At 46.6% G+C, this 230,686-nt stretch carries 175 protein-coding genes and 4 pseudogenes (1 of these 179 running past the window's edge); 102 read left to right on the top strand and 77 right to left on the bottom strand.

The window, feature by feature from the left end; genetic code table 11:
* Window positions 1–350: 350 nt before the first annotated feature.
* The 7 genes from OX890_RS16035 to OX890_RS16005 all read right to left on the bottom strand — a co-directional run bounded on the left by OX890_RS16035 (window position 351) and on the right by OX890_RS16005 (window position 23,616).
* Window positions 351–3,122, bottom strand: a complete 2,772-nt coding sequence (locus OX890_RS16035) for a leucine-rich repeat domain-containing protein (RefSeq protein WP_268649566.1) — start codon at window positions 3,120–3,122, stop codon at window positions 351–353.
* A 1-nt stretch (window position 3,123) separates the two neighbouring features.
* The gene (locus OX890_RS16030; protein ID WP_268649565.1) at window positions 3,124–4,518 is read right to left on the bottom strand and encodes a KAP family P-loop NTPase fold protein; all 1,395 of its coding nucleotides are present in this window, start codon (window positions 4,516–4,518) and stop codon (window positions 3,124–3,126) included.
* A gap of 379 nt (window positions 4,519–4,897) precedes the next feature.
* On the bottom strand, window positions 4,898–6,544 hold the full coding sequence (gene pfaD / locus OX890_RS16025; protein ID WP_268649564.1) for an eicosapentaenoate synthase subunit PfaD: 1,647 nt from the start codon (window positions 6,542–6,544) through the stop codon (window positions 4,898–4,900).
* Window positions 6,545–6,663: 119 nt separating this feature from the next.
* Window positions 6,664–12,678, bottom strand: a complete 6,015-nt coding sequence (locus tag OX890_RS16020; protein WP_268649563.1) for a hotdog fold thioesterase — start codon at window positions 12,676–12,678, stop codon at window positions 6,664–6,666.
* Window positions 12,675–15,002: a PfaB family protein gene (locus OX890_RS16015; protein ID WP_268649562.1), complete on the bottom strand. Its 2,328-nt coding sequence runs from the start codon at window positions 15,000–15,002 to the stop codon at window positions 12,675–12,677. The genes OX890_RS16020 and OX890_RS16015 overlap by 4 nt, the downstream gene beginning before the upstream one ends.
* Window positions 14,999–22,750, bottom strand: coding sequence for a type I polyketide synthase (locus tag OX890_RS16010; protein ID WP_268649561.1), 7,752 nt, complete (start codon window positions 22,748–22,750; stop codon window positions 14,999–15,001). Before OX890_RS16010 ends, OX890_RS16015 begins: the two co-directional genes overlap by 4 nt.
* Window positions 22,747–23,616 (bottom strand): transcriptional regulator, encoded by an 870-nt coding sequence (locus OX890_RS16005; protein WP_268649560.1) that lies wholly within the window; start codon window positions 23,614–23,616, stop codon window positions 22,747–22,749. The genes OX890_RS16010 and OX890_RS16005 overlap by 4 nt, the downstream gene beginning before the upstream one ends.
* A gap of 725 nt (window positions 23,617–24,341) precedes the next feature.
* Here OX890_RS16005 and OX890_RS16000 point away from each other — a divergent pair.
* The 3 genes from OX890_RS16000 to OX890_RS15990 all read left to right on the top strand — a co-directional run bounded on the left by OX890_RS16000 (window position 24,342) and on the right by OX890_RS15990 (window position 27,068).
* Complete coding sequence (locus OX890_RS16000; protein WP_268649559.1) at window positions 24,342–25,235, top strand: 4'-phosphopantetheinyl transferase family protein; 894 nt, start codon at window positions 24,342–24,344, stop codon at window positions 25,233–25,235.
* Window positions 25,236–25,693: 458 nt separating this feature from the next.
* Entirely contained in the window at window positions 25,694–26,239 is a 546-nt protein-coding gene (locus tag OX890_RS15995) for a hypothetical protein (protein WP_268649558.1), read from the top strand.
* A gap of 88 nt (window positions 26,240–26,327) precedes the next feature.
* Window positions 26,328–27,068 (top strand): sporulation protein, encoded by a 741-nt coding sequence (locus tag OX890_RS15990; protein ID WP_268649557.1) that lies wholly within the window; start codon window positions 26,328–26,330, stop codon window positions 27,066–27,068.
* Between the two features lie 49 nt (window positions 27,069–27,117).
* Here OX890_RS15990 and OX890_RS15985 read toward each other — a convergent pair whose 3' ends face one another.
* Complete coding sequence (locus OX890_RS15985; protein WP_268649556.1) at window positions 27,118–29,106, bottom strand: alkyl/aryl-sulfatase; 1,989 nt, start codon at window positions 29,104–29,106, stop codon at window positions 27,118–27,120.
* A gap of 123 nt (window positions 29,107–29,229) precedes the next feature.
* Here OX890_RS15985 and OX890_RS15980 point away from each other — a divergent pair, with 123 nt between their 5' ends.
* Complete coding sequence (locus tag OX890_RS15980) at window positions 29,230–30,171, top strand: LysR family transcriptional regulator (RefSeq protein ID WP_268649555.1); 942 nt, start codon at window positions 29,230–29,232, stop codon at window positions 30,169–30,171.
* Between the two features lie 93 nt (window positions 30,172–30,264).
* Here OX890_RS15980 and queF read toward each other — a convergent pair whose 3' ends face one another.
* Complete coding sequence (queF, locus tag OX890_RS15975) at window positions 30,265–31,122, bottom strand: NADPH-dependent 7-cyano-7-deazaguanine reductase QueF (RefSeq protein WP_268649554.1); 858 nt, start codon at window positions 31,120–31,122, stop codon at window positions 30,265–30,267.
* 59 nt (window positions 31,123–31,181) lie between these two features.
* On the opposite strand from queF, the gene syd reads away from it, so the two are divergent.
* Complete coding sequence (gene syd, locus OX890_RS15970; RefSeq protein ID WP_268649553.1) at window positions 31,182–31,832, top strand: SecY-interacting protein; 651 nt, start codon at window positions 31,182–31,184, stop codon at window positions 31,830–31,832.
* 147 nt (window positions 31,833–31,979) lie between these two features.
* On the opposite strand, the gene OX890_RS15965 is transcribed toward syd, so the two are convergent.
* On the bottom strand, window positions 31,980–32,753 hold the full coding sequence (locus OX890_RS15965; RefSeq protein ID WP_268649552.1) for a Zn-ribbon-containing protein: 774 nt from the start codon (window positions 32,751–32,753) through the stop codon (window positions 31,980–31,982).
* The gene (locus OX890_RS15960) at window positions 32,753–33,136 is read right to left on the bottom strand and encodes a hypothetical protein (RefSeq protein ID WP_268649551.1); all 384 of its coding nucleotides are present in this window, start codon (window positions 33,134–33,136) and stop codon (window positions 32,753–32,755) included. The genes OX890_RS15965 and OX890_RS15960 overlap by 1 nt, the downstream gene beginning before the upstream one ends.
* 164 nt (window positions 33,137–33,300) lie before the next feature.
* On the opposite strand from OX890_RS15960, the gene OX890_RS15955 reads away from it, so the two are divergent.
* On the top strand, window positions 33,301–33,708 hold the full coding sequence (locus OX890_RS15955) for a DUF3192 domain-containing protein (RefSeq protein ID WP_268649550.1): 408 nt from the start codon (window positions 33,301–33,303) through the stop codon (window positions 33,706–33,708).
* A gap of 10 nt (window positions 33,709–33,718) precedes the next feature.
* Here OX890_RS15955 and OX890_RS15950 read toward each other — a convergent pair whose 3' ends face one another.
* Window positions 33,719–33,952, bottom strand: a complete 234-nt coding sequence (locus OX890_RS15950; protein WP_012588139.1) for a DUF2789 domain-containing protein — start codon at window positions 33,950–33,952, stop codon at window positions 33,719–33,721.
* Between the two features lie 149 nt (window positions 33,953–34,101).
* On the opposite strand from OX890_RS15950, the gene OX890_RS15945 reads away from it, so the two are divergent.
* Complete coding sequence (locus OX890_RS15945; protein ID WP_259482144.1) at window positions 34,102–34,749, top strand: GNAT family N-acetyltransferase; 648 nt, start codon at window positions 34,102–34,104, stop codon at window positions 34,747–34,749.
* Window positions 34,733–35,038, top strand: coding sequence for a DUF962 domain-containing protein (locus tag OX890_RS15940; RefSeq protein WP_063883247.1), 306 nt, complete (start codon window positions 34,733–34,735; stop codon window positions 35,036–35,038). The genes OX890_RS15945 and OX890_RS15940 overlap by 17 nt, the downstream gene beginning before the upstream one ends.
* Window positions 35,039–36,759: 1,721 nt before the next feature.
* On the opposite strand, the gene OX890_RS15935 is transcribed toward OX890_RS15940, so the two are convergent.
* Both OX890_RS15935 and OX890_RS15930 read right to left on the bottom strand, forming a co-directional pair.
* Window positions 36,760–37,146 carry a DUF3301 domain-containing protein gene (locus OX890_RS15935; protein ID WP_268649549.1) on the bottom strand — a complete coding sequence of 129 codons (387 nt, stop codon included), beginning with the start codon at window positions 37,144–37,146 and terminating at the stop codon, window positions 36,760–36,762.
* Complete coding sequence (locus tag OX890_RS15930) at window positions 37,143–38,156, bottom strand: DUF3549 family protein (RefSeq protein WP_268649548.1); 1,014 nt, start codon at window positions 38,154–38,156, stop codon at window positions 37,143–37,145. Before OX890_RS15930 ends, OX890_RS15935 begins: the two co-directional genes overlap by 4 nt.
* Before the next feature lie 162 nt (window positions 38,157–38,318).
* Here OX890_RS15930 and OX890_RS15925 point away from each other — a divergent pair, with 162 nt between their 5' ends.
* The gene (locus OX890_RS15925) at window positions 38,319–38,639 is read left to right on the top strand and encodes a YqcC family protein (RefSeq protein ID WP_107402275.1); all 321 of its coding nucleotides are present in this window, start codon (window positions 38,319–38,321) and stop codon (window positions 38,637–38,639) included.
* On the top strand, window positions 38,626–39,489 hold the full coding sequence (truC, locus tag OX890_RS15920; RefSeq protein WP_268649547.1) for a tRNA pseudouridine(65) synthase TruC: 864 nt from the start codon (window positions 38,626–38,628) through the stop codon (window positions 39,487–39,489). The genes OX890_RS15925 and truC overlap by 14 nt, the downstream gene beginning before the upstream one ends.
* 211 nt (window positions 39,490–39,700) lie before the next feature.
* Here truC and OX890_RS15915 read toward each other — a convergent pair whose 3' ends face one another.
* Window positions 39,701–39,895 carry a hypothetical protein gene (locus tag OX890_RS15915; RefSeq protein WP_006080971.1) on the bottom strand — a complete coding sequence of 65 codons (195 nt, stop codon included), beginning with the start codon at window positions 39,893–39,895 and terminating at the stop codon, window positions 39,701–39,703.
* 121 nt (window positions 39,896–40,016) lie between these two features.
* On the opposite strand from OX890_RS15915, the gene OX890_RS15910 reads away from it, so the two are divergent.
* The 4 genes from OX890_RS15910 to OX890_RS15895 all read left to right on the top strand — a co-directional run bounded on the left by OX890_RS15910 (window position 40,017) and on the right by OX890_RS15895 (window position 45,069).
* Window positions 40,017–40,481 (top strand): flavodoxin, encoded by a 465-nt coding sequence (locus tag OX890_RS15910; RefSeq protein ID WP_006085241.1) that lies wholly within the window; start codon window positions 40,017–40,019, stop codon window positions 40,479–40,481.
* Window positions 40,433–41,914 (top strand): PTS transporter subunit EIIC, encoded by a 1,482-nt coding sequence (locus OX890_RS15905; RefSeq protein ID WP_126492391.1) that lies wholly within the window; start codon window positions 40,433–40,435, stop codon window positions 41,912–41,914. Before OX890_RS15910 ends, OX890_RS15905 begins: the two co-directional genes overlap by 49 nt.
* Window positions 41,915–42,079: 165 nt before the next feature.
* Window positions 42,080–42,946: a formyltetrahydrofolate deformylase gene (purU, locus tag OX890_RS15900; protein WP_012088721.1), complete on the top strand. Its 867-nt coding sequence runs from the start codon at window positions 42,080–42,082 to the stop codon at window positions 42,944–42,946.
* A 191-nt stretch (window positions 42,947–43,137) separates the two neighbouring features.
* Window positions 43,138–45,069, top strand: a complete 1,932-nt coding sequence (locus OX890_RS15895; protein WP_268649546.1) for an HD domain-containing phosphohydrolase — start codon at window positions 43,138–43,140, stop codon at window positions 45,067–45,069.
* A 129-nt stretch (window positions 45,070–45,198) separates the two neighbouring features.
* Here the strand turns inward: OX890_RS15895 and dapD are convergent, their stop codons facing one another.
* From dapD to map, 3 genes are read right to left on the bottom strand one after another with little or no spacing between them, the layout of a single operon-like run.
* Window positions 45,199–46,023, bottom strand: a complete 825-nt coding sequence (dapD, locus tag OX890_RS15890) for a 2,3,4,5-tetrahydropyridine-2,6-dicarboxylate N-succinyltransferase (RefSeq protein WP_006080976.1) — start codon at window positions 46,021–46,023, stop codon at window positions 45,199–45,201.
* A gap of 21 nt (window positions 46,024–46,044) precedes the next feature.
* Window positions 46,045–48,630, bottom strand: a complete 2,586-nt coding sequence (gene glnD / locus OX890_RS15885; protein WP_268649545.1) for a bifunctional uridylyltransferase/uridylyl-removing protein GlnD — start codon at window positions 48,628–48,630, stop codon at window positions 46,045–46,047.
* A 33-nt stretch (window positions 48,631–48,663) separates the two neighbouring features.
* Window positions 48,664–49,494, bottom strand: a complete 831-nt coding sequence (map, locus tag OX890_RS15880; RefSeq protein ID WP_227257044.1) for a type I methionyl aminopeptidase — start codon at window positions 49,492–49,494, stop codon at window positions 48,664–48,666.
* A gap of 283 nt (window positions 49,495–49,777) precedes the next feature.
* Between map and rpsB the strand changes: the two genes are divergently transcribed.
* The 17 genes from rpsB (at window position 49,778) to tilS (ending at window position 69,808) form a co-directional block, all read left to right on the top strand.
* Complete coding sequence (gene rpsB / locus OX890_RS15875; RefSeq protein WP_006080979.1) at window positions 49,778–50,506, top strand: 30S ribosomal protein S2; 729 nt, start codon at window positions 49,778–49,780, stop codon at window positions 50,504–50,506.
* 120 nt (window positions 50,507–50,626) lie between these two features.
* Entirely contained in the window at window positions 50,627–51,478 is an 852-nt protein-coding gene (gene tsf, locus OX890_RS15870; protein WP_006085247.1) for a translation elongation factor Ts, read from the top strand.
* 68 nt (window positions 51,479–51,546) lie between these two features.
* Window positions 51,547–52,284: a UMP kinase gene (gene pyrH, locus OX890_RS15865; protein WP_006080981.1), complete on the top strand. Its 738-nt coding sequence runs from the start codon at window positions 51,547–51,549 to the stop codon at window positions 52,282–52,284.
* Window positions 52,285–52,305: 21 nt separating this feature from the next.
* Window positions 52,306–52,863, top strand: a complete 558-nt coding sequence (gene frr / locus OX890_RS15860; protein ID WP_012088724.1) for a ribosome recycling factor — start codon at window positions 52,306–52,308, stop codon at window positions 52,861–52,863.
* An 82-nt stretch (window positions 52,864–52,945) separates the two neighbouring features.
* Window positions 52,946–53,773, top strand: coding sequence for a polyprenyl diphosphate synthase (uppS, locus tag OX890_RS15855; RefSeq protein ID WP_006085248.1), 828 nt, complete (start codon window positions 52,946–52,948; stop codon window positions 53,771–53,773).
* A gap of 21 nt (window positions 53,774–53,794) precedes the next feature.
* On the top strand, window positions 53,795–54,652 hold the full coding sequence (locus OX890_RS15850; protein WP_126492387.1) for a phosphatidate cytidylyltransferase: 858 nt from the start codon (window positions 53,795–53,797) through the stop codon (window positions 54,650–54,652).
* 4 nt (window positions 54,653–54,656) lie between these two features.
* A complete protein-coding gene (ispC, locus tag OX890_RS15845) occupies window positions 54,657–55,847 on the top strand; it encodes a 1-deoxy-D-xylulose-5-phosphate reductoisomerase (protein ID WP_041411071.1) in 1,191 nt (396 codons plus the stop codon).
* A 39-nt stretch (window positions 55,848–55,886) separates the two neighbouring features.
* Window positions 55,887–57,257, top strand: coding sequence for a sigma E protease regulator RseP (gene rseP / locus OX890_RS15840; protein WP_126492386.1), 1,371 nt, complete (start codon window positions 55,887–55,889; stop codon window positions 57,255–57,257).
* A gap of 31 nt (window positions 57,258–57,288) precedes the next feature.
* The gene (gene bamA / locus OX890_RS15835; protein WP_012088728.1) at window positions 57,289–59,769 is read left to right on the top strand and encodes an outer membrane protein assembly factor BamA; all 2,481 of its coding nucleotides are present in this window, start codon (window positions 57,289–57,291) and stop codon (window positions 59,767–59,769) included.
* A gap of 64 nt (window positions 59,770–59,833) precedes the next feature.
* Entirely contained in the window at window positions 59,834–60,331 is a 498-nt protein-coding gene (locus OX890_RS15830; protein WP_011846353.1) for an OmpH family outer membrane protein, read from the top strand.
* 3 nt (window positions 60,332–60,334) lie between these two features.
* A complete protein-coding gene (gene lpxD, locus OX890_RS15825; RefSeq protein WP_126492385.1) occupies window positions 60,335–61,360 on the top strand; it encodes a UDP-3-O-(3-hydroxymyristoyl)glucosamine N-acyltransferase in 1,026 nt (341 codons plus the stop codon).
* Window positions 61,361–61,391: 31 nt separating this feature from the next.
* Entirely contained in the window at window positions 61,392–61,856 is a 465-nt protein-coding gene (gene fabZ, locus OX890_RS15820) for a 3-hydroxyacyl-ACP dehydratase FabZ (protein ID WP_106650029.1), read from the top strand.
* Window positions 61,853–62,623, top strand: coding sequence for an acyl-ACP--UDP-N-acetylglucosamine O-acyltransferase (gene lpxA, locus OX890_RS15815; RefSeq protein ID WP_126492384.1), 771 nt, complete (start codon window positions 61,853–61,855; stop codon window positions 62,621–62,623). The genes fabZ and lpxA overlap by 4 nt, the downstream gene beginning before the upstream one ends.
* Before the next feature lie 220 nt (window positions 62,624–62,843).
* Window positions 62,844–64,022: a lipid-A-disaccharide synthase gene (gene lpxB / locus OX890_RS15810; protein ID WP_126492383.1), complete on the top strand. Its 1,179-nt coding sequence runs from the start codon at window positions 62,844–62,846 to the stop codon at window positions 64,020–64,022.
* A complete protein-coding gene (gene rnhB / locus OX890_RS15805) occupies window positions 64,022–64,654 on the top strand; it encodes a ribonuclease HII (protein WP_126492382.1) in 633 nt (210 codons plus the stop codon). The genes lpxB and rnhB overlap by 1 nt, the downstream gene beginning before the upstream one ends.
* A gap of 163 nt (window positions 64,655–64,817) precedes the next feature.
* A complete protein-coding gene (dnaE, locus tag OX890_RS15800; RefSeq protein ID WP_268649544.1) occupies window positions 64,818–68,291 on the top strand; it encodes a DNA polymerase III subunit alpha in 3,474 nt (1,157 codons plus the stop codon).
* A gap of 41 nt (window positions 68,292–68,332) precedes the next feature.
* Entirely contained in the window at window positions 68,333–69,808 is a 1,476-nt protein-coding gene (tilS, locus tag OX890_RS15795) for a tRNA lysidine(34) synthetase TilS (protein WP_268649543.1), read from the top strand.
* A 281-nt stretch (window positions 69,809–70,089) separates the two neighbouring features.
* Here the strand turns inward: tilS and dgcS are convergent, their stop codons facing one another.
* A complete protein-coding gene (dgcS, locus tag OX890_RS15790; protein ID WP_006080996.1) occupies window positions 70,090–70,980 on the bottom strand; it encodes a diguanylate cyclase DgcS in 891 nt (296 codons plus the stop codon).
* Between the two features lie 170 nt (window positions 70,981–71,150).
* On the opposite strand from dgcS, the gene OX890_RS15785 reads away from it, so the two are divergent.
* Window positions 71,151–73,097, top strand: coding sequence for a monovalent cation:proton antiporter family protein (locus OX890_RS15785; RefSeq protein WP_268649542.1), 1,947 nt, complete (start codon window positions 71,151–71,153; stop codon window positions 73,095–73,097).
* A gap of 110 nt (window positions 73,098–73,207) precedes the next feature.
* Here the strand turns inward: OX890_RS15785 and cspE are convergent, their stop codons facing one another.
* Window positions 73,208–73,417 carry a transcription antiterminator/RNA stability regulator CspE gene (gene cspE, locus OX890_RS15780; RefSeq protein WP_006080998.1) on the bottom strand — a complete coding sequence of 70 codons (210 nt, stop codon included), beginning with the start codon at window positions 73,415–73,417 and terminating at the stop codon, window positions 73,208–73,210.
* A gap of 566 nt (window positions 73,418–73,983) precedes the next feature.
* On the opposite strand from cspE, the gene OX890_RS15775 reads away from it, so the two are divergent.
* The 8 genes from OX890_RS15775 to OX890_RS15740 all read left to right on the top strand — a co-directional run bounded on the left by OX890_RS15775 (window position 73,984) and on the right by OX890_RS15740 (window position 85,225).
* Window positions 73,984–75,828, top strand: a complete 1,845-nt coding sequence (locus tag OX890_RS15775; protein ID WP_268649541.1) for a DUF885 domain-containing protein — start codon at window positions 73,984–73,986, stop codon at window positions 75,826–75,828.
* Between the two features lie 274 nt (window positions 75,829–76,102).
* The gene (locus tag OX890_RS15770; RefSeq protein WP_268650622.1) at window positions 76,103–79,348 is read left to right on the top strand and encodes a DEAD/DEAH box helicase; all 3,246 of its coding nucleotides are present in this window, start codon (window positions 76,103–76,105) and stop codon (window positions 79,346–79,348) included.
* Window positions 79,349–79,397: 49 nt separating this feature from the next.
* Window positions 79,398–80,168 (top strand): phosphatase, encoded by a 771-nt coding sequence (locus OX890_RS15765; protein ID WP_259483228.1) that lies wholly within the window; start codon window positions 79,398–79,400, stop codon window positions 80,166–80,168.
* A gap of 15 nt (window positions 80,169–80,183) precedes the next feature.
* Entirely contained in the window at window positions 80,184–81,413 is a 1,230-nt protein-coding gene (locus tag OX890_RS15760) for an SDR family oxidoreductase (RefSeq protein WP_268650621.1), read from the top strand.
* Window positions 81,414–81,780: 367 nt separating this feature from the next.
* Window positions 81,781–82,587 (top strand): 3'(2'),5'-bisphosphate nucleotidase CysQ, encoded by an 807-nt coding sequence (gene cysQ, locus OX890_RS15755; RefSeq protein ID WP_259515282.1) that lies wholly within the window; start codon window positions 81,781–81,783, stop codon window positions 82,585–82,587.
* A gap of 60 nt (window positions 82,588–82,647) precedes the next feature.
* Window positions 82,648–83,565 carry a fructokinase gene (mak, locus tag OX890_RS15750; RefSeq protein WP_006085264.1) on the top strand — a complete coding sequence of 306 codons (918 nt, stop codon included), beginning with the start codon at window positions 82,648–82,650 and terminating at the stop codon, window positions 83,563–83,565.
* A 217-nt stretch (window positions 83,566–83,782) separates the two neighbouring features.
* A complete protein-coding gene (locus OX890_RS15745) occupies window positions 83,783–84,484 on the top strand; it encodes a YdcF family protein (RefSeq protein WP_268650620.1) in 702 nt (233 codons plus the stop codon).
* 57 nt (window positions 84,485–84,541) lie between these two features.
* Window positions 84,542–85,225 (top strand): DUF2982 domain-containing protein, encoded by a 684-nt coding sequence (locus OX890_RS15740; RefSeq protein ID WP_259577307.1) that lies wholly within the window; start codon window positions 84,542–84,544, stop codon window positions 85,223–85,225.
* Between the two features lie 149 nt (window positions 85,226–85,374).
* Here the strand turns inward: OX890_RS15740 and OX890_RS15735 are convergent, their stop codons facing one another.
* From OX890_RS15735 to galU, 6 genes are all read right to left on the bottom strand, one after another.
* Complete coding sequence (locus OX890_RS15735; RefSeq protein ID WP_268649540.1) at window positions 85,375–87,669, bottom strand: OmcA/MtrC family decaheme c-type cytochrome; 2,295 nt, start codon at window positions 87,667–87,669, stop codon at window positions 85,375–85,377.
* 506 nt (window positions 87,670–88,175) lie between these two features.
* On the bottom strand, window positions 88,176–89,150 hold the full coding sequence (locus OX890_RS15730) for a LysR family transcriptional regulator (protein WP_126492370.1): 975 nt from the start codon (window positions 89,148–89,150) through the stop codon (window positions 88,176–88,178).
* 316 nt (window positions 89,151–89,466) lie between these two features.
* Window positions 89,467–89,916, bottom strand: coding sequence for a bactofilin family protein (locus tag OX890_RS15725; RefSeq protein ID WP_268649539.1), 450 nt, complete (start codon window positions 89,914–89,916; stop codon window positions 89,467–89,469).
* A gap of 111 nt (window positions 89,917–90,027) precedes the next feature.
* Window positions 90,028–90,510: a ferredoxin-type protein NapF gene (gene napF, locus OX890_RS15720; protein ID WP_263179497.1), complete on the bottom strand. Its 483-nt coding sequence runs from the start codon at window positions 90,508–90,510 to the stop codon at window positions 90,028–90,030.
* 91 nt (window positions 90,511–90,601) lie between these two features.
* The gene (gene galE / locus OX890_RS15715) at window positions 90,602–91,615 is read right to left on the bottom strand and encodes a UDP-glucose 4-epimerase GalE (RefSeq protein WP_028760579.1); all 1,014 of its coding nucleotides are present in this window, start codon (window positions 91,613–91,615) and stop codon (window positions 90,602–90,604) included.
* Window positions 91,615–92,523, bottom strand: a complete 909-nt coding sequence (gene galU, locus OX890_RS15710) for a UTP--glucose-1-phosphate uridylyltransferase GalU (protein WP_168823151.1) — start codon at window positions 92,521–92,523, stop codon at window positions 91,615–91,617. The genes galE and galU overlap by 1 nt, the downstream gene beginning before the upstream one ends.
* 321 nt (window positions 92,524–92,844) lie before the next feature.
* Between galU and phhA the strand changes: the two genes are divergently transcribed.
* The 7 genes from phhA to ompW all read left to right on the top strand — a co-directional run bounded on the left by phhA (window position 92,845) and on the right by ompW (window position 100,330).
* On the top strand, window positions 92,845–93,645 hold the full coding sequence (gene phhA / locus OX890_RS15705; RefSeq protein ID WP_268649538.1) for a phenylalanine 4-monooxygenase: 801 nt from the start codon (window positions 92,845–92,847) through the stop codon (window positions 93,643–93,645).
* 130 nt (window positions 93,646–93,775) lie between these two features.
* Window positions 93,776–94,114, top strand: coding sequence for a 4a-hydroxytetrahydrobiopterin dehydratase (locus OX890_RS15700; RefSeq protein ID WP_006081014.1), 339 nt, complete (start codon window positions 93,776–93,778; stop codon window positions 94,112–94,114).
* Between the two features lie 267 nt (window positions 94,115–94,381).
* Window positions 94,382–95,920 (top strand): transcriptional regulator TyrR, encoded by a 1,539-nt coding sequence (gene tyrR / locus OX890_RS15695; RefSeq protein ID WP_006085271.1) that lies wholly within the window; start codon window positions 94,382–94,384, stop codon window positions 95,918–95,920.
* A gap of 386 nt (window positions 95,921–96,306) precedes the next feature.
* On the top strand, window positions 96,307–97,293 hold the full coding sequence (locus OX890_RS15690) for a fumarylacetoacetate hydrolase family protein (RefSeq protein WP_006085272.1): 987 nt from the start codon (window positions 96,307–96,309) through the stop codon (window positions 97,291–97,293).
* An 87-nt stretch (window positions 97,294–97,380) separates the two neighbouring features.
* Window positions 97,381–98,031, top strand: coding sequence for a maleylacetoacetate isomerase (gene maiA, locus OX890_RS15685; RefSeq protein WP_268649537.1), 651 nt, complete (start codon window positions 97,381–97,383; stop codon window positions 98,029–98,031).
* A gap of 450 nt (window positions 98,032–98,481) precedes the next feature.
* Window positions 98,482–99,171 (top strand): nucleotidyltransferase family protein, encoded by a 690-nt coding sequence (locus OX890_RS15680; RefSeq protein ID WP_268649536.1) that lies wholly within the window; start codon window positions 98,482–98,484, stop codon window positions 99,169–99,171.
* 514 nt (window positions 99,172–99,685) lie between these two features.
* Window positions 99,686–100,330 (top strand): outer membrane protein OmpW, encoded by a 645-nt coding sequence (gene ompW, locus OX890_RS15675; RefSeq protein ID WP_268649535.1) that lies wholly within the window; start codon window positions 99,686–99,688, stop codon window positions 100,328–100,330.
* 92 nt (window positions 100,331–100,422) lie between these two features.
* On the opposite strand, the gene OX890_RS15670 is transcribed toward ompW, so the two are convergent.
* On the bottom strand, window positions 100,423–101,166 hold the full coding sequence (locus tag OX890_RS15670) for an SDR family NAD(P)-dependent oxidoreductase (protein ID WP_011846378.1): 744 nt from the start codon (window positions 101,164–101,166) through the stop codon (window positions 100,423–100,425).
* Between the two features lie 117 nt (window positions 101,167–101,283).
* Here OX890_RS15670 and OX890_RS15665 point away from each other — a divergent pair, with 117 nt between their 5' ends.
* The 11 genes and pseudogenes from OX890_RS15665 to OX890_RS15615 all read left to right on the top strand — a co-directional run bounded on the left by OX890_RS15665 (window position 101,284) and on the right by OX890_RS15615 (window position 113,485).
* Window positions 101,284–101,703, top strand: a complete 420-nt coding sequence (locus OX890_RS15665; protein WP_006081022.1) for a YbaY family lipoprotein — start codon at window positions 101,284–101,286, stop codon at window positions 101,701–101,703.
* 70 nt (window positions 101,704–101,773) lie between these two features.
* Window positions 101,774–102,715, top strand: coding sequence for a homoserine O-acetyltransferase MetA (gene metA / locus OX890_RS15660; RefSeq protein WP_006081023.1), 942 nt, complete (start codon window positions 101,774–101,776; stop codon window positions 102,713–102,715).
* Between the two features lie 290 nt (window positions 102,716–103,005).
* On the top strand, window positions 103,006–104,196 hold the full coding sequence (locus OX890_RS15655) for a thiolase family protein (RefSeq protein ID WP_268649534.1): 1,191 nt from the start codon (window positions 103,006–103,008) through the stop codon (window positions 104,194–104,196).
* A 115-nt stretch (window positions 104,197–104,311) separates the two neighbouring features.
* On the top strand, window positions 104,312–105,811 hold the full coding sequence (locus tag OX890_RS15650) for a CoA-acylating methylmalonate-semialdehyde dehydrogenase (RefSeq protein WP_012088747.1): 1,500 nt from the start codon (window positions 104,312–104,314) through the stop codon (window positions 105,809–105,811).
* A 101-nt stretch (window positions 105,812–105,912) separates the two neighbouring features.
* Window positions 105,913–107,070 carry an acyl-CoA dehydrogenase family protein gene (locus tag OX890_RS15645; protein ID WP_268649533.1) on the top strand — a complete coding sequence of 386 codons (1,158 nt, stop codon included), beginning with the start codon at window positions 105,913–105,915 and terminating at the stop codon, window positions 107,068–107,070.
* A 59-nt stretch (window positions 107,071–107,129) separates the two neighbouring features.
* The gene (locus tag OX890_RS15640) at window positions 107,130–107,903 is read left to right on the top strand and encodes an enoyl-CoA hydratase (protein WP_006081029.1); all 774 of its coding nucleotides are present in this window, start codon (window positions 107,130–107,132) and stop codon (window positions 107,901–107,903) included.
* Window positions 107,903–109,054, top strand: a complete 1,152-nt coding sequence (locus OX890_RS15635) for an enoyl-CoA hydratase/isomerase family protein (protein WP_006085280.1) — start codon at window positions 107,903–107,905, stop codon at window positions 109,052–109,054. The genes OX890_RS15640 and OX890_RS15635 overlap by 1 nt, the downstream gene beginning before the upstream one ends.
* 176 nt (window positions 109,055–109,230) lie before the next feature.
* Window positions 109,231–110,133 carry a 3-hydroxyisobutyrate dehydrogenase gene (gene mmsB / locus OX890_RS15630; RefSeq protein WP_268649530.1) on the top strand — a complete coding sequence of 301 codons (903 nt, stop codon included), beginning with the start codon at window positions 109,231–109,233 and terminating at the stop codon, window positions 110,131–110,133.
* Window positions 110,134–110,157: 24 nt separating this feature from the next.
* The gene (locus OX890_RS15625) at window positions 110,158–110,916 is read left to right on the top strand and encodes an SDR family oxidoreductase (protein ID WP_006081032.1); all 759 of its coding nucleotides are present in this window, start codon (window positions 110,158–110,160) and stop codon (window positions 110,914–110,916) included.
* Window positions 110,917–111,131: 215 nt separating this feature from the next.
* The gene (locus tag OX890_RS15620) at window positions 111,132–111,374 is read left to right on the top strand and encodes a hypothetical protein (protein ID WP_006081033.1); all 243 of its coding nucleotides are present in this window, start codon (window positions 111,132–111,134) and stop codon (window positions 111,372–111,374) included.
* 63 nt (window positions 111,375–111,437) lie between these two features.
* A pseudogene (locus OX890_RS15615) lies at window positions 111,438–113,485 on the top strand (prolyl oligopeptidase family serine peptidase).
* 14 nt (window positions 113,486–113,499) lie between these two features.
* Here OX890_RS15615 and OX890_RS15610 read toward each other — a convergent pair.
* Window positions 113,500–113,991: a MerR family DNA-binding protein gene (locus OX890_RS15610; RefSeq protein WP_268649528.1), complete on the bottom strand. Its 492-nt coding sequence runs from the start codon at window positions 113,989–113,991 to the stop codon at window positions 113,500–113,502.
* Window positions 113,992–114,140: 149 nt separating this feature from the next.
* Between OX890_RS15610 and OX890_RS15605 the strand changes: the two genes are divergently transcribed.
* Window positions 114,141–116,375, top strand: a complete 2,235-nt coding sequence (locus tag OX890_RS15605) for a heavy metal translocating P-type ATPase (RefSeq protein WP_268649527.1) — start codon at window positions 114,141–114,143, stop codon at window positions 116,373–116,375.
* A gap of 397 nt (window positions 116,376–116,772) precedes the next feature.
* Window positions 116,773–118,365 carry an ABC-F family ATPase gene (locus OX890_RS15600; protein WP_259558342.1) on the top strand — a complete coding sequence of 531 codons (1,593 nt, stop codon included), beginning with the start codon at window positions 116,773–116,775 and terminating at the stop codon, window positions 118,363–118,365.
* 158 nt (window positions 118,366–118,523) lie between these two features.
* Here OX890_RS15600 and OX890_RS15595 read toward each other — a convergent pair whose 3' ends face one another.
* The 10 genes and pseudogenes from OX890_RS15595 to OX890_RS15550 all read right to left on the bottom strand — a co-directional run bounded on the left by OX890_RS15595 (window position 118,524) and on the right by OX890_RS15550 (window position 132,165).
* On the bottom strand, window positions 118,524–119,048 hold the full coding sequence (locus tag OX890_RS15595; RefSeq protein WP_071939052.1) for a lipocalin family protein: 525 nt from the start codon (window positions 119,046–119,048) through the stop codon (window positions 118,524–118,526).
* Window positions 119,049–119,223: 175 nt separating this feature from the next.
* Window positions 119,224–119,892 (bottom strand): annotated as a pseudogene (locus OX890_RS15590) (DMT family transporter); the annotation flags it as partial.
* Window positions 119,893–120,114: 222 nt separating this feature from the next.
* Entirely contained in the window at window positions 120,115–120,363 is a 249-nt protein-coding gene (locus OX890_RS15585) for a DMT family transporter (RefSeq protein WP_259569028.1), read from the bottom strand.
* 105 nt (window positions 120,364–120,468) lie between these two features.
* Entirely contained in the window at window positions 120,469–123,063 is a 2,595-nt protein-coding gene (locus tag OX890_RS15580) for an FAD-binding protein (protein WP_268649521.1), read from the bottom strand.
* 147 nt (window positions 123,064–123,210) lie between these two features.
* Window positions 123,211–124,239, bottom strand: a complete 1,029-nt coding sequence (locus OX890_RS15575) for a sensor domain-containing diguanylate cyclase (RefSeq protein WP_006081041.1) — start codon at window positions 124,237–124,239, stop codon at window positions 123,211–123,213.
* 300 nt (window positions 124,240–124,539) lie between these two features.
* Window positions 124,540–125,586: a transposase gene (locus OX890_RS15570; RefSeq protein ID WP_268649520.1), complete on the bottom strand. Its 1,047-nt coding sequence runs from the start codon at window positions 125,584–125,586 to the stop codon at window positions 124,540–124,542.
* A 139-nt stretch (window positions 125,587–125,725) separates the two neighbouring features.
* On the bottom strand, window positions 125,726–126,097 hold the full coding sequence (locus OX890_RS15565; RefSeq protein ID WP_107402229.1) for a DP-EP family protein: 372 nt from the start codon (window positions 126,095–126,097) through the stop codon (window positions 125,726–125,728).
* Window positions 126,098–126,186: 89 nt separating this feature from the next.
* Window positions 126,187–129,453, bottom strand: coding sequence for an nSTAND1 domain-containing NTPase (locus tag OX890_RS15560; protein WP_126492354.1), 3,267 nt, complete (start codon window positions 129,451–129,453; stop codon window positions 126,187–126,189).
* 514 nt (window positions 129,454–129,967) lie between these two features.
* Window positions 129,968–131,296: a DUF4785 domain-containing protein gene (locus OX890_RS15555; RefSeq protein WP_126492353.1), complete on the bottom strand. Its 1,329-nt coding sequence runs from the start codon at window positions 131,294–131,296 to the stop codon at window positions 129,968–129,970.
* Between the two features lie 11 nt (window positions 131,297–131,307).
* Complete coding sequence (locus tag OX890_RS15550; RefSeq protein ID WP_006085294.1) at window positions 131,308–132,165, bottom strand: hypothetical protein; 858 nt, start codon at window positions 132,163–132,165, stop codon at window positions 131,308–131,310.
* 850 nt (window positions 132,166–133,015) lie between these two features.
* On the opposite strand from OX890_RS15550, the gene OX890_RS15545 reads away from it, so the two are divergent.
* The 7 genes from OX890_RS15545 to OX890_RS15515 all read left to right on the top strand — a co-directional run bounded on the left by OX890_RS15545 (window position 133,016) and on the right by OX890_RS15515 (window position 139,870).
* A complete protein-coding gene (locus OX890_RS15545) occupies window positions 133,016–133,363 on the top strand; it encodes a hypothetical protein (protein WP_126493510.1) in 348 nt (115 codons plus the stop codon).
* 124 nt (window positions 133,364–133,487) lie between these two features.
* The gene (locus OX890_RS15540) at window positions 133,488–134,189 is read left to right on the top strand and encodes a TetR/AcrR family transcriptional regulator (protein WP_006081048.1); all 702 of its coding nucleotides are present in this window, start codon (window positions 133,488–133,490) and stop codon (window positions 134,187–134,189) included.
* Window positions 134,186–135,304 carry an HlyD family secretion protein gene (locus tag OX890_RS15535; protein WP_126492351.1) on the top strand — a complete coding sequence of 373 codons (1,119 nt, stop codon included), beginning with the start codon at window positions 134,186–134,188 and terminating at the stop codon, window positions 135,302–135,304. Before OX890_RS15540 ends, OX890_RS15535 begins: the two co-directional genes overlap by 4 nt.
* A complete protein-coding gene (locus OX890_RS15530; RefSeq protein WP_126492350.1) occupies window positions 135,301–136,257 on the top strand; it encodes an ABC transporter ATP-binding protein in 957 nt (318 codons plus the stop codon). Before OX890_RS15535 ends, OX890_RS15530 begins: the two co-directional genes overlap by 4 nt.
* A complete protein-coding gene (locus tag OX890_RS15525; protein WP_126492349.1) occupies window positions 136,247–137,368 on the top strand; it encodes an ABC transporter permease in 1,122 nt (373 codons plus the stop codon). Before OX890_RS15530 ends, OX890_RS15525 begins: the two co-directional genes overlap by 11 nt.
* Before the next feature lie 169 nt (window positions 137,369–137,537).
* Window positions 137,538–138,824 (top strand): acetyl-CoA hydrolase/transferase family protein, encoded by a 1,287-nt coding sequence (locus OX890_RS15520; RefSeq protein ID WP_268649519.1) that lies wholly within the window; start codon window positions 137,538–137,540, stop codon window positions 138,822–138,824.
* Window positions 138,825–139,039: 215 nt separating this feature from the next.
* Window positions 139,040–139,870 carry an enhanced serine sensitivity protein SseB C-terminal domain-containing protein gene (locus OX890_RS15515; protein ID WP_268649518.1) on the top strand — a complete coding sequence of 277 codons (831 nt, stop codon included), beginning with the start codon at window positions 139,040–139,042 and terminating at the stop codon, window positions 139,868–139,870.
* Between the two features lie 209 nt (window positions 139,871–140,079).
* Here the strand turns inward: OX890_RS15515 and OX890_RS15510 are convergent, their stop codons facing one another.
* Window positions 140,080–141,312 carry a serine hydrolase domain-containing protein gene (locus tag OX890_RS15510; RefSeq protein WP_126492346.1) on the bottom strand — a complete coding sequence of 411 codons (1,233 nt, stop codon included), beginning with the start codon at window positions 141,310–141,312 and terminating at the stop codon, window positions 140,080–140,082.
* Window positions 141,313–142,316: 1,004 nt separating this feature from the next.
* Here OX890_RS15510 and OX890_RS15505 point away from each other — a divergent pair.
* Window positions 142,317–143,476, top strand: a protein-coding gene (locus tag OX890_RS15505; RefSeq protein ID WP_268649517.1) for an IS3 family transposase whose coding sequence is annotated in 2 segments (ribosomal slippage) — window positions 142,317–142,566 and window positions 142,566–143,476 — 1,161 coding nt in all. Because the reading frame shifts where the segments join, the coding sequence is not laid out codon by codon here.
* Window positions 143,477–143,664: 188 nt separating this feature from the next.
* On the top strand, window positions 143,665–144,147 hold the full coding sequence (locus tag OX890_RS15500; protein WP_126492344.1) for a hypothetical protein: 483 nt from the start codon (window positions 143,665–143,667) through the stop codon (window positions 144,145–144,147).
* Window positions 144,148–144,502: 355 nt separating this feature from the next.
* On the opposite strand, the gene OX890_RS15495 is transcribed toward OX890_RS15500, so the two are convergent.
* Entirely contained in the window at window positions 144,503–145,051 is a 549-nt protein-coding gene (locus OX890_RS15495) for a DUF1415 domain-containing protein (protein WP_071939037.1), read from the bottom strand.
* Between the two features lie 27 nt (window positions 145,052–145,078).
* Window positions 145,079–145,672: a LysE family translocator gene (locus OX890_RS15490; RefSeq protein WP_012088771.1), complete on the bottom strand. Its 594-nt coding sequence runs from the start codon at window positions 145,670–145,672 to the stop codon at window positions 145,079–145,081.
* 398 nt (window positions 145,673–146,070) lie between these two features.
* On the opposite strand from OX890_RS15490, the gene OX890_RS15485 reads away from it, so the two are divergent.
* Complete coding sequence (locus tag OX890_RS15485; RefSeq protein WP_063883195.1) at window positions 146,071–146,790, top strand: DUF4136 domain-containing protein; 720 nt, start codon at window positions 146,071–146,073, stop codon at window positions 146,788–146,790.
* A 249-nt stretch (window positions 146,791–147,039) separates the two neighbouring features.
* Here OX890_RS15485 and OX890_RS15480 read toward each other — a convergent pair whose 3' ends face one another.
* Window positions 147,040–147,861, bottom strand: a complete 822-nt coding sequence (locus tag OX890_RS15480) for a DUF2797 domain-containing protein (protein WP_063883194.1) — start codon at window positions 147,859–147,861, stop codon at window positions 147,040–147,042.
* Window positions 147,862–148,256: 395 nt separating this feature from the next.
* On the opposite strand from OX890_RS15480, the gene OX890_RS15475 reads away from it, so the two are divergent.
* Complete coding sequence (locus OX890_RS15475) at window positions 148,257–149,411, top strand: alpha/beta hydrolase (RefSeq protein ID WP_268649514.1); 1,155 nt, start codon at window positions 148,257–148,259, stop codon at window positions 149,409–149,411.
* A gap of 100 nt (window positions 149,412–149,511) precedes the next feature.
* Window positions 149,512–150,399 carry a DMT family transporter gene (locus OX890_RS15470; RefSeq protein WP_259215542.1) on the top strand — a complete coding sequence of 296 codons (888 nt, stop codon included), beginning with the start codon at window positions 149,512–149,514 and terminating at the stop codon, window positions 150,397–150,399.
* Between the two features lie 143 nt (window positions 150,400–150,542).
* Here OX890_RS15470 and OX890_RS15465 read toward each other — a convergent pair whose 3' ends face one another.
* Window positions 150,543–151,043, bottom strand: a complete 501-nt coding sequence (locus OX890_RS15465) for a glycine cleavage system protein R (RefSeq protein WP_006085314.1) — start codon at window positions 151,041–151,043, stop codon at window positions 150,543–150,545.
* 200 nt (window positions 151,044–151,243) lie between these two features.
* Between OX890_RS15465 and OX890_RS15460 the strand changes: the two genes are divergently transcribed.
* The 5 genes from OX890_RS15460 (at window position 151,244) to OX890_RS15440 (ending at window position 158,494) form a co-directional block, all read left to right on the top strand.
* Window positions 151,244–153,502 carry an ABC transporter permease subunit gene (locus OX890_RS15460; protein ID WP_011846412.1) on the top strand — a complete coding sequence of 753 codons (2,259 nt, stop codon included), beginning with the start codon at window positions 151,244–151,246 and terminating at the stop codon, window positions 153,500–153,502.
* Window positions 153,503–153,561: 59 nt separating this feature from the next.
* Window positions 153,562–155,220 carry a phosphate ABC transporter permease PstA gene (pstA, locus tag OX890_RS15455; protein WP_006081066.1) on the top strand — a complete coding sequence of 553 codons (1,659 nt, stop codon included), beginning with the start codon at window positions 153,562–153,564 and terminating at the stop codon, window positions 155,218–155,220.
* A 33-nt stretch (window positions 155,221–155,253) separates the two neighbouring features.
* Entirely contained in the window at window positions 155,254–156,072 is an 819-nt protein-coding gene (pstB, locus tag OX890_RS15450) for a phosphate ABC transporter ATP-binding protein PstB (RefSeq protein WP_006081067.1), read from the top strand.
* A gap of 81 nt (window positions 156,073–156,153) precedes the next feature.
* Entirely contained in the window at window positions 156,154–156,864 is a 711-nt protein-coding gene (gene phoU, locus OX890_RS15445; protein ID WP_011846414.1) for a phosphate signaling complex protein PhoU, read from the top strand.
* A 547-nt stretch (window positions 156,865–157,411) separates the two neighbouring features.
* Window positions 157,412–158,494, top strand: coding sequence for a DUF3137 domain-containing protein (locus OX890_RS15440; RefSeq protein ID WP_268649512.1), 1,083 nt, complete (start codon window positions 157,412–157,414; stop codon window positions 158,492–158,494).
* A gap of 328 nt (window positions 158,495–158,822) precedes the next feature.
* Here the strand turns inward: OX890_RS15440 and OX890_RS15435 are convergent, their stop codons facing one another.
* The gene (locus OX890_RS15435; RefSeq protein ID WP_259483177.1) at window positions 158,823–159,299 is read right to left on the bottom strand and encodes a GNAT family N-acetyltransferase; all 477 of its coding nucleotides are present in this window, start codon (window positions 159,297–159,299) and stop codon (window positions 158,823–158,825) included.
* A gap of 408 nt (window positions 159,300–159,707) precedes the next feature.
* On the opposite strand from OX890_RS15435, the pseudogene OX890_RS15430 reads away from it, so the two are divergent.
* Window positions 159,708–160,160: pseudogene (locus OX890_RS15430) on the top strand (IS110 family transposase); the annotation flags it as partial.
* Window positions 160,161–160,387: 227 nt separating this feature from the next.
* Here the strand turns inward: OX890_RS15430 and OX890_RS15425 are convergent.
* Window positions 160,388–161,365 (bottom strand): transposase, encoded by a 978-nt coding sequence (locus OX890_RS15425; protein ID WP_268649511.1) that lies wholly within the window; start codon window positions 161,363–161,365, stop codon window positions 160,388–160,390.
* Window positions 161,366–161,447: 82 nt separating this feature from the next.
* Here OX890_RS15425 and OX890_RS15420 point away from each other — a divergent pair.
* Window positions 161,448–161,726 (top strand): annotated as a pseudogene (locus OX890_RS15420) (DUF3137 domain-containing protein); the annotation flags it as partial.
* Between the two features lie 824 nt (window positions 161,727–162,550).
* On the opposite strand, the gene ptuB reads toward OX890_RS15420, so the two are convergent.
* From ptuB to OX890_RS15400, 4 genes are all read right to left on the bottom strand, one after another.
* Entirely contained in the window at window positions 162,551–163,219 is a 669-nt protein-coding gene (gene ptuB / locus OX890_RS15415) for a retron Ec78 anti-phage system effector HNH endonuclease PtuB (protein WP_094500480.1), read from the bottom strand.
* Window positions 163,220–163,222: 3 nt separating this feature from the next.
* Window positions 163,223–164,911 carry a retron Ec78 anti-phage system effector ATPase PtuA gene (gene ptuA / locus OX890_RS15410; RefSeq protein WP_268649508.1) on the bottom strand — a complete coding sequence of 563 codons (1,689 nt, stop codon included), beginning with the start codon at window positions 164,909–164,911 and terminating at the stop codon, window positions 163,223–163,225.
* Window positions 164,904–165,827 carry a retron St85 family RNA-directed DNA polymerase gene (locus OX890_RS15405; RefSeq protein ID WP_268649507.1) on the bottom strand — a complete coding sequence of 308 codons (924 nt, stop codon included), beginning with the start codon at window positions 165,825–165,827 and terminating at the stop codon, window positions 164,904–164,906. The genes ptuA and OX890_RS15405 overlap by 8 nt, the downstream gene beginning before the upstream one ends.
* Before the next feature lie 848 nt (window positions 165,828–166,675).
* Window positions 166,676–167,068: a VOC family protein gene (locus OX890_RS15400; protein WP_268650619.1), complete on the bottom strand. Its 393-nt coding sequence runs from the start codon at window positions 167,066–167,068 to the stop codon at window positions 166,676–166,678.
* 188 nt (window positions 167,069–167,256) lie between these two features.
* Here OX890_RS15400 and OX890_RS15395 point away from each other — a divergent pair, with 188 nt between their 5' ends.
* The 3 genes from OX890_RS15395 to OX890_RS15385 all read left to right on the top strand — a co-directional run bounded on the left by OX890_RS15395 (window position 167,257) and on the right by OX890_RS15385 (window position 170,740).
* The gene (locus tag OX890_RS15395; protein ID WP_006081073.1) at window positions 167,257–167,838 is read left to right on the top strand and encodes a DUF502 domain-containing protein; all 582 of its coding nucleotides are present in this window, start codon (window positions 167,257–167,259) and stop codon (window positions 167,836–167,838) included.
* A gap of 397 nt (window positions 167,839–168,235) precedes the next feature.
* Complete coding sequence (locus OX890_RS15390) at window positions 168,236–170,212, top strand: BCCT family transporter (RefSeq protein ID WP_006085322.1); 1,977 nt, start codon at window positions 168,236–168,238, stop codon at window positions 170,210–170,212.
* 165 nt (window positions 170,213–170,377) lie between these two features.
* Window positions 170,378–170,740 carry a YajD family HNH nuclease gene (locus OX890_RS15385; RefSeq protein WP_006081075.1) on the top strand — a complete coding sequence of 121 codons (363 nt, stop codon included), beginning with the start codon at window positions 170,378–170,380 and terminating at the stop codon, window positions 170,738–170,740.
* Between the two features lie 53 nt (window positions 170,741–170,793).
* On the opposite strand, the gene OX890_RS15380 is transcribed toward OX890_RS15385, so the two are convergent.
* Window positions 170,794–171,027, bottom strand: a complete 234-nt coding sequence (locus OX890_RS15380; protein ID WP_268649504.1) for a DUF1289 domain-containing protein — start codon at window positions 171,025–171,027, stop codon at window positions 170,794–170,796.
* Between the two features lie 163 nt (window positions 171,028–171,190).
* Between OX890_RS15380 and OX890_RS15375 the strand changes: the two genes are divergently transcribed.
* The 6 genes from OX890_RS15375 (at window position 171,191) to OX890_RS15350 (ending at window position 178,466) form a co-directional block, all read left to right on the top strand.
* Window positions 171,191–172,606 (top strand): methyltransferase, encoded by a 1,416-nt coding sequence (locus tag OX890_RS15375; RefSeq protein WP_268649503.1) that lies wholly within the window; start codon window positions 171,191–171,193, stop codon window positions 172,604–172,606.
* A 253-nt stretch (window positions 172,607–172,859) separates the two neighbouring features.
* On the top strand, window positions 172,860–173,909 hold the full coding sequence (locus tag OX890_RS15370; RefSeq protein ID WP_028760522.1) for a 3-oxoacyl-ACP synthase III: 1,050 nt from the start codon (window positions 172,860–172,862) through the stop codon (window positions 173,907–173,909).
* A 170-nt stretch (window positions 173,910–174,079) separates the two neighbouring features.
* Complete coding sequence (locus OX890_RS15365; protein ID WP_268649502.1) at window positions 174,080–174,988, top strand: alpha/beta fold hydrolase; 909 nt, start codon at window positions 174,080–174,082, stop codon at window positions 174,986–174,988.
* Complete coding sequence (oleC, locus tag OX890_RS15360) at window positions 174,988–176,862, top strand: olefin beta-lactone synthetase (RefSeq protein WP_268649501.1); 1,875 nt, start codon at window positions 174,988–174,990, stop codon at window positions 176,860–176,862. Before OX890_RS15365 ends, oleC begins: the two co-directional genes overlap by 1 nt.
* Window positions 176,863–177,011: 149 nt before the next feature.
* Entirely contained in the window at window positions 177,012–178,133 is a 1,122-nt protein-coding gene (gene oleD, locus OX890_RS15355) for a 2-alkyl-3-oxoalkanoate reductase (RefSeq protein WP_268649500.1), read from the top strand.
* A 93-nt stretch (window positions 178,134–178,226) separates the two neighbouring features.
* Complete coding sequence (locus tag OX890_RS15350) at window positions 178,227–178,466, top strand: DUF3624 domain-containing protein (RefSeq protein WP_259577345.1); 240 nt, start codon at window positions 178,227–178,229, stop codon at window positions 178,464–178,466.
* Between the two features lie 38 nt (window positions 178,467–178,504).
* Here the strand turns inward: OX890_RS15350 and OX890_RS15345 are convergent, their stop codons facing one another.
* Window positions 178,505–180,124 (bottom strand): peptide MFS transporter, encoded by a 1,620-nt coding sequence (locus tag OX890_RS15345; protein WP_268649499.1) that lies wholly within the window; start codon window positions 180,122–180,124, stop codon window positions 178,505–178,507.
* A 545-nt stretch (window positions 180,125–180,669) separates the two neighbouring features.
* On the opposite strand from OX890_RS15345, the gene OX890_RS15340 reads away from it, so the two are divergent.
* From OX890_RS15340 to OX890_RS15325, 4 genes are all read left to right on the top strand, one after another.
* Window positions 180,670–181,254 carry a hypothetical protein gene (locus tag OX890_RS15340; RefSeq protein WP_126492324.1) on the top strand — a complete coding sequence of 195 codons (585 nt, stop codon included), beginning with the start codon at window positions 180,670–180,672 and terminating at the stop codon, window positions 181,252–181,254.
* Window positions 181,255–181,549: 295 nt separating this feature from the next.
* On the top strand, window positions 181,550–182,536 hold the full coding sequence (locus OX890_RS15335; protein WP_126492323.1) for a TerC family protein: 987 nt from the start codon (window positions 181,550–181,552) through the stop codon (window positions 182,534–182,536).
* A 226-nt stretch (window positions 182,537–182,762) separates the two neighbouring features.
* On the top strand, window positions 182,763–184,301 hold the full coding sequence (locus tag OX890_RS15330) for a hypothetical protein (protein ID WP_126492321.1): 1,539 nt from the start codon (window positions 182,763–182,765) through the stop codon (window positions 184,299–184,301).
* A gap of 191 nt (window positions 184,302–184,492) precedes the next feature.
* Window positions 184,493–186,214, top strand: coding sequence for a phospho-sugar mutase (locus tag OX890_RS15325; RefSeq protein ID WP_126492319.1), 1,722 nt, complete (start codon window positions 184,493–184,495; stop codon window positions 186,212–186,214).
* A 294-nt stretch (window positions 186,215–186,508) separates the two neighbouring features.
* On the opposite strand, the gene OX890_RS15320 is transcribed toward OX890_RS15325, so the two are convergent.
* Window positions 186,509–187,123: a hypothetical protein gene (locus OX890_RS15320; RefSeq protein WP_268649498.1), complete on the bottom strand. Its 615-nt coding sequence runs from the start codon at window positions 187,121–187,123 to the stop codon at window positions 186,509–186,511.
* Between the two features lie 245 nt (window positions 187,124–187,368).
* Between OX890_RS15320 and OX890_RS15315 the strand changes: the two genes are divergently transcribed.
* Window positions 187,369–187,770, top strand: a complete 402-nt coding sequence (locus OX890_RS15315; protein ID WP_268649497.1) for a hypothetical protein — start codon at window positions 187,369–187,371, stop codon at window positions 187,768–187,770.
* 87 nt (window positions 187,771–187,857) lie between these two features.
* A complete protein-coding gene (locus OX890_RS15310; RefSeq protein WP_268649496.1) occupies window positions 187,858–188,397 on the top strand; it encodes a hypothetical protein in 540 nt (179 codons plus the stop codon).
* Window positions 188,398–189,255: 858 nt separating this feature from the next.
* Here the strand turns inward: OX890_RS15310 and OX890_RS15305 are convergent.
* Window positions 189,256–189,924, bottom strand: coding sequence for a recombinase family protein (locus OX890_RS15305; protein WP_268649495.1), 669 nt, complete (start codon window positions 189,922–189,924; stop codon window positions 189,256–189,258).
* Between the two features lie 328 nt (window positions 189,925–190,252).
* The gene (locus OX890_RS15300) at window positions 190,253–191,170 is read right to left on the bottom strand and encodes a tyrosine-type recombinase/integrase (protein WP_126492312.1); all 918 of its coding nucleotides are present in this window, start codon (window positions 191,168–191,170) and stop codon (window positions 190,253–190,255) included.
* A gap of 196 nt (window positions 191,171–191,366) precedes the next feature.
* On the opposite strand from OX890_RS15300, the gene OX890_RS15295 reads away from it, so the two are divergent.
* The 3 genes from OX890_RS15295 to OX890_RS15285 all read left to right on the top strand — a co-directional run bounded on the left by OX890_RS15295 (window position 191,367) and on the right by OX890_RS15285 (window position 193,124).
* The gene (locus OX890_RS15295; RefSeq protein ID WP_126492310.1) at window positions 191,367–191,750 is read left to right on the top strand and encodes a VOC family protein; all 384 of its coding nucleotides are present in this window, start codon (window positions 191,367–191,369) and stop codon (window positions 191,748–191,750) included.
* Window positions 191,751–191,851: 101 nt separating this feature from the next.
* Window positions 191,852–192,301, top strand: coding sequence for a GyrI-like domain-containing protein (locus tag OX890_RS15290; protein ID WP_268650618.1), 450 nt, complete (start codon window positions 191,852–191,854; stop codon window positions 192,299–192,301).
* A 109-nt stretch (window positions 192,302–192,410) separates the two neighbouring features.
* On the top strand, window positions 192,411–193,124 hold the full coding sequence (locus OX890_RS15285) for a helix-turn-helix transcriptional regulator (RefSeq protein WP_268649494.1): 714 nt from the start codon (window positions 192,411–192,413) through the stop codon (window positions 193,122–193,124).
* 115 nt (window positions 193,125–193,239) lie between these two features.
* On the opposite strand, the gene OX890_RS15280 is transcribed toward OX890_RS15285, so the two are convergent.
* From OX890_RS15280 to OX890_RS15200, 17 genes are all read right to left on the bottom strand, one after another.
* Complete coding sequence (locus OX890_RS15280) at window positions 193,240–194,532, bottom strand: aerolysin family beta-barrel pore-forming toxin (protein WP_126492307.1); 1,293 nt, start codon at window positions 194,530–194,532, stop codon at window positions 193,240–193,242.
* 774 nt (window positions 194,533–195,306) lie between these two features.
* Window positions 195,307–195,609: an AzlD domain-containing protein gene (locus tag OX890_RS15275; RefSeq protein ID WP_268649493.1), complete on the bottom strand. Its 303-nt coding sequence runs from the start codon at window positions 195,607–195,609 to the stop codon at window positions 195,307–195,309.
* Complete coding sequence (locus OX890_RS15270; protein WP_126492305.1) at window positions 195,606–196,427, bottom strand: AzlC family ABC transporter permease; 822 nt, start codon at window positions 196,425–196,427, stop codon at window positions 195,606–195,608. Before OX890_RS15270 ends, OX890_RS15275 begins: the two co-directional genes overlap by 4 nt.
* A 214-nt stretch (window positions 196,428–196,641) precedes the next feature.
* Entirely contained in the window at window positions 196,642–197,466 is an 825-nt protein-coding gene (locus OX890_RS15265; RefSeq protein ID WP_126492303.1) for an AraC family transcriptional regulator, read from the bottom strand.
* Between the two features lie 268 nt (window positions 197,467–197,734).
* Window positions 197,735–198,391 (bottom strand): Vat family streptogramin A O-acetyltransferase, encoded by a 657-nt coding sequence (locus OX890_RS15260; RefSeq protein ID WP_126492301.1) that lies wholly within the window; start codon window positions 198,389–198,391, stop codon window positions 197,735–197,737.
* A 153-nt stretch (window positions 198,392–198,544) separates the two neighbouring features.
* Window positions 198,545–198,853, bottom strand: coding sequence for a hypothetical protein (locus tag OX890_RS15255; protein WP_268649490.1), 309 nt, complete (start codon window positions 198,851–198,853; stop codon window positions 198,545–198,547).
* A gap of 580 nt (window positions 198,854–199,433) precedes the next feature.
* Window positions 199,434–201,137, bottom strand: a complete 1,704-nt coding sequence (locus OX890_RS15250) for a HEPN domain-containing protein (RefSeq protein WP_268649489.1) — start codon at window positions 201,135–201,137, stop codon at window positions 199,434–199,436.
* Window positions 201,138–201,790: 653 nt separating this feature from the next.
* On the bottom strand, window positions 201,791–203,440 hold the full coding sequence (gene panP / locus OX890_RS15245) for a pyridoxal-dependent aspartate 1-decarboxylase PanP (protein WP_126492296.1): 1,650 nt from the start codon (window positions 203,438–203,440) through the stop codon (window positions 201,791–201,793).
* Between the two features lie 254 nt (window positions 203,441–203,694).
* The gene (locus tag OX890_RS15240) at window positions 203,695–204,894 is read right to left on the bottom strand and encodes a glycerate kinase (RefSeq protein ID WP_126492294.1); all 1,200 of its coding nucleotides are present in this window, start codon (window positions 204,892–204,894) and stop codon (window positions 203,695–203,697) included.
* A 64-nt stretch (window positions 204,895–204,958) separates the two neighbouring features.
* Complete coding sequence (locus OX890_RS15235) at window positions 204,959–206,317, bottom strand: GntP family permease (RefSeq protein ID WP_126492293.1); 1,359 nt, start codon at window positions 206,315–206,317, stop codon at window positions 204,959–204,961.
* A 345-nt stretch (window positions 206,318–206,662) separates the two neighbouring features.
* Window positions 206,663–207,670, bottom strand: a complete 1,008-nt coding sequence (locus OX890_RS15230) for a catalase family peroxidase (protein WP_126492291.1) — start codon at window positions 207,668–207,670, stop codon at window positions 206,663–206,665.
* A gap of 151 nt (window positions 207,671–207,821) precedes the next feature.
* Window positions 207,822–209,063, bottom strand: coding sequence for a sugar diacid recognition domain-containing protein (locus OX890_RS15225; RefSeq protein WP_268649488.1), 1,242 nt, complete (start codon window positions 209,061–209,063; stop codon window positions 207,822–207,824).
* An 8-nt stretch (window positions 209,064–209,071) separates the two neighbouring features.
* Window positions 209,072–209,770, bottom strand: coding sequence for a uracil-DNA glycosylase family protein (locus OX890_RS15220; RefSeq protein ID WP_268650617.1), 699 nt, complete (start codon window positions 209,768–209,770; stop codon window positions 209,072–209,074).
* A gap of 195 nt (window positions 209,771–209,965) precedes the next feature.
* Window positions 209,966–210,571 carry a hypothetical protein gene (locus OX890_RS15215; RefSeq protein ID WP_268649487.1) on the bottom strand — a complete coding sequence of 202 codons (606 nt, stop codon included), beginning with the start codon at window positions 210,569–210,571 and terminating at the stop codon, window positions 209,966–209,968.
* Window positions 210,572–210,787: 216 nt separating this feature from the next.
* A complete protein-coding gene (locus OX890_RS15210) occupies window positions 210,788–212,875 on the bottom strand; it encodes an MtrB/PioB family decaheme-associated outer membrane protein (RefSeq protein WP_268649486.1) in 2,088 nt (695 codons plus the stop codon).
* 12 nt (window positions 212,876–212,887) lie between these two features.
* A complete protein-coding gene (gene mtrA, locus OX890_RS15205; RefSeq protein WP_006081107.1) occupies window positions 212,888–213,889 on the bottom strand; it encodes a decaheme c-type cytochrome MtrA in 1,002 nt (333 codons plus the stop codon).
* 68 nt (window positions 213,890–213,957) lie between these two features.
* Window positions 213,958–215,922 (bottom strand): OmcA/MtrC family decaheme c-type cytochrome, encoded by a 1,965-nt coding sequence (locus OX890_RS15200; protein ID WP_268649485.1) that lies wholly within the window; start codon window positions 215,920–215,922, stop codon window positions 213,958–213,960.
* 138 nt (window positions 215,923–216,060) lie between these two features.
* Here OX890_RS15200 and OX890_RS15195 point away from each other — a divergent pair, with 138 nt between their 5' ends.
* On the top strand, window positions 216,061–216,222 hold the full coding sequence (locus tag OX890_RS15195; protein ID WP_268649484.1) for a hypothetical protein: 162 nt from the start codon (window positions 216,061–216,063) through the stop codon (window positions 216,220–216,222).
* A 41-nt stretch (window positions 216,223–216,263) separates the two neighbouring features.
* Here the strand turns inward: OX890_RS15195 and OX890_RS15190 are convergent, their stop codons facing one another.
* The 4 genes from OX890_RS15190 to OX890_RS15175 form a co-directional block, all read right to left on the bottom strand.
* Window positions 216,264–218,456 carry an OmcA/MtrC family decaheme c-type cytochrome gene (locus OX890_RS15190; protein ID WP_006081110.1) on the bottom strand — a complete coding sequence of 731 codons (2,193 nt, stop codon included), beginning with the start codon at window positions 218,454–218,456 and terminating at the stop codon, window positions 216,264–216,266.
* A gap of 248 nt (window positions 218,457–218,704) precedes the next feature.
* On the bottom strand, window positions 218,705–220,624 hold the full coding sequence (locus tag OX890_RS15185; RefSeq protein ID WP_268649482.1) for an OmcA/MtrC family decaheme c-type cytochrome: 1,920 nt from the start codon (window positions 220,622–220,624) through the stop codon (window positions 218,705–218,707).
* Window positions 220,625–220,659: 35 nt separating this feature from the next.
* A complete protein-coding gene (locus OX890_RS15180) occupies window positions 220,660–222,810 on the bottom strand; it encodes an MtrB/PioB family decaheme-associated outer membrane protein (RefSeq protein ID WP_268649481.1) in 2,151 nt (716 codons plus the stop codon).
* 13 nt (window positions 222,811–222,823) lie between these two features.
* Window positions 222,824–223,789, bottom strand: a complete 966-nt coding sequence (locus tag OX890_RS15175) for a DmsE family decaheme c-type cytochrome (protein WP_126492276.1) — start codon at window positions 223,787–223,789, stop codon at window positions 222,824–222,826.
* Between the two features lie 435 nt (window positions 223,790–224,224).
* Between OX890_RS15175 and OX890_RS15170 the strand changes: the two genes are divergently transcribed.
* The 3 genes from OX890_RS15170 to glnS all read left to right on the top strand — a co-directional run bounded on the left by OX890_RS15170 (window position 224,225) and on the right by glnS (window position 228,637).
* The gene (locus OX890_RS15170) at window positions 224,225–224,464 is read left to right on the top strand and encodes a FeoA family protein (protein WP_006081114.1); all 240 of its coding nucleotides are present in this window, start codon (window positions 224,225–224,227) and stop codon (window positions 224,462–224,464) included.
* Complete coding sequence (gene feoB / locus OX890_RS15165; RefSeq protein ID WP_268649480.1) at window positions 224,457–226,751, top strand: Fe(2+) transporter permease subunit FeoB; 2,295 nt, start codon at window positions 224,457–224,459, stop codon at window positions 226,749–226,751. The genes OX890_RS15170 and feoB overlap by 8 nt, the downstream gene beginning before the upstream one ends.
* Window positions 226,752–226,966: 215 nt before the next feature.
* Window positions 226,967–228,637 carry a glutamine--tRNA ligase gene (glnS, locus tag OX890_RS15160; protein WP_006081116.1) on the top strand — a complete coding sequence of 557 codons (1,671 nt, stop codon included), beginning with the start codon at window positions 226,967–226,969 and terminating at the stop codon, window positions 228,635–228,637.
* A gap of 243 nt (window positions 228,638–228,880) precedes the next feature.
* On the opposite strand, the gene OX890_RS15155 is transcribed toward glnS, so the two are convergent.
* Window positions 228,881–229,477 (bottom strand): Yip1 family protein, encoded by a 597-nt coding sequence (locus OX890_RS15155; protein ID WP_006081117.1) that lies wholly within the window; start codon window positions 229,475–229,477, stop codon window positions 228,881–228,883.
* 283 nt (window positions 229,478–229,760) lie between these two features.
* Between OX890_RS15155 and miaE the strand changes: the two genes are divergently transcribed.
* A complete protein-coding gene (gene miaE / locus OX890_RS15150; protein WP_268649479.1) occupies window positions 229,761–230,531 on the top strand; it encodes a tRNA isopentenyl-2-thiomethyl-A-37 hydroxylase MiaE in 771 nt (256 codons plus the stop codon).
* A 136-nt stretch (window positions 230,532–230,667) separates the two neighbouring features.
* Here the strand turns inward: miaE and OX890_RS15145 are convergent, their stop codons facing one another.
* A protein-coding gene (locus OX890_RS15145) for a UDP-2,3-diacylglucosamine diphosphatase (RefSeq protein ID WP_268649478.1) crosses the window boundary here: on the bottom strand, window positions 230,668–230,686 show its final stretch. It continues 695 nt past the right edge of the window; the window shows 19 of its 714 coding nt (coding positions 696–714); the start codon falls outside the window, past its right edge — the gene reads right to left on this strand; its stop codon occupies window positions 230,668–230,670.

The following is a 230,686-nucleotide window of genomic DNA, read 5'->3' as shown; positions in this document are numbered from 1 at the left end:
AGCTTCGGTAAGAGTTTCAGCCTAATATTGGGATTTGAGACGTTGGAGCAAAGCCTTGTTTGAAGGTCGGGGAGCTGAGATTGATGACAAATGAAACAGAATAAAAAGCCGACACTGTTAATCAATTAATCCAATAACTAATCAGTGTAGGCTTGAGTATCCTTTGGTTTTTTAACGCCAAGCAATCGCTATGATTAAAAACACGCGGCACTCAATGATTGCAGCCATTAAAACCTCCTTGTTCTATGTGCCGCCATGCGAGTGTGCTGGATGCGAGCGAGTGCAGCAGTGCAAATCGGATGGAGTCATTACTTGCCAATATGTTGAAATTAATCAGCAAGCTATCTCCGTCAATCAAGATGTACTTTGATGTACTTTGGTAAGCTTTTTAGGCTTGCCGAATCAAGCTGGTCACATCCGCTAGCATATACCTCTCCTAAGCTTGGCAGTTTGGCCAGAGGCGTGAGATTGGACACTTGGGTGTGGGATATATCAAGGTCTTTTAGCCCTATTAATTTTTTTAATGGCGTTAGGTCTGTGATAGAAGTGTTGGCTACCTCTAAATTCCATAATTTAGGCATGTTGGCCAAAGGGGTCAAGTCAGATATCTGAGTATTATTTAGCCTGAGCAGTCTAAGCTGAGTTAATTTCGCTAGCGACGCCAAGTCTGTGACATCAGTATTGCTGCAAATCAGATAACGTATATTAGTCAAATTGGCCATTGGTGATAAATTGGTCACTTTAGTGCCGTGGAGCACAAGAGTATTTAGTTGTCGCAGTCCCGCCAATGGCGTCAGTTCGGAGACTTGAGTGTATCCCATATAAAGAGCATAAAGCTTTGATAGCCCTAATAGGGACGTTAAATCTGCCACGGTAGTGCCCGAAAAAGAAAGCCATTCAAGTTCGGTTAGCTGGGCTAAGGGTGATAAGTCTGAGACTTGTGTGTCATTAAATTTGAGAGTGTTCAGTTGGTTTAAATTTTCTAATTGATGCAAGTTGTTCACTTGTGTACGGCTTAAATCCAAGTTTTTCAAGTAGGTCCAAAGTTTAAGCGGCCGTAGATCGGCCGATTGTAAGCCGCTTAAATTGAGACTCGCTGCATTCTCATGTCCACAACGTGCGAAAGCGACCGCTATCGCCTTGCGGCTCAAACTCTCTTCGTTATCATAATCGCGGCAAAGCTCGGGCCACAGGCTATAGATGGATGCTGAACCATCAAACTGTCCTTCGGTGAAATTATGTATCCACAGCTCAGTGACTTGCTGCTGGCGGTAGTTGGGGGAGAGCTTAACCGCAGGGTTGAGGATGATTTTACTCAGCAGATGCAGCGCATGATCCACCTTATCTCCGAATATGTCATCTCTGTCGGGGAATTTTTCAGTAAGCTGCTCAACTGTACCAAACAGCTTGTCGATAAATTGGCTGTGTTGCTGACGGCTATTGCCGTTTTGGGAATAGTCTTCAAACACCAACTGCCAGCATTCGAACCAGCTTTGGCTATTACAACTTAAGGTCAGGGAGTCGACCAACGTTGAATTACAGCTCAACTGTGACCATTGCCCACTAATAAAGTGGGCGGCAAAATATTCCTGAAAAGACAAGTGACTGAAGGCAAATACTGCCTCGTGCCCTTGCTTGGCATCCTGACCCCTGTCGATCAAAAAGCCAGTACGGCGCTTGATATAATCGATCAAGCTTTTGGCGGTTTGTTGGCATTTGTCTTTATCTTCATAGACTTCTTCTAGCTCTTTAGCGAAGAATCTTGTCAGTTCACTTTCTGTAAGGCTGGTGACGCGGCCAACCTCATTATCAAAATAGAGCTTTTCAATTTGAACACTGTTGTTGCCAGTTTTACCTAATAATTCACTCAGCTTGCCTAACTGCATCGCATAGGCCAGTTTCGCCAGCCAGTTGCGTATGTCGGTATAGTCGAAATCTTCGCTGTCGATAAAGTTATTTTTTATGCCTCTGGCCCTGTCCATGCTAACCAAATAGGTCTCGATGATTTTCTGGTAGAGTTCTGCCCGACCATTAGGCAGGCGACCACGGCGTTGTTGAATAAAGCTGATCATATTCAGCAGTACAGGGGTGCGCGATAAGTTATTGAGCGCATCGTTACCGTCAAAAGCGGCCTGTAGATCGTCGATAAACTGCGCTTGTGCATCGCTAGTGTTTACATAAATGTGGCACCATTTCTGGCTGAACTGGAGTCGCTGCTCATTATTGAGTGGCTGGATATAATAGAGCCCAAAGTCATGCAGTTGGGATGCATCAGTCTTACGCTTAAGTCTGTTTGGATTAGCTAGCTTAGGGTTAAGCCCATCTTTAGCCTGAATATCAAGTTCATCTACCTCATTCAATTCGTGTAAATCTAGTGGCTGATTTTTATCAATATTGGCAAAGGGCCAAAGCAAGGATGCATCGAAACCAACAACCCGCGCGGTCATAATGCATCGGCATGATGGATATTGGCTAAACAGAGTTGCTAGAGTTTGCCCCAGATTCAGCATTTCCTGCTTGCCGATTTCATCCAACCCGTCGACCAACAGTAAGACCTGACCATTGACCATGACCTCAGTGAGCTTATCTAGATCCAACAGTTCACCAAGGGAGCCTAAATAACTCTTAAGATTGGCGATAAACTGCTCTGCGTTGACGGACGTCGTGAGAAAGGCACGAAAATCCCTCACCCTTAAAAGGATTGGCAGTAAGGGCCCCATAGCCTGTTGCACATAGTTACTTCTATGATGGGCTAGACTTATTGCCAGCCAATGCAGAAAAGTCGTTTTGCCAATACCTGGATCACCTAATATAAATTGGCGCGGTTTTGCTGCTAACAGCTTGGCTAGACTGATGTTGTCTTTGGCCTGCAGCGTTTGCTGCGCAGTATCGAAGTTTTTGGCGCTGGTGGCACTGGTGCCAAAGCTTGGTAGCACGAAGAGATCATCGATAAAGGCACTGTCTTGATCTGTATCGGCATCATCATCCAATAGAGCTAGGCCTTGATTATTCAGGCAACCATAATAGTCTGCTAATTGGCGGCAATAGCGGTCAAATCCTTCACGGTAAAGGTCAATAAATTTGCTTTTATCCGAGGGCTCAAATTCGGGGAAATACTTCATATTATTCGGTCTCTGCGCCTGCGGGAGTGGGGGTATTATAGGATTGGATAAGTTTATGCAGGTAATCTCCCCAAACAGGTAAGTTACCATTTGCTTCTATTTCTGTTAGTAAACTAGCGAAGCGAAATTCGGTGATTTTATTGGGATGAATAAATGCGCCCCGTGCCTCGGTATTCGAACTTGTAAGATGTTTAAAGGCGGGTATTTTAGACTGAACTCGTGATGAACAAAATTCAGCAACATCATTAATTGACTCAGGGTTAACGCTGAGCATCTCGTATATTTCTCTGTAACTCACATAAGCGCTGGCGAGAAACAGCAGGGATTGAGCATGGTATTGAGTTTGCGCTTCGCCGTTGGTTTTGCTGATAAATGCTGCCAAACGATTACAGATCATTTTCAGGCGCCGAGGATTCGCTGGCAGATAATTTTGCCGCTCGAGTTCAAGCTGTATTTCTGCAATGATGCCTGCATAAGATCGGTGCACTTCTGTGAACATTCTATTCAGATTTTTTTCAACAAAGTCAGCAATTTGCTTTTTGTCTGCAATAGGTAATCTGTGAGCATCTTGGCATAGTTTTTCTAGATATTCTGTTGCATCGTGATTCGATACATCTTGTATATTGCCCGTATTTCGTAGTTGAGCGTGTTCGAGCTTAAAGCTGGCTTCCAACTGCGCAGGATCGATAGCAATAATGAAAATACAGTTTTCTAAGTTGAGGTGAACCTTGATGCCCTCAAGCAGTTTTTTGGCTGTTGCCGCATCGCAGCGATCAAGATCATCGATAAAAATAATACATTTTCTATCTGTGTTAGGTATATCAGCCAAGTCTGTCAGTAAGTGATCTATGGCGGTGCTGAGTGCATTGTTTATCTGATCGGTTGAGAGTTGGCTCAGCAGATTATCTTTCTCGTATTTATCGCCGATAGATTGGATCTTATCTAGGCCAGAAACCATTCCTGCACTGAGAGTCTTGATCACGCCATCAAACACGCTAAGACCCGCGACCATACTGACGCTTGCAATTTTTCCTGCTTCGTCAAATAGTTTCCTTTTTTGGCTAAAGGACTGACGCATAGTATGCATAAGGGCGATAATGGGCTGGGGCTCATGTTGATAGCGCCATGCTTCGAACCATACGCCATGGTAATGCGGGGTAGCATCGTTAGAGGTAGGAACCGCTTCACCCTTTATCGAAGGTGGATTCTCACCGAATAACTGTTTATACAACTGTGCTAAAACGCTGGTTTTACCGCTGCCCCAATAACCTGTAATAGCGATGGTTTTAGGTGCCTGACTCTGACGTATCTCTTCAGCGATACCTTCAACAAAAGTAGTGTAAAGGCCGAAGTCGTCGGTTAAGACGGGCAAGTCGTTTAAGCTTTGATGAGCCATGCGGTATCCATATCCTAGCAGTACATACAATTCGATTAACGAGTCGGTATCTTACGGTGTTTTCCCTTTAGATTCTATTGGCTTGTTAGTCAGGCTTGACCGTATGCGGATGGTCACAGTGAATGCCATAAGTTGCAGGTGAGCGCTATCGCGGCAGTAGCCATCGGAAAAATGGACTTTTCCGTTGAGCCCCAAAGGATGGGTTTACGGCGTGCCACTGGAGCGACAGTGCTTAGCGGCATTGGCACAAACAGAGCCAATAACTCAAGGGATTAGATTGGCAATAAGGTAGGCGGTTTCGATTTAACGAGGTAGTGAAGAAGACTGCATCAAGCAGGGAGTTGAGTCCCTACTTGATGTATCTGTTGTCCCGTAGTGCTTAAAAACGATTCAGCGGTTTCCAGCGTAGTAATGTGACCGGAATGCTCGCGCCTTGGGATAACAGCAAGTTAATGCGGGATTGATACGCCGCGCCCACCATTAAATGTTTGGCTAAATCGACCGCATTACGGGCTTTATAGTCATCTAAATAACTGCCTTTCGCCCAAGCGTTAAATGCACCCAGCGCTGGGCCTGCCCAGATTTGGTAATCCATTTCGCGGCCGACTTCACCTGTGTTTGACCAGCGGCTCGAAAGACCCAAATACCAGCGGAAAATCAACGCCATCTTACGTTTGGGATTATCCAGTGCGCGCTCGATTTGCTTAGGATCGCGCTCGTTAAAGTGGGCGACAGTACCCGCCCAAATGTCATCGAGTGATGAGCGGAACACTTGCTCTTCGAGCTTTTTACGCTCGTCCGCAGGGATGGCATCAATCGAATCGTAACGGGTGTAGATTTCATACAGTTTATTGGCGCGCATTGGGAACAGGGTACCGCGCTTAACCACTTGTAATTTCACGCCCATTTCGAACATATCGGCGGCAGGTGCCATAGTCACATCGGCCATTTCTGTGGTGGCGAGTAACTTACGGGTGTGTTCGCTCGCACCCGCTTCGACGCAGGCTTGGTTGATTGAACCTGTGACGATAAAGGCCGCACCCATGTTGAAGGTGGCTAATGCTGCATCGGGTGTGCCGACACCGCCGCCTGCGCCCACACGGATGGGCGTTTTATATTGATACTTAGCTTGGATTTCATCTTTGAGCGCCAAAATCGTCGGCAAAAGCGTGACCAATGGACGATTGTCGGTATGGCCGCCTGAGTCGGCTTCGGCTGTGATGTCATCCGCCATTGGCACAAGTTGCGCCATCGCCATTTGATCTTGGCTGATAAGACCATCACTCACTAATTGCTGGAGGATTTTGGCAGGCGCCGGCTCCATAAACTTAGTTGCGACTTCGGTGCGGCTGATTTTAGCAATCACTTTGTTGCCAATGACTATCTCGCCATGTTCGTCGCGGCTCAAACCCGCTGCGCGGTAATAGACGATTTGCGGCGTTAAACCTAAAAATGCCGAGGCTTCGACTGTGCGCACTTTATGTTTTAAAAACAGCTCAACGCTGCCGCGCTCTAATGCGGGCTCGCTTGGGCTGTGAATCAAGTTAAAGGCGTAGGGGCCATTAGGCAGCGCTGCTTGAATGCGGGTAATGGCTGCTTCAACGCGCGATGGAATTAACCCCGCCGCGCCAAATGAGCACAAAATGCCCGCTTGGCCTAGGGCGATAACCAGTTCTTCCGAGGCAATACCGTTGGCCATAGCGCCGGCGTAGTAAGCGTATTTGACACCGTGGACGCGGCGAAAATTACTATCGCCTAAACTTTGGGTGCCAAGGGCAGGGGCAAAGGCGCTGACAGGATGTGAGCCCAATGGCGCTTGGCTGTCATTGGTGGTCACTTCGGCCGTTTGCGCTATGCCTAAGCCTTTTTCGCTGTGATTCACTAAGTAGCAGGCTTGGCTTAAGTCTTTGAGTTTTTTGCCTAATGAGTCGATATCAAAGCTCAGCTCTGCATCGTTGACTTGCCACGGCCAAGGGCTGAGTTTTTCGTTATTACTATTGAATTGATCTAGAGTATGGCTAGTCATCTTGGGTCTCGTTTTTAATGCTGCTGCGTTGCTATTACTTGAGTAAAAAGTTCGGGTGTAAAAAGCCAACGCAGCGGCAGGATTATTTTTAAGTGATTCAATAAATAGAATTTACCGCATTAAGCTTCTTCAATACAGATGGCGATATCTTTGACTTCATAAATCCGCAGACCATCTTTACTCAAGTTGGCATCGCCCATAATGATGCGTTTGCCATTGTCGTCTGTCACGCTGGTAATGTGCACATCCAGCGACATCTGCTTGTTTAATGGGTTAATTTGGCCGCGATACTTCCATTTGATATCCGACAAAATCTGGCCGAATTTTGGACTCTTAAAGCCCGCACCAAGGTCTTGGTCAATCGCATAGGTTTGCATCAGCTCGATAATCGCTTCAACCCCTAATGAGCCTGGCATTACCGGATCTTGATGGAAGTGGAATTGGAAGAACCAATCACTCGGGTCAATGGTGCGCTCGGCGTATAAATAGCCAAGGCCCGCTTTACCGCCGGCTTTCACTATGTCGGCCTTGTCGATAAAGTTAAGCTGACCGCCCGCTAAACGGTAATGCGGCTGACCTTCTGGCGCGTTAAAGCTGCGATGCTGTTTATCTAACAGATTGATTTGGCTATCGGCGGCTATGCCATTTTGCACATGCCAAGGCTGAGTGATCTTGCCGTTGTCTATGCCGAGTTGGTTTTTCAGCGCATCGCCCTTGAAGTAACCAAATACCGCTTTACCTTGGTAGAAAGGCTCGCCATCGCAGCTTAACTCGAAGCTGAAATTCTGGATGATGTTGCTGCCGGCAATCACAGTCGATAACAAACGTGAGTCGTTCACTATGGTTTTACCGCGTAAATCCACGTGGCGCAGCAACTTACCGCTACCGTCCAAGTTACGGAAAAACAGCTCTTGGCCGGGGAAGCCCAAGGTGGTGCCCATATAGCCTGAGATAAAGCCGTTTGGCTGCAGTGATATTTCCATCAGCACAGAATAGGGCATTACGGCGTGATGGCTATTTTTGTCGTAATACCAAGCGTTTGCGGGCACTTCGTATTCGGCGATACACGAAGAGGGCTTTTTCAGCTCGCCGCGTTTGCCGTCAATCGCAATGACGCGAGTCGTGAGCTGTAAATCACCGCAAGGCGTGCGCGGTGGAATAAGGCCGCGATAGATGCTGAAATCGGGGCCGAAGCAGTTTTCGATGTCGCCGGTGGCAAATTCGAACATGTGGTACGGCGTGAACGGCAGGGTATCGGGCACACGGTTGGCGTACTTTGAATCCGCTGGCGCAATCGGCGCAGGTACATGCTTTAGCGGCACTACGCCTTTGTTGGTTGGCGCAGTTAAATCTGGCAGCTGGGCCATTAACGGCGCGGCGAACGATGCGGGTGTTGTCGAAACTAGCGGCACAGCCGAAGCAGCATTTTTAGTCGTATTGTCAGCTGTGCAGGCATCGTTATCCGCAAGGTAGCGGGTGCATTCGGCTTCTTCTTTGATCATCACCCCAAGGTTTTGGAAATCCACCACTACTTTGCCGTTAAGCAGAATATCGATATTCGCCTTAGCATACGGGCGCGGATTCATGCCGATTTCGGTGATTTCCATGCGATAGGTGAGCAGGCCAGATTGCGGCAACACTTGACCGCGACAACGCACTTTTTGTGATGCGTTTTCGAGCGGTTGGAAACGACCATCTTTAACACCGAGGTGCATACCAATATGCAACATAAAGAATTGCAGTAATTGACCACAGCCTTCGGCCATTAACGATCCCGCCATCACTTGGTCGCCCTTGAAATGACACGGGAAATACCAATGATCAGCTTCGAGCTGCTTATGGCCTTGAACTGAACCTAAGCCCCACGCGCCGCCATGCACCTCAAGATGGCTGACTTGTTCAATCATCAGGAATTTTTCGGATGCAAAACATAAAGAGGGCTGCAAACCATATTGGGCTTGATGCGCCGCGTGTGCGCCGCCAAAACAGCCACCGATATCGGCGCCGAGCAGTTTATGGATTTGGCTGTAATCAAATTGGTTTTGCGCGCAGTCAAGTAACGGATTAAAGCGCGGCTTATTCGGATTGTTCAAGGAAAGGTTGCGCGCTTTGATTTCGGCTTCGGTGTGAATAACGCCTTTACCGTCGGCCAGTTCTTTATCGGTGAAGAAGCCGGCACAGCCGCCATCCATTTTCAGGATTAGCTTGTCGCCCACGAAACATTCGTAGGAGAAGAAGAACAACAAGGTATCGCCATTGCGGGCAAAGTGATTGATGGAAATATCGTAGCGCAGGGTGTCGCCACCGCGCGGTAAGTCGCCAAGGAAGGTCAGGGTGCAATCGAGCAGGCGATAAACGCGCTCGCCCTTGTTTTCAAAGTCGATACCTAAGTAGCTGATCAGCATTAAGTCGCATTGACCCGATTCAACCGCTACGGCCCAAGGAATTTGGCCATCGACCAAATACGGCGCGTCCACAGGAATATCGTATTCTGTGGTCATAGTGCAAGGCTGATATTGGTTCATCTGAGCGTTTAATTTCGTCACCCGAGATACCAGCAAATAGTCTGTGGTTGGCAGGCGTACACGGCGCGAATAGCTGTCGATAATGGCGTAATCTTGGCCAAAGACGTTAGCGATATCGCCTTCGGCGTACTCGACTAAATCCGCATAATCCCAAATACAAGGCTTGCTTATCGGTGTTGGCGGCGTGTACAGAGGCACTTTTGCATGGTTTGGATAAAGCGCAGCTGGGTTTGCCTCTGAGTTAACAACTGGAGCTAGCTCAGGTGTATGAGCAGATGCATACACTGGCGCCTGAACAGTGGTTTGCTGTTGCACTGACGTCGCTTGGCCATTGACGGCTAACTCGCTGGCAAGCTGGGCTTTCATCAAGGCATCGGCCAGTTTCAGGCCTTGCTCACGGCTTTGTAAAAAGGCTAAATGTGCTTCACGGGCGAGTTGCTGATTACGTATAAATGCAGCGTCTTTTAGCTCTGTTTGAGCTGCGTTGTCATTGGGCGTGCTTAGGGCATTAATTGGCATGCTGCTTAATGTCTCTTTTTGTAGAGCCGTGGTTGGGCTGCTTGTTGCAAAGCAACTCGTGTCTTTGCTCGCTATTTGGGCCAAATGTTTGCGTTGGCTGCGCTTTGGCAATGCAGTGATGGCTTGGGCTTTTTGTTGTATAGCATCAAGGCCAGCGAGCGGCGTATCAAGGATATGCTGATAGATATCGCGGCCACCGAGTGTCACTTGTTTTATTAAGTGTTTTTGCTCTGAAAGCGTTAAGTCTTGCTCAAGCCTTTGCTGCAAACTGTGTGCTTGCGTGGCACTTTGACTGAGCAATAATTGCGAGCATTTACCTTGGCTAAACGTGGCAACGAGCGCGTGCTGCACTTGATTAGCTTGTGGCTGTACTTGGTTTTTTAATTGCCCATGATTTTTAAGCTGAAGCAGCGCGCTCAAAATACTCGCCATGCCCGCAGCGGCAAAGTTGTGGCCTAGGGTATCTGCGGCTTGGCTGCGCTCACTTACACTCGGCAGCAGGGTATTGAGTACCAGTTCCGAATCGGCAAGTTGCTCAACTGCAATACTGGTTTCAATCAAGCTAATTTGGCTGCTATTCACCTTGGCTTGGGTTAACAAGTCATCGCAAATGCGCGCCGTGTTGCTGTGACCTTGCGGGTCACACATAGCGCCAAACACTTGGCCGCTGATATGACCATAACAGTCGCCATAGCTGTTGCTATTGGCATTGTCAGCGCTTGGCTGGGCTGCACTTGATTGTGTTGTCGTGAGCACTAATGCGCCTGCACCTTCACCGACTTTCCAACCAGTGTCAGTGGCATTAAATGCCACTGGCGATACGGCGTTTTTGAGGATCACTTGCTCAAGGCTGCCACTTAAATCGACGGCAGCGATCACTACGGCATCTAAGGACTCTTGGGACAACAGATTTTCGGCTACATCGATACAGCGGGCGACCGATTGCTCCGCCGCCGAAATGGTAAAGGCAGGGCCGTTAAAGTCCCAAAGGGAGGCGATGCGTGACGCCATGATATTGCCAATAAAACTGGTGTATTGGTTCAGTTTGGCGGCATCGAGCACACTGTCCATGGCGATTTTTTCAAGGGCGAGATACTCAGCTTGCGTGAGGGTGATCCCTTGTTTTTTAAGGCTGTCTGCCAGTTGAGTGTGCAGGTTCACCCTGCCACGGAACTGGTGCAATTCAAGCTCTGTTTCCATCGCCACTAATACAGCAACCTTGCCACCGGGCTTTAAGTTCGCATCACGAATCGCTTCATCGGCCACTTTGATCAGCAGCAGTTGCTGGGAGATCAGGCGATCATCCTCATTAGGCGGCACTTTAAAGCGCAGGAAGTCAAAATCGAACTGGTCGATATACGCGCCCTGTGGTGCGGCTGCGAGGCCAGTTCCGCTTAAACCAAAGTTGGCTAGAATATCAGGGTGTTTATCTAAGCCTTTCCAGCGTTTAGCGGGCAGCGGGATAAAGGCATCTTGCTTTGCGCTTATCGTGTTATCCAGTGCATTAATAGAGGATAAAGGTCCAAAGTGCGATGCTATACCAATGATATTTAATGGCGTGTGCTGGTAACTTACAGTGGTTGCTGGCTTTTCACTCTTGCTGCCAGCATTGGAGACTTTGGCAACATAGGATTCCAGCAACAAATGCGCGTTACAGCCGCCAAAACCAAACACGGAAACACCTGCGTGACGGCGGTCATTGCCGGCTTTATCTGGCCAAGCATGCAATTCTGTTGGCAGATTTTTAGCGCTAAACAAGCCCTTAGGCGAGGATATCGGCGCTGATAAGTTAATACTTGGCGGCAGTCTACCCGAGCGCATGGCAAAAATCATCTTCATGATCCCCGGCATTCCTGCGGCTGTGAGTAAATGGCCTAAGTTGGATTTTGCTGAACCGATCAGCGGCACTGCAGAGCCCGCGAGTTTGTCCTCGAAGAAGCGCTCCATCGAGGCGAGTTCGACTTTATCACCGAGCGGCGTGCCTGTGGCATGGCATTCAATCACTTCGATATTGGCAGGCTGAGTGTTTGCCGCGCTATAGGCGCGCTCGAAGGCTTGCACTTGGCCCTTGCTGTTAGGGCTTAATACAAACTGGCCTTTACCGTCGTTCGACAAACCAATGCCGCTGACGACCGCATAGATGTTGTCGCCATCGCGTTCGGCATCTTCTAAGCGTTTTAAGACTAACACCCCAGCGCCTTCTCCGGCGAATAAGCCTTTGCTGTTGCTATCAAAGGGCGCCGAAATACCGTGATCTGGATAGGCGTGAAAAATCGAGAATCCCATGTTGATAAAGAAGGGATCAGCGCCCGATACTGCGCCCGCAAGCATCATATCGGCCTTGCCTGTGGTCAGGTAATCGCAGGCGAGTTTAAGTGCGTAAACCGAGCTAGCGCAGGCGGCGTCCAGACTTAACTGAGTACCACCTAAACCGAGTGCATCGCTGACCAGCTTTGAGGCTGTGTGTGCAACGGCGCCATTGGCGACGTTTAATACTTGCTCGACGTTTAACGCTTCTCCAGCGTGAGCTTGGTTAAAATCAGCCAGTTGAAAAGCGCTTTGGTTAAGTTTGTTTTGCAGCGCCTTTTCAACGGTTTGATGATACAGAGGCAAAAACAGTTCGTTGGAGCGGGCGGTCGGGAACGACAAGGTTCCCATCACGATACCTGTGCGCGCCAGTACGGCATCGCTTGGGGCAATCCCTGCGTCTTTGAGGGCTTTACGACTGCAATCGAGTGCCCATAAAAAGCTTTCATCTAAACCGTCAAAGGCAGACTCAGGCAGTTGATAACCTTTGGCATCAAACTGGAAGTGTTGGATGTAGCCGCCTTTATCACAGTAAAAACGGTCAGACTGACCCTGCACACCTTGGTAATCGGCGGGATTGGCATTGAGCTTTTCGTGGCTAATTTGGGTGCGCGAGTCTTTTTTATCCAGCAGATTTTGCCAAAAGGTTTGGGGATTATCTGCGTCAGGATACTGAGTCGCGAGACCGACAATCGCAATTTTTGACGCACTTTTTGATGCGCGGTTTGACGCAATGGTAGGCACGGTAGTTTTATCAATAGTAGGGGAATGCTGAGAACTCACTGGGGTTCTCCTTCTGGTGATACTGCTGATGATAAAGGGGCTGCGTTAGCACTTAATGGCTGAATGAGCGGCGCGAGCGACAGCGGCACTCTGTGGCTTATCAGTTGAGCTAAACACTTGAGTAAGCTGGTGATCGCGTCAGCACCCTTGGCATTGCAAGCAATGGCGGCTGTCGCCGCGTTCGCAGTGCTTTGGCTTGCATGGGCGTGGCTAATTTTATCTATGAGTGTGCTGGTTTGCCTATCGGCGCCCACTTCGACAAATAGCCTTGCGCCTTGCTCAGTGGCATTTTGAATGAGCGCACTAAAGTCGAGTGGCGAACAAAAGGTATCGGCAATCGCGCGGCCAATGCTGTGGCTATCCACGGTTACTGGCGCAGTTTGCGCTGCGCTGATAAAGCGAATAGGCGAGCCATGTGCTGCCGCTTTCAGCGCCTTAGGTTTCAGTGCCTCAGGTTTTAGCGCTTGAGTATAGAAATCTTGTACTTGCCCATGGACTAGCAGGGCAGGCGCGGTATGCATTGCCGTGACGCGATTGGCAGCAATCCCGCGCTTACCTAACTTGGCAAGTAGGGCTTTACAGCTTGTTTCGCAGCCTGCAATGACGCAAGTATCACCTTGAGTGATGGCTAAATAAGCACGAGGAAACTCTGGCAATAATGCCTTGATTTCATGGCTATCAGCGCGCACCACAAAGCTGTTCCACACTATGGCTTCATTATCCGCAAGCTGCCACGCTCGGCGGACTGCGGTTAGCTCACCAGAAATCGCATGGTTGAAAATATCGCTATTTTCAGTGGCGTTAATCATAGCGTGCGGTGTTTGCCACACATCAAGGCTGGCCCACATGGCGGCTTCGCCCATTGAGTAACCGAGCGCCATTTTAGGCTTAATATTAAAGACTTGGGTCAACAGTTTAGTGAATAGATAACTGGCCCCCACTCCACTAATCGCTTGCTGGCTTAAGCTCATGCCAGCTGCGGTTTTTACATCTGCCGCATAAATCTGCGGTGATTGTAGCATGGCGCTTAAATCGCCTTCACGTTCTAGCTGGTGATACAGCGCGGGGAAATACTCATGCAGGTTATTGAACATATTGGCGTAAACCGTGCCAACGCCGGGATACACGAAAGTCAGTCCCGCATCCCCTAGCGGCTTAGCGGTAAAGCAGCTACCCGCTGGTGTCTTAAAGGGTTGGCCGTGATGACGCACCGCATCATTTTCAAGCGCCGTAAGTATGGCCTTAGCTTCAAGTTTGAGATCATCACTTGATGCCGCCATTAAGACTAACGCCAGAGGCGCGTTGGCATCATAGCGTTCAAACCAGAATGCGAGTTGATGTGATGCAAATGACGTGTCTAGTGCGCCAATGTCTAGTGAACTAAGCAACTGAAACAGTTTTGCTTTTAGCTCATTAATACTGTCACCACTTATCGGCACAAACAGCCTGTTTTCATCGACAAGGGCTTTGGGCGCGGCAAGTTGTGTGCCTTGGGTCAGCACTAGGCTTTGGTTTAGATTTCGAGACTCATCCGCTTGATGTGACGTCTTTGCTACAAGATTTAGACACAACACCCGCGCTTGATGTTGGTCGCTAAACCAATAGCCAGCTTGATGATTGGTGTTGTTTGTCTGTTTTATATCAGTAGTGCCTTTAAGCGGCGCTTGTGTTCGCGCAGCGAGGGCGGTTACACCTTGGCGCAGCGCAACAAATGCCTCGTTGAGTGTGTTGGCGACAGTCTGATGTTGAACGGTTTGAGCTGGGCTGCGCTTTGCCGCCGCTAATGCCGCATTAGCAACAGTCGCCGCATTTTCAACTGCCGTATTTGCAACACCTGTAACCTCATTGCCAGCGGCAAAGCCAGCAATAAACGCGTGTGCATGTAGGCGCAGTTTGGCAGCGCGTAAACCATCGAGCAAATACAGAGACTGGGGCTGATTAGCATCATTGAATTTCAGTTCAACGAGCTGGCCTTGCTCAATGGCTGTTGTTGCTTGGCCTAACAAGGCAGTGAGCGACCTTTGCTCATACACTGACGGTTCATGCTCTTTTGGTTCATGAGCTGTCGGCCTATGTACTGTCGATTGGTTGGCATCGGCAGCGCAAATTTGAACTCTTTCACGTTCAGTAAACGTCCCTAATACTTGGGCTGAGTGAGAGTCAAGGTTGACGGCATCGCCAAGCAACACTGCAATACGCAGTGGCTTGGCAAGCTTTTCAGTAATAACCGTGTCTGCAATAGCCTTGTCGGCATTAGCTGTGTCAGCTATCGACGTTTCAGCTTGGCCGCTATGCGTCGTTGCTAAAGGGGGGGCTAAGTTCACTCGACTTTCGCCTCCACGCTTTCAATGGCTTTATTCGCAGCGGTTTGATTAGCAGCAACTTTATTGGCTAAAAACGCACCGTTAAGATTTTTGCTAATCGTGACTTTGGCGTTGTTCATCTCGCAGCTTAAGCGACCATCTTGATGATACAGCGCAATATTGGCTTCAAGGGCACGGCCAGAGTGTTTTACCACCTCGAGCACTAGATAGCCTTTATCGCCAAAGGCAAACGGCGCATGGGAGACAAACTCACCAATGCTTGATGGCAAACTCGCCGCGCCATATTTGAGTCTTGCCCATACCAGCATCGCCTGCAGCAACAAATCTTCTGCAAAAGCTTGTGAGCCTTTAGGGGCCAGATTGGGCACAAAACTCCCGCAGTCCGCTAACGCAACATGGGGAAGACTCACCTTGGCGACTAAGCTCGCATCGTCAAACTTCACCACAGACTCAATACCTTGCAGTCTTGGGCCGTGGAAAAGCGTGCCATCGCTGTAAAGGCTGCTTGCGGTTGTGATGGCAGAAAGTCCTGCCAAGCTATGCGCGTCAAAGGCAGTTGCTTTGCTATTAGTGGCTAAGTAATCGTTAGCCGCGTCATCAACAGCATCATCAACGACTAGGATGGCCTGATATTGCGGACGACCTTCAAAGCTGATTAAGGCACTGAATTGTCCACTCAAGCACTTGTCTTTGTCTTTCGCGGCTTTATCCGTTAACGCAATCGGTGCAAGCTCAAGTTCTAGCGTGATGGGCGCGCCGTTTTCTAACGCACCGTTTTCTAACGTCATAGCGTCGAAAATAATGCCCTTCAACAGCTTGTAGCTTTGCACTTTGACAGGCTGCTTGAGCACATCAAAGGCGGCTTCACGCATCCACTGAATCGCGCACACAGTCGGTAATACGGGATTACCGTTAATGCAGTGATCTTCAATAAAGATCATTGCCTTAGGGTCCAGTGTGCGCTGCTGTTTTACAGCGTTAAGCAAAGCATGCGGACCCGACGCGTCAGTGGTCAGATCCGCTTCAGGCTTTTTTAGATTGCTACCTTCAGTCTCTTGCAATTTATTAGAAGTGTCGTCATGAGGTGCGCTGCCTTGCATGTCAGTACCGACCAGCAATTGTGCGCCTGTGTTGCTCAGTAATTGGCTCGCAAATAACTCAGCACCCGCCTTTAACGGGATCACATAAACACCGCGATCCATAAACATCTTTTTCAGCGCAGGATTCACCATGCCGCCGTCCCACGGGCCCCAATCGAAGCTCATCACTTTGGCATTTGGCAGTTGCTGCGCCAGTTGCAGTGCGGCTTTGTTGAGTATGTCGTTGGACATAGCGTAATCGCTTTGGCCGGTATTGCCGTAAAAACCCGCCGCCGAAGAGAACAGGGCGATCAGTTTTACTTTATCTAAATCCAGTGCGGCAAGAAGATTGCTAATGCCTGTGACCTTAGTGCCATACACCCGTGCTAACTCATCTAAGGTTTTGTCTTGGATGTGTTTATCGGCGAGTACGCCCGCACCATGGATGATGCCGGTAATAGGTGATAACTCGGTAATCGGCACTATCGTGCTGGCAATCGCGTCTGGATTGTTAACATCGAGGCTTAAGTACTCAGCGCTGGCACCTACAGCGGAAAAGGCTTCTAGTGCGGCTGCAATTTCTAGGCTGCTTTGAACTGGCCATACTAAGGCATCCACTTGTTTTGGCGTGGGTTTCTCGCCCAAGCTTTGAATGTGGGCAATAGCTGCGGCTTTAAGTTCACTGTTATTCTTACCCTGTGCCCAAGCGGGAATGGCTTGTTGGCTGCTTCTGCCAGCAAGGATAAAGTGCGCCTTGCTGCGTTTTGCCAGACTCAAGGCACATTCAAAGGTCACGCCTTTTGCGCCGCCAGTGACTAGGATTTTATCTGCACTAGTCAAGTTAGCTGCGCTGTGGCGGGTATCTGCCTTGCCTGCAACTAAGGTCACGCGTGCCAGCGTTTCAGTTGCGCCGGCTTCACTCACACCGACTTCTAATAGCTTATCGGTTGCAAATAACTCAGCTATGACCGCATTAGCAAGTTGCTTGGCATCAAGTGCTGGCGCGATATCTAAGGCGCGGCAATGCACGCTCGGCCACTCGTGGCTCAAGGTTTTCGTCAGACCTGCCAATGCGGCTTGGTTTAACTCGCTGCGGGCAATTTGGCTGTGGTTAAGATAACCAAAACCACCGTCGATACGACTGACGCTGATAAAGCTGCTGTCAGTATTGGCGGTTGCTGCTGTTGTTAAAAGCGGTTGTAAGTGCTTGGCGAACAAGAACGCTTGCTCGACCGACGCTTTGGCGGCACTGGACAACACTAAACCTTTCGCATCGGCTGAGGTTTTATGTTGTGGTTGCAGATGAATAAAGCCTGCAACTGTACCTAAGCTTTTGATCTCATTAATCACTGCGCTGATGCTGGTATCGTCAATCGCCGCCAATGTGAAGCTGGCAATGTGGCTATTGAGCGGTGATGCACTGGCTACAAGGCTTTCTGGCGAGCGCACAACCGCAACCGTTAGACCTTGAGCATGCAATTTCTCGGCAAGTACGCCAGCATTGTGACCATCATCGCTAATGATAATGCAGGCATCTTTAGCAAAAACGCGTGTTTGAGCTTGTTGCGCTGATTGCTTTGACGATTGCTGTGGCGATAGTTGCGTTAGCTCAGCCGCCGCTGGCAACTTTTTTAGCACCACCTCACTATGTGGGGGCAAATCGATAGCTTGCTCAGCCGCGACAGCACCGTTTACCACATTTGCCGCAGTATTCTGGCCTAGCTTACCTTGCATATAGCTAACGATTTCACCTAAGGTGCGACACTCGGCCAAATCTTCAGGATTCAGCTCAGGTAAGCCTGGTAGCTCTTCTTGTACTGTGCCTAAGATTTCAACGCGCTTGATCGAATCAATACCTAAATCGGCTTCCATATCCATGCTGAGTTCCAGCATTTCAGTGGGGTAGCCCGTCTTGTCGGCCACCACTGACATCATGGTTTGTTGGACTTTTTCAGCGCTTAAACCGTTATTCGCTGGAACTTGTGCTGGCGTTGCTTTAACGTTTGCCGCTGGTGTAACTGCTACCGCGCTAACTACTGGCAATTTGCTGTTCATGTAGTCAACGATTTCACCTAAGGTGCGACACTCGGCCAGATCTTCAGGATTCAGCTCAGGTAAGCCCGGCAGTTCGTCTTGTACTGTGCCTAAGATTTCAACGCGCTTGATAGAGTCGATACCTAGATCGGCTTCCATGTCCATGCTGAGCTCCAGCATTTCAGTGGGGTAGCCTGTCTTGTCGGCCACCACTGCCATCATAGTTTGTTGCACTAACGCAGCGCTTAAACCGTTGGCGGCAGGAGCTGTTGGCGCTGTTGTAGAAACTACAACTTGGCCAGCCGCAGGCAGTTTGCTGTTCATGTAGTCAACGATTTCACCTAAGGTGCGACACTCGGCCAGATCTTCTGGGCTGAGCTCAGGTAAGCCCGGCAGTTCGTCTTGTACTGTGCCTAAGATTTCAACGCGCTTAATAGAATCAATACCTAAATCGGCTTCCATATCCATGCTGAGTTCCAGCATTTCAGTGGGATAGCCTGTCTTGTCAGCCACCACAGCCATCATGGTGCTCTCGATTTCAGAAGCATGCACTAACGCAGCGCTTAAACCGTTGGCGGCAGGAGCTGTTGGCGCTGTTGTAGAAACTACAACTTGGCCAGCCGCAGGCAGTTTGCTGTTCATGTAGTCAACGATTTCACCTAAGGTACGGCACTCGGCCAGATCTTCTGGGCTGAGTTCAGGTAAGCCCGGCAGTTCGTCTTGTACTGTGCCTAAAATTTCAACGCGCTTAATCGAATCGATACCTAGATCGGCTTCCATATCCATGCCAAGTTCCAGCATTTCAGTGGGGTAGCCTGTTTTGTCGGCAACCACAGCCATCATAGTTTGTTGAACAAGTGCAGCACTTAAGCTGCTTGTTGCTGGTGCCACAGATGTCATCTCTGGCATAACTAAAACAGGAGCTGCTGGCGCAACTTGTACTGTCGCAGTAGGCGCATGAGCAACGGGAGCGGTTTGCACAACAGGTGCAACGGGTGTGTTAATTGCTGGTCTCGTCGCAACTGTCGATGCAGCAACAGGTGCTGGAGCCGGCGCAGCTGCTCGTGGCTGAGCAACCGCTGGGGTAAAGTTAATCGGCGCATTGTTTAACATCGCCAAGGCCGCTTGGCTGCTACTGCTTTGTAGCTGCATAAATTCGGCGTGGCTTTGCAGGGTTTGCGCTTGATGCTGGTGGAACATTTCCATTGAGCGTTGCAGGCTTTCTGGGATTGCAATGCCTTGGCTCGCCATTTTGGCTTGTTCAGTCATCAATGTCGTGAAGGTATCGCCATATTGCTGCGGGATGGCTAAAAACTGTTGATGTAACTGCGCCGCTTGAGATTGTGCGCTGAAAAATGCCGTTAACGCATCGCTGCTGACGTTTGGTGTGCCTGGGTTTAACTGCGCCGTCGCTTGCTGCTGATTGCTTAAGCCTTTCGTAACGCTTGGGGATGTTTGTTTCATTTCAACAGCTGCCACTTGATTCGTTTCCACTTCTATTATTTTCTCAACAACTTTTTCGACGATGACTTCTTTCTCAACGATTTTTTCGACTTCTTTTTCGACAACCGTTTCAACGATGCGATCCACATATTGCACTTGGCTAGTCACGCTGCCTGTGGCGAGGGATTTGGCCATCTTAGCTTTGGTCGCAGCACTAATATGGTTAGTGGCGGTGAGTTTGATGTTCATTGCTGATGGCGCTTCACGTTCGGCAATCTCTTGTGACGTGACGGCTTGATAGGGATCAACGTCAGTTAATGCCACACCGGCTACCGCGAGTTGCACTGCGGCTAAGCGTAATTGACTGTCACTGTCGCCCTTAGGATTCGGGTTCATGCTAACAAGGCAAAGCTCATTTAAGTGTTCACCTAAGGTATTTTCAACTAACTTTTGCAATATGTTCTTAGGGCCAAACTCAACAAATACCCGGGCGCCAGCGTCATACATGGCCTGCAGTTGTTCGCTAAAGCGAACCGATTGCAGCATGTGTTGTTTGAATTCTGCTTTAATCGCTTTGCCATCGGTTGGGTGTAATTGACCCGTGCCGTTGGCATAAAGTGCGACAGAAGGTGCGCTGAATTTAGCTTTATCAATGGCTTTGGCAAATGGCTTTTGTGCGTGTCCAACCAATGGGGTATGGAACGCGCCAGAGACGGGCAGGGCAATCGCTTTAAAGCCCAGTTCGCTAATGGCTTTAGCGGCCAGCTGAGTTTGCTCTGTGCCACCTGCAATGACTAATTGTGTCGGCGCGTTGTAGTTGGCAATTTTAACGCCATCAAACTGGGCTAAACAGCTATTGAGCGCATCGATATCATTCTTTTGTTTAAGAATGATGGCGAACATAGTTCCTAAGTCAGTTTGAGTTCCAGTGTCTGCTGCTTTACTCGCGGTATCGCTCGGCACTTGCGCCATGGCGTGCCCACGGGCGAAGGCCAGTTCGACGTAATCTTCATTGGAAATCACGCCTGCCGCGCAAAGGGCTGACAATTCACCAAAGCTATGACCTGCCACCATATCGGGGGCAAAACCTGCCTGAGTTAATAGCGAATATTGCGCCATTGAAACCGCGCCTATGGCGCTTTGGGCAAACAGGGTATTGGTCAGCGCCGCTTCTTGGGCTTTAACTGCATCGGCATCGAATGCCGGAATAGGATAAAGGATGTTGGATAACGGTGTTTGGCCGTGGTGAGCAAATACCTTATCGCTGGCCATCACTTGTTGGCGCATTTCAGGGAAATGGCAGGCGAGTTCGCGGCCCATGTTGAGGTACTGTGAACCTTGACCGGCAAACAGGGCGGCTACTTTCTTTGATTCATTCTTAGCCACTAAGGCATGAGAGCGGTAGCTGATACCAGAAGGTAATTGCCACACTTCAATTGCATTGGTTTCTAAATGCGCAATCGATTGATTTAACTGAGCTTGCAGTTGAGCGATATCCTTAGCCACAAAACCTAAACGGGCATCTGTGCTTGCCAGCACGCGCAGCGGATATTGCTGAGCGATAGCGTTCAGACTCGCAGCGCTGCTCTTATTCGCGTTTGCGCTCGTGTTCACGCTTTGGCTCAGCGCAGCTTTTAACTCGCTAAGCAGCGCGGCTTTATTGGCGGCGGCAAACAATAGTGTCTGCGGCACACTGCGCTGACGATATTGCTCGTCACGGCTATGCTCTGGTTTGTATTCTTCTAATACAAGATGGAAGTTGGTGCCGCCAAAACCAAAGGAGCTAACACCTGCACGGCGCGGCGTTGCATCGGCGCGCTGGAACCATGGGCGCGTTTCGGTATTTAAATAGAATGGCGAGCTTTCGATATTCAGTTTTGGATTGGGCTTACTGACGTTAATGGTCGCAGGCAATACCTTGTGATGCAGTGCCAGTGCGGCTTTGATAACACCTGCAGTGCCCGCAGTTGATTTAGTGTGGCCCACTTGGGATTTCACTGAACCTAACGCGATATGCTGATTGGTGTCGTTGCCTTGGGCAAATACCGATTTTAAACCATTGAATTCGGCCACATCACCCGCGGCAGTACCTGTGCCGTGGGCTTCAACTAAGCCAATGCTGTGCGGTGCAAAACCTGCATCGTCGTAAGCGCGCTCCAATGCTTTAGCTTGGCCCTCAGGGCGCGGCGCATAAATACTCTTAAATTTACCGTCCGATGAGGCGCCAACGCCTTTGATGACGGCATAAATCCGGTCGCCATCGCGCTCGGCATCTTCAAGGCGCTTAAGTGCTACCATGCCAATACCTTCGCCGATCATCATGCCTTTTGAATCGATATCAAAGGGTTGAATGGTTTCATTGGTGGTGAAGGCTGGCGTTTTTGAGAAGCTCATGTACATGGATGGCGAGTTGTCGGTACAGACGCCGCCGGTGATCATCATGTCGCTGCGACCTTCGGTCAGTTCAGTCAACGCCATACGCATAGCGGCCAGTGAGCCCGCGCAGGCAGCATCGACCACACAGTTCATGCCGCCAAAATCAAAACGGTTGGCGATACGGCCTGCAATCACGTTACCTAAGGACCCAGGGAAAGAGTTTTCTTCCCAGTGGATATATTGGTCTTGGAACTTTTTGATCAGCATTTCGCTGTCTTCATCGCTCAGGCCACTGCTTTTGAATACTTTTTTCAATACTGGATATTGCAGGCGCGAGTTCAAGCTCTGACTGATTTTTTGACCACCGCCCACGCCTAGCGTGATACCGATACGATCACGATCGTAATCGGTGGGCAGATTAGCGTCGGCAAGCACTTCTTTGGCGACAATCAGCGACAGCAGTTGCGAGGTATCTGTTAGCTCAAGAATATTGGGTGGCAGACCGAATTCCATTGGATTGAAGTCGACTTCAGGCAAAAAACCACCGCGTTTACAGTAGCTTTTATCGGCTTTGCTTTTGTCGGCATCGTAGTAATCTTCGGCGCGCCAATGGGTGTCTGGGATATCAGTAATGGCATCGATTTTTTCGCTGATCAAATCCCAAAATTTATTTAAATAACGCGAGTTGGCGAAGATGCTGGCCATGCCGACAATGGCAACGGGCATATCTTTTAAACGTTTGTTGAGTCGTTTATCTTTTTTTGACTCAGCTTTTGAGTCAGTCGCAGAATTAGGTACAGAAGGGGTATGGCTCATAAAGAGTCTCCACGGGTCGACCTGGATACGGTGACCTTGTTTTGGGATTTAGCCGCGTTTGTCTTTGGCGTGCCATGGGCACCGGGAAAACGGGCTAAGAAGGTGTGATAGTTGCGAACGAGCAACTTTCGTAAATGAAACGGCCCATGTTTAAGGACATAGGCGATATATCTATTGGTCGCTTGGGTATTGCTGTCTTGATAAATATCGAGGTAAATCCAATCACTTGCCGTATCTATGCCTAATAGTACTGAGCTTGGGGCTTGCTCAGTGAGCTGCGGCGGTATGGTAAGTGACACCACTTGCACCACAGTATTGCCGTCTGTACTTGGTAATGCGAGGGCTTTGGCCAAGGTTTCTGGATTGACCGTATAGGTTTGGATATCGCTGCCTTGAGTCACAGGCAATTGATTAAAATAGCGTTCGGGGACTTGTGGTGCTTCAAACTCATCGAGCCGCGATATGCCGTAGCGCTTTAAACAACGGGCAAGGCCGGAGCGCGACACATTGGGATTAATAAAGGTTTGGGTAACCTGAAGTAATCTATCTAAAGTGAGTTTGAGTTGATAGCGTAATCCCACCACCACGTATTCTTCCATCGGCGTGAGCGTGGTATTGAGGTGGTGGGGCGTGTTCGAACTGTTACTAATGGACTCACGCTTCCGCCACTTACGCACTGTTGCCTCGGTAATATTTAAAATTTTTGCCAGCTGGCTGACGCTCAGATCCGATTGCTGGATAAAGAGTCGCATTTCAGGCGTAGTGGTGGCGTTGCGATGCCGAGGTGTGCTGTCTTTTTTCGCCGCTTGAATCGTGCTCTTAGGGGCGTAAGACGGCGCTTTAGATTGAGAGTCGCGAGCTGCCATTAATAATAATTATCATCCGACATAATCTATTGGGACTGATAAGCGATAGTAGCTGAGTCACGACTGACATTGAGGACTCATGTCGTGACACCCTTAGTAAAACCTGTGCTTATCATCTGTGTCACTTAATGGGGATGCAGATTACCTGAGGTTTCGGAGCGATACAATCATCTGGGACTGGAATTTATTGGCTTTTGTTGAGTAAAGGTATTTTCTGTGCGTTATGTTGGGTTTTCGCTGGCCGCTTGGGCTTTTTAATACTTTGATAGTGGAAGAATTAAATTTTTAGGATCGATAAAGGCCGCTTTTTTGAGATAGCGGGGTAAAATAGCCCAATATTGGCTTAAGCCTCCTCTGTGATAAGTGAAACTGTGCGGCTGAAACGGCTAACTTGAGCGACTGTTTGTGTGGCTTTTAGCGTTGAAAACGAGCTAAAGATGGGCTAGGAATTGCACTAAATATTGCGTTGTAGATTTCGCCACTTATTTTGCTACTGATTTTTTGCTGGCATTGGCTCTAAGGCGTGATATAGCACTGATCCGACTTTATAAGATGGCTAATGAGTCAGATAGTAGTGAACCCAGATAAATAAACCCGAACAATAATAAATCTAAATAAATGAACTCACATAAATGAATCCTGAACAGAATGCCGCTAAGTGCTCTCCAGAAAGTCAGCCAATAATAACTCATCAGCTGCAGGGCTTTGTACAGCTTGGCTCTCGAATGACTGACTCTCTAGCATCTAGCAAAAATGGCGTGAATGTGGATCTATTTTTTATTCCGCTGCATGATATTTCAGTGGCCAAAACATCACTCGCCGAGTCTTGGTTAAGTGAGGATGAACTGGCAAAGGTTGCGCGTTATCGCGACCCCAAGGCGCAAATGAAGGGATTACAGGTCAGGGCGGCGCTGCGGGCCGTGTTATCTCACTATGCGGATTTATCGCCACAGGATTGGTGTTTCGAATATGGCGCTAAGGGTAAACCGAGCTTAACGACGGCATTACGGCAGCAAACGGGGCTTGAGTTTAACCTAAGCCATAGCGGCGATTGGTTATTGATTGGTGTGGCTCAGTTTCATGGCGTTGAGTCTGGTTTATTTGGGGTCGATATTGAAAGATCGCGGCCGAAGACGGATATCTATCCAATCCTAAATCATTATTTTTCTCCCCAAGAAACGTCAGCCTTGCTCGCTCTCGCCGATGAAGCGGGTCAGCGGCAGCGCTTTTTCGATTTATGGGCGTTAAAGGAGTCCTATATCAAGTCGACAGGACTCGGCTTAGCGCAGTCGCTCAAATCCTTCGCCTTTGAGCTAAAGCCGTTCGAACAACTGGCAGTCGAATCGCTTGAGCTATCGTGTCAAGATACCGCATTAAGGCAATCCTGCGGCGTAGCAGAGAGGCTTAATGTTTATCCACATATTTCATTACAAGTCCCGCTACAAATTCCAATACACACACTGGATTTAGCAGACCCTATGCATTGGCAGGCACATTTTGGTCGTTTGACCGAGGAGTATCGCTTTGCCATTAGCTTAGCGCATTCCGGTAATGCTGCGCTTCCCATAACGCTAACCGCGCAGCTGAGCAGCATAGAGGTCTTACTTGCCGATTATTAACGGCGAAAGAGGGGGCGTTCTTCGCGCCAGTAAACTCACTTAAACCGCTAAGATCTGCGATTGCGTTTAGCCATAATTCTTTCTGCGCGTTATCTTGTTATCAGCCAGTTTAATACCAATCGTATTAAATATCTGTTCATTCAGCGGGAGTTCAACGCGCTTTAGACAAGGCGAAGGCTTGAAGGCATAGTGGTGCTCTGTCGAAAGCCTTAAACGCAGTATAAAGCGCGTTGAAACCCGCCCTTCGGGAGTCTTACAGGCATCCCACTCCGGTGTTGCATTGACTTAAAAGGGAATAACCATTTTTGCGTCAATACGCCTTGGATTGGGATGCCTGTAAGGCTCTGAACTGATTAGATATTTAATACGATTAGTATAATTCATCTTCGGTTAAACATTGCTGGATATAGTCACGCCCATAATGTTTTGAATTTGAATGAAATAAATGAGGTTTAGCAATGAAACGGATTAAGTGCGTATTGCCGGCCACTATGCTGGTGTTGTTATCTGGTTGTGGTTATTTTGGTGGCGATGACAAGCAGCAATTAGAGCAGGCTTGGTTGGCCCAAGATCCACAGTTGCAGCAAGTGGTTGAGCAAATTCGTGCCAATGGCTTAGATGTTGTCGCCCAAAGCGCGGCAGCGGGCACAGTTTCTGCCTGCGTGGCAGAAAAACTGAGCCAAGATCCGCTTGGTAAGTTAGTTAATGTTGAAGGCTCGCTGGTGGAGTCGGCCAAGGTGGCAGAATTGCTGGGTGACTTACAGAAAGTAATGGAACAAGACATCAGTTTTGATCAGGTCGCGAGCTTGCTGCAAAAAGGCGCCGATGCGGCGGCCTATGCTAAAAGCCTCATCGAGCAACAAGGTTTAGATCAAGCCTTACAAAGCCTTAAGCAAATGGCGACTGCGAGCGAGCAATTTGCCCAACAAGACTTAGGTGCGCATTTCCAGCAATTATTGCTTGAGTGCAAAACTGCAGCGCCAACGCCAGGTTCTGCGAACTAATTCTGCTTTGTTCATCTGACAACATTATCCTCAATCACTTGGAACTAGGTTGATGATAGTTAATAGGTTCACTGGATAAGGAACCCCTATGTTTAAAAAAATGCTTGCCTCTGTCGGAATTGGCGGCGCGAGTGTCGATACTTTACTGGAAGATAATCGCTTGTTGCCGGGCCAAATGTTTAACGCGACAATCGTCGTTAAAGGCGGCAATGTGGCGCAGAGAATTTCGGGACTCGACTTGGCGTTAATGACTAAAGTTAAAGTGAGTACAGATAATGGCGATTATTTTAAAAATCATAAGCTTACAAGTTGGCGTTTAAGCGATTCTTTTGAGATCCAAGCTGGTGGAGTGCGCAACATTCCTTTCAGTAGTAAGTTGCATCCTGAAACGCCATTTACTCAGTTACCTGTGCGGAATAATCAGTGTCAAGTTTGGCTGCAAACAGGTGTAGATATTGATTCAGCGATTGACCCTAGCGACACCGATGTTTTGGTTGTCATGCCTACACCAGTCCTTGAACATGTTCTTAATGCTATGTTTAGTATGGGTTATGTACTTTATAAGGCCGATGTTGAGCAGGGATTCTTGAATACCCGTGCCTTTCGCTCAACCTCTGGATGTTATCAAGAATTTGAGTTTAAGCCGCGTAATCTAGGGTTAAATACGATACGTGAGATTGAAATCTCTGTGGTGTGCGAAGCCGAGCAAACCCATTTACTGCTTGAATTAGACAGGGCATTTCGTGGTGATGGCTATTTGTACTTTACGTTAGCCAATAACGCTAGCGCCAGCCAAGTGTTAGAAGTGTTCAAGGCGAATATACGCTAGTTAATCTTTTTCCATAAAAACGCCCTGAATTATCAGGGCGTTGATGTCACTACTTCGCGTTCGGAAGTGGGACGATTTCAAAGTTTTCATCAAATTTTACTAAGGTCGACGCTATCTTACCGAAGGCCGCTTTATCGCCTTCTAGTTTGGCCGTGCCGTTGGCAAGTAAGTCTTTGAGGGTCACTTTGCCGAGTAAAATCCCGGTAATGTCACGCTTATCAATATAAAGATTGGTATCGGCCTCTATTGGTTTATCAACCTTAATATTGCTTAAGTTACCGTTGCTTAACTCGACGTAGAGTGTTTCTTTAGTGTTGGGGTTAATCACATTAAGCCTTAACAGTCCAAGTTCAGCGGCCTTGATACTATCGACTTTGACGGCGAGAAAGTCGAACAGGGTCGAGATATCCATTTCACCTAAAATATCAGCCGAGGCCGATTTAGGGGCGCCGGGTTGGATGCCTGTGCGTAACTCTTGGGCGCCAGTAAGATAAATGTTGCGCCAGCCTGCACCCTCCGCTTGATAACCCAGTTGCTCATAGGTATCGGCAAGTAATTGTCTTGCTTTTTCGTTATCGGGTTCTGCCATGACCACTTTATTCAGTGCCGTTGCCACGAAACGGTATTCGCCTTGGGCATAGTCGGCTTTGGCGTGTTTAACCACGGCTTTAGCGCCGCCCATATACTCGACAAATTTCTTCGCTTCCTCCTTTGTCGGGAGCGGGTTTAAGTTGGCTGGATTCATATCGAAATAGCCTAAATACATGTTGTAGACGGCTTTGGCATTATGGCTGTAGGTGCCATGGTAACCATTGGTATACCAAGTATCACGCACCGCTTTAGGGATAGTGGTTTGAATCGCATCGCCAATATCTTGAATACCTACGCCATTATTAGCTAAACGCAGGGTTTGATTATGCACTAGACCATAGTTATCCCTTTGCATTCTGAGGTAAGCATTGACATCCGCATTGCCAAAGACAGGTGCTGAATGGGCCTCAAAAAGAACCTGCGCATCATCGCCAAAGCGTGTCAGCAATGCATTGATGTCTTTAGACCATTTGATGGCGTCACGGACTTTTGCACCGCGCAAGGTGTAAATGTTGTGCATGCCATGGTAGGTGAGTTCACCCGTCCACAGGGCTTTCATTGAGGGAATATAGGTGGCCATTTCCGAGGCGGCTTCTGTGCCTGAGGCATCCATAAACACCATTTCTACGCCATCAATAGTGCGTGTTTCCCACTTATCTTTGCTGTTGAGGGTGATATCAGGTTTTACGTAGGTCACTTCGCCTTTGGACAATCCTTTTGCGAGTGCTGCATCGACAATACCTTGATCGTTTCGCTCTAACGTTGCGCCGTATTGATAGGCAGCGCGGCGGCTCATGGCATTACCGGCGAGAACGTTTTCGTCGACAATTTCTTTGGTAATGTTATTTGAACCATAGACTTTGACCTTAGGGTACATATCTTTGATTGCACGGGAACCGCCAAAATGGTCCGCATGACTGTGGGAATAAATCATCGCCACCACAGGTAAGTCATTACCCTCAGGCAAGTTTTTTAGGGCAAATTTCAATGATAACTTTGCCGCTTCTTTGGTGAGCAGCACGTCATAAAGGATCCACCCCGTTTTACCGCGGATAAGGGTTAAGTTCGACAAGTCAGTGCCGCGAACTTGATAAATGCCATCTGTGACCTTGTATAAGCCGTTAGACACCATATTCAACTGGGCTTGGCGATAGAGTGAGGGGTTGACTGTGTCTGGGGTTTTTTCGCCGATAAAGCTGAATTCGGTGCGTAAAATGGCGGCTGTTGGTTCATCGAGTTCGGCGATGAGATTCTTAGAGAACTCTTCAAAGGCTTTTTTATCTGTGTAATTTAGAGTGGCTGCTGTGGCCTTGTTGACCTCAGTAGTTTGCTGGGTCACAGGCTTTCCCTGATAGTGCAGATTGATATGTTCATGCTCGTGTTCTGCCGCCGTAGCGCTGAGGGAGAACGTTGCGATAATACTCAATGTCATCAAAGATTTTTGCATAATTTTACCTACAGATAGGAGGGATAGTGTCGTTGATGGTTTGAGTATAGACAGCTTGTGTATTTAGATAACTCGCGTTAGCTTGGGTTGTAATATTCATATTGTGAATGAGTGGTTTCCTTTATGCCGACACAAAAGCCGTTAGATTTAAACTTATTGCGGGTGTTCATGGTGGTTTACCGTACTCGTTCATTCACCCAAGCGGCTGATGAACTGGATTTAACTCAGTCTTCAGTCAGTAATGCGATCAGCCGATTCAGGGTATGGGTCGGGGAGTCATTGTTTAATCGGGTTGGGCGAGGAATTGAGCCGACAGCGGTAGCGCGGGAAATGTACCGTAAGTTTGAGCAGCCGATGGCAGATATTGAAACCGTATTGCTAGGGTTTGAGCATTTTGACCCAAAGTGTAGCCAGCGGCGCTTTTATGTGTATGCCAATGAGTCGGTTATCGAAGCGCTACAAACCGGTGTGCAGGCGTTATTGCAGAATGCGGACATTGAAGTAATTTTCCGTGAATCACCACCTCAGGAGGCTGATTTATATCGCGATATCTTGCTTGAGCGGGTTGCGGTGGCGATAGACATTAAACCCGCGCAGCAAAGTTTGCTCTCGAGCAAGTTACTCTTCACTGAAACCTTAGTGTGTATCGTCAGTCGGCAGCATCCTCGGATTCAAGGCGCCATCACCCATGAGCAGTATTTTGAGGAGAAACATGTTTTTTTGAATATGCGGCGTTTTAATCTTACTGCGGGGGATTTGTTTACCGAAGGCGTGTTGCCAAGGCGCAGGATGTATAGTGAGCAGTCATCTTTATTGAGTATGTTTGCTACCGTAGGCAAAAGTGAGGCGATAGGTATAGCGCCTTTGCGGTACGCCAGTCAGTACGCCGAGATGTTCGGCATCCAAATTTTACCTATGCCACTGAAAACAAGACCCATTGATTTGTATATGGTGTGGAGCAGTAAATACACCCAAAACCCGAGTCATCAATGGCTGCGAAACTTATTGCTCGATGCCAGTGCGAGCACTGTCAATGAAAAAGCTCTGAATCTTGCTAGCAGCTAGGCTAGTGATTCAGAGCTTAGTGTCGGTATGTAACCTTGGTTTTGTCTCAGTGCTAAACGTTAGTTCGAAATTTGCTAGTCGAATGGGCGTTAATTACTGCCTTGCGAGTCTGTGGTTTTCACCAGGTTGCTCGAAGTCACTGCGATACGGGTTGATATCTAAACCACCGCGGCGCGTATAGCGGGCGTAAACGGTCAATTTAGTGCAATGACAGAAACGCTTCAAATCGACAAAAATCCGCTCGACACATTGCTCGTGGAACTCGTTATGTTGGCGGAAAGAAATCAAATAGCGCAGCAGTTTCTCGCGATCGATTTTAGGCCCTTGATAACGGATCATTACGCTGCCCCAGTCGGGTTGCGAAGTGATCAAACAGTTGGATTTCAGCAGGTTTGAATTAAGCGTTTCCGCGACCGTTTGCTTATCGTCCGTGCTGTTTTCCAAGTAATCAGGATTAAAACTATAGTCGCTGACTTCAATATCGAGATCGTCAATACACGTGCCTGGTAACTCGATAATACGCTGAATGCCAAAGCTTTTTGGTTCGATGATTTTAACGCTAATATCACCTTGAGCACATTGACTTAAGTCTGCTACTAAGGTCTTTTGCAGAGAATCTATGCTATCGAACTTGGTTTGATTAAAGCTATTGAGATACAGTTTGAACGATTTCGACTCAATCAGGTTCAGGCTTTCATAGCTTAAATGAAATTCAGCTATGGCCACCATAGGCTTACCTTTAGCATTTAACCAAGACAGCTCATAACCCGTCCAGATATCGGCACCATGAAACGGTAACGTCCCAGTGAGTGCAATAGCATTACGGTTTAGTGAGCGTGGAACCCCTTGCAGCAGCGACGCATCATACTCGGCTTGATAGTCTGTGGCTTTACCTAAAGTCAGGCCAACAAGCGCTTGCGCATCACTATAGGGATCGTGATTCTGTGTCATCAATACTGTTTCCATGTCAAAATAGGCGCACATTATACCTGAAATTGGATTGTGCTTAAGTGTCTTGTCTGCCTGCACTCGATAAATTTTTGCAAAACTATCATCAAGCTTACCTAACGAGTTTAGGTGAACTACCGCGTTATTACCCACAGGGTGAGCCTTCTGTGTGTATTCAAGGCGAATTTCATGCTGATCTTGATCAAGCCGTTTCTTGGCAGCCGGTTAAACGGGAAGTCGAAGGCAGTTTTGCCAATGTTGAGCATGCGCTTGAGTTGACTTTATGGCCAGAAATCAATCATTTTTACGGTCAGTATTTTTCTGCACCGTTATTGTTCGACTCAGAATGGGGCACGGGTGAGTTACTGCAAGTGTGGAATGAGGATGATTTTACCTGCCTGCAGCAAAACCTGATTGGTCATCTGATGATGAAGAAAAAGCTCAAGCAGCCACCGACGTGGTTTATCGGTTTGTTAGATGAGGGCGATAAAATGCTCACCATCAACAACAGTGATGGCAGCGTGTGGATTGAAATCCCTGGTGAAGTGCAATCAGAGCAATTGGCCTCGAGTTTGACTGCGTTTATCGAAGCAATATCGCCACGGATAGCACCGCCCGTTAAACATGAAGAACTGCCGATGCCCGCATTAGAACATCCGGGGATTTTTGCCAGCTTTAAACGTATGTGGCAAAACCTCTTCGGTAAACGCTAGTTGGCGGGAGCTTGACGCTATCTTGCGGCGAGCTCTCAGCCTTCTACCACGTTTAGCCAGAGTGTGAACGCTACTGAGTATGAGCGTGAACGCTCAACCTAAGCATGGCTTATCTTAGGTTGAGGTCTTTGGCGGGATAAAATGATGTTACTGATGATCCCAAGACAGATTCGATACTATGCGGCAAGGCTCGCAGCGAAAGTGGAACATATCCAATAAAGGTTCATCGAGTTTCCAATCATGACTGCCACAACGTGGACAAGGCCGCGCTTTTTCTGAGGCTAAATCTTGACCACCTACGCGGTATAAGTAGTAATAGGTCGGGATTTTAGTGAGATATTCGATACGGCCGCGTAAATCCCAACCTCTGCGAAATAAATCACTGTCTGGACTCGATAATTCCTCAAGTGCGGCAAATTCTGCTTTGGTGGCCGCCGCCATTTGTAACTCGTCACAGGCTTGCCATTCGCTCTGCCAACGGATAATGCGTTTGTGATCGCCATTAAAGGTTGCTGGGAGTCGATATAAAGGAATGGGCAATAGATTATCGCCGCTGCGCAGGGGCGAGCACATGTGTACAAAGCTGGTATACAGCAGTTGCCAGTTGGGTGTGTCGGTATTGCTGACCTCAGAATTAATGTCCTGACCGATAAACTTTTCCCGCGGCGCGAGTAGCTTAGCGTCGGTTAACTCTGCTAAGGCTTTTTTGACCCAAGGGCTGTGATATTTATGCGCTAAACTGCTTTTCTCTGGCATCAGTAAACGCACTCTAAACTCACCGTCATTAAAGGCGACCGCAAATTCTCGCCCTAAGATTTGGCCATTAGCTCGATAGGCTTCGAGGAGCTGATTAATGGCTTTTTCGGCGGCAGAGATAGTGGTGTCGGCGAAGCATTCGAAGCGCAGTTCAGTGACAAACATTAAGCGGTTTTTCCTTGGTTTTCTAATAAGTTGATGCGTTGTTTAAGTTCAAGCAGTTCGTTTTTTAATTGCATTATTTCTGCTTTTTGCTGCTCAGAATGACGTTCAAAATGCGTCTGTTGTATCTGCAGACGCTCGGCAAGCAGTGCAAGCGTCAAGGTATCGTTAGTTGCGGGAACGTCAGTTGTAGGGCTGATAGTTTGCAACTCAGCTAAACGCTCGCGATCCGCCTTAGGCATAGATTTAAATTGCTGTAAGCCCTGGATCAATATAGGTAAAGGTAGGCTACTACCTAAACGGGTTTTAATTAAGGCAAGGCTCGGTACTTTACCGCAGGCTTCGAGCGAACGCGCAGCCGCTAATACTTGGTCAAGTGGACTCATAATTAGCAAAATTCCTTAATTTGTTGAATGATTTAAACTAATCTCAAAAGGTCGTGTAAGTTTTTTCATTTAAAAACAGTGTGTTGTCATTTGGCATCTATTTTGCTTCTTCTCCTGCCTAAATCGCTTTTTTAAGCAAAAATAATAATCACACAGGATGTCACATGATTAACCATAAATTGAATAACAAACTTATCGCCATCACTTTTTTAGGGCTCGCAAGCTTAGGTCTTAGCGGCTGTGTGGTCAATGTCGGTGATGGCGAATCGGGTTGGGATAGCAGCGAATCTTGGGAAAAAGTGCAGGATAAAAACCGTACTAACTTAACCAAACTGAGTTTAGGGATGCCCAAAGACCAAGTGATGATCTTAATGGGCACCGCTGATTTTAGTGAAGCCTACATTCAACAAAGTACTCAACAAGGTGAATCGAATAAAGAAGTCTTAGTGTTGTTTTATCGTACCCAGCGCAATAATGGCGATGGAAAAACCACCAAGGACGAATGCACACCTATCGTGCTGAGCAACAATGCCTTAGTGGGTTGGGGTGAAACGGCTTACAGTAAAATTTAACCCGTGAGTTTTATAGCTTACGTAGCTGAGTATCGAGTTGCTCAATGGGCTCAGTCCAGAGGGCATCAGCTTCTAGGCCTTCGATGATAAAGCTCTTTTGAGCTGGGGTCCAAAAGGGCGCTTGGCTTAGATGGATGTGATGGTCGATATCATGGGTTGCAATAAATTGCGCTATGGCTTCATCGCTACTGTCTAAACCGAGTTGCTCGAATAAGTGGCTTAGGTCTACTGGAGTTGTATCCATCATTGTTTCCTTTTCAGTATAGTGCCTTCGTTTAGAGTAAGCGCCTGATTGAAAAATGCAATCTATGATTAAAATTTGCACTTTTCCGTTTCCTTGGTAAATTAATTGTTACTCATAAAAAGTGTGAGCTAAGTCAAGGAATACTAATAATGGACAATGAAACCTTGGAAGACTGCCGTGCAGTCTATTTGACAGCGGAAGACTTACGCATTGCCGCCTCTATCCTCTATAACGCTTACCATGATGACCCTTTTTTTGTCGATTCACTTTTTACCTCAGATAAAGCCGCTTACGAGCAAAAACTGCGCGCCGCGATCCGCGAAGAACTCAATACGTTATGGCAACAAAAACAAGCACTCATAGGTTTGTTCGACCATGAAAGATTGGTTGGTTTAGCCTGTGTGGTAACGCAAGAAGTGCCTTTGGGAGAAGGGCGTTACTGGCATTGGCGCTTAAAGATGTTGTTAGGTACGGGCTGGCAATCGACCCAAGCGTTGATGAAAAAAGAGTCCAGTATTGTCGAACTCTTACCCAGTAAGCACTGCGGTATTTTGCAGTTTATCGCCCTTGCACCGAACGAGCAGCATAAAGGACTCGGACATAAGTTAGTGCAAGCGGTAGTGAGTTGGTGTGATGAACAGCCGGATTTGGATGGTATTGGCGTGTTTGCCGCCCAGGAGAGCCATCTGCAGTTATTTACCCAGCATGATTTTGTCTCTTTAGGCGAGCTCAATATCGGCAGTGTCCATGGCCAGTTGTTATTCTATTCGGTTCAACAAGATGACTCACTCTTATAAACGGTTCGCCGATTTCTATCCTTTCTATTTATCCCAACACCAGCACCCGACTTGCCGGCAATTACACTTTGTTGGCAGTTGCTTAGTCCTGCTGCTGATTGGCATTGCCTTGGTTTCACAAGCCTGGTGGCTATGTTGGTTTATTCCGGTCGTTGGCTACGGTTTTGCGTGGGTGGGACACTTAGTATTCGAGAAGAATCGACCCGCGACATTTCAGTATCCCTTTTACAGTTTGATGGCTGATTGGGTGATGTTTGCTCAGATGATCAGCGGCTTTTTTAAGCGTTAAAAAAGCCGTCCGAGTGAGATGCCCATGCCCGTGTGAGAGATCGCTTACAAACGCTGTAGGACATAATGTTTTCTTTTTGATTGTTTTTTGTCCTGTTGCGTTTAATTTTAAACAGAATCATTTACTTATGTTTATTTAGTTTATGTTTGACCGTAATTTATTTTGTAGTCCGTTCTTTGAGCCGAACAAAAAAGTCATGGTTAACGTAGAATTCACTCATGGCCAAAGCAAATGGATAGCAAGGAAAGCGAAACAGGCCAAAGGGACGCAAGAAGCAACGAATTAAGATTTCAAGGTTGAAATCGCTGACGGTAGGAAAACTGTCATTCGCCTAGGATAGGCTAAGGAAAAGCAGGATTGCTTTTCAAGGATGATTAGAGACAGTGAGTCGTATCGTCAGGATGATGAATTTCAGGAAGAATACAGGACACGCTTAAGGATTAAGCATGAACTCGAGACAGGATGTGTCGAGACAAGGATAAAGTATAAGGGTGAACAGCTTGTACTACTCTATGGAAGACAAATTTTTGCAGGATGCAATAGGAAAAAGTCATAGGAAGTGACAGGCTCTGTAAAATGGATTTACAGGTCAAAGGACTGAGTGTTATCTCACGCAAGTTTGATACACAGGGACGAAAAGGGATTACAGGGACGACGCAGGACGCAAGCAGACGCATGGATGGTGCAGGGAGCACAAATCGAGCAGGACGGCTTACAAAGGATAAATGGGGCGCACTTTAGTTGCGCCCTTTTCTTTGGTTCATTTTCAGCATTAATCTTGCTTTGCCAAGCTATAACGCTATTCACATTGACTTTATCTTAACTCTGCTTAAAGACTTATCATCGTAAAGCATGTTTACCAGTCTTACTTCTCTTACTTCTCTTATTGCTTAATAATTTTTTTCTGGTTATGCGCCGAATGCTTGTCGAACTTTGAGCAATAGCGGTTTATGCATAAGTCCTCAGGGGAGACATCTAGCGTTTTGCTTACTTTTGATTCGAATTGCCATCCTCCGTGTAAGAGATCTCTTACAAGTATGTAAGTAATTTGTAGGTCAAAAGGGTGGTTATGTCTTGGGGTTGGTTATTATTTATATTTATATCAGTTAGTTAGTCTATTTTTTTATCAGTTAAACTCACTATTTTCGTTAACATTTTAAATAATCCGCAATGAGTACTTTCGTTGGTTGGCGTAGAATTCATCTTGTAGAAGGAATTACGGGCAACAGGATGTTGGCGATCAGGATGATCGAACAGTGACTAAGGAATGTGACTTAAGGAATGATAGGGATATAGGCCTTTCAGGATGAAAGAGAGCCAATACCAAGGAAGGGTGACTATCAAGGATTGATAGACCCATTGCATAGGATGGCAATGGCACATGGAGTGCAATTGAATGGATGCAATACCCGTTTCATGGATGATGATGGAACCGCTCAGGAAAGAGCAAGCTTGGGACTGGATGACCAAGAGATAGGGAAGTACATGAGTACAGGGACCTCAAGGATTGAGCAGGGATGAAGCAGGACGCAGATTGACGCATGGATGGTGCAGGGAGCACAAAAATAGCAGGATAGCTTAACAGAGAATAGGAGGGCGTGGCTTTAGGGCCGCGCCCTTTCTTTTTTATTTTTACAGCGAGTTATTTTGCAGCACCAGAGGATGACTGATTATTCTCTATTCTGGCGAACAGCTTATTTGGGCATCATAGTCGATAAAACTTAATGACACTTGCCTGAGCTACAGCCGCTTTGCGTACCACAACCGCCATATTTCCCCTGCGCTGTCGGCGCTTCTTGCCATTCGGGCTCTGGGAAGATAGGCCATTCTATTTTTTGAATTTTCTTACCTTGCATCCAAATATGGCCACTGTACTGGTTAATGCCGTCAGTGCTGAATTCAAATAAATATTTCGCTTTCCAACAAATCCCCGTGGTGCCGCCAATACTTGGGCGGGCGGTTTCCATTGCTATGGCTAACAGTTGCACTTTTTGTCGCCAACATTCTTTTTCGGCAAAAATGCGGCTCAACTCTGCCATTTGGCGTAACTGCCAAAAAAATGCGGCAATCACGACGAGGCCAATAATTAACAGTAAATCTGACATCATTTGCTTGCTGCCTTAAACAAACCACCTATGGCTTGTGATAGTTGAACGCTTCGATTGGGGTTTCTTAATTCGCCTAGTAGTTGATTGCGCAAACTAGGGATAGCCACAATATCAGCAAAGACCTGATTAAAAAAGGCTTGAGGCTGCAGTGCTAGGGCTTCTAAGTAAAGACTGCGACTTGAATCTTGTTTTAATATCGACCAGTTACGCCCGGCAATGCTGATGAGGGCATTGGTATCTAAAGAGGATTGGCCGTGTAGATGTTCGAACGCTTGTTGGCTGTGTTTGGCGCTAGAAGCCAAAGCCCGAAGGAAATAGGCTTGGTGTTCTGGGACTGCATCTTGAAGTTTTGCGAGAATTTTATCGGCGAGCGTGTCGCTAATCAGTAAGTGCTCAAGACACTGACATAGGGCGATTTGCACTTCGATGGCGGCAGTATCAAAACTCGATACTAAGTGCTGCTCATGATCAAATTCATTTGCGCGCGCACATACATCGGCTATGCCTTGCATCCCAATATGTTGCCATTGTGCTGGGGCTACTTGGCCTGACAGGTACTGCACGGCAAATTCGTATTGCGATGACGCGCGTTGGCCGAGTTGTTTACGAACGAGTGCGTTGAATACGGCGAGTTTTTCCTGGCTTGGCTTGAAGTTAAACGGATTATTCGCGAGTCGTTCTTGCTGCTCATCACTGAGTGGTTGAGTGGGATCTTGCCCTAATGCCGCTAATATCATTTCGATAAATTGTGAGCGCGGTGCAGGCGACAGTAATCCTTGCTCATCTAAGGCCAGTTTTAGAAACCAAATAAAGTGTTGCTGACTTGCATCCCAAAAGACGATAGCAAACTGCGCATGTCCTTGAATGGGGTAAGGATAAGGGGTTGCGAGAGATTCTATTTGGTGAAACGCGAGCATATCAATATGTTGCACCCTACGGCCAAGATCATACACTTGGAACTGGGTTTTGGCTGTGGTTAAAAACTGGCTTAAAGTTGTAATTTCAGTCATTTGGCTGCCATATCAATCAAAGAGGCTCAATAAATTGGCGCCATTATAGGGGGAAGTGCGTCTGGATGGTATGATTGCGGCACTTTAATCGACCTATTCGGCCTGTGGATTGTGGCAAGTTCCTCAATCACAATGGCTAACATGAGAATGGATCTGAAAGCTATGTTATACAGTCAAACCCAAGCTAAATTGGCTCAGATTGCCCAAGCGCTGCAAGCGGCCGAGTTGTGGTCTGAGCAGGCGCCTTCTGCCGCAGCAATGGCAAGCACAGCGCCTTTTGCCTGTGATCTTATGCCCCTTGAGCAGTGGTTGCAGTTTATTTTACTGCCTAGAATGCAGACTTTAATCGAAACGGGTGCGCCATTGCCGACGCAAATAGCGATAGCCCCTATGGCTGAACATGTTTGGCAGGATATGCCCCCGCGCCAAGCTCTGATTGGCGTATTGAATGAATTGGATATGTTGTTAAATGAATCAAGATGATATCTGGCTTGAAACGCCTGAAAATGCACGGAATGCATCCCAAGAGGATGACTCAGAAGAGCAGGCGCCTGAGATTGAAATTCTTTATGAAGATGATCACTTAGTGGCAATTCATAAACCTGCAGGCTTATTGGTCCACCGCAGTTATTTAGCGCGTCGGGAGCGATTTTTTGCCATGCAGCTGACCCGCGACTTAGTGGGCTGTCATGTCTTTCCGGTACATCGTCTCGACAGGCCGACATCTGGCGTGCTCTTGTTTGCCAAGAGCAGCGAAGTGGCTAATGCACTGTGTGAGCAATTTGCCTCCCATACGATTGAAAAACAATATTTGGCTTTAGTGCGCGGTAATATGCATGAGAGCGGTATTTTAGACTATGCGCTTAAGGTTGAGTTAGATGAATTAGGCGATAAGAATGCCGATCCTAACAAAGCCGCGCAAGAGGCTGTGACGGCTTATGAGCCATTACTCAATACTGAGATTCCGTATCCGTCAGGCCGATATCCCACTAGCCGATTTGCACTGGTACGTTTGAGCCCTAAAACGGGGCGTAAGCATCAGCTCAGAAGACATATGGCGCATCTACGTCATCCTATTGTCGGTGATACCACCCATGGTGACGGTAAGCAAAATGCGTTTTTCCGCGAGCATTTTGGCATTAATCGCCTGTGGCTTATCGCGAAAAAGCTCAGCTTCACCCATCCTGTCACTCAAGTTCGGCTCAGCATAGAAACCGAGCTCGAGCCTGAGTGGGAAACCGTGTTTGCCGAGCTAGGTTGGGACGAGGCGACCTTGAGTCAACAGGCTGAGCTGTTAATCGCCACGGATGAAATACCAGCTGGAAATGCGTAACTCATGAGCTTAACTCTGCCAAACTCAACTGAGACAATCTCGACATAATTGGCAGTCAGCCAAGTGAGTGGCATCAAAAGTCATTCGCTTGGCTTGGTTATTGACACGAAAGCAGTCGAATCAAAACTATCGAACCCATAACAGTCGAATCAACACTGTTCAATTAAAACGGTTCAATTAAAACTGTCCATTCAAAATGAGTCTGGGGTAATTAGTCGAGGCGTTGCGGTGTTTGTGCGGTTTGTGGACGTAATTCTTGCATCATGACGGCTAAGGTTGAGAATCCAGAGGTAGGCGCGAGTGGCGATGTGAGATTTTGCTGGGCGGAGTGGAAATAATTTTTACGTCGAATATGGGTTGTTTTGTGGTGTTGCTTGAGGTGTTTTTGGCGGGTGGACTGTCGCATCAGATATTTCCTCATGCTCAATGACTTGATTTATAAAAATTTTGCGCCTTAGCTTGCCCATCCGCTGAACAATAAAGTAAGGTCAGCCTAATAAGGTTTGCAACGCAATGTGGAGTGTATCATGAAAAAGGTGAATCTGGTGTTTGGCACTGTCTATGGAAGTGCACAATTTGCCGCCGAAACCCTAGAGAAAGAAATGCAAGTTTTAGGTTATGATGTAACATTGTGGCAACCAAATGACGTCGCCAGCTTTATTCCTCCGCAGGATGAATTGTTAGTCGTGGTGACTTCTACGACGGGCCAAGGGGACTTACCCGAAGATATTCAGCCTTGGTATCATAATCTTAAAAATCTTGCGCCCTATTTGCCTGAGCTTAGATACAGTGTGATCGCACTGGGTGATTCAAGTTATGAAACTTTCTGCGGCGCCGGTAGGGCTGTAGATGTGCTCTTGAGTGAGCTTGGCGCTAAACCACTTGTAGAATTATTAGAAATCGATGCCTGTGAAACCATGGAACCTGAGGTTGAAGCGATAAAATGGCTAGAACGCTGGAATCAAGTCGTCAAAACCGAGCTCGTCGCTTAGGCAGTTTCGTTACTCAGCAGTGGTTTAAATTTGCCCAGCGCTTAAGCCAAGCGCTGCTTATTCCTATTGCCATTTTACCCGCCGCAGGGGTCATGCTCGGCCTCACCGTTAGTCCTATTCCTTTTATGCCCGAAGAGCTGACAGTGTTGATGTTGGCGGTGGGCAAGCTCATTTTCGCCATCATGCCGATGTTATTTGCCGTGGCGGTCGCTATTGGCTTTTGCCGCGATCAAGGCATTGCCGCCTTTACGGCGGTGTTTGGTTATGGGGTGATGACGGCGACATTAGCCGCACTGGCCGATTTGTATCGACTCCCAACCCAGCCTTTATTGGGGATGGATACCTTAGATACGGGGATTGCGGGTGGCATGATGCTCGGCGGTATTACATGTCTTGCGGTGCGCTGGAGTCAATATATACGTTTGCCTGCGATTTTCTCCTTCTTTGAGGGACGCCGCAGTGCATCTTTGCTGATCATTCCCTTAGCGATGGGCTTAGGTTATGTACTCGCCCATGTGTGGCCACCTTTAGCGCTATTGATTGAGCGGGTATCTGACTGGGCGGTTTATCAAAAACCGGCCATTGCTTTTGGCGTGTATGGCGCATTAGAGCGATTACTTATTCCCCTTGGGTTGCACCATATTTGGAATGCGCCTTTTTACTTAGAAGTGGGCCAATATCAGTTATTAGGACATGAAGTCGTCCGTGGTGAGGTGGCACGTTATTTAGCGGGCGATCCGCAGGCGGGAAACCTTGCCGGTGGTTATCTGATTAAAATGTGGGGATTACCTGCGGCGGCACTGGCAATGTGGCGCTGCGCCGATCCTTCTGAGCGCAATCGCGTGGCGGGCATTATGCTCTCGGCGGGGGCGGCCAGTTGGTTAACTGGGGTGACTGAACCTATCGAATTTGCCTTTATGTTTGTGGCCCCGATCCTATTTATTATTCATGCCTTACTCACTGGGCTCGCTTATTTTGTCTGTATCATGCTCGATATTCACCACAGCATAGTGTTCTCCCAAGGGCTGGTGGACTTTACGTTGTTATTTCCATTGTCCCGTAATGCCAGCTGGTTTATTTTCCTCGGGCCTTTGACCGCCATCATATATTACCTGTTGTTTAGGTTGAGTATTTTAGCCTTTAATTTGAAAACGCCCGGCAGGCTTGAGCATAATGATAATAAAGGACCTAAAGAAAGTTTACGGGCGATTATTGCGGCGCTTGGTGGGCGTGACAATATCGTTGAACTCAATGCCTGTTTAACTCGGTTACGCTTGAGCGTACATAAGCCTGAGTTAGTCAATAAGGTGCGTTTGAGTCAGTTAGGTGCTAAGGGTGTGATCGTTATGGGCAAAGGTGTGCAGGTGGTTTATGGCACTAAGGCCGAAACCCTGCGTAAAGTATTGCAGCGTTACTTAGATACTCGCCGCTAGGATTGTATTTTTACAAAATTAACTGCTTAATTTTTACATTTTATTGATTCAAGCCTCTGAAATGTCATTTTTATTTTCGCATTATAGGATTTTCATGCTGTTCAGCACGATTTGCTATGGCAAACTCGATGTAGGGACAATATAGGAGATCCAACTTTGCAACAAATGACTGAAACTCGCGGTAATACTTCGCCATCCATAGAACGTAAAATCTTACTGACGGATTGCGCCGATGCCCAAGGCCTCATCGCCAAAATCACCAGTGTTTGTTTTACCCATAAACTGAACATCATTAAAAACAGTGAGTTTGTGGATAATGCCCAAGGGCGTTTCTTTATGCGAACTGAGTTAGAGGGCATTTTTAACAGCGAACAGTTATTGCAGGATCTACGCGACGTGCTGCCTGCTAAGAATCACATGACCTTGGTCAGCGCTGGCAAGAAACGCATTGTGGTGTTAGTGACGAAAGAAGCGCACTGTTTAGGCGATCTATTGATGAAAGCCTATTACGGTGGTTTAAGTGTCGAGATTGCCGCTGTGGTAGGCAACCATGATGCGCTTCGCGAACTGGCCGAAAAGTTTAACATTCCCTTTCATCTGGTGAGTCACGAAGGCTTAGACCGAATTCAACACGAGCAAGCACTGTTGGCTGCGGTATCTCAATACGAACCCGATTATTTAGTCTTGGCTAAGTACATGCGGGTATTAACGCCTGATTTTGTGGCGCAATATCCTAATCGCATCATCAACATTCACCATTCTTTCTTACCTGCTTTTATTGGCGCAGCACCCTATCGTCAGGCTTGGGAGCGCGGGGTGAAAATTATCGGTGCGACGGCGCATTTTGTGAATAATTGCCTCGATGAGGGGCCGATTATCAAGCAAGACGTTATTCCCGTCGATCACAGTTATAGCGCCTTAGAAATGGCGCGTGCAGGGCGCGACGTTGAAAAGAGTGTGCTGAGCAAAGCGCTGCAGTTAGTGCTTAACGAGCAAGTGGTCGTGTACGGCAATAAAACGATCGTCTTCTAAAGCGTAGGCAGTCGCGCTAAGGTAATGACAAGCGTAGCGATAACATGACATTCAGCTAAGCCTATTTTAACCCGCGTATGTCATGGGATCAGCTATCATTATGTTTATTGGAGATTTTATAGTGCTCACATTCGGGCGAATATCACGCTAAAGCGTGTCGCCCATGCTCTAATCAAAGACTGGAGTGCTGGATGTCAACTAGTCAAAGCCTTATCGTTGGAATGAAAGACTTGCCCGATAGTTTGAATTTATCTTGGGCACAGCTTGATGAGCAATTTCGCGTGCTACGGATGAGCCAAGCCTTTTACCGGCGTTGTAAACGTTCGGCGGCGCAAATCATTAATCAACCCATCAGCCAATTGTTTAGTGCCTTTAATGCCGAGTTGTGCGCCGATATTGTAAGGCGTCGTGGGCAAGAGCTCGGTTTTCAACTCCAAGATCATCGGGGTATACGTGTGCATCTTGCGCTGCATTCTTTGCCTGAGACGGGATGGTATTTGATTCTATCTGACATTAATTTTGAAGATCCGCAGATGAAAGAGTTGCATTCGGATTATCGTCGAGCGATTCAAGCGAGCGATGCTTGGCTGCAACACATTGAAGATGTGATTAAATCCTCCCAAGAAGAAGTGTTCAAAGTCGCAGTTGCTAAGGCGATGTCGCTCACTGGTAGTCGTTATGGCTTTATTCTGCTGCATAACGAAAAATCAAAAACACTCACGCTCGCGGCACGTTCAGACTATCCTCCCGCCGAGGTGAATCAAGCCGATTTCATCGAAGATAATACCCAAGTGTCTGAACTTGAAAGCCGCATATGGCTCGAATGCGTACGAGATTATAAGCCGATCATACAAAATCAAACCGACTCCCAAAGACGCTTATGGGATTTGCCCTTCGATAAACTGTTACTTGCGGGGCGTTACTTGGCGGTGCCGATTTTGTTTCGCAGCCGCTTGGTCGGCATAGTGTGCGTGGTTGACCGTAACGAGCCCTATAGTCGTAATGATGCGAGATCATTACTGACTTTTGCCAGCATTTTATGGCACAGCATTGAACTGCCACGCACATTGCGCGCTGTTTCTCGCCAGTCCAAAATCATTAAATCCCAAAAAGAGCAGTTATCTCAGTCGTTAACCCAGCTTATTAGTGCTATTTCTGAGGCATTAGAACTAAAAGATGCCTATACCGCAGGGCATCAAAAGTCGGTGGCGCAATTAAGTTATTTGATTGGTGAGAAATTAGGCTTAGATCCCCAGCGCCTAGAAGGGCTTAAAATTGGTGCCTTAGTCCATGATATCGGCAAGTTGGCCATTCCATCGCAGATCTTGACCAAACCTTCGAAGCTTTCAAAAGAAGAATACGCATTAATACAGACCCATCCACTCCATGGCGCTGAAATTATTGAGGATGTGGAGTTTCCATGGCCCATCAAAGAGATGATTTTACAGCATCATGAGCGGCTCGATGGCTCAGGCTATCCTGAGGGGTTAAAGGATAAAGCCATTCTCTATGAGGCAAAAATTATTGCGGTAGCCGATGTTGCCGATTCAATATTATCCCACAGGCCCTATCGTCCATCCTTAGGGCTGGAGAAAATGACCGAAGTGCTGCGTGCGGGCAAAGGGACTCTGTTTGATCCTGAGATAGTCGAGACCTGTTTAGCGATTTTGATTAATCGTGAGCTGAGTATTAGCGATCATATTGGTGCCGCGCCCCTTGAACCTCTCGTCACGATTTCCCTCGACCATGAGTTAGCCGACGTTAAGCGTTTGCTTACTGCTGCTCGCGCTAAGGTGGCTGTGGTATTAGATGAGCAACATAAGATAATTGGCGTGATCACTCATCAATTGCTGGAGCATTGGTTTAGTCCATTACTTGGCACAGCGGCTGAGCGTGAGCAGGATAGGGCATCTTTACATAAAAAAGCCCATCAGATCATGCAGCATTCGGTGCCTATTATTAGTGAGGTGGCCACATCGGAAGATGCCTTATTGCAGTTGAATCTTTTGGACTCAGAATATCTTGTGGTAGTGAACAAAGCGCAGCAGCCATTGGGGATTATCGGCTGGCGGGCTATTGCCATGACGAGAAATGCATTTCGTGAAGTTGAGCGCTTGATTTAAGTGCCTTATTAAACACTTTATTTTTAATCCTGATAATAACAGCGCAACTATAGGCTAAATTTTACCGACAATAAAAAAGATGCCCTCGGGCATCTTTTTTATGGAACTCATGTTATCGAACGAATACTGTTAATCAACAATACGCAGTAATTCGTTGATACCCACTTTACCGCGGGTTTTTGCATCCACTTTCTTAACGATAATGGCGGCATATAGGCTGTACTTGCCACAGGCAGAGGGCAGATTGCCAGAAACGACAACGGAACCTGCTGGTACACGACCGTAATGCACTTCGCCAGTTTCGCGATCATAAATTCGAGTGCTTTGACCGATATACACGCCCATAGAAATCACTGAGCCTTCTTCAACCACAACGCCTTCAACAATCTCAGAACGCGCACCGATAAAGCAGTTATCTTCGATGATGGTTGGGCCCGCTTGTAATGGCTCAAGTACGCCACCAATACCTACACCGCCAGATAAATGCACATTTTTACCGATTTGTGCACATGAGCCAACGGTCGCCCAAGTGTCAACCATAGTGCCTTCATCAACATAAGCACCTAAGTTCACATAAGATGGCATCAACACGGTATTTTTACCGATGAATGAGCCTTTACGCACAGTAGCCGAAGGCACCACGCGAATGGCTTCCGCTTTGAAGCGAGCTTCATCATATTCGGCAAATTTTAACGGCACTTTGTCGAAGTATTTGGTTTCGGCGCCATCGATAACCACGTTATCGAAAATACGGAAGGACAGTAATACCGCCTTTTTCAGCCACTGGTGTACATGCCATTGTCCGTCGATTTTCTCGGCGACACGGACTTCACCTTTGTCGAGCATATTGATGACATTTTGCACATCGTCACGCACGCTGGCGTCAACTGTGCTTGGCGTGATGTCGGCGCGAGCTTCAAAAGCCGCCTCAATACGTTGGCGTAAAGCCTCCATTTACTTCTCCCACTGGTCTCGTTAATTAACTGATTCGATATTCTTTGCACTCAAGGCACTGATTAAAGCGTCCCTGAGGGTATTTTCCTGGGTTTCATTAAGCTGCAGGCCATCGTTGGTTTGCAGCATAAAAAAGTCTTCGGCTCGTTCACCAATGGTGGTGATCTTGGCCGCGAGTAACGTCGTGTTGCAACGGTAAAAGATATCCCCGACTTTTGCCAGTAATCCTGGCGAATCTAAGGCGATAAGCTCCATCATACTTGTACCATGACGACTGCTTTCGAGGAAACTCACTTGTGTCGGAACATTAAAAGGTTTCATCTTGCGCGACAGTTTTCTAAAGCGTGGCAGTTTTGGACTGTCGCTCGACAGGGCTTTTTCAAGCGCCTTACGGATACTTTGAATACGTGACAGCTGGCTAACGGGCGCGCCATCTTGCTCTAAGATCACAAAGGTATCGAGGGCATAATTATCTTTTGACGTCATGATGTTGGCATCATGGACGTTGATATTTTTATTGTCGAGTACCGCCATCACAGTTGCGAACAATTTAGGTCTGTCTTGGCAATAGACAAATAACTCAGTGCCACCACGAGTCGTGTGTTTGGACACTAAGACTAAGGGCTCATCCTGTTGTTTATGCTTTAAAATCGCTTCGGCGTGCCACGCGACTTGATTGGGCTGGTGGCGTAAAAAGTAATCTGCCTTAAAACGTTGCCACAGGGTATCGAGATCTTTCTCTTTCAGTCCACGGCGCAGCAGTTCTTTTTTCGCCTTAGCTTGGTATTCACGTACTCTGGCACGAATGTCGACGGGTTTTTCTTTACCACGGGCGAGCACCCTTTGGGTCGAAAAGTACAAGTCGCGCAGCAGTGAGCCTTTCCAGTTGTTCCAGGTTTTTTCGTTGGTGGCGCAGATATCGGCGACGGTTAAGCAGTACAGATAGCTTAAATGCACGGCATCGCGGACTTTATTGGCAAAATCGGCCACCACATCGGGATCGGAAATATCTCGGCGCTGAGCAGTAACAGACATCACCAGATGATTCTCAACTAGCCAAGCGACTAGACGACCATCGTGATCGTTTAACCCGTGTAGCTTACAAAAGGCGAGGGCGTCGGCGCCGCCAAGTTTACTGTGATCGCCACCGCGGCCTTTGGCGATATCGTGGAAGATAGCGCCTAATACCAGTAAGCCCTTTTTCGGCAGTTGGTTGATGAGAATCGAGCCTAGGGGAAATTCTTCTTTTTGTTCGGCTTGAGAAAAACGCTCGATATTGAGCAGCAATCTGTGGGTATGTTCATCGACAGTGTAGGCGTGGAACAGGTCAAACTGCATCTGACCTTCAATATTTCGCCATGCGGGTAAATAGGCCGATAACACGCCGTGTTTGTGCATTAAAGACAAGGCAACAATGCCGCGAGGATGGCGCAAAATTTCCATAAAGGCTTGGCGGCAAAGCGGGTTTTCTTGCAAGGCTTGCGGCTGGGCGCGTCTTGCACGGCGCAGCGAACGCAGTGTTGGCGCGTAAATGCCTTTGATGTTGGAGTTTTTAGCGACCAACAAAAACAGCCGCACAATTTCTTCGCCGCTATCGAACAGATCATCACTTAGCGCTTCGATAAAAGTGCCACGGCGCTGGTAGTGTTTGTCTATCGATTGAATTTCTAAGGCTTTTGTGTGCCCCAGTGTTGCACGCTTAAAGAGCTGCAACAGCATTTCGTTCAGCTCCATCACTCGGCGCACCGTGCGATAGTAGTGCTTCATCATCTGCTCAACGGCAAGCTGGGTGGCGTCTTCATAACCCATAAGCTCGGCAACTTGGCGTTGTACATCGAAGAGTAAGCGATTTTCATCGCGACCGACCACCATGTGCAGGGCAAAGCGTAGCTTCCATAAAAAGTGCTGACATTCGAGCAGCTCTTCTAATTCACCAGGCTCTAAAAAGTCGTATTGGACTAATTCTTCGAGGCGAGCGGCGCCAAAGTGACGCATGGCCACCCAAGCAATGGTTTGAATATCCCTAAGGCCACCGGGACAACTCTTGATATTGGGTTCTAAATCGAAGGCACTGGCTCTGGCATGGCGGGCATTTTGTTCGTCACGCTTAGCGATAAAGAAGTCGCTTGAGGTCCAAAAGTCACTCTGACGAATGGCATCGTAAAGTTGGTCGAATAAAAACTCGGGCCCTTCGAGCAGTCGTGCCTCTAACAGGTTAGTGGCTATGGTGATGTCTTCACGGCCGAGAGTAATAGTGTCGTTTAACGTACGGACACTGTGGCCGATTTCGAGATTAGCATCCCACAGAAAGGCAATAAACTGACTGAGTGCCGCTTCTGCGGCGGGTGACAATATATCATTAAACAGGAACAGTAAGTCGACATCTGAGTGGGGATGCAGCTCCCCACGGCCATAGCCGCCTACGGCAATCAGGGAAATATCAAATTCCCTTAGACCGTGCTGTTCCCAAGCTTGCTTTACAAGGGCATCGACAAATTGACAGCGCTGCGTGACTAGCTCTTCAATCGGGGTTTTAGCCTTGAAACTGGCTAAAAGAGTCTGATTCTGTTCGATTAATGATTGTTTAGCGAGCAGAGCTATATTCATCGAGTCCCTTGTTTTTATTTTTGTTGGTTTGGCCTATCGCTCGTGATTGATGATGCGTGGGAAATCTTCATCCTCACGCAGGGTCAGTACTTCAACCCCTTTTTCAGTCACAAGTAGGGTATGTTCCCACTGGGCAGAATTTTTACCATCGGAGGTGGTAACCGTCCACTTATCATCGCGATCGAGTATGGTCGTGTGGCGACCGGCATTGATCATAGGTTCAATAGTGAAACACATGCCTGGGCGTAATACTGTATTATCGCCGTTGCGGTAATGCATGACCTGAGGTTCCTCATGGAAACCCGAGCCAATACCGTGGCCACAATAATCTTGCACGATGGAATATTTCTCAAGGCCTGTTTTGCTTGCTTTGATGAATTTTTCGATAGTATTGCCAATTTCACCCAGTTTTAGGCCCGGACGCACCTTACGAATGGCCAAATACAGGCTTTCTTGAGCGATGCGGCACAGACGTTTGTCTTTCGCGCTCACTTCACCGATTAAAAACATCTGCGAGGTATCGCCGTGATAACCGTCTTTAATCACTGTGATGTCGATATTGAGGATATCGCCTTCTTTCAATGGTGGGTTGTCGTTTGGAATACCGTGACAAATTACATGGTTTACAGAAGTGCAAATGGACTTAGGAAAACCATGATAGTTAAGCGGCGCCGAAATCGCACCTTGCTCTTCGGTATATTTGGCGCAGAGGTCATTGAGTTCATTGGTGGTCACGCCCGGCTTAACATGCGGAGCGATCATTTCTAATACCTGTGCGGCAAGTTTGCCCGCAGCACGCATTTTTTCAATTTCTTCAGCTGTCTTGATGACTATACTCATTGCGTTTTCTCTTGTGTCTTTAATGTCTGTTGGCCACGCAACCTAATGCAAAAATTTGTGCTTTAGGGCTATTTATGGTATAAAGCGCGCCGTTATGTTTAAGTCTTGATGAATTGTCCAAGCCAGCTTTTGCTCTGCTTAGATACTTGCAAGACTAAAGATGGCGGCCATTATACATGGCTATTTGTCTAAATACTAAATCACACACGTGTCGACACATTCTTCGGGGTGCCCTCAGTTATCAATTGCGGGGTCGAAGACATGGGATGCGTGGAGGTCTAACCCCCTAAATTTTAAGGTAATAGAAATGACTACAGTTTCAATGCGCGATATGCTTCAGGCCGGTGTCCACTTCGGTCACCAAACCCGTTACTGGAACCCAAAAATGAAGCCATTCATTTTCGGTGCTCGCAACGGTGTTCACATCATCAACCTTGAGCATACAGTGCCAATGTTCAATGAAGCGCTGGCTTTCATCAGCAACGTAGCTTCAAAGAAAGGTAAAGTATTATTCGTTGGTACTAAACGTGCTGCTGGCGAAGCGATCAAAGAATCTGCTCTGTCTTGTGATCAGTTTTATGTTGATCACCGCTGGTTAGGCGGTATGTTGACTAACTGGAAAACTGTTCGTCAGTCAATCAAACGTCTGAAAGAACTAGAAAGCCAATCAGTTGACGGTACTTTCGACAAGCTGACCAAGAAAGAAGCGCTGATGCGTACTCGTGAGCTTGAAAAGCTGGAAAAATCTTTAGGTGGTATTAAAAACATGGGCGGCCTGCCAGACGTATTATTCGTCATCGGTGCTGACCATGAGCATATCGCTATTAAAGAAGCTAACAACCTGGGTATCCCTGTTGTTGCAGTTGTTGATACTAACTCTGCGCCAGATGGTGTTAACTACATCGTTCCTGGTAACGACGACGCTATGCGTGCTATCCGCCTGTACACTTCTTCTGTTGCTGCTGCTGCAAAAGCTGGCCGTGGTCAAGATTTGGCTGTTCAAGCTGAGCAAGACGGTTTCGTAGAAGCCGAATAATAATAAGGCGCGATGATTATCATCACCCTTATTAACCAAGATTTTTGATTGGTTAACAGGGGCCATTCGGCCCCTGTTTTATATCTGCAAATTAGTCGATTTTTTATAGAGGATTTAACAATGGCAATTACTGCTGCCCAAGTTAAAGAACTGCGCGACCGTACTGGCGCAGGCATGATGGATTGTAAAAACGCTCTGACAGAAACTAACGGCGACATGGAGTTAGCAATTGACAACATGCGTAAGTCTGGTGCTGCTAAAGCTGCTAAAAAAGCGGGTAACATCGCTGCTGACGGTACAATTCTGATCAAGAATGGCGAAGGTTTCGCTGCGCTGTTAGAAGTTAACTGTCAAACTGACTTCGTTGCTAAAGATTCAAACTTCTTAGCATTCGCGAACGCAGTATTAGATGCCGCTGCTGCATCTAAAGTGACGCTTGAAGATTTAAAAGCACAGTTCGAAGACGCACGTGTTGCGTTAGTAACTAAAATCGGTGAAAACATCAACATTCGTCGTGTTGAGTACATCGATGGTGCAAACCTATCTTCATACCGTCACGGTGAGCGCATTGGTGTTGTTGTAGCCGGTGAAGCTGACGAAGAAACCTTAAAGCACATCGCAATGCACGTTGCTGCTTCTAAGCCTGAATACGTGAACCCAGAAGATGTTCCTGCAGAAATCGTTGCAAGAGAACAAGCTCTGCAAATCGAAATGTCAATGAACGAAGGCAAATCGGCAGAGATCGCTGAGAAGATGGTTCTTGGTCGTATGAAGAAGTTCACCGGTGAGATTTCTCTGACTGGTCAAGCTTACATCATGGAACCAAAGAAAACTGTTGGCGAAATTCTGAAAGAGAAAGGCGCTAAAGTCACTAACTTCATTCGTTTAGAAGTGGGTGAAGGTATTGAGAAGAAAGAAGAAGATTTCGCAGCTGAAGTTGCTGCTCAAATCGCTGCTTCTAAAAAGGCTTAATCGCCAACGCTAAATACCCCCAAGACCGCGGCAATAGCTGCGGTCTTGTTATGACCAGGATAAAAATTATGAGCACCAATCCAAAACCCGCATTTAGACGCATTCTTCTTAAATTAAGTGGCGAAGCACTGATGGGCGACGAAGGCTTCGGCATCGATCCCAAAGTATTAGATCGCATGGCTCAGGAAGTGAAAGAGCTGGTTGAGCTGGGTATTCAGGTGGGTGTGGTTATTGGTGGTGGTAATCTGTTTCGCGGTGAAGGCCTAGCAAAAGCAGGCATGAACCGTGTGGTGGGCGATCACATGGGTATGCTGGCAACGGTTATGAACGGCTTGGCAATGCGCGACGCCTTGCACCGTGCCTATGTTAATGCCCGTCTGATGTCAGCTATCCCGTTAAAGGGTGTGTGTGACGATTACAATTGGGCTGAAGCGATCAGCTTGCTAAAATCTGGCCGAGTGGTTATTTTTGCTGCCGGTACAGGTAATCCTTTCTGCACGACCGATTCTGCGGCCTGTTTACGCGGCATTGAAATCGAAGCTGAAGTTGTATTGAAAGGCACTAAAGTCGACGGTGTATACTCCGAAGACCCAATGAAGAACCCAGACGCCGTTAAGTATGATGAAGTGACTTATGCGGAAATTCTGGAAAAAGAATTAAAAGTAATGGACTTAGCAGCCTTTACTATGGCGCGTGATCACGACATGCCTATTTTAGTCTTCAACATGAACAAGCCTGGCGCTCTTCGCCGCGTTATCATGGGTGAAGAAGAAGGCACGCTGATCAGAGCGAAAAAAGTTATTTAATGACCAAGAAGGACATTTAACGTGATTGAGAACATTAAGAAAGATGCGCAAGAACGCATGGGTAAATGTGTAGACGCAACTAAAAACCAAATGGCAAAAGTACGTACAGGTCGTGCCCACCCAAGCCTGCTTGATTCAATTCAAGTGTCTTACTACGGTACTATGACACCACTGAACCAAGTGGCTAACGTGGGTGTTGAAGACTCTCGCACTCTGTCTGTGACTGTATTCGATCGTAGTGCTATCCAAGCCGTTGAAAAGGCCATTATGAGCTCTGATCTAGGTCTGAACCCTATGTCTGCAGGCGCGACATTACGTATTCCATTACCCGCGCTGACTGAAGAACGTCGTAAAGACTTCATCAAAGTGGTGCGTAACGAAGCTGAAAACGGTCGTATCGCTATCCGTAACGTACGTCGTGATGCTATTTCTGAAGTGAAAAAGCTTGAGAAAGCCAAAGCTTGTACTGAAGATGATGTTCGTCGCAGCGAAGAAGAAGTACAAAAGTTCACCGATGCTCATATTAAAAAGGTCGATGAGATTTTAGCGGCCAAAGAAATTGAGTTGATGGAAGTCTAATCTCAAGTTCGATAAGCTAGAGTTGATGCGCCGTGTAGGGGTATACTACACGGCGTTTGTCTATTTTAAAGGGCTGTATTAGATGTCATCCACAGTGGAACTTGATCCGCACCCTAGGACGAGTGAGAGTGATTTACACACTCAAACGACCTTGCCGGGACAATTACCCGAACTCGTGAAACAGTCGTTACCTAAGCATGTTGCCATTATCATGGATGGCAATGGGCGCTGGGCACAAACCCAAGGTAAACCACGAGTGTTGGGACATAAGGCCGGTGTTAAGGCCGTTAGAAGAGCCGTAAGCACGGCAAGCCAATTGGGCATTGAATCGCTAACGTTGTTTGCATTTTCTAGCGAGAATTGGCGTAGACCCGATAAAGAAGTCAGCTTGCTGATGGAATTGTTTTTTACCGTATTACAGCGCGAAATTAAATTGCTGCATAAAAATCAGGTTAAGCTGAAAATTATTGGTGATATCAGCCGTTTTTCGGCGCGATTACAGAAGCAAATTGCAGCTGCGCAAGAGAAAACATCAGGCAATACTGGCTTGGTTCTGAATGTTGCCGCTAACTATGGTGGCCGTTGGGACATACTTCAAGCAGCCCAAAAATTAGCGGAAAAGGTCGAAACTGGCGAAATGACCAGCAGTCAGTTCACCGAAGAAGCCTTAAGTGCACATTTGTGCATGCAAAATCAGAGTGAAGTTGATTTAATGATCCGCACGGGCGGGGACTGTCGCATCAGCAATTTTGTGCTGTGGCAGGCGGCCTATGCAGAATTGGTGTTTACCGACACCCTTTGGCCTGATTTCGATGAACAGGCTTTTCATGAAGCGATTGCCATTTTTGCAAGTCGCCAGCGCCGCTTTGGTTTGACTGGAAGTCAGATTGATGAGATGCGTGCATTGTAAAACCTCATGAGGGATTTTTTTTTGCTAAAACAACGAATAATAACAGCAATTTGGTTAGTTCCATTAGTTTTGGGGGCGATATTTTTACTCCCTGCCAACTACTTCGCTTGGGCCTTGGTCGGCGTCTTTCTCATTGCTGCAAAGGAATGGGGAAGAATTATCGATAATCAGTGTGACGTCACCCAGTGGAGCTTCACTTGTACGGTCGGTATCTTGTTGGTAGCACTTAATCTGATTGTGCCAATCGATGCGGTTTGGTTAAGCCATCAGTTACACCCTATCTATTTAGCCATTCTCTACATTGGCGCACTTTGGTGGTTTGCCTCACTGTTATTAGTGGTGACTTATCCTAAAAGCGCTAAGTTTTGGCAAAAGAATCCTATGTTTAAGTCCATGTTTGGACAGCTAACCTTAATACCTTGCTTTGTCGCCCTTATCGCGCTCAAATCCATTAGCTCGCAAGCTTCGCCTTATTACGGCCCTGTGTTGGTGTTATTGGTGATGTTGATTGTGTGGGCTGCGGATTCAGGCGCTTACTTCGTGGGCAAGGCGATAGGTAAAACCAAACTGATGCCAGCGGTTAGCCCAGCGAAAACGCTTGAAGGCTTACTCGGTGGTTTAGTGACCACTATGATAGTGGTTGGTGCGGTGATGTATTATTCGCCTGAGCAAGAACTGGGCTTAGTTGTGGCCGTGACCTTATTTGTTGCCTTAGTGTCAGCACTGGGTGATTTATCTGAAAGTATGTTTAAGCGCGCGGCCTGTATCAAAGATTCTGGCACCATTTTGCCAGGTCACGGCGGCGTGCTCGACCGCATCGACAGCCTGACAGCAGCCTTGCCGGTGTTTACCCTGATCTACATTGCATTCTGGATGTAACGCTATGCAAAATATGGTGATTTTGGGTGCTACCGGCTCTATAGGTGCCAGTACCTTAAGTGTGATCTCGGCTAATCCATTCGCTTATAGCGTGTATGGATTAGTGGCCAACGCGAGTGTTGATAAGATGCTTGCACTTTGTTTGGCGCATAAACCGAAAGTGGCGCATATGGTGGATGAAGCGGCAGCAAAACAGTTGCGTGCCGTTTTACCTGCGACGCTCAATATCCAAGTCACCACAGGCATGAACGATTTACTCGGTTTAGTGACCGCTGCCGAAGTGGATACTGTGATGGCGGCGATTGTTGGGGCTGCTGGGCTAGTACCGACGCTTGAAGCCGTAAAGGCGGGTAAGCGGGTATTACTGGCCAACAAAGAAGCCTTAGTCATGTCAGGTGAGCTGTTTATTGAGGCGACTAAGCGCTCTGGCGCTGTGCTCTTGCCTGTGGACAGTGAGCATAATGCCATCTTCCAATGTCTCCCCCAAGAAGTGCAAGCCAACCTTGGCCGTTGTGACTTAGCGGCATCGGGTATTTCCCATATTCTGTTAACCGGTTCTGGCGGACCTTTCCTGCGGTCGGATCTTGCGACACTGGCCGCCATGACGCCAGCCCAAGCCTGTAAACATCCTAATTGGTCCATGGGACCTAAAATCTCCGTCGACTCCGCCACTATGATGAATAAGGGCTTAGAGTTTATTGAGGCACGTTGGTTGTTTAACACTCAGGCTGAGCAACTTAAGGTTGTTATCCATCCGCAAAGCGTGATCCACTCTATGGTGCAGTACCGTGATGGTTCCGTTATTGCCCAAATGGGTAACCCAGATATGCGTACGCCTATTGCCCATTGCATGGCTTATCCGCAAAGAATTCATTCTGGCGTTGAACCTTTAGATTTTTTCAAAGTCGGACAGTTAAGCTTTTATGAACCTGATTTTGAACGTTTCCCCTGTTTAGCTCTGGCAATGGACGCGTGTGCCCAAGGCCAAGAGGCGACAACTGTGTTAAATGCAGCCAATGAGATTGCTGTTGAAGCGTTTTTACAGGGACAAATTGGCTTTACTCAAATTGCAAAAGTGAACGAAGCTTGTTTAGTGACTGTGCCTAAGCGCCCTATGGGCAGCATAGAAGATATTTTAGCCTTAGATGCGCAAACCCGCGTCTATGCGCGTGAGACCTTAGCAAGCATCGCTTAGCAATGGCTGAGTGATTAAATCAATGACGTAAGGAGTGGGATGTTAGATTTTTTATGGAACTTAGGTTCTTTCATCGTTGCACTGGGCCTGTTAATCACCGCCCACGAATACGGCCATTTCTATGTCGCACGCCGTTGTGGTGTCAAAGTCGAACGTTTCTCCATTGGTTTCGGTAAGGCGATTTGGCGTCGTGTCGGTAAAGACGGCACTGAATACGTGTTAGCCATGATCCCACTCGGTGGCTATGTCAAAATGCTCGATGAGCGCGTCGAAGACGTCCCTGAAGCATTAAAAGATCAAGCATTCAATCGTAAAACCGTATGGCAGCGCATTGCGATTGTGGCTGCTGGCCCGATTGCGAATTTTATTTTTGCCATCGTTGCCCTGTATTTTATGTATCTGATTGGTGTGCCATCACTGAAGCCTGTGATCACCTCGACGACCCCCGGGACTGCCGCCGCGCAAATTCAGGTCACAGAGCCCATGCAAATTATGGCCATTTCCGGCCAGGCTGTGCGTAACTGGGAAGAAGTGAATTTAGCCTTAGTGGGCCACATAGGCGATGAAAGCCTGAGTGTATCGCTGACGCCATTGAGCGGTTTGCAGGGCCTAGATTCCAGCGCGCGCTCTTATACCTTAGATACCCGCAATTGGCATTTTGATCCTGAAAAAGAATCGCCGATTACCACCTTAGGTTTAGGGATATATCGCCCCGAAATCGACCCGACAATAGCTGCAATTAGCCCTGACAGCGCTGCTGCCAAGAGCGAGCTGAAAGTCGGCGATACCTTAGTGGCGATAAATGGTAAAAATTATACCGATTGGCAGGCTTTTGTTGACATTATTCAACATTCTGCCAATGTGCCTGTGAGCTTAACTGTGCGTCGTAATGGCGAACAGTTTAACGTGGCAGTGACACCGTTAAGCAGCAAAAGCGCCGATGGCCAAGAGATAGGTATGCTGGGGGTGAGCCCAACCCAAGCGCCATGGCCAGACAATATGCGTTTACAACTTGAATATGGACCAATCGATTCTTTCGGCATCGCAGCGGATAAAACATGGCAACTTGTTGCTGTGAGCTTTAAGATGATTGGCAAATTATTTACCGGCGATGTGTCGGTGAAAAACCTGAGTGGACCCATCTCGATCGCACAGGGTGCGGGCAGTAGTGCAAACTATGGCTTGGTCTATTTTCTCGGGTTCCTCGCGCTCATCAGCGTTAATTTAGGCATCATTAACTTGTTGCCTTTACCTGTGCTCGATGGGGGACACCTGCTGTATTACTTTATTGAAGTAATAACTGGTAAACCTGTACCTGAAAAGGTGCAGGAAATAGGATTCAGATTTGGGGCAGCAATACTGCTGATGTTGATGAGCATTGCGCTTTTCAATGATTTTGCCCGACTCTGAGCAAGGACAGACTAATAATTAGAAGTGCTCTATGAGATTGAATAAACTTTTTGCCTCGATGTTATTCGTCGGTGCGTCGTTTTCAGGGACTGTGTTGGCTGATACTTTCCAACCGTTTGAAGTGACCGACATCCAAGTTGAAGGTTTGCAGCGAGTTGCACTCGGTGCTGCCCTGTTAAGCTTACCAGTAAAAGTAGGTGACACTGTTGACCAGTTAAGAATTCAACAAGCCATTAAAAGCTTGTATGCATCGACTAACTTTGAAAATGTCTCCGTGAGCCGAGATGGCGGCGTATTAGTGGTGAAAGTCACTGAACGTCCTACCATCAGTGCCGTGACATTCGATGGCAACAAAGACATTAAAGACGAACAGTTACAGGAAAGTCTGGACGGTTCTGGCGTTAAAGTCGGTGAGTCGCTCGATCGCACTATGTTGACCGGTATTGAAAAGGGTCTGCAGGATTTCTACTACGGCGTGGGTAAATACGGCGCTAAAGTGGAAGCTCAAGTGATCAACTTACCCCGTAACCGGGTTGAGCTGAAATTTAAGTTCACCGAAGGTTTAGCGGCCGAAATACGCCAAATTAACGTGGTCGGTAATCATGAGTTCACCGATGCTGAGTTGATTGGCATGCTGGAACTTAAAGATTATGTGGCTTGGTGGGATCTGTTCGGCGAGCGCCGTTATCAGAAGCAAAAGCTGCAGGCCGATCTCGAGACCATCAAAACCTATTATCACAATAAAGGTTATATCCGCTTTGAAGTCACCTCGACTCAAGTGGCGATGACACCTGACCGTAAAGGTTTATATATCACCATCAACGTAGATGAAGGTGAGAAATATAAAGTTAAAGAAGTAAACCTGACGGGTGATTTGATGGGCCGTGAAGAGTTGATGAAATCAATTCTGCCGATCAAAGCGGGTGATATGTACAACGGCGGTGATGTGACTTTCACCGAAGAAATGTACAGCAAGTATTTAGGCCGCTTCGGTTATGCCTATCCAGAAGTCAAAACGTATCCTGAAATTGATGATAAGACTAAAGAAGTGACCTTAAACATCAATGTTAAACCGGGTAAACGTGTTTACGTGCGTGCGATTAACTTTACTGGTAACACAGTGACCAAAGATGAAGTGATGCGCCGTGAACTGCGTCAGATGGAAGGGGCTTGGTTAAACTCAGCGCAAGTTGAGCAATCTAAAGCGCGTCTTAACCGTTTGGGCTTCTTCGAAACCGTTGACACTGAAACGATTCAAGTGCCAGGTACCGATGATTTAGTCGATGTTGCGGTGAAAGTGAAAGAGCAGCCGTCGGGCTCATTCAACGCCGGTGTCGGTTATGGTACTGAATCAGGCCTGAGCTTACAGTTTGGTGTGCAGCAAAATAACTTCTTAGGCACAGGTAACCAAGCGGGTATCAGCTTGAGCACCAACAAGTATTCTAAGAACGTTAACTTATCTTATACCGATCCGTATTGGACGAAAGATGGCGTGAGTTTAGGGGGGAGCGTTTATTGGAGCGAGTTTGACGCCAATGAAGCTAACTTAGAGCGTTATAAAAACAGTTCTTACGGTGTGGCGTTGAACTCGGGTTTCCCGATCAACGAATACAATCGTATCAATGGTGGCATAGGCTATCGTCATAACACGATTTCTGAAATTTCTGCCTATGAACAAGCACTGCGTTTCTATAACATCTACCGTGATGACGATCCAAATGCGGACTTAAGTTTCGATAACTTTGAACTGAGTCTGGGCTGGTATCGTAGCACCTTGAACCGTGGCACTTTCCCAACAGACGGCTCGTCTCAGCGTTTGAACGGTAAAATGACTTCGCCAGGGTCTGATTTACAGTACTTTAAGACAGACTTTGACACTAACTTCTATTTCCCTATTAACCGTAGTCAGAGCTTTGTGCTCTTGGCCCGTGGTCGATTAGGTTATGGTAACGGTTATGGTCAATTTAATGATAACGACCAAATTCTGCCTTTCTGGGAAAACTATTACTCAGGTGGTAGCAGTTCACTGCGAGGCTTTAAGTCTAACTCTGTGGGGCCTCGTTCATTCTATCTCTACCGAGGTAGTGAACCATGTGCACCGGATCCATCGGGCGATGGTTGTAGTTTGCCGGGCGATCCTAACAGTATCCAAGTGAGTTCTGGCCGTTCGATCGGTGGTAACGCCCTTGCGACAGCGAGCATGGAGTTGATTGTACCGACGCCATTCTTGGATGAGGCTTACACTAACTCAGTGCGTACGAGTTTCTTCGTTGATGCGGGTAACGTTTGGGATACTGAGTTTGATTACAATGCATATCAAACACTTCCAGCGGACGAGTTTGCTAAGTTACAGGACTACAGTGATCCAGCACGCCTGCGCGCTTCTTGGGGCTTAAGTGTGCAGTGGTTATCACCTATGGGTCCTATGGTGTTTAGCTTAGCGTGGCCGATTAAAGAATACGAAGGCGACCAAACAGAGATCTTCTCTTTCAATATTGGCAAAACTTTTTAAAAGGCATACACTCGGCAAGTTTTGCTGACTATAACAAGGTAACAAGGAGTTTATTTTGAACAAGATGGTAAATCGCGCGCTGATGACGTTAGTTTTGTTAGGCGCGCCGTTAATGGCACATGCTGAGAAAATTGCCGTAGTGGATATGGGGGCTGTGTTCGAACAGCTGCCACAACGTGAACAGATCTCTCAATCTCTGAAGAAAGAGTTTGGCGATCGCATGGCTGATGTCCAAAAAATGCAAGAAGAAATGCGCTCTCTAATGGAGAAGCAGCAACGTGACGGTGCGTTAATGAACGATGCACAAAAAACGGAACTGGTTCGTAAAATGGAATCGCTAAAATCTGAATATCAGTTAAAAGGCAAAGCATTGGATGAAGACTTACGTCGTCGCCAAGGTGAAGAGCAAAATAAACTGTTAGTTAAAGTGCAGAAAGCCATCAACACTATCGCTGAAAAAGACCAATATGATTTGGTATTACAACGTGGTGCAGTCATTTATGTTAAGCCTAACGCTGACATCAGTGGCAAAGTGGTTGAAGCCTTAAGCAAAGGCAAGTAATAGATGAAAAGTGTGACTTTAAAAGAGCTAGGCCTGTTATTAGACGGTGATATTCAAGGCGACGAAACGCTAATTATTAATAGTGTGGCGACCTTAGAACATGCCAAAGCAGGTCAAATCTCTTTTTTAGCCAACAGTAAATATCGCTCTCAGCTTGAGGAGACTCAAGCGAGTGCGGTGTTATTGTCAGCTAAAGATGCGCAGGATTATCAAGGTACTGCGTTAATTGTAAAAGATCCTTATGTCGGTTTTGCCCGTGTTGCCCAGTATTTGGACACTACGCCTAAAGCGGCGGTGGGTATCCATCCTTCGGCTCAAATTGACGCTTCTGCCCATATAGGTGAAGGTGTTGCGATTGGGGCGAATGCGGTTATTGGTGCGAACGTCATTTTAGGTGAAAATGTCCAGATAGGTGCCGGTGTCGTGCTCGGACAAGATGTGGTTATTGGCTCAAAAACGCGTTTGTGGGCTAATGTCACTGTCTATCACGATGTGCATTTAGGACAAGATTGTATTATCCATTCGGGCGCTGTATTAGGCTCCGATGGTTTTGGTTATGCCAATGAACGCGGTCAGTGGATTAAAATCCCACAAACGGGCGGCGTTCGTATCGGCGATCGGGTTGAGATAGGTGCGAATTCAACGGTAGATCGGGGGGCATTAGGCCATACCGAGATCCACGATGGGGTGATTATCGATAACCAAGTACAAATTGCCCATAACGATATTATCGGTGAGAATACCGCTATCGCTGGCAGTACGACCATCGCAGGCAGTGTCACTATTGGTAAATATTGTATTATTGGTGGTAGTTGTGCCATCGCAGGTCATTTGAGCATTGCCGATGGTGTGCATGTGTCTGGTGCTACGAATATTACCACTAATATGCGTGAGCCCGGTTTATACTCTTCTGCCACAGTGGCAATGGACAATAAACTTTGGCGTAAAAACACAGTTCGTTTCCGTCAGTTAGATGAACTGTTCCAGCGTGTTAAAACGTTGGAAAAAAATTTAAAAACACCAGATTAATTGCTCCAAGGCAATTTGAGGAACTCGGTTCGTGTCTAATCAAATGAACACTATGGATATTAAAGAAATACTTAAATATCTACCCCATAGATATCCATTCCTATTGATCGATCGTGTGCTTGATTACACTCCTGGTGTTAGTCTGCAGGCGATCAAAAACGTTTCAATAAATGAGCCATTTTTTCAGGGACATTTCCCGGTTCAGCCTGTGATGCCAGGCGTGCTTATTTTAGAAGCCATGGCGCAGGCAACTGGCCTGTTAGCCTTTAAAACCATGAGTAGTGATGTGCCACCTCCAGGGGTGTTGTATTACTTTGCTGGTATCGACAATGCGCGTTTTAGACGTGTGGTTGAGCCAGGAGATCAAATCCATTTTGATGTCAAAATGATTAAAGAGCGCCGCGGGATTGGCGTCTTCTACGGTGAGGCCAAAGTGGATGGTGAAGTGGTTTGTTCCGCTGAAATCATGTGTGCCCGCAGAGAGATTAGTCAGTGATAGATACATTAGCGTTTGTGCATCCCGATGCAAAAATTGGCAATAACGTCACCATTGGCCCTTGGACCTATATCGGTGCAGGCGTTGAAATTGGTGATGATTGTTGGTTGAGTTCCCATGTGGTTGTTAAAGGCCCAACGATTATCGGCAAAGGTAATCGTATCTTTCAATTCGCCTCAGTAGGCGAAGAATGCCAAGACAAAAAGTACGCTGGCGAACCCACACGACTGATCATTGGTGACAATAACGTCATCCGTGAAAACGTGACTATCCACCGCGGTACAGTCCAAGATAACAGTGAGACGCGTATTGGGTCGAACAACCTGTTTATGAACTATGTACATATCGCCCATGACTGTGTGGTCGGCGACAATGTGATCATGGCCAATAACGCTTCTATCGCGGGTCACGTACATGTGGGTGATTGGGCGATTTTAGGCGGCATGACAGGTGTTCACCAATTTGTGCATATCGGTGCCCATGCGTTTACTGCAGGTTGTTCTTTAGTGCTGCAGGATGTACCTCCCTTTGTGATGGCGGCGGGTCAACCGACGATTCCACGCGGTTTAAACAGCGAAGGCATGAAACGTCGTGGTTTTTCTAAAGAAAGCCAATTGGCAGTGCGCCGTGCTTATAAAACCTTATATCGCAGCAGCTTGACAGTTGAAGAAGCGATTGAAGCGTTGGCTGAAGATGCGCAGAGCGATGAGCAAGTGAAATTGTTCCTTGAATTTGTAAAGTCATCGAATCGCGGCATTATTCGCTAACTTGATGACCACACGACAACAAAAGGGCATTTTTATGCCCTTTTGTATTATTGGCTTAAGCCTATTGGGTGGTTAGACGTTGTCGTTAGCAATGTCCTTGTGTATTCAACCATCAATGAGCTTAATCATTAATTTACAGCAGTATGGCTTGGCATGATGCGTTTTAGCTGTTGTTCGCCCCGTCATCCAATGTCATTCATTCATGAGACATGATTGGTTTATGAGCAATAAAACTCCATTAGTGTTTGCCATGGTTGCCGGAGAACTCTCGGGCGATATTTTAGGCGCAGGTTTAATGGCGGCGCTGCAAAAGACTCATCCCGATGCGCATTTTGTCGGTATCGGTGGTCCCCGCATGGAAGCCCTTGGCTTTAAATCCCTGTTTGCGATGGAAGAACTCGCCGTGATGGGAATTGTTGAAGTGCTATCCCGTTTGCCTCGCTTATTAACAGTACGTGCCTCCCTGATTAAAGAGATTACCGCGCTTAAGCCCGATTGTTTTATTGGCATTGATGCACCGGACTTTAATATTGGTCTTGAGCTTAAACTCAAAGCGCGCGGCATTAAGACGGTCCATTATGTGAGTCCGTCTGTGTGGGCGTGGCGCCCAAAACGGATATTCAAAATCGCCAAGGCTACTCATATGGTGCTATCGCTGTTGCCCTTTGAGAAAGCGTTTTACGATCAGCATCAGGTGCCTTGTACCTTTGTGGGTCATACTTTGGCTGACGATATTCCTTTCCAAAGTGATAAGGCCGCAGCCCGTGCCTTGCTTGGATTAGATGCCGATGCTGAATATTTAGCGATTCTGCCCGGTTCCCGCGGTGGAGAGCTAAAGCAACTGGCTGAGCCTTTTGTGAAGGCGGCTTTACTGATTAAACAGAACTTCCCTGATATACGTTTTGTGACGCCGCTGGTGAATCAAAAACGCCGTGACCAATTTGAGCAAGCACTGAAGGATTTTGCGCCTGATCTTGAAATCCACATGATTGAAGGCCTGTCCCGTGAAGTGATGGCAGCGGCCGATGGTATTTTATTGGCATCTGGCACTGCGACGTTAGAAGCCATGTTAGTCAAGCGTCCTATGGTGGTGGCTTATCGCGTGAGCCCGATAACCTATCGCATTGCTAAGCGCATGATGCAGGTCGAGCGTTTCTCGTTACCGAATTTGCTTGCTGGAAAAGATCTCGTCCCAGAACTTATCCAAGAAGATTGCACCCCAGAGAAAATTGCGGCTGTCGTGACCCTTGAGCTCAATCGCGATTTTGCGCCGCTCAAAGCCGAGTTTGAAGCATTACACCAAGTATTACGTCGTGATGCGAGCTTAAAAGCTGCTGAAGCGGTAATGGCGCTGGTTGAGCCTAAACACACTCAGGCTAAATCGCCGGAGGCTAATTAGTGGCAACCTATAAAAGTTTAAATGAAGCCGATTTGCTGGCCTTTTCGACGGGGTTGATTGCCGGAGTGGATGAAGTCGGCCGTGGCCCCTTAGTCGGCGACGTCGTCACTGCCGCAGTGATTTTGGATCCGAGCAAGCCCATCAGTGGCCTGAATGATTCGAAAAAACTCACTGAGAAGCGCCGCGAAGCACTGTTCGATGAGATTTGTGATAAAGCTTTGTGTTATCACGTTGGCCGCGCCAGTCCTGCTGAAATTGATGAGTTGAATATTCTGCACGCCACTATGCTGGCGATGCAGCGTGCGGTTGCTGGGCTTAATATTGCCCCTGAGCTTGTGCTTGTGGATGGCAATCGTAGCCCCATCTTTGTTGCCCATAATGGCGCTGGGCTTACCAGTCACAGCATCGTTAAAGGTGATGGTTTAATTGCTAGCATCAGCGCCGCTTCGATCATCGCGAAAGTGACGCGGGATCGTGAGATGGACGTGCTCGATGCTGCTTATCCGCAATACGGTTTTGCTCAGCATAAGGGCTATCCAACTAAGGCACACTTTGCGGCTATCGCTGAACATGGTGTGTTTGACCAGTATCGTAAAAGTTTCAAACCCGTCAAAGCATTACTGGGACTGTGAGCGCTGATTTTAGCATTTAACCCAAACAAGCCGAAATAGGTATCTTGAGGTTGTTTGGGTATATAGTTGCCGTTATCCTGCAAAGTCACTGGCTCTGGCTGCGTGACTTTGTTAGGCTGCTTTCTAGTTATTGTTAACCTGCTATTCAAAGATAATCCTAATTATGTCCGATCCTCGTTTTGTGCATCTTCGTGTCCACAGTGACTTCTCTATGACCGATGGCGTGGCCAAGGTTAAGCCGATTTTGGCGCAGGTGGAAGCGCAGGGAATGGCGGCTGTCGCCCTGACTGATCAAAACAACTTTTGTGGTTTGGTGAAGTTTTACAGTGGTTGCCATGGTGCGGGGATTAAGCCGATTATCGGCGCCGATTTTTGGATGCAAGTGCCTGGATTTGAAGGCGAATTATGCGCCTTGACCATTATTGCGATGAACAATGTCGGTTATCAGAATCTGACTCAAATTATCAGTCAGGCCTATTTGCGTGGCCAAGTGGCTGGCCGTGTAGTGATAGACCAAGAGTGGTTACTCACCTATAACGAAGGCATTTTGTTGTTATCAGGTGCCAAAGAAGGCGATCTGGGTAAGGCGCTGCTCAAGGGCAATGGCACACAAGTCGAATCTTTATGTGAGTTTTATCAAACCCATTTCGCCGATCGCTATTTTCTTGAACTTATCCGCACTGGACGCCCAGACGAAGAGCGCTATCTGCACATGGCTGTGGCCTTAGCGCAGGAGAAGGGCATCCCTGTGGTGGCTACTAATCAGGTGGTGTTTCTTAAACCCGAAGATTTTGATGCCCACGAAATTCGGGTGGCAATTCACGATGGCTTTACCCTTGCCGATCCTCGCCGACCTAAAAAATACAGTGAACAGCAGTATTTGCGTAGCGAAGAGGAAATGTGTGAACTATTCGCCGACATTCCTGCGGCGTTGGCGAACAGTGTCGAAATCGCTAAACGCTGTAATGTAACGATCCGTTTATACGAATATTTCCTGCCCAACTTCCCGACGGGCGATATGTCCATCGAAGACTTTCTGGTCGATTGTTCGAAGAAGGGTCTTGAAGAGCGGCTCGAGTTTTTGTTCCCCGATCCTGAAGTGCGCGCCGAGAAACGCGGCGAATACGATGAGCGCCTCGATATCGAACTTAAAGTGATCAACCAGATGGGGTTCCCTGGTTACTTCTTGATCGTAATGGAGTTCATCCAATGGGGTAAAGATAACGGTATTCCAGTTGGGCCTGGTCGTGGCTCGGGCGCGGGTTCACTCGTGGCCTATGCGCTTAAGATTACCGATTTAGACCCATTGGAATTTGATTTACTGTTCGAGCGATTCCTCAATCCAGAGCGGGTTTCCATGCCCGACTTTGACGTCGACTTTTGTATGGATAGGCGTGATGAGGTTATTGATCACGTGGCCGAATTGTACGGCCGTGAAGCTGTATCGCAAATCATCACCTTCGGTACTATGGCGGCGAAAGCGGTAATCCGTGACGTTGGCCGTGTGCTGGGTCATCCCTATGGTTTTGTTGACCGAATTTCTAAACTCATTCCACCAGAACCAGGCATGACGCTGGCGAAAGCGTTTGAGGTTGAGCCTGCACTGCAAGAATCTTATGATGGCGATGAAGACGTCAAAGATCTGATCGACATGTGCCGTAAGCTCGAGGGCGTAACCCGTAACGCCGGTAAGCACGCCGGTGGTGTGGTTATCGCACCGACAAAAATTACCGATTTTGCGCCGCTCTATTGCGATGCAGAAGGCAAAAATCCAGTAACACAATTCGATAAAAACGACGTTGAAACCGCAGGGCTGGTTAAGTTCGACTTCTTGGGGTTAAGAACCCTGACGATTATCGACTGGGCGCTCGAGATGGTGAACAAGGTCGAAGTGAAAAATGGGCGTAAACCAATACGGATTGAGGCGATTTCACTCACAGATCCCGCCTGTTTCCGTCTGCTGCAAAAGTATGAAACCACAGCGGTATTCCAGCTCGAATCCCGTGGTATGAAGGATTTGATTAAGCGTCTGCAGCCCGACTGTTTCGAAGACATGATTGCACTGGTGGCACTATTCCGTCCGGGGCCGTTGCAATCGGGCATGGTAGATAACTTTATCGAACGTAAGCATGGGCGCGAGGAAGTCTCGTACCCAGATTCTCAGTATCAACATGAATCGCTTCGTGAGCTGTTATCGCCGACCTACGGCATTATTCTGTATCAAGAGCAGGTGATGCAGATTGCGCAGGTGCTGTCGGGCTACACCCTTGGCGGCGCCGACATGCTGCGCCGTGCTATGGGTAAGAAAAAGCCCGAAGAGATGGCCAAGCAGCGCAGTATCTTTAAAGAAGGCGCAATCAATAACGGCGTCGATGGCGACTTGTCGATGAAGATCTTCGACTTAGTGGAAAAGTTCGCCGGCTACGGTTTTAACAAATCTCACTCAGCCGCCTATGCGTTGGTGTCTTATCAGACCTTATGGCTAAAAACCCATTATCCTGCGCAGTTTATGGCGGCGGTAATGTCGGCCGATATGGACAACACAGATAAAATTGTGACCTTGGTCGATGAATGTGAGCGTATGGGGCTACCGCTCATTCCTCCGGATGTGAACAAAGGCTTGTTCAAATTTACCGTTGATGATGATCTGCGCATTGTTTATGGCATTGGTGCCATTAAAGGTGTGGGTGAAGGCCCAGTTGAATCGATTTTAGAGGCGCGTAAGGATGGCCCCTTCGTGGATCTATTCGATTTTTGCGCCCGCATCGATTTGAAAAAACTCAATAAACGCGTGATTGAAAAGCTTATCTGCGCGGGCGCACTCGATACTCTTGGACCGCATCGTGCGTCTATGATGGCAACCTTGCCCGAAGCGATTCGCGCCGCCGATCAACACGCCAAAGCCGAGGCGATTGGTCAACACGATATGTTTGGTTTGCTCAACAGTGAACCCGAAGACAGCAAGCAGCAGTTTGTTGAATGTACCCCTTGGCCGGATAAAATTTGGCTCGAAGGCGAGCGTGAAACCTTAGGCTTGTATTTGACCGGTCATCCGATCAATCAATATTTAAAAGAGCTTAAGCATTACACGTCCGGTCGTTTGAAAGATGTGCATCCGACCGAGCGCGGTAAAACCGCTAAGGCTGCGGGGTTAGTGGTGGCAACTCGAGTGATGCTGACTAAGCGCGGCTCAAAAATGGGCCTATTGACGCTTGACGATAAGAGCGCGCGTCTTGAAATCATGTTGTTTACCGAAGCCTTTGAAAAGTTTAATCATCTGCTGGAGAAAGACCGCATCCTCATTTGTGAAGGTGAGGTGAGTTATGATGATTTCGCCGGCGGCAACCGCATGACGGCACGAAATATCATAGATATCAGTGAGGCGCGAAGTCACTTTGCTAAGGCGCTAGAAATCGATATGGATGGCAGTGAGTTAACGCCATCTGCCCTCGATACCTTCGAGCAAGCCCTAAGCCCGTGGCGTAACGGCGCTGTGCCTGTGGTGATCAACTACACTCAAGCCCAAGCCAAAGGTCAATTTAGACTCGCCGATGCTTGGCGAGTGAATCCGACCGATGACTTGATGCTCTCGCTTGAATCGCTGCTCGGGCCAAATAAGGTGAGAATTTTATTCTAATGTTGGCGAATGTCTTAGGTGCAAACAGATGAAATTAATCTATGTCGGCTAAGCTTGACGAGCCATTAGCAGCTGGCGATCTCAGCATGCATATCAGTGCTTTTTTGGCTGCGCAACCCTTAGCGCCTGACTGCAAGTTAGTGCTGGCTTACAGTGGCGGGGTTGATTCCGAAGTCTTAGCCTTTGGTTTAAGTCAGTTTGCGCGGCAACATCCTAAGTTTAACTATCAGTTGGTGTATGTGCACCATGGCCTAAGCGATAACGCTGATGCTTGGGCGCAGCATTGTCTTGAGCGCGGTCAACATTATGGTTTACCCGTGACGGTTGAGCGAGTGACAGTTAATCGCGGACCCAGATTAAGCCTTGAAGCCGAAGCACGAAAAGTCCGTTATCAAGCGATTGAACGGCATTTAACTGCAAATGATGTGTTGTTGACGGCCCACCATGAAGACGATCAGCTTGAGACTATCTTACTGGCGCTCAAACGTGGTCAGGGACCGAAAGGGCTGGCGGCCATGGGGCAAGAACAAGCATTAGCACAAGGCAGACAACTGCGGCCGTTGTTGGATATCAGCCGTGAGCAGATTGAAGCCTACGCAAAACAGCAAGGCTTAGTGCATATCGAAGATGAAAGTAATCAAGACGATAAGTTCGATCGTAATTTTTTACGTTTAGAAATCATTCCCCGTTTAAAAGCGCGCTGGCCGAGTATTGCGACAACTGCGAGTCGCAGCGCGGCATTGTGCGCCGAGCAACAGGCAACGTTGGATTTACAGGTGAGTGAACGTTTACCTTTATGGTTAACCCAAGCGCCTTACCATACTCAAAGTGTATTTAAGCTCGAGGGTTTTGCCGAGCAGTCAGCCGACTGGCAAGCGTTACTCTTGCGGGGATTTATCGAATCACAAGGTTTTGCCTTGCCCTCAAAGGTGCAGCTTAATCAGATCATCACTCAGCTTTTAACCGCGAAAGATGATGCCAAAGTGCATATTCGAGTGGGTGAGTGTGAAATCCGCCGCTTTGCTAATCAAGTGTATTTATTTAAGTATCACGCCCGCATGCGTCATGCTAAGCCTGCTAGCTGGACATTTCCTTCGCAGCTCCTAAATCCTTTAGTGCAGGGCGACGTTACTCAAGTGGACGTGACTCAATCAGACGTTACTCAATTGGATGTGACTCAATTGGACGTGACGTCTGCGGGTATTACTTGTGGTGAGACGATACTTCTCAGTGCCTCTAAACAAGGGCCTAGAGCTCGCTTTCCTCGGCCAGATGAAGTGGTGAGTGTGCGTTATCAACTTGCGGGGCAATGTCGCTGTCATCCCCATTCCCGTGGCAAGGGCCGAGAATTAAAGAAACTGTGGCAAGAGTTTGGCGTTCCGCCTTGGGTACGTGAAAAGGTCGGTTTCGTGTTTTATAACGAGCAACTGGTTATGGCGATTGGGCTGTGGGTTGAAAAAAGCTTTATTCTTGAGTCGAATGGACTAGGTTTGCAGGTATCTCAAGCTTCTGTTTAAGTGCTTGTTTAAGCTTTTTTTCAAGAGCTTGTTCAAGTGCCTGTTGGCGAAGCAAGGGTTTCAGGTTGGGAGTTGTCGCAGGTGTATTTGTGAGTGGTTGCAGCATTATTCTTTTGAAGTAGGAAAGCAGCAAAGTAAGAAAGAGTAGGTCGCAGCACGTCAGTTTGATTCGAATCTTCCTTGAGATCTACATTGAGATATTAACTTTCCTTTCGTTTTGAACCTTCACCGATTACGCGCTGCGAGTGAGTTATCGCATTTCATTTGGCATCCCTGCGCGTCTAAACTAATTGATTTTGGCTGAGTTTATAGCAGTTACGTCCCGCTGCTTTGGCTTGATATAGCGCCTTATCGGCAAGTTCATAAAGTTGTTCGGCTTCAATGGTATCGTGTGATTCTGCCGCACCTAAACTACAGCTCACTCCAAACTGGGTGAAACTACTGTGCTGATTGATGGCCGAGACAATCCGTTCGCACAATAAGCCTGCCGCATGAATATTGCCTTGGACAATAATAACGAATTCGTCACCGCCGATACGGAATGCTTGATCCGTATTACGTATGGTCGCACGAATGATGTCGCCAAATTCCTTCAGAATATAATCACCACATTTATGGCCGAATTTATCATTTAGCTGTTTAAAGTTATCTAAATCGAGCACTATGAGTGCGACAGAACCTTGTTTTCTATGGGCTCTAGCGGTCGCATTGCTAAGACTTTGACTGTAGTAATGGCGATTACCTAAACCTGTGAGCGAGTCAAACATAGCTTGCATCGACATTTCTTGGTATTGCATTGCATTTAATAACGGTTGCAATAACAGCGGCTCAATCTCTTTCAGGTTTGAGGTTTGCGATGGCGTCAGTGGCGTCAATAACTGGTATTGAATCGTCAGCGGCATACCAGCACATATCAGCTGTCGTTTGACGCTGATACCATAACGTTTGCCCCAGCTTAATTTATGTTCGCCATAACTTAAGCGCACACCTTGGATCGGCAAGTGTTGTCCCAGCACTTTGCCATAGCAGGCAAAGACTGTCCTTGGATCTAAACTGGCGTGCAGTTGTTGGATCACTTGTACCAAGTCCAATGGATTATCATTGGGACTATAATGTTCTGTTTGATAGCGATATTCGTCGGGATATAGCTCGGTCGCTAGGCCAAAGTCCATAATCATCACTCCAGCAAATGTTAGTGCGATACATCTCTTACCTAGTCTAAGCAAATACCGTGCCGTTATATTTGTTAATAAAATTTGTCTTTGTTAGTCATTCAGTTAAGCTTAAAACTCAGCGTTAGCTTTTTTGACACGTCAGCATTTTGACAGGAGTCATAGCCCCAATGGAACATAGCTTCTTAATCCAAGTACTACTTATGTTAGTGATTGCCATTGTGGCTATTGCTGTGCTGCGCCGTTTGGACTTACCCGCAATTCTGGCTTATTTACTCACTGGTGTAGTGAGTGGACCGAGCGGTTTTCATTGGTTTACCCAGCATCAAATGCAATCTGTCGCTGAACTTGGGGTTGTGCTACTGATGTTTACCTTAGGCTTAGAGTTCTCTGTGCCGCGGCTGTGGGCCATGCGCCGTACCGTATTTGGCTTAGGCAGTGCACAGATGGTAATAACGACCCTGTTGACTATGGGCGTGGCCCTGTTGTGTGGTCTTAATTGGGTCGAAGCCTTAGTTATCGGAGCTGCCATTGCTTTATCATCCACTGCCATCGTCCTTAAATTACTCAATGAGCAAGGATGGTTGCGTCGTCGTCATGGTGAGCTATCCGTCAGTGTCTTATTATTCCAAGATTTAGCGGTGGTGCCGCTGTTGATCCTATTGCCATTACTGGCCAATGGCGGCGAACCTTTGATCGTTGCGGATATCGCCTTTGCTTTGCTGAAAGGTATTTTGGCTTTTTTCCTCTTAATGGCTTTCGGTAAATGGGCACTGCCGCGGATTTTTGACGAAGTTGCCCGCTCCCGCTCTAACGAACTGTTCGTGTTATCAACGCTGGTGGTGGCCTTAGTCACTGGAGCGTTCACCCAATGGCTTGGATTATCCATGGCGCTGGGGGCATTTATGGCGGGTATGCTGCTGGGAGAAAGCCAGTACCGCCGCCAACTTGAGGCCGATATCCGGCCTTTTCGTGATCTATTGATGGGGCTGTTTTTCATCTCCATAGGCATGATGCTGGACTTTACCTTAGTGATGCGTTTCTGGTGGCAGATATTGCTGATTTTAGTGGCGGTTGTGCTTGGTAAGGCGCTGATCATTCATGGCATTTTAAGACTAGTAGGCGAGCCTTTTCGAATTTCGATGAGCACTGCCATGAGCCTAGCCCAAGTGGGCGAATTCAGTTTTGTGGTGTTGGCTTTAGCGGTTAATTATCAACTTTTAGATAATGAAATCAGTACCATGTTGGTCATGGTCGCCGTGCTTTCCATGTCGCTCGCACCTTGGTTAGTTCGCCATAGCGTGGACATTGCTAAGTGGGTGCTGGGGATCCGGCAGGCAAAACACGTGGATGAAGTCGTACCACTTTTAATGGATGAGCAAGAGCTGGTGATGATTTTCGGTTATGGCCGAGTAGGGCAGACCATAGCGCGTTTTTTGAAAACTGAAGCTGTACCTTATCTGGTGATGGATCTCGATCCAACTCGTGTTTCTGAGGCACGCCGTGCTGGCGAACCGATTTATTTTGGAGACGTGTGTAAACGGGCGATGTTAAAACAAATAGGCGTTAAGCAGGCCAAGATGATCGTCATCACTTTTTGTGAATCGCGCAGTTTAGAAGAAGTCCTACCCTTATGTAAGTTATTGGCGCCAGAAGCTAAAATTTTAGTCAGAACTAAAGACGACAGTGATCTAGACTTGCTGAAAAAAGCGGGTGCCAATCAAGTGATCCCAGAATCTTTAGAAGGTAGCTTGATGCTAGTGTCACAGGTGTTACATCAATGCGGTGTGCCATTGGCGCGGATTTTAAAACGTTTAGAGTCAGAGCGGCGCAATCATTATCAATTTTTACATGGTTTTTTTTCCGGTACTGAAACCGACTTCACCTTAGAGTCATTGCATGCGGTGGCGTTACCGCGTGGCGCAGATGCGATTGGTAAAACCGTTGCCGATATTATGTGGGAAACCTTAAGAGTTGAGTTAAGGGCGATTCGTCGCAATGGCGCCGAAGTGGAACATCCTGAGCAGGACTGGGTTTTTCGTGCAGGGGATATCTTACTGATAGTGGGTAAACCACGACGACTTGAGAAAGCTGAGGCTAAGCTCCTACATGGCTAAAGGCCTGAGGTTCACTCTTTTGAGATGGATGAAAATGCAGATATAAAAATGCCGACATAGTGTCGGCATTTTTGTCTGGAACTTGTTAACTTAAATTAGACAAAGTCTAATTACAGAATAACTACGTTCGCAGCTTGAGGACCTTTTTGGCCTTGTTCGATGTCAAAAGAAACCTTTTGACCTTCAGCAAGAGTTTTAAAGCCTTCTGAAACGATTGCGCGGAAATGAACGAATGCGTCAGCGCCACCATTGTCAGGAGAAATAAAACCAAAACCTTTATCTTCGTTAAACCATTTAACTACACCAGTAGTTTTAGACATGAATGTCTCCAAAATTTTCAAACAAATAATTCGCAATTATGCGGGATGTTAGCCAGAAATAGAATTATTTACATTGATGATAAGTTATGAGTGGAAAGCTTCATGACAGCAAAAAATATTACAGGCGTAGCGAAGGTTTTCAAATACATAATATTGCTTATAAATAGGTCTGAATCACAGGCCGGAGTGCAGATTAACACACTCTAGGGGTTTGTATAGCTTTATTTTCAAATACCTTTCATCTATAGAGAGGGTTATGGAAAGATATTGGGAAGGACGAGGCTTTATAACTGTTTATATTCAATTGGATACGGAGCTAGTTTGAAAGTTATCGAGCATAAAAAATATTTTGTCTGTTTGTCGCGACTTAGTGACAGTTTACCTATTAGGTGTCTGTGGATGTTGAAAGGCGACCTGAATGCCAGAGACAGGATTCAGTCACGCTTAGTTACGTTATTAAATTGTTGCCTATTTGTGTTGGTGATATTCTCGTCTGCAAAATATCAGCGTGTTTGAGCTTTAGATTCAGTGCGATAACTGTAGACCCAATATAATAAGAATGGAGAATGACGTTGAAAACAGTACTAAAACGGATTGGACTCGGCAGCTTAGTCTTAGTGCTGTTATTAGTGGCGCTGGCCGCCCATGAATGGTTTGCGAAAAAACCGTTTTTCTTTCGCGCGTTCTTAGATCGAAGTGTGGTCAAGATGGCTTTCGAAAGCCCTGAAACCTTGACCTCATTGGGCTTCTTAGAATCGGTAGGGATTACAGGCCATAACGCCGAGTTGGATGATGATAGTCCAGAGGCGATGGATAAGACTTTCGCGCAAGTGCGAGATCTGCGTGAAACCCTATTGAGCTATTCCGATGCGGATTTAGATGAAAATCAACGTATCTCCAAGGATATTGCCTTATATCTTGCCGATTTCGCATTGGTCTCTGAGCCGTATCGTTACCATAACTATCCGCTGAATCAGTTGTTTGGCGTGCAAAACGGGTATCCCAGCTTTATGCAGGCACAGCACCAAGTTCACTCGGTGGGCGATGCTGAAAACTATTTGTCGCGTTTACAAAAGGTGAAACTTAAGTTTGCGCAAACTCTCGAAGGCTTAAAAATCCGTGAAGCTAAAGGGATTATTCCGCCTAAGTTCGTGATTGAGCGGGTTCTCACCGAGATGAATGATTTTATCGCGACGCCGATTCAAGACAATATCCTATACAGTTCATTCAAAACCAAATTAGCTGACACGGATATCAGTGCCGATGAACAAGCACGGTTATTGGCCGCCGCCGAAGCGGACATTAAAGGTTACGTGCATCCAGCGTATCAATTATTTATCGACTACTTTACCCAGTTACAAGCCAAAGCTGGGACGGATGATGGTTATTGGGCGCTGCCAAATGGCGACCTTGCCTATGAGCAATTGCTGAAGTTCTTTACGACCACTAATTACACCGCTGACGAAATCCATGCTAAAGGGCTGGCTGAGGTGGATCGCATTCAGAGCGAGATCATGACTATCTTAGCCGCTGAAGGTTACGATGTGAGCCAAGGTTTCTCGGTCGCGATTGAAGCATTAGCTGCCGATCCTAAGTTTTACTACGAAGATAGCGATGCGGGCAGAGCGCAAATTCTGGTTGATTATCAGCATATTCTTGATGAAGTGAATGCGGGACTCGGTGATGCCTTCCGTATTCGACCCGAAGCGGGCATGGAAGTAGTACGAATCCCTGAATTTAAAGAGAAAACAGCACCGGGTGCCTATTATCAGCAGCCCGCGATTGACGGTAGTCGTCCAGGGCGTTTCTATGCCAATTTATATGACATCAAGGCCACGCCTAAATACGGTATGCGCACTTTAGCCTATCACGAGGGGATCCCTGGACATCATTTCCAAATTGCAGTGGCGATGGAGTTAGAGGGTATGCCACTTATTCGTAAGATGGCGCCTTTTACGGCGTACATTGAAGGTTGGGCTTTATATAGCGAACGTTTGGCGTGGGAGCTCGGTTTTCAAAAGGATCCCTTTGATAATATCGGTCGTTTGCAGGCAGAGTTGTTCCGCGCTGTGCGTCTAGTGGTGGATACCGGTATTCACCATAGCCGTTGGACTCGCGAGCAAGCGATCGACTATATGAAGAAAAATACTGGCATGTCCGATCGTGATGTCACGGCAGAGATTGAGCGTTATATCGTTATGCCAGGTCAAGCGACGGCCTATAAAGTCGGCATGATGAAAATTCTCGAACTGCGTGAAAAAGCCAAGTCGGCCCTAGGGAATAAGTTTGATCTCAGAGACTTCCATGATGTGGTGCTGAAAAATGGCGCTGTGCCCTTGGATATCTTAGAAACACTGGTCGATCGCTACATTGCTGATAAAAAGAGTACTGAGGCTAAAGCAAAAGGCTAAAGGCTAAAGCAAAAGGCTAAAGTAAAAGTCTAGCCCTTGGTTGCACCAGTTAATGCTTAGTGGTTAATTTAAGGCTAACACCTAATTTATCAATGGCTTATGCGAGTTTAAATCCATACCCTGTCTGCGAATAAGTCTGTTCTTTTATCTTGCAGGCAGGGTGAGTTTATCGATAGAGGCTATCATTCTGGCTTTCGGCCAAGGCTTTCAATACAATTCCACACAACTCATTGATAAATGTCGCTCGGCAATGGCTTGCTATTGTTAGGTATCGATATTTTTAGTTTCAAGGTTTTTACATGAATCGCTTGTCCCCCAAGATCCTATCCAATTGACTCGCACCAAAATAGAGTCATTATTCACGCCGCCAACCTTAATGCGCGCCCGTGATTATGTGATGAAAGGACGGGTCTTGAGCGCCAAAGCGAATGCTGATTTTCGTCATATTGAAGGCCGCGTCATGGGGACGGAATCCCAGCCCTATCGGCAAGATATTCGCCTCGTGAGTGTTAACCATAAGTTGATCATGAATGGCTTCTGTTCATGCCCCGCCACTGGGCATTGCAAGCATATTGCCGCCGTGCTTTACAGCTTACTGAGTGATAGAACCGTTGAAGATCAACGTATTGCCCAGTGGTTACATCTGCTAGACGAAAGTGATGATCTCACGGTTTCAAATGTTGATTTACTCTATGACGATCGCGTGCTGTACGTGTTATCCAAAGATGATAACGGCGTCTACCTTGAACTAAGAAAAGGTAAGCTGGCGAAGAAGGGCGGTTATAACAAAGGCTCTAAAATCGCGTTATCCGATGTGCAATACTACATGCCCGCTTGGATTAGCGCCGAAGACGTGCTCATCATCAATCTCATTATGTCGACTCGTCGTCACGGAGCCTCGCGTCTATATCTTAAAGCTCAGTTAGGCGCTATGGCGCTGGAAAAAATGCTTGTTACTGAACGGTGTTTTTGGGAAGAGAGTCGTTTACCGCTCACCCGAGGTGAACCGTTAAAGCCAGAATTCATTTGGCTGGATAAGGATGCCGAGCACAAGCAAATGCAGTTAACCTTGCCCAATAAGGACAATTGGGAGCTGATCCCCTGTGAGCCGCCGACTTATATCGATTTAGATTATTTTAAAGTGGGCGCACTGGACACAGAGATCAGCGTTGAAAAACTCTTGTTACTCAGTCAGATGCCGCCAGTGCCTAGCTCACAAATTGAACTAGTGAGCCACAAACTGATTAAGCATTTTTCTGCGAAAACCGTACCTACGCCCGCTTTGATTGATTTTGTCGAGCTGCAAGTGCCGCTGCAAGTCAGGTTGACCTTAACCTCGCAGGAGTTACCTGAGTTTGCTATGGCGCAGCCACTGGTGCTGTTGGAATTTGTCTATCAAGATGTGGTACTTGGCGGTCAATATCCCGATGAGCCCTTATCCTTAGTTACCCATCAAGGCAAAACCTATCAAGTCGCGCGTCAACTCGATGCGGAAATGGATGCGATTAATCGTTTGATGGCATTGGAGCTCGTGGAGCTGGCGCCTTCTTTTATCCCTAACAGTGGCAGCTATGTCAGTATTTGGGGGTTAGGGTCACTGCCAGAAACCATTGATGCTTGGTTGCACTTTATTCAACAGGAAATCCCAGCGCTAGAGGCCTTGGGCTACCAAGTGCATTTTGCTGACCATTTCAGTTTGAATGTGATTGATACTCCATTGGCGATTGAACTGGATGATACACAAGAGGGTTGGTTCTCCCTGTCACTGAATGCCGATATCGATGGCCAAATGGTGCCTATGCTGCCCTTAATTGCCACTTGGCTTAAGCAGTATGGTGAACCGGCAGATGATGCAGAATTACTGCTACCCAGCCCGAATGGCGATTGGTTAAAAGTCAAAGCCAGCGTGATTAAGCCGCTGATCAGCATAATTTTAGAGCTGTTCGACAGCCATAAAGGCAATAGCGTGTCTTTGCCTAAATACCGTGCCCACCTATTAAATGATTTTGCCGACAGCGATATTCGTCTGCTTAATGGTGAACGGGTACGCAGTTTAGCAACTAAGCTTGAAAATTTTAACGGTGTGTTAGAGGTCGCTGTCCCCGACAACTTACATGCTGAGTTACGCCAGTATCAACAGCAAGGCTTAAATTGGCTCTGTTTTTTAAAGGAATATCAGCTTGGCGGTATTTTGGCCGATGATATGGGTCTAGGTAAAACCATTCAAACCTTGGCCTTTTTACTTAAGCAGCAAGCGTTAAAACCCGTAGGGGCTAACCATGCTCCAAGCCTCATTATTTGCCCAACGAGTTTAGTGGGTAATTGGGCAAAGGAAGCCGCGAAATTTGCACCTTCGTTAAAGCTTGTCGTGATTCATGGCGCCTTGCGTAAGCCTTTGCTCGAACGCTTAGGTGAGTTTGATATTGTGGTGACGACCTATCCGCTGATTGTGCGCGACAGTGACTATTACCAACAGCAGGTGTTTGAACATATCGTGCTCGATGAAGCGCAGCAGATTAAAAATGCGCAGGCGAAAGTGACTCAAGTGATTAAAGAGCTTAAAGCGCCGTTTAGATTGTGCCTGTCGGGTACGCCGCTTGAAAATCACTTAGGTGAACTTAAGTCCTTGATGGATTTTTGTTTGCCCGGATTACTCGGCACGAATGCCTTCTTTAACAAATCCTTTAGGCACAAAATTGAACGTTATGGCGATATGGAACAAGCGCAAATCTTGAGTCAGCGGATTGCGCCTTTTGTGCTGCGCCGAACCAAAGATGAAGTGGTCGGTGAATTACCGCCTAAAACCGAAATCTCCCAGAGCTTAGAGTTAGAAAAAGATCAGCGAAATCTCTACGAGAGTATTCGACTGGTGATGGAGAAAAAACTGCGGGATTTATTTGCCACTCAAGGCGTTGGCAGCAGCCATATCGAGTTTCTCGATGCCTTACTTAAGCTACGCCAAGCCTGCTGCGATCCGCGCTTAGTAAAGTTAGAGCAAGCGCAAAAAGTGAAGAGCAATGCTAAGTTAGACTGGCTAAAACAGAACCTGCCCGAGATGGTGCAAGAGGGACGTAAGATATTGATCTTCAGCCAGTTCACTAGCATGCTCAGCCTGATTGAAGCTGAGCTGGTGGACTTGGGGCTCGATTACAGTAAGCTCACAGGGCAAACTCGCCTGCGCCAAGCCCAGATAGATAAGTTCCAAGAGGGTGATACGCCTGTGTTCTTAATTAGCTTAAAAGCGGGCGGTACTGGGCTCAATCTCACCGCGGCCGATACCGTTATCCATTATGATCCTTGGTGGAATCCAGCGGCGGAAAAACAGGCTACGGACAGAGCCCATCGTATCGGCCAAGATAAGCCCGTGTTTGTGTATAAGCTGATTGCCGAAGGCACTGTAGAAGAAAAAATCCAAGAAATGCAGCAGCATAAGCAAAGCCTGGCGGACAGTATTCTCGAAGGTAAAGGTAAGGGCACATGGCAAGGAAGCGCCGATGAACTGTTATCGCTTTTTAGCTAATCATGGCCAGTTTTTCTAAATTGATTGAATCATTTGACTGAGGTGAACCATGCAGTACCAAGTCGACACTCATACCCATACTGTGGCTTCGAGCCATGCTTATAGCACGATTCATGACTATATTGCCGTCGCAAAACAAAAGGGTATCCGCCTATTTGCTAATACAGATCATGGGCCTGCGATGGCCGATGCACCGCATTTTTGGCACTTTGTGAATTTAAGAGTGCTGCCACGTATGGTCGATGGCGTCGGGATTTTGCGCGGTATCGAAGCCAACATTAAAAATATCGACGGCGAGATTGATTTCTTTGGCGATTATCTAAAGCAGCTCGATATTGTGCTCGCGGGATTTCATGAGCCGGTTTATCCGCCATCTGATAAGGCAACCCACACAGAGGCCATGATTAATGCGATTAAGAGTGGCAAGGTTGATATCATTACTCATCCGGGGAATCCAGCCTATCCAATTGATATTGAAGCCGTTGCCCGCGCCGCTGCCGAATACGGTGTCGCGCTCGAAATTAATAATTCCTCCTTTGAAGTGTCCCGTAAGGGTAGCGAAGCCAATTGCACTGCGATTGCCAAAGCGGCCAAGGAGTTTGGCACTATTTTAGTTATGGGCTCTGATTCCCATGTGGCCTTTAGTTTGGGCGGTTTTGCGCGGGCGCAAGCGATCATCGATGAAGTGGCTTATCCGCCATCACGATTACTCAATCGCAGTCCTTCTGCACTCTTGGCCTTTTTAGCCGCCCGTGGTCATGAAACCGTCGCCGATTTGATCCCCTTATTTAGCGATGATGCTCAATTAATAGATGCATAGTGAATAATATTCGTGATGAAAATCGTGGTCACTGAGGCTATGCCAACTCAAAGCGGGGATGCGAGCACCACAGAAGCTAACATCCCTCAAGTGGTGTTGATTACTGGCGCGAAGAGTCAGCTCGCAGAGGCTTTGCTGAGAGTCGCTGCCGATATTGGCGAGCTAGCCCTAAATACCATCACAAACACAAGTACAAAAACAAACACAAAAACAAACACAAACACAAACACAAACATAAGTGTAAACGCAGTCGTACCGCTGAAGCTTTATGCGTTAAGTCGCAGTCAGTTAGACATTACCGATGCCGCCAATATTTCTGCCGTATTTGCTCAATATCGACCAAGCTGGGTGATCAATTGCGCGGCCTATAATGCGGTTGACGCTGCTGAGCATGATGCAATCGAAGCGAATCGAGTGAATGCACTTGGCCCTGAGTTACTGGCGCGGCAATGTTTGTTGTCGGGCGCGCGCTTACTGCATGTGTCGAGCGATTATGTGTTTGGTGGTCATGCAGTTTGCGAGATTGCTAATGCAGCTGAACGTGTAGTGGGTGATGCTAGAGAAAGTGGCGTTGAACAACATCAAAACCCAGACTCAGCTTCAAATTCAAACCCAAACCCAAACTCAAACCCAAACCCAAACCAAGTTCATTTACCAAGGGCATTTGTTGAACTTGATGCTCCCGAGCCGTTGTCTGCTTACGGTACGAGTAAGTTGCTTGGTGAGCAGAGGGTAGTGGCGGTCTTGGGTGATTGCGCAACGATTGTGCGCACCTCATGGCTTTACGGTCAAGATGGGCATAATTTTGTCAAAACCATGCTGAACTTGATGCGTACTCAGCCAAGTTTGCAGGTAATAGCCGATCAAATCGGCTGCCCGACGTGGAGTGATGCACTCGCTAAGGTAATATGGCAATTAGTCGTGCAGCAGTACTCTGGCGTATTTCATTACAGCGCCCAAGGCCAATGTAGTTGGTATGAGTTTGCCTGTGAAATTCAGCGACAAGCTATAGCGCTTCATCTGTTAAGTCAACCTGTGGTTATCCAACCGATTACCAGTGCGGATTATGCTAATCAAGCACTAAATCGCGGCATAAGTTTGGCAAAAAGGCCGAGTTATAGTGTGTTGAACAGTGGTAAATTACGCTCCACTTTGGTGACCCATAACGCACTGTTGATGCCTGAACTGATCGAGTGGCAAGATTGGCGTCAGCAACTGAATCGCATGTTGCGGCGGTTATCTTGACGATAATGAGCGTGACTCACATTTTGCTTTAGGCTGCTTTAATCAGGCTTTAAGCGTTTACGTCATCTGAGTGATTAACGCTGTCGAAAACAATAAGCCCGCCAATAATCAGATTTGAGCGACAGATGTAGACTATCAGTATGAAAACAAGGGCTGTGAATACGAATGCAGTTGGACTCAAGGCTCTTCTCAGCGCCGATGGCTTGCCTTAGTATCGTAATCACTTTGTTTATTTGTGGTTTTGTATGCAGCGGTTCAAGCCGTGAGTCTTAGTCTATTTTGCTTAATGTATGATGAATTTGTTCTAAATTCCCCTTGGATGACAATGGCATAATGCCAAGATATTTAATGCATTAAGGACGTTTCAGTGACAGACAAGACGACAATAGCACAGACATTGACCAAACAAGATTTATTGCAAGTGGTCGCGATTGCCAAAACGGCGGGCGATGCCATTATGACGGTTTATGGTCAAGATGACTTTTCGGTGAGCCACAAGGGCGACGATAGTCCCGTGACGGCCGCCGATTTAGCCGCGCATCACGTGATAGTAGCGGCATTGGCGCAGCAGTTTGTCGGTATTCCTATTATGTCTGAGGAAGCGGCGGATATTGCGTGGGATGAGCGTCGTCAATGGCAAACCTATTGGTTAATTGATCCTTTAGATGGCACTAAGGAATTTATTAAGCGCAATGGCGAGTTTACCGTCAATATTGCGCTCATCCATCAAGGGGTTGCAATCGCAGGTGTGGTATATGCGCCTGTGCTCGATACCTATTATTATGGCGCTAAGCATTTAGGTGCATGGCGTCAACAAGCGGGTCAAGAAAGTCCTTTATTGGGCGCTAAAGTGCCACGTGCGATGCCGATGATTGTTGGCAGTCGCTCGCACTTGAGCCCTGGTTTAGCGCAATATTTACAACAGTTTGGCGAGCATGACATCTTAAGCGTGGGTAGCTCGCTTAAGTTTTGTATGTTGGCAGAAGGCAGTGCCGATCTGTACCCCAGACTGGGCCCTACCAGCGAGTGGGACACTGCGGCGGCGCAAGCTGTGCTCGAAAGTGCAGGCGGCACAGTTGTCTGTTATGAGTCAGGTGAACCATTAACTTATAATCAAAAACCTGACATTTTAAACCCTTACTTTATTGCCACAGCCCCAGGCTGGGTGAAATAACGACCGCATAGCATCGATACTTGTTGATGAAAGGGCGGGCTAAACACTGGAGTAGTATTCATGATGCGCATGGGCGTCGATTTAGGCGGAACAAAAATAGAATTAGTCGCACTGAGTGATGAAGGCAATGAGCTATTTCGCAAACGTGTGACGACGCCGCGTGACTATCAGGGCACGCTAGCTGCGGTTGTCAACCTGGTCAAGGAAGCGGAAGCTACACTCGGCGAGCAAGGCACAGTCGGTGTGGGAATTCCTGGTGTGGTATCGCCCTATTCAGGTTTAGTGAAAAACGCCAACTCAACGTGGATCAATGGTCATCCCCTCGATGTGGATTTAGGGGAATTGTTGCAGCGTGAAGTGCGGGTTGCCAATGATGCAAACTGCTTTGCGGTATCAGAGTCGGTCGATGGTGCCGCCGCTGGCGCATCTGTGGTGTTTGGTGTGATTATCGGCACTGGCTGTGGCGCTGGCGTGGCAATTAACGGCAAAGTGCACGGTGGGGGTAATGGTATTGGCGGTGAATGGGGTCATAATCCTCTGCCTTGGATGACCAAGGAAGAGTTTAATACCACCCGTTGCTTCTGTGGCAATCCCGATTGTATCGAAACCTTTATCTCTGGCACTGGCTTTGTGCGTGATTATAATGCGGCATTGACGGCGGCGGGCACAGTTCGAGCTGCTGCAAAATCAGGTGCCGATATTATGTTGTTAGTCGATGAGGGGGATGCGATTGCGGTCGCTGCGTTTGATCGTTATATGGATAGGCTCGCTCGTTCACTCGCCCATGTGATCAATATGCTCGATCCCGATGCCATAGTGCTGGGCGGCGGTATGTCTAATGTTGCGGCGATTTACCCAAGATTACCGGCATTGCTGGCCCATTATGTGGTGGGGCGTGAATGCCATACGCCTGTGGTGCAGAATCTTTATGGTTGTTCATCGGGTGTGCGCGGCGCCGCTTGGTTATGGGAAAAGTAATCTTTGCTTGGATATTTGAACTCATCTAGTGAGCTTATTCGGTTTTGAAATCAATGCTTAATGGCCGATACGTTTTATAAACATTAGCCCAGCAAAACGCTGGGCTAATGTTATCTGCTATGCGTTTCGCCGTATTTTGATGCTATGATTGCGCTCTTTTGGGGGGCTTGGCATGGACATCATGTTTTGGGTTAAGAAAGTTGTTTCACAGGGGATAATGCCGATTCCCTTTATCCTATTGTTATTATTCATTTCTTTTCTGGTATGGCGCCGTCGGAGTATGGCGAAATACTTAGTATCGTGCGCCTTCTTTCTCTTACTCTTTTTAAGCAGTCAACTGGGTGTGAATACCTTAGTGCGGCCATTAGAGTCGGCTTACCCCATTAATTCCACACCCATCACCGGCGTTTGTTTTGTGATGGTATTAGGTTCGGCGCACTCGAATATTCAAGGCGCTACTGCGGTGCAATCCTTGTCTGCAGTAGCGCTTGCAAGGCTTAGTGAAGGTGTCAGACAACTTAACTTAGGCCAAGAATGCAAGTTGATTGTCAGCGGTTGGGGCGGCGAACTCACGCAGGTTTCCCATGCTGAAATGATGGCGAATGCCGCAGTTGAACTGGGCGTCGATAAACGTCGGATCATTCAATTCCCTTTAGCGCGAGATACGATAGAAGAAGCGCAATATTTACAGTGGGAATTAGGCGAAGAACCTTTTCGCTTAGTCACATCGGCCACTCATATGCCACGGGCTATGGCTATCTTCACCGCTAAAGGTTTACATCCTAAAGCCGCACCAACGGATTTTATTGGGAGAGATGATTTTTGGTGGCGTTTGACGGCGGATAATCTAGTGGCCTCTCAGCGGGCGATTCACGAATATATTGGCCGTTTGTGGTTATGGATAAAGGCCGTAAGTTAAAGGTGTGGTTTGCTAAGTTCGGTCTAAAGAGAGTGAGTGTTAACAGGAAGATGAACAATGACAATTGAGTCAGAAAGTGTGTCTGTGCGTCCTTTATCAAAACGGAATGGGTTAACCTTAACTTGGCTGGGCGGTTTAAGTCTGCTGCTGGGGTTGGGACTTTTTCTGACGTGGCCAGCCTTGTTTGCCGTGGGTTTGATGTTTTTTAGTTTGGGCGCTATTTCACTTATTCTCGGTTTAGCTAAGGTGTATGAGCCGGAAACGACCCTAGCATTAGATGACAAGGGGCTGACCTATTTTCATCGCCGCGGCAAAGTGTCTATCGGTTGGGATAATATTCAAAGGGTCGATATCCCGCGGGTGACCAATGGATTAGATACCATAGAGTTATCTTATTTAGGTATTAAATTAAAACACTTAAATCCTATTTTGGACAATATCTCCCTGCGCTTAGCCACCGGCTTATTAACAGAGCAGCGGCCTTTATTGGTGACTGCAGCCTCGCAAGATGAAGACTTAGCGACTTTAGAAACTTATCTCGGCGCAGAGTTTGGTCCTTTGGTGATAGAAGGGGATCGTTATCGCGGTGTATTGGCGATGTTTGGGCATCGCTGCGTGATGTTAGATACGCGTTTAGGTTATCACTTGTATATTCCCCACGACAGTTTGGACAGAGAAGCTAAGGACTTTATCAAGCTGCTTAGACAACGGATTGCACAAGCCAGTCGCTTAGCGGATTAAGCTTTACCGCAGTTATTAATACGATTGATATTTCATTTTTACGTGAAGATAATTGGCAATAAAAAAGGGGACCCTAAGGGTCCCCAATGAGTTGCAGAGATTAAGTTTGGGTTGTGCAGGGGCAACCCAAAGGTACTAGTACTGCTGTGCTACTCTGCGTGTACCTTATCTACGCCGTAGGTTTTTCCTTCAGCATGACAGGTCGCGCAAGATTCTACTGGTAGGTTAGGATCTGTCATTGCATCCGCTTCTACTACCGCACCGTTACTTCTAAAGTGAGCGACAGCTGCCGCATCAGAGTGAGCGTGACAGGTACGGCATGATTCAGCTACTGGGCTAATGTAGTAAGCACCGACTTTGATTGAGCGTTTGCCTGAAGTTAAACCGCCGTCAGTTGCAAACAGTTTGGCATTGTCTTTATGACAAGCCGCACAATCTGTTTCAACAGCTGGATAACCGAACAAACCACCTTTCGCATCGCGGAAGATACCTTCTACTACACCGAAGTTACCGCTGTGGAAACGGTGAGCAACTGTGAATAGGTCTTTGTTATTGAAGGTCACTTCAGGATTAACAACTAACTTACCATCATCGCCTTTATAGCCAGTTGCACCGTGGCCAGAAGCGCCAGTGGTGTCGTTATGGCAGTGCATACATTGGTCGAAGGTGTAAGCGCCGTGTCTTGAACCTTTTGCATAATCTAAGGTGCCATGACAAGCATTACACTTAGTTTCTGCGACTGTGATGCGAGTAGGATCAGTCATACGGGCTTTAGTGACTGCGCTACCATCAGGGCTATAGAATTTCACTGCAGCTTCGTTACCGATAGGGCTAGTTGGACCAAACTCTAAGTTTGTAGTATTACAGCTAACCACTTTACCCGCTTTAGCACAGAAGTTGGCTTCTGAACCTACGTAGAGAGTGCCCACAGCTTGCGCATCTGGGATATCTTTAACGATAGTTAACACGCCACCAGCAAGTGTTCCACTGTCTAGCTTAATACTGATTGCAGCAGGTTTAACATCTCTCCAAGAGTACACAGTACCGTCAGTGGCCACATTACCAATCAATAGACCATTAGCGACAAACATCGCTGTTGGGTTAGTGGTCGCGTTGTAGGCTTTTAACGATGTACCATCAGCAATTGGCGCACCATTTAAGGTGATATTGGCTGTTAAGGTTAAGGTTTTCATGCCTAGAGTAGCTGATGGAGCTGTTGTAGCACTGGTGAAGTCAACCTTGAACAGAGATGCATACTCTGCACGTTTACCAACACTGTGAACCACCGCCGGTGACAAGTTACCTGTGCCGTGGCAAGAGCTACATTGAGTATCATCTGCTTGAGCTAGGGCAAATTCAGAGTGGTTTTCACCGGTCGCAAAGTTGACTGTCATATGGCAGCCTACACAAGCTTGGGCGTAAATAGTGTTATAGCTAGGTTGGTCTGTAGTATGACAAGAAGTACATTCTTTCAGATCAGATGGGAAGCCAATTTCACTCCATTCTTTAGCGGTATTATTGCTAGTATCGAAGTTTGCTGCGTTTTCTGCGCCAGAGTGGATCCTGTGGATCATAGGTGCAAAGTCAAATATCAAACCTGCGGCTAGATCTGCATCACTTGGGATTTGATCTGGGTTATGACAGGTCACACAATTTTTAACGCCTTGGTAGTTATGGTGGGCTGAAATATTGGCGATATGGCCATCTGCTTCACCGTGACATTTTTCACAGGCTGCGCTACTGACGGTATCTTTACCTGATGATGCAAGTTCATCAGTGGCAGGGATAAAGTCAACGGGTACAGATAAAATCTTGTCAGATAAGGCTACGCCTGCACTGTCAGTGACGTTGTAAGCACGTAGAAATATTCTGTGTACTGCATTTGGATTATCATTGGGATTAATGATTGGCGCTGCGCCATCATGTGCCCAAGTTGCAGTGTAAGTGCCTGGTGTTGCTGTATCTTCGGTTAAAGTACAAGCATTTTTAGTACCGTTAAGACCATCTAAGGTACAAGTTAGCGAAGTACCTGCGGCGTTCGCCATGGCATTGTTTTGCCATTGAATAGGGGCGCCAGTACCTGAGGTATTTTCATTTGCCGTTAAAGAATAAAGCGCAACTTTATCGAGTCCTGTAAAAGGAACATCTTTGTTAGCATTTTTTCCGGTAACAGTAAATTTAACGCTGAAGCCTTCACTGCTGGTCACTTTAATGTCAGCTGGACTTAAAGTGAAAGCCAGATCAGTAATAGATTGAGCTGTCGTTGCGAAGGAGCCCGCAGGGGTTCCGGGTGTACCTGGTGTTCCGGGAGTGCCTGGTGTTCCGGGTGTACCTGGTGTGCCAGGTGCCCCATCTTGACCATCGCTTCCGTCCCCGCAGGCGGTAAGGCTTAAGGTACTGACGAGAGCCAGTGCCAGTAGAGATTTATTGTAGTTTTTCATCATCGCGTCCCTTTTTCTTTCTATAAGACTGCGTGTGCAGTGCCTCTAATATAGGAGGATTCACCTACTTATAAAGTGGTATTTGCAAGTTTGTATCTGATATGTGAACGATGATTTAACAAACGTGAATGGTAATTCTAAAATTTGCATTTTGATATTTTAAATAATGAAATTCAGTTGGAACGCCATGATGAGCATCACAATTTTTATTTTTCAACTTGGGCTTTAGTGAAGAATTCATTTTCGGTTAAGCAAAATGCTTGAGGTTAAGATGGCCTAAATCTCAGTGATGGAATGGACGTTGAGATCTTCAAAGCAAAGGGGAAAAGAGGCGGTAATGTAATCTGAGGATTAGTATTGTTAAGAGATAACATACCAATGAAATTTTGATGTTTTAAACTTCGGCATCTCACTATTTAAACCCCGTTTAACATCGAATCATCGCAATGGTATAAACAAGGTTTAGTGAATGTTATGTCCACGAGCTTGGCTGAGCTGATTGTCTCGCGTTAGCGGGCGCGATCGAGCGCGGCAAGTAAGGAACGTACGACAAGCGCACTTTGACTCTGGCTGTAGCGCCGATGAATTGCCGGTTTTTCAATAAGATAATATTGTGGCGCCATCATGGTATCGTGGAGTCGATTGAGCTCTATATCGCTTAGGCGTTCTAAGTGTAATCCGGGCATGTGTTTTACTGTGTGCATATCAATGCTGGAACAGAAAGCCACGCTCTTCATGGTGAGTAAATGGGCGTACCATTCCTCTCGGTCGATAACTTTCTCCACCGCAGGCAGTAAGATACCTTGGCGTTGGCAAAACAATTCTAAGGGGTCAATTTTACTGTTAAAACCTTTAACTTCTATAAATAGAAATGGATGGCGACAGATTTGCTCTAAGCTAATGTCAGTTTCAATTTGCCACAGAGGATGTTGTTTGGCCGCCACTATGTAAACGCCATTGACTGAGCCCAGTTTGGTGTAGCTTAATTCTTTATTTTCAGCACTTTCTAAGGTGATGCCAAAATCCAGTGCACCTGCGTGAATTAACTCTGCGCTATTTTCCTGCCATTTATGTAAACGTATTTGTCCTAATGCTTGGGCGACGTCAGGCGTGCTTAATTGCGGAGCTAAAAAGCTCAATAGTCCATTACAGGCGGCGATATGTAGCGGTAAATCGGCACTGATGGCTGCATTTTGTATCTGAGTCGCAGATTGTTCGAGGTGATAAACTGATTCAGTAAACTGGCAAATCGCCACATACAGGCTTTCTGCTAAAGGAGTGGGTTTTAGTCCCTGTTGTCGGCGATAGAAGAGTTCATCGTTAAAGGTCAGGCGTAATGCGTTGAGACAACGGCTGATTTTAGGTGCTGAAACATCCAACGCTTTGGCGGCACTGTTCGCGTGCCCAGTGTCGAAAATACTTTTAAATACCAGCAAGGTAAAAACATCGAGTTCACAGATTTGTTTGAGTAATACGTTGCTCATTTTGTATGTTGCCCTATATGAGTCTTAACTATTTTTTGCGGGGTTATTAGGGGCATTCTGTGGCCCTGACTCTGCTCCTTGCTATTCCCCTAACATCGCTATTAGTCGTGAGATTAACAGCAGTCGTGCGGATTAACTGTGATCACTCTCGGCAAAATAACAATTATTTAACCATTGTAAAGAGTGCTATTTCGCAGGCAGTTATTTGGCTGGTAAGGGTTTTGAGTCGGGGTATTAAAAAAATCGAGCAAATAATGCGTTAAAAATACAAGCTCGCCTAAGTGGGTGAGCTTGCGAGCATCATTTATTCGCTGTTTTAGCGAGATTCTATAGCATCGTTTTGTACGTGCGATAAGTTACCATTGGCTGTTACAGGGGAGTGGCCTATAGCATGGGAATAAATGGTTGGCGCATCTTCTTTAATCCGCATCCCGATAAATTGGCCACCCTCAAGGATTTGCATTGAGGTACTTGCCACTTCGCCGTCGACAACACCATTACGTTGGATCACTAAACGCTCACAAATGAGTCTGCCTTTGAAGTGTCCATCGACGATAAATTCATGGCACTTTACTTCACCTTGAATTATACCGCCTTGTTCTATGGTGATATTGGCCTCAGAAAGCAGCTGACCTTGGATATCACCGCCAACAAGCACGTCGCCTGTTAATTCGATATTTCCCGTGAGTTTAGTGCCTCGAGCAATAAAGCTAAAAGAGGTACTTTTTTTAGGCGGGAAAAACAGTTTTTTTACAAACATCATCATAAATTAACTTAATTCGAGAAGGGATTAACTGAGTTCAACAGAGGCGCGATACTAGCTTAAAATCCATGAGAAGCACAGCTCTGCATGTGTTAATGCAATTACAGTGTTCTATCAAGTTGGTCGTTTTATCTCAATGGCTTTGCTAGGGCAAGGAGCTACGCAGGCACCGCATCCAGTACAAAGATCAAGGTCTATTTTGGGGCTCGGAGCATGACCAATACTGAGCACAAAACTGATGGCTCTTGGTTCGCAGGCATCCTTACAACTTTGGCACCAGATCCCTTGAAAGGTTAAGCAGCTTTCTTGGATATGGGCTTGGTATTGCCAAGGTGCTTGAGTCAAATCGAAAATATTTTCAGGGCAAGCCTTAGCACACAGGGTACAAAATGTGCACTCATTGTCCTTAAAGGTGACTTCAGGAAATCCGCCATCACCTTTGATGATAATGTGAGTTTCACAAACCTCAAGACAGGCGGAACAACGAGTACACACATCGGTGAACTCGATATCATCACGCACCCAAGGCGGCCTTATCGCATTATCTTTACGCCGGCGAAAGAGGCTGCGACGGCTGTGATTAATACTTTGAGTCATGTTGCTCCTCGGGTGGTTAATGCTGTAAAGCGATGGTATTTAGAGGGTAAAGAAAAATGGCTTGGGAGATTTCCACAAGCCATTCAAGTTATTAGCCGTTATAACCATTGGGATTGGTTGATTGCCAATGCCAGCTACTGTTGGCCATATCTTCTAGGGTATGAGTCGCTTGCCAGCCAAGATCTTCCCTTGCGTGGGTTGGATCGGCGTAGCAGGCAGCAATATCCCCTGGACGACGTGGCGCAATTTGGTAGGCAATGGTGTTACCACAAGCTTTTTCAAAGGCTTTAACCATGTCTAATACACTATATCCTTGGCCTGTGCCTAAGTTATAGGTCACTAGACCAGGCTTAGTGGCCAATTTTGCGAGCGCTTTTAAATGGCCATTGGCTAAATCCACGACATGGATATAGTCACGCACGCCAGTACCGTCGTGGGTCGGATAATCATTACCAAACACGCTTAAGGCGGTGCGTTTACCCACGGCAACCTGCGCAATAAAGGGCATTAAGTTGTTAGGGATATCGTTAGGATCTTCGCCGATTAAGCCACTGGCATGGGCGCCAACCGGATTAAAATAGCGCAGACGGGCGATATTCCAGCTCGGATCGGCATTGTGTACATCTGCCAGTATATGTTCAACCATCAACTTAGACTGACCATAAGGGTTTGTTGCCCCTGTGGGAAAGTCTTCGGTGATCGGTAAACTTGCGGGATCGCCATACACAGTTGCCGATGAGCTGAATACGAGATTTTTTACCTTAAACTCTGCCATGACTTGGCAAAGGATAAGCGTACCTGTAACGTTATTCTCATAATACTTCAGGGGTTTTGCGACGGATTCTCCCACCGCTTTTAATCCTGCAAAGTGGATAACTGAATCAATAGCATGATCGTTAAACACTTTCTGCAATAACGCTTTATTGAGAATATCGCCTTGATAGAAAGTAACCGATTTACCAGTGATTCGCTCGACTCGGTTTAAGGCTTCTATGCTTGAATTAGACAAGTTGTCCAATACAATCACATCATTACCAGCATTGAGCAGTTCTACTACTGTGTGGGTGCCAATATAGCCAGCACCACCGGTCACTAAAATCGTCATTACTTAATTCCTTTTACTACGGTTTTTAAATAGTGCGCAAAATCTTCACCGATTTCGCTGTGGCGCAGGGCATATTCAACGTTAGCACGCATATAACCTTGCTTGTTACCACAGTCATGGCTCTTACCTTCCATGTAGTAAGCATTTACGGTTTCTTGCTTCATTAACATCGCAATCGCATCCGTTAATTGAATTTCATCGCCTGCGCCCGCAGGGGTTTTAGCCAGTAGTGGCCAAATGCTGGCAGGTAACACATAACGGCCTACAACGGCTAAATTAGAAGGAGCTTCATCTACAGAGGGTTTTTCAACTAGTTCGACTAATGGTTCTGATTCTCCAGGTTGTAAATCATGGCCATTCACATCGGCAATACCGTATTGGTTGACGACGTTATGTGGCACGCCTTCCACCATGATTTGACCGACTTGGGTTTCATCAAACAGGGCAACCATAGCGGCTAAGTTATCGCTACGAAGATCACAGCTGGCTTCATCTATGATCACATCCGGTAGCAATACGGCAAATGGTGCATCGCCGACGACAGATTTAGCACACAAAATCGCATGACCTAAGCCTTTAGCTTGAGATTGGCGCACGCTGATCACTGTTACATCTTTAGGACAAATGGATTGTACTGCTTCAAGTAACTGACGTTTAACGCGGCGTTCTAATTGGGCTTCTAATTCAAAACTGGTATCGAAATGGTTTTCGATAGAGTTTTTACTTGCGTGGGTCACGAGTACAATTTCTTTGATCCCAGCCGCGATAGCTTCACTGACTACATATTGAATCAATGGCTTATCAACAACTGGTAACATTTCCTTTGGAATTGCTTTGGTCGCTGGAAGCATACGAGTGCCTAGGCCTGCGACAGGAATAACGGCTTTACGAATTTGATGTTGTTTCATTGCGAACCTTTTAGGTCAAGGAGATGCGGTTAATGGCCAATATTGTAAATGACCTGCACAGAAAAGCTATTTAGAAACGCTGAAAACTTAGGATATTTAAGTATTTTTACAGCGAAGTCGACGTAAGTTTTAGCAAAGGTAGCACAGAGCATCTCATCCAGCATGGGTGATGTGCAATTGCATGGCGTTTTTAATACCCTTGTAATATTTGCTTTACGTTTACGTCACAGTAGTGGTGCAAGAATAAAGTGTGAGGGAGTTAACAAATTTAAAGGCTTAGATCACTATGGTTCCATGAGCGCTAGCCACTAAGTGAAGACTATGACGAAAGGAACAGAGTACATCGCTCACAGAGCTGATGACACAGGGTTTATCAACTACCCGCAAGAAGAACATGAGATTTGGAGCCAGCTTTATGCCCGTCAAGCGATAAACCTGCCTGGCCGTGCCTGTAAGGAGTATTTGCAAGGGCTAGATGCCTTGGCTTTGCCAAAGAATCGTATTCCGCAACTTACTGAAATTGATACTGTATTGCAAGCTACCACCGGCTGGAAAACGGCAGCCGTACCTGCGCTTATTTCCTTCGGCCGTTTCTTTGAATTACTGGCAAATAAAGAGTTTCCAGTGGCCACTTTTATTCGCCGCAAGGAGGAGTTTGATTACTTGCAAGAGCCAGATATCTTCCACGAGATTTTTGGCCACTGCCCTTTGCTCACCAATCCTTCATTTGCCAATTTCTCTCATATGTATGGCCAATTAGGTTTACATGCCAGCAAAGAGGAAAGGGTATTTTTAGCGCGTTTGTACTGGTTTACGGTTGAGTTTGGTTTACTACAGCCTAAAGACGGCGCCTTATGCATCTATGGCGGCGGCATTTTAAGCTCTCCCGGGGAAACCTTGTATGCGATGGAAAGTGATGTGCCAGAGCGTCAACCCTTTGATTTATTAAATGTGCTGCGAACCCCATATCGGATCGACATTATGCAGCCGATTTATTATGTGATTGAGCACATTGATATGCTGGATGAAATTGCCAAGATGGACATCATGGCTTATGTCACTAAGGCGCGTCAGTTAGGTTTATTTGCCCCTAAGTTTCCGCCAAAAGCCAAGGCGAGTTAGCCTCGATTAGATTGATGAGTTGACTCGTTATTTGGCTGGCATCTAATTTAGCCATCTGATTTAAGTTATTAATAGAAAATGAGTACAGAGCAACTGAATATCCCTATCAATGTTGCCAAGAGGAGTATGTATGACAGCGTTATCGAATATGAAATGTGAAGCGTGCCAAGCCGACGCACCTAAAGTGACCGATGAAGAATTGGCTGAACTTATTCGTATGATCCCCGACTGGGGCGTGCAAGTGCGTGATGGCGTAATGCAGCTTGAGCGCGTTTACAAGTTTAAAAACTTTAAACTGGCGATGGCATTCACGAATAAGCTGGCGGATTTAGCGGAAGAAGAATTCCATCATCCAGGCATTTTCACTGAATGGGGCAAAGTGACCGTCACTTGGTGGTCACACTCTATCAAGGGTCTACACAAGAATGACTTCATCATGGCCGCCAAGACAGACCAGTTATTAGTCTAATTAATTCGCCAATTTAATCAGCATCTTAATCTATTTTTTGATGCTGATTTTTTCTTCCTGTTACAATTCAACTGTAAACTAGGCTTGCCACTTACTGTTTAACCTTCTAACGTATACGGGCTCTGCTATTTACCCTCATCGCTGACGTTTTCGTTAAGGTAACAACTTGCCTAGCAAGCGTCATTTTTGTTGTAAAGCTTAAGGCGAAAAATAGCTCTGCACGGTTTATCCCCAAAATTCGAATCAAAAAAGGGAATATCAGTCATTATGCGCTTGGAAGTCAGCTGTCAGGATCGTGTTGGTTTAGCCAAAGATATCTTAGTCGTGTTAGAGCGTTATGGTATTAATTTAATTGCCATTGATGCCAGTAACCAAGGATTCCTGTACTTACAATTTGCCGAAATCAGTTTTGAAACCTTAAGTGCCTTGATGCCGCAGATCCGCAAAGTGGAAAGTGTCCATGATGTGCGTACGGTTTCGTTTATGCCCTCAGAGCAAGAACATTACGCCCTTAAAACCTTGCTCAAAACCTTACCCGATTCCGTTTTCTCCATCGATGCTAAAGCGCGTATCCGTATCGTTAACGAGTCCGCCTTGCTCAATATCGGTATGGGTGAGCACGAAGTGCTCGAAGAGTCGCTCAATCATTGGGTGCAAGGTTTTAACTTCAGCCGCTGGTTGAGCGAAAGCCAAGTCTTACCGCAAGCGGCGAGGGTACAAATTGGTCCAAACGAATATTTAGCCGAAATGCTGCCGATTTACCTGCCCGATGAGGATGAGAAAACTATCTTAGTTGGCGCTGTGGTGTCGCTAAAATCCCCCGCGCGGGTTGGAAAACAATTTAACGCGCTGCAGAATCAAACTACTGGCTTTGAAAATGTATTAGCCAGCAGTGACAAAATGAAGGAAGTGCTTAAGCAAGCGCGGCGGATGGCCCAGCTCGATGCGCCTTTATTGATCACAGGTGAAACGGGTACTGGTAAAGAATTAATGGCCAGAGCCAGCCACGATGCCAGCATGCGCCGCGAGAAACCCTTTATCGCCATCAACTGCGCCGCTCTGCCTGACAGCGCCGCCGAAGAAGAACTATTCGGTTATGTCAGTCAGGGCAAAGTCGTTAAACGGGGTTTCTTTGAAGAAGCTAAAGGCGGCACAGTATTTCTCGATGAAGTGGCTGAGATGTCCAAGGCCGCACAAGTTAAGCTGCTTCGTCTATTGCAAGATGGCACCTTTAGACGTATCGGCGGCGATGAAGAAGTCCGTGCCGATGTGCGGATCATTTGCTCAACCCAGAAAAATTTAGCCGAACTGTGCCAAACCGGTGAGTTTAGGGAAGATTTGTACTATCGCATCCATGTGCTCAGTTATCACATACCGTCACTGCGCGAGCGTAAAGTCGATATCATTCCACTGACAGAAATGTTCCTCGAACATTACAGCCAACAGTTATCTAGCCCAGTGCGACGGATTTCGGCCCAGTGCCGCGATCATTTGCTCACCTACGCTTGGCCAGGTAACGTACGCCAATTAAAGAACGCAGTATTTAGAGCTGTGTCTATGTGGGATGGTTCGGCCGAGTTGACGGTAGAACAATTAAAACTGCCGTCCTACGCCGAAGGTTTTGGTTACTTTGACAATGAGTTTGAAGGCAATCTCGACGATGCGATGAAGCAGTTTGAAGCGAGTCTGTTGCGTCGATTATATCCAGCCTATCCGAGTACTCGTCAGTTAGCGAAAAAGCTCGGGGTGTCGCACACCGCTATTGCCAATAAGCTGCGTGAGTACAAGATAGCCAAGCGTCGTTAAGCCGAGTCTTGCTGGCTTGACTCGACAGATGTAACAGTATCGTTCCACTTAGTTGCCGACTTTTCAGGCATATTGCTTACCGAGATATTGATAAGCGGCAACTAGGTTATAAACGTAATGATTAGTTTACGAAATGTGAAATAATTGACCCAAATGTGATTTGGGTCACGCTATAGGAATCTGCGCCAGCTTCGGGTATTTCTACGCGCAACAAATACGTTAAAGCAAGCAAAAGGGCATACCTCTGTTGGCGCGGACTGCGTAACGTGTGCGCCCTTAATGAGTCAAAGAGTCCGATTAAAATCGCCGAATATAAGCTGAATGACGCCGCGCGTTTTCCAGCACAATAAAATTGTACGCCTAGCCTTAGAAGCACTGGAGCCAATATGAAACTTGCAAGTTATAACAATGGTCGCCGCGATGGTCAGTTGATGTTAGTTAGCCGCGATCTCACTAAAACGGTTGCCGTTCCTGCTATTGCCCACACTATGCAGCAATTACTCGACGGTTGGGATTTACTGAAACCGCAATTGCAAGAATTGTACGACGCGTTAAATGAAGGCATGTTAGATAACGCCCAAGCGTTTGACGAAGCTAAGTGCTTGTCGCCACTACCGCGTGCCTACCAATGGGCCGATGGCAGCGCTTATGTGAATCACGTTGAGTTAGTCCGTAAGGCTCGCGGCGCAGAAATGCCTGAAACCTTCTGGACAGATCCGCTGTTCTATCAAGGTGGTTCAGACAGTTTTATTGCCCCTAAAGCCGATATTCCACTGGCGAGTGAAGACTGGGGTATCGATTTCGAATCTGAAATCGCGATCATTACCGATGATGTGCCTATGGGCGTGAGCAGCGACAATGCGGCTAAGCATATTAAATTGTTGATGTTAGTGAACGATGTGTCACTGCGTAACTTAATCCCTGGTGAGTTGGCGAAAGGCTTTGGTTTCTTCCAATCTAAGCCATCGAGCAGTTTTTCACCTGTGGCAGTGACGCCGGATGAACTGGGCGCACGTTGGGAAGATTCTAAAGTGCATTTACCGCTGATCACCCATTTAAACGGTGAGTTATTTGGCCGTCCGAATGCCGGCGTCGATATGACATTTAATTTCAGCCAGTTAGTTTCACATGTTGCAAAAACCCGTCCATTGGGCGCTGGCGCGATTATTGGCTCTGGTACTATTTCTAACTATGACCGTAGCGCAGGCTCTAGCTGTTTAGCGGAAAAACGTATGCTAGAAGTGATTGCTGAAGGCAAAGCCACTACGCCATTTATGCGTTTTGGCGATACTGTGCGCATCGAAATGCTCGATGACAACGATGTAACGATTTTCGGTTCTATCGATCAAAAAGTGGTTGAATACAAAGCCTAAGGCTTTCCCTTAAAGGGCGATATCGACTCAAACTAACGGGGCTTAATTGCCCCGTTTTTATACAGACTTTTATAAGGACATGAAAATATGAAGCTTTATGGTTATTGGCGCTCAAGCGCGGCGTACCGTGTTCGCATCGCCCTCAATCTTAAGGGTATTTCAGCCGAGCAGTTGTCTGTGCATCTTGTACGTGATGGCGGCGAGCAACATAAAGCGGCCTACAGTGCGCTCAATCCGCTGGAGTTAGTGCCAACCTTAGTGATGGACGATGAGTTAGATGCAGATGCATTGTCGCAATCCTTAGCCATTATCGAATATCTTGATGAGATACACCCACTGTCGCCATTATTGCCTGCATCGGCTCTTGAGCGTGCCCATGTGCGCGCCATGGCACTCACGGTAGCCTGTGAAATTCATCCATTAAATAACTTGCGGGTATTGCAGTATTTAACTCAAACCTTAGGGGTCGATGAAGCGGCTAAAAATACTTGGTATCACCACTGGGTTGCAAGTGGTTTTGCTGCCCTAGAAATCTTGTTGAAAAGGCACAGTGGTCGTTACTGCTTTGGGGATACAGTGACATTAGCCGACTTGTGTTTAGTGCCGCAGGTGTATAACGCTCAGCGTTTTAATGTGGATTTAACGCCTTATCCCAATATCATGCGCGTGTGGACTGAGTGTAATCAGCTAGAAGCTTTTGCCGATGCGGCCCCAGAGCGCCAAGCGGATGCTGTGTGATGCTTTGTAACGAATAGTGCGGATATAGTCTTTACGAATTGAAAGAATGGATGATGAGGCTTGTGTTGCGAGTCTAATCTCTGCGATGGAGTTTAAATGCTTTTTAGTAAAAAATGTCCGTATTGCAAAGGTAAACTCGGCGCTAAGGAAGTGCCTATTAAGGAAGGACGCTGCTGTCATTGTGATAAGCCGATACGGTACAAACTCAATATAATAAATTGGATGCTACTGTTCGTGCCCATCTATATTCTTAGCGTTAATCTGCTAGACAAAGATGTATATGGTTTTTGGATTTATTTGGCGGTAATGGCACCTATTTATAGTCTCGTATCTCTATTCTGTCATGAGGTCGTAAAGTGCTCAGAAACCGATGGCGAAGTGGAGTAAGCCGAATGTCATTCCAGTGGTGTTATTTGATATTGAAGCGAACGATACTGTTATGAGTAATGTATGAGTCATGTTCTGAATGGTGCTATGAATAATGTTATGGATGATGCTATGTGTGAAGCAGAGCTAAAGCATCGATTACTCAAATGGATAACCCAAGATTGCGAGCGGGTGAGGGCGCTTGAACTTGCGCTCCAATGCGCCAAAGTACACTCAATGCCGCAGTGGTGCCTTGCGGCGGGATTTGTCCGTAATTTAGTCTGGGATCGCTTGCACGGATTTGAGTTGAGTCCACTGAACGATATCGATCTGATCTATTTTTGCCCGTTAGATATTAGTCCTGAGCGGGATCTGGCAATTGAAACCTATCTTAATCAGCTTGCCCCTGAGTTACCTTGGTCGGTGAAGAATCAGGCGCGCATGCATGTTCGAAATCAAGACATGGCTTACACATCTTGTGTTGATGCTATGTCCTATTGGCCAGAACTTGAAACCGCAGTCGGGGTGAGCTATCAAGTTGTTGATGTAGAATCTGATAATCAGACTAAGACTGGGACTCAGACTTGTGTTGGGATGAAAAATTATCCCGCGTCTTATGATATTGAGCTGGTGGCTCCCTTTGGGCTGAACTCCTTGTTTGCACTCAAACTGAGCGCCAATCCAAAGCGATCATTATCCGTGTTTGATCACAGAGTCGCGACTAAGGGTTGGCTTACTCGGTATCCTTTGCTTGAATGTTGCCGCACAAGCTGATCTGCTCATTCACTCACTCATTCCTAATTCGACCCCAGCAGTTCTCTCAATTCGTCCCATGCAATTTATCTACTCAATTTAGCGACTCGATTTAGTTACTCACCAATTTAGACCGCTAACAGTATGGGTATCATCCTTAAGCCGTTTTGGTTCGGCCGTTTTCTGCTTCCATTCTTCCTCATTTAGTCCGAACAATTTGAACTTAATGACCAAATCCCCCTCAGCTAAGTGCTTTTTATTGTTATTAAAATGTTGGTTTCGCTAATGGTGTCTACCTCTTGCTGTAGTCATTAGTGATGACTAATACAGAACTAAGCTCACAGAAAATAAAGGTGTACTGTCGATAAATGTTTGAATTTCGTGATTTAGATCCCATGGGTAGTACCTAGAAATGAGTATTGGCTATTCACTTTGATTTGGATCAATAAAGTGGTCGCGCTTCTCTGGCAGTGTAGGCGTCAATTGTTAAGGATGTAATTTAAAACAAAAACCTATGTTGTACATATGGAGTATGATGATGAACAAAAATACTGTTTCTACACTGATCGCTGCCACCCTTTTAGCTGCTGGTTTTTCTGCTTCTGTATCGGCTCACCAAGCAGGTGACATTATCGTTCGTGCGGGTGCTGTTGTTGTTGCGCCAAACGAATCAAGCGACCCAGTTGCAACTTTTGGTGAGTTTAAAGTGAGTAACAATACTCAACTTGGTTTGAACTTCGGTTATATGTTGACTGATAACTTTGGGGTAGAGCTATTAGCAGCAACGCCTTTTAGCCATGACGTTTCTTTGGGTGGGACTAAAATTGCTGAAACTAAGCAACTGCCGCCAACGCTAGTGGCACAGTACTATTTCGGTAATTCTCAATCAGTGGTTCGCCCTTACATTGGCGTCGGTGTTAATTACACTAACTTTTATGATAATGAGTTCACCAATGATTTAGGTGGTGCGTTAACTGACTTAAGCATGACCACGTCTTGGGGCTTAGCGGCACAAGCGGGTATTGACTATCAGGTTAGCAAAAACTGGTTAGTGAACGCATCTGTGTGGTACGCGCAAATTAGCAGCGATGTGAAGTTTAAATTATCGGGTGACACTGTGGTTATTGGTACCGATATTGACCCATGGGTTTATATGGTCAGCGTAGGTTACACTTTCTAATCTACGGATCAGATAAGCGTAAAAAAGGAGCCTTAGGCTCCTTTTTCGTTTCTGCACTTTATCCTGACATGTTCCACTAAGGTTAAGCCGACTTAGCGCTTTGGCTTTTTAGCCTTCCAGTGGCGAGTGTTATAGATAAATTCGGGTAATAATACGGTGAGCCAAGCGACGAGGCGCCAGCGTTTAGTCACATAGACGCGGCGTTTACCTTGCTTCATTGCTTTGATGATTTGTGCTGCAACGTGCGGTAATGGGGCAAGCCACATCGCACTTTGCTGCATGGCGGCTTTATCGAGTAAACCGAGTTGGATATCGGTAATCGTAATGGGTAACTTGAGGCGCTGGGCGTGCATACATAAGCCCTCAAGGTAATTCTGCCCAAAGGCTTTTGAGGCGTGATAGGCCACACTTGGGCCACCGCGCAAACCTGCGATAGAGTTTATTGCCGCCAGTTGTCCATAACCTTGCTCGCGAAATAGTCTAAATGCCGTATTGCAGATAGCGGCAAAACCTCGCACATTGACATCGATAATGTCTTGCTCTGGCAGCCAAGGCAGCTCAGGATCATAACTATTGAGGCCTGTATTGACTAAGACTAAGTGCGCACCGCCAAGACTCTGCCAGACGGATTCAAGTTGAGTGATAATGGCTTGAGGCTGTTCAATTTGAAGTGAAAATACTTGTACTTTAGTTGGCAAGGATAAGGCAAAATCGCGGAGTGATTCTGGATCTTGGGCGAATAAGACTAATTCAACCTGTTGATCTGCCAATTGCTTTGCAATTTCACGACTTAATTGTGAGCTAGCTCCCACAATTATTGCAGTTGCTTGGGTCATAGGTTTTTCGGCAACGAAATGGTGGCTTATGATAGGAAGATATGTTCGCCAAGACAAGATTTATAGCTTGGGCGTATGGACATCTAGAAGTCTTTATGTATGATTAGGAGAAACAAAATGAACAAATGGTTGCGTTTAAGCGCGTTGAGATTAACTGCTTTAGCATTAATGGCACTAATGGGTGTGTTATCGGGTTGTGCGACACCCAATGCTATCGTGGAGATAAAAGGCGAGACCTTGTATCGGGAACGGATTGCTCTGCCCGCAGAGGCTAAGGTCGTAGTGCAACTGCTCGATGTATCAAAAATGGATGTGCCAGCCATAGTGATGGCGGAGCGCGTACAACAAGGTGCAGCAACACCAACGCCATTCAGTTTTGCGATTGGCAGCGATCAGTTCCAACCCGGGCACACTTATGCCATAGGTGCACGGATAATGCTCGGTGATAAGTTATTGTTTATTAATACTCAAGCCTATCATATTGACCTCAACTCCACTGAGCCAATGACGATACTGCTAGAGAAAGTCGGTGGCTAGTTAGCCCGCTCAGAAGTGAGCTGACATACGCGCCGAATCCGTTGGTATTTACGAACAGAAGAGGCGCGGTATGCCGGTTAGAATTCCAGATCATCTGCCCGCAGCAGAAGTGTTAGAGTCAGAAAATATTTTCGTTATGTCCGAGACGCGGGCGGCTAATCAAGATATCAGGCCGATGAAGGTGCTGATTTTGAACTTGATGCCGAACAAAATCGAGACAGAAACCCAGTTACTGCGCTTACTGGGCAACACGCCTTTACAAGTCGATGTGGATTTATTGCGCATTCACGACAAAGAATCCAAGCATACTTCCATCGATCACATGAATACTTTCTACCGTGACTTTGAAGCCGTGCGCCATAAAAATTACGACGGCCTTATCATCACAGGTGCGCCGCTTGGGCAAATCGATTTCGAAGATGTAGTTTATTGGGATCATATCCGTGAAATCATCGACTGGTCCCAAGAGCATGTCACCTCAGTGTTGTTTTTATGCTGGGCAGCCCATGCGGGTTTATATCATCTCTATGGTTTAAATCGAAAAATATTGCAACAGAAGCGTTCAGGCGTATTCGTGCATCGCCGTACCTCTCAGCATTTCCCGTTACTGCGCGGTTTTGATGATGAATTTTTTGCACCCCATTCCCGTTTTGCCGAAATGGATGTCGAAGAAATTAGACAACATCCACAGCTGCAGCTATTGGCCGAGTCCGATGAGGCAGGGGCTTATTTGGTGTTAAGTCGGAATAATCGTAACTTGTTTGTGATGGGTCATCCTGAATATCAAAAGTCGACCTTAAACGAGGAATATCAGCGAGACTTAAGCCAAGGTTTAGACCCGAATGTGCCGCAGAATTATTATCGCAATGATGATCCTAAAGCCGACGCCATTGCCCGCTGGCACAGCCACGGTAGCCTGCTGGTAAGTAATTGGCTTAATTATTACGTCTATCAGTTAACCCCTTACGACTTAAGCGATATGACGGCGATGACACCGTGGGAGTCGCGTTAAGGTTTTGTTTAGCCTTTTATGGTGATGTGGTCACATGGATGTGACTTTAGCTGATACCCAAAAGCACTTAATATATCTCTCCCTTAGAGCCAACCTTCCACGTTTAACGGCGCTTAATCCCTGCCTTGCTGTAAATCCTTACTGACATTTTCCCCTGATAAAATCTGCACATTAGACCAAGGAATACTTGCTTTACGTTCGCGTAAACGTCAGAGTGGTTTTATTGTCGATTTTATTAAACGTCCCGAGGCTGGTACTAGGCTTCGTGGTCAATTTAGGTTGGAGCCTTCATGAGTACTGAACAGTTAAATCAAGATATCGTTATCGTTGCTGCTAAACGCACCCCAATGGGCGGGTTTCAAGGCAACTTATCATCCGTAGCATCACCCATTTTAGCCGCGACGGCCATTAAAGGCTTGTTAGCGGAAACGCAATTGGCGGGTGAGCATGTCGATGAAGTCTTGATGGGCTGCGTATTACCCGCAGGTTTAGGTCAAGCGCCTGCGCGTCAGGCAACTTTGGGTGCGGGATTACCCTTATCCGTTGGTGCGACCACAGTGAACAAGGTCTGTGGCTCAGGCATGAAGACGGTAATGTTAGCCCACGATTTGATTAAAGCGGGCAGTGCAAAAGTGGTGATCGCAGGCGGCATGGAAAGCATGAGCCAAGCGCCGTATTTACTCGATAAAGCCCGCGGCGGCATGCGCATGGGCCATGGCAAAGTGTTAGATCACATGTTTTTAGATGGTCTTGAAGATGCCTACACGGGCGGTGCTATGGGAACGTTCGCCCAGAAAACTGCCGATGAATTTGGTATCACCCGCGAGCAGATGGATGCTTTTGCCTTAAGCTCGCTTGAAAAAGCCAATGCCGCGATTAACTCGGGTGCCTTTAAAACCGAAATCACCCCCGTCACAGTCAGTGATCGTCGTGGTGATGTGACTATCGATACCGACGAGCAACCCGGTAATGCCCGCCCTGAAAAAATTCCTACGCTGCGCCCAGCCTTTACCAAAGATGGCACTATCACAGCGGCAAACTCTAGCTCTATTTCCGATGGTGCAGCGGCATTGATGCTGACCTCACGCGGCGAAGCTGACCGTTTAGGCTTAACTGTATTAGCGACTATTAAAGGCCACACGACTCATGCCCAAGAGCCTTCATTGTTCACAACTGCACCGGTTGGCGCTATGGCGAAATTGCTGGCCAATGTCGGTTGGTCAACGGACGAGGTGGATTTATTCGAAATCAACGAAGCCTTCGCGATGGTGACTATGCTTGCTGTGTCTGAGCTAGGTTTAGATATCGCTAAGGTAAACGTTAATGGCGGCGCCTGTGCCTTAGGCCATCCAATTGGCTGCTCGGGTTCACGTTTGCTGGTGACCTTAATTCATGCTTTAAAAGCCCGCGGCCTGAAGCGCGGTGTTGCCTCGCTATGTATCGGCGGTGGTGAAGCGACGGCGATGGCCATCGAGGTTTAATCGCAACAGTTTAGTTAAATCAACAAGACGGGGCTGGCAAGGGCAATCACTTCCCTTGAGGATAATCATAATATCGCACCGCCAGCCCATCACTCTACAAGGAAAGGATTGCAACATGACCACACAAGTAAAGCATTACATTGACGGTGAGTTTACCCAAGGTACGGGTACATCGCAGATTATTGTCACCAATCCCGCGAATAACTCGCCGATTGCAGTGATTAATGCTGCCACTAGCGAAGAAGTTCACGCTGCGATTGCTAGCGCCAAAGCCGCCTTCAAAACGTGGAAAGAAGTGCCAGTGTCTGAACGTGCGCGCGTCATGTTGCGTTATCAACATCTGCTAAAAGAACATCACGACGAACTTGCGACCATTCTTGCCCATGAAACGGGTAAAACCTTTGAAGATGCCAAGGGCGATGTATGGCGCGGTATCGAAGTCGCTGAACACGCTTGTAACGTGGCATCATTATTGATGGGCGAAACCGTTGAGAATGTCGCGCGTTCAATCGACACCTACAGCTACACCCAACCACTGGGTGTGTGTGCCGGTATTACGCCATTTAACTTCCCTGCGATGATCCCGTTATGGATGTTCCCACTGGCGATTGCCTGCGGTAACACCTTCATTTTAAAACCTTCAGAACAAGATCCAATGACGCCGCAGCGCCTTGTTGAACTGTTTGTTGAAGCGGGCGCACCTAAGGGCGTATTGCAATTAGTGCATGGCGACAAAACTGCCGTGGATATTCTGCTGGCAGACCCTGCAATTAAAGCCATTTCCTTCGTCGGTTCTGTGGCTGTGGGCCAGTATATTTATAAAACTGGTACCGATAATTTAAAACGCGTACAAGCCTTTGCGGGCGCGAAAAATCACTGCGTTATCATGCCTGATGCGAACAAACAGCAAGTGATCAATAACTTAGTTGGCGCCTCTGTAGGCGCGGCGGGTCAGCGCTGTATGGCGATTTCGGTTGCCGTGTTTGTTGGCGCAGCTAAAGAGTGGATCCCAGAGTTAAAAGAAGCCTTAGCCAAGGTTCGTCCAGGTTTATGGGACGATAAAGAAGCCGGTTACGGCCCTGTCATAAGCCCTGCAGCCAAGGCACGCGTGCTCAAGCTTATCAAGCAGGGGATTGATGAAGGCGCTGAGTGTTTGCTCGATGGCAGCGACTTTACCGTGGAAGGTTATGAGTCAGGCAACTGGATTGGCCCAACCATGTTCAATAAAGTCTCCACAGAGATGAGCATCTATAAGGAAGAAATCTTCGGCCCTGTACTGTGTTGCATGGAATCTGACTCATTAGAAGCGGCAATCGAATTAGTCAATGCTAGCCCTTACGGCAACGGCACTTCTATCTTCACCGCCAGCGGCGCGGCGGCCCGTAAATATCAACATGAAATCGAAGTCGGCCAAGTGGGGATTAACGTGCCTATTCCTGTGCCATTACCTTTCTTCTCATTTACCGGTTGGAAGGGCAGTTTCTATGGCGATCAACATGCTTACGGTAAGCAAGCGGTACGTTTCTATACCGAGACTAAAACCATCACTTCACGCTGGTTCGAGTCCGATATCGCCGTGGCGTCTACGCCAAACATGAGCATTAACTTGCGCTAAGCTCGTACGTCAAGCTCAGTGATTAATCGATAAACTACGGCGTCTTTACGGCGCCCAATTTATAAAATAAAAAAGTGACCACAGAGTCATAGGAGAGCCAAATGGATTTTAATTTCAACGATGACCAACGCCAGTTTGCCGATCTCGCCCGCCAGTTTGCCGCGGAAGAGTTAACCCCGTTTGCCGCCAAGTGGGATGAAGAACATCATTTCCCCAAAGGCGTGATCCAAAAAGCCGGTGAGCTTGGTTTTTGCTCTCTGTATTCGCCAGAATCAGAAGGCGGCATGGGCTTATCGCGCCTCGATGCATCGATTATTTTTGAAGAGCTCGCCAAGGGCTGCACAGCGACCACTGCCATGCTGACCATTCACAATATGGCCACTTGGATGGTGACAACTTGGGGCACTGAAACCCTGCGTCAGACTTGGTCTGAGCCGTTAACCACAGGGCAAATGTTAGCGTCCTATTGTTTAACTGAGCCGGGCGCGGGTTCAGACGCTGCATCTTTGCAAACCAAAGCGGTGCGTGACGGCGATGAGTATGTGATTTCAGGTTCGAAGATGTTTATCTCAGGTGCGGGCGCCACTGAGCTATTAGTGGTGATGTGCCGCACCGGTCAAGCGGGGCCTAAGGGGATTTCTGCCATTGCCATTCCGGCAGATGCCGCTGGCGTTATCTACGGTAAGGCCGAAGATAAAATGGGCTGGAATGCCCAGCCGACCCGTCAAATCACCTTTGAAAACGTGCGTGTGCCAGTGGCCAACTTGCTCGGTGAAGAAGGCCAAGGTTTTGCCTTCGCGATGAAAGGCTTAGACGGTGGTCGTATCAATATCGCGACCTGTTCAGTAGGCACTGCGCAAGCGGCGCTAGAGCGTGCAACTCAGTATATGAATGAGCGTCAGCAATTTGGTAAACCGTTAGCGGCTTTCCAAGCACTACAATTTAAGCTCGCCGATATGGCGACTGAGTTAGTCGCAGCCCGCCAAATGGTGCGCCTTGCGGCCTTTAAACTCGACAGCAACGATCCTGAAGCCACCGCCTATTGCGCCATGGCGAAACGTTTTGCCACCGATGTGGGCTTTCAAGTCTGTGATGCGGCGCTGCAAATTCATGGCGGATATGGTTATATAAGGGAGTACCCGCTGGAACGTCATTTCCGTGATGTGCGTGTGCACCAGATTTTAGAAGGCACCAACGAAATTATGCGCTTAATTATCGCCCGTCGTTTACTCGATGAAAATGCAGGACAAATCCTGTAAGTCTACTCGCAAGAAGTGTGACTTATCGGTTGGCGATAACATAAAAGGAGTCTATACAGATGGAATATTTAGTAGAACGTATCGAAGGCCATACGGCCATTCTGACGATGAATAATCCACCGGCAAATACTTGGACTGCCGAGAGTTTGCAGGCGCTCAAAGCCAAAGTGCTTGAGCTGAACGCGAATAAAGAAATTTACGCCTTAGTGTTAACGGGCCAAGGGCAAAAGTTTTTCTCTGCCGGTGCCGATTTGAAGCTGTTTAGTGATGGCGACAAAGGCAATGCGGCGACGATGGCAAAGCACTTCGGTGAAGCCTTTGAAACCCTAAGTCAATTTCGCGGTGTATCGATTGCCGCGATTAACGGTTATGCCATGGGCGGCGGCTTAGAAGTCGCACTGGCCTGTGATATTCGAATCGCCGAAATCCAAGCTGTGATGGCATTGCCTGAAGCGACCGTAGGTTTATTACCTTGCGCAGGTGGCACTCAGAATCTGACCGCATTAGTTGGTGAAGGCTGGGCTAAGCGGATGATTTTATGCGGTGAGCGCGTCGATGCGACTCAGGCATTAAATCTGCGTTTAGTTGAAGAAGTGGTCGAAACGGGCGAAGCGCTCAATGCGGCAATCGCGTTGGCCGTCAAAGTCGCTAACCAAAGCCCAAGCAGCGTCACAGCGTGCAAGACACTCATTCAAGCGGGCCGCACTATGGCGCGTAGCCAAGCGCTGCCGATTGAGCGTGAATTATTTGTCGGGTTATTTGATACCGAAGATCAGGCCGAAGGCGTGAATGCGTTTTTGGGCAAACGTAAAGCTGATTGGAAGAACCGCTAATGACTAATGTAGTAGATAACGTAAATCAGGCCACGACCACGCAAAACGTGGTTTTTCAAACCTTAGCCACCGCGTCCGGTAAGTTGATTGGGGTGGTGACACTCAATGTGGAAAAAGCCCTCAACGCCTTAGATTTAGACATGGTGCGCGCTATGACGGCGCAGCTCAATCTATGGAAGAAAGACTCGCTTATCGCTTGTATCGTTTTAGATGGCAGCGGTGAGAAGGCCTTTTGTGCGGGTGGTGATGTGCGCGCCTTATACCATGCATCCATTGCCGCTAAAGGACAAGTGACTGAGGAGGCAAAGGTGTTCTTCGAAGAGGAATATCGTCTCGATTATCTACTGCATACCTTTGGCAAACCTGTGTTGGTGTGGGGCGACGGCATTGTTATGGGCGGCGGGCTCGGTTTGATGGCGGGCGCAAGCCACAGAGTCGTCACTGAAACCTCGCGCATTGCTATGCCTGAAGTGACGATTGGCCTGTACCCCGATGTGGGCGGCAGCTATTTCCTTAATCGTATGCAGGGCAAAATGGGACTGTTTTTAGGGCTCACGGCTTATCAACTCAATGCCGCCGATGCCTGCTATGTGGGCCTTGCCGATCATTACCTAAACCGTGACGACAAAGAACTGATGTTCGATGCCATGGCCACCTTAGATTGGAGCGATACACCGGCGCTTAATCATCAACGCTTAGATAGCATGATCAACGAGTTATCTAATCAAGTGGATATCCCGAAGGGCGAAAGTGTATTGGCGGACAGCCAAGATAATATCGACCGACTGATGGCGGGGAGTTTAGAGGATATTGTCACCCGTATGTCGACGTTAGCCTCGGAGGATGCTTGGTTAATGAAGGCGCGCGACACCTTCCTTGCAGGCAGTCCTATCAGCTGGCATCTGGTTAATATCCAATCACAACTAGGTACTAAGTTAAGCCTAGCAGAGTGTTTTAAATGGGAATTAACCGCCAGCGTTAACGTGTGTGCCCATGGTGATTTCTGTGAAGGGGTTCGCGCACTCTTGATTGATAAAGACAGACAACCCCAGTGGCGCTTTAAGGATGTTAACTCAGTGCCTACCGCTGTACTTGAGCAAATATTGACTTCCCCTTGGGGCGAGGCGCATCCCTTTAGCCAACTGAGCTAAACGTTGAGTTGATTATGCATAGAGTTGGCTAAGCGTTGACTTGATTAGCACAGATTTGAATAGTGCTGAGTGTATAGGCTCAGCCAAGCTCGCTTTACTCTGTGATAACGACAGCATAATCAACGGACTAGCATTATCACTACACTAAAAAAAGAACAGCACACAGGAGTGACAGCATGAGTACAGTAGCATTTATCGGTTTAGGCAATATGGGCGGCCCAATGGCGGCCAATTTATTAAAAGCGGGCATGACGGTTCGTGTATTTGATTTAGTCCCTGAAGCCATGCAAAGCCTTGCCGAGCAAGGGGCCTTTGTTTCTAGCACGGCTTGCGGCGCGGCAGCGGGTGCCAATGTGGTGATCACTATGCTGCCTGCGGGCAAGCATGTGAAAAGTTTATATTTAGGCAATGGCACAGACAAAGGACTGCTCGAGGTGGTTGCGGGTGATACTTTACTGATCGATTGCTCGACTATCGATGCGCAAAGCGCGCAATTGGTGGCGGCCGAAGCGGCTAAAAGCGGCATAGAGTTTATGGATGCACCGGTTTCTGGCGGCACAGCAGGCGCGGCGGCGGGCACTTTAACCTTTATTTGTGGTGGTTCCGATAGCGCTTTTGAGCGGGGTCAGCCAGTGCTGAAAGCTATGGGTGTGAACATATTCCACGCTGGTGGCCCTGGTGCGGGGCAAGTCGCTAAAATCTGCAATAACATGCTGTTATCTGTGTTGATGGTCGGCACTTCTGAGGCGTTGCAAATGGGCATTGACCATGGTCTCGATCCCAAAGTCTTGTCCGACATTATGAAGGTCAGCAGTGGTGGCAACTGGACGTTAGAGAAGTACAATCCCTGCCCCGGTGTAATGGAGACAGTACCTTCTTCTAAGGGCTATCAGGGCGGCTTTATGGTAGATTTGATGGTTAAAGATCTCGGTCTGTCCCAAAAAGCCGCATTATTGAGCAACTCCAGCACGCCAATGGGCGCTTTAGCCCGCAGCTTGTATGTGAATCATGCAAGACAAGGCAACGGCCGCCGAGATTTTTCCAGTATTTTTGAACAATTTGCACAACTTAAAAAATAGACATAGTTAACAAGGGATAACCAGATGGATTTAAAAGATAAGGTTGTCGTCATTACTGGCGGCGCGGGTGGCTTAGGTCTAGCAATGGCGCAAAATTTTGCGCAGGCGGGTGCTAAGATAGCGCTTATCGACGTGGACCAAGAAAAACTCGAGCGAGCCTGCGCTGAGCTTGGATCGGACACTGAAGTCCAAGGTTATGCCTTAGACATTACCGACGAAGAAGACGTCGTGGCAGGTTTTGCCTATATTCTCGAAGATTTTGGCCAAGTGAACGTGTTAGTGAACAACGCCGGCATTCTGCGTGATGGCCTGTTAGTCAAAGCCAAAGATGGCAAAGTCACCGACCGTATGTCTTATGAGCAATTCCAATCTGTGATCAATGTGAACTTGACGGGCAGCTTCCTCTGCGGTCGTGAAGCGGCAGCGGCCATGATTGAATCCGGTCAAGCGGGCGTGATTGTCAACATCTCTAGCCTAGCGAAAGCGGGTAACATGGGTCAGTCGAACTATGCCGCTTCAAAAGCAGGCGTCGCGGCCATGTCTGTTGGCTGGGCGAAGGAATTAGCGCGTTACAATATCCGTAGTGCCGCGGTTGCACCGGGCGTTATTGCTACTGAGATGACAGCGGCAATGAAACCTGAGGCGCTGGAGCGTTTAGAGAAGCTAGTGCCAGTAGGGCGCTTGGGTCATGCCGACGAGATAGCTTCTACCGTACGCTTTATTATTGAGAACGACTATGTAAATGGTCGCGTGTTCGAAATCGATGGTGGTATCCGTCTGTAATGACGATATCTTATTGATATTCATAAAAACCGAGCTCAGGCTCGGTTTTTTATTGCGTAAAGAAACATAATGGCATTTTGAACTCAGTCTTTGGATTTATTTAGATTTCACTGTTGGAGTTGACATTTAGTTGTTAACCTTCAACAATCCCCCTCCAGTTTTTTTACATAACTTTACATACATGTTTGTCGCATGTAATGGAGCTTAACATCCGGATGTCTTGGCAGGATAAAGCCCTCTGGCTTGAGAAAATCACTAAACGCATGATGTTAATCGTGGGTGTCCTAGGGTTGATTGTGATCTATTGCGGGTTCTTTTTTCTGCTCTTCAGTGGTCGCTCTGTGGCCGTGATCCCGTGGTTTTTCCTTATCTCACCCTGGGTGTGTATTTATTTTGGCTTAACGCAAGTACAGCAAGTGCAAGTGGTAAATTGGTTCTTAAAAAAATTTAAAAAATAACCAATTTCTGCAAGTTCCTATTTTGTTTCGGTTTGTGCAGTTGGCAAACATTGGGGAGAAACAATGAAGTTACATGGATATTTATGGGTGCTAGGGAGTTTGTTTTGTTTGGGGGCTTGCGAGCGCTCGAACAAAGAAACACCGCATCTTAGTGATAATGGTGGGCGTATTGTTGCGCCCTATGGCAGTTGGCTGTCTCCCTTATCGGCGAATGATGTATTTGAACAGGCCGATAATGTCGCCGAGTTACAAAGCGTAGATGGGGCGATTTATTTCTCTGAATCCGATGGTGATAAGCAAGGCCAAGTAGGGATTAAGCGTCTCGATAAAAAGGGCAATATCGCCGACGTCGTGCCGCCAAGCTTTAATGTTAAATCCGCCGTTCATGAATACGGCGGCGCCGCCTTTTTAGGGATAGGCCAGAGTTTATTTGCCACTAAGGCACAGGATCAACTGTTTTATCGTTTCGCCCCTAATCAACCCCCCTGCCGTTAACGCCTAATGGCACCCGTCATGCTGACTGTATCGCTTATCCTAAAGGGTCGCGGATTATCTGTGTGCGCGAGGATCATCGCCAGCCCGGTGAGCCTAAGGCGAGTCTAGTAACAATCAATCTTAACTTTGCCGGCGAAGGCGATACTTTTGTCTCGGGGCATGACTTTATTTCTTCGCCTGCCATCTCGCCCGATAACAGCCAACTGGCGTGGATCACGTGGGAACATCCCTATATGCCATGGGATAACAGTATTCTCTGGCTTGGCGATCTCGACCGCAAAGGGCAACTGCACAATATTCGTAAGGTAAACACGCCTACGGATTCTTCCGTGACACAGCCATTATTCAGCCCTGATGGACAATTATATGTCGTGTCGGATATCAGTAACTGGTGGAATATCTATCGAGTCACGGCACAAAATACCTTAGCCCCAGTGCTGAACAAAAAAGCCGAGTTTGCCGTGGCCGATTGGTATTTAGGCAATCACAACTACGCCTTCGAATCCGAAAAAACCATCATTGCCAGTTATATGCTTGGCAGTCAGGCCGCGCTAATTCGGTTGCATTTGGATTCGGGTTTGACCGAGTCCTTAGCCGTCGATTTCGGCGAAATCACCCAAGTGATCAGGGGCGAAGATGCCGTCTATTTTGTTGGCGCTAAAGCGACGCCAGAGAAGGGTATTTATAAAGTCATCGGCCGTGGCACTGAGTTGGTGTATACGCCTAACTTGCCAAAGCTTGATCCCAATTATATTTCTCGGGCAAAAAATATTACCTTTAAAACCGGTGTTAACCAGCAAGCCTACGGTTATTTTTATGGGCCGGTTAACCCCAACTATACTGCGCCCCATGATACCCGCCCGCCGCTCATAGTGATGTTGCACGGCGGCCCAACGGCGCGGGCGAGTCTGGCTTATCGCAGTGACATTCAATTTTGGACCAGCCGTGGCTTTGCGGTGCTCGATGTTAATTTTCGCGGTAGCAGTGGTTTTGGCCGTGCCTATCGTCAGAGTATTTACGGAAAATGGGGCCAGGCAGATGTGGAAGATGCGGTCAATGCGGCCCGTTATTTAGTCGATAAAGGCTGGGTTGATGGACAAAAGTTGGCGATTCGAGGCGTAAGCGCAGGCGGGTTGACCGTGATGTCGTCGTTGGCTTTTTATGATGTGTTTCAAGCGGGGGTAAGTTACGCGGGGATCAGTGATTTTGAACAGCTGGCCAAGAGTACCCATAAGTTTGAGACGGGGTATTTAGATCAGCTCATTGGTCCCTATGCGAACAATCAAGCCCGCTATAGGGAGCTGTCGCCGCTGTATCATCTTGAAGGCTTGAATGAGCCCTTGTTAATTTTTCAAGGCTTGCGGGATCAAATTGTGCCGCCACAGCAGTCGCGACTAATTTATGAGGCATTAAAAGTAAGAGGTGTGCCAACGGCTTATATTGCCTATCAAGATGAGCCACACGGCGGTTGGAAGCCTGAGCACAGGGCCGCAGGATTAGAGACCGAACTCGCATTTTATGGGCAAGTGTTTAACTTCACCCCTGCGGCTAAGCTGGCAACATTGGTGCTGGATAATGCTGCGGCGTTAAAGCCGAGCTTAGTCCGCAATCAATAACGCAGTATTTACCGTTATGACTCTTGGCCGTTGCTAGTGCGACTGGCTGTACGACAACACTCAGAGCCTGCATCGTGCAGGCTTTGGTCTTTTTGGGATTTGTCTATGTCAGTTTCGTTGTCCTCATGGCTTAGGCTATCGATAATGGCGCAGTGGGGCTGATCGCCGCCTTGGCATTGGGTCACCATGTGTTGTAATTGCGCCCTAAGCTGTTGCAACTTATTGATTTGCTCTTCGACATAGGCAAGGTGAGTACGGGTAAGTTGTTTGACGTCTTCGGCATTACGGCTTTCATTGCCCTTAAGGCCAAGCAAGGATTTGCAATCTTCTAGGCTAAAACCTAAGTCGCGACATTGATGCACAAACTTAAGCGCTTCAATATCTTGATGGCGATAAACCCGATAACCCGCCTCATTGCGCTCGCCGCACACTAAGCCAATATCATGGTAATAACGGATACTCTTAACGCTCAAGCCCGTTTGTTTCGCCACTTCGCCTATCTTCATCTTGACCTCTTCTTTGAGCAACTGAATGGTTTTTCGCCCAGCAATTAATTGTCGATGTGATCACATTGAGCAAATTCATCCTTGACTCTCCCGCAATGGGAGACTTTATCTTAGACCTATAGTGTAAAACATCAAGTGAGGGATCTCCCATGTCTATGACCAGACTCTATGTCGCCAATATGAATTGCGCTGGCTGCGTCGCGAAAATTGAAAAGGCGTTTGCCGCCCAAGCGGGCGTCGAAGCGCGTGTTAATCTCGCCGATAAACAAGTGACGGTAGAAGGTAAGATGAGCGCCGATACTGCCTTAACTGTGATGGAAAATGCAGGTTATCCGGCGCAGGTGGTGGTGGATGCGAAAGTCGCCGCCGAAGAAAAACGCCTAGAAGATGCCACTGAGTATCGGCTGCGGATGCGCCAAGCCATAGCGGCGCTTGTTGTGGGCGTGCCTATGATGATGTGGGGATTATTGGGCGGCGAGATGATGATCAACAGTCCAGCGATGCAGCTTGGCTGGGGCATTATGGGACTGGTCACCTTGGCCTTGCTTGTCACCACGGGCGGACATTTCTACCAAGGCATGTGGCGGGCGCTCAAAGCCAAAACCACTAACATGGATACGCTGATTGTGCTGGGCACTAGTACGGCATGGGCTTATTCCATGCTGGTGGTCATTATGCCCAGCGCATTCCCTATGGATACCCGCCATGTGTACTTTGAGGCGAGTGTGATGATTCTAGGTTTGATTAACTTAGGTCACGGACTGGAACTTAAAGCGCGGGGCAAAACCAGTGAAGCGGTGCAGCGATTACTTGGATTGCAATCCACCACTGCGATTCGGATCACAGATAAGGGCGATGAAAAGGTTGAGATAAGTCAGCTGAAATTGGGCGATAAGCTGCGTTTGCGCCCTGGTGACCGAGTTGCCCTCGATGGTGAGGTCGAAACGGGGCAATCCCTATTAGATGAAGCCATGCTCACAGGTGAACCCATTCCCGTGCTTAAAAATCGCGGCGACAGTGTGAGTGCGGGCACAGTTAATGGCAACGGCAGTTTGGTTTACCGAGTGACGGCGGGACAAGAAGATACCAAGCTCGCCAAAATCATCGCACTGGTGCAGCAAGCGCAAACCTCGAAATTACCCATAGGTCGATTGGCTGACAGAATCTCAGCGGTATTTGTCCCGACTGTGGTGGCGATAGCGCTGTTGGCGGCGGCAATTTGGTATTTTGTGGGGCCAGCACCCGCCTTAAGCCATGCGTTAGTGGTGCTGACGAGCGTGCTCATCATAGCGTGCCCCTGTGCGCTGGGGCTGGCGACACCTATGTCTATTATGGTGGCCGTTGGCCGCGCCGCCCAAATGGGCGTGTTAGTCAAAAATGGTGAGGCCTTGCAAACCGCCAGTAAAGTCGATTGTGTGGTACTGGATAAAACCGGCACAGTTACCTTAGGCAAGCCACAAGTTACTGATTTTACTTTAGTGCAAACGCTGAGTGATGCCGATAAAGAAGCTTTGCTGGGCGAGATTGCGAGCCTTGAGCAGCACTCTGAGCATCCGTTAGCGGGGGCGATTGTCAGTTATGCCAAGGAATCACAGTCGCAATTACCCGACACGCAGGCATTTACGAACCATCAAGGTAAGGGGATTGAGGGCAAGGTCGATGGCGTATCGCTGGCGATTGGTAATCTCGCCTTGATGACGGCATTGGATATTGTTAATTCCGATGGTAGTGCCTTAGATCCAAAAGCGACATTAAGCTTTGCAAACCAAGGTAAAACTCCGATTTATGTCGCCAAAGCGGGCAAGTTAGTGGCCACTATCGCGCTGGCCGATCCGATTAAACCCGATGCTAAAGACGCCATCGCGGCCATGCTGCAAAGGGGTATTCGCGTCGTGCTGTTAACGGGGGATAACCCACAAACGGCGCAGGCGGTAGCCGACCAAGTGGGCATCACTGAAGTGATTGCCGGCGTACTCCCCGAGCAAAAACAACAGCATGTGCTGGATTTGCAAAAGCAAGGGCATGTGGTGGCTATGGTAGGGGATGGCATTAATGATGCGCCAGCTCTGATGAGCGCCGATGTGGGGATTGCGATGGGTTCCGGCACTGAGGTGGCGATTGAAAGTGCGGATATCACCTTGCTGTCGCAGCAGTTGATAGTGATTGCTAACTTATTGGCATTGTCGCGGGCGACGATTAGCAATATTAAGCAGAATCTATTCGGCGCCTTTGTGTATAACAGTCTAGGCATTCCGGTTGCGGCGGGCGTGCTTTATCCGCTCACGGGCATGTTATTAAGCCCTGTGATTGCAGGTGCCGCCATGGCCTTGTCTTCACTCACTGTCGTCACGAACGCCAACCGCTTAAGACGGCAGAAGTTATAAGCTGTCTATACCTAAGCAAACTCAAAATGTTGAAACGGGTATCTTGAGTTAGTTTAGGGCTATGCCTACATTAGCACTTACCACATAAGCCCTTAGCAGATAGTCCTTTGGCGTCGGCAAGGTTTGCGACGCTAAGGGTCATCAGATTGTCATTCTGCTCGAATACATTGAAAGCTAAGCCAATAGGGTAAAATTAATTACGCTTCTCACGCAGGCATTGTGCGGCGATTTCGGCATTCCCTCTGGCTTTTGATCAGCCGTGGTAGTTGATAATTTAGCCCAAACTGCTATAGTGCCACGTTTATTTTTACCCCTTCGGCATAGCGTTATTTGGTTTATGCTTATTTAAAGCGGCGCCAGCTGGCTCGGCCAACATTACTCGATTTGGAAGTTCATTTTGATCACAACAGCAAATATCACCATGCAGTTCGGCGCTAAGCCACTGTTTGAAAACATCTCAGTTAAATTTGGCGGTGGTAACCGTTACGGTCTTATCGGCGCAAATGGCTGTGGTAAATCGACCTTCATGAAGATCCTGTGTGGTGATCTAGAGCCTAGCGGCGGTAACGTCTCGTTAGATGTGAATGAGCGTCTGGGTAAACTAAGCCAGAATCAGTTCGGTTATGAAGAATTCAACCTGATCGACACAGTGATCATGGGTCACCGCGAACTGTGGAAGGTAAAGCAAGAACGTGACCGTATTTATTCTTTACCTGAAATGAGTGAAGAAGACGGCATTACCGTTGCCAACCTAGAGATGGATTTTGCTGAGATGGACGGTTATACCGCCGAATCTCGCGCCGGTGAATTGCTGTTAGGTGTGGGTATCGGTATCGACAGCCATTTTGGTTTGATGTCTGAAATTGCACCGGGTTTAAAACTGCGTGTACTGTTAGCGCAAGCCCTGTTCTCTGATCCAGACGTGCTGCTGCTCGACGAACCCACCAACAACTTGGACATCGACACTATCCGTTGGTTACAAGACATGTTGAACCAACGTAGCAGTACTATGGTTATTATTTCGCATGATAGATATTTCTTAAACTCTGTCTGTACTCACATGGCTGACTTAGACTACGGCGAATTGCGCGTTTACCCAGGTAACTACGATGAATATATGCAAGCGGCTACTCAAGCTCGCGAGCGTTTATTGTCTGATAATGCGAAGAAAAAAGCCCAGATCTCTGAGCTGCAAACCTTCGTAGCACGCTTCTCGGCTAACGCTTCTAAGGCGAAACAAGCCACATCACGTGCCCGTCAAATCGACAAGATTAAGTTAGATGAAGTAAAAGCCTCTAGCCGTGTGAACCCTTTCATTCGTTTCGAGCAAGAGAAGAAACTGTTCCGTAATGCCTTAGTGATTGAAAATCTGACTAAAGGTTACGACACGCCGCTATTTGAAGACTTAAACCTAATTGTTGAAGTGGGCGAGCGCATTGCGGTACTGGGTGAAAACGGCGTCGGTAAAACGACCCTGTTACGTACCCTGATCCACGACATCCCGCAGGATGCCGGTACTATCCAATGGTCTGAAAACGCCAACATTGGTTACTATGCACAGGATCATGAGTCTGATTTCGCGAACGAAATGACCTTGTTCGAGTGGATGAGTCAATGGCGCAAACCAGAAGATGACGACCAATCAGTACGTGGCATCTTAGGCCGTATGTTGTTTGGTTCTGACGACATTAAAAAGTCAGTCAAAGTGCTGTCTGGTGGTGAGAAAGGTCGTATGTTATTCGGCAAGCTCATCATGCAAAAAGCCAACATTTTAGTGCTCGACGAACCGACCAACCACATGGATATGGAATCGATCGAATCATTGAACAACGCGCTGGAAATGTACGAAGGCACCTTGATTTTCGTGAGTCATGACCGTGCATTTGTATCATCGCTGGCTAACCGTATCCTCGAAGTGACTCACACAGGTGTGAATGACTTCAGAGGCACTTACGATGAGTTCCTTGCTAGCAAAGGCATCGAAGTCTAAGGTTATTCGCTATTTAGCTGCATGTGTAAATGCATGCATCTAAATGCAGCATCAATAAAAACGCCGCAATGCATAGCGGCGTTTTTGTATCTGTTATCTGTCTATTATCTAGCGATTAGCTTTTTATGCACTTGATTCTAGTGCATTAGCGACGCTCGTTATTGCGCAGACTCTTGCTGCACATAAATCAAACTGTCGGTATCAAAACCGCGGGCTTTAGACATTTCAACAAACTTTTGCAGCACCTCGGGTGGCACAGTCGGGGTTTTAGCCAGTAGCCACAAATAACCCGTGTCGGGCCCCGATATAAAAGCGTATTGATAGTTTTCATGATCTAATTCGAAGACCACATACGATCCATAAAATGGCCCAAAGAAGGAGACTTTCAAATAGCCTTCTGAGTCCCCATTGACAAAATAGGCCTTACCTTCGGCTTCTTTCCATTCGTTTTTAGCCGCTGAAAATCCACGGTTAATGACCATCACACCGCCATCGTCTTTCAGGCTGTATTCTGCGCTAACTTGGCTTAACCCTCTTTCGAATGAATGATCTAAGCGCGCAATCTCGTACCATTTCCCTAAGTATTTATTCAGCTCAAAATCATTAACGGGTTGAACCAATTTAGGCATACCTAAACAACCGCTGAGCAAAAATATACTGATGACTAACAGTAGCTTTCTCAATTTGACCTCCTGATCTTAAGTCTTAGTTGCACATCTTAAGTTAAATGTTCAATCAATCCTCTGTCGAGCTTACACTATTTTCTTCATATTATTTCAGCAACTAGGCTTCTGTTGGTAAAAGTCCTGTTGGTTAAAGTTCTGTTGTTTAAAGTCGTGTCGGCGACTGTCCTGTGGGTTACTCGATCGCAACCCGCACTTTGCGCTGACTGATAAAGCCTTGGCTAATGCCGGCCAGAATAATCAAGCCGACACCGCTTAATTGCATTGGGCTTAAGGTTTCACCAAATATCCACCATGCCAGCGTCACTACGATAACGGGTTCCACATAGGCGAGGGTGCCAAAAGTGACAGCAGGCAATTGGCGCAGGGCTTTTACCGCCAGTAATATTGCTAAGAATCCGGGGAAGAATCCAATCGCGACTAACCAAGCGATTTGCGGCAAACTTGGCGTCAGCGACGCATTTATCACTAAGGGCAGTAGGCACAAAGCGCCGACACAAAGCTGTACTAAAGTGCTCTGGTAGGGCGAACTCAGACTCGGTTTTCGGTTGATTAACATAAACCCGCTGTAGGTTAATAGGGCGAGTAGGGCATAAAAATAGCCTAATAATTCAGTGTGATTGCTCGCTTGCTGCGGCCCTGTTGGGATCATTAACATAAAGCCCATCAGCGCGACCACTACGCTTGCCATGCTTAAGCTGGTGAGTTTTTCGGCAAAGAAATAATGGGCGAAAATAGCCGACACCACAGGGGCTAAGTAAATAATCATGATCACATTGGCCATTTGGGTGTACTGAATGGCTTCAATGTAAAACGCCATAAAACCCGCGAGCATAGCGCCATTATATACCCAAGCTACCTCAAGATACGAGTTTCAGAGCGCCTAGGGTGCTTCAATTCAAGGCGCATCAATGACAGAATGTCGGCTACCTTTTGAATTGATGCAACACGGAAGTGGAGTGCCCTAGGCGCTCCGTCCCGGCGGGTTTTAACGCACTTTATGCTGTGTTGGTTATTTTTAACTTAGTCCACTAGGTCCGCAAATAACCGCCTTGCCTAAAGTGCGTTAAATTTCCGCTGAATCCTGCATCTTGAGGTTGTTTGGGTATAAGTTGCGTTTACTGGGTCTATGGCGAATCTGCTGGCCTTTCCCTGTGAGCAGCATATAAGCCAATAGAAATAGGGCACCGAGCATTAAGCGGTAGAAGGTAATGTGTTCGGCGGGCAGGGCGGCAAAGCGCGCTAATACACCGATAGTGCCCATAAGAATGGCCGCCAATAGGGCAAAAATGATAGCTAAAGCTGAGCTTGGCATAGATAACCTACAACAGAGTGAACAGAGAGTTAAGGGGCGACACCGTCCTGTGGACGGCGTCGATTTTGCCTTAAAAACTCTCCCTAGGCTATGCCGATATATTAACTAAATAATGCTTTTACGTGAGCGGAAATGGTTAAAGCTATCTTGGCTGTAGGCCGCCTTAATCCGTTTTAACGCGGCGTAGTTATGGTCGAAGTACACATCAGTGGGGATGGCCTTATCTTTGAAGCTGATAAAGGCGCCCGAGGTGTTGGGGATGTCATAATTTCGGCTGGCATCAATCCAATCGAGTGCACGATTGATGCGGGTAAACACTTGGCTATCCTGCAATTGTTGTTTCTCTTGCAGCGCGTTATTCCACCAAGTTTGATATTGAATCGTGTATTGTCTGTCCTTGTAGGGGAAGGCGCTGCGGCTCTTTTGCTCTTCGCCCATAGTGCGATAATAATCGCCCGCAATGGCGCCAAGGGTGACATAGGTAAATAGCCCCAGTTGACGATTACCTTCAAGCACATAGCGAGAGGTTAAGCTTTCGAGCAGTGGCTTATAACCATCTCTCAGTCCCGTTTGATTCACTAAGCGCGAGGTGACTTTATGGGGCGCGGGCTCATCCAAATCAGGTGGCGTCGGTGAGCGGTTTATGCCTTGCAAGTCCGCTTGCAGATGATGAAAAGATTCCCTTTCCCAATTGGGCATTAAGTTTTCACCGTAGGCTTTGGTGAGTCCGCCCATCCCCTCGATGCGAATATCATTGGGGACTAGGTCAAACTCATTAAATTGTGTCTGGATAAAGTGATTCAGACTGGCGGAATTGCCTTCCCAAAAGCCATACATCAAGCAGTTATGCTTAATCGACTCTGTGTCTATGTCAGGCGTTTTGTGTTGTTCTGCGGGGAAATGTTTGGCATTTATCTTGAGATTGGTGCCAATCAAACAGCCAGTGCTGTCGGCATTAATGATGGCTTCCCAGCGCTGTAAAATATCTTTGGTTGGGGTGTGCTCAATGAGTTCTTGGGTTTGTTTATCATAGCAATTCCACTCTAATTCAAACTTGAGCAGGCAAGGCGGTAGTGGAAAGGTTTGCACAAAAAAGCGGGTCACTATGCCGTAACTTAATCCGCCGCCACCCTTGAGCGCCCAGAGTAACTCAGGTTTATTGGCAACCGAGACGACTTGGGTTTCACCAATGCCGAGTACAATTTCTGCCTGTAATAGGGATTCGCAGCACATGCCGTATTTGCGGGTCCAAGGTCCTGAGCCGCCGCCCATAACAAATCCCGCTAAGGCAACGTTGCCACTGGTGCCATGGGGGAGCATCACGCCTTTTTTCGCAAGGGCAGTGGTGAGATTGATAAAGCGATTGCCTGGGCCAATGGCCGCAATACCTGTGATGGGATCTAAAGTGAGGCTATCCATCTTCAGCAGATCCAACACTATGGTATTGGTTTCAGTGCTTTCACCTTCGTGATCATTCCCACCCGAGCGCACGCTGATCGGCAATTTATAATCGATGGCTGCTTTATAGGCGATTTTGACTTCTTCAGTGGAAGTGCATTTGATGATCGCCAGTGGTTTTTTTTGTAACCTGCGGTTGAACAGCTGGCAAGCCTGTTGGTAGGCAATCATTTGCTTACCCGTGCTGACCGAGAATTGTTGCTCACTATAATAATGGCCAGCGGTAATAATATGGTCGGCCGGAATGTGTGCGCGAACTTCATTGATGAAATTAACAAAGTTTTTGGCTTGGGTGATCACTAAGTTTTCACTGATCCGCACTTCTGCACTTAATTCTTCTTCGGTCGATTGCATAATCAAACAATCCCGTTCGAGTTCATTCGCGACGGTCACTTTAATATTCGAACGATAGGCCGTCAGCGATTTAAATACTTCGATATTGAGGGTGATATCCGCTTGGTTGCTCGCCGCGTAATTAACGACATAATTAAAATTAGGCCAAGTGTTATAGTCACACTCAATAATATAGGCTCGGCGTTCGTGGGGCGGAATAATCTTAGGCAGTTGTTGATTATAGGCGTTGCTATCCGCGGTGGTTTTTATGAATTGATATTCAGTATCATTAAATATGACCAGCAGCACTTTTTGTCTTTGAAGTGGGATAACGTTTTCATCACGAAAATTATATACATCTTGATGCTGATAAATGTAAAGGTTATTTTCGGTAATCGATTTTTGTTGCGCCGGATTACGATAATAGTCGACGATTTCGGTTCGGGTTAATAATCGATTAAGTAAAGTGATGCCAAATATTTCACCATCGAAATGAGTGTCACGGTGATTGGGTAATGACACGTTTTCAATTAAAAACTCATTGTCAGCAACCAGTGACAGATTATTGAGTTGTGTATGGGTAATTTCACCATCTACATAACAATTGATTTCATGGTATTCATGGCAGATAGACAATAAGTGCCACTGGCTGTCGTTAAGTCCACCTAAGGTTGAAATTGCCTCAACCCGCAGCAAGGTAGTATTAATCACGCATTCAATATGCCCCAGTGAATTAATATCCACCGCGAAATAGGTATCTTCTCGATCGGTTTTATAATGGAACACACGCCCACCCGCGCTGGTTTTTACCCAACACTGGTAAGTAAATATGGCAAGGGGTGACGTGCTCACGGGTAAGCTTTTTTCAATCACTGCCCGTATATTTCTTGATGCCTCAAGCTTATTCATATTCGTGCGTCCTTTCGTGTGCTTTGCGTGTTTTACCTCAGTGCGCTAAAGCGCAACTGGGGTAATTTATCCCGTGGTTAATCCATCGCGGGTAACTAAGTCGCGGGTAACTATGTTTTGGGTAAATCAGTCGTTAATTAATGGGGATTAAAGCGACGTATTGATCCTGTCACGGCCATCGGCTTTAGCGCGATACAATGCGGTATCGGCGGCGCACAGCATGGCGAGTGAGGTACGGAATTGGCCATTGATTTCACTCGCAATCCCTTGGCTCGCGCTCACAGAGACATAGTCGCGCAGCCCTTGCTCAGTAAAGCGCAGGTCATTAATCCCTTGCTGTACTTTTTGGGCAATCGTCAGTGCCATTTTGGCATTGTGGCTTGGTAGTATTAGCGCGAATTCTTCGCCGCCGTAACGCGCTGCCAGACCAATGTCTATTGGCACTATGTCAGCAATCACTTTGGCAATCTTACGTAGACATTCGTCGCCTTGGATATGGCCGAATTGGTCGTTGAACACTTTGAAATAATCCACATCGATAATCACCACGCTGATAGGGCGCAGCTTACCCGTGCATTCTTCCCAATAGTGATGCAGCATTTCGTCGAAGTATCGGCGGTTCGCCAGCCCAGTCAGTGAATCCGTGGCGGCCAATTTACGTAGCTTTTGATTCTCCGCTTTGTGCTGCGTTAAATCGTGCATCATCATCACGAACAGAGGTTCATGGCTGGGGATGTAGGAAATGGAAAGCTCAACATCTTTTGCTTTGCCTGAGGCGGTAATGAGGGTGATTTCTTCGGCGCAGTGCTGCACTGGAATACCGCAGTTTTTGCCTAGTTTAATATCATTGCTCAGCAGATTGTCGTAGCGAGCTTGATGGTGCTCGGTCAAAAAGTTGCGCCAATCTTGTCCCTTCAAACTGGCCTGCGGGCATGTCAGTAAGTCAGCACCTTTGCTATTGCTAAAGTAAATGTAACCTTGGGCATTGACGATAATCACCGGCTCGGTCAGATGTTGAATAAACTGTTGAATCGTTTCAATCGAGGCATGCTCGAAGAAGGTTAACGGCAATGCGGGCTCGACCAAGCCTTGCTGCGCAGTACACTGTAAGCCATTGTCTTCACCCACAAGTGATAATGGATGTTGTGAGCGAGTCTGTTTAGGTGAGCTTGTCATTGTTATCATTCTCCGTGAACCTAATGTCATCTGCGCTAAGCGCTTTTCTGATGATGACTTTATTCTCTGCAAAGAAAAAATACCTTCTGCTTACCTTCCGATTTAATCTATTGTTTATAAAGGTTTTAAATTTACTCTTCTCACGATAAATTCTCAGATTTAGCGGAAATGTGCGAGATTTTGGGGTATGGCTAAGTTGAAAAGTGGCACTCATGAGTGGATTTTTGGCTATTAAGCGGCAAGGGCAAAGGATTTTAGTGTCGAAATTTAACCGCAGATAAACAGTGGAAAACGGCTCGTTCACCCTAAAGGTTGATTTGGATGCAGAGCTTCGCTACTCGATTTTCCTCTACACCATTTACCACCTTGCTGAAGTTTAAAAGCGCACATCGCATCCCAACGACCACTGATGCCACTGTACTGGCGGCGAAAATCTTTAGCAGAGCTGAGCCAAGCATCTGATGCAATCCCTAACTCATTAAGCAGTTTTGGTCGCTGATTATCGATAAAGCCTTTTTTATCATGGCGAATGGCGCGGCCAGTCCAATCGATAAGTTCCAGATAATCCGCAAAATGAAAAGGGATGCCCGTTTGTTGACTAGATTGTGTTGCCGCATCGAACTTGGCGAGAGATTTGTTTATCGTTTGAGGCTTATTTTTTGCGGATTGGACTGGTGCTTGCGGTGAGATGATGATGTTATTTACCTGCTTGAGTGCACTAATTCTTTCTTGAATCGAGGTGAAATCAGAAGATTGTAAAGAGTCGGCAATCCCTGCTCGAATAGGGTTTAAATCCACGTACATCATGCAGGCTAGTATGGCTTGCTCATCTAGCAAAGCTTGGGATTTGAAACGGCCTTCCCAGAACGCGCCTTTACACTCATCTTCACGATTCGCTTTACGGGCAATTTCTTCGTTCAGGCAGCGCATAAACCAAGATATGCTGGATAAACGTTCATGCCATTCGGTAATTAACCCATCGAGCAGCATGCGTTCACCGTCAATTAAGGCTTCACCATTCATATACTTAGTTGCGACAGTATGGCCTTTAGTTATTTGACACCACCGGCTGATAACCTCTTTTGGGCTTAAGGTTTTTGCTTCCTCAACATCAATTTTAAGTACTAAATGGTAATGGTTGTTCATCACTGCATAGGCGCAAATGTCGATACAAAAAATGGTGGATAATGCTTTGATTTTATCGACAATCCAGCCACGTCTATGCTCATAACTGCGGCCTGTGAGTTTATCCTCACCGCACAGAAAAGCCCTTCTGACACAGCGATTTATCACATGATAGAAGGGCGTTGTATTGGCATCGATAAGCATTCTTCTGGCCGAGGTCATGACTCGCTCCAAACAGACAAGGTGAAGATAATCTAAAGACTAGTAGAAGAGGGGACAAAGCACAAAAAGACATGGCTGTCCCCGCTTTTGTCTCGAAAAGATATGGCGGTCCCCGCTTTTCCCAGTATTTCAGAAAGATCTAATCTTCTCGGTCAATAATTTGTGGGTCTGGACTTATAAGCCATACAGAGTGATCAGCATATTTTAGAATTAATTGGAATTTGATAATTCCAGCTGTTTTATGCAAATCATTAATGGTTACTACTCTTCCCCCCTCTTCAATCAACACACTATTTATGTTGCCATTAAAAGGATTTAGAAAACCAACACCAACAAACTGAACTAAGTCAGGGGTATCGATTAATTGGTAGCGGATAGCTTCTGCTTTATAAACCTCGACATTTCCATGGCAGGGCTCGCCATCTTTGGAGTAACTAAATACAGCTTGACCGTCATTAATTTGTATAGAAAGATTAATCAAAGGATCTCGGGTTGCCTGAAATTGGCTCATAAACTTTTCCTTATGTTTGTGTTTAATTATTACGACTTTCAGTTATTTTTATTTACGATAACAAAGATACTTATTACTTATAAATCAGGTTAAAAATTGAAGTTGGTTATCCCCATAGTCTTTAAACTACTTAGCAGTGTTTGATTTTTCTCCAATGTTCCGAGGCAATCTAGCGCTTTAGCGTAGGGTTGTAGGTACTGAGGATCTCTATCTTTTTGTTGGATCGGTTCTAGCATTTCTTTGACTTGAATGCAGGATTTTTGAACTGCAGGCATATCTTGTCGTTGTTTAGATAATTTGGCGCTAAGTAGCTCAACTTCAGCAAAGCTGGCAAGATACTTAAAATCATCGGGTGCGTCTTTTATTATTTCATTTAATATGAGTGAGGCCTCCTCAAGTGATTCTTTGCATTGTTGATTTTTTCCCATTATAAAATAGTACTGTGCCGAATTTTTGAGGAATATTGCTTTGAGTGCACTATAGCGTCGGCTGTTAATGAAAGCCTTATTCTCTTGTTCAAGCTCAGCTCGCAAATATTCAGGTGTATAATAACTTCGTGGATCTTTGAGTGTTGCGTTAAGTGACATTAATTGGAATTTGAGATAATAAAGCTGGGTTTTCCAAGCGGTATTTTTAGGATCTAATATTACTGCTTGTTGCATCAGTTTTTCACCCTGCAAGGCGTTATTGAATGCTTCAAGCATTGAGCCTTGGTATTCAAACAAAGTAGAGCTGGTCCTCAAACTGCTGGCATATCGATCAAGTAGATAGCCATCCGTATTATTTGTTTTTGTAATAGACTTCAACTCTGTTTGAAGCTGATTATGTATAGATATAGCAGAGTTTAGTTGACCTCTAGAACGCCACGTTCGTGCAAGCCAAGAACGAGTATCTGCTATATCTGCCTGCAGTTGCTTATTGTTAGGATCCTGAGTCAGAGCTAATAATTTTAGTCTGAGTGACTCATCGAAGTAGCTTGTAGCTTTATCAAATTGCTGTTGCTTCATTGCTAGTGAACCTAGCGTATTGTTAGCGTAGGATAGTTCCATGAGAGCATTTTTATCGTCGGAAGCTAGCTTATACATGACCTGGCTATAACTTAGATACTGCTCAAAGTAGGGCTTAGCGCTTTCCCAATCACTCATATCGTATTTTATCTGCCCAAGCCAAAATGCATTTGCGCCTAAGGTTTTTAATAACTCTAGGTTTGTCGGTTGCTCAGTATAGAGATTGGTTAGCTTAGTTTGAGCGGCGAGAAGCGCTGTCTTGGCCTCATCTAGCTTATCGCGTGAATACGCGACTTCACCCATTGCCTCTAGTGTTTGTCCATGTTGTAGGCGAGCTTCAAGGCTCAGATGTTGATCGCCGTTGTCATTAGAAAAATCACTGAAATATTCCAGTGCTTTATTACTGATCCCGTCGAGTAAGTCCATGCGGCCGATGCCGCGCATCTTGTCGGCGAAGTCGCCCACCATGAAACCGAGTAAATCTTCGGCGGCGAGGCGTTTTTGCAGGGCGAGTTTTTCAGCTTCTATGCTGCGCACACTCATGATAATGGAGGTGAGGGTGAGGACGCATAATAGGGTAACGGTTAGGCGCCTCGTCCAGCGCAGCATATTGGCGCGTTTGGTGGAGGCTGTGATAAAGGCGGTTTCGGGATCGTCTAAATCGAATAACGGATTTTGGCTGAGACTTTGGGCTTCTTTTAAAGGTTTACCTTCAGCGAGTAGATAGGCGCTGTGTTTGGCTTCGCTGAGCCAGCGTGTTGAAAGATGCTGTAGGCGACTCTTAATGCTCAAACTGTCGCTATGTTCACTAATCCAAGCCGTCGCCCGTGGCCAACGGCGCAGCAGGGCTTCGTGGGCGATGCTAAAACAGGGTTCACCATTTTGCAGATGCGACACGAATAAGCGGCTATCGACCATGGCTTGCACTAGGGCGATTTCGGCGGTGCTTTGCAGCTGCGACCAGCGGGCGGTGCGGCTGGTGATGGACTTTTCATCTTCGCGCAGGGTGACTAGCAGGGATAAAATCCGTGGCAGACTGGCTTTTTCGGCATCGCTTAAATGGGAAATCGCTTGCTCGGCATTTTTACCAATCGCCCCTTCAATACCGCCAAGGGCATGATAAACCGAGACTAATAACTTATCGTCGGCGCTGCGCTGTAAATACAAGGCCTGCAGCGTGTATTGCAACATGGGCAGTGCATCTGGGTTACTGGCGGCGTCGCTGCAGAGCATTTCATCGAGCGGCATCGCAGTTTCGCTGTCAACTTCCCAGCTTAAGTTGGCGGCCACAGCGGGCAGGCGGATCATTTGCAACAGTTCAGTGCGTGTCGGCGGCGCTAAGTCAAAGTGGGCGCCGCGGGATTTGCCGGCCATTAAGCTTGGGTAGCCCACAAGTAAAGGATAAAAATCGTTACGACAGGCACTGATAATAATCACGGCCTTAGAGGTGGCGAGTTGTTCCAGCAGTTCAACAAATACTGTGCGCTCGGTGTCGCTAAATAGCGGTGATGAGAGCAACACTTCTAATCGGTCGATAAACAAGGCAAAAAACGGCTGAGTAAAGGGCTGAACCTTGAGAGCTTGAGTGCACTGGTTGATTACGCCTTGGATATCTTCGACAAGTTGAACCGCCAGTGTCTCAGCGCTCATGCCTTCGAACACTGGCGTGTCGTTGATTTCCCAGTCGAGCATAGCGCTGGCAAGATCGGTTAACAGTTGCCCTTTACTCACATCGGCAAAATCTAAGCTGCTGAATGACGCGACACCAATGCCGTTATAGCCGCCGCCCTTCATTAAATTGGGCACAACACCGGCATTTATCAGGGAGGATTTACCGCTGCCACTTGGGCCTAAAACCAGACAGAAGGCACGACCATAGATGATTTGCTGGCTGATACGGTTAAGCAAAGTGCTGATTTGTTCACTGCGACCAAAAAACACCTCGGCATAGTTAGCGTTATAGGCTTGCAGACCCGGAAAGGGCGAGCCGCCTTGCCAACTTTGCGGGCTGGCGGTGGCTTCGTGGCCGATAGGAAAACGCACTTCGGCTAAGGTGCGATAGCCGCGTTTGCGTATGGTTTCTATATAGGTGGGATCGGTGGCGCTATCGCCTAATGCTCTACGTAACTGATTGATAATTTTATGTAGTGGGTTGTCGCCAGTATCAACACCCGGCCAGCAGTGGCTGACTATTTCATCACTGCTGATGACTTCGCCCGCCCGTTGGCAGAGAAATAACAGCACATCCATCGCCTTGGGCTCAAGTTGTTTGACTTGTTTGCCAAGGAGCAGACTATTGGCGCTGGGATTGATTTGCCATTCACCAAAGAAAAATGTGCTGTCACTCATAACGATATCCATTTATTGAGTATTGGCTAGCGTACTGTGGGAAAACGTATCGTTAGTTACCACTCTTATAGTTATATTTTTGTTATTTTTTATTGTAAGTGCTCGGCTGTTGTCAGCCTAAGGTTTGGTGTCAAAGCCTTGACATTATGCCTATTACATTTGCTATTTAAAAGGAATAACCCTTGATAATCAATGTAAATTTTATTCATGGCAGCTATGGTAATCATCTGCAGCTTGTCATTTTTCTGTCAACAGTTTGTGCTTTACGTAGCATGTTAAATAACGCGGCGGCTTTTGGCTGTTTATTAGCAAAACATCAATAATGGAAAAGTGCCCACTATGGGCACTTTTCAATGAGAGAGAAAACTCGGGCGGATTAACTTTATCGGGCTAACTTTGTCGTGTTAGCTTGGGGCTGTTAACTTGAGCCTCGCCTCTGGTTTAACATTGGCATTTAAAGCCCGCGTCTTCTATCTGCTCCTTAATATCAGCCCCTTAACATGAGCCTCTAATGTTAGCGGGTTAAGATCAATGCTTTGGCTTGATAGCTTAATCTGGCCATTTGACCTTGATCTTGCAGTTCTAACTCATTGAGTTCGAATGGCGGCTGTAAACCCGAGGCTTGGATGAGCTTAGGATCTAACATCAGCTTTAACTTTGGCGACTCTGGGGTCAGCCAATTAGCCGCTTGGGTACGTAGAATCGCCACCTTTTGACCTTCGGCATTGGTACCGGTTAACGTGCCACTTAAGCCAAAACGTCCCGCCTCGGCGACCGATAACTCAAAGTTGATTTGGTTAGGCAGGCCTTTATCCCAAACCGTAAGCACTTCGGGCTTGATGCTCGCCGAATTGACATAGGACTTAAAGACAGATTTGACCGTGCGCTGCACTGGGCGGCCATCGACTTGGGTTTGCACTGTAATTTCAACTTCACTGAAACCCGCATTAGTGCTCGAAAGTGCCACGCCTGCGGGGATCACCGCTTGCCATGTCTCACCTTGTTTTACCATCGTCAGTGGTTGCATATCGCCATCGGCTTGCTTGAGTGTTGCCTGCGGCACGAAGGTGTTATCACTTTGGCTGAGTGCGAGTTCAAGCCCAAGGGTTTGCGCATCAGCCGCGATAGCGGAGGAGGCTTTGACACTCAGTTGATAGGGCGAGCCTTTTTCCTTCACATTGACTAAGTAGTTGGCGCTTGGCGTTAACGGCTGACTGACCTGCAGGCGATATTGGCCCGGTGTGGCTTTCGCCGACATTTGCAGTGCGCTGGAATCATCGGTTAATCCTGCGCTAGCAAGGGTATCGGCGTTGGCCATCGATTTGACCAATGACTCATTGGTGTTTATCCCGCTGCTGTTGGCCGCTTTGCCTTGGGGTGACTGATTAGGGCTAACGCGCTGAATTTGTACGCGCTCAGGGGCAATAGCCTCTGCATGCATTAAGGCGCCAGAACTGGTATCGCCCCGAGGCGCAATGCGCACTAGGCTCGACGCTTGGCTCATGGTGAGGCCAACGCCCGCATTAAGCTGCGCGCCGGTTACATTGACCCAATACTCGTCACTTTGGCTGGCTTGTTCAAGCTGCGGCGCGCTTGCCTGATACTCGCCATACAAAGGGGTGATAAAGCTAATGTAATCCGTACTGGTGTTAATGGGCGCCAGTGTTGGACTGGCAATATTGCTATCGACAAGATCGGTATCGCTCGGCGCGGCTAGGGTTAACCCTTTGGCGTACATAGGGCTGGCATTGGTTTTGGGATCTATGGGTGTGGCTTCGTCTTGGCAGGCTGCGAGCAGTCCGCTTAGCGCCAAGACACTGGCAAGTTTGCTGAGTGTATGCATCTTAGTGCTCCTTAAATATGGTTGCGGATCAGCGTGTCTAAATTGAAACACGCACGGCGGCTCTGCTGATGGCTTAGGGGTTCTTGGCCACGGGTCTTTTGTTTATCGGTAAACCAGACTGTGCCAGCTGCCTTTTGCGAGCTGCAATTTAAGAAGCCGTCGGAGCAGCTATCGAGCCAGTTTTGAGTGGTTTCGAGCGCCACTTGGTATTGATAACCCGCGCAGTAACTGTCGCTGTCCCAAATGGCGGAATCAACATCAGAGCCCACCACGACTTCGAAGGGTTTACCCAGCGATGGGCGGCCTGCAGTGCCGTAGAGCATAGTGTTGTTGTAGTTTGCCATCCAACCCACTTGCTGTTGTTTCACCGCGTTGCTGCCATAGCCTAAGAGCCAGCCTAAGCTGGTTTCGAACACATTACCTTGGTTCACCGCATCGGCCAGCGGCGTACCAGCACTGGATGGGGCGAGGGCGATAACCTTTGAGGTGGCGTTGATCACCGCAGGATAACGGCTGTCCCACGTGGGGTTAGATAAAATCCACCGCACTACGTTGCCACCATTGGAGTGGGTCAGCAGAATTAAGTCATCGATATTTTTGGCTTGGATAAAGCTATTGAGCTGGGTCGCCAGACAACCTGCGGCACTTTCTTCCCACATATATTGGTCAAAGTCGCAGTTGATCACTGTGTAATTGTTTGGCACTGGGATACCTTGGCGCACTGAGTTAACAAATTCGGGCGTCCAGTAATCGGCTAAGGCATTGGTCTGGTGACCCGTACCGTGGATAAAGGCAACTCCGGTTGCAGCTAATGTCGCTGGGCTGACAGCTAACAGACCCAAGAGCATGAGGGCTTTTTTGATCTTCATGGGTATATCTCGTGTTGTTGGTCTTGTTGATAGTGGCCGCGCAGTCCGTTGCGACTGTTTAGGGCAAATCGGTTAATGCTAAGGATTTGCCGTAATTTAGCGTTAAATCGGCTGACATGGCTCGGGTTATATGCGCCATAGGCGCAGGTTACTCACTTTGGGTAGAACATGATTTAAGGCCTGAGTACGACGGATAGGGTGAATGCGCTAGTTTAGGTTGGCAGCCAATGTGATTGCCGTAACTTAGCCATTATCAACAGGACTTAACTCAAGCTTCTTAACCTAGACGCAACATTTTGAGCTGGCAAGTAAAAAAATCACCATATAATTGAATAGCATGGCAGTATTTTAAAGCATACGTTTTAATGTCAATATCGAGGGAGGTAAGCTTATGATAAGCAATGGCTAATAAATGGTACTGTGTTTTATGGTGTTTGAAATTATGGCTCGATTACGCAAAAGAATTTTCTGTGACATTGGCTTTGCGTTTGAGTTAATAGGTTTATCGTTCTGTATATAAAGGTTTTTTGGATAAATCCGCTAAACTTAGCCACTCGCTTTGTGAGATCGACATCAGCTTAGTGCATTTAAAGCGCAAACCGATTAGGCTGAGCTGAGTTAAAGTAGCATCAACGTGATGAATACCCATACTGCCAAGAATGCACGCATTTATGATATGTCAGCTTTTAGGTCATTGATTGAAGCACTGATTTGAACCATTGGTTGAATTACTAATAGAAACAGCGATTCAAACAGTGATTGAGCGATGGGCTGAAATACGAGATGCAATGCGACTTGGGCAGGATTAAAGAGATAAGGGAGAATAAGTTTGGCGATAGAACATAATGAGATGGTGAGCTGCTTAAGTGGATTGCAATGCCGCACTAACTTCACCATAAAAAACATTACCGAATACATGCTCCCAGACACCAAAGAGGCGTTCTATTTACACCTCGACGGTAAATCACCGAACTTGATTATTCGGCCCGCATTTGAGGTTTTTTCTGGCGAACTCGCCACCATTGCAGGCGTGCATGCCAAATACGATTATTTCCACAATGCGGAGATGACCCGTTTTCCAAAGCGTTTGCATAAGAGTCTCACCGAAACCCACTATGGACTTGCCTTTAGCTTTGACACAGTCGAAGCCGTGCAGCAATTTGTTAGCCGTTTAGGCGCCATAGTCAAAGGTGGATAAATTTTAGTTTTGGTATTTTAGAGTTAAATTCCTCAATACCCATGAAAATGAGGAATTTAACTGCTGCCTTTTTACGCGGCGTTTCAGTATATTCATCAGTAGATGAATTTTGCTGGAGCCTGCCATGTCGCTTATTCCCGGTCGTCCTAGGGGCGTCGTTCCATTTACTGCCCAACCTGAATCGCCGCCCATTCTCGGTCGTCCAAAGGGGAACTCAGACGCGCGCCAACGCTTAATTACCGCTGCTTTAAGTCTCTTTAGTCATCGCAGTTATCCTACTGTGTCTACCCGTGAAATCGCCCGCGAAGCCGAGGTCGATGCCGCGCTTATCCGTTACTATTTTGGTTCGAAAGCGGGTTTGTTCGAACAAATGGTGCGGGAAACCCTTGAGCCTGTATTAACCCGCTTACGCGAAATATCTGCAGCTGAAGCGCCGAATAATGTCGGCGAAATCATGCAGACCTACTACCGCGTTATGGCACCCAACCCTGGCTTGCCACGGCTGATTATACGAGTGTTGCAGGAGGGCGATGGCTCGGAACCCTATCGAATTATCTTGTCTGTATTTGAGCAAGTGTTAACCCTGTCGCGGCAATGGCTCGAATCCACATTAGTTAATTCGGGATTATTAAAAGAGGGCGTCGACCCCGATTTAGCACGGCTAAGTTTTGTGAGTCTTATGGTATTTCCGCTTATTGCCCCGCCCGTATTAATGCGTCAGTTCGGCTTTTTTGATGCTGATGCTGCGCTTTTGCAGCGCTTAGCACTGCACAATATGCAGGTTTTTACGCAGGGACTGTTATGTGAACCAAGGAGCCAGTCATGAGCTCAACGATAGGTTTAACGATGTTGAATGACCAAGATTTTAGTCGCAATCGTTTCAGTAAAAGCAACTCAAGTAACAAAAGTTTAAGTAACAGCAGTTTAAGTAGCAGCAAGTTAAGCAACAGCAAGTTAAGAAACAATAAGTTAACTAATCAAACCGCGTTAATTAAAAGAGTCGCGACAGGTGTCGTTTTAGGCTGTTTGCTGCTGCAGTTAGCGGCTTGCACTCAAGAGTCGCCGAGCGTCCTTGGCACAGTCGAGCGTGACAGACTGACACTGACCGCGCCCGTGGGTGAGTTGATTACTCAGGTAAATGTGGTTGAAGGTCAGCAGGTTAAGGCGGGCGAAGTGCTACTCACACTCGATTCGACCTCGGCCAATGCGCGCCTTGCCCTGCGTCAAGCCGAACTTGAACAAGCCAAGGCTAAACTTTCTGAGGCGGTGACTGGTGCGCGTTTAGAAGATATCGAACGCGCTAAGGCCGTGCTCGATGGGGCGAATGCCAGCGTGAAAGAAGCGCAGCGTGCGTTTGAGCGTACCAACCATTTGTATGCCACGAAAGTGCTGAGCCAAGCGGATTTAGATACCGCCCGTGCGGCGCGGGATACCAGTTTAGCCAAGCAAGCCGAGGCGGAGCAAAGCCTGCGCCTATTAGAAAATGGCACCCGTAGTGAGCAGCTAGAACAAGCTAAAGCCGCGGTGGCCGCCGCCAGCGCCAGTGTCGCTATTGAACAAAAAGCCTTAACCGACTTGAGCTTAGTGGCGGCGCGTGACGCCGTTGTCGATACGCTACCTTGGCGAGTGGGCGATCGTATTGCTGCGGGCACTCAGTTGATTGGTTTGTTGGCGAGCGAGCATCCCTATGTGCGGGTTTATCTGCCCGCGACTTGGTTAGACAGAGTGAAGGCGGGTGATAAGGTCAATATCCGAGTGGATGGCCGCGAAATGCCGATTGCTGGCACAGTGCGCAATATCCGCAGTCAACCCGCTTACACGCCGTTTTATGCGCTTAATGAGCGTGACCGAGCGCGGCTGATGTATCTGACTGATATCACCATTTCCGCCGCGGGTCAGGATTTACCGACGGGCATGGCATTAACCGTGGAGCTGCCATGAGCCACACCGACTTTGCTATCGAGACCCAAGGCATGACCCGCGCCTTTGGCGGCGTCAATGCGGTGGAAAACCTCGACCTCGCCATTCTCAAGGGGACCATTTATGGATTTCTTGGCCCCAATGGCTGCGGAAAATCCACATCAATCCGTATGTTGACTGGGCTGTTGAGCCCAACGTCGGGGGAAATCCGCGTCTTGGGTGAAACCTTACCCGGCGCCGAGGAAAAACTGCGTCGCCGCATCGGCTATATGACGCAAAAATTCTCCCTGTACGACAATCTTTCTGTGCGGGAAAACTTAGAGTTTGTCGCGCAAATTTATGGTTTGAACCGCCGAGCCTCAAAGCTGCGGATAGCCGAGTTAGTCACGCTGTACGATTTAGTCGGCCGAGAAAAACAAATGGCAGGCTCCATGAGTGGCGGCCAGAAACAGCGTTTGGCCTTAGCGGCGGCGACCTTGCATCACCCTGAATTGCTGTTTCTCGATGAGCCGACGTCAGCGGTCGATCCCGAGAATCGGCGCGAGTTTTGGGAGCGCTTATTCGATCTCTGCGCCCAAGGCACCACGATTCTTGTGTCGACTCACTATATGGATGAAGCCGAGCGTTGCCACGGTCTGGCGATTTTAGAGCGGGGGATAAAACGCGCCGACGGTTCACCCCAGCAGTTGATGGCGGCGATGGGCGCTCGGGTGGTTGAAATTTCAGGGGATGATTTACGCAATTTAAAGCAATCATTGATCAGCGTGTCTGCCGTATTATCGGCGGCGCAAATCGGCAGTCGTTTACGGGTGTTAGTGCGCAGCGATATTGAAGATCCACTCGCTTGGCTTAAACCTCGGGTTGCCAGCCGGACGATGGAAGAAGTGCGCGCTAGCCTAGAAGATGTGTTTGTCACTTGCACCGGCGAGCGTTTGGCTGGGGTGTCCAAGGGAGCAACTGACCATGTGGCGTAGAATTTTTGCAATTGTAGTCAAAGAGCTGCGGCAATTATCAAGGGATCGTATGACCTTTGGCATGATAGTCATGATCCCGCTGGTGCAATTGATGTTGTTTGGTTATGCCATCAATACCGATGCGCGCCATCTGCCCGCGGGGCTGGTGAATTTGAGCGATTCTGCCTACAGCCGCTCATTGGTGCAGGCGGTGGAAGCGACGCAGGTGGTGGATTTCAAACAGCGTTATTTAAGTGCAGCCGAGGCAGAGGCGGCGATCACTCGCGGCGAAGTTAAAGCTGTGCTGTATTTGCCCGCCGATCTCGATGAGCGCTTAGTGCGTCACCCAAGCTTTGCGGGTCAGCAATATTTAGCTCAGCCGGTAGGCCAATGGCTAGTGGATGGTTCAGATACGGTTGTGGCTTCAACCATTCGTAGTCTTAGGCAAATGCCGCTGGATGAAATCGCAGGGAGAGCGCAAAAAACCGTGATGCCGAGTTTTGAAGTGGTGCAATATTTTAATCCCGAGCAACGCTCTGTAGTCAATATCGTGCCCGGCCTGCTGGGCGTGATTTTGACTATGACCATGGTGATGTTCACCTCCGCCGCCATAGTGCGTGAGCGCGAGCAGGGTAATATGGAGTTTTTGATCACTACGCCAGTGCGGCCGCTGGAGTTGATGCTGGGTAAAATCGTGCCCTATGTGATCGTCGGTTTTGTGCAAGTGACTATTATCCTGAGCGCAGGGCATTTGTTGTTTGATGTGCCGATTCGTGGCGGAATCGACTCCATCGCCCTTGCCGCTATGTTGTTCATTTGCGCCAGTTTAACTTTAGGATTAGTGATTTCGACCATAGCTAAAACCCAGTTGCAATCGATGCAAATGACGGTATTTATCCTGCTGCCATCGATTCTATTGTCGGGGTTTATGTTCCCCTACGAAGCCATGCCCATCGCGGCGCAGTGGATTGCCGAAGCCTTACCCGCAACCCACTTTATGCGCATGTCACGGGCCATAGTGTTGCGCGATGCCCAAGTGATGGATCTGCAATTTGATGCCCTGTGGATGATAGGTTTTACCTGTATCGGGCTATTTATCGCCAGCATGAGATTCTCTAAGCGCTTGGATTAGTCCTGTGCTCGGCATTTTTGCTAAGAGCAAAGTGCCGAGTTTTGATATAGCGCAAACTATAGATAAACAGTCGCGCTAAGCCATTTAAATCGATATTGCTTAATTAGGATATCCCTTACACTACCGCTATGGCCATTGCCGCCATCATGCTTAGGGAAGGGAATTCATTATGCCTGCAATCATTTGTCATAGCGTGCTCGAAGCCGTTGCATTAATTCAAAGTGGCGAGACGCTGTGGACGCATTCCATGGGCGCCACGCCGCGGATTTTACTCGATGCGTTGGCGCAGCACGCACTCACTAAAGACAATCTCACCTTATTACAGTTACATACCGAAGGCGCTGAGTCCTTAAGCCATCCGAGTTTACAGGGACATTTACGCCATCGATGTTTTTTCGGTGGTCTGCCGACGCGGGCATTGTTGCAAAGTGGTGATGCGGATTATGTGCCGATTTTCCTGTCTGAAGTGCCTAAGTTGTTTCGCTCCGGCGAGCAAAAAATTGATACTGCGATTATTCAAGTATCGCCGCCCGATAAGCACGGCATGTGTTCTTTAGGGATCTCGGTCGAAGCCACGCTTGCGGCCTGCCAAGTGGCGGGTAAGATCATCGCCCATATTAATCCACAAATGCCACGCACCCACGGCGATGGGTTTATCCATATTGACCGTTTTGCCGCTGTGTATGAAGAAAGTGCGGCCTTGCCGATCCATTCTTTCGGCACGGGCGATGCCGTGAGTCTGGCGATTGGCAAAAATGTCGCCCAATTGGTACGTGATGGCGATTGCCTGCAGATGGGCATAGGCGCAATCCCCGATGCTGTTTTATCTTGCTTAACCGACCATAAGGATTTGGGCGTTCACACTGAGCTATTTTCTGACGGCATATTACAACTGGTTGAAAAGGGCGTGATTAACAACAGCAAGAAGCGATTTTATCCGGGGAAATTAGTCACAGGTTTTGCCCTGGGAAGTCAAAAGTTATACGACTATGTTGATGATAATCCGGCGGTTATTTTTATGGACATAGAGCAAGTCAACGATACGTCCATTATCCGTAAAAACCCCAATGTAATGGCAATTAACTCGGCGCTGCAGGTCGACCTTTCTGGCCAAGTGTGCGCCGATTCGATTGGCACTAAAATCTATTCCGGCGTCGGCGGCCAGATGGATTTCATCCGCGGTGCAGGGTTATCAGAAGGTGGGCGCTCTGTGATTGCGCTGCCCAGCACGGCTGCGGGCGGCACAATTTCCCGCATCGCAAGCGTGTTATCACCTGGCGCGGGTGTAGTTACCACTCGGGCCCATGTGCATTATATTGTGACCGAATACGGCGCCGCCAATCTACGCGGTTGTTCACTGCGCGAACGGGCACAAGCGTTGATCGCCATCGCTCACCCCAATTTTAGGGAGCAACTGAGTCGTGATGCCTTCGATGTTTGGGGCTTAAGACTGTAGTTTTTAGGTGTGTCCCTCGTTCTGATCCGTCGCTCAGTCTTCATTTATGGCAAGCATAAACATAAAGAGAGGTAGGCTGGGCGTACTAGATCCCCGCGCCCAATGTTTTAATATGCCCGCTCGATATTATCTGTTCAGTGTTAATTGAATTGCTTAAAGTATTTTAACGCTTTGATAAGAAAGGACTGAACTGCTAAATAAAAGGATGTTTGTCAATGCTGTACCACTTAGAAGCGACCAATCCACTCGAACAATGTTTTGAAAAGGCATTAAGCAATAATGCGCACGCTGAGGCGTTTTATCAGCAATTGAGCCAAGCAAAACTCTTTATCTTGAGTGAGGGTAGCGAGGATGCGCCGCAGGCGGGTGATGGCGCTATCGCTATCAGCATCAAGCAATGGTATATCCCCTTAGAAGATGGCAGCGATCATCCTTTTACCCCTATTTTTACCTCTCAAATCGCGGTTGATAAAGCCATTGAGCTGATGAAAAGCGAAGGCACTGAGTACCATGGCGTGATGGAACTCGAAGCGGCCACGATTTTTCAGCTGCTATTGCAGTCGGGCAATGATATGGCGCTGAATCCCAACAGTAATATGTCGAAAACCTTAGATGAAGATGAGATCCGCTATATGCTATTACCGGATTTTTCTTTGGTTGAACAAAGGGGCGAACTGGTTATTCTGGGCAAAGTCTTCAGTGATGAACTGCCCATTTTTGCGGAGTTAAAGGAAATACTCTCAAACTATAAGCGTGTCCAGAAAGCCTATCTTATCGAATCCAACTCGTTGAACTTTGGTAGGAGTTGCACAGATCATGCGCTCTGTTTGATGGTGCAGTTTGTCGCTGATGATGCCGATGATTTAAGCCGGATCAGGGCAGATGTGGATAGAATGCAGCGTAAAATGGACCCCAATAGTTGGGAGGTGAAAGTGCATCAAATGCGCGCAGATGTTCAAGAACCCCTCGGACAGTTTTGTGTTGAAAAAGCCGAGCCTTTTTACCGTCAGTCGTTGTTTGCAAAAATGAAGCGCTGGTTTGCCTAATCATAAATAACAGGCTGATCTATTTACCTGCTAATTGAATGAGTTAAGACTTATTCGCGCTTTCTGTGGCGATCATCGCTGCTATTTTGTCGTCGCTATTTTAAAGCGAGCCGCCAGCTAAATGGGTTTTAGTCTGGCGTCTGGCAATATACTGTTTCTCTTCGCATTACTGCTCAATATGCTGTTATTTAATGCCTCATTTAAGCAGCTTACTTCTCTGTCACTTTAAATTCTGGCCAGTCATATTCGGCTGAAATACTGGCCAGAATTTCCTTTATTAAGGCGGAACCATTATCGCCGTTGGTCAGCACAACTGCTCCCTGACCTGTTTGGGTATAACCATATAATTGGCTGCGGAAGCCTTCATTGCCGCCACTATGGCTAAAGCTAATCCGGTCTGGCAGTTGTTCAACAAAAAAGCCAAGGCCGGTTTCACCCAATAGTCGGATTAACATGGTTTTGGTCATATCCGTTGAGAGTATTTTATTGGACGTTCCCGCCTCCGACTGTTGCACTTCAATGATGACTTTGGCTAAATCTGTCGCTGTCGTCCACAGACCTGCTGCCGCCAGCTCGGGGTTTTGATGCCACAACCCAGTTATTGCAGCGCCATTTTCATCATGTCCTGCTGCGGCATTGCTGCGCGCTTCGGCTGGTAAGGTTTGTGCGAAGAAACTGTGCTGCATATCTAAAGGAGAAAAGAGGGTTTGTTGCAGTAATTGCGGAAAATCCTGTTTGCTAGCCTCAATCATCATCAATTGGGCGATAGTGTAACCACCACCAGAATAGCTCCATTGGGTGCCAGGTACGGCTTCGACCCGAATCGCATCGGTATTGGACGGGGCAACACCGTTTAGCACCGCCAGTAAGTCGGGCAGAGACTGCCCATCGGCATAACCTTTAAAGCCATGAACATTGATGCCGCCACTGTGGTTAAGCAATTGTCGCAGGCTGACTTTGTGCTCCTTGGTAAATTCATTGTCAGGCAGCTTCCAGCTGTGCAATTGGTTATTGATATCACCGTCCAGTTGCAGTTTTCCTTGTTCAACCAGATGCAATGCTGCCAGCGCGGTGAGGGATTTACTGATGGATGCGGCCTGAAATAATGTTGTTGGTGTTGTACTTTGCGCACCTTCAGTACCGTCTTTTCCCGCAATATTGACGCCATAAGCCCGAGCCCATTCAATGCGGCCATTATTGACGATCGCAATACTGACCGCAGGCACCCGATAATAGTGCATCCGATCCACAAGGTTCATCTTTTGCGCTGAGGTGCCTTTGGCAACCACTAAGCTGGAAAGCCCGTGCTCGACGCGGCTAATGCTGTCATTTTGCGCCACATCATCTTGAGTGGCAGTCGCGGCTGATACTGCTCCCGGATAACAACAGCCGAACATCAATAAAGCCAACGTGTTACGTAGCGGATTTAGCATATTGAGCATGTGATTTTAGTCCTTTATCAAATGTTGAAAATCCTTGGCGAAACAGGGGGCCGGTGTTCGTTTGTCAAAACAGACGGCAGTATTTAGCGCGGCGCATCATAGAGTGTGGATTTGTCGCATAACAGTCTGATGAACTGAACATATTGGACTGTGGTTACAGTTGCAAACTCGCAGGTGTAACTAATGATGACACGCTTTAGTTATTAATAGGTATCCAGTCATTTGCCATTGCGTATGATGCAGCTTTAATTCAACGCGGTGAGACTTTGTTAACTCATTCAATAGACGAACAGGTAGATACGCTGATCTTCATTGTCACTCAGACTTTAGGGGCAAACTGAGTCGTAGTGCCTTTGACGTTTGGGCTTTAAGGGTTTAATTCTCTTTATTTATCAATGGAGTTTTCTTTTAAACTTCGTTTGTTTATTGATTTTCAAAGTCAAAGTCTTGGGGCTTCACCCCTTGATGATTAATCAAGAGTCGACCAAGGAGGACTGCTCGTCCTATCCTCCTTGGATTCTCCAAGACGCCCCCAACGGAGCTGAAAGCCCCTTGAGCTCATCTGTAAATTTGCTATCGCTTCCGAAGGATGCGTCCATGCACCTGCGAAAGCTAGCTTGCCATCCATGGCAAGACTCACGCAATTTGCCTATTCACTCCTACTTGCTGTCTTCCGTTTTAAGTTACCTATGAATTTAACGCAAGAGAGACAGAATTTTTAATTAACTCGAATGCTGTAAATTAAGAATTGAAAAATACAAAGTAATAACTATTTTCCTAATTAGTGACTTATGTTTTATCGTGATAAAACATAAGTATTAAGTTTTAATATTTAAAAAGACTTAACATTAGCATGGAGTGGTTTATGTCAATTTCAGAAGAAATGTTGCAGCCTAAGTGTCCTATTTGCGGAGCGCAGCCAGTACACACTGATGAATGTTCTGGTCTAATCCCATCGGACACTTAATTTTGAGACAGTATGGTCAATAAATTAAGAGGTCGATATGAGTCTGAAGAAATCACATAAGAGTTATCCCCAGGCATTTAAAGATGAAGCTGTCTTGATGGTGCTAGAACAAGGTTATAGCGTTGCCGATGCGGCAAAGTCTCTTGGAGTTAGCACGAGCCTGCTTTACAACTGGAAGGAAAAACACCAAGCCCTGAAACAAGGTGTCACCTTAGAAGAGTCTGAGCGTGATGAGCTAAAACGATTACGTAAAGAAAACAAAGAATTACGAATGGAGAAAGAAATTCTAAAAAAGGCCAGCGCCTTCTTTGCGAAAGAAATGAAGTAAAATTTCGTTTCATCAAACGGCAATCCAACCTGTTTCCCGTAGCACTGTTATGTCGAGTAATGAGTGTAAGCAAATCAGGCTATTACGATTGGCATAAACGCCCTGCAAACGTGATAAGCCTTGAAACACTGAAGCTTTATCGCCTTGTTCGACAGCTATTTAAGCAAAGTCGAGGCAGCTTAGGGAATCGTGAAATGGTGAAAAAATTGCGCAAGGAAGGCTACCAGGTTGGTCGCTATCTCGTTCGTAAAATTATGCACCGCCTTCGACTCAAAGCAACCCAGCGACGTGCTTACAAGGTGACTACGCAGCGGAAACACTCAGATGCAGTGGCAGATAACCTGTTAAACATGAACTTTAATCCAGTATCGGCTAATCAGGTCTGGGCGGGTGACGTGACCTATTTAAAGACGGGTGAAGGCTGGATGTATTTAGCTGTGGTGATGGATTTATATTCACGCCGGATTGTGGGATGGCACATAGATAAACGCATGACCACAGATTTGATATCTAAGGCATTAATAAAAGCCTACAACCTGCGACAACCAGCGCGAGGGCTGGTATTCCACAGTGACCGAGGCTCGCAATATACCAGTAAGCAATTCGGTAGGCTGCTATTGAGCTATGGTATCCGAGCCAGCATGGGTGATGTGGGAGCGTGTTGGGATAATGCCGTTGTTGAGCGATTCTTTGGCAGCTTAAAACACGATTGGATTTTTAAAGTTAATCAACCAACAAGGGAGTTTATGAAGCAAGATGTGACTGCTTACATGAAATATTACAACTTGGAGCGGCTGCATTCTGCTAATGACGATCTGTCACCGGTAGAGTTTGAAAATTCTCAAGTAAAAGTGTCCAGTTTGGGTTGACCAGTACAGAATATCAAAAGTTTATGATATGCAAAGAGTGTGGGCACAAAGAGAACTTTGATGATTTCATGGATGAATTTAAGGTGAATGTTCTGAATCAACTTACGAACTCGCTTGACAGTACTTTTGAAAAATTAGCAAAGAAAAGTAAAAATATTAAATTTACGAAAAGATAAAGGATTTTTATTATGGAATTAACAGTCAGTGATATAGGTGCCATTGCAGCTGCTGTGTTTGCTGGCGGCTCATTGTTGCATAGCATCAGAACTCATAATAAACAGAAAGACTTGATGCGAGAGTTAAGCTCTCTCCAGCGTGAGCTTACAGCATTAGAACTAAAGGATGCGAAGGCACGAGCAATTAGCAAGGAGAAAGCTGAATTTAGTGCGAGATTTGTTAACTACGGAAGTCAAGGAAGTAAGCAGTTAGTGATTACTAATGTAGGATCATCTCAGGCCAGAAATGTACAGATAGACTTTCAAGGTAAAATTGATTTTGTTATGAGATCTGAAGTTGAAGATTACTTTCCATGTAACCTTGATAGCTCAGAGTCAGTAAAATTACTCGCATCAAGTTCATTGAGTCATACAGCAATAAGAGAGTCTTTTACGCTATCGTGGATGGATAATGCAGGAGGAAATCGTAAGGATTTTAATGTGCAATATAGATAACAGTGTTTCTAAGATAAATATTTTTGAAATATTACAATGATTTTAAAGAGTGCAAATTACCTATTCACCTTATGACGGATTTACAGGAAAAAATCGGGCATATCTTTTTGAGTTGTGCCTACATAAGTTAAATTTTTCAGTAATGGGATCGAAGATATGAACAAAGGTTAACTGAATTAAGCACTGGCATGTAAGTGACCGTTGGCGGCATGGATGCCGTCGTCGAGCCCTCAGGGACGAGTTTACGGCGTGTCACTGGAGTGACAGTGCTTAATTTTTGGATACCAAGGTTAAGTGATTGCTCTACAACTTCCTATATTTACCATCTCTCTCAGTTATTTCTGAGGCGCTCAAGCTATTTCCCCATGCACTCTGCTAACAACTTGACGAAAAAGTCGCTGCCTTTGCGTTCGCAAAAGGCGATGTTGCGTTCTGGGATGGTTTCGGGATCTGTGTAGCTGGCGAGAGCGAGCTCCATGCTGGCTTCGCGGATGATGTGCAAGGTTGGGTAGGGGGCGCGGTTGGTGAAGTTGGCTGCCCCGTCCTGTGGTTCGCCATCGAAACAATAGTCTGGGTGGAAGGTGGCGAGTTGGTAAGTGCCTTCGTACTCATGCTCGATAAGCGTATCAGTTGCCATGTCGACGAGGTCGAGATAGGCATAAAAACCCTCAAAACCTCGGGGCAGAATAAACAGCGTGGTTTCGGCTTCGGGGTGGGCGTCGAGGTATTGGCACTCTTCGATTAATGCCTTAAGCACGAGTTTGACTTTGGTTTGTTCAACCACTAGATACCGAATACTGCCGCGCTCGACTTCTTGTCTGGCGAAGGGGCAAATATTGTATTTCATGATCACTTTTTTGACCCAGTTGTCGGTTTGTTCAATGATCATGTCGATTTCGTTCATGGTGGTCGTGGCTCGTGCTGACAAAAATTAGGGGGCGATCATAGGGATGATAGACGCCACAAGCAAGACTGCCATCGTGATATTGAAGATCTTCTGTTGGCGCTCATTTTTTAAAATGCGCTTAAGGGCCACGCCAAAACCGAGCCACACAATGGCGCAGGGGAAGGCGACACATAAAAATACTGTCGCGATAGTGATGACCTGCGGGGTTAAATCTTGCTGTACTGATGTGAACGTTGCAATCGCGCCCACCGCCATGATCCAGCCCTTAGGATTCACCCATTGAAACGCCGCGGCTTGGATAAAACTGAAGGGTTTGGCAATGGCTTTACCTTCCATCTTGCTACTGCTGTTGGCGATAAGCCAAGACAGATACAAAAGGTAACCTATGCCGACGACTTTTATCACTTGATGGATGATAGGATAGCTTTGGAAGAGCGCGCTTAAGCCCAAGCCGATCGCGAGGATCATGGTTGGGAAGCCAAGGCTTATTCCCAGCAGATGCGGAATACTGCGTTTCACGCCAAAGTTAACCCCTGAGGTCATCAGCATAATGTTGTTCGGCCCTGGGGTGATCCCCGATGAGAAGGCGAATAGCGCGATAGCGAGTATTAACTCCATAGATAGATCTCACACCTTTCATTTTCGTTGTATGGCATTGTGATTAATGGCGATATTTCGCCTGCGGCCGTCGCATCTGCTTGCGCAATACTGTGTGGCTAGCAAGTTTTTGCTGCGTTTGATTGCAGCGCAGGCGAGGCATTCTAGCGGTTAAATATTGCCGCGCCTATACGGCATAGCGAGTTTATAAACGAAAAAGAATAACAAAATAGGTTGAAGCACTAAGAGGCTCAATTTTGAATGGAGAGTATTAGCGCAGGCTGGTGATTTCCCAGTGATGGCGAGAACATCAATCTATATTGGAATATGCTGATTTAACACTATGATGCATATCAACTTTCAGTTTTAGCAATAGCGACTATCCTTAGACAGAATTTTATAAAATGAGGGAACAGTGCATGATCAATCCGCTGCATAACACGTTACATCGAGAGCGAAGTGGAGAGCTTAATCGGGGCCTAAGCCGAAGGCAGGATCTAAGCCTAAGTCGAGGACTAAATCTAGATATTAGCCGAGTGCTCAATAGGTATTTAGCTGTGTTAGTGCTGCTGTTCACGGGCGTTTTAGGTCTTACTGGGTGCGTGACTGTGACGGATAACGCGGCGCAGCCGCTGCGAACCACAGTCGTGATGTCTGGCGATCTCAGTGAATTACCACCAACCGCCATGACGTACACTTGGCATCCCAAGTTTCAAAAAATTATCACAGACAAGCGTTTAGAGCCGCTGCAAGTGTTGCAGCACATGCAAGATGTCTTAAAGCAAACCTTGCAGAATAAAGGATATCGCTGGGTTGAAGACCCACAACTGGCAGATTTTCAGGTCGGGTTTGGTGTTGCCATGGGCACTGAAATGAGCGATGAGCAAATTCTGGCGGTAACAGGTTTGGTTGCTGGGCTTTCGACCGACGGTGTGAACACTAAAAAGTATGACAAGGGCACAGTGGTGATAGCACTGTTTAAGCCGACTAAAATAAAGGGCGGCGGTGACGAACCCATTTGGCGTGTCCTTGCCCAAGGCTTTGGCAACATTAAAAAGATGGATGAGCTAACCGAAAACTTCGACAGTTTAATTGCCAGCATGGTGGCCAATATACCATCGGTTAATGTGGCACCTTAGTTAGCGTTTTAGTCTTGCTTCGTTTCAGTTCTGGCCTGAGTGAATCAGCATCTTGATAGGAGCATTCGTCAGATAAACGGGATTAGTGCGTAATTGAGCGGCTCGGTCCCACATTTGTGGCGCTAGCTCCCATTTTTGAATGGTGAGGCATGGTATTTTAGTGACAGCCATCTCAATAAAGGGCGCGACAGTGAAAACTGCCGCGCTTTTTCATTTTAATGGGTTAAGCCCCATTTCGATTTCAGGCTATCAGTCGTGCTCGACGCTGATCTCGTAGGATGAAAACTTACGAATGTTAATCACGCCGGTATCAAACATTAAATACTGACCTTTAATCCCCTGCAAAATCCCGCTCACCACCCCATTTTTATCGAAGTTGTGGGAAGTGATCTTCTTCGGAAAGGTGTCGATGGGATAATGAATCGGCTGAATCGTTTCATCTAAACGCTCGATACTGTAATCGCCTTTCTGCATACCGATTTCGTGCAGCTTAGCCTCAATTTGCGGGATCAGTTCTGCGGCTTTCGCATTCAAATCGATATCGTCGGCGTGGCCCTTTAACATGGCTTGCCAATGGGTTTTATCGTTCACCAGTTTCGCCAATTCAACTTCGACCAGACCTGAGAGTTGCCTTGTTGACACTTTAAAAATCGGCAAACCTTGGGTGGCACCTTGGTCAATCCAACGGGTGGGCAGTTGCGTGTGGCGGGTAATGCCGACTTTAACGCCCGAAGTATTCGACAGATACACATAATGCGGCACAAAACAGTGGCTCTGGGCCCACTCTGGTTCGCGGCAAGTACCTTGGTCGTAATGGCAAGTTTCCGGCTTCATGATGCACATATCGCAACTCGCCAGCTTTTGCATACAGACAAAACAGTGGCCCTGCGAGTAACTCTTCTTGCTCTTTTTACCGCAGTTGCAGCAGAAGATATTGCCCGTGTGGGTCAAGGTTAATTGCTTGCCTATCAATGGATTGAGCGGGAGTAACTCATCACCGACAACGAGTTGATATTGCACTTGTTGCGCGTCATCTAACTGCACGCGCATCTTCTTTAGCGTTCCTAACATGGTAATCCTAATGTGTTGCGTTCTGGTGCAGCTTAGTCGCTCATCATGCGGTCTAGTGCACGCTTTCGTTATATCGTCATTGCGTGGCCGTCAGTATACAAGATTATCCAAGCCAGTTTAGATAGGATTTTTCGATAAGTAAGGCGATAAGTGAATCGATAAGCGAATCGATAAGCGAATCGATAAGCGAATCGATAAGTCAGTCGATAAGCGAGCCGATTAATGGCGTTAATGACCAGAGTCGATTGAATTAGTCGATTGAATGAGCTGATTGAGTGAGTTTTTGTAAACTGTACTCAACTCCATCATCTTAATCAGACTTTTTTGAGGGTAATGATTTGAGTCTTATGATGAAAACCAGTAAGTTACCCAGCATTACAAATGGAGGTGTACTTATGCGGTTGGTTTTAGTGCTGATGTTTTTCTTTTCAACGGCGGTCTTCGCACAGACGGATAAGACGGTAATTCATTCAGAAATCTTGAATGATGACATAAGCTTACAAATCCATTTGCCAGATACCTATGCGCATTCCAACGACTTTAACTATCCGGTATTAATCGTATTAGATGGCTCTACCCAATTTGAGCATGTGGCGGCGAATGTCGGTTTTTTAAGTACTTATGCCATTATTCCGGAAATGATCACCGTTGGCGTGAGTTCGGATCAACGGATGAAGTATTTTACGCCGACTCAAATCGATAAATTTAAAGACAGCTCCGGTGGTGCTGAACAGTTCAGGCAATTTTTAGAGCAAGAGCTACTCAGTACATTAGGCAAAAAATACCGCACCTCGGATTATCAAATACTCACGGGTCACTCCTTCGCTGGGCTGTTTAGCAGTTATGTGGCTATGACGCCTAATAGCCAATTTGATGCGGTGATTTCAATCAGTCCCAGTTTATGGTGGGACAGTAATTGGCTAGTGCTTAAGTCGGCAGAGTTATTACCAGCTAAGCGTGCAAAACCACTGCGCTGGTTTTTGAGTATGGCAAGTGAACCCAATGAAATGGCAAGCGCGTTTGCGGCGCAAATTAAGCAGTTGCAAGACGGCTTAGGTGCAAACTCAACGGGTAACGCATCAAAGCAACTGCATTGGTTTTACAAACATTTCCCCGATGAAACCCACGACAGTACACCGCTTGTTGGCAATATTGAGGCGTTAAAGACCCTTTTTGCCGGTTGGAATGCTGTGCCTGAAATTGCCGTTATGCCACTCAAGGACCTAAAACACTTCTATCGACAAAAGAGCGCTGAGTTTGGCTATGAATTTCCACTCTTTGCTCAGCAATATAATGTTTATGGGCTCAAAGCGACTTATGAACAAAAAACGGCTTGGGGCGTTGACATTCTCGCAGAGGGGACGCGCGCGTTCCCCAATTCAGAGGTGTTATGGGACAGTTTAGCGACCGCCTATGATCTGGATGGGCAGCTTGAGCAGGCGATAAAAGCCTCCGATAAAGCCGTGCTACTGGCAAAACAAACGGATTCAGTGTTTTTAAATGAGATCCTCAGTCAAGCTAAACACTTGCAGTTGCGAGCGAAAAAGTAACCGCTCCCAGAGAGGGCTTAACTACAAAGTTGCAACATGTTTGGACAAGTCTCACGCGGCTAGGTAATCTTGTGATCTTTTTGTTCGCTGAGAATTTATCTTGCCTGCCAACCTGTTATTACTGCTTGCCGCCGCGATTTGGGGCTTTGGATTTGTCGCCCAAACCTTAGGCATGGAACATCTTTCCCCCTTTGCGTTTAATGGTATTCGCTTTTTAATGGGGACGTTTAGCTTAGTGCCTTTGGTGTGGTACTTGCGTCGGCAAAATAAGCTGCATGTGAGTGCGCCAAAGGATTTAGTGCGCGGCAGTTTGCTGGTTGGGGTTTTACTGTTTGCGGGCGCGTCATTTCAACAGGTCGGTTTGCAATACACCACGGCGGCGAACGCGGGCTTTATCACTGGCCTATATATAGTGTTAGTGCCTGTGCTTGGGTTAGCGCTAAAACATACGACCGGCTTGAATACTTGGCTTGGCTGCGCGATTGCCGCGGTCGGTTTGTATTTTTTAAGCGTTAAAGATGGCATGAGCATAGGTTATGGCGATGCCTTGCAGTTGGTGGGCGCCTTGTTTTGGGCATTGCACATTTTGGCAGTCGATCATTTTGCCAAGCGGATCTCGCCCGTGGTGTTAGCCATGATGCAGTTTTTTGTCTGCGGCGTGCTGAGTTTGATGGTGTCGGCGGTAATTGAAGTCACCACGCTCGATGGCGTGTTGGCGGCTTGGGGTTCACTCTTCTATGCTGGGCTGATTTCGGTAGGGATTGCTTATACCTTGCAAGTGTTGGCGCAGAAAAATGCGCATCCTGCCCATGCGGCGATTATCCTCAGTTTAGAAACCGTATTTGCGGCCATTGGCGGTATTATCTTCCTCGATGAGAGTTTGAGTGTGCGGGCATTATTCGGCTGTGGCTTGATGTTATTGGGGATGTTGATCTCCCAAGTGCCACTGCGTTACTTAGTCAAATCTCGGCATCAAAAAGTGACTTAAAAAAACGCCGCTGGCATTTGCTTAGCGGCGTTTGTATTTTATGCATTTTTTAAAAAGCGTTTTAAGTGCCATTTAAGTGCTGTTTGAAAGTGCTATGGCAAATGTACTCACTAAATGTGCTAAGTGTTCGCTCGTCGTAAAGGTTAACGGCTTAATCTATCGAGCACGAGATCATCACCCAGGGCATAGAGGGATGTTACTAGTTGCTCTTCTTGGGCGAGATCTGTGAGTCCAAGGCCGATAGTCGCCCGAAACAGGGCGATACCTGTGTGGCCAGCGGTTTCATATTGGCTACTAAACTGCTCGATATTGATGCCAAGGGCGTTGATCTTATTTGAGATATCGAGCACGAGTCCGGGTCTGTCATAGGCTACTAGGTTGTAGCTTAAGCGTTTGATGGGTTTAAGCGCGACCGAGGTTTTGGCATAGGTGAGGGTGAGGCTATCGATGCACTCCAGCGCCTCAATAAGCTCATCCATACGCAGTGAAGGCACTTCAAGTAACAGAATAGCGGCAAAGATACCGTCGATATGGCGCAATTCCGAGTCGAGCCAGTTGCCGCCATGACGGCTCACCGCATGGGCGATTTGTTCTACTAATCCTTTTCTATCAGGTGCTTGTAGTGTGATCAAATATCGTAGCATAGTGACTGACTCCTATTTTTTGTAAAAGGCACCTGTTTTAAAACGGGGTGTAACACAACTGTCATCTTTGCGTCATATAATCCAACGCACTTAGAATAAAGGATGTTGTTATTGCTCAGTTTACGTTCAAACAGTGTAAGCATAGCACTCGGCAAATCCTAGCGAAAAAACTCGCTGGCTATTAATAATAGAGGTTCTTAATGGAAAGTCAGGTCACTCAACCTGGTCCTGCATCGCACAGTATGCTTAAAGGCGGACGCTCGAATCGCAGGGCATTTAAGGATAAAGCGGCGCAAATCGGCGTCACTATCGGCGGCACTATGGTGTTTGTCGCCTTATTGTTGATCTTCTTTTATCTGTTGTATGTGATTAAACCCATTTTCGATAGTGCTGATGTCACGCCGGTTAAAACGGTGAGCTATCAACACGCGGATGTACCTACTTTAATGGTGGGCGCTGAAGAGCAAAATGAGGTGATGTACCGTGTGGCCGTTGATGGCCAAGTGGACTTCTATACCGTTGCCGACGGTAGCCTACTTTCTAGCTTTACACCGCCATTGCCAGCGGGCGTGACTGTGACCAGTGCCGCCGTTGCCGTGCCGAGCGAACAGCGTTTTGCGCTGGGATTAAGTAATGGTCAGGTGCTAGTGGCTGGCCTAGAGTTTGGTTTAAGTTATCCAAACAACAAGCGCTTAATCACGCCTAAACTGCGTTATCCCGCAGGCGAGACCCCGATTACAGTCGATGAAACGGGCAGTGCGATTCATAAACTGACCTTCACCTACAGTTCAGACAAAATGAGCTTTGCCTATCAAGATGAGAGCGGCGTTTGGCGCCTGACTCGCCTCGAAGGGCAAGAGAACATGATGACTGAAGAAGTGGAGTGGGTGTCTACGACGTCACAAATTCAAGATGCTCCGAAGAAAGTCTCCCATGAGCTGATGACGCCCGATCAACGTCAATTGATGTTGCAAACTGGCAATAAAATCTTCGTGTACGACATCCGTGATACTGACAGCTTAGATCTGCTGCAGGTGATTGATGTTGAACGTGCTAAAGCCCAAGTGAATAACGTGGCTTTGCTGGCGGGCGCAAGTTCCTTACTGGTCAGCTACGACACAGGTATTGTGGCCCAGTACTTCCAAGTCAGTGGTCCCAAAGGGCGTTTATATCAAGAAATCCGCCAGTTTGATGACTTACCGCCTATTGAGTCCATTACCTCTGAATTCTACCGTAAGAGTTTTGCGACTGTGAGCCCTGAGGGCGAGCTGACATTGCTCTACACCACGAGTCATCGTGAACTGTTTGACGAAAAATTCGACCTTAAAAACCCCGGTAAAATGGGCTTTACCCCACGCTCAAACGGCATAGTCGTTGAAGCGGACAAAAAGCTGCATATCTTCAGTGTGGAAAACTCACACCCAGAAGTGTCATGGAGCGCCATGTGGGACAAGGTATGGTATGAAGGTTATCCTGAGCCTAAATACGTATGGCAATCGACTTCGGGTTCTGATGATTTCGAAGCTAAGCTGAGCTTAATGCCATTGGCCTACGGCACAATGAAAGCGGCATTTTATGCCATGTTATTTGCCGTGCCTTTAGCCATTGCCGGTGCGATTTACACCGCTTACTTTATGTCGCCTAAGGTGCGCGGTTTAGTGAAACCGACCATCGAAATCATGGAAGCCTTACCAACGGTTATCTTAGGTTTCTTGGCGGGTCTGTGGTTAGCGCCGCTGATTGAAGAACATCTCCCCGGTATCTTGATTTTACTGACCCTGTTGCCGACCTCGATTCTCGCTTCGGCCTATGGCTGGAGTAAGTTACCTGCTATTTGGAAACAACGTTTACCCGAAGTGTACCAAGAGCTGATGTTGATCCCTGTGGTCTGTTTTGTGGGTTGGTTCTCTTTTGCGGTCAGCCCAATCATCGAAGTGGCACTGTTTGATGGTAATACCCGTCAATTTATCACCAACGAACTGGGCATCACCTTCGACCAACGTAACGCGCTGGTAGTGGGTATCGCCATGGGCTTTGCGGTTATTCCTACGATTTTCTCTATCGCGGAAGATGCGATTTTCTCTGTGCCACGTCATTTATCGAACGGCAGCTTAGCCTTAGGTGCGACGCCTTGGCAGACACTGACTCGTGTGGTGTTGTTAACCGCAAGTCCGGGTATTTTTTCGGCCATCATGATGGGCTTAGGCCGCGCCGTGGGCGAGACCATGATCGTACTGATGGCCACCGGTAACACCGCCATTATGGAATGGAGCGTGTTCGAAGGGATGCGAACCTTGGCAGCAAACATTGCGGTTGAAATGCCTGAGTCGGCTATCGGTAGTTCGCATTACCGTGTGCTCTTCCTCGCGGCGTTCGTGCTATTCATCTTTACATTCTTCTTTAACACCATTGCAGAAGTGGTGAGACAGCGTCTACGTGAACGCTATAGCTCGCTGTAACGGGGATAAGACAATGACATTAAATACTATTTCGCCAGTGACCTTGAGAGGTTTGTGCAATGGGTAAGTGGGTAAAATCAGGCTCGCCATGGATATGGATGACGGGCGGTGCGGTGAGCATCAGTTTGATTGCCGTCTTAGGCTTATTACTGTTAATCGCTTGGCGTGGCTTAAGTTACTTTTGGCCAGCAACGGTTTACCAGTGGGAACTCGAAGATAACACGGGCGTACGTTCGACCTTAATTGGTGAAGTTTACGATAGGGAAGAAGTACCGACTGAGCGTTTGATTGCTGCGGGCCATGTGTTTAAGGAACATCCTGGCGAGTTCGTGACCCGTTACTTAGTGAAAACCGGTAACCGCGAATTTGTAGGGCTAGATTTCCGCTGGATATTAGGCACTGACATTTTGAGCCGTTCTACGCCAAGCGATGTCGCCATGATTGAGCGGGCTAAAAACGGTAACTTCTACGGTTATCCAATCGCCGTGATTGAAAATGGCAAGCGTCTGGATTTAGTTAACGATGCGATTGAATCCTCCTTAATGGAGCATATCGACCGCGCAGTAGCCTTATCGGACAAAGCGGTAGATTTGCAGAAGCAAGACATTGGCTCGATTAACTACGCCATTGAAAAGCTGCGTTTACAGGAGCGTCGATACGAGCTGGATGGCGAACTGACCGACAGCAATAAAGCTGACTTAGTGGCCAAGCGAGCGCAACTGCAAAAAGATTACTTAGTGCTTGAAAAAGAGTTATTTGCCCTGCGTGATGACGCGGCGCGAGATTCTGTAATCGTGCGTGATATGCGCGGTGAAGAAGTTGAGCTTAAGCTTGATACAGTGCTGGATGTGACCTATGTGAACCACTTAAGCCTAATCGGCAAAATTGGTAAATGGTTCGTCGGTATCGGCCGTTTTGTGAGTGACGACCCGCGTGAAGCCAATACTGAAGGCGGCGTTTTCCCAGCGATTTTCGGTACTGTGTTTATGGTGATGTTGATGGCCGTTATCGTGACACCATTTGGTGTGGTCGCGGCGGTTTATCTACATGAATACGCTAAGAAAGGCCCAATCACTAAGATGATCCGTATTGCGGTAATCAACTTAGCGGGTGTGCCATCAATTGTGTATGGCGTGTTTGGTTTAGGTTTCTTCGTCTACATGATGGGCGGCTCTATCGACCAACTGTTTTACGCTGAAGCATTACCGTCACCGACCTTTGGTTCGCCAGGGGTGATTTGGTCGGCATTGACCTTAGCCATTTTGACTCTGCCTGTGGTGATCGTTTCGACCGAAGAAGGTTTGAGCCGAATCCCAAGTGCGGTGCGTCAAGGTAGTTTGGCACTGGGCGCAACGAAAGCTGAGACACTGTGGCGCATTGTGATCCCAATGGCGAGCCCAGCTATCATGACGGGTTTGATTTTAGCGGTCGCCCGCGCCGCCGGTGAAGTGGCACCATTGATGTTGGTGGGTGTAGTGAAATTAGCCCCAACATTACCACTGGACTTTAACTTCCCGTTTGTGCATTTAGAACGTAAGTTCATGCACTTAGGGTTCCATATTTATGATGTGGGCTTCCAGAGTCCTAACGTTGAAGCGGCACGTCCTCTGGTGTATGCGACTTCCTTCTTGCTGGTGTCTGTGATTGTGGCACTCAACTTGACGGCCATTGGCGTACGTAACCACTTGCGTGAAAAATATCGTTCGCTTGAGCACTAATCAGCGATTATCCTGAAAGTATTAGGACTGAATATGATTTCTATAGATTCGACAGCAATGAAAACCAATAACTTTGATTTAGCGAACTTAAGCCAGACCGACACCGCGTTGGAGATCCGTAACTTAGACTTGCGCTATGGCAGTAAACAAGCGCTGTTTAATGTATCGATGAAGATCCCCAAGAAGCAAGTGACCGCCTTTATCGGCCCCAGTGGTTGTGGTAAATCGACGCTGCTACGTTGTATTAACCGCATGAACGACTTGGTAGATAACTGCCATATCGACGGTGAAATTTTGCTGCATGGCCAGAATATTTACGACAAGAAAATCGACGTCGCGGCCCTACGCCGTAACGTGGGCATGGTGTTCCAGCGCCCGAATCCGTTTCCTAAGTCGATTTATGAAAACGTCGTTTATGGTTTGAGATTGCAAGGGCTGAATAATCGTCGTGAACTCGACGAAGCGGCCGAGCGTTCACTGCGCGGCGCAGCAATTTGGGACGAAGTGAAAGACAGATTACACGATAACGCTTTTGGTTTATCTGGCGGTCAGCAACAACGTCTGGTAATTGCCCGTGCCATTGCCATCGAGCCTGAAGTGTTATTACTCGATGAACCCACATCGGCACTCGATCCTATTTCGACATTGACGATTGAAGAGTTGATCACCGAGCTTAAGACTAAATACACTGTGGTTATCGTGACTCACAACATGCAACAGGCGGCGCGGGTATCGGATCAAACGGCCTTTATGTATATGGGTGAATTGATTGAATACGCTGATACCAATACGATTTTCACCACGCCGAAAAAACGTAAGACCGAAGATTACATCACAGGGCGTTACGGTTAATTAGCTCGGTCGCTATCGGATAAAGCCGCAACCGCAGGCTTTGAGCATGCTTGGTAAACAGTTAAGTAAAAGGTTGGCTAAATGGAAAACATGAATTTAAGTAAACACATCTCAGGACAGTTTACCGCTGAGCTGGATGATATCCGTAACCGCGTACTCGCTATGGGTGGCTTGGTTGAACGTCAGCTCGAGCAAGCCATTGACGCACTCAGCGCACTTGATGCGGAACTCGCGCAGCGTGTTATCGAGGGCGATCACAAGGTTAATGGCATGGAAGTGTCTATCGACGAAGAGTGCACCCGTATTATCGCCAAGCGTCAACCTGCGGCCAGCGATTTACGCCTGATTATCGCCATCTCAAAAACCATCGCCGATCTTGAGCGTATTGGTGATGCCTGCGTGCGTATCGCTAAAGCAGCGTTAGATAAGCGTTTGAATAATCAACAACCTTTACTGGTTAGCATTGAAAATATGGGCCGTCACGCGACTCGTATGTTGCACGCGACCTTAGATGCTTTGGCCCGTATGGATGCCGATACTGCGTTAGAGCTGCACAAAGAAGATGCCAAGCTTGACCGTGAATACGAAGGCATTATCCGCCAGTTAATGACTTATATGATGGAAGATCCGCGTTCTATCCCAGACGTCTTAGACGTACTGTGGGCAGCGCGTGCGGTTGAGCGTGTTGGTGACCGTTGCAAAAATATCTGTGAATACATCATCTACTACGTGAAAGGCAAAGACGTTCGCCATACTTCCTACGAAGATATGGAAAAGGACATGAAAAGCTAACACACGCATTAATCTGCGGTTGTAATGCCTGAATACAACGCTCCGCAGTCTCTGTGGAGCGTTTTGCTTTTAGGATGCTGAGCTAGGATCGTTGATTAGGATAGTGAGCTAGGATCGTGAGATAGAGAAGTGAGCTAGGATCGTGAGATAGAGAAGTGAGCTAGGATCGTGAGATAGAGAAGTGAGCTAGGATTTTGGGCTATGGATTGTGAAATTGGATAGCTAAGTTGAATAGTTAAATTGGAGTGTGAACTGGCATTCTGGATCAGTACCGCGAATAAAGAAGGTCATTTTTGTGTTTACAATAAATTAACCTTTGTTTAATCTGATGCTTGCAACAAGTTTTAGCTGCTGTAAAAGGGCGGTAGACCTAGATAGTGAAAGCAGTCGAAGCCTAAGTGCTAGCGTTTTTGTGTTTAGCTGTGGGATTGATATCACAGCACGTTAATCTCAGAATTTAACCGCCACCCCTATTTGTTACCGCTAAGGTTTGGGGTTAGCAGCGCAACGGAATGGGCGCTGTGTCGGCGATAACATGGATAAGTTGATGAGCCCATTATTGTATTCTTTAAAGCAAGGTTTCGAAGCTCTTAAAAGTATTCGAAATCATATTTCTGAAGCGAATTTACCCGCTGATTTCCCCCGCGCTGAATTACCGCCACTGTCCGAGGATGCTAAAGCTGAGCTATTGCAGCTATTAGCGCCGTTAGAAGCCTATCGAATTGAAAAGCTTGAAACTAAACTCTCCCGTAAAAAATGGGCGAAGCGTCTAGGTTGGCTCGTGTGCCTGCCCGCACTGGCCTTTGATTTAATCTCGTTAGCCTCTAACAATGACCCAACCATTTTGAGCCTGATCGTCCTCGCCGGCATTTTGATGTGGGTTCATCTGCCTGAAATGCAATATAAGCGCCATTACAAATATAAAATCTTGCCTGTTTTACTCAAAAAACTAGGGGACTACCGTTATAGCCCCGACTCCTGTGTCAACCTTGATTCAGTGGCTGATTTCGAACTTATGCCCCGTTTTAGCAAGCAACAATCAGAGGATCATATTCGCGGCAAGGTAGAGGATATCAGCTTCGAATTTTGCGAATTAACCTTAAAATCCCGCGGCAGTAAGTCAGACAAGATCCAATTTAAAGGTGGGGTCGTGATCATGACGATGCCCTTTAGCTTTGAATCCCATACTGTTGTCAGCCAAGACTATGGAACCCTTGGTAACACTATGGCAGGCATAAAGAAACCCAGAGTGAAACTCGAAAGCGTGACCTTTGAAGCGATGTTTGAAGTGTATTCCCATGACCAGCATTACGCGCGATATCTGTTGTCTCCTGCCGTGATGGAACGCCTCGTTGAACTGGAACAGTTATTCCGTAAAACGGCACGCGGGTCGGGGCTGAGTATCGAATTTAAAGCCAATAAAGTGCTGATCATGGCGAGCTATTTTGGCAATTTATTTGATACCGTCGATATCAATTTACCCACCCATGATATGTCGAAAATTCCGCAGTTACAGCAGGAGTTAGTCTTGATTACTGGCATCATCAAACAGCTAAAATTGGATTATCTTGCAGCGCAAAATCTGGCGACACAGCAGACACTTGAGAGGATTAAGACGTTAGCGGGTTAACTAGAGCAGTTCTTTTCTCTGTATTTTGAACTGTACTTAGAGCAGGCTTTTATTCGTCGTGAGAAGAGGTTGCTACAGAGGACTTAGCGTTTGCAGGTATCCACTCATAAAGGCTTGCCATGGCATTTACTCATCGACGCGGTGAATAGAAACCTAGGGTTTCTGAGCTTATAAACGAGAGCCATGGACGGCGAACTGGCAGTTAAACAGGGATGTTGTTCAAGTCCATCCGTGGATGCTCGACCGCCCCGTCCATGGGGCGGACGGTCGTCTCGCTAATCACCATGACTCACCTTCCGAGCATTCGCGTAATCTGTAGATTTACAAGTTATAAAGCAGTTTCCATCTGTAGCAAAGGCCATTTCTGACCATTAAACTCTCTAAACTTTGGCTCTTTGTCTACGGATATAAAGCCATATGACTTGTAGCAATTATAAGCTGCTGCGTTTTCAGCAAATACAGCTAAGGTAGCAATTTTGAACTGTTCACGTTTCCTAACTTCTGCGATAGAAAGTGCGATTAAAGACCTACCATATCCAAGCCCACGATATTCGGGATTAATGACAATTCGACACAGGCGTATTTCAGTTTCACTGATGTGCTGAAGCTCAATAAAGCCAAGCTTGTTATTACCACTAGATAAAACCATAAACTCAACTTCAGGAAGCTGACTACGGTTTACCATTTCAGTTTCCGAAAGTGGCCAACCGAACATCCAACCACCCCAAAGTAGGGATTCCTTTTCAGTTGAGAACCATGAAATGACTTCCGTTGAGTCTTGAGCTACAAACTTTCTTAAATTCATAGATCCTTCCTATCTCATTGATTTTGAGTTAACTAAGTACAGCTAAACCACCTCAAAAGCTCTTTATTTTCTACTTACTAGTGCCGGAGTTTATTTTGCTTTATAACGTTTAAGCTAAGGGGCGCCGCTTTAGCGGAGTCTTGTTGAGTGAGTGAAACGAACGAAACAAACTTGAGCGCCTTGTATGGATAATAAACTCACCTGATTACAAATAATTTCCAGTTTCGGGTAATGTGAGACCCAGGCTTTAGCTGCAACTAAAGCTTTCCTTGTCGTAGTTCGATTGAACGCTGGCTCCTCTATTGAGAGACCGATAACAAGAAAGAACGCGACAAAGGACTCCAAGCAAAATACTCGAATAGTCTACTGGGTCTCGAACCCGCATTTGCAAGCAAGAGTTAGCTTATTATGAAAACAACTTCTAATCAAAACATTAACGTAGGTGTTGATACTGGCAAGTTTCAACTCGACATTTATATCCGCCCTCTCAATATCTATTTCACAGTATCGAACGATGAAAAAGGGATTAAAGAGGCCGTCAAAACCATTAAAAAATACACTCCTGAGCGCATCGTCATCGAAGCGACAGGTCGTCTTGAAATGCCCTTCATTATGGCCTGCGCTGAGGCAAACTTACCTTTTGTCATCGCCAACCCTGTACACATAAAACGTTTTGCAGGTGCCATTGGTCAACGGGCAAAAACTGACAAGCTCGATGCACAACTTATAGCGCATTACAGCGAAGCGATTAAGCCGACCTTATCAACCTTAAAACCTGATGTAATGCGTGCTATGAGTGATTTAGTCGCAAGACGAAATCAACTATTGGTGATGCAGACGATGGAAAAAAACCGCCTTCAAAAGAATAAAATCTGGCCATCCATTTTAGATCAACAACATAATGCACTTTTGGTTTGTCTACAACTTGTACGAGCTAAAATTGCTTAAATGAGAGTCATCAAAAGTTGAAGAGCTGAAGCTGATGCATAAAAATGAGCTAATTCATTAAAAAATGGTGTATTTAAGACATGCTAACCCACCCAATAAAACAAATGGGCAGTGATTGGTTTGGTTAAGCAGTATTACAGTTAGTTGCTGTGAAAGTGCTGACAGCTTGCCGCAAAGTGCCGTCGTCGCTTTTCTAGATGTTCACAGTAATCAGTGAGTTCTTGCAGCGTACCCACCGGACCATGAAATAGCTTGCCAAATTCAGTGGACAGCTTGAGCCAATTGTTATGTGGGATATTTAATCTTGTCAGTAACTTAGCGCTATTTGCACTTATTGTCCCACGTTTATCATTGCGGATGATTCGGCCTGTATCATCCACTAATTCGAGATAATCCGTTAAGGAAAACGCAATGCCATTGGGCTGGTTCACGCGCTCATTACCGATAAAAGGTAGTAAATTTTTAGGTTGTTCACCTTTTAATGCGGCCCGAATGCGCAGCTGAATACTGGTATGGTCGGATTGTTCTAGCGTATCAGCCAGTTGCGCTCTGATGGGATTTAAATCAACGTAAGCCATGCAGGCTAAAACGGCAGCTTCATCAAGTAAGGCTTGGGATTTAAAGCGTCCTTCCCAAAAGCGACCAGTACAGTTATCTTCTTGATTTGCTTGTCTTGCTATCGTTTCATTAAGGCAGCGCATAAACCATGAAATATCGCATAATCGACTGCGATAAATGGCGATTGAATGCCTTAATCTGTTGACCTCATGCGCCTCAACAAGCTCTCCTTGCGCAAATTTTTGCGTTAACTCATCGCCTTTAAACAGCTTATGCCATTGCTCAAGTACTTCGCGGTCAGTCCAACAATTTGCACTGTCGATATCGACCCGCAGCACCACATGCAGATGATTCGACATTACCGCAAAGGCTGCCACATCAATAGCAAAAACCGCTTCAAGTTCAAACAGTAGTGACTCAACCCAACCACGGCGATGGTCATAGTTTTTTCCAGAATAGGCATCAACGCCACACAAAAACGCACGCCGAACAACGCGGCTACAGCAATGGTAATAGGGCGTGTCTTCAACACTTATCTGAGTTCTGCGAGGGCGCGGCATACAAACCTCCTTGTTTAATGCTTAACCCAAGCATAGTCGGAGGTTAACTACTGCGCTATTAAGGCTGGGTGTCCACTTTTACCTTGAACTGGAACAGTTATTCCGTAAAACGGCGCGCGGGTCGGGGCTGAGTATCGAATTTAAAGCCAATAAAGTGCTGATCATGGCGAGCTATTTTGGCAATTTATTTGATACCGTCGATATCAACTTACCCACCCATGATATGTCGAAAATTCCGCAGTTACAGCAGGAGTTAGTCTTGATTACTGGCATCATCAAACAGCTAAAATTGGATTATCTTGCAGCGCAGAATCTGGCGACACAGCAGACACTTGAGAGGATTAAGACGCTAGCGGGTTAACTAGATCTGTTCTTTTCTCTGTATTTTGAACTGTACTTTGAGCAGGCTTTTATTCGTCGTGAGAAGAGGTTGCTACAGAGGACTTAGCGTTTGCAGGTATCCACTCATAAAGGCTTGCCATGGCATTTACTCATCGACGCGGTGAATAGAAACCTAGGGTTTCTGAGCTTATGAACGAGAGCCATGGTCGTTCTCATGCATCCCTGCATTGCACGACATTCAGGCGTCCTGCCTATCAGATGGCGAACTGGCCGTTAAACAGGATGTTGTTCAAGTCCGTCCGTGGATGCTCGACGCCCCGCCCATGGGGCGGACGGTCGTCTCGCTAATCACCACGGCTAGCCTTTAGCATTAGCGTAATCTGTAAGTTTTAAAGAAATACACAGCACGTTTTGGGACAGATATCGCTTAGAGCTGGCACTCTAAGTTATGTAGTTCGGATAAGTTATATTTGGTCAAAATAAGGGTAGAGAGGCTGATCCATTTGCTTCTGCTTTTCTGATGCTAAGGGTAGTGTTCTAGCAAAGTACGTCCCAATGCTAACGCTGCGCTTAAAGATATCCTTGCTCTTAAGAAAAATTGAAATGTATCAGCGATGGCTATGATTAGGCGCCTTTTACGATCTGAGTTGTTTAACTGAATGGCAATATCGACAGCTTACAAAAAACAAAGGTTATCGTCGTGTAGATATCTATAATGACCTATTTCTCCCATTAGATGTAGATGAAATTTCGAATTTACATTCAATAATCCATTCTTTAGCTTATCTTTGGTCAAATAGAATAGTGAGTTGATATCTTTAATCAACTCACTCAATTAATTGCCTATAGCCAGATTACGGCTTGTTTTATTGCTGTTCTATGTGATGCGAACTTGGCTTCTTGTTCTATATTTCTGTATTCAATCATGGCTAAAGCTATAGTTTCCTCATCTCCAGTGTCGATGAAGCTTAGAGCTGTGGTTACTTTTGATTGAAATCGAGTTATTTGTTGCTCTCGCGAGCGGACTAATGATGGGGCGTCAAGGTTTAACGCCTTAATTGTTTCACTCGCTTTTTTTTCAGAGATAGTATCTAAGCCATTTTTGCTCTCAATTTTACCACTAGGTAAGAACTGTAAGTAATCTTCTGGATCTTCAGTGTCAGGTTTTATTAATAAGCTCGTGTTATAGGTTCGCCTAACTCCTCCAGGAAGCTTTTCATCTTTGTAATGGCCACAATGAAGTCTTGAAGCGCAACATCCGAATAAGTTGCTCCAATCAAAGGTTAGATGAACATGAGTACTTTTGTCGAAAAAATGCTCGATATGACCTGTATGAGTTCCTTTTTCGGCTTTGGACTCACAATAAACGCAGAGCTTATCTTGGAATTTCTCTAGCTCTTTCCACACACTTTTCTTTCTAGATTTGGTCATATTCTTCCAAGTGTGTGTCGTGTAACATATACTATTGAGAAATATGGGCTTTTCCGCCAAGTTGCGATCTAACTGCTTCACTTATTAACCCTCTTTTCTCTTGAGGTTAATCCTTTCCTTCATTTCGAATACGTCTAATTTGCTCTGGCAATCTCGAATGACAGGGTGGTCGGAACCAAAATGTTGTTCAAGCTCTTTAAGTAGCTCCGTTGCTTTATCTTTCTGATTATCTAACAAAAATCCTGAAAACTTATCAACTTTACGAGCTTCCTCTACATCTGGAATTGAATTTGTCCCCATTATTTCAGCGAGGATATCAGAACTTCTAACCCCTTTCGTTTGAAACCTAGGTGGTGGGCAATGGACATTACCATTCTCATCTGTAATAAAGTGCCTAATTGAAGATTTATCGACAGTCGATAGAACTTGTGGGCTATGCGTTGTAACTATAAATTGAATGTTTGGGAATGTGGTTACTAATACATTGGCTATATTTTGTTGCCACTTAGGGTGTAAGTGAAGTTCAATCTCATCGATCAGTACTATTCCTTGGCCATGTAAAGGGTTCTCCATATTAGGATTCAACGTAACTAATTTCCTCGCGATATCAGCAATCATTGATATAAAGACATGCTGACCTTGTGAAGTTTGAAATATATTAATATCCCTCCCGTCCACAGTTACTTTTAATTCGGCCCTCCCTGTGTCAGGATTTTTTTTAATAAAAATATCTGTAAAGTCAGGTACTGTTGAAAGTATTGCACTTTTTACAAAGTAAAGGTTCTTTATGTGAGATTTACGACTGTCATAATCATTTTGGAGATGTTCATACTCTTCTTTAGCGGTAGTGTATAATTCAAAAATCTCACTAGTATCTTTATCTGCTCCTACTGCTTTCAGTGCATCAAGTCGTTTTTTTGCATTGCGTAAGCGAACGCTTAAATCTTCGCCTGAGAGATTGTGTAGAGCTAAAAACCATTCAGAAAACTCATCAAAGTTACCAGTGCCATCAATTGATTTATTCTCATAAGCATCATACTTTGAGCCTATTTTAACTGAGGTGATTTTTTCTAAGTCAAAGGTTTTATTAGACTTAATATTGGTTCTATTCACTGAATAGCTAACAATAAGTGGTAGGTTAATCTCACTTATATTATTTGTGCGATTGTAATTATCTATTACTCTATATAGTCCACCTAATTCTTCGAACGCCTCTAGTTCACTTTTTTTAGCTTCTTTAGCACCTTTGGCTGTTTTGTATAAAGATACTGAATACTGACTGTTTTTATTTAGGCTTGTCTGTAAGGTAACTTCAGCAAAGCTCATTGAATCAATATTTACATCATAATCTGTAACACGAAGGCCAACGCCCCCTTTCTTGAGAATGTTTGCACTAAGCCAACTTAAAGATTTTGTTATCCCGTCAATAATGGTCGTTTTACCTGCACCATTATCACCAATAATAACAGTTAAGTTTTTATTCAGCTTTACTTTGAGTGTTTTGAACTTTCTAAAGTCTGATAAAGTTAAGCGAGACACATGAAGTCTGTTATTTTTTTCATTCTCATTAAGTAACTGTCTACAATCTAATAAATATGCATGAGCTATTTTGGGGTTCTTATCTAGGATGCAAACTATATCGCCATCAGAATTTTTTTCGAAGACGCCATTGTCATACATCTCATAAAGCTTAAATCCAGATGAAATAGATCCTGCCTTAAAGCTTCTTTCAAGTAACGCAATTTCATTGTTTATCTTAGCTTCTCTACTCATTTGGAACCTCAAAAATACGTTCTATTATTTCTTTTGAGTACTTTATTATAAGAGACTCATGAAAACTTGGTTCAATATGACGGGCATAAGCCATCAACCCTTTTAAGTGCATTACTTCGTGGTTATTTAGCAGATCAAGAGAGAATTGATGAACTTTATGTTTTATATATCTTTTCTTACTACGGCCTAAAGATATTTCCCCACTGTTAGTAATGGTAATTCCAGTTACGTGACGATTATGTGCCTTGGACGAAAAAATAGTTTTACCTTTATTTAATCTTAAATTTCCGTTAAAGCATTTTGACAAAATATTTTCTACACTTTCTGGAATTTTGAAAAGTATATCTTTCTCATTGGTAGAAAAGGTTAAATCATCCGCATAGCGAGTGTACTTTATTCCCAAATATTGACACTGGTCTTGTAATATTTGATCGAATATAAGCATACAAAAATTGGATACTGAAGGTGAGCTAGGGGCTCCCACGCTTAAGACGAGCTTATCTTCTAGATTCCAAAAAATCAGCTTTTCAATCCATTGTTGATTATCTTTAGTTGGCAGCTCTGCACCTGTTAATTCCCATGTGTGCCAAAAGATATTCGGAGTAATGCTGTTGAAGAAGTTTTCGAGATCTAGCTTGAGCAAGTATGCTTGGTTTTTATGTGCAATGGCATTGTTTTTGATACTTAAGCCTTCTCTATAGGCCATAGCGCAGTTGTGAGTGGGGAGGTTACAAAACCTAAGAAATGCTCTCTGGCATTCTTTTAATTCTTTTGATGGTTGGGCTATTTGTCTAAAACCGTGAGTTCGTTTAGGGATATAGTAAATTTTATATCTAATTGGAGCTATGAAGAGAATATCTTCTATCACGTACTCAGGTTTCTTTAAGGTTTGTGCTAACAGGCTAATGATATTCATAGTTTTCCGTTAAAAAGCTCAAGGTGTGGTAAAGCACCTTGAGCTTAACTCTTTACTAAAGAGTGCGAGGTGTACGCATCCTAAAGGAGGAACGAGTTTAGGATGCGTACACCTCGCATTTAAACCCGTTCAATAAATTTGAGTCTGGCTAATCACCCGACTAGACGAATTACGTCTTACACTAAAGAGCCTTTCAATGTTACTCCACTAACTGGCAAACCTCAACATTCCCTAAGCATTTGAGTCGGTTTGTTGTGGATTAGTAAATTTTGTCACTTAGTTAGATTAGAAAAAGTAAGTCAGATGAAGCTTTGGTGAAGTATGTGTTGAGTCAGTCGAAACAAGGAAAGGGGCAAATAGCTTTTTAGCTGAACGAACAGCGATAGGGTTAGTAAGGATTGGCATTGTTGCAACTGTGACCGTTGGCGGCATGGATGCCGTCGTCGAGCCCTCAGGGATACTTCTTGTTAAATAAAGGGGTGGCGAGTCACTGGGGAAACAGTGACAATTCATGCTGCACAACTGACGATAAAGTTATCTTGCTTTGGGGCAATAGCAGTTTAGCTGACCAGTACAAACAGCTAGAGGGGGCGTGAGAATTGGCATTGTTGCTATAGTGACCATTGACGACATTAATGTCGTCGTTGAGTCTATAGGGATACTTTCTTAAATGAAAGGGTGGCGAGTCCTCTGGAGAAACCATGACAATGAATGTCATCTAACTGTCGAGAGTCTTATCGCAAACAACAGTGAACCAGTATAACGTCAGCTGCAGTTCTGACTGCAGCGTGCTAGCAGAACTGACTGATTATACTTTCCTAACTTCGCTTACCTTTACCCAAATTCGCTCACCCTGTGCAGGCGGGCAGATATTCTGATAACTCAAGCAGGTTACAATCGGGGTCGCGGATATAGACTGAGTTTATCCGGCCTGTGGCGCCGGTTCGTAGCACTGGGCCTTCAATAATTTCAATCTGAAGAGCGTTTAAATGGGCGATCACTTCTTCTATGTTATGGCTGACTACAAAACACAGATCGGCACTGCCGGGCGTTGCTGCAGCTTTAGGTTCAAATTCGGCGCCCGCTTGGTGCAGATTAATCTTTTGATCGCCAAAACTTAACGCAATACGTTGATTGCCAAATACCACTTTCTTCATTCCGAGCACGGTTTGATAAAATTCGACGCTGACGGCGATGTCTTTTACGGTTAAGACCAAATGATCTAAGCGGGTTACGCGCATTTTACTTTCCTTAGAATGGCTCATAGTGGGCTCTGATTTTTAACGCTATCTCTATACTTGAGACGAATAAGAGTCAGATACCTTACATCATGTGCTGGTGCAAAAGTGACTCTGTGGTAGCATTTGTGGCGTTTTTTTGCGTAAATATTTTGTGCCTATTTATATCCCTATGACCGAATGAGAGTGTGATGAAGAAAACCTTAGCCCGCGGCTTAATGAATCTATTACCTATGGCCTTGAGTTTGTGGCTGTTTTGGTCGCTGTTTGTATCGTTAGATGGTTTAGGAATTGTGATTTTAGAGTTGGTAGGGATTAACCAACACTTTGTCGGCGCCGGTTTTATGCTGGTGGTGGCATTAGTTTTTGCTGTGGGCCTGTTGTTTTCAGTCAGCCCGATTGTGTGGCTTTATGGCTGGCTTGAGCGCCAGTTGATGCGCTTCCCACTGTTTAAGTCGGTTTATGGCAGTATCCGTGATATCGCCTCTTTGATGAATCGTGATGGCAAGCCGACAAGCCAAAAGACAGTGTTAGTTAAACAGGCGAATGGCAGTTTTGTGGTGGGATTTATCATGACAGATACGCCGCCGCAGCCATTGTTAGATGCGTTGCCTGAGGGCGATTGGGTGCCTGTGTTGTTCCAATTGAGTTACCAAATGGCGGGCGTGACTAGCTTGATCAAACGGGACGATTTAATCATGGTCGACTGGTCGTTTGAAGAGGCGATGCGCTTTAATTTAACCGCTGGCATTTCGCAAACACCGACTAAGTAATCGGATGTTGGTTCAAGCGATTTAGCGTTTAAAATTAAATTTGATGATTTTTGTGGTATAATTTTTTGGCGACCAATATGGTCGCCATTTTTTGTGCTGAATATTCTAATTATAAATTTGTTTTATGCTAAAGGCATGCTTTGACTGCCTTAGTGGTGTTAACGCTATTTATCCATCAATCATCGGCTGTCAAAGTCGTGTGTTGTTAATCCCGTTTTTCAGATCCTGTCACGTTTAGCCATAGCGAGTCGTTGCATTGATCTGTGGGATTGAGCCCATACTGGTCATAGATGAGCCCTGCAGCATTAAACATATTTTGAGTATAATTTTTGTTCTATCTCTCCGTTGGTGCGCTGAGATATTTGGAGAGTGAACCCGCTAGAAATAGGGAGAGTCAATGTCGATCAAGTCGAGTATTAATCCGCCGGTATTTTATTCGTCGGTCTTTTTCATCATCTTGATGGTGATGATTTGTGCAGTATGGCCCACAGAGGCTAACACCGTTTTTAGATCAATACAGTCATGGATAGAAGTGAAAGCCGGTTGGCTTTACATTCTGAGCGTGGCGTTTTTCCTGATTTTTATCATCTTCGTCATGGTCAGTCGCTTCGGCGATATCAAACTCGGGCCAGATCATTCTGTGCCGGATTACAGCTATAAAAGCTGGATTGCCATGTTGTTTTCGGCAGGTATGGGTATTGGCCTGATGTTTTTTGGGGTCGCCGAACCTGTGATGCACTATCTGGCGCCGCCAGATGCTACACCTGAGAGTCTCGCCGCCGCAAAAGAGGCGATGAAGATTACTTTCTTCCATTGGGGACTGCATGCTTGGGCGATTTATGCCGTAGTGGCATTGAGTCTGGCCTACTTCTCCTATCGTCATAAGTTACCGCTACTGCCACGAAGCGCTCTTTATCCCTTAATTGGTGAACGCATTTATGGTCCTATTGGCCATATTGTCGATACCTTTGCCGTGCTCGGCACTATGTTTGGGGTGGCGACATCACTGGGCTTTGGGGTGTTACAGGTTAACTCGGGTCTGAGTTATCTATTTGAAGGTTTACCTAATAATGCTGTAGTGCAAGTGTGCTTGATCATCGGCATTACCTTGCTCGCGACGCTGTCGGTGTTTTCTGGCCTCGACAAAGGCGTCAAACGCTTAAGCGAACTCAATCTTGGCCTCGCGATTATCTTATTGCTTATCGTCTTGATCTTGGGCCCTACAGTCATGCTGTTGCAGGCCTTTGTGCAAAACACTGGCAGTTACTTAAGTGATTTGGTTGGTAAAACCTTTAACTTGTACGCCTATCAACATAAGGAAGATTGGCTCGGCGGCTGGACCTTGCTCTATTGGGGCTGGTGGATTTCTTGGTCACCTTTTGTTGGTACCTTTATTGCGCGCGTGAGCCGCGGTCGTACCATCCGTGAGTTTTTGATTGGTGTGTTATTTGTACCATCGGCGCTGACCTTCCTGTGGATGACAGTGTTTGGTAACTCGGCGATTGATTCGATTATGAATCAAGGCGCGACCTACCTTGCCGAGGCGGTGAATACCGATGTGTCAGTGGCCTTGTTTGTGTTTTTCGAGCACATGCCGTTTCCGACCTTACTCTCAGGGATTGCGATTTGTTTAGTCGTGACCTTCTTTGTGACCTCGTCGGATTCGGGATCCTTAGTGATTGATAATCTAACTTCGGGCGGCGATAACAATGCGCCCGTATGGCAGAGGATCTTCTGGGCCCTGTTGCAAGGGGTTGTGGCCTCGGTATTGTTGTTGGCTGGTGGTTTACAGGCGCTGCAAACGGCGGCTATCGCCAGTGCCATGCCGTTCCTCGTGGTGATGTTATTCATGTGTCTGGGATTATTTAAAGCCCTGAAGAATGACTGGCTTAAGATCAACAGTGTGCAGTTACACAATACCAGTGTGCAGTACGCCAAAACCAACATGAGCTGGGAAGAACGCATTGGGGTGCTCGTCTCGCATCCCACCCATGAAGAAGCACAAGTGTTCTTGAATAATGTCGCGACGCCCGCTTTATCTAAGGTGTGTCAACACTTTATGACCAAAGGTATAGTGGCGGATCTCGAATACTTAGATGGCCGCGTACGCTTGGTGATCAGTAACGAGGTGAACTTGCCCTTTGTTTACGGAGTACGCACCCGTTGTTTCGAAATCACTAACCCGATAGGGACTGAAATCGAGCAGGGCAATACCTTGTATTACCGCGCCGAAGTGTACCTTGAACAAGGTGGTCAGCATTATGATGTGATGGGGTATACCGAAGAGCAAATCCTCGCGGATGTGGTGACTCAGTATGAAAAATACTTACACTACTTGCATCTGTCGAATGCCGATCATGCCCACATAAGCTAAGTAACGTAAGCTAAGTTAGCTAAGCCAGTAACCTAGGTCGGCTTAGCCATTTACGTCTACAAATTGCGCACCATTAACCCGTAAAGTGCGGGATATATTGCCCCAAGTGATAACTCGGATTATCCTTGGGGCAATTTTTTTAGGGTTTGTTTTAGGGATTACACTATGTCGTCAGTGCCAGGCCAGAGTAAGTTAGACAAAGTATTAGCCGATGCGCGGGAGTATAAAGCTAAGCGTGAGGGCGGTTACCGTGAGCAGGCGTTAAAACTTTATCCTTGGGTGTGTGGCCGCTGTACCCGCGAGTTTACCCCGAAAAACTTAAGTGAACTGACAGTGCATCATCGCGATCATAACCACGATAACAACCCGTCAGACGGTTCAAACTGGGAGTTATTGTGCCTGTACTGCCACGATAACGAACATTCTCGTTTCGAAGAACTGATCCGCTATGGCAGCACCACTGAAACCAAGCAAGCGGCGGCGACCTACAATCCCTTTGCCGACTTGAAATCAATGCTTAAAAAATAGTCTTGCTGGCTTTAGCAGGATGAGATTGCGCAGAGGGTGGCGTTAGCGGGGGTTTAGTCCTTGTCAGTTAAACGCTCCTCGGCAGCTAACCATTTATCACGGCTTAAAATATGCTGATTTTCACTGCCTTCAAATAAAGCTTTACGGGCGGGGAGTTGCTGACAAATGGCCGCCTGTTGCGCTTCGCTACTCGTGCGCCAACTGACGATTTCATCGATATGTCGAAAGCAGCCCATGCAGTAGTCTTCGTCATTTAAACCGCAGCGTGCGACGCAAGGTGAAAGCATAGGTGTCCCCTGGAGCCTTATGGCTAGTTAACCGAGTCTTCTCAGTTAACAATATGATTGAGTGTTTAAAGGCCGCGATACTAACATTTTTTCGCATAAAGTCATCTTTAGGGCGCATTCCCTTGGCCTAAGGTGAGACAAGTATTTTTACACTGGGCATGACGTGAACCAAGATAATCTGCAGCAACAACTCACTTACTCACAGCAATTTAGCGAACTTAATCAGTTGCTTGAACAGAGTGCAGCCCTGTGGCAAGTGCGTGCATTTGAAGTGAACGCTTTACCTTGGGCAGGGGATTTTTCGCAGTTGGCCGAAGCTGTGTGGGCGCTGGCTGACGATGAGCTTGATGGACTCGACGCCGAGCAATCTTTGCTGGTCAAGGCATTGTCACCGGCATTAAACCACGATCTTAGGGCATTAGGCCAAGATTGGGACTTGTCATTGCTCACCGCATCCATTGCCGAACGCACGGTTTTTAATGATAAGACAGTTAATGATAAGGCTGGCGTGGCTGAACCGTCGCTTGCGGATAACACCGCAGCGCAGCAAGGCGGCTTGTCCTTTGACGATGAAGCGCATTTCAGTGCACACATCAAAGGTCGTAAATGGCAGCAAATTACCGCCTTTGTGCAGCATTTACCCCAGCTTAATTTACCTGTGCTGGAATGGTGTGCGGGTAAAGGGCATTTGGGCCGCTTGATTGCGAAAGCCCGCGGCGCCGAAGTGGTGAGCTTAGAATGGCAAGCGGCATTATGTGAAGCAGGGCAGGCCTTTGCCGATAAGTGGCAGTTGTCACAAACCTTTATTTGCGCCGATGCCTTTGCTATTGGTGCAGAACATGCCGCGACAAACACATCTACAACGACATCTATAACCACAGTTGAAGCACCAGCTCAACGCGCCTCAAATGCCAATCCGTTAACAACTAATCCCTTAACCGCAAGGCAGCAAGCGGTTGCATTGCATGCCTGCGGTGATTTACATGTTCGGCTTTTAACGCTGGCGGCCGAGGCGGGCACGCAGGCGCTGGCGATTTCTCCTTGTTGTTATCATTTAATTCACGCGAGCCATTATCAGCCGTTATCCAATCTTGCTCAGCAGAGCAGCCTAAAACTCAGTCGCCATGATTTACAGTTACCGCTGCAGCAGAGTGTGATCGCCAATCCCAAACAACAGGCGCTGCGCCATCAAGAAATCGCATGGCGCTTAGGCTTTGATGCACTGCAACGTGAATGTCGGCAAATCGACGCATATTTACCTTTGCCCTCGTTAAAGCAGAGTCAGTTGAGCGGCAGTTTTACTGATTTTTGCCTGTGGGCGGCCGAGACTAAGGCCGTTAATCTAACCAAAAACAGGGATTTTGAGGCTTGGCTTGAGATAGGGCGACAAAGACAACAATTAACTCGCCGTATCGATTTAGTGGCGCATTTATTCCGCACTGTACTCGAGCAATGGTTAATCTTAGATCGCGCTTGTTTTTTGCAGGAACAAGGATATGGTGTTTGCGTGGGTGAATTTTGTGCAAACAGCGTCACACCAAGAAATTCGCTGATTTTAGCGCAAAAAATGTCAGTATAATTTTGAGTGTCTGAAAATATGCTGTACTGTGATGTTTTTTATGAAGTATTTCTATATTAGCGCATTTAAGTTTAGTGATAGTGAATTCAGGGCCGTCGTGTTTGGAACCTGCGCTGTGAGACAAGTCTTACACTGAAGATGGTTTTTTATTGAATCATCGGGCTTTTCTTGTTCAAATGTCGCATTAATGACGAATAACAACTGAAAGCTGACCTGTTGGTCAGTCATTCTAGTGAGCGAATAAAACAGTTTCATGAAATATTCCCGCGTATTTATTAATAGCCTGGCCTATGAACTGGCGCCTGTTGTGGTTTCCAGTAGTGAGCTAGAGTCTCGTCTTGCTCCTTTGTATCAAAAGTTCCGTATTCCAATGGGACAGCTTGCCGCATTGACTGGGATTACTGAACGCCGCTGGTGGCCAAAAGGACATCAATTGTCCGACGGTGCGATTAAAGCTGCCCGTAAAGCCATGGTTGAAACTGGGATTGATGTCGCCGATTTAGGTGCTGTTGTCTATACCGGCGTTTGCCGTGATCAACACGAACCCGCGACCGCGTGTCGTATTGCTGCCGAATTGGGTGTGTCGAAAGACACCGCTATTTACGATATCAGCAATGCTTGTCTTGGGGTGTTATCGGGTATTTTAGATATCGCTAACCGTATTGAGTTGGGCCAAATCAAGGCGGGTATGGTGGTGTCCTGTGAATCGGCGCGGGATATTGTCGATGTTACTATCGATAACATGCTTGCCGATCCGACCATGCAGAATTTTGCCCAGTCGCTGGCGACCTTAACCGGTGGCTCTGGCGCAGTGGCAGTTATTCTTACCGACGGCAGTTTGCCGCTGACAAATGTGCGTCAGCATCAATTGCTGGGTGCATCGCACTTATCGGCGCCTGAGCACCACCAGTTGTGTCAATGGGGTCTGCAGGAAGTGGGGCACAATCTGTATCGCGAGTTTATGCGTACCGATGCGGTGACGCTTCTCAAAGAAGGCGTTGAGCTGGCTAAACACACTTGGGAGCATTTCCTTGAGCAGCGTAATTGGCTGGTTGAGCAAGTGGACAAAGTGATTTGCCATCAAGTGGGCGCCTCAAACCGTAAGCAAGTGCTTAGCGCGTTAAATATTCCCCCCGAGAAAGAATTTCCTACGTATCAGCTGCTGGGCAATATGGGCACAGTGTCGTTACCTGTGACCGCCGCCATGGCGCACGATCAAGGCTTTTTACAAGCGGGCGATCAAGTGAGCTTTTTAGGCATAGGCAGTGGATTGAATTGCATGATGTTAGGCATTAAGTGGTAGGGTGCAGTGCACCTTTCACGTTTTCGCTTGATGGCTGGCATACATTCGAGTAAATGAAGTCAGTTCATGATTCAGTTGATAACTTAGTCTGTCGTTCAGTCGATAAGCTAAGCCTGCTAAAAATAAACCATTATTCGCTCTCATAAATAGAACAAAAGATAGGAAGCGTCATGTTAGACACTCTGTTGCCTTTTAAACGTCATTTTCTTAGCCGTAATGGCAACAAGCTGCATTATATCAACGAGGGCCAAGGTGAACCTGTGGTGATGGTTCACGGTAATCCTAGCTGGTCGTTTTACTACCGCAATCTCGTGAGCGCCTTAAAAGACACGCATCAATGCATAGTGCCAGATCATATCGGCTGTGGTCTGTCGGATAAGCCAGACGATAGCGGCTATGACTATACCCTTAAGAACCGCATCGACGATCTCGAAGCCCTGCTTGATAGCCTGAATGTGAAAGAAAACATTACCTTAGTCGTACACGACTGGGGCGGCATGATAGGTATAGGTTATGCGGCGCGTTATCCTGAGCGCATTAAACGCCTAGTGATTTTGAACACAGGCGCCTTCCATCTGCCCGAGACTAAGCCGTTTCCTTGGCCGCTGTGGATCTGTCGTAATACCCTGCTAGGCACAGTGCTGGTGCGTGGTTTTAATGCCTTTTCGTCTATCGCCTCATATGTGGGCGTGAAGCGCCAGCCTATGTCCAAATACATTCGTGAGGCGTATGTCGCGCCGTTTAACTCTTGGGCCAATCGCATTTCGACGCTGCGTTTTGTGCAGGATATTCCGCTGCGTGAAGGCGATAGAAACTATCAGTTAGTCTCTGATATCGCTGCGAGTTTACCGCAGTTTGCCAAAGTGCCGACTTTGATTTGCTGGGGCCTGAAGGACTTTGTATTCGATAAGCACTTTTTAGCAAAATGGCGTCAGCACATGCCCCATGCGACCGTGCATGAATTTGCCGATTGTGGTCACTACATTCTGGAAGATGCCAGCGATGAAGTGATTGCTCATATCAAGGGCTTTATGGCCGACGACCAAGCAGCTGCGCCGTCCGAACAGGCCGCAGGTTAATGTCGACCTTGCTTGAGACTGAAGTGACCCCTTTGTTGGCTGCTGTAGTGACGCCGTTGGATACGTCACTTTTAACTGGCACTTCTGCTGCGGCAATAGCCAGTGACGCCAATATTTGTCGTCATCTCAAGCAAGCCGCCCATGCCATTCCCCACCATCTTGCGGTAGCAGTACAAAGCGCTCAGGGCGCTTCTGTGGCGAATTTGCGTTACAGCGAGTTGGACTTTCTTAATCTAGACAGACAAAGCGATGCGATAGCCTTTGCGCTAAACGCCCATGGTATTGAGCGTGGCATGAAAGCTGTGCTTATGGTCACGCCGAGTCTGGATTTTTTTGCACTCACCTTTGCGCTGTTTAAAGCGGGGATTATTCCTATCCTCGTTGATCCCGGCATGGGGATTAACAATCTTAAGCAGTGTTTTGCCGAAGCCGCGCCTGATGCTTTTATTGGTATTCCCAAAGCCCATATCGCCAGACGGTTATTTGGTTGGGGTAAGGGCAGCATTACGTCATTACTCAATGTTGATGGCGGCAAAACAGGCTTAGCGGCAAGATTAATCCGCATCGCTACTGGCGGCATCAGTTTATCGACTCTGCTGCAAAACAGCTCTTCACGAAACGCCTCGGCTCAACACACCCAAGCCCAACATGCTGAATATCCCATGGTGATGCTCAAATCTGATGAGATGGCGGCGATTTTATTCACCAGTGGCAGTACCGGCACGCCTAAAGGCGTAGTGTATAGCCATGGTATGTTTGAGGCGCAAATTCAAGCACTAAAAAACGATTATGGCATCTGCCATGGTGAGCGCGATTTAGCGACGTTTCCGCTGTTTTCACTATTTGGCCCCGCGCTGGGTATGGCGTCTATCGTTCCAGAAATGGATGCCAGCAAACCCATCACCGCCAATCCCGAATTCCTGTTTGCCGCCATTGAGAAATACCAATGCAGCAACATCTTTGTTAATCCCGCCTTGCTTGAACGTTTAGGCCGCGCAGGTGAACAAAAACAGCATAAATTGCCCAGTGTTCAGCGGGTGATCTCCGCGGGTGCGCCAGCCACCATTGCCTCCATCGCCCGATTTAGCAAAATGTTGAGCCAAGGTGTGCCGATTTTAAATTCCTATGGTGCGACCGAATCTTTGCCGATCAGCATGATTGCTAGCGATGCGTTATTTGCCACCACAGATATCACAGATAACGGCGGCGGCATTTGTGTCGGCGGCGCTATCGATGGCGTGACGATTCGTATCATCGGCATCAGCGAAGCCGTTATCCCCGAGTGGGATGAGGCCTTAGTGCTGAATAAGGGTGAAATCGGCGAAATCGTGGTGCAAGGGCCTATGGTGAGTCAGTCCTATTATCTAAATAATAGTCAGCACGATAGCCAAAACGAAAGTCAAGGCCATAGCGCGACTGCGGCGGCCAAGATGTGGGACTCAGCCACCAATAGCGTTAGGCATCGCATGGGCGATCTCGGGTATCTCGATGATCAAGGCCGACTGTGGATGTGCGGTCGCAAGGCCCACAGAGTCGATGCCACCCGTAAAGGCCAGTTGGTAAAGCGTTATTATTCTATTCCCTGCGAGCGTATTTTTAATACCCATCCCAATGTAAAGCGCTCTGCCTTAGTTGGAGTGAAAGTGGCGAACGAGATAGAGCCCTTGATCTGTATCGAACTCGACCAATCATTGGTGTGCAATAAGAGCCAACAGCTATATCAAGATTTGATTACCATCGCAGAGCAATTTGCCCAGACGCAGGGCATAAGACGTTTTCTTATCCATCCTGATTTCCCTGTGGATGTGCGACATAATGCCAAGATTTTTAGAGAAAAATTAGCCGTTTGGGCACAATCGCAAACGAAAGGTTGATTTAAAACTCCGCGGCTTTTTTCCTGCATTTTTTACGTTATATTCTGTGTTCATTTGAACAAACTCGCTTATTTTTAAGCCCTTGTGCTTATTTTAAACTTCTTACACCGACTTTAAGTTCATGTAAATGTGCTGAAATGGATACCTAAATGACGATAAACCCAATCAAGAGCACGACGCTTGCGCAATTTGATGCGGCTGAACAAACTGCACTCGCGCAGCTCGCCCTTAAGGTGCAACACGCCTTTGTGACGGGAGCGGGGGGATTTTTAGGTAAAGCGATTTGTTTGAGATTGTTAGCCGCGGGCATTAAGGTCACAGGTTTTGCCCGTGGGCATTATCCCGAACTTGAAGCGCTGGGCGTAGTCATGTTGCAAGGGGATTTAGTCAATAAAGACCAGTTGCAACAGGCGATGCAAGGCTGCGATATCGTGTTCCATGCGGCGTCTAAAGCCGGTGTTTGGGGCGATAGAGACAGTTATTTTTGCCCGAATGTTAAGGGCGCCGCAAATGTGATTGCTGCTTGTAAAGCATTAAAAATAAATAAGTTAGTCTACACAAGTACCCCGAGTGTGACCTTTGCGGGGCAGGATGAATCCGGTATAGATGAATCCACTCCCTATGCCACATCCTTCCTTAATTATTACGCCCATTCCAAAGCCATCGCCGAAAAGATGATGCTTGATGCCAATCAAGTGGGTGACGTATCGGTTGAAAGTGCCGCTGCAACTCAAGCCTCTGCACCCTACGCTTTAAAAACTGTCGCGCTCAGGCCGCATTTGATCTGGGGTCCTGGCGATCCCCATCTAGTGCCTAGGGTGCTAGCGCGGGGCCGTTTAGATAAGCTTAAACTGGTTGGCCGTGAAGATAAGCTGGTCGATACCATCTACATAGACAACGCCGCCTATGCCCATGTGCTGGCCGCGCTAGAACTGTGCCAAGCAAAGCCTAAGTGTCAGGGGAAAGCCTATTTTTTGAGTAATGATGAACCCATCACTATGGCCAAAATGCTCAATCTAATTCTGGCTTGCGATGCTTTGCCGCCAGTCACTAAGCGCGTGCCGCAATCTGTAGCATATGTAGCAGGCGCCGTGTTGGAAACTGTGTATTTTCTACTAAAGAAGCAAGAAGAGCCCATGATGACGCGCTTCGTAGCACGGCAGTTATCCTGCAGCCATTATTTTGATATCAGCGCCGCCAAGCGAGATTTAGGCTATCGTGCACTTATCTCTATCAATGAAGGGATGGCAAGACTTAAAGCGTCACTATAGTGTTATTAGGAGTGTGCTTGATATTCAATATGCCTGCTCTTATTTGCACTCTTATTGGCACTATTATTGTGGGCATAGTTTAGCTGGGGACTTATGAGTTGCAGTGACTGTAATACATCGATTTTCAGGCAAAAAATTGGTCGCTGCAAACGGTGTATGTGGCAACTTACAGCTTTGTCGGCTATCGGTTGGCCGCTGTGGTGGTGGCTTTATTATGACGCGCCGCGGGAAGTGAACTCGATTGCCTTACTTTTTTTCTGCACCGCTTTTACGGGGTTATTGGCTTTACATCTTATTGTCTTGGCTTACCGTCGCCTCAGAGGTCGAGAGTAAGCCAAGTTTCCTTTCCTTTTAAATTCTTGGGCTTAGCCTTAACTTGTCGCTGTTTTTTCGTGCATCATTTTCTTCATTAATGGCGCAAGGGCAAAGAAGACTAACGCCATTACCACGCCAATTTGCGCCGAGAAGATAAACAGTTGCTCATATAGCGCCATCGCACTCGGTACGTCACTTATTACGCCACCTTGGGTATCAATCGCGGCGAGCTTGTTTAATTCGGCGGCTAAGATTTCAGAGTATGATGTGCCGAGGAACCAAGCGCCCATCATCAGACTAACCACGCGTTTTACCGAAAGCTGAGTTACGGCAGATAAGCCTATGGGCGACAGCAATAACTCGCCGATTTCTAATACAAAATAAGCCGCGACTAAAAACCAAATACTCACTAAGCCACTGCTTAGCGGCATTTGGATCCCGAGTACTAGCACCATAAAGGATAAACCTGCGAACAAAATGCCGAGTGCCGTTTTAACTGGTTTACTCGGATCGCAATGTTTACGGGCGAGGGCAGGCCAGAGCCAAGCAAAGATGGGCGATAAACTGATCACAAAGAAGGCGCCGAGGAAGGTTAACTGTCCCGCGCTCCATTCGAGGCCGAGCATGTTGCGGTCCATCACGCGGTCCGAAAATGCTACCCATGAGCCGTAGGTTTGCTCATATAAGCCGAAGAAGACCAAACCTGCGACGATGAACAGCAGTAAGGCCGACATCTGTTGACGTTCAATCGGGTTGCAGTGTTTCACCATAAACCAGCCAATACCGAGGGCGAGCACCAGAGATACTGAGTGCAAGAACCAGATCACTGGACTCACAGCGGGTAATAAACTGCTAATAGAAAGCACAAGGGAGTGGGTTTGAATTAAGCCCCAGACCAGCACTACGCTGCCGATGGCGCTTAAATAAATCCATTGCTCTGTGGTGATGCCAGCGGTTTTCTTTAAAATTCTTGCGGGATCTCTGGGTTCGGCGAAGCCCTGCAAATGTTTCTTACCCCGAATAAACACCAATAAACCCGCTAACATGCCTAAACCTGCCAAACCAAAGCCGTACTTCCAGCCATAGGTTTCACCTAAATAAGCACAAATCAGCGGGGCCAAGGTGGCGCCTAAATTGATGCCAGCGTAGAAAATGGTAAAGCCTGAATCCCGCTTTGGAGATGACTCGGGATACAGCTGACCGACGATGGTTGAAATGTTAGGTTTTAAAAAGCCCACACCGACAATGATCAAGGCGAGGGATAAATAGAATACCTGAAGTGCTTGTTCATCGCGCTGAACTTCACCGGCGACGATGACCGCTTGATGGCCTTCAAAGGCCATGCCTAAGTGGCCGAGGACCAATAAAATACCACCGAAGATCACCGCTTTACGCATGCCGATATAGCGGTCGGCCAATAAACCACCGACCACGGGCATGGCGTACACTAAAGCACCGTAAGCGCCAATGACGTTATAGCCAAATTCGTCGGTAAACAGATGATATTTAATCAGATAAAGAAACAGTAATGCCTTCATGCCGTAGAAGGAGAAGCGTTCCCACATTTCGGTAAAAAAGCAGACAAACAAGCCCTTAGGATGCCCAAAGATCATTTCGGGCGGGGGCGAACCCTGTGGGCCTTGCATAACGTGCGGAGGATGTTGTTCTGTTGACACTTAAGACTCCCATTGCTGGCGCTTCATGCACCGAGCATCGATTGATTCATTTGATCGTAATGAATTTTATTAATTATTTTTCATTATTAGTGGTTATTGCAGCCTTGTTTTTTTGCTAAAAGACGCTGCTGTAGCTGCAGTTAATCACACTCGGATGTTATGGAACAGCCAAGGGGCTTGAAACTGATGAATATTTTACTTAATTCACCATTTTGCCGTTCTTTGAAACTGTGGTTAACCTGTTTTTGAGTCAGATTAAGTGGCTCAATTAATTCATTTTCAGTTAATCAATGAGTGCTACATAGTGGCCAGAATTCGACTGAGTTAGTTTTTAAAGATGGCTTTAGGGCTTTGATTCTGTGCCGATTTGATGTTTAAGGCGTCGTTTAGCGAGCCGCTTAAGGTATTGCTAAAGATTTTGTTTAGCTCTTGTTTATCCCTTATTTTAAGCGCGTGCTTGATCTCGACTCTGTGCTGTTGAAGATACCTCCACAACATGAGAACTTAGCGCTAGCGGCTTTGTACTTTTATAAAGGGATATTTTCATGGGATTTTCTATTAGTGCCATTAGTGCTGTTAGTTTAATGAGTGTGGTTCGCCAGAATGTGAAGGCTTTTACCTTGTTAGCCGTGCTCACCAGTGCGAGTGGCTTTGTTTGGACACAAGGCGCCTATGCTGATACTGCCAGTTCAGTAGTGATGAGTGCTGAAACAGCGAGCACTGAAGCGAGTGTCGATACGGCCACTGGATCAGCTGCGCAAGTTCCAGCGCAAGTTCTTGCGTTAGTGGGAAGTTGGCAACTAGTCTCAGGTCGCTATTTAAATGAAAATCACGAATGGGTGGATTATCAGAACCTCAATTTGAGTGCAATTAAAGTGATATCAGCGCGGCACTTTAGTTTTACCACAATGAAGAATGTGGACGGTGTCAGCCAGTTCTGGGCGGCGGGCTCTGGGACTTATCAGGCAACGGCGACTGAGTATACAGAGCGGCCAGAGCTTAACTCTTTTGGTGCAGCTAAAGGTGCGGAGTTTGTGTTTAGTTATGCCATTAAGGGCCAAGAGTTACATACTCAAAGAGTTGAAAATGGTGAGTTAAAAGAAGTCGAAGTTTGGCAGCGACTCGACTAGAAATAGTAAAACAACCGTTTGTTAGCGTTAGGACGTTATTACGCCCGAAAGCAAGGTAACGAGTAGACTTCGCTCTGCATCGGAGACTTGCGTATCGGTTGCACAGCAGTGTTGAATGAAATAGGTATTAGATGCCAATGGCGGTGGATATAAGCTCAATTTTAATCAATTAGCTTTTGATGTTAAGAATGATTTATCTGGATAGTCACTGTTTTGATACCTAGGATTCCTATGGGTTTTCAGACTCAGTTATGCTGATTTCGCTCAGCCGTTATGTTGGTTATTAAGGAGACTTATGGAGTTTTTTACCACCCTATTTGTGGGTTACCCGCTTTGGGTTTGGTTGATGTTTTTCGGTTTTGTGCTGGCATTATTGGCCTTCGATCTTGGCGTATTACACAAGGAGCAGCATGAAATTACTGTGGCCGAAAGTTTAAAACTTTCAGCCTTTTATATCTGTATGGGCTTACTGTTTGGGGCTTGGCTGTGGTGGTACAAGGGCTCAACGGCGGGTATGGAATACCTGACGGGTTATCTGATTGAAAAATCGCTGTCTATGGATAACGTATTTGTTATCGCCTTAATCTTCAGTAGCTTAGGGATTCCGCGTTTATACCAACACAGAGTGCTCTTCTGGGGTATTTTGGGTGTAATAGTGCTACGCGCGATTATGATTGGCCTTGGCGCAGTGCTCGTTGCCCAGTATCAAGGAGTACTGGTGTTATTTGGACTCTTCTTGATTTTCACTGGCGTGAAAATGCTCTTCTCCAATGACGAGCACAGTGATATCCAAGATAATAAGTTTTACAAATGGTTACGCACTAAGATGCGTTTTACGCCGACACTGCATATGGAGAAGTTCTGGGTACGGGGTGAAGATCATCAGTTATCAAAAGGATGGTGGGCGACGCCGTTATTTTTAGCGTTGATCTTAGTGGAAACCGCGGATTTAGTGTTTGCTGTCGACAGTATTCCAGCTATTTTTGCGATTACCCAAGATCCTTTTATCGTTTATACCTCGAATATCTTCGCGATTTTGGGGTTACGTGCCTTGTATTTTGCCTTGGCGGCTATGGTGCATCGTTTCGAGTACCTTAAATACGCGCTGTCGGTGGTATTAGTGTTTATCGGGGTAAAAGTGGGCTTAGTGTATTTCAATCACGAGGGCATAGTGGACTTTACTATTCCAACCGCACTGTCTCTTGGGGTGACGTTCGGCCTGTTAGTCGCAGGGGTCTTGTTCTCGTTGTGGAAAACGCGCGGCCAAGAAATCGATAAATAGGGAAATAGTTTGCGTGACTTGTGGCGAGTCCAATAACGAATCTCTTGGCCGTTTAGCCCATGCTAAACGGCCTTTTTTATATTCTTACTATCCGAATCGTTGAGCTTTACAGAGGATGTTAAAAAATGAGGATATTAAAAATTAGTCTATGCTTACTTTGAGTCGCCGCTGGTGCCGAGACTCACAAAGGGAGTTTTTAGGACTAATACTCTTCAAGGACGATATTATGAAACTTAACATTGCCGCCATACTCATGCTCTCACTTTGTTCATTGACTACTGTCAGTGCAAAAGCTGCAGACAAACAAGCAACTGATACAGCATCTAATGTAACTTCCACTTGTACGGGAGCTTACCCAAGTTACTTCCAAGACCCCGCGTTCAATAAAACAGGTATGTGGGACAATCAAGTCATCATCAACCAAGCTTATTCGGGCTGGAAGGGACCTATTTTTAGCTTGAGCGACGCCTATTCGAGTGCGCAGCAAGATAATGCTGCACCTTGGCTTGAATTCAATCCCTTCGATAAAAGTCTGAGTGAGACAGATAAAAATACCCAAGCGTGGAAATACCTTTGGGCTGTGATGAAGTACATTCAAGAGGGGAACATCGACAAAGGCGATATCAGTAAGGACTGGGATTTGTGTAATAACAAGGTTCGCTCTTGGTACCATATTCCCTATCAGACCTATGATCCTATGAGTGGGCGGGAATTTATCCACGGCTTGACCCGCGAAGCCCCCGTCACTATGGAGATAAAAGGCCAAGGCGATTTGAAAACCACTATGTGGGCGGTGGGGTTTTATAATCCTCAGGCGGCAAATAGCATTGGCAAGGTATGGACGGGAGCGCCGTCACCTGTGATGCCGCAGCAAAATTTTGTATTTAATGAAGGCAGTGTGATTGGTAAGTTACTGTTCACCACAGCAACGCCCAATAATTATCCTTTCCTTGAGAACGTACCCGTATGGCAAGCCAATATCAGTGCCAGTGATTTCTGCGAATGTAAAAATGCCGATGGCAGTGCTTGCAGTTTCCAACAGGAAACAGAGCAATGCCCGCGCTCTGTCGCCGATGTGTACTTATTACAGTTTGACATCGCAGTGCGTGACAGCCGCTCGCCCGTGGGCTGGGCCTATGGCACTTTTGTCGCAGATGGTCAGTTTAAAGCGAAAGAGAAAAATCCTTGGGATCGTATCTCTCCACTGGGATTAATGTGGGGTAATGATACGCCGCCTGCCACAGTGGGAGCGGCAGCATTCCCTCAAAACCCAATCACAGGGCTTAAGGATAGCGCTGTATTTCAAGAGGTCGTTGGTCGCTTGAATGAGCACACCAATGCGGGACACTTAGGGTGTAACGGACGTTTAAATGGCCCTGCGGATAACGCATTAAGTAGCTGTTTATCTTGCCATCAAACCGCATCCGTTCCTGATAGCACTAATAATACTCCGGCAATCATGTACCAATTTGCCTCGTATCAAGAGCCGGGCAGTGGTCAATGCTTAACATCGCCCAGCGCCCTCGATTTATCGATTGACCAAGTGTATTTCAAAACCTTTATGTGCTCAGCATCCTTTGTTGGGCCAAGCAACATAGTCCCCGTACCTAAATATGCCCAAGGGCAAAAAGAGTGGATTTCAACTGACTTTTCATTACAGCTCAGCATCAGTCTCACCCAGTGGCAAGAATGGCAAGAAGACCAAGATAACCTGAAAAAGAACATCAAAGTGCGCGTATTCGAGGGCACTTTACCTTCTCGCTAATGTTGAAGTTTGTTTAAGGTTAACACCTACGCACTATCCGTCATGAATGACCAGATAGTGCGTTTTTTATGCTCAGCCTTAGTTTATGCCGAAATTAAGCCTCAGCTGATTTTGAAATTAATGCAAATTAGCTTGTTCTTCGCCGCTGTTTTTCCTAATGTGATTGCAAATGATTTTCAATGAGGCGTGTTATGAATACCCATCTGCAGTTACAGGTAAACCATTGGCTTGAAAATGATCCTGACCCTCGCACTCAAACCCAATTACAAACCCTAATTGATAACGGCAATGAAGCCGAACTCGCGGCGCGCTTTGCCGGTCGCTTAGAGTTTGGCACCGCAGGATTACGCGGTGTGGTCGGCGCAGGACCCATGGGGATGAACCGTCTGGTGATCCGTCAAACCTCGGCAGGCCTTGGTGCTTATCTACTTGATCAGATTAAAGATGCCGCCGAGCGTGGTGTGGTGATTGGTTATGATGGTCGCCACGACTCATTCAATTTTGCCCATGATGCGGCGAGCGTACTGACCGCTATGGGCATTAAGGTACGCTTAACGTTTAAAGTGGCGCCGACACCGCTGGTGGCCTTTGGGGTGAAACATTTTAATGCGGCAGCAGGCATTGTAGTGACCGCGAGTCATAACCCGCCGCAATACAATGGCTATAAAGTGTATTGGGACAATGGCGCGCAGATTATTCCGCCCCACGATTCTGGCATTGCCGCGCAAATTGAGCGCGCCGCGAATCAAGCTATTCCGTTTTTAGAACATGATGAGGCGATAAAACAAGGTAAGTTGACACTCCTGCAGGACGATTTTTACCAAAGCTATCGCCATGGCGTGCAGCACGCTGAGGTGCTGCAAAACCATACGGCTCCAGAAAAGGTCAGTTTAGCCTATACCGCCATGCACGGCGTGGGCGCAGAGATGGCCGAAACTGTATTGAAAGATGCGGGTTTCACCCAAGTGTATTCGGTAGCCTCCCAGCGCGAACCCGATGGTGATTTCCCGACGGTGAACTTCCCCAATCCGGAAGAAAAGGGCGCGATGGATTTAGTGATCGCCGAGGCGAAAAAACACGGCGCTATGCTCGCCTGTGCTAACGATCCCGATGCCGACCGTTTTGCGGTTGCAGTGCGTCGTGATGATGGCGAGTACCAGATGCTAACGGGCGATCAAGTCGGTGTGCTCTTTGGGCATTACTTGTTATCTCACGCTAAAGATAATCAGCGACTTACGGGCACTACGATAGTGTCATCGAGTCTGTTATCTAAAATTGCTCAAGGGTTTGGCACGCAAAGCTTTACCACGCTCACCGGCTTTAAGTGGCTGATGAATGTGGGTATCGCGAAAACGTCCCCTGAGGATCAATTCCTGTTTGCCTATGAAGAAGCCCTTGGTTACACAGTTGGCAGCATGGTGTGGGATAAAGATGGCTTGTCGGCGCTGGTGGCATTTGCCCAATTAACTGCCGAGCTGGTGGCGAAGGGGCAAACGATTTGGGACAGACTCGAGCAAATTTACCGTGAGCATGGCTTCCATCTCAATGCACAGGTGAGTATTGCACTAAAACCTGACACGCCTAATATTGGCGCCTATTTACGCGAACATCCCCCCGTGAAGATTGGTGAGCATGACGTGCTCTCAACCGATGATTTAAAAGCCCTTGAGCGTCGTTTTGCCGATGGTAGCGTTGAGAAAATCGACTTGCCACCGAGTGATGTATTGACCTATTGCTTAGCGGGTGGCGCTCGGGTGATCGTTAGGCCATCTGGTACTGAACCTAAAATTAAGTGCTACTACGAAGTGGTTGAAACTATGGTCGATACGGATACCTTAGCCAGTACCCAAGCGAGAGCGAGCAAAGCCATGGATGATTTTATTCAGGCGCACCAAGCCAGTTTGCCAAAGTAACGCTTTTAACTGCTAAGCCAAAAACCTCAACATTCACTTTTATTAAAAGGCTACTGACATCATGCTGTCAGTTTGCCTTGTTTTATTCTTGTTGTCGCCCGTTAATGAACTCTAGGAAAGTCAGTTAGTTGGAAAAATAATGAAGTTCTTATTTTACCTATGATATTTGTTCATGTACATAGTGCCTTGTACACGCCCTATGGTTAATTATTAAGCCGTCCTTGGCCCGCATGCTTACGTTTCATGCTTTGAAGTTAGCAAGGCATAGCCCTTATAGATTTCAGGTAGCAGCGCCTAACCGCATGACTTTACCATCGCATCCATTGACTCAAATTGAGATAGGACCTCAATTGAGCTTAAGCGGGCTAAGCTGTGATACTTGCATTGTGCTTTAAGCATGTCTGAATAAGTATCTAAGGAACTTTCAATCCGCCCAACAAAGTAACCTAATCTAAATGAGTATGCTTCCTCAGGCGTCGTGAATGTGTGCCGTGTATTTTTCCCGTTAATACGGTGAGATACTGAATAAGGTTTGGCTAGCTTACGGTCAGTTACCATGGAGACACCTGCTAGACCTGTATTGTTACGGGATGAACAACCCAGTTTAGCCAATAAAATATTTACATCAGGTGGTAACAACGTGCAATCAATAGGTGAGTACATTAGTCCATTTTGGCAATTCAAGTCTTTATCCAACTCTAACTTACCTTGGTAGCCAGTTGCGCGAATACGCTCTGAGGTGACCTCATACCAGCTTTTGAAGTTAGAATAGGTTAACCATTGCTTGCATACTATCGCACCTGAATTGAGCTTATAGCAGCGTTTAAGCATATCCTTCCATGTTTGATAGGTTGAGTCCCTTGTTGAGTCCTTTATATCATTAATCCCAATTCCATACACCTTACACATGTTTACTCGCCTCCTGTATTCTTTTAATTAACTGCTTTGAACTATCTAGCTTAGAGTGATATTGTTCACAACTTTTACAATTAGAGTTCATCGTATTGTTGATGTTATATTGTTGATTGGTATAAGGTTTGTGTCGTTTCTATTACAGTGGATGAGTTTTAATTTCATAGATATTTTCTCCAAATTAGTATTCCCTGTAGCTATATACGTTATTAATTAAATTTTTGTAAATTAAGGAAGATATTGTGTGGTCAAATAAAGTATTAGTAGTAATTGTTTTTTTTATGGGGTTTTCATCTGGCCCTTTATTTGCGAATGAACGAGTTAAGGCTGTGGATATAGTTAAATATGCGCCACATTGTTACGTTACAAGAGAGATGTTAAATATACGCAATCCAGTCATTGGCGTAGAATTTAGAAACTTTTTTGTGAATTACATGAATGCATCAAATCTTCTGGGGGAAGTTGATAATGATCAAGTCAGTATTTCTATAAGGTTTTATGAAGCAACAATGCACTCTCGGAAAGGTAGCATTGATTATTTTGCAAACCTTGGTTATGACATAGAGTTTTTTAAAAATTTATATATAAGACACTCATGTGGTACATATGAGAAAGTGATAGAAAGTAAAGATATTGATTTATAATGTCATATATTTAAATGAATTGGTTTATATCGATGAACATTGAATAATAATGTGGCCTTTATATCAGTCCAGAAGAGAGTTTAAGATATGAAATCAGTTACAAATATGAGTAAGGCTGTTATTGTTTTTTGTTTAGCCTTTAGCTCATTAACTCAAGCAGCAACTTTTGATAATTGGACAGTAAATACATCTCATGGTTTAACATTATTTACTACGCGTGGTGCTACAGTCTATAGCCATGATCTGGGGATTGCAAAAATGTCTGAGGATTGTTCAATAGATCATCTGATTGTCCATTACACAAGCTATGATAAGTCTATTAAAGACATTGAAGGTAAAAATGTCATTGTTAAATTTAGCAATAAACAACATTCATTCGATGCAGAATTACTTGTTGTAAATGTAAAAAATGCCACAAAAAGGTTATCAATAGTTTCATTAACCACTTCGGATGGGTTAACATCGAATATGAAGAAAATGCTTAATAGTGAAGAACCTCTTACTGTTGAGATTGTGTCACCTTTAGACGTAGCTAAGAAATTTGATGTCGCCGAAGAATATTTTGAATTGGAGAACTATAAAAAAGCATATGCATTAGCTAATAAACAATGCTTAGGGATTAATTGAATATAAGTCTGGCATGTCAAATGTACATACAGTTTAGATAATTACTTGTCTATCATTGTTAAATATATCTTATGTATTAGTTTGTTATCTCGATATAGCTGAGGTTGTAGTTTACTTTAATATAACAAAATGGTGATGATGTTAAAAATGTTTTAGGTAGGCCTATTTGATTAGCTAATAAAGTATACTTTAGTTAGGAGTAAATTAATCGATATCAGCGACTCAATAGGCCTAATAGGTTGCTTTTACCCATTTATTTACCTCTTTTAAAATCTCTTTCTAGGAGGCATCTTAAGGTTTTAATCTTTTAAGAAGATAAATAAGAAATTAAATTAGGAGCCTTTTGTTTACCTTCTTTAGGCCTTTATCAAAGACTTTGTGGGCTGTAACTTGAAGATAATCTCAGCGCCAACCCTAAGGCCATAGGTGGGCGAAATACTGACCTTCCACCAGCCAATCACTTCATCTAATTAAGTTGCTCACTACGGCCTTGATAGTGCTTAATTAAATTACTGGGATTGACTGGTTTGCAATTGAATGCAGGAAGATAAGTATCGAATGCCCTGAGGAGGCACTCTTAACGGTGATTTAAGGTGTGTGTTTCTGGGACGCCTAGATGGCTAATATCCTATTCCATAGCGGTACTAGTTGTTTTTATCAATAAAACCAATGGCTTACTGTGATGTTAATGATTGCGGACTTTTATTAACAAATACGTGTCAAGTAATTTCTATAATTATCTCTAACTAAGGCCTAGACGGCTAGTATTCTCTCTAATAGTGGGCTGGATAAGGGCCAGCCTCTTAGCTCGAATAGTGTAACTCATTGTTTTTATTGAGAGGGTGGTGACGAAACCCGCTAAGTTATATCGGATTGCTTCTTAACCCGTTGAACTGTTGATACAGAACAACCTAATAGTTCTGCGGTTTTCCTGATACTCATGGTCTGCAATTGGGTAATGATGGCCTCATGTAACTGAGCATCCTTATTCTGTCCACCCCAAGTCTTACCCTCTGCCTTAGCCTTTGCTATCCCTTGCGCCTGCCTAGCCCTTCTAGTCTCATAATCGTCTCTAGCCATACCAGCGGCTAGGTCTAGCATAAAAGCCGTTAGAGCGCGTTGTATGAAGCCTGAGTTACTATCAGTTGTGGTTAGGGCTGAGTGTGTCTGAGGTTGGTCAACGATAACGATGATTAGCCCCTTAGCGGCTATCTTGGCTTTAAGTGATTGCCACAACTCCCAAGGTAAACGACTTAACCTATCCATCTTTTCAATCAATAATATGTCGCCCTCTGAGGCTTCCTCAATAAGCCTGTTAAGCTCTGGACGGTTTGAGCTAGTACCTGATACGTTTTCTTGATAAAAGGTCGTAACGGCCATCCCATGGGCTTTGGTGAATGCCATCAACTCAGGTTTAGCCCGACTGCTATCTTGCTCGCTGGTGGACGCCCTGAGGTAAGCTCGAATGATAAGCTTAGGTGTATTCAGCATGTGGTATCGGTCGTTATCTGATTCAGGTGTATTCATTTGGTATCGTAAGCCTAGGTAATTGGGTAAGTAACGCTGTTATCATTGAAGTATACTTGCTGAATACGATTGGTCAAGTAGATATTCTTATTCTGTTATGAGTTAGGGATGAGGTAACAAGTGATGCTATTCACATTTTCAATACTAAAGAGTGAGGGGCTAATAAAACTGGCAAGCCTCTAATAATTGGTTTGAATAGCCTTGAGAGGGCTGTAAGCCCCCCCCCCTATGGGGGAAACTAGGTAAGTCGACTCATACACTAGTTGCCGTACATTTCTCTCTCACTTTTTGAAACTCCAATATCAACGACTTAGTAAACCGATAGCAATTACTCTAATAAACTAACTAAATCACTCGCTTTTATGTGGGTATATCTCGCCAACATGCTGATATTCCTATGTCCTGAAATGGCCTGAAGTTGAAGGGTATTGAGTTTACGGTTTGCATATCGTGTAATGGCTGTGTGTCTCAATGAATGAAAACACAGTGCCTTAGGTAGGTTTAAACGATCACAGGACCGCCTAAATGCTTGGCTAACTAGATTAGGTTTAGTTGTGAATAGAAAGCCTCCCTGAGCTGTGCTAATGGCTTCCTTGAGTACCGCCAATGCTCGGCTATTTAACGGCACGTCCCTGTCAAAACCATTCTTAGTATTGGTTAGCCTCAACGTCTTTGTCTGCCAGTTAATACATTCAGTGGTTATGCTAAGGCACTCGCTGCGCCTCATAGCTGTTTCATAACTTAAGATCACCAGAGGGGCAACCTTAGGCGATATATTGTTGAGTAACATCTGATATTGAATAGGGTCGATTACGAGTTCCCTAGGCTTGCCAGCCCTAGGTAATTTGTATCCTTCAAGGATATTAGGTAGATGGTTAAACTTGAGTATACGGCTGAGTAATTGAAGCTCTAGGCGGATAGTGGAATCGCTAACTAAGGTCTGCCTTTCTTGGGTATAGGCCGCAATGTGCTTAAGCGTTATATCCTTCGCTTGGAGTGGAAGCCCCTTGATTAAGTTAGTCGCTCTGTAAGTAGTTGCCTCAGTGCCTCCTCGACCTTTTAGTGTATTTAGATATAAGTTTGAACAATGCGCTAGTGAGCCTGCAATCAAGATATGGCCTTCTATTTGGCTTACCCAAGCCTCTGCCTCAGCTTTTGCTCTAAAGGTCTTGGTGATTGCCTTTTGGCCTTTGGAGCGCACCATTGCGTTAATATTGCCGCTAGGTAATGTTCTATAAGTTGCCATGTACACGTCCTTTACTTTGTACACAGACTTTCCTTGCTAAGGCAACGACTTAAATTTTACGAAGGCTCGATCATTACTGACATCATGCTGTCAGTAGCCTTGTTTTATTCTTGTTGTCGCCCGTTAATGATTCAGTCCTGAATTTTATAAATAAGGTTTTGAATCATTGATATTTTTCAACAAGGAGAAAGTGAAAATGTTATCTATTGCACCGTTAGTTTGGGGTGAAATTCCTGTCAGTGACATGAACCGTGCCGTTGCTTTTTATCAGCAGCATTTTGGGGTTGAGTTTAAACGTGACGATATGGAAGACATGGAATATGCGACGATAGTCACCGAAGATGCTAATGCGGCGAGCATAGGGCTAGTCAAATGCAGCATGAGCCAGCCATCAATGCAAGGCAGCACTGTGTATCTGCATTTCAGCGCACAATTGCAACCTTTAGTGGATAAACTTATCGCAGCAGAGGTGACGATTATCCTGCCAGTCACACCGATAAAAGACGGTGAGTGTGGTTATATCGCCTTATTTGCCGATAGCGAAGGTAACAAAGTGGGTCTGTGGTCTAAGGATAAGTAGTCTCGAGTGATTAATGTATTAGCGTCGTGGCCTTAAGGCACGACGCTAAGATCACGCAATTAACTAAAGCATGGGTTTAGATTTCTATGGAAGAAACAAAGATGGACGTGGTTTATATTGATGCTCGACCGCTACTTGGATTGAGCACCCGCACGAACAATCGGGCCGAAATGTCCGCCGATGGCGCTAAAATTGGCAGTTTATGGCAAGCCTTTTTTGAATCATCACAGCTCACCGCTATGCTCAATTCGCCCATGTATGGCGTGTATTATGACTATGAGTCAGACATGAATGGCGAGTTTGCTGTGCTGGTGGGCAAGGCAATTGATGCCCCTGTTGAGGCAAACCACTTCACGTCGCTGGATCTTGAAGCCGGTAAATACCTTAAATTCACCGGTCAAGGTGACATGCCCCAGTGTGTTATCGATCTTTGGGGACAAGTGTGGGGCTATTTTAGTGCTAACGATTGTCCGCATCAGCGGCGTTATCAAACTGATTTTGAAGTCTATCTCAGCGCCACTGAGGTTGAGATTTATATCGGGATTTCATGATTTAAATCGTAAAATATCACTCAAGTGAGTATCAGGATATGTCAGTGATTTATGTAAACTCACAATGCTTAATCAACTGATAGGCAACTAAAGGATTGAATCAGAGTCAATGCGCCGCGCCGACCGCCTATTTCAAATAGTGCAAATTCTTAAACATAAACGCCTGACCACAGCCCTAGAGTTGGCTGAACGGTTAGAGGTGTCCACGCGCACGATTTACCGTGACGTGCAGGATTTGTGTTTAAGTGGCATTCCCATTGAAGGGGAGGCGGGTGTCGGCTATTTGTTGCGCCACGAGGTTAATGTTCCGCCCTTGATGTTTAACGAAGCCGAACTCGAAGCGATTCAAGTTGGCATGCGTATGGTGCAAACTTGGGGTGGTAAGGAGCTTGGTAGTGCCGCTAGGCAGGCGATGATCAAAGTCGAAGCCGTATTGCCAAAACGACTACAAGCCTATCAATCCTTGATGTTTTCACCGGATTTTTACCTCGACTCCAATGAGTTTCAATTCCTCGATCCGCTGCGTAACTCAGCTCAGCGCCGCGAATACGTCAAACTCTTCTATCAAGACGTCAAACTTGATGTCACCGAGCGTGAAGTGCGCCCGCTCGCCATCTATTTTTGGCGTGGCACTTGGACCTTACTGACATGGTGTGAGCTGCGTTCGGCCTTTCGTAATTTCAGGGTCGATCGCATCACAGGCCTTGTGCGGTTGAACCGTCATTTTGAAGAAGCACCTGGTCAAGAGCTGGAAGATTATATTTGCCTGATGGATGAACATGCGAAGGCGCGAGCCGAAGCAAAAGAAAAGCCACTCGAATGAGTGGCTTTTTATTACATTTCTAATTTGCTAGTAACATTCTAGTAATTCGCTAGTTGTATCGAGATCTCTCTGATACTCGTGTCATAGCTATTATTAAGAGCCTAAGCTCACCATTTTAATTGTTTAACATGACTTCGCTTGATTGCGAAATATTCAGTTTTTTGATTAAACCATCTTCATCATTATTTTGGATCTCGCCGACGGCAACTTGAATATTACGACTCAGTCCTAATTTTTGAGCGCTTTTAGGACGATTAGCAATATCTTCATCCGTTAGCGGATAGGATTCACTGGCATCAATATTAAATTGACTCGAATCTATTGCGGTAAATTTACCGCTGATAGGTGCGCCATGTTGTCTAACTATATTCGCCAATTGCCACTCAAAGCCACTTTTTGACTGTGCAGAACTAATCGCAGCAGGCCAATCCCAAACACCATAACCGTTTATATCTTGATGAAGATATTGATCGACTAAGGCTTCTGGACCATTGAGATTATTCGCATTCGCTCCGCCAAAGGTATAAGGGAAGTTAGGTCTATTTGTCGGATGATTAATATGTGCATTACCTCCCCATTTTAAGAAGTTCTCATATTTTATATCGTACATCATATATAAACTTGAGGTGTATGGAACATCCGCCTTTTGTTTAAACAGAGTGATTGAGATATAACGTTTGCTGCGAGGCGGCATAATTGCTCGGTACTGTGCCTGACTTGAAATCGTTGTACTTTTGCCGTCGGTTTCACTCCAACCTTGGCTGGCGGAAAATTCGGCACTGATTTCAGAACTCGCTCCGCCTATTCCTGGAATACCCACTTCATATTTATTGGTTACGCCAATTTTCTCGGAGAAAGAGAAATTATCGGTTTTGGCCCAGCTAGTGGTGTAATCATAGTTTAGGGTGGCTACACCGGTATCTTCGGTATCGCCCCAGTTGTAAATCACTACTGGAGCGGTATAAATAGCTTCACGATCATAAACTTGAGGTGAACCTAACTTTAGGCTTTGAGGATTAGTCACAAAATGGATATTTTGTAAATTCACCTTCAAACGTTCATTCGCTCTGTAGCCGCTTGCATAAGGATCATTGCCGTTATAGCGGGCTTTAAGACTGTATTCGTTGCTCGATTCTCTTCTGACTTCGATGTCTTCACCAACATACTGGGATGCCGTACCGCCAGCCCATGCATATCCAAGATGGTGTCCCAAGGAGAATAACGAGCTGATAAACGAGGGATCGTTAATCGCATCATTTTTAAGCGAATCAAGATCAGGGGCAGCGTGTTCTACCATTGACAGTTTTGGAATAGTATTCGGAATAGCAGCTTCGGCCAACAAAGAAACAGTTCCAAGTGCGGTTAAACAGGATAAAGTTAATATACTCAGGCTAGATTTTGTTCTCATGATTGTTCCTTTATTTTAATAAAATATGTCCTTTCATTGAGAGCGCCGATGGCAATTATATGTAGTCCTAAATCATATAAATAATCATTACTGCTAGGCACATCTAAAAACTAGCACTTTTATTTTTATTAAACAAAGTAAAATTAGATTAATTTAAATGGTGTTTAAATTAGGTTAAAAGTGTTAATTATTTTATTTTTAAACGGTATTTTAAACTTTATAATATAGTGTATTTACTTTAATTTTTAATGGGTGGATTTTTGTGCGTGGATTAATATTAATGGCATGGCGTATTTAATATTTATGCTGACATTTTTGTGAAAAACATTTTAAATGGACTCTTTGTGCCGAGATTTATATCGATAGTTATACCGATAGTTATATTTAGAGCTAAACCGAGATCAATACCCTAATAGATACAGTAAATAACATGTTTGAGCGGAAGTCTTTAGGGAATGAATAGTGTGAATACGGCTAGGTTAAGTATTTTCTCTTTGTGGTTTGAGTCTTTGTTATTGCAGACAAATCTCATCTCTCTCCATTATCGTCGATGTATGAAAGGCCGTTAAAGTCGCTACTGTTTTTGTAGAGCCATAAGGGCATAGAGACATGAAGATTGTGGAAGATAAAGATAATGTGAAAATGATTTTCTAAGAGACGACGTCTCAGATGGGATGAGATTGTGTAAAAGTGTGGTGGAGGCGGTGTAAGTGCTTGATGCAAGAGTTAGTGCCACTGAGGGCACTGACTCTTTGTTTACTTAATGTTGTTTGCTTAATGGATAAAGAAAAACAGTCCCATACTCAACACTGTGGTCAACAAGGTGTTACGGGTGACGAGCGCGAGTATCGTCGCGACCACGGCGCAGATGAGATAGCTGTTGTCTAAACTGAGATCGAGCTGGCCTTCTTGCACAAACACTATGGGCGCGAAGATAGCGGTCAGTACTGCAGGGGCTGAGTAACTTAAAAAAGTTTGCGTGCCCTTACTTAATCGCAGCGGTAATTTAGGTTCGAGCAGTAAATGACGACTAATAAACACAACCGCTGCCATTGAGAAAATGATTAACCAAATCATGCTTTTTCTCCTGATGCTGTGTTTGTCTTAGTCCCAGTTTCTGCTTGGGTTTGTGTGCTTGCAAGCTCAGTTGCGGATTGTTCTGCGCGTTCCGCTTCCTTGGTCACTTTGGCGTAAAGTACGCCAGTTGTCATTCCGGCAATGGCGGCGATCAGTAATCCTGCTTGAATTTCAAACAAGGCGCATACCACAGCGAGAGTGAGCGAGACTAATACACAGACGAGAATCGACGGCTTTTTTACCGTGGGCACGACCAGTGCGATAAAGGTGGCTGCGATGGCGAAATCTAGCCCAAGTTCGCCTAAATTTTCGATAGAATTGCCCGCGACTATGCCAAGCAAGGTCGCTATGTTCCAGCCGATATAAAAACTCAAGCCGCCGCCAAGGGCGTACCAGCGATCGAACTTATGCAACTTGCCTTGATTGGCGATGGCAAACAGTTCATCTGTGAGCAAAAAGCCCAATGTCAGACGCCACTTTAATGGTAAGGGACTGATTTGACTGCGCATCGCCATCGCATATAACAGATGTCGCGAGGTGATGAGTAGCGTCGTAATTAAGATACTCCACAGACCAATACCGGCTTTGACCATGCCGAGCGCCACTAACTGAGCCGCGCCCGCGAAGATAATGGCTGACATGGCTTGGCTTTCAATGGGCGTGAGCCCAACCTCAATGGCGAAGGAGCCCGCTAAAATTCCCCAAGGAACCACTGCTATTGTCAGCGGCATCATGGCCAAGGTGCCTTTTAAAAAAGCCTTGGCTTTTGTGGGATTCGCGGGAGAAACATCAGGTTCTATAAGCTTGTCGGTTGTCACTTTGGCTCCTAAAAATAGCGGCGACGCGAGGGTCGCTGTTAAACAATGAATGCTTGGATAAGGTCTGCTTGCTCTGTTATTACCGCTCAGTTACGACTGTTTAGTGACTATTTTTTAGAGACTAGTGTTTAGTCATGGCAGGCCTGTTATTCGCGGCCTGTTATTAGGGATAGTAAGCAAGCATGAGCATGGCAGATTAACCTAAAGTGGTTGTTTAGGCTTGGATAATATTGCGGCCTATTTCTTTGGCAAATTGTCCTGGGGTTACGCCGACGGTCTTTTTAAAATGCCGATTCAAATGGCTTTGATCGTGAAAACCACAATCGAGAGCGACATCAAGCAGCCGTGTGCCTTGCTTGATTTTCCCCTTGGCCAGTCTGACTCTGGCCTGAATTTGGTAAGCGTGGGGCGGTAAGCCGTAATAACGCTGAAATTGCTTGAGTAAATAATAGGGGCTTAATCCCGCAAGCGTTGCCAGCTCTTCAAGGGAAATATCAGCTGAGGGATGATCGTCGATAAAGGATTTCACCAGCGCTAACGCAGGCTTAGCCATTGCCGCGAGGTTGTCGCTTGGACGATGCTTGCCATGGCGCGCCATCAACTGCGTCAAGCTTGAATAGACTAAGCTTTCGCGCAGTAAGCGATTATCCGATGTATCTAAGGTAGTAAAGGTGAGGCGCAGCAGTTCGGCTAATTCAGGATCGTACACTACGGGCTCAGGGAAATAGGGCGCACCGCTGTTTGCTGTAATACCGGCAAACTGCGCAGGGACTGGATACATGGCACGATACGACCAGCCGCCCTCAGTGGCGCTACAGCCATTATGCACTTCATCGGCATTGACGAGAATAATGCTGTGTTTTGGCGCCACATGGTTGCCACCGGTGCGATAAAAACGCTGCGCACCCGTTTCAATCACGCCTACTGTGTAACCTTCGTGGGTATGCCGACTAAAATTTTGTTTATGGTAGTGGGCATTGAGTAACTCGAGGCCACCTAATTCATCGGCAATCTGGTAGGCCGCATGTTCTGTGTTCATCAAGCCTCCTTTCTTGAATGGATGAATGGGCGGGTTGTGTCTGATAGTAACCCAGAAATCCTCAGCGCTTTTGTACAAAATTGCGCATATTGGATTTTGTTTTGCGCTTAATGACTGTTTATTAATCATTATTGCTAATATTGGTCAGTTGATATTAGCCAGTTGATATATTTGTCTCTTGATATATTAGCCGCTTGAGATATTAGTCACTTGAGATATTTGCTACTTGACATTTTTGGGGCTCAGTCATACTCGCGACCCGCTTTGCTTAGGTCGCCTGCTGTAATTGAGTCAGATCCGCGCCCGCGATGGCGTGTAGATGCTGAGTGATTTTTTCTATCGGCCAATCCCACCAAGCGATGGCAACGAGCTCATCTATCACATCTTGCTCGAACCTGAGCTTGATGACAGTGGAAGGATTACCGCCAACCACGGCGTAGGGCGGCACATCTCTTGTCACCACGGATTGACTGGCAACAATTGCGCCGTGGCCAATCTTCACTCCAGGCATGATAGTGGCGTTATAACCAATCCACACATCGTTACCGATACAGGTGTCGCCTTTATGGGGCAAATCGGTGGGATCTGGCATTACCTTTTCCCAGCCATTGCCGAAGATATAAAAGGGATAAGTCGAGAAGCCAGACACTTGATGATTGGCGCCATTCATAATGAATTTCATGTCTTTAGCAATGGCGCAGAATTTACCGATAATCAGTTTATCGCCAATAAAGTCAAAGTGATAAAGCACATTCGACTCGAATCTTTCAGGCCCAGCAGGATCGTCATAATAGGTATAATCGCCGACGATAATGTTCTCGCGGGTAATAAAGTTTTTAAGAAATCCAACCTGAGGGAAGCCTTTCATCGGCGCTTTGTCGTTGGGATTTGGGCCTAATTGGGAATGGGTTGTTGTGTCAGGCATAACTGTCTCCATCGTTAAAGTACGTCTTAACTCGTGCATTCTTTTATAAGATTGATGTGCGAATTTGTGGTGCCTATTGCGGTGTTGATTGTTGTGCCTATTGCGGTGTTGATTGTTGTGCCTATTGTGGTGTTGATAGCCGGATGAGTCGGACTAGTACTCACCCGTCACCACAAGTGTATTTTCAATACGTTTAACCATTAAGGCAAGCGTAGTTTTGTCTCGTATAAAGCCGACAGAGCAAATTGCCATCGCGCCACTACCACAGGTTATTTCGGGATAGTCTTCTGTCATTGGCGTTTCATCTTCCGCTACGGGCGCTAATACCCAGCCAGCAGCCAATAAACTCGATTTCACCTCAGCGTATTTTTTACCCCATAACGCGTTGGTGTCCTGTGCTTGAGCAAATAGAGGCAATGCGCCAAGGCTTAGCATGATCAGTGGGAGAATGATTTTTCGCATGTAAGGCCTTAGTTCCTATGTGGTTTCGGGGATGATTGATGGTTAATTTTTAAAGGCTAAATCAACGTCGTGGGGCTTCACCCCACACCCGACCAAGGAGGACTGCTCGTCCTATCCTCCTTGGATGCTCCAAGACGCCCCCAACGGAGTTGAAAGCCCCTTGTGCTCATTGGCAAATTTGCTATCGCTTCCGAAGGATGCGTCCCTGCACCTGCGAAAGCTAGCTCGCCATCCATGGCGAGACTCACGCAATTTGCCTATTCGCCCTGCGGCAACTCCGAGGGGAGGTGTATTCTGTTACTTCGGAGTTAGCTTTTAATCCCAAGAGATTCAAGCCTGTCCCATCTTTTCATTACAACAATGAACGAATCCATCAAGGAAAAATGTGCAGTGGCAGAACACCGATGGCCACGTAAATCGATGGGTAAACGGTTTGGGTAGAAAAGAATTTAGCTCAAATCTAAACTGACAGTGGCACCCTGAAAATGGGTGACTGTCAGATCAGGTCTGAGCTAGTACAATTTAGCTCTAAAGGCAAAAAATGCTATGTCCAGTGTGCATGGGAAAGTACCGTGAAGTCTCATTTATGAGTTAACATAATTGCACCGTGGTAGCATTGTTCATCTGTGCCACTGGAAAGATATAATTTATTAACATATTCAATTTCAAAATCACTATCTTGGAGAAGTTTGCTCCTAATAAAATCTCGGACATCGGATATACCGCTATCACGCCATTTATGTTTTGTTTCATAGGATAGGTCTTCATTCAATGTGAAAAGATCAGATTTAGAGTCATGATTAATAACAAGATAATCAACGAAACTAAATTCATTAAGATCGATTTCTTTATGTAATGTTATGAAACTAGCCGTACCAGCTAGCTTATCTCTCGCTCTTTCATTAATGTCAGCGTTACGTATGAATGGGTTAAATGTATTGCTTATATTTTGAGCTACCTGAGTATCACTAAAACCTAATTCGCGAAATACAAAATACATTAACAATACTAAAAGACGACCTTTTAGTTGAACTTCTTTTGTGATTTCTCCATCTATCACTGTCTTGTAATTTAGGCCATGTGCAACAGAGTTCCTAAGCTTCTTCAACACATCAAAATCAGAATTGCTGAATGAAATAGCTTCTTTAATACCATCACTCGTCTTGCTCATTAAGAAATCATATTTGTGCTGTAGAGTGGGGTGGGAAGTATTTTTTAGGCTGGTAATAACACTCTCGATGCCATCTATAACTAATTGCTCATCCGTGGAGAATTCATTCGATTCAATAAAAGTTTTCAGCGTTTCGTTAAGCTGTGACCTTAGCTCGTTAAACTTCGCCCTTTTTAGTTTATGTCCTTTCCCCTTAGACTCCTGCTCGCAGTACATTTCAAGCGTTACAACGACAGATAAAATTCGATATTCCCAAATCTCTGTGCGTGAACGTGAAAAAGATACTACTAGGCGGTTCCATATTGCTCGGAACGATTCAACTTTGAAGTAGTTGGTTATGATTGTTTCCCAAAGCCCCCAACCAGATACATTATTATAATGACAGAGTGTATCGTGGTGATACTTAAATGGGATTTTTTCGTAGATTATGCTTGAGAAAATAATGGATTGATATTCATGTCTCTCATTGGATGAAAAGACATATAAGTTTTTGATTGATAAAGAATACCCCAGAAGGAGTGAAAAGAGATTTCGTATCTCTAATGCAAGATTTTCTACTTCACGTAACGTAAATTTGTCATTTTTCTTTTTGATGATAAAGCAGTCTTCAATTTGGATTAGATGCTCAGTTGGTGTGGTTGTTGGTGATGATACATAACGGTGGTTTTCTATCGAGTAGTCATTTTCTTTATAGGTAAAGTCAACTAAAAATTTGTCTATGGCTGTATTTCGCTTTAACTCAGTGTCTGTTATTTCAGTGATTCGTAATCTTTCAAACCAAGTTGAGATACCTGTAAGGTGTACTTCAAACTGGTCAATGTCATTCGAGAGCAAAGAGCCTGAAGTGATATATCTGCAAGTAATCAACCCACCTCTTTGAAGCTCTGATTGATGTAGAGTGAACGTTTTGTGTGAGCCAATTTCATAACAAGTGATTGGTGAATTAATTGTTCTATATTCTTCGAACAGCAAGTTGTGATTGTCAGTGTGAATTTCAAGATTTAGGATACGGCTAGCATTTATGGAGAGAATACCTGTGAAATCGTCACCATCAAGGTTGAATTTTACCGTGAATTTGTATTCTTCGAAGAAACTTAATTCCTTTTTAGACACTCCTGTACTCCCTTAAGTCTCATTAAAACAAATTACACTTTAATCAAGTAACAACGGAAAGGCTACAGTTTATATATTGAAATAATTAGGTTATAGCGAAGAATGACGCAATCGAGAAAGGTATATTGCCTATTTTAATGGACGTTGAATTTGTGTGGCCTGACAGGTCTGATCCAAGTTACCACCACCAATACTTACGTGATAAAAGAGTGAAGACACCAGTAAAAGAGTAAGGACACCCACACCTTCATCGTTACTCTTTGACACCATAATCTCTATTGGATGTGATTAATATCGCTGCTATGTGATCGCGGTATTTGTTCTTCCATGTACTGCAGATTACGCAGAAATTAGCTAAGGTGAATTTAACTGTGGACGTGACCTTCGATGACATGGATGTCATCGTAGAGCCGCCATGGATGGCTTCACGGCGAGTCACGGCAGCAGTTGAATTCGGCGCACAACAGATTGATGGATTAGGGCTTAATTACATGAAAGATAGGTTGAAACTGAGGTTTTGACTAATGTTGATTTTGCCTTTTATTATTTCAAATTGCTATCGAAAACCCAAAATCATCAATTCAAAGCAACCCCAAGGAACTCTGGGGCTGCTTTGCTATTTTGAAATCTTTATCTGCTATATCTGAAAGTTGCTATTGGGCAACCATCGCCATGAGTGCGGGTAAAAACTCGTTATCTAGTGCGGCGATTTCACTTTGTTCGATTAGCACTTGATTGAGAATGTCATGGCTGGTGAGGGGGTTAGCGAGCACTACACGAAATACCACGGTTGCTTGTCTAAAATAGCGGGCTGGCTGAATGCGGGTGCGGGAGACGAAGGATTTACCCTGTTCGCGTTGGTGCTTTTGAATAAACTGGGTGAGGCCATCAAGCAGCTCGTTAAAGCGGGCGAGTCTTAAGGTGTCTGCTTGCTCACAGGCAAGCTGCATGGCGGCTTGGACGCAGGCGGGCACATAACGGTAAGTCAGCAGACACAGTTCTGGTTCAGTAACCAGCTCAAAATCCTCATGGGCTTTGATTTGCTCTGCAAAATAGCGCGCTTTCTCAAGGCTGTTGTTGATTAAGATTTCATACCCATCGCGGCCGATGATCTGCAAGCAAGCGTGCACTAACATCGCCATGCCAGGGCGTGAACCTTCCAGCGTTTGGCTGCCTAAGTCCTTTGAACCACGGCGCAGGATATATTCGGCGTGATGGGCGATGGCGTGGGCGAACTCAGGGTCTTTAAATAACACCATGCCCGCGCCCATGGGCACGTACATTTGTTTGTGGGCATCGATGGTGACTGAATCGGCAAGTTCGATACCTGCGAGTAAGTGGCGGTATTTATTGGATAATAAACTTGCTCCGCCCCACGCTGCATCCACATGGAAATGGCAGTTTAACTCTTTTGCCAGCGCCGCTAACTCTGCCAGTGGGTCAACATTACCGGTTTCTGTGGTGCCTGCCACGCCAACAATCGCCAACACTTTGATGTTTTTACGGGCAAGTTCAAGGGCGGCTTGGCGCATTTTCGCGACATCGACCTTGTTATCGCTGCCCGTGGGAATGCTGATGATATTGTCGCGGCCGATACCAAGCAGATCGACGGCTTTGCCCAGCGAATAGTGACCGCGCTCCGAGACCAAAATCGCTAAATCGTCATAGCCATAGTGGCGCAGTGCCTTGAGTAAACCTTCGCGGCTGACGCCTTTAAACTCGCCATCGGCTTTCAATAATTGGTTACGGGCGATCCACAGGGCGGTGATGTTGGCCACTGTGCCGCCGGAGCAAAATGCGCCGAGGGAATGATTGGCGCTGTGCATCCAGCTTTGATAAAAATCCGTATCTTGGTCATAAATCAAATGGTGCATCATGCCGAGCACTTGGCGCTCAAGTGGCGTAAATGCCTTTGAGGTTTCGATTTTGACCAGATTTTGATTGAGTCCCACCATCATTTTCGACAGCGGCAACACAAAGTAGGGCAGTGCCGACGTCATGTGGCCGATAAAACTTGGTGCCGCTGTGTGTACCGAATGCGCCACCAGATTTTGCATAATTTCGTCGGTGTAATCGGAAACAAAACGCGGCTGAGTTGGGATCTCAAAGGCTTGAAAATCGGTTTCAATTTCCGACAAGGGTTTTTCGAGCGCGGCGATACTGTCACCCAAAAAGCCTGCTAAGTCCTCGGAGAGCTTCTGCTCGATAATACTCAGCGTTGATCCTGCATCTTCCGGTGCAGTAAAAATGCGGAGCAGACTTTCTTCGGATGCTGTGGCTTGGCGAGGGAGTTTCTGGGTCATGGGGCTTGCCGTCTATTAATTTTTATAGTGAAACCGCAAATTGGCTCGAAGAGTATAACGGACCAGTGATTCTCAAAATGTTCAATTAGCGGAATACCAAAAAGGGAGCTCACTTTACTGCAAGGCCTTTTAGGCATCAAGCACTAAAATTTTGTGTTGCTAAAGCGTTGCTGCCTAAATAAGCAAAGGCGCCGTAGTGGCGCCTTTATTTAAATCATCAAACTGAGGGAATTACTTAAGTATTTGTTTGAGTATTAGCGCTGGCCTAACATGAGTACCGCGCCGATATTTCGGGCGGTATTGCAAAGGTTTAGCTTGGCATTGGCCAGCACATCATCGAGCGGACTTAAGTGCGGGATAATAGGGAAGATTGCTGCCATACCGTGATCCAATATGGCATTGGCGTTGTCACCCAGACAGCCCGCGATACCGATAGTGGGAATACCCTGCAGTTGGGCTTGCTTTAATACACCCATCGGGGTTTTTCCAAACACGGTTTGACCATCGATACGGCCTTCACCTGTGATCACTAAGTCAGCGCCACGGATTTTGTCAGCAAGGCCAACGGTTTTCATTACAATTTCAACTCCAGGTTTAAGCTCGGCATTTAAAAAAGCCATCACGCCAAGACCCATACCGCCCGCAGCGCCTGCTCCCGCATGTTCACGGTGATCGGTCATGCCATTGCTGACAATCACATCGGCATAATGGGATAGCGCCGTATCGAGCTGCTTAACCATCGCAGGCGTTGCGCCTTTTTGCGGACCAAAAATTGCCGAGGCACCACGCTCACCGCACAGTGGATTGTCAACATCGCAGGCGACTTCGAAGTTGCACTCACGTAACAGCGGATGAGCGTTCGAGACATCGATTTGGGCAAGGTTCGCTAGCGCCGCGCCGCCAGCAGGCAAGGTTTTACCTTGGCTATCGAGCAATAAAATGTCCAGCGCTTGGGCCATACCCGCGCCGCCATCGTTGGTGGCACTGCCGCCTAGACCTAAAATGATGTGCTTTATCCCCCGATTAAGCGCATCACAAATCAGCTCGCCCGTCCCATAACTGGTGGTGATCAGCGGATTACGTTGCTCCCTTGGCACATGGTGCAGACCGGACGCAGAGGCCATTTCAATCACGGCAATCGCGCCAGTACTTATATCAGCGACTGAACCACTGTTTGAGCCAGAGTTTGATCCATTGCCGAGAATGCCTTCACCAAGAATGCCATAGTGCGCTTGCACCCTATGCCCCAGTGGACCCATGACATCTAAGCTGACAATACTGCCGCCCGTGGCATCGACCATAGATTGCACTGTGCCTTCGCCGCCATCGGCAACGGGAATTTTGACTATGTCGCAGTCGGGTATCACTTGTCTTAAGCCTTGCTCGATGGCGTTGGCCACTTCGAGTGCGCTTAAGCTTTCTTTAAATGAGTCGGGGGCGATAACTATTTTCATTAAAAATCCTACAGCTAAAGGGACAAGCTTGAATCAAGGTTAAATCACTAATTACTAATCACTATCAGAGCAAAACTAAGCTGAGCACATACACAGTCAACATAGCGGTGATACCTTGAATAAGGGTTGCCATGGTTTGTGCTTTGTATGCTTGTTTCACACTCATGCGGCTAAATTGGGTGACGACCCAGAAGAAGCTGTCATTGGCGTGGGAAACCGTCATCGCGCCGGCACCAATTGCCATCACCGTCAATACGCGGCCCATATCGCTGCCAAGACCGATATCACCGAGCATAGGCGCAACCAGTGCCGAGGTTGCGACTAACGCCACTGTCGATGAACCCTGCGCCGATTTAAGCGCCGCGGCGACGATGAACGGCATAAAGATACCGATACCGAGTGCCGACAATGATGTGCCTAAAAAGTCACCGATAGGCGTAGCTTTCAAGACCGCACCAAAGGCACCGCCCGCACCTGTGATTAAAATAATCGGCGCGGCTGTGACTAACCCTTGGCTGATGCGCTCGCTAAATTCACTGATCTTATTCTCACCTTTTAATAACGACAGGGATAAGAATAGGCCAATCATCAGAGCGTTAACGGGCTGGCCGAGGAACACTAGCGCGTCAAATAACTCTGCTTTACCTAAAGGCGCTGAAGGGAAGTTAGCGATAGAACCTAAACAAATTAATACGATAGGCACAAAAATCGGTGCGAAGGCTTTTAATGGGCTGGGCAGGGTGCCATAGCTTTTTTTCAGGGTTTCATAGTCGCTCGCTTCCGCTTTAAGCTCCTGCGCACCTTCACCATCTGGCTCAACATCGGCAAAACGGTTCGCCCATAACATGCCTGCTAATGCGGCTACGGCGGCCACAAAGAGACCCACGCCAATCACTAAGCCCAAGTTCGACTCTAAGCCTAAGTTACCCGCGGCGGCGATAGGCCCCGGTGTTGGTGGTACAAAGGTGTGAGTGGCATACAGACCCGTGGCTAAGGCAACGCTCATGGAGACACTAGAGACCTTCATGCGGTTCGCCATCGATTGTTTTAGCGAGTTTAAGATCACAAAGCCCGAATCACAAAAGACTGGAATAGACACTAGGTAGCCGATGACCGACATAGTTAATGTCGGGAAGCGTTTACCTAATACCTTGATCACCACATCAGCCATAGTAATGGCGGCGCCGCTTTTTTCTAGAATGATACCTATGATAGTCCCCAAGACGATCACAAGGCCGATATAACCTAAGATACCGCCAAAACCTGTGGTGATGGTTTTAGCGATTTCTCCGCTCGGTAAGCCATAGGCGAACGCCGCGATAAAGGCGGCTAGAATTAAGGTTAAAAAGGGGTGGAGTTTAAATTTTGAGGTCGCGATAACAATAAATGCAATCACGCCGATAAGAATAAGCACTAAGTTCATATTATGTCCCGTTCAGTTCTTGGCTGAAGTTTTTGAGTAAGTTTTTTGACTTATATTGTAGGGCGCAGTGCTTATTTGGGTCTGAGTCCAAATGAGGGCTGCTTTAAGGTTATCCTATTTTAAGATCATCCTATTATTGTGCAGGCATGCTTGAATAGCTTTGGCTAAATCCACGGAATTACCGCGTTATGTTTCGCCATTTTTGTGCGCATGCACAAAAATGCTTAGGTGAATTCGAATGTAAGAGGTGGCGTTTTGTCGATAAGGGGGGGATTGTCGGTAAGGGTTGGCAAATAGGGCTATTTGCCAACCTTAAATAGGAGGGATTTGGCTTAACTCGTCGTTTTATTGGCGACGAATAAAAGATTCGACATAGGCGGCGGTGCGGGCATTGAGTATCGGATCGGCAGACGCGGCAATGCCCTTAGGTAATAACAGCGGGTTGAAAATGCCTTTATCGCACTGTTGCACTTGGAGATCGCTATCTCGCTCACCGTTAATCACCACTTGGCCAACCAGCAAACGCTGGCGAGTCTCAGGCCAAATCACGGTAGGGTCATTAATCTCATCGCCCGTTTCAGCCAGTTGAATATAGAGATTCCATTGTGCTGGCTGGGTTTTAATGCGCTCGAGTAATTCCGCCTTTAAAAAATCGTCACCCAGATTAGCAAGCTCGCTGGATGACAGTGCTGCCGTACCTGCGACAGGTTCAAAAATCCACTTACCCGCAACCGTTTCACCTTGCTGAGCGCCGCCTTTTTGGGTGCTAAACAGGAAACTATTCACGCCATAGTAGCGGCTGTTGGCAAAACTTGGGCTAGGAGGCAGCTGTTTGACATAGTCGAAAAAGGCTTTAGCGCTGGGTTGATAGTCGATAAGCCACTGTTTACCTTCCGCGCCTTGTTTCACTTTGGTCTGAAAGGTAAAAAAGTCTTCTAGATTACTGGCGAAGAAAACGGGGACGTTAGTGGTAACAAAGTTAAGGTTTTCTTTATCGCCATCTATTTTGAGTGACATAAAGCGCCCAGCGGTTTTATCGGAGATCTGTGGATTTGTGCCACCAAGGGAAAAACGGGCCGTGACTTTAATGGCATCTTGATTAAAAAACGGAATCGCCAGTGTTTGTTGTAATTGCGGATCCGGTTTAAAACTACCTGAGGTGCAAAATCCTTTTGTATGGTTACGCAGTTTGACTTTTTTACCCGCCTCGCGACTTGCCGCATCGGGCGTGCCATTCACGGCATCAACCAGCTCTGGAATGGTTTTTTCGGCAGCGACTAATGTCTGTGAAGTTAGCGCTAAGCCTGTGATGAGGCAGGCTTTGGCGAGTAAAGTCAGTTTGAATGGGGTCATTGCAATTCCTTTCAATGGTCTGGGTCGAGCGTTCGACATGTCGACGCGAGATTGTTATTAGAAACTATAGGAAAGGGGATACGGTATAAATCTTTCAATCGATCTGTTAATAAATGCTTAATTGACTCAATGACGTAGGAAATAACACCCGTTATCTTGGGGTTGCCGAAGTATCAAGCAGTTGTCCAAGATACAGGCTCAATAATCCATGCAGGGATTGGATATCGGCTTGGGTGATTTGCTGAATTTTATCGAGGCGATATCTAAGTGTGTTGCGGTGTATAAACAGCGCATTCGCACATTGCTGCGCATCACCAAAGTGGGTGATATAGGCGGCTAAGGTTTTGCGTAACTGGCCGTTTTTATCGGCCTTGGCGAGTTGCTGATAGGGTGACGCTAGTGCCTGACCGCGCCAGTCATGTTTAAGTCCCGCTAGTAGTACTTGCAGGGAATAATCTTCGAACAGGTATTTATTGCCCTCAGCATTGCGCTGTTTACCTAGGGCTAAGGTTTCCTGCGCGGTTTGATAGGAGCGCGCTATACCGCCTTTTTCAGGGAAAAAATGACCCAAGGCAATTTTAAAGTTTAAATCCATTTGGGCGGGTAAGCGTTGTAACAGCTTGTCGATACGCTGATTTTCAAGCTCAGGATCCCATTGTTTACCATCTAAAAAAGCGGGCTTTAGGATCACCAATTGCGACATTGAGGTCATGGCAATCAAGTTGCCACGGTCAGGGTATTGCAATAGATGCAGCACTTGCTTGAGAGTTTCACTGACTCTGGGGCTGCGTTCATCGGCGGACTGAGCGGAAGCTTCTGCTAAGTACAAGGCCGATGAAATGGCGTCAGTCTTTAAATGTTGTTTTTGGGTGTGTTTCTCGCTGATCTCAATAATGGCCGCGACCCGTGGCAGGCTGATATTAATTTCTAACTGTTTTGCCCAGCGATGCAACTGCTCATCATCGTCGGTTTCAGCTTTGATCAGCTGCAAAATAAACTCTTCGCGCTGGCGATTCTCCCACTGCAATTTATCCTGTAGGTTGGCTTGTTCGACAATTATTTCGGCGGTCATTTTGAGTAATTCACCGTAATGGGTAAGTTCACTTGGATCGCCAGTAATGCCGACAACACCTATGATTTGTCCTTGATAATGCAAGGGTAAATTGATGCCAGGTTTAACGCCATGCAGCCCAGAGGCCACTTCTTGGCTTATCTCCACATTGCGATTTTGGGCAATGGCCAGCAGCGCGCCTTCGTGGGTTGAACCAATACGTTTAGGATCGCCTGAGCCTAAAATTACTCCTTGGCCGTTCATCACATTGATATTGTGGCCAATGATTTTCATTGTGCGACTCACAATTTGTTTAGCGATGGCAGAATCAAGCTGATACATATAAGTGCCTAGTGTGGTTGAAGGTTTAACAGGGATGCAATACGCATTCTTAATCTGGGTAGCATATCGCGTTCAAACTCAGGATGCTGCTTAAGCCAGAGATTATTGCGTGGGCTCGGGTGCGGTAAGACAAAATATTTAGGCCAATATTGCTGCCACTGCGCGCACGCTTGGGTCACTGTGATGGGTTTCAGTTTGGGGATAGGTTTTGCTTTTGCGCTGGACGATACATTTATGTGGGTTGTTTGAGGCTCAGTGAGCGGCGAAGTGAGGTTTATGGCCACGGACGATTCACGCGGTAGATGATAATCGATGGCATATTGGCCGAGGATCACGATTAGCTCAATTTGTGGCATTAACGCAAGTAAGGCTTGATGCCAAGTGGCGGCGCATTCGGGGCGCGGTGGTTTATCACCCTGCTTTTTACCGTTTTTTTCGATACTGCCCGGAAAACAAAATCCCATAGGGACAATGGCAAAAAGGGCAGGGTCGTAAAATTGCTCACGGGTGACATTCAACCAAGTGCGCAGCCGTTCACCGCTGGCATCGTCAAATGGGATCCCTTTATGGTGCGTTTTCACGCCCGGAGCTTGGCCGGCAATCAAAATCCGCGCTTGGCTACTGGCCTGCAATATCGGTTTGGGCGCTAAGGGCAAATCAGCCTGACATAAAGTACAGGCGTTAATTTTTGTCAGCAGTGCTGCCATTGATGCAGAACTGGGCGGCGATACCGTTTCGCTTAGCGGCGATGACGCCGGCGCGTTAGTGCAATGTGTTTTAGTCAAAATTTGTCTTAGTCAGTGGTCAGTCGTCAGCGCTAGTGTGGTCAATGGTAAATGTCATCGCTCATTCATCGTCGCTCATTCATCGTCGCTCATTCATCGTCGCTCATTCATTTTCAATCAGGATTGGAACATCATCGCCGTTTGATACAGCCAGTAGCCAAAAAGACCGTAGCCAAATAGTAAGCCTATATAACTTAATAGTTTAGGCACTCTACTTGGGCATGAAGCCAAACAGATATGGGCCAGCACAATGGTGAAGAAGGCTAGTGGGGCAATCACATAGCTTAAGGCGAGGATGAATAATGCGCCTAGGCTGATGATCCAATCGGCATTGCGATTGGTAGGTTTATCGATTTGGCATAATTGTAGAGGCAATAATATCAGTCCAATCGCCACACAAATAATGCCTAAGTTCAGGGCGAAATCACTCCAACCTCTGTGATCATAAATGGCTAACGCGACGGCAATCAGCGGTACGATTAAGGCGCTTAATACATGGCGTTTGGCAAATGCGGCGCTGCGATACCGACCCGCAAAAAAGAACAAACCCTGTAAAAATAAATTGATCAAGGTAAAGCCGCCGAGGCCGAGAATGATAAACAGGCTGGCGGTGCCGCCCGAGGGGTCGAACGCCAAGGCGGGTAAGGGCAATAGACTCAGTCCCAGTAGGGCAGGAAGCGATGAAAACCACTTAGATTGGCAGAGGGGAGAATAAATACGCATGGGCTCAGAGGATTAACCAAAAGATTGAATTAAGATCCGCTAAAGTGAGCTAAAACTCAAGGAATAAGGTTTTTATGGGCGGACTTTTGCGCCAGAGTCTGATCTTATTCAAGATTTTTACTTTTATCTGGGCTGATGTAATGATTTTGCATGTGACTGCTGCGGTTAAACAAAAGCCCGCAAGATGCGGGCTTTTGGATTGTCTATCATTGAAGATTAGATCTTGTAGCTCATGCTTAACATGATCATCTGCGCTGTGTAGTCATGGCTATTATCACCAAAACCTACGACGTTCCAGATCCCATTGACGGCGATATCATTGGCAGCGTCATTGTCCTTATAGTTCTCAATTTTATAATCGAAGCGCAGCGCCATTTTCTCGGTGGCTTGATATTGAGCATATAAGTTAATGTTGTGCACTTTGGCAAAATAATCGCCGTAGTCGCCTGTGATACCTTGTCTAACTTGGGTGTTACTGTTGGAGTCTGAATAGGTGTAATCCAGTCCCATGCGTAACTTGTTTTCAAGTAAGTTGTTGTAGCTAATGCCAGCGCCAACAACATCGACTTTATCTTCAATGAAGCCTGTCCAGGTTGGGGTGCTGTAGTTGCTGCTTCCCGCCTGTTCAGATTCAATGATTTGATAGTTATAGAAGGCGTTCGCCAGTAAATCATCGGTGATCATGTAGCTGATGTTGGCATCATAACTGGTGTCTTTTGACTCAGTTAAACCGATGACAGTATCTGTGTAGTCATCTAATGCGTAACGGGCACCGAAATCTATGGTCAGGCTTTCGATAGGCGAGTGAGTGACTCGTGCTTCCACTTGGGTTCTGTCACGGTTCGCCAGATTGTACTTACGCAACAGGCTGTTGGTTTCAGACGATGTCCATTCAGAGGCTTGATATTCAGAGCCATCACGTTGACCGTAACTGCCCTTAACCCACATATCCCAAGTCTCGAAGCTGTTGACTCTGAAACGCGCCCAAACCGTGTTCTCATCCGTGGTTTCACGGTCTTGATAATTACGTTCGTCACGTCTGAAGTCATAGCCGCCATCGAGTTTCATACCGCGGGTAATACGATAATCTGCCGCCACTTTGAAACGTTGGCTAGTGTTATCGTAAGGGGTGTTATAGGCCACCTTACCGTTGACATTGTTGATGCTGACTTGGGTCCACTCTTCAATCTGCGTATTGTTATCGCGGTCGTTATAGTCGTAGCTACCACTTAAGCGCAGTGAGTTGGTGACTTTGCTGACCACTTTTAAGTTCAAACCGATAAGGTCGACCTTGGCATCAAGGGCTTCAGTTGGCACTTGATAACCATAACCTGATGTCACTAACGTTTGGTCTTGACTCATTTGTCCGGTAAGCAAGCGAGCCGATAGCACATTGGTACTGTCGTTGTATTGGCCCATTAACGATACTGTGTGTGACTGATTGTCAGGATCAAGGGCGATAGAGCCCGTGGTTTGCGCGCCAAAGGTTGGATTAAACGCACTGTCAAAATTTAACTGGTTGTACTCGTTCTTAAAAATCGAGCCATTGTAGTTAAGTGCGGTGAACCAGTTGTCGCCTTTAAGCTTGATACCCGCTTCAATGGAGTCAGTGGTGTAATCGACAGGCTCGGCTAACATCATAGATTGATTAAAGAATCCACCTGAAGCTTTTTTCAAGCCGGTTTTTTCTTCACGCATGTAGCTCACATGTGTGCTCCACAGCGATTCGCCTTGATAATCAAAACCAAGCCCTGTGCGCTCACGTTTGAGCGACAGTTCTAAGGAGTTCAGGCTGTCCATCAGTAATGGCATTTGGCTGCTTGAACCCGCCGTCACCCAGTTGTCTGGCAGCGTTAAATTATCGCTGCCCACACCCGAGTAGGGCGTTAAGGCACTGTTGCTGTTGTAAGTGGCAATCTGGCGATAGTTCACATTGACATTGTACTGGCCTTGTTTGCCGGCATTCACCTCTAAGCGGCCGCCATCCATGCCCAGTTGATAGGCTTCAACGCTGGCACGATAGCCTTTTTCACCGCGAAAGGTGACATCAGCATCCAATTTCCCTGCGACTTCGTTTGAAGTCCCAAAGGCATTCGCCGAGCGAATGTCCTCTTCACTGTTATAACCTACGCCGACACCCACAGTGCCCGATGTGCCCGTTTCAACGACGCAGCCTTTACAGCTCCATGCGGACATTTTGACTTTTTCGGTATTGGCATTGGCTAAGCCATACCCATCGGCCGCTATCGCAAAACCTGTGTTTGCCAGTAACGCAAGAGTGATCAAATTGAGTTTAAATTTCATTTTCTCGTCTCCTTAGCGCTGTAATAGCTTGCCAGATGGATGGTTTGAACCATGAACCTGACTGTGGCAATTTAAACAGCTTCTTCCACCCGTGAAGGCATTGTCACCGACGTTTGAACCTAAACCAGTGTTACCTAAGTAAGCATTGCTGGCATGGCCATCGCTGGCGTGACATTGCTGACACAGCTGCGGTGCGCGGGTTTTCAACATGGCATCATTCACGCTGCCGTGAGGATTGTGGCAAGTGACACAGTTCTCAGTGACGGGTGCATGTTCCCACAGTTTGGGGCCGCGTTTTTCAGCGTGGCAGGAGTAACAGGTTTCGTTAATGCTCGGCTTGTTCAGATCGGAATCTGTCATGCTCCCATGGGGATTATGACAATCGCTACAGGTCATTTGAGCCCATTTTAATGGGTGGCTTGAGCGTTTGTTCATGTCTGCTTTTTGCTTAGTGTGGCAGCTAGTACAGACTTCCATTTCAGTGTTTTTTGATAACACAGGATCTTTTGCCACATGCACTTGGTGGCAAGAGGCACAAGCGACATCGGCATTGTCATGGTGACTGCCGTTCCAAGACACACGTTTATCATCTTGGTGACAACTCATACAGACGCTGTTTTGTTTTTCAGCACTTAAGGTCGATTGCTTACCGAAAGTGATCATCGGCTCGTTGCCGCCTTTATTGTGTTGACCTAAAGGACCATGACAGGCTTCACATTGCAGGCCAGCCATTGGGCTTTTTGATGAATCAATGGCGCCGTGGACTCCTTTGAACAGGTCCATCACTTTTTCAGATTTTTTATGGCACATCAAACAAGAATCGGCGCCTTTAGGGGAGTAGTTGCCTTCGGCAAACTTCTTATCTAAGGTGGCTTCGACTTGCTCTGGCGTCATTTTCGCATCCCACTTCGACGCATAAGCGTTTGGTGCGATGCATAAAGACATGACTGCTGACATTGCCATGGTGATGACAAGTGCCGGCAGTAGGTTTTTCATTTTTAGGCTGTTCTTCATAATAGGCTTCCCAATTTGTCCCAACAAAATTCAAGAAAGGGGGAGCGAACTCCCCCTGCTTGGGCAAATTACATTTTCACCTGAGTGTGATCTGTTGGTGTGGGTTTGTGACAGTAGAAACAGGTTTCTGACTGCGCCGCTTGGTTAGCTTGAGTATAGTCACCATCAATAATGGCACCGAAGCCTTCAAGCACAGCTTGTGAATGTGCCTTTAGCGGATTGTGATTGTGGCATGAAGTACAAGTGGCTGTGATTGGCGTGGTGTATTTACCCGCGGAAGTTGCCAGCGCGCCTTTGACCTTAAATGCATCGAGGTTGAAGTCGTTGTGACATTGGGTACATTCTTTGATGACACCTTGCTCGCCGTGGATCACGTGCAGTTTCATCTCGAATGCGCCTTTGTTAGCACCAGAAGCATAAGTACCATCAGGTGTATGACACGCGACACAACCATCAACACCGACGATAGCTTTACCGTTCGCATCTTTTGCATGTGATACTTGCTCTGTCATCACAAAACCTGAATGGTGGCCTTTGTGAATTTCAAAGGTATCACTGTGACAACTTTGACAGGTGCTAAAGTTAACTGAGTTAACATGGCGCATGCTTGGGGCATTACCTGATTTGGTGCCAAAGACGAGTTGTGCTTTCATACTGGTGGTCGCGCTATCAGCGGTACATGCTGTTAAGTTCGTACCAGTGCTACACATTTCAAGACCGATAAAGGTAAAGGCCGTATCTGTATCGCCAGCACCGAAAGGCAGGGCAGGTGTCGTGAAGACCAGTTTACCGTCAACTAAGGTCACACCAGCTTGTAGTGCGCCATCTTTGACTAAGTCTTTAGCAATTTTCGCAGCACCACTACCTGGGCTTGGGTTATAACCCATGATTGGGAAGTTAGGGCCAACGTTAGTGACAGTTTCTAAACGTTTAATCTTGTCTTGAACCGTTGCCGCATCAATCGCGTTACCGTCTTTGTCTAAGATAGAGACGGTTAATACCGCAGTATCATCAGTTTGACCAACGAGTGTTGCTTGCATACCTAACTGAGCGATAACGGCTTTCTTGTCAGCAGTCTTGCCTGTGTGTAGCTCGGCAGTCCAGTCGCTGTTATGACAAGCGATACAGTTAGAGTTATCTAGTTGTTGTGAATGACCTTTACCTGCGGCGAAGTCCACTGTGCTATGACAGCTTCCACAGGTAGCTGCAGTTGGAATACGTGACCAATTACCCCAATCTGGCGCGGCATCGTTTGCAGCATGACAGCTTTGGCAGCTTTCCAATGAACCTAAGGTCAGGTCTTTGTGCTTAGCGTGAACGAGAACATTGAACTCTTTACCTACGCCAACTTTGCCAGCTGTGTGGCAAGTTGCACAGTAGTTAACATCTGAGTACGCGCCGCCATGTTTCACATTGGCTAAATCTTGGTGACAGGTATTACAGCTTTCAGTGGCAACAATTTTGCGGCTGTATGTCGGTGCAGCGCCTGTATCGGCCGTAAAGTCGACAAAGGCGTTACTGTTAGGGACTTGAGTACCATCGGGTAACGGCGTGTTATAAGCGCGGATTAACACCCGTTGAGCTAACTGATCGTTGTAGGTGATTTTAGCGTTAGCGGTCAGGTTCATGTTGAAGGTATAGCTGTAGTGACCGTTTTTCTGGTCAACAAAGGTCCCTGGGCATGTTGCTGCGACATCGCAGGTTTCATCACCAAAGTATTGCCATTGTGAGGCATTACCGGCACCTGTCGCACCTTGTGGGATCAACTGTGCTGCGGCGAAGCGCATTTTTTGGAGACCAACCACGGGTAAATCATCTTCGTTAGTCACGGTAAACTCAACACTCGGTACACCGTTAGTGATGACAGATTTATCAAACGTGAAATTAAGGGTTTGAATCGCTGGAGCAGGTTCGCCACCAGGTTCACCGGGATTACCATCATTACCATCGCTGCCACCACAGCCAGTTAAGGCCATTGTGACTGCACTTGCTGCTAACAGCAGTGCGATTTTAGTTGTTTGTGCGTTCATCATTTTTTTCCCTGCATAGGTTTGGCATTGCTTAAACGCTGTGTTCTAGAGCCAACAGATTCTATGTCTGTGTTTTTGGTCACTAGAAGCGACTTAAGTGGATGCTGGAAATAGAATTCCCCAAGGAAAGGCTAACCTAACATGACCTTAAAATCTCCAAGGCCTTTGCTAATGTGTGACTTGGATCTTTCTATTTCTAAAGAGGTATTTAAAGCGAGAGGTAAAAACGATTTCAGATCAAAAAAACAGCAGATTTTTAAATGGCAAGAATATAAAGAGAGAGGTAAAAACCTCTCTCTTTAGTAACGATAAAACATTGCTCTGAATGAGAGCGTTATATCTGCTTAATTACCGTGAACTTTACTTAATTGAGCAGGGGTATGACAAGTTGCACAGCTTTCTGATGCACGAGTTTGCACATCGGCTGCACTGCTGCCATTTAAAATACCACCGTTAGTCTCAATGTGAGATTTTGTCGCATCACTCAGATATTTTTGGTGACAGCTTAAACACGCACCCGCATCTGAAGATACCCAAATATCGGCACCGTTATTATTGATATCACCGTAGCGCCATGTGCGATTAGGCTGACGTCCTAAGGTAATACCTGTAATGACGTTTGCTTTATCAACCGTATGGCATGTCGCACAATCGGTTTTTAGCACAGTGCCTGATTGTACACCCGCATATTTCAGGTAATGCCCTTCACGTTCGTGAGCTTTCCACGCGAAGCTAGTTGGGATCTTACCGCCAGGATAGTTGGCATCACTTTTCAAGGTTTTATCCGAAGTATGACAAGTTTGGCAATTTACACCGTTGTCATAGTGGTGGATTTCTTGATTGTGACAACCTTGACACTTAGTTGCATCAATAATGTCGCGACGTGTCGCTGCCTTGGCAGTGTTGTCCACTCCCGTATCTTTCCAAACGAAATGATATGGGGCTTGTTTAACCGCGACTTTACTTACACTGTCAGCAGAGCAATCTGTCATCGCTACGTCAGCAACGCCATAACCGCCATTGTTGAAGCACACTTCTAATGTTGACCACAGCTCGAATGTTTTACCATTTGCATCAGCGGGTAAACTGAACTTAGTGCCTGTTAATGAGTAGGTTTTATTCGCTTCATTATAGGTACCTTCACTTAAAGCGATACGACGATTGCTATAAGAGGCATCAGCATAGCTTGGGTAATCTTTATCAGAATCCCATGCTACGACAACGCGTGAGCTTTGATTTACGAAGGCTTTATCAATGGCATTGCCATCTTTGTCAACAACTTGGACATCAAAAGTGATTTTGCCCGTGTCATTCACGCCGACATTAGTGAACTTAATGCCCATGGCTTTAGTTTCTGTGTAAGCTTTCAGCACATCACCATGACGTTTAGCTGCACTACCTGTGCCATTGTATGGTTCAGTTGCATTATGACAAGCGACACAATCACTGCTGCTGTGGTGAGCAGACGGTTTTTCTGTGTGGCAACCAATACAGGCTTGATTGCTTAAGTCGGCTTTAAATAAATCGGCATTAGCTGGTGCACCCGCTCCTTCAACGTGACAGGCTGCGCAATCCGCTGCAGGTTTTAATGGGAAACCGACCTTGCCGTAGTCAATCACTTTACCGCCATAACCGACAATCTTGTAAGGTGCTGGTACTTCAGCGCCTGTCTCATCAAAGGTATGACGTTCGCCACCTTTGTGGATAGCATGGATCATGTATGTAAATTCAATGCTATTACCTGACTCAGGATCGCCAGAAGTTGCCGTATGACAAGATGCACAGTTCTCAATATCAACTCTACGGCCACCGTGTAGCTCTAAACTTTCTGGTTGGTGACAGGTATAACAGGCTGTTATTGAAACAACGTTGCGTGTTTGAATACCTTCAGTTTTGCCTGTAGAAGGCTGCCAATCAAAATGGGCGTTGGCAGCAAGCTGTGGTAATTCAAGTTCTAATGTTGCCCGTTGAGTCGCTTCAGCACTGTAGGTAATCGCTAAGGGTTCAGTGACATTGGCGATATTTGCTTGATAGGTATAGCTGTAGTTACCATCACCATGATCTACTAAACAGGTATCACACTTGGCAGCGGCTTCAACGTTGGCTTGATATTGAGCTGATGGATTGAGGTTATCCACGCCAGAAGGCACTGTGCCAGGCTCTTTTTTGGCATTGATATAAGCTTGCCATTGGTAACCGCGGTCAGCGGGTTTTGCTGGATCCTCAGTTGCTACTGTAACGTGGCTAAGCTGAGCAATACCAAAACGTATGTCGTGATCTTTATTTAAGCCTAGTACTGCTACGCCATTCGCATTTTCTAATGTGAAATCGACTGTAACCTTACCTGCATCGATAGTGGCATTAGTGAAACTTGCTTTCAGTGTAGGAGTTGTATCGATATTAACACCAACAACACCCGGTTTACCGTCTTCACCATCTTTACCGTCACTACCACCGCAACCGGCGAGTAGTAGAGAGAGTAAACCGGCACCCAACATCGCTTTTGTTGCGGCATTGAAATTGAACCGTTTCATCATGATATTTCCCTGCAATAGTTGTAATCATCATCAAACGCTTGGTAGATAAGAATAAATCTCATTACCCGCATAAGATGTGTGGAATTAGTTTTCCATCTGTAAGGCTAACTAAGTCACTGGTATTAATCAGTCACTTTAGGTGGGTAATGTGACTGAGATCTGACTATTTCTTTAGGAGTAGATGACTGCATAGTATGAGTTCCTTTTATATCTGCAGTTGCTGGCCTTTTTAGGCCAGCATCATAGGCTTAGTTTATGGGATGCACTTTTAACACGTCCGCGACTCCGCCTTGTCCATGACAGAAAGCACAGGTTTCAGTTCCTGCGGTTGCATCGGCTTTTGTGCCTGCAAAAACAGCACCTTGCTGAGCCATGTGGTTATGAGTGCGGGTATCTGAATGGCAGTTGCTACACACAGCGGCAATCGGGCTGGTAAAAGTGCCGTTATCGAGGGCAAGGGGTTGTACCGCTGAATTTAAGGGAAGGGCGACGGTAGATATCCCCGCGGTATCGTTAACATGACATTGGGCACAGTTACCGATTTTCCCTGGGTAGTTTAGGTTTTCAAAACCTGCGAATTGGCTGGTGTGAATACCGTGGATCAGCTGCTTAAAGTCAAACGACGTGGTGGAAGGATTTGCCGCCGTTGCATCAGCCAGCATATTGGCGTTATGACATAGCTGACATTGACCACCGAGATCGTTGCGTGAGCTGTGGATATTAAGCTTTTGATCGCCATGGCAATTACCGCAGCTTGCATTACTGACAACAGTGCGGCGACCCGTACTGCTTAATGCTGCCATATCAAAATAACTGTGGCTGGCTTTAATCACTAACACTTCCGCCAGTTCAGTCGTGCAATCAACGAGTACTTTGTCTTTGGCGCAGACTCGGCCTTGAATCGCGAGTCCGCCGTGATCCGCTTCAGTGCCCGCAGGCACAATAAGACCCGAAATTGTATAGGTATAAATGCCATTTGAGCCTGACACTGGGGTGGATTCCGGCAGCTTAATCGAGCGGGCAGAGCGGGTGGCATAATCAAAACTGGTTCCCCAGTTGGCATATACCCTTAAATCATTGATGAATTTTAGCTTATCGGCACTGTCGCTGTAGACGGAGCCTGTAGCTGGGTTCATCAATTTAACCGCGACGGTGACTGTACCATTGGCATCCATACTGGCGCTGGTGATGCTTGGGCTAAATTGCATCAGTGCCGCAGTTTTGTCTTCATCACTGTGAACGCTTACGGTCCAGTCGGCATTATGGCACGCCACGCAGTTACTGTTATCGGCCTGCGCTGGGTGCCCTTCGCCTGCGGGAAAATTGATTTGTGTATGGCAGGCGCCGCAGGCTTGCATGGTTGGGACTCTGTGCCAGTTTTGCTGCTCAGCTAACTCTGCCTTATCGACATGACAGGTTTGGCAATCACTGATGGGTTGCGGGAAACCAGTTAAATGTTTGCTGTGGATCATTTGCGGGAAAATATCCGCAGGGTTACTGACTTTTTTGCTGTTATGACAGGTGACGCAGGTTTCGATTTGATTATATTTACTGCCATGGAAAGCAAGATTGCTGTGGCAACTATTACAGGTTTCTATTGTGACTAAGTTGCGGGTGTAAGCGACATTATCCCCAGAAGATTGCCAGTCATAATGTTGATTGGTAATAGGCAAGGGGGTGTTATCTGCAAGTTTATCGCCGCCGATTTTGACCACCATTCTTTGGGTCGCTTCAGGCATAAACGTCACCCCATTCATGCCATTAAACGGTGCGCTGAAGGTGTAACTGTAGTGACCGTTTTTATGATCTGTGAGACTGCCTAGGCAAGTTGCCGCGCAGGTTTCAGCGGTAAAGTGCTGCCATTCACTGCTATTTCCCGCACCTGTATAGCCTTGGGGGAGAAGCTGCGCCGCAATAAACGTCGCCGATGGGACACCAATTACGGCTTCATCATCTTGATTGCTCACTTGAAAATCCACTTGAGCAATGCCTTCTGTCACCGCAACTTTATCGACCATGACGTTAAGGCTAGTGATGGTCAATGCGGGCGGTTTTGCGGGTTCACCGGGATTACCATCTTGGCCCTTATCACCGCCACAGGCACTTAATAGCGAGACTAAGGCCAGCATCAGACTGAATTGAGTACTCATTTTTGCAAACTTGTTCATATTTCTATCCTTGGAATGCGCTGTCAGTGCCTAAGTTACATTTGGTAGCTTAAGGTCAAACCTAAGTAGTGAGCGTTGTAGTCGTGGCCCATATCACCAAAACTGAGCACGTTGGGAATCGTGTCCCAACTTGTGCCTTGATTTTGCCAGTTAGCATCTTGATATTTCTCAAATAACCAATCGACGCGCAGCGACATACTGTCGGCAAACCTATACTTGGCGTAGGCATTCAAATTGTGTTTGCGGGCGTAAAAGTCGCCATAGGGACTAGTGATGCCGTAGATGACTTCGGTATCACTCTGTCCATCGGAATAGCTGTAGTCCAAGCCAATGTCGAGGTGATTATCGAACAGGTTTTGATAACTGAAACCAGCCCCAATTAGAGTCGATTTTTCTTCGGCAGTGCTGTACCAATCGGGCGTTGAAAAGCGGTTACTGCCCGCTTGATCTGAGTCGCGCCAATCTTGGTTAACAAAAGCGGTGAAATGAAGATCGTTACTCAGCGCATATTGGGCCGATACGTCATAACCTAGGTAGGACACTTGAGTGAGACCCACTTGGGTATGGTGATAATCGTCATCGACACTGTGCAAGCTGGCGCCCAGCGAGAGGCCGATATCAGTTTGATAATCAGTGTGTAAGGTGACTTTTTGTCTTTTTCTGTCGGCAAGGTAGGATTTACGTAGCCAAGGATTGCTTTGACTTTGAGTGGTCGTGACGGGATCGTATTCACTGCCATCGCGCTCTAGTGCTTCTCCTTTCAACCATGCTGACCAAGCAGGGGAATAGCGATAGCTCAGTTTAGCAAACACGCCGGACTCGTCGACGGATTGGCGGTCGAGTTCAGTGTAATCGTTTTCGTTGCGGCTATAGCCCGCTTCGACGTAGGAGGCTGAGGTGAAACGGTATTTGCCTTTTAGTTCGAGTTTTTTGGTTCGCTTATCATAAAGGCTATTTTGAGCAGTGCCTTGGTTAATACTGTCGGTGATGATTTGTGGGAAGTCTAATTTGGCCGTTTTGTTATCTCTGTCTTGATAGTTGTAGCTAGCCTGTACGCTTAAGTCTTGGGTGATCCGGCCCGAATATTTAAGGACCATTTCAATAATATCCACTTGGCCATCTAAGGTATCTGCAGGCAGGATAGGTGATGGGCCATTGATGGTGGCTGGAATAAAGGCGTCATCTTGGGTCATACGGCTAAAGCCTGCGTGCATTAGCACATTCTGCCCATTCGCTCCCCCTGAGGCTTCTGCGGCAACGCGATAGGCTTTACTATCGGGGTCGACTGCATTTTGGCCTAAGTATGCCGCGCCAAAGGTGGGCGTGTAGGCGGATTGCCATTGCATGGCTTGGTGATCATTTTTATATTGGCTGACTTGGCTATTGATGCCAGCTTGCCAGCCAGTGCCATTAAAATAGACTCTGGCATCGATTTCATCGGTACTGTCATCAATCGGTTGGGCGAGCATGACACTATTGGTGAGTATATTTGCGCTGGTCTTTTTGGCGCCGCTGCGGTCTTCATGTTGATAGTTTAATGATGCTTTGTAGTGACTGGAATGGTCGCTTTCGGGTGATATTTTTCCGGCATAGTAACCACCGATCATAAAGCGATCACGTTGAATACTTAAATCTTGGCCAACAAGGCTGCTCTGTAGCATAGGCATAGATTGTGTTGTGCCACCTGTTATCCAGTTATCGGGCAACAACATCTTATCTTGCGATGAGGTATAAGGGCTTTTGAGTTGATTATGGTTATAGTTAGCTAAGCCTCTATAACCTAAGTTGATTTGATAGTTCCCCGGCCTTCCTGTTGTGAGCTTGGCTGAGCCCGCATCAAAACCTAACTTATCCGCGACCAACTGAGTTTGATAACCCGACTGTGTTTTGTATACCATATCCGCACCGACGGCGGCAACGAGACCATCGTTATCTGTCCCTGTGCGGTTACCGAAACGGCTGTCTTCGCCATCGTTGTATGCGAGGGTGGCTCTGACATCACCGCTATGCCCTGTCTTAGGTTGGCATTGTTTGCAGCTCCATGCCTCTGTCTTAATGCCACTTCGATTCGCCTGTTGTAGCTCATAACCTTCGGCATGTGCTTGAGCCAAAACACCGCTTATCGCCCATGCGAGTAAAGTGAGGGAGAAACAAGCACTAGGGTGAGACAATTTAGCTGTTCGCATGATCATTCCCTTGTTATCTCTGTAGCAATTTGCCAGAAGGATGGTTAGAACCATGCACTTGCCCGTGGCAATTCATACAGGAGTTACCTGAAGTGAAGGCATTGGTTTGATTGCCAAAGTAGGCATTGCTGCTATGACCATCCGAGGCGTGGCATTGTTGACAAAGCTGCGGCGGCTTACTGATCAGCATGGCTTCGTTCACGCTGCCATGGGGGTTGTGGCAATTAGCACAGTTGTCGGTGACGGGGGCATGTTCCCACAGTTTAGGGCCGCGTTTTTCGGCGTGGCAGCTATAGCAATTTTCGTTGACACTCATTTGCTTCAAGCTTGAATCGTTCAAACTGCCGTGGGGATTATGGCAGTCACTGCACACCATCTGTTGCCACTGTAATGGATGGGCTGAGCGTTTGTGCATATCGGCTTTTTGTTGGGTATGGCACTGGGTACAAATGGCGACTTCATTGGCTTTATCGCTGATAGGATCTTTTGCGGTATGAACTTGATGGCAACTTGCACAGGCAACATCGGCGTTATCGTGGTGATTGCCTTTCCACGCGATACGTTGGCTGTCATTGTGGCAGCTCATACAAACACTGTTTTGCTTTTGCGCGGGAACAGGAGAGTTTTCGCCAAAGGTGATCATTGGTTCTTTGCCACCTTTGTTATGATTCCCTAACGGACCGTGGCAGGCCTCACACTGCAAATCGGCCATGGGCGAATCTTTTATATTGGGGTTGCCATGAACCCCATCAAATATCGCCATGACCACGGCACTTTTTTTGTGACACATTAGGCAAGTGTCAGCCCCTTTGGCGGAATACTTACCTTCGGCGAATTTTTTGTCTAATGTCGCGACAACGTCCTCTGGCTTTTTGTCATCCCAAGGCGTCGCCGAGGCCGAAATACTGACGATTGATAACAAAATACATAGCATAGCCTTAGCTATGCTTTTGAACTTTAGCCTTATTTCCATGTTCATCTTTTCCCGAGTGCATTTATATTTGTTATTTTGACGCTTTCGACATTACTAATTTAGCTTATTAAACTTGGTTAATATTAGAACAAATGTGTGACAAGTGCTTAACATTCATTGGTCTTTTCACTGTAAAGAGGGATGATTTTACTGGTGATATAGAGGAAGCGTGATGTTGATCACGTTTGCTTTGGTAGGGGATTTGTTCACAGCTTTTTGACTTCTGCCGATCGCTTAACCGTCTTGGGCACTTGGGCGTGAATTTTTATTTTCAGTTGGCCGTTTATTCATTGGTATTTTTGTCACATAATACCCAACACAATTGAAAACTATTATCGTTACCAGTCAAAAATCTTGATCTAGGTAAAGTTATTAGGGTCATCGCTCAGTTACAATGGGCGCAGTTTTTCGAGCTGAACCTGTTGCAAGGTGGAATACGTAATGAAGTTAAGCGAACTCAGTCCCGGTGATCGCGGTATTATTTCTGAAGTGGGACGTTTAGCGTTACCACAAACCGTGAAGCGTAAGTTGTTGTCCATGGGGATCACGCCGAATACGCGTTTTTCATTGATCCGATACGCACCTATGGGCTCTGGTCTCGAACTGGATATTCGTGGTAGTAAACTTTGTATGCGCAGAGATTTGGCAGACATCATTGAGGTGGAAAAGGCGAATGACTAAGCAGTTTCATTGCGTCACAGTCGGTAACCCGAATGCGGGTAAATCGACGCTCTTTAACGCGCTAACCGGCGCGAATCAACAAGTCGGTAACTGGTCTGGTGTGACGGTCGAGAAAAAGACTGGTCATTTCACCTTAAACGGTGCCGATGTCTATCTAACCGATTTACCCGGTATTTACGATCTTCTGCCTGCGGGCAATAGTTGCGATTGTTCGCTCGATGAGCAAATTGCGCAGCAATATCTTGCCGAGCAACGTGTCGATGGCATTATCAATTTAGTCGATGCCACTAACATCGAACGTCACTTATACCTCACTGCCCAATTGCGTGAACTCGCGATCCCTATGGTGGTGGTGTTGAACAAAATCGATTCTGCAGTCAAACGCGGTATCAAAGTCGATTTAAAGAAAATGAGCAAAGAGCTGGGCTGCCCCGTGATTGGGGTGTGCTCTCGCGATCCTGCCGATGTGGAAAAAGTGCAGGCGCAGGTACTCGATTTACTGCAAGGCCGAGTCTCTGAAGCGCCATTGATGCTGCATTATGATGAACAAATTGAAGCGGGCGTGCAGTTACTTTGCAGCAAAGACGCGCAATTAAGCCGTGGCCGCGCCTTGGCTATGTTAGGCAATGGTTCAGGTTGTGGCAGCTGCCAGAATGCTGAGCTACAGGATGAAGTGAATACCTGTACCCAGATTATCTCTTCGCAAGGCCATGATATTGAAGTGATGGTGGCTACCACGCGCTTTAATTTCGTTGAGAAAGTGTTTCAAGGTTCAGTGAAAGAGTCGGGATTTCTCACCCTCAGTGACAAATTAGATAAACTCGTATTGCATCCCATGCTTGGCATTCCTGTGTTCTTGTTTGTGATGTATTTGATGTTTATGTTCAGCATCAACATCGGCAGTGCTTTTATCGATTTCTTCGATGTCTTTGCGGGCGCGCTGTTTGTCGATCACTTTGGCGCATTCTTGACGAACATGGGATCTCCAGCTTGGTTAGTCACTATTCTCGCTGGCGGTGTTGGTCAAGGTATTCAAACCGTCACTACGTTTATTCCGGTGATCGCTGCTTTATTCCTTGGTTTGTCTGTGCTTGAAAGCTCTGGCTACATGGCGCGCGCCGCATTTGTGGTCGATGGTTTAATGCGCCGCATCGGTCTGCCCGGTAAAGCTTTCGTGCCTATGATTGTCGGCTTTGGTTGTTCTGTGCCGGCGATTATGGCGACGCGGACCTTAGGCAGTGAACGTGAGCGTATTGTCACGGGTATGATGGCGCCATTTATGTCTTGCGGTGCACGTCTGCCAGTATATGCGTTATTTGCCGCGGCTTTCTTCCCCGATTCTGGGCAGAATTTAGTCTTCTTGCTTTACGTTATTGGTATCTTTGCCGCTATCGGAACGGGTTTATTACTCAGAAGCACGCTGTTACCGGGTACCAGCAGCGCTGTGGTGATGGAATTGCCAAGCTATGAGATGCCAAAGCTCAAAGCCGTTATGGTACGTACTGGTAAACGCACTAAGAGCTTCATTTTAGGTGCGGGTAAAACCATTGTGCTGGTGGTGACGCTATTAAACTTTATCAATGCTATTGGTGTTGATGGCACTTTCGGCCATGAAGACAGCCAAGCATCTTTGCTGAGTGTCGCGAGCCAAAAAATCACGCCTATCTTCTCGCCTATGGGCATAGAGCAAGATAACTGGCCTGCAACGGTCGGAATTATTACAGGTATTTTTGCCAAAGAAGCGGTTGTTGGTACCTTAAACAGTTTGTACAGCACTGCAGCACCCGCTGATGAAGAGCTTACGCCATTGAGTGAAAGTTTTAATGCGGCTCTGGCGACGATTCCTGCAAACTTGTTTGGGTTAGATCTTGAAGATCCGCTAAAACTGTCGGTCGGTGACTTAACCAATCAAGAAGCGATAGCGGAAGAGCAAGGCGTCGCGACATCGACCTTCGGTGCTCTGCAAGCTGGTTTCAGTGGTAAAATTGCGGCGTTCTCTTACTTGCTGTTTATCTTGCTGTATACCCCTTGTGTTGCGGCGATGGGCGCCTTAGTGCATGAGTTTGGCTCCCGTTGGGCGACATTTGCGGCAACGTGGACTTTCTCTCTGGCCTATGGCTCAGCGACGGTAGTCTATCAAGCGGCAACTTTTACGCAGCATCCTGTGCAATCGAGTCTGTGGATCGGTTTCTTCCTCTTTGCGTTAGTGGCCTTTTATCAATGGCTGAAACGTAAGGGCAGAAGAACCCAGCAGATCATTCCGGGGATCCGCATCATTACCGAGTAAGATTTGCTGAGTCAGCATGACTGAGTAATAAATGTCAGCTTAGTTAGGTCAAAGATAAAAGCAGCTTTCATGGCTGCTTTTATTGCTTTACTATCGCGGCTATAACCCAGCCGGTCAAAAACCATAGTTTTTAGCACTAGGCATTGTAACTAGTAGTGATCTGTAGGATCATGCTGGTTTTCTTAAAATTGCCATTGTTCGCAAAGAGGAATTCCATGAGTCATGTGGACACTGAAGTACGTCCGAGTAACTTTATTCGTAATATCATAGATGAAGATTTACAAAGCGGTAAGCACACGAGTGTACAGACTCGTTTCCCGCCGGAACCTAATGGCTATCTTCATATTGGTCATGCTAAATCTATCTGCTTAAATTTTGGGATAGCGCGAGACTATAACGGTCTGTGTAATTTACGTTTTGACGATACTAATCCTGAAAAAGAAGACATTGATTATGTGAATTCTATTCAGGCGGATGTGCGTTGGCTTGGATTCCAGTGGGATGGCGACGTGCGTTATTCATCAAACTATTTTGATCAGTTACACCAATATGCGGTTGAACTGATCAATAAAGGTTTGGCCTATGTGTGTTTCTTGAATGCTGATGAAACCCGCGAATACCGTGGCACGTTAAAAGAGCCAGGTAAAAACAGTCCTTTCCGCGACACATCAGTCGAAGAGAACCTCGCCTTATTCGCTAAGATGCGCGACGGTGGTTTTAAAGAAGGTGAGTGTGCGCTGCGTGCCAAAATTGATATGGCGTCGCCATTCATGTGTATGCGCGATCCTATTATCTACCGTATTCGTTTTGCCCATCACCACCAAACGGGTGACAAGTGGTGCATTTACCCAATGTACGACTTTACCCACTGTATTTCTGATGCGTTAGAACATATTACCCACTCTTTATGTACTTTAGAGTTCCAAGACAACCGTCGTTTATACGACTGGGTGTTGGATAATTTGAATGATTTTCAAGCGCCGAATCGTACTCGTCAATACGAGTTTTCACGCTTAAATCTTGAATATACCTTAATGTCTAAGCGTAAGCTAAACGACCTTGTGACTCGTAAATTAGTGTCAGGTTGGGACGACCCACGTATGCCAACGATTGCTGGTCTACGTCGCCGTGGTTACACGCCTGCGTCAATTCGCGAGTTTTGCCAACGTATCGGCGTGACTAAGCAAGAGAATATGATTGAAGTCGGCATGTTAGATGCGTGTATTCGTGAAGAACTGAACGAACATGCACCGCGTGCTATGGCCGTATTACGTCCATTGAAAGTGATCATCGAAAACTATGCTGAAGGTGAACTTGAGTACATTCAAGCGGCCGCTCATCCAAATGATGAGAGCATGGGGACGCGTGAATTAGCCTTTGGCCGTGAAATATTGATTGATGTGGCTGACTTTAGAGAAGAAGCCAATAAGCAATACAAACGCCTTGTGACAGGCAAAGAAGTGCGTTTACGTAATGCTTATGTGATTAAAGCTGAGCGTTGTGACAAAGACAGCGAAGGCAATATCACGACGGTTTACTGCACTTATGATCCTGAAACCTTAGGTAAAAACCCTGCTGATGGCCGTAAAGTCAAAGGCGTGATCCACTGGGTTGAGGCATCTACTGCCAAGCCTGCTGAATTCCGTTTATATCAGCGTTTATTTACCGATCCTAACCCAGCAGCGGCTGAGACTGTGGACGAAGTATTAAACCCTGAATCATTAGTGGTTGTGCACGGTTTTGCTGAAGCAAGCCTAGTGAATGCACCAGCAGAAAAGGCTTATCAGTTTGAGCGTGAAGGTTATTTCTGTGCTGACAGCAAAGATTCATCCGCTGATAAACTCGTGTTTAACTTAACCGTAGCGCTGCGTGATTCTTTCGAATGATTTGATAGAATAGGTTTGATTGAATTGGTTTGATGGAATGAGTCAAACAGTTCAACTCAACGAAGCTAAGTTGAATTAAGCTAAGCTAAGTCGTTCTGATCATTAATCAGACCCAAAAAAGAAGGCCTTTTAGGCCTTCTTTTTTATTGTCATCCCAAAACCACCGCCTCTGGCGGTGGTGATTGTTTTTATTGATTAGCGATAAAGCTATTGGCTGGTGTGAATTACAGTTAATTTGAGTTGTTATTGATACATAGGACCAAAGCCTAGGCTCCATAAGATAACGCTGGTTGCCATTAGCCCCACTAACAGTACTAAACCTGCGGTCACCATGGAACTGGCGTAGATAAAGCCTTTCTCTTCAGGGATATTCATAATGATCGGCACACCCGCGTACAGTAAGTACACTGAGTAAGCCAAACCAATCAATCCCACTATCATGATAAACCACAGCACTGGATACAACGCAGCTAAACCGACCATGAACAATGGCGTAGCGGTATAGGACGCGAGTTCTAACGCTTGGGTGTAGGTTGGGTTTGCATCGAAGGTTTTTGCCATCCAATAGGCTAAATAGGCGAGGGCGAATACGCCCGCAATTAGGCCTAAATACATGCCAGCAGACATAAACATGGCGCTTTGAGGTGTGAGGTAAATAGGATCGCCAGCGCCTGGGTTCCAGCCAATATAAGCCGTAGCAATATAACTGCAAATCGCAGGGATTAAGGCGATCAGTACCACATGACTTAAGCTACTTTTTAGTGCCTCATGGTTTTTTTCAATTGTGTGCCACTCTTGTTTAGGATGAGTGTATAGCCCCATTAAGTGATTCAATATCATTATAATTATCCTTGTTCAGCATTGATGAATGGCTCGCCAAACGTCAGACGAGCTGATAACAGCTCCACAATCGAGGTTAAAATGGTGTCCTGTCCCTTTAACTGCCGATTGGTGACACATACAGAAGTGAGAAGCTGTGTGATCAGGATCTCAGTTCTTTAGAGTGTAGATTATTTATTGAACAAAAAGTTCGGCGCGTCAAGTTTACTGAAGCCTAATGCTATAGCTTATGAGTAAATATGCGTAAAATAGCGCGATATTCAGAATGATATTGAGTGAGTCCATGCAGCAACTTCTTGCCCCCATCCACGCGTTTCTTCGCTGTGAAACACCGCAAACTTGGATTGATGTCGCGATAAAATCAGATTCCTTGGAAGAGTTGCTTATCGATCATTGTAACTGTGAGTTAAAAGCGGCTCAGACGGCGATATTTTTGCTACGAAAATATGCGTTAGATAAAGACAGTGGTCGAGCTCTGTTGGCGTGGGCTAAACCCTATGAAGAGTTTATCTATTCGCAAGATCATGATGTGGTGAGCTTTCTGGCGCGCGATGTGAAAAAGAATGAGCTGGTGGCCGAACTTATGCCTAAGCCAAACTTTAAGTTTGCCGCTAATTTGGTTTCACCTTTAATCCGCTTGATTAAAGAAGAGTTTCATCATTTTGAGCAAGTATTGGAATTGATGCACAAACGCAGCATTGAGTATCGTAATATTCGCGCAGGCCGTTATGCCAAAGGCATGATGAGCTATGTAACCACCCATGAGAAAGATATCCTGCGGGATAAGCTGATTGTGGGGGCGTATATTGAGGCGCGTTCGTGCGAGCGTTTTGCTAAGTTGGCGCCCTATTTAGACGGTGAGCTGAGTAAGTTTTATGTGTCACTGCTGCGCTCTGAAGCCCGCCACTATCAAGATTATCTTGCATTAGCACAGTTGGTTTCACCTGAGGATATTAGCGAGCGCGTAAAGTACTTTGGTGAGTTAGAGGCTGAGTTGATTCTGGCGCAGGATGATGAGTTTCGTTTTCACAGCGGATCGCCGCAATCAAATTAGTTTGAAAACACCTTCTCTTTAAAAATTGATGAATTAAGTCGATATAGCTAAAACGATTAACGGTTCGCTCGAACCGTTAATATGAAGCGTCTTTAACCTCAAACAAGGTCAATAAAAGCAAGCTAACTTAAGTTGTTTACTCGAAGGGTAAGGAC

The organism is Shewanella sp. DAU305, from assembly GCF_026802235.1.
Lineage (GTDB): Bacteria > Pseudomonadota > Gammaproteobacteria > Enterobacterales > Shewanellaceae > Shewanella > Shewanella baltica.
This window is presented reverse-complemented; position numbering and strand designations above follow the sequence as displayed.

What these genes read in the sequence shown, in the direction of transcription:
- OX890_RS16035 (WP_268649566.1), bottom strand. Translation starts at nt 3,122, where the DNA reads ATGAAGTATTTCCCCGAATTTGAGCCCTCGGATAAAAGCAAATTTATT.
- OX890_RS16030 (WP_268649565.1), bottom strand. Translation starts at nt 4,518, where the DNA reads ATGGCTCATCAAAGCTTAAACGACTTGCCCGTCTTAACCGACGACTTC.
- pfaD (WP_268649564.1), bottom strand. Translation starts at nt 6,544, where the DNA reads ATGACTAGCCATACTCTAGATCAATTCAATAGTAATAACGAAAAACTC.
- OX890_RS16010 (WP_268649561.1), bottom strand. Translation starts at nt 22,750, where the DNA reads ATGAGCCATACCCCTTCTGTACCTAATTCTGCGACTGACTCAAAAGCT.
- OX890_RS16005 (WP_268649560.1), bottom strand. Translation starts at nt 23,616, where the DNA reads ATGGCAGCTCGCGACTCTCAATCTAAAGCGCCGTCTTACGCCCCTAAG.
- OX890_RS16000 (WP_268649559.1), top strand. Translation starts at nt 24,342, where the DNA reads ATGACTGACTCTCTAGCATCTAGCAAAAATGGCGTGAATGTGGATCTA.
- OX890_RS15995 (WP_268649558.1), top strand. Translation starts at nt 25,694, where the DNA reads ATGAAACGGATTAAGTGCGTATTGCCGGCCACTATGCTGGTGTTGTTA.
- OX890_RS15990 (WP_268649557.1), top strand. Translation starts at nt 26,328, where the DNA reads ATGTTTAAAAAAATGCTTGCCTCTGTCGGAATTGGCGGCGCGAGTGTC.
- OX890_RS15985 (WP_268649556.1), bottom strand. Translation starts at nt 29,106, where the DNA reads ATGCAAAAATCTTTGATGACATTGAGTATTATCGCAACGTTCTCCCTC.
- OX890_RS15980 (WP_268649555.1), top strand. Translation starts at nt 29,230, where the DNA reads ATGCCGACACAAAAGCCGTTAGATTTAAACTTATTGCGGGTGTTCATG.
- queF (WP_268649554.1), bottom strand. Translation starts at nt 31,122, where the DNA reads ATGACACAGAATCACGATCCCTATAGTGATGCGCAAGCGCTTGTTGGC.
- OX890_RS15965 (WP_268649552.1), bottom strand. Translation starts at nt 32,753, where the DNA reads ATGTTTGTCACTGAACTGCGCTTCGAATGCTTCGCCGACACCACTATC.
- OX890_RS15960 (WP_268649551.1), bottom strand. Translation starts at nt 33,136, where the DNA reads ATGAGTCCACTTGACCAAGTATTAGCGGCTGCGCGTTCGCTCGAAGCC.
- OX890_RS15955 (WP_268649550.1), top strand. Translation starts at nt 33,301, where the DNA reads ATGATTAACCATAAATTGAATAACAAACTTATCGCCATCACTTTTTTA.
- OX890_RS15950 (WP_012588139.1), bottom strand. Translation starts at nt 33,952, where the DNA reads ATGGATACAACTCCAGTAGACCTAAGCCACTTATTCGAGCAACTCGGT.
- OX890_RS15945 (WP_259482144.1), top strand. Translation starts at nt 34,102, where the DNA reads ATGGACAATGAAACCTTGGAAGACTGCCGTGCAGTCTATTTGACAGCG.
- OX890_RS15940 (WP_063883247.1), top strand. Translation starts at nt 34,733, where the DNA reads ATGACTCACTCTTATAAACGGTTCGCCGATTTCTATCCTTTCTATTTA.
- OX890_RS15935 (WP_268649549.1), bottom strand. Translation starts at nt 37,146, where the DNA reads ATGATGTCAGATTTACTGTTAATTATTGGCCTCGTCGTGATTGCCGCA.
- OX890_RS15930 (WP_268649548.1), bottom strand. Translation starts at nt 38,156, where the DNA reads ATGACTGAAATTACAACTTTAAGCCAGTTTTTAACCACAGCCAAAACC.
- OX890_RS15925 (WP_107402275.1), top strand. Translation starts at nt 38,319, where the DNA reads ATGTTATACAGTCAAACCCAAGCTAAATTGGCTCAGATTGCCCAAGCG.
- truC (WP_268649547.1), top strand. Translation starts at nt 38,626, where the DNA reads ATGAATCAAGATGATATCTGGCTTGAAACGCCTGAAAATGCACGGAAT.
- OX890_RS15915 (WP_006080971.1), bottom strand. Translation starts at nt 39,895, where the DNA reads ATGCGACAGTCCACCCGCCAAAAACACCTCAAGCAACACCACAAAACA.
- OX890_RS15910 (WP_006085241.1), top strand. Translation starts at nt 40,017, where the DNA reads ATGAAAAAGGTGAATCTGGTGTTTGGCACTGTCTATGGAAGTGCACAA.
- OX890_RS15905 (WP_126492391.1), top strand. Translation starts at nt 40,433, where the DNA reads ATGGCTAGAACGCTGGAATCAAGTCGTCAAAACCGAGCTCGTCGCTTA.
- purU (WP_012088721.1), top strand. Translation starts at nt 42,080, where the DNA reads ATGACTGAAACTCGCGGTAATACTTCGCCATCCATAGAACGTAAAATC.
- OX890_RS15895 (WP_268649546.1), top strand. Translation starts at nt 43,138, where the DNA reads ATGTCAACTAGTCAAAGCCTTATCGTTGGAATGAAAGACTTGCCCGAT.
- dapD (WP_006080976.1), bottom strand. Translation starts at nt 46,023, where the DNA reads ATGGAGGCTTTACGCCAACGTATTGAGGCGGCTTTTGAAGCTCGCGCC.
- glnD (WP_268649545.1), bottom strand. Translation starts at nt 48,630, where the DNA reads ATGAATATAGCTCTGCTCGCTAAACAATCATTAATCGAACAGAATCAG.
- rpsB (WP_006080979.1), top strand. Translation starts at nt 49,778, where the DNA reads ATGACTACAGTTTCAATGCGCGATATGCTTCAGGCCGGTGTCCACTTC.
- tsf (WP_006085247.1), top strand. Translation starts at nt 50,627, where the DNA reads ATGGCAATTACTGCTGCCCAAGTTAAAGAACTGCGCGACCGTACTGGC.
- pyrH (WP_006080981.1), top strand. Translation starts at nt 51,547, where the DNA reads ATGAGCACCAATCCAAAACCCGCATTTAGACGCATTCTTCTTAAATTA.
- uppS (WP_006085248.1), top strand. Translation starts at nt 52,946, where the DNA reads ATGTCATCCACAGTGGAACTTGATCCGCACCCTAGGACGAGTGAGAGT.
- ispC (WP_041411071.1), top strand. Translation starts at nt 54,657, where the DNA reads ATGCAAAATATGGTGATTTTGGGTGCTACCGGCTCTATAGGTGCCAGT.
- rseP (WP_126492386.1), top strand. Translation starts at nt 55,887, where the DNA reads ATGTTAGATTTTTTATGGAACTTAGGTTCTTTCATCGTTGCACTGGGC.
- bamA (WP_012088728.1), top strand. Translation starts at nt 57,289, where the DNA reads ATGAGATTGAATAAACTTTTTGCCTCGATGTTATTCGTCGGTGCGTCG.
- OX890_RS15830 (WP_011846353.1), top strand. Translation starts at nt 59,834, where the DNA reads ATGGTAAATCGCGCGCTGATGACGTTAGTTTTGTTAGGCGCGCCGTTA.
- lpxD (WP_126492385.1), top strand. Translation starts at nt 60,335, where the DNA reads ATGAAAAGTGTGACTTTAAAAGAGCTAGGCCTGTTATTAGACGGTGAT.
- lpxB (WP_126492383.1), top strand. Translation starts at nt 62,844, where the DNA reads ATGAGCAATAAAACTCCATTAGTGTTTGCCATGGTTGCCGGAGAACTC.
- dnaE (WP_268649544.1), top strand. Translation starts at nt 64,818, where the DNA reads ATGTCCGATCCTCGTTTTGTGCATCTTCGTGTCCACAGTGACTTCTCT.
- tilS (WP_268649543.1), top strand. Translation starts at nt 68,333, where the DNA reads ATGTCGGCTAAGCTTGACGAGCCATTAGCAGCTGGCGATCTCAGCATG.
- dgcS (WP_006080996.1), bottom strand. Translation starts at nt 70,980, where the DNA reads ATGGACTTTGGCCTAGCGACCGAGCTATATCCCGACGAATATCGCTAT.
- OX890_RS15785 (WP_268649542.1), top strand. Translation starts at nt 71,151, where the DNA reads ATGGAACATAGCTTCTTAATCCAAGTACTACTTATGTTAGTGATTGCC.
- cspE (WP_006080998.1), bottom strand. Translation starts at nt 73,417, where the DNA reads ATGTCTAAAACTACTGGTGTAGTTAAATGGTTTAACGAAGATAAAGGT.
- OX890_RS15775 (WP_268649541.1), top strand. Translation starts at nt 73,984, where the DNA reads ATGACGTTGAAAACAGTACTAAAACGGATTGGACTCGGCAGCTTAGTC.
- OX890_RS15765 (WP_259483228.1), top strand. Translation starts at nt 79,398, where the DNA reads ATGCAGTACCAAGTCGACACTCATACCCATACTGTGGCTTCGAGCCAT.
- OX890_RS15760 (WP_268650621.1), top strand. Translation starts at nt 80,184, where the DNA reads ATGAAAATCGTGGTCACTGAGGCTATGCCAACTCAAAGCGGGGATGCG.
- mak (WP_006085264.1), top strand. Translation starts at nt 82,648, where the DNA reads ATGATGCGCATGGGCGTCGATTTAGGCGGAACAAAAATAGAATTAGTC.
- OX890_RS15745 (WP_268650620.1), top strand. Translation starts at nt 83,783, where the DNA reads ATGCCGATTCCCTTTATCCTATTGTTATTATTCATTTCTTTTCTGGTA.
- OX890_RS15740 (WP_259577307.1), top strand. Translation starts at nt 84,542, where the DNA reads ATGACAATTGAGTCAGAAAGTGTGTCTGTGCGTCCTTTATCAAAACGG.
- OX890_RS15735 (WP_268649540.1), bottom strand. Translation starts at nt 87,669, where the DNA reads ATGATGAAAAACTACAATAAATCTCTACTGGCACTGGCTCTCGTCAGT.
- OX890_RS15730 (WP_126492370.1), bottom strand. Translation starts at nt 89,150, where the DNA reads ATGAGCAACGTATTACTCAAACAAATCTGTGAACTCGATGTTTTTACC.
- OX890_RS15725 (WP_268649539.1), bottom strand. Translation starts at nt 89,916, where the DNA reads ATGATGATGTTTGTAAAAAAACTGTTTTTCCCGCCTAAAAAAAGTACC.
- napF (WP_263179497.1), bottom strand. Translation starts at nt 90,510, where the DNA reads ATGACTCAAAGTATTAATCACAGCCGTCGCAGCCTCTTTCGCCGGCGT.
- galE (WP_028760579.1), bottom strand. Translation starts at nt 91,615, where the DNA reads ATGACGATTTTAGTGACCGGTGGTGCTGGCTATATTGGCACCCACACA.
- galU (WP_168823151.1), bottom strand. Translation starts at nt 92,523, where the DNA reads ATGAAACAACATCAAATTCGTAAAGCCGTTATTCCTGTCGCAGGCCTA.
- phhA (WP_268649538.1), top strand. Translation starts at nt 92,845, where the DNA reads ATGACGAAAGGAACAGAGTACATCGCTCACAGAGCTGATGACACAGGG.
- OX890_RS15700 (WP_006081014.1), top strand. Translation starts at nt 93,776, where the DNA reads ATGACAGCGTTATCGAATATGAAATGTGAAGCGTGCCAAGCCGACGCA.
- tyrR (WP_006085271.1), top strand. Translation starts at nt 94,382, where the DNA reads ATGCGCTTGGAAGTCAGCTGTCAGGATCGTGTTGGTTTAGCCAAAGAT.
- OX890_RS15690 (WP_006085272.1), top strand. Translation starts at nt 96,307, where the DNA reads ATGAAACTTGCAAGTTATAACAATGGTCGCCGCGATGGTCAGTTGATG.
- maiA (WP_268649537.1), top strand. Translation starts at nt 97,381, where the DNA reads ATGAAGCTTTATGGTTATTGGCGCTCAAGCGCGGCGTACCGTGTTCGC.
- OX890_RS15680 (WP_268649536.1), top strand. Translation starts at nt 98,482, where the DNA reads ATGAGTCATGTTCTGAATGGTGCTATGAATAATGTTATGGATGATGCT.
- ompW (WP_268649535.1), top strand. Translation starts at nt 99,686, where the DNA reads ATGATGAACAAAAATACTGTTTCTACACTGATCGCTGCCACCCTTTTA.
- OX890_RS15670 (WP_011846378.1), bottom strand. Translation starts at nt 101,166, where the DNA reads ATGACCCAAGCAACTGCAATAATTGTGGGAGCTAGCTCACAATTAAGT.
- OX890_RS15665 (WP_006081022.1), top strand. Translation starts at nt 101,284, where the DNA reads ATGAACAAATGGTTGCGTTTAAGCGCGTTGAGATTAACTGCTTTAGCA.
- metA (WP_006081023.1), top strand. Translation starts at nt 101,774, where the DNA reads ATGCCGGTTAGAATTCCAGATCATCTGCCCGCAGCAGAAGTGTTAGAG.
- OX890_RS15655 (WP_268649534.1), top strand. Translation starts at nt 103,006, where the DNA reads ATGAGTACTGAACAGTTAAATCAAGATATCGTTATCGTTGCTGCTAAA.
- OX890_RS15650 (WP_012088747.1), top strand. Translation starts at nt 104,312, where the DNA reads ATGACCACACAAGTAAAGCATTACATTGACGGTGAGTTTACCCAAGGT.
- OX890_RS15645 (WP_268649533.1), top strand. Translation starts at nt 105,913, where the DNA reads ATGGATTTTAATTTCAACGATGACCAACGCCAGTTTGCCGATCTCGCC.
- OX890_RS15640 (WP_006081029.1), top strand. Translation starts at nt 107,130, where the DNA reads ATGGAATATTTAGTAGAACGTATCGAAGGCCATACGGCCATTCTGACG.
- OX890_RS15635 (WP_006085280.1), top strand. Translation starts at nt 107,903, where the DNA reads ATGACTAATGTAGTAGATAACGTAAATCAGGCCACGACCACGCAAAAC.
- mmsB (WP_268649530.1), top strand. Translation starts at nt 109,231, where the DNA reads ATGAGTACAGTAGCATTTATCGGTTTAGGCAATATGGGCGGCCCAATG.
- OX890_RS15625 (WP_006081032.1), top strand. Translation starts at nt 110,158, where the DNA reads ATGGATTTAAAAGATAAGGTTGTCGTCATTACTGGCGGCGCGGGTGGC.
- OX890_RS15620 (WP_006081033.1), top strand. Translation starts at nt 111,132, where the DNA reads ATGTCTTGGCAGGATAAAGCCCTCTGGCTTGAGAAAATCACTAAACGC.
- OX890_RS15610 (WP_268649528.1), bottom strand. Translation starts at nt 113,991, where the DNA reads ATGAAGATAGGCGAAGTGGCGAAACAAACGGGCTTGAGCGTTAAGAGT.
- OX890_RS15605 (WP_268649527.1), top strand. Translation starts at nt 114,141, where the DNA reads ATGTCTATGACCAGACTCTATGTCGCCAATATGAATTGCGCTGGCTGC.
- OX890_RS15585 (WP_259569028.1), bottom strand. Translation starts at nt 120,363, where the DNA reads ATGCCAAGCTCAGCTTTAGCTATCATTTTTGCCCTATTGGCGGCCATT.
- OX890_RS15580 (WP_268649521.1), bottom strand. Translation starts at nt 123,063, where the DNA reads ATGAATAAGCTTGAGGCATCAAGAAATATACGGGCAGTGATTGAAAAA.
- OX890_RS15575 (WP_006081041.1), bottom strand. Translation starts at nt 124,239, where the DNA reads ATGACAAGCTCACCTAAACAGACTCGCTCACAACATCCATTATCACTT.
- OX890_RS15570 (WP_268649520.1), bottom strand. Translation starts at nt 125,586, where the DNA reads ATGACCTCGGCCAGAAGAATGCTTATCGATGCCAATACAACGCCCTTC.
- OX890_RS15565 (WP_107402229.1), bottom strand. Translation starts at nt 126,097, where the DNA reads ATGAGCCAATTTCAGGCAACCCGAGATCCTTTGATTAATCTTTCTATA.
- OX890_RS15560 (WP_126492354.1), bottom strand. Translation starts at nt 129,453, where the DNA reads ATGAGTGACAGCACATTTTTCTTTGGTGAATGGCAAATCAATCCCAGC.
- OX890_RS15555 (WP_126492353.1), bottom strand. Translation starts at nt 131,296, where the DNA reads ATGCATACACTCAGCAAACTTGCCAGTGTCTTGGCGCTAAGCGGACTG.
- OX890_RS15550 (WP_006085294.1), bottom strand. Translation starts at nt 132,165, where the DNA reads ATGAAGATCAAAAAAGCCCTCATGCTCTTGGGTCTGTTAGCTGTCAGC.
- OX890_RS15545 (WP_126493510.1), top strand. Translation starts at nt 133,016, where the DNA reads ATGGTGAGCTGCTTAAGTGGATTGCAATGCCGCACTAACTTCACCATA.
- OX890_RS15540 (WP_006081048.1), top strand. Translation starts at nt 133,488, where the DNA reads ATGTCGCTTATTCCCGGTCGTCCTAGGGGCGTCGTTCCATTTACTGCC.
- OX890_RS15535 (WP_126492351.1), top strand. Translation starts at nt 134,186, where the DNA reads ATGAGCTCAACGATAGGTTTAACGATGTTGAATGACCAAGATTTTAGT.
- OX890_RS15530 (WP_126492350.1), top strand. Translation starts at nt 135,301, where the DNA reads ATGAGCCACACCGACTTTGCTATCGAGACCCAAGGCATGACCCGCGCC.
- OX890_RS15525 (WP_126492349.1), top strand. Translation starts at nt 136,247, where the DNA reads ATGTGGCGTAGAATTTTTGCAATTGTAGTCAAAGAGCTGCGGCAATTA.
- OX890_RS15520 (WP_268649519.1), top strand. Translation starts at nt 137,538, where the DNA reads ATGCCTGCAATCATTTGTCATAGCGTGCTCGAAGCCGTTGCATTAATT.
- OX890_RS15515 (WP_268649518.1), top strand. Translation starts at nt 139,040, where the DNA reads ATGCTGTACCACTTAGAAGCGACCAATCCACTCGAACAATGTTTTGAA.
- OX890_RS15510 (WP_126492346.1), bottom strand. Translation starts at nt 141,312, where the DNA reads ATGCTCAATATGCTAAATCCGCTACGTAACACGTTGGCTTTATTGATG.
- OX890_RS15500 (WP_126492344.1), top strand. Translation starts at nt 143,665, where the DNA reads ATGGAATTAACAGTCAGTGATATAGGTGCCATTGCAGCTGCTGTGTTT.
- OX890_RS15495 (WP_071939037.1), bottom strand. Translation starts at nt 145,051, where the DNA reads ATGAACGAAATCGACATGATCATTGAACAAACCGACAACTGGGTCAAA.
- OX890_RS15490 (WP_012088771.1), bottom strand. Translation starts at nt 145,672, where the DNA reads ATGGAGTTAATACTCGCTATCGCGCTATTCGCCTTCTCATCGGGGATC.
- OX890_RS15485 (WP_063883195.1), top strand. Translation starts at nt 146,071, where the DNA reads ATGATCAATCCGCTGCATAACACGTTACATCGAGAGCGAAGTGGAGAG.
- OX890_RS15480 (WP_063883194.1), bottom strand. Translation starts at nt 147,861, where the DNA reads ATGTTAGGAACGCTAAAGAAGATGCGCGTGCAGTTAGATGACGCGCAA.
- OX890_RS15475 (WP_268649514.1), top strand. Translation starts at nt 148,257, where the DNA reads ATGCGGTTGGTTTTAGTGCTGATGTTTTTCTTTTCAACGGCGGTCTTC.
- OX890_RS15465 (WP_006085314.1), bottom strand. Translation starts at nt 151,043, where the DNA reads ATGCTACGATATTTGATCACACTACAAGCACCTGATAGAAAAGGATTA.
- OX890_RS15460 (WP_011846412.1), top strand. Translation starts at nt 151,244, where the DNA reads ATGGAAAGTCAGGTCACTCAACCTGGTCCTGCATCGCACAGTATGCTT.
- pstA (WP_006081066.1), top strand. Translation starts at nt 153,562, where the DNA reads ATGGGTAAGTGGGTAAAATCAGGCTCGCCATGGATATGGATGACGGGC.
- pstB (WP_006081067.1), top strand. Translation starts at nt 155,254, where the DNA reads ATGATTTCTATAGATTCGACAGCAATGAAAACCAATAACTTTGATTTA.
- phoU (WP_011846414.1), top strand. Translation starts at nt 156,154, where the DNA reads ATGGAAAACATGAATTTAAGTAAACACATCTCAGGACAGTTTACCGCT.
- OX890_RS15440 (WP_268649512.1), top strand. Translation starts at nt 157,412, where the DNA reads ATGAGCCCATTATTGTATTCTTTAAAGCAAGGTTTCGAAGCTCTTAAA.
- OX890_RS15435 (WP_259483177.1), bottom strand. Translation starts at nt 159,299, where the DNA reads ATGAATTTAAGAAAGTTTGTAGCTCAAGACTCAACGGAAGTCATTTCA.
- OX890_RS15425 (WP_268649511.1), bottom strand. Translation starts at nt 161,365, where the DNA reads ATGCCGCGCCCTCGCAGAACTCAGATAAGTGTTGAAGACACGCCCTAT.
- ptuA (WP_268649508.1), bottom strand. Translation starts at nt 164,911, where the DNA reads ATGAGTAGAGAAGCTAAGATAAACAATGAAATTGCGTTACTTGAAAGA.
- OX890_RS15405 (WP_268649507.1), bottom strand. Translation starts at nt 165,827, where the DNA reads ATGAATATCATTAGCCTGTTAGCACAAACCTTAAAGAAACCTGAGTAC.
- OX890_RS15400 (WP_268650619.1), bottom strand. Translation starts at nt 167,068, where the DNA reads ATGCGCGTAACCCGCTTAGATCATTTGGTCTTAACCGTAAAAGACATC.
- OX890_RS15395 (WP_006081073.1), top strand. Translation starts at nt 167,257, where the DNA reads ATGAAGAAAACCTTAGCCCGCGGCTTAATGAATCTATTACCTATGGCC.
- OX890_RS15390 (WP_006085322.1), top strand. Translation starts at nt 168,236, where the DNA reads ATGTCGATCAAGTCGAGTATTAATCCGCCGGTATTTTATTCGTCGGTC.
- OX890_RS15385 (WP_006081075.1), top strand. Translation starts at nt 170,378, where the DNA reads ATGTCGTCAGTGCCAGGCCAGAGTAAGTTAGACAAAGTATTAGCCGAT.
- OX890_RS15380 (WP_268649504.1), bottom strand. Translation starts at nt 171,027, where the DNA reads ATGCTTTCACCTTGCGTCGCACGCTGCGGTTTAAATGACGAAGACTAC.
- OX890_RS15370 (WP_028760522.1), top strand. Translation starts at nt 172,860, where the DNA reads ATGAAATATTCCCGCGTATTTATTAATAGCCTGGCCTATGAACTGGCG.
- OX890_RS15365 (WP_268649502.1), top strand. Translation starts at nt 174,080, where the DNA reads ATGTTAGACACTCTGTTGCCTTTTAAACGTCATTTTCTTAGCCGTAAT.
- oleC (WP_268649501.1), top strand. Translation starts at nt 174,988, where the DNA reads ATGTCGACCTTGCTTGAGACTGAAGTGACCCCTTTGTTGGCTGCTGTA.
- oleD (WP_268649500.1), top strand. Translation starts at nt 177,012, where the DNA reads ATGACGATAAACCCAATCAAGAGCACGACGCTTGCGCAATTTGATGCG.
- OX890_RS15350 (WP_259577345.1), top strand. Translation starts at nt 178,227, where the DNA reads ATGAGTTGCAGTGACTGTAATACATCGATTTTCAGGCAAAAAATTGGT.
- OX890_RS15340 (WP_126492324.1), top strand. Translation starts at nt 180,670, where the DNA reads ATGGGATTTTCTATTAGTGCCATTAGTGCTGTTAGTTTAATGAGTGTG.
- OX890_RS15335 (WP_126492323.1), top strand. Translation starts at nt 181,550, where the DNA reads ATGGAGTTTTTTACCACCCTATTTGTGGGTTACCCGCTTTGGGTTTGG.
- OX890_RS15330 (WP_126492321.1), top strand. Translation starts at nt 182,763, where the DNA reads ATGAAACTTAACATTGCCGCCATACTCATGCTCTCACTTTGTTCATTG.
- OX890_RS15325 (WP_126492319.1), top strand. Translation starts at nt 184,493, where the DNA reads ATGAATACCCATCTGCAGTTACAGGTAAACCATTGGCTTGAAAATGAT.
- OX890_RS15320 (WP_268649498.1), bottom strand. Translation starts at nt 187,123, where the DNA reads ATGTGTAAGGTGTATGGAATTGGGATTAATGATATAAAGGACTCAACA.
- OX890_RS15310 (WP_268649496.1), top strand. Translation starts at nt 187,858, where the DNA reads ATGAAATCAGTTACAAATATGAGTAAGGCTGTTATTGTTTTTTGTTTA.
- OX890_RS15305 (WP_268649495.1), bottom strand. Translation starts at nt 189,924, where the DNA reads ATGAATACACCTGAATCAGATAACGACCGATACCACATGCTGAATACA.
- OX890_RS15300 (WP_126492312.1), bottom strand. Translation starts at nt 191,170, where the DNA reads ATGGCAACTTATAGAACATTACCTAGCGGCAATATTAACGCAATGGTG.
- OX890_RS15295 (WP_126492310.1), top strand. Translation starts at nt 191,367, where the DNA reads ATGTTATCTATTGCACCGTTAGTTTGGGGTGAAATTCCTGTCAGTGAC.
- OX890_RS15290 (WP_268650618.1), top strand. Translation starts at nt 191,852, where the DNA reads ATGGACGTGGTTTATATTGATGCTCGACCGCTACTTGGATTGAGCACC.
- OX890_RS15285 (WP_268649494.1), top strand. Translation starts at nt 192,411, where the DNA reads ATGCGCCGCGCCGACCGCCTATTTCAAATAGTGCAAATTCTTAAACAT.
- OX890_RS15280 (WP_126492307.1), bottom strand. Translation starts at nt 194,532, where the DNA reads ATGAGAACAAAATCTAGCCTGAGTATATTAACTTTATCCTGTTTAACC.
- OX890_RS15275 (WP_268649493.1), bottom strand. Translation starts at nt 195,609, where the DNA reads ATGATTTGGTTAATCATTTTCTCAATGGCAGCGGTTGTGTTTATTAGT.
- OX890_RS15265 (WP_126492303.1), bottom strand. Translation starts at nt 197,466, where the DNA reads ATGAACACAGAACATGCGGCCTACCAGATTGCCGATGAATTAGGTGGC.
- OX890_RS15260 (WP_126492301.1), bottom strand. Translation starts at nt 198,391, where the DNA reads ATGCCTGACACAACAACCCATTCCCAATTAGGCCCAAATCCCAACGAC.
- OX890_RS15255 (WP_268649490.1), bottom strand. Translation starts at nt 198,853, where the DNA reads ATGCGAAAAATCATTCTCCCACTGATCATGCTAAGCCTTGGCGCATTG.
- panP (WP_126492296.1), bottom strand. Translation starts at nt 203,440, where the DNA reads ATGACCCAGAAACTCCCTCGCCAAGCCACAGCATCCGAAGAAAGTCTG.
- OX890_RS15240 (WP_126492294.1), bottom strand. Translation starts at nt 204,894, where the DNA reads ATGAAAATAGTTATCGCCCCCGACTCATTTAAAGAAAGCTTAAGCGCA.
- OX890_RS15235 (WP_126492293.1), bottom strand. Translation starts at nt 206,317, where the DNA reads ATGAACTTAGTGCTTATTCTTATCGGCGTGATTGCATTTATTGTTATC.
- OX890_RS15230 (WP_126492291.1), bottom strand. Translation starts at nt 207,670, where the DNA reads ATGACCCCATTCAAACTGACTTTACTCGCCAAAGCCTGCCTCATCACA.
- OX890_RS15225 (WP_268649488.1), bottom strand. Translation starts at nt 209,063, where the DNA reads ATGTATCAGCTTGATTCTGCCATCGCTAAACAAATTGTGAGTCGCACA.
- OX890_RS15220 (WP_268650617.1), bottom strand. Translation starts at nt 209,770, where the DNA reads ATGGCAGCACTGCTGACAAAAATTAACGCCTGTACTTTATGTCAGGCT.
- OX890_RS15215 (WP_268649487.1), bottom strand. Translation starts at nt 210,571, where the DNA reads ATGCGTATTTATTCTCCCCTCTGCCAATCTAAGTGGTTTTCATCGCTT.
- OX890_RS15210 (WP_268649486.1), bottom strand. Translation starts at nt 212,875, where the DNA reads ATGAAATTTAAACTCAATTTGATCACTCTTGCGTTACTGGCAAACACA.
- mtrA (WP_006081107.1), bottom strand. Translation starts at nt 213,889, where the DNA reads ATGAAGAACAGCCTAAAAATGAAAAACCTACTGCCGGCACTTGTCATC.
- OX890_RS15200 (WP_268649485.1), bottom strand. Translation starts at nt 215,922, where the DNA reads ATGATGAACGCACAAACAACTAAAATCGCACTGCTGTTAGCAGCAAGT.
- OX890_RS15195 (WP_268649484.1), top strand. Translation starts at nt 216,061, where the DNA reads ATGACCTTAAAATCTCCAAGGCCTTTGCTAATGTGTGACTTGGATCTT.
- OX890_RS15190 (WP_006081110.1), bottom strand. Translation starts at nt 218,456, where the DNA reads ATGATGAAACGGTTCAATTTCAATGCCGCAACAAAAGCGATGTTGGGT.
- OX890_RS15185 (WP_268649482.1), bottom strand. Translation starts at nt 220,624, where the DNA reads ATGAACAAGTTTGCAAAAATGAGTACTCAATTCAGTCTGATGCTGGCC.
- OX890_RS15180 (WP_268649481.1), bottom strand. Translation starts at nt 222,810, where the DNA reads ATGCGAACAGCTAAATTGTCTCACCCTAGTGCTTGTTTCTCCCTCACT.
- OX890_RS15175 (WP_126492276.1), bottom strand. Translation starts at nt 223,789, where the DNA reads ATGAACATGGAAATAAGGCTAAAGTTCAAAAGCATAGCTAAGGCTATG.
- OX890_RS15170 (WP_006081114.1), top strand. Translation starts at nt 224,225, where the DNA reads ATGAAGTTAAGCGAACTCAGTCCCGGTGATCGCGGTATTATTTCTGAA.
- feoB (WP_268649480.1), top strand. Translation starts at nt 224,457, where the DNA reads ATGACTAAGCAGTTTCATTGCGTCACAGTCGGTAACCCGAATGCGGGT.
- glnS (WP_006081116.1), top strand. Translation starts at nt 226,967, where the DNA reads ATGAGTCATGTGGACACTGAAGTACGTCCGAGTAACTTTATTCGTAAT.
- OX890_RS15155 (WP_006081117.1), bottom strand. Translation starts at nt 229,477, where the DNA reads ATGATATTGAATCACTTAATGGGGCTATACACTCATCCTAAACAAGAG.
- miaE (WP_268649479.1), top strand. Translation starts at nt 229,761, where the DNA reads ATGCAGCAACTTCTTGCCCCCATCCACGCGTTTCTTCGCTGTGAAACA.